Genomic DNA, 230,686 nt, shown 5'->3' with positions numbered 1-230,686 from the left:
TCCCCGTGCAGTCGGCCGGGGCTCGCGCCGATCGGTGCGGGTTCGCGCATCCGGCGCGGTCGCGGGTCGCAGGGGAAGACCGAGCGGAGTCCGACGACGACCTGTTCGGCGGCGGCGAGGACATCGCGCTGGCCCGGGGTCCGCCCGGCGACGCGGAGCGGGAGGAGGGCGGTGGCGAGGAGGTCGTCGGGGAGCGGGGCGCGGGTGACCTTCGTGCTGCCGGCGGTGTGCCATTCGGCGTGCACGGTGCCGCGTCCGGGGTCGCGGAGCGCGGTGGCGAGGAGGGTGCGGCCCCGGCTGGTGAGGCGTTCGCCGGCGATGCGCAGGGCGGGTTCGACCTGGACGGCGAGGTCGAGGGCGACGGGTCCGGCCGGGCCGTCGACCGTGCATCCGATGCGGAAGCCGCGCCGCCCCTGCCGGTCGGGCCGGGAGCGTTCGGGGACGTGGTCCGCGGCGTCCGAGAAGGCCTCGGCGAGACCCGCGCCGGAGGCGAGCCGCGCCAGTGCCTCGTAGGCGGCCAGGGCGGTGGTCTTGCCGCTGCCGCTCGGCCCGCGCAGCAGGGTGGCGGGGCCGAGCGGCAGCAGGGTGCCGCGGTGCGGTCCGAAGGCGGAGAGCCGCAGTTCGGTGACGAAGGGCCGGGCGGGGGTGAGGGCAGGGGCCGGGACGGCGGCCCTCACGATCCGGTCGGGGCCGCGGGTGCGGCCCTGCGCGGGGACGAACCCGGACGGCCGGGCCTGCGGGCGGTACGTGCGGTCGGGGGCGGTGCCGCCGGTGGTGGTCATGCCCGGACCGTACGCAGCCGCCCGTACGCCGAACCGTTACGGCTGAACGACCTTCCTACGAACGGGGGACCGCCCCCGCCTCCAGGTCCTCGGCGTTCTCGTCCGCGGCGCCCTCGACCTCGGTGCCGGCCGGGGCGAGCAGGAAGACGTTGCGGTCGACGCGGTGCATGCCGCTGCCGAGTCCGAAGACGACACCGCTGCTGAAGTCGAGGATGCGCTTGGCGACCTCGGTGTCCGCGCTGGTGAGATCGAGCAGCACGGGGATCTGGGCGATGAGGTACTCGGCGACCTCGCGGGCATCGGCGAACACCTGCACCCGCAGCACGACCATGCGGCGGTTCTCGGCGGCTCCGTACTGGTCGGGGATCGTGCGGTGGTCCACCCTGGACGGCCATTCGTCCCGACCGCGCAGGGGCACCACCTGCGCCAGGCCCTCCCACTGCTCGTCGGTGACGTCGTACCTCTCGTACCTACTCATGCGCCCATCCTCCCGTTACTCACCCGTTCGGCCCAACACCGACACGAACCGTCTCACTCGTTCTCACTCGTTTCGGCTCCGGCCGCCTTATGATCTCCCGCTGCGGACCGCGACCCCGGGGGGATCTGATGAACCGACCGTACGAGAGATCTGACGGGAGACCGGACGACCGGCGGGCCTCCGTCTTCCGGTTCGCGACCGAGCTCGTCGCCTGGGTGGCGACGCCGTGGGCGCTGGCCGGGACGTCGTGGCTGTTGGCCGTGGTCTCGATCGTCGTGCTGATCGGCCTGCCCACGGTCTTCGCCACGCCGGGCGACAAGGCGCAGGTGATGGTGCCGGTGCCGGGCGCGGTGACGATTCTGCTCGTGCTGCTCCAGCTGGTGGCCGCCGTGGTGTCGGCGTGGCTGGTGTGGCCGGTCTGGGCGGCGGTCGTGGTGTCGGTGCTGGCCGCGACGACGCTGGTGACGGAACTGCCGCGCTGGCGGTGGCTGCTGACGTCGGCCGGGCGGGGCTGAAGCCCAGGAACCGCGTACGTGCCGCGGCCCCCGGTCCGCGGAGCGAGGACCGGGGGCCGCGGTGTCGAGAGGGGTTACGGGCAGCTGATGCGGATGTCGCCGGGGTCGGTGGTGCAGGAGTCGATGCCATAGCCGCCGTTGGCGGTGTCGTTGGCGGAGACGCCGTCGGTGGTGGTGAGGCGGTCGTTGCCGTAGTAGCCGGTCAGGGTGTCGTTGCCCTGGTCGCCGTTCAGGGTGTCGTCGCCGAAGCCGCCGTCGATGTTGTCGTTGCCGTAGCCGCCGTGGACGGTGTCGGCGCCGTAGCCGGCGCGGACGGTGTCGTTGCCGCCGAGCGCGCAGATCACGTCGTTGCCGAAGGTGCCGGTGAGGGTGTCCGTGCCGCTGGTGCCGACGATGGTGCAGCCGCGGGCGTTGTTGACCGACGTGGTCCCGGTGGCGGTGTTGTTGCCGGTGGCCGGGTCCTGCTGGGTGGCGCTCGCGGTCGCCGTCCGGGTGAGGGTGCCGGTGGTGCGGGGCTCGGCCGTGACGGTGACGGTGGCGCTCGCGCCGGCGGCGAGCGAGCCGAGGGCGCAGGTGGCGGCGGTCGCGGTGGTGGTGCAGCTGCCCTGGGAGGCGCTGGCGGAGGTCAGGGTCACGCCGGCGCCGGAGAGGGTGTCGGTGAGGGTGACGCCGGTGGCCGTGGCGGTGGAGCTCGCGGCGTTGGTGACGGTCACGGTGTACGTGGCGCGGTCGCCGATGCTGACGGTGGCGGGGCCGGTCTCGGTGACCGCCAGGTCGGCCTGCGGGGTCGGCGGCGGGGGCGGCGGGGTGTCGTCGCCGCCCTGGTACCGGGCGAGGGCCAGGGCGTAGCCGGCGCCGTAACCGGCCGCGACGGTCTTGCCGTCGGGCTGGACGAGGACGGCGCGGGCCTCGTCGAAGTCGCCGAAGCCGGTGACCGCGAAGCCGTCGCCCGCGAAGCCGGTGTCGAGGGTGCCGTCGGGGTAGAAGCGGGCGACGCCGAAGTCGTTGGCCTCGGCGCTGTTCGGGTCGTCGGCGCGGCCCGCGACGACGATCTTGCCGTTGGTCTGGAGGGCGAGGGCGTTGGCGAAGCCGCCGTCGCCGGGGAAGGCGACCGAGGTGCGGCCGGCGGTGCCGAAGCCCGTGTCCGGGGTGCCGTCGGCGTTGTAGCGGACGAGGGCGACTCCGGCGCCGCCGGACCCGGCGGCGACGATCCTGCCGTCGGACTGGACGGCGACGTCGTTGCCGAACTCGGTGCCGCCGAAGTCGGCGGTCACCATGCCGTCGCCGCTGAAGGCGGTGTCGAGGCTGCCGTCGGTGTTGTAGCGGACGAGGCCGATGTCGAAGGCGGTGCTGCCGACGTAGCCGACGGACACGATCTTGCCGTCGGGCTGTACGGCCATGCGGCGGGCGATGCCGCCGGCGTCCTGCGGCGAGGCCGGGGTGAAGCCGGCGACGACGGCGCCGTCGCCGCCGAGGCTCGGGTCGAGGCTGCCGTCCTCCGTGAGGCGGACGAGCGCGAAGCCGCCGCCACCGCCCTTGCCGGCGGCGACGATCCGGCCGTCGGGCAGCAGGGCGACGTCGGCGCCGTCGGCGGAGCCGCCGAACTCCTGGACCCGGACGAGCCCGGCTTCGCCGAATCCGGCGTCGAGCGAGCCGTCGGCGTTGTAGCGGGCCACCGAGAAGAAGCAGCAGCCGCCACCTTCCTCGCCGATGACCTCGGTGGTGCCGGCGACGACGATCTTGCCGTCCGGCTGGAGCGCGACGCCGTTGGCGGAGTGGGCGCCGCCGCCGAAGTCGCTGGTGGCGATGCCGTCACCGGCGAAGGTGGGGTCGAGGGCGCCGCCGTCGTCGTAGCGGGCGAGGACGAAGCCGGCCTCGCTCGCGCCGGCGACGACCAGTTTGCCGTCGGGCTGCCGGGCGATGTCGTGGCCTTCCGCGTAGCCGGTCACGGGCGTCGTGACCCGTCCGTCGGTGCCGAAGTCGGGGTCCAGGTCGCCGGGTGCCGCGAGCGCGGCGCCGGGCAGCAGGAGGGCGGCCGCCAGACCGAACGCGACCAGGGCCGCGGCCCGGGCGGCGCCCGGTCGGCGGCGCCGGTGCGCGGGCCTCGGGCGGGGGTGGGGGGTCATACGGGTACGAACCTCCGTCTCGCGGGGAACGGGGAAGCACCCACACCTTCCTGACTCGCCCTCCCCCGCACCCGCGGCCGTGCCGTGCTGCGTCCCACTGGCCCCGCCGTTCCACTCCCGAGAGGGAGCGCGCGAAACCCCCGCCCGCGCCAGCCAGGCAGGCGACGCAGCGGGGGCGAAGGCGCCCCGAAGGCGGAGGTGCTCAGACGCCGAGGCGGCGGGTGAGCGGGCGGCGCAGGAGCAGCAGGATCGTGCCCGTGACGAGGGCCGCGGCGGCGAGGCCGAGGAAGAAGCCGGGGCCGGGGACCTGATCCCCGGACGCCTTCAGGGCGTTGGCGCCGATGCCGCCGCCGAGCGCGCCGGAGAGCCAGAACAGGCCCACCATCTGGCTGACGAAGGTCGCCGGGGCGATGGCCGTGGAGGCGCTCATGCCGACCGGGCCGAAGGAGACCTCGCCGGCGGCGAGCAGCAGGAAGGCGACGAGGAGCCACAGCGGCGAGACCTGGGCGCCGCCCGCGGCGAGGCCGGCGGCGGAGGCCATCACCAGGTAGGCGGCGGCCACGGCGCCCATGCCTACGGCGTACTTGGTGGCCGTCGAGAGCCGGTCGCCCGCGCGGGTCCACAGCCAGGCGAAGACCGGGGCGAGGACCAGGACGAAGAACGGGATCGCCGACTGGAACCAGCTGGCGGGCAGGGTGCGGCCGAACACCTCGCGGTCGGTGGCGTGCTTGGCGAACAGCGAGAAGGCGGACCCGGCCTGCAGGAACAGCGCCCAGAAGACCGACGAGACCAGGAACAGCCAGATGTACGTACGGACCCGGACGCGCTCCACGGCCGTCAGGACCGGGTTGCGCAGCAGCCGCCAGAAGCAGATCGCCGGGGACGCCACGGCCAACAGACCGACCAGGATCATGACATGGGGCAGCCGGAAGGCGCCGAGGGCGATGTCGGTGCCGTACGCGAGGACGACCACGGCGACGGCGGCGAGCGCGACCCGCAGCACCCGGGTGCGTTCGGCGGGCGTCGCGGCGCGCTCCGGCTTACGGCCGACCTCGCCGAAGTGCCGCAGGCCGCGGGCGTACTGAAGCAGTCCGGCGCCCATGCCGAGGGCGGCGACACCGAAGCCGAGGTGCCAGTTGACGCCCTCGCCGAGCAGGCCCACGACGATCGGCGAGATCAGGGCGCTGACCTGGACGCTCATGTAGAAGAGAGCGAAGCCGGCGTCGCGCCCGGCGCGGTCCTCGCGGTCGTAGAACGCGCTGAGCAGCCCGGCCATGTTGGGCTTGAGCAGTCCGGTGCCGCAGGCGACGAACAGCAGTCCGGGGTAGACGGAGCCGGTGACGGGCACGGCCATCGTCAGATGGCCGAGGGCGATGAGGACCCCGCCGTACAGGACGGCGCGCTGGGCGCCGAGGACGCGGTCGCCGATCCAGCCACCCGGCAGGGAGGACAGGAAGACGGCCGCCATGTACGCGCCGAAGAGGATGCCGGCGTCGCCCGCGGCGAGGCCGAGGCCGCCGCGCGCGGTGTCCTCCGTCGCGTATAGGACGAGGATCGCGGTCATCCCGTAGAAGCTGAACCGCTCCCAGACGTCGGTGAGGAAGAGGGTGGTGAACCAGCGCGGCCGGCCGGGCAGGACGGAGCGGCGGGCGGGGCGGGTCGGCGCCGGGCCGGGCTCGGGGGCGGGGGCGGTGCTGCTCTCCTGGACCCGCTCGCCGGTGGCGGGCGGTCTGATCGGGGCGGCCATGGGTTCCTCCCTGCGGACGCGGATGTCTCGGACGGTCGCCCGCCGAATCTGGCCGCGCCGGTTCGGGGACGGCTCGAGGATCGCTCGCGTGCCAAAGCAAAGGAGGAGCAGGAGGAGGAAAGGGCGCGGCGCCCGGCCGGGGGAGGTACCGGGCGCCGCGGTTCGAGGGGGCGGGCCGACGGGCAGGGGTCGCAGGTTCCCGCGGCGCCGGGGGCCGGGCCGCACCCCGGCCCCCGGGGAGCCGGTCCTGCCCCGGGCGGATTCCCGAGGGCGCCCGGAGGAGCGCGTCCTGTCGAACCCGGCCCGAGGGCGCCCCGGCACAGGGCCGGAAGCCGTCTCCCTCTCAAGGGGAAGGAAACCGGGCCGCCCTCGGAGCTCGCTCGGGTCCGGCTCGCTCGGGTCCGGCTAGCCCGCGGAGGGGCCGGCACCGGGGTGCCGGCCCGCCGACGTACTAGTCGGGGCGGTTGCCGCTCTTGCCGCCGACCGTGTACGGGGTGGTGACGTTCTCGTACGCGAGGTGCATGACCATGCCGAGCTGGGCGTGGGTGAAGTTGTGGCAGTGGTCCATCCAGATGCCCGGGTTGTCGGCCTTGAAGGCGATCTCCCAGGCCTCGCCCGGGCGGACCAGGACGGTGTCCTGCCAGATCGGGCTGCCGGTCACCGGCTTGCCGTCCTTGCTGAGGACGAGGACGTGGTGCCCGTGCAGATGCATCGGGTGGTCCTCCTGGCCGCGGTTGAGGAAGCGGACGCGGATCGTCTCGCCCTCCTTGACCATGAGCATCGGGGCGTCGGGGAAGACCTTGCCGTTGATGGTCATGCGGAGCGCGAAGCCGCCGTCGTAGAAGCCCAGCCACTCGTCGAGAGTCAGGTCGAAGGTGCGGTCGAAGCGGCTGTTCGCGTCGAACGGCTGGGCCGTCGGCTTGCCGTACGAGGTCTTGTCGAACTCCGGGCCGTCGAAGCGCGGTTCGACACTGCCCCGGCCGTCGGCGGAGAAGGCGATACCGGCGTTCGGGGCGTCCTCGGCGGCCAGCCGGACCGGGGTGTTCGGCATGGTGAACTCGACGTCGAGGCGTCCGGCGCCGGCGACCACGAGGCGGCGGCCGGTCAGCTCACCGGGTTCGTTGATGTCCATGCCGTCGATCGCGGTGACCTTGTACGGGACGCCGGTCAGGGTGAACGTCCTGGTCAGGACGTCGCTGTTGACGAGCCGCAGGCGCATCTTCTGCCCGGGGCGGGCGGTGCGGCGGTCCAGGGTGTCGGAGGTGCCGAGGGCGAGCGTGGGGCCCTGGTCGGTGTCCCAGGAGTGGGCCTGGACGGTGACGTCCTGGTCGACCGGGCGGGTCGGCTCGGCCGGGTCGATGATCATCGGGCCGAAGAGGCCGCGTTGCACCTGCTCGGAGGAGGACTGGTGCGAGTGGTACCAGAAGGAGCCGCGTTCCTTGACGCGGAACCGGTAGGTGTACGTGCCGCCCGGGGCCACGGCGTCCTGGGTGACGCCGGCGACGCCGTCCTCGCCGTTGGGGACGTCGAGGCCGTGCCAGTGGGTGCTGACCGGGGTGTCCTTGAGCTTGTTGACCAGGGTGATCTCGACGAGCTCGCCCTGCTTCATGCGCAGTTCGGGGCCGGGGATCTGGCCGTTGAACGTCCAGGCGTCGACCGTGCGGCCCGAGGCCAGCTTGAGCTTGGCCTCCTGCGCGGTGAGGGTGAACCGGCGGTCCGGGGTGCCGGTCTTCGGGCCCTTCAGCGAGTCCACGGTGACGGCCTTGGCGGCGGCGCTGCCGGCCGCGTGGCCGGTGCCGTGCGTGCCCGTGGTGCCCGTGGCGCCGAGTGCGTTGGTGGCGGTGGAACCGTGGCCTGCGTGGGCCGCGTGTCCGCCGTGGCCCTCGTGGTCGGCGGCGAACGTCGTCCCGCCGCCGTAGTCCATCGTGCCCTTCATCATGGAGAAGGTCTCGGGGAAGCGGCTGCGCTGCGATTCGAGGGTGACCAGGGCGCCGAGCACGCCGATGATCACGACGGTGGTGCCGAGGCGGACCGCGACGCGCCGGCCGCGGGTGCGCTGCGGGGCGGTGGTCCGGCCGGTCAGCCGGTCGGCCCGGCGGCGGTTGCGGAACACCAGCCAGCCGGCGAAGGCCACCAGGATCAGGCCGTAGACCAGGTAGTTGAGCGCGGCGGAACGGTCCGGCGGCAGGAACTTCTCGAAGAAGCCGCCGGCCGCGCCGAAGGCCGCCAGTTGCGGCGGGACGGTGATCCGCGGCGCGGCCAGGGCCGTGGGCTCCTCGGGGCCGCTGCGGCGGGCCGCCGACCACACCTTCGGCAGGCTGAGCACCAGGGTGACGAGGACGCCGGGCAGGAGCAGCAGCAGGGTGGTGATGACGCGCCGGTCACCGACCAGGGCCCAGTTGAGGCCGGCCATCTGGGAGAAGAGCAGCAGCCGCCCGGCGGCGAGCAGTAAACCGAGCAGGAGGAACGGGACGGCGATCCGGGCCCCGCGGCGCAGCCGCCGCGTGTCCGGGCGGGTGGCGAGCCGCCGGACGGTGAGCGCGGCCAACAGCCAGACCGGGAAGAGGATCAGCGAGACGAGAAAATCGAAGATGGCGAGATTGGAATACATTCCTTGCTCCGATCAGCGGGACGAGCCCGGGGCGCTCACGGCCCTCGGGCAGGTCCCTCGACGGGTGGGGTGGTGACGGGACGTCAGGCCGTCCGGTCGACGGCTGTCAGGCCCGGTCGACGGTGAGGGCGCTGGCGCCGCCGAGGACCTCGATGTCGTAGCGGTCCTCGGAGGTCTCGTAGGTCGGTCCGGCGAAGGTGGCCCCGCCGCCGGCGGCGCCGAGGTGCTGGGCGTCGAAGGTGAGCTGGGAGACCCCGCCGTGGACGGCGATCCGGGCGGCCACGTCCTGGGGGCGGCGCAGGCTGACGTTGCTGACGCCGCCGGCGACCCGGATACGCACGGTGCCGCGCGGCCGGGGCAGCGAGACGGAGACATGGCTGGCGCCGCTGCCGAGGTCGAGCCGGGTGAGGACCAGGCCGGACAGGTCGGCGGTGAGCCGTCCGGTGCCGCCGTCGACCTCGATCGCCCAGGCAACGGTGGGGTGGAGGGTGAGGCTGCCGCTGTGCCGGCGGACGGAGAAGGGGTGCAGCCGGCGCGGGTAGCGGACGGTGACGACGCCGCCGGTGGTGTCGATCTCCGGTACGAGACCGGAGAAGCTGCCCTGGTAGAGGTGGTCGCTGTCCTTGGGCTCGGCGGCGAGGGTGAGTTCGGACGCGCCGCCGACGAACTTGAGCAGTCCGGTGGTGGTCGCGCCGAGCGCGTCGCTGAAGGTCTTCTCCTGAGTGGTCATCGGTCATTCCTTCCGTTCGTGCGGTTCACGCATCTGTTGCTGGTGGTGCCGGTGGTACGCGTGGTACGGGTGTGTCGGTTACGGCTCAGGCGCCCGGGGCGCGGTCGAGGACCTGGGCCAGGACCTCTTCGAGCCGGGCCTGGGGCTCGGCGGCGGCGCCGGGCGAGCGCCAGGCCACGAAGCCGTCGGGGCGCACGAGCACCGCGCCGTCGGCGTCCACCCCGTAACGGGAGGCCCAGTCCCCCGCCGGGTCGGCGACGAACTCACCGCCGATCCGGTATACGTCGAGATCGATGCCGAGCCGCTGCGCGGCCGGTCCCGCGGCGTGCTCCCAGCCGCTGCCCTCGGGGCCGGTGAGGAGCACCGGCGCCTCGCCGAACAGGTCGAGGGTCGACAGTTCCTTGCCGCGGCAGCGCACGGTGGTGTGCGGGGCGCGGGTGCCGGGCCGGCCGAGCACGCGCGGGTCGAGCGCGGGCGGCAGCGCCGCCTCGGCGTCCGAGGCGTCCGAGGCGTCCCCGGTGTCGGTGCCCTCCGGGAGCAGGGCGCCGGCCGGGTAGAGCTGGCCGAGGATGGCCGCCGCGTAGCTGGGCCGGCCGTCGTCGTCCTGGTCGTGCGAGCGCTCCTGGAGCTCGGCGAGCGCGTAGTCGATGGTGAAGCGGGCGACGGGGCGGCGCTCGGCCTCGTACGAGTCGAGCAGCGCGGGTCCGGCCGTGCGCTGCAGGACCGCGGCGAGCTTCCAGGCGAGGTTGTCGGCGTCCTGGATGCCGGTCGCCGCGCCGAAGGCGCCGGTGGGCGGCATGGTGTGGGCGGCGTCGCCGACCAGGAGGACCCGGCCCGCGCGGTAGCGCTCGGCGAGCCCGGCGGAGATCTCGAAGCCGAGGATCTTCTGCCCGGTCTTCTCGACCTGGACCTCCAGGCCCTCGACGGCGAGGTCGGGCACGCCGATGGCGGCGCGGATGGCCTCGACGCAGCGGGCCTCGTCGAAGTCCTCGATGCGCTCGCCGCGCTCGGGGTGGTAGGGGGTGTAGAAGACCCAGCGGGAGTCGTCGAGCGGCATGAGCAGGGTGCCGGTGTCGGGCTGGTCGAAGTAGCCGAGGCCGAGGTCGCGGCCGCGCAGCGGCTCGGTGAGGTCGGCCTTGAAGACCACGCTGACGGTGTGGATCAGGGTGCCGGGGCCCTCGACGGCGATGCCGGCGGCCTCGCGCACGGCGCTGCGGACGCCGTCGGCGCCGACCAGGTACTGGGTACGGACGGTCGACTCGGCGCCGGTGGCGGTGTCACGGAGGGTCGCGGTGACACCGTCCGCGTCCTGCTCGAAGCCGACCAGCTCGGTGGACCAGCGCAGCTCCGCGCCGAGCTCGGCGGCGCGGCGGGCGACGACCCGCTCCAGCTTGTCCTGGTCGATGGAGCACCAGGTGCAGGGGGTGACCTCGGAGGTGAGCTCGGGGGCCTCGTCCTGCATCGGTGCGGAGAACATCTCCGGGCCGGCCAGGGTCTCGGCGCGGACCATCAGCTTCTCGCTGAGCTCGGAGGTGAGGGAGCGGTCCGCGAAGATCTCCTCCTCCAGGCCGGTGGCCCGGAAGACCTCGACGGTGCGCGGGTTGAGGATCCGGGCGCGCGGGTGGCCGAGTGCGTCGGGGTGGCGCTCGACGAGCAGCGGCCGGATGCCCCGGCGGGCCAGGAACAGCGCGGTCGAAAGGCCGACCACGGCGCCGCCGACGATGAGAACGGGCGTCTGCTCGGTGGGAGCGGGTGTCATGGGTACCTCTCCGTTCGGGACGTTCGGTCAGGTGCGGGGCGGGGGGTGCGGGCCGGTGGCCCGGTCCGCCCGGACGGCCGCCGCATGCTCGCGGCCGTCCGGGTCGTACGGGGTCGGGCTCGGGTCGTACGGGCTGTGCTCAGGCGGTACGGGTCGAGCCCAGGTCGTACGGCTCGGGCTCGGGTCGTACGGGGGTCGAGCTCGGGTCGTACGGGCGGTGCTCAGGCGGTACGGGTCGGGCTCGGGTCGTACGGGCTGTGCTTAAGCCGTACGGGTCGAGCCCGGGTCGTACGGGTCGGGCTCAGGCGGTGCGGGGCTCCGCCACGCCGGGGCCGGTGGGCTCGGTGCCGGGCTCCGGGGTCTCCTCCCAGGCCTCGTCGTGGTGCCTGGCCTGCTTGGGCAGGAGCAGCACCAGGAGCAGGACCAGGGCGGTCAGGCCGATCTGGGCGAGGATCGTGCGCTGCAGGGCGGCGGAGAAGACCTCGCGGCGGGCGTCCTGGGCGGCCGCGCCGATGGCGGCGCCGGCCTGCGGGTCGGTGACCTGGGTCAGCGGCGCGCAGCTGGCGGGCTCGACGGTCGGGTCCTTGGACTTGGTGCGCTCGGTGAAGCAGGTCTGGAAGGTCTCCGTCAGCCTGGCCTGGTCGGCCGGGGAGACGTGGGTCTGGACGAGTGCGGTGCGCAGCTGGCCGCCGGCGTCCTTGGCGGCGGTGTCGGCGCCGGTGCCGAGGAAGCCGATGAAGAGGGCGCCGATGACCGCGATGCCGAGGGCGCCGCCGACCTGCTGGAAGGCGTTGACCACGCCGGATCCGGCGCCGGCGTGCTCCGGCGGGACGTCGGTCAGGATGAAGTCCAGGATCGGCGCGATGATCATGCCCATGCCGAGGCCGCCGACGAGGAGCGTCGGGAGCAGCGACCAGGAGCCGATCTCGGCGCCGCGCAGCTGGATGGTGAGGGCGATGCCGGCGAGGCCGGTGGCGAGCAGGACCGCGCCGATGACCATGACCTTGCGGCCCAGCTTGGCGGTGAGGACGGTGGCGGAGAAGGCCGCGCCGAAGCTGACGCCGAAGGACCAGGGCACTCCGGTGAGGCCGGCCCGCAGGGCGGAGAAGCCGAGGCCGTTCTGCAGGAAGAGGATGAAGATCAGGAAGTGGCCGATGGTGACCGCGAAGAACACCGTGTTGGCGACGATGCCGGCGGTGAAGGAGCGGCTGCGGAACATCGAGGGCACGATCAGGCCGGGGCGGCCCGCGTCGCCGAGGCGGCGCTGGTGGGCCCAGAAGATCGCGAGCACCGGTACCGAGGCGATCATCGAGACGAAGGTCCACAGCGGCCAGTCGAGCTCGCGGCCCTGGACGAGCGGGACGAGCAGCAGCAGGAGCCCGACGGTGAGCAGCAGGGTGCCCGTGACGTCCAGCTTGATCGACTCGGTGGAGCGCGACTCGCGGATGACGGCGGAGGCCGCGAGGAACAGCAGGATGCCGACCGGCAGGTTGATCAGGAAGACCATGCGCCAGCCCTGGCCGAACAGGTCGGCGTCGATGAGCAGGGCGCCGATGATCGGTCCGCCGACGGTGGCGAGACCGGCCACGCCGCCGAAGGCGCCGAGGGCCGCGCCGCGCTCCTTGGGCGGGAAGGCGGCGGTGATGATGGAGAGCACCTGCGGCACCATGAGCGCGGCCATGGCGCCCTGCAGCACCCGGGCGGCGACCAGCATCTCCGGGCTGCCGGCGAAGCCGCACAGCACGGAGGCGACGGTGAAGCCGGCGACGCCGGTCAGGAAGAGCTTCTTGCGTCCGTACATGTCTCCGAGCCGGCCGCCGAGGATCAGCAGGACGGCGAAGGAGAGCAGGTAGCCGGCGACCACCCACTGCACGGTGGCGTATCCGGTGGTGAGGTCGGCCTGGATCGACGGGATGGCGACGTTGACGATCGTGGAGTCGAGCAGGTCCATGAACGCGGCGAAGAGCACCACGATCAGTGCGACCTTGCGCTTCGGGTCCCCCTCGACGGGCGGGGCAGCCGCGGACGGGTTCGACATGGTGCACCTCTCTTTGATCTAGACTGACCAAGACAATCAGCAACTCGGATGCTTACTAGGCAGGAGTCTCTTCGACTCGTTATCTTAGTTGCTGAGATAACGATGAGGCAAGGTAACTGGAAGGACGGGACGTATGTCAAGCGCGGAACGTGCGGAACGCGCACAACTGACCGCGGCCGTGGATCAGGAGCTGCGTGGTCTGGTGAGCCAGTCGGTGCTCTTCCACCAGGCGGTCGCCGACCGCCTCGGGCTGAGCGTCCTCGACCTGAACTGTCTCGGGGCGCTGGTGGCCCGCGGCCCGATGGCGGCCGGGCAGCTGGCCGAGGAGAACGGGGTGACCACCGGAGCCATCACCGGGGTCATCGACCGCCTGGAGGCGGCCGGCCACGTGCGTCGCGATCGGGATCCGAAGGACCGTCGGCGTGTCCTCGTCACGCCGATGCCCAACCTGGAGGCGAAGGTCTTCCCACTGTTCGAATCGCTCGGCAGCTCCCTTGCCGAGCTGTGCGAGCGGTTCACCGAGAGCGAGCTGGAAACGGTCCTCGACTTCGTCCGGTCGGCCGCGCCGATCACCCACGAAGAGGCGGTGAAGCTCCGGGCCGGCAAGAGCGCCGCCAAGGGCTCCAAGCGGGCGGCCGCCGCCAAGTGAGCCTGGGGCGGGGGCGGTTGCGGGCTGGTGCGTAACGAGCGTACGCACCAGCCGCCGCCCCGTCACCCGGGTATTCGGCCGACCACCAGGCGCAGCGGAGTGCCGCTCGGCACGACCCCGGCGTACTCGAGTCCGGCGCGCTCGAACATCGCTCCGTACTCCTCGGCCGTACGCTCCCAGCCGCCCATGACGAGCAGCATGTGCAGGTCCATCAGGGCGTCCCAGGGCGTCTCCGGCGGATCGGCCACCAGCTGCTCCAGGAGCACCACCCGGCCGCCCGGGCGGCCCGCCTTGAGGCAGTTGGCGAGCACCGTGTGGCAGGCGTCGTCGTCCCACATGTGCAGCACCTGGCGGATGACGTACACGTCCGCCTCCGGCACCCCCTCGAAGCAGTCGCCGGTCACCAGTTCGGTCCGGTCGCCCAGCGCGCCCCCCGCGCGCAGCTCGGGCAGCGCCGCCGAGATGGCGTGCGGACGGTCGAAAAGCACGCCCTTGACGCCCGGATTGCCTTCGAGCAGCGACTTCAGCAGGCTGCCGTGGCCGCCGCCGACATCGCACAGGGTGTCCACGCCCGCCAGGTCGAGCGCCGCGACCACGCCCGGGTTCATGGCCCGGGACTGCGCCGCGTACCCCTTCAGGCAGGTCTCGCCGGCCGCGTTGTCGTCCTCGTGGAAGTACGTGAACAGGTCCTTGCCGTACGTCTCCTGGAAGGCGCAGCCGCCCGTACGCACGCTCTCGGCGAGCTTGCCCCACATCTCCCAGCCCCAGTGCGAGCCGGTCAGCATGATGTCCGTGACCGAGCCCGGCGCGTCCGAGCGCATCGCCCGCGACATCGGGGTGTGCGCGTAACTCCCGGGCGCCGCCTGCCGGAAGATGCGGAAGCCCACCAGGGCCCGCATCAGGCGCTTCAGCGCGGGGACGTCCGCGCCGACGGCGGCGGCGATCTCCTCGACCGTGGCCGGCTCGTCGCCGACCGCGTCCGCGAGCTTCAGCTGGGCCGCGGCCTGCACCACGGCGCTCGCCCACATGCCCCAGCCGAGCTCCGCCACCGCCTGCGCGGGCGGCGGGCCGATCACGGGCGCGCCCTCGCAGGCCTCCACCCGGTCGTCCGCCCGGTCGTCGGACCGGTCGCCGGTCCTGTCCTGTGTCAGTTCAGCCGACATCCTCAACCACCTTGACTCACCGGGGCCTTGTCAGGCCCGGACGGATTCGATCAGTGCGATGGGGGCCCGCTCGTGGCCGGCCAGCGGCAGCCGGCGGCAGTCCTCGAAGCCCGCGGCGGCGAGCAGCCGCCGGTACTCGTCCTCGGTGCGCGCCCGGCCGCCGGTGAGCACCATGAACTCCACGTCGTTGGCGTGCACGTGGGAGGAGTGCTCGGTGTACTCCCAGTCGAGCAGCACGAGCCGGCTGCCCGGCTCCGCCGCCTTGGCGCAGTGCGCGAGCAGCTGGGCGGCGGCCTCGTCGTCGAGGTCGCACAGCACGTTCTTGAGCAGATAGAGGCTGCCTCCGGCCGGGACCTCGGCCCGGAAGTCGCCGGGCACCAGCTCCACCCGGCCGGTCAGACCGGCCTGCTCGAAGGTCTCGCGGGCGTAGCCGATCGCCCACGGCAGGTCGAGCAGCACGCCGTGCGCCTCGGGGACCTCCCGGAGCACCCGGGCGAGCACGGTGCCGGGGCTGCCGCCGACATCCACGATCTCCCGCTCCCCCGCGAGCGAGACGCTGGCGACCAGCGCCTCGGCGGCCTCGACGGAGAGCGAGGCGCAGGTCTCGGCGTAGCTGCGGGCCTCGTCGGGGTGCGCGGCGTAGTACTCCCAGTGGTCCATGCCCCACACGGTCCGGGTGGCCGGGCAGCCGGTGCGGACCACGTCGGCGACCAGCTCCCAGGGGCGGGTCATGCCGGGCGCGTTGACGGCGATGCTGAAGCCGCGCAGGGACGGCACGTCGGAGCGGAGCAGGTGACCCGCCGGGGTGAGCTCCCAGAGCCGTACGGCCGCGGAGTCCTCGGCTCCGGCGGCCGGTGCGACCAGGCGGTGCAGCTCGCACACCCGCAGGAAGCGCTCCAGGCTGGGCCCGTGGGCGCGGATGGCCTCCGCGATCTGCTCCGTGGTGCGCCGGCCGTCGCCGAGCGCGTCGGCGATCCGCAGTTCGGCCATGCCGCGGGCGACCAGGCCGGCCGACCACTGGAAGGGCTGCAGGGTCTGCAGTTCGCGCAGCGGACTGAACGCCGCTGCCCGGCTCCCCGGCGTCATCAGTGCCCGCCGTCGACGTAGACGACGTTGCCGGTGATGTTGCCGTTGGCCGGAGAGGCCAGGAACAGCGTGGTGTTCACGACGTCCGCGACCGTGGAGAAGTGCAGGAAGGGCATCGCCTTGTTGAGCGCGGCGCGGGCCCCCTCGGCGTCGAGGCCGGCGACCCGGTCGCGTACCTCCTCGGGCAGCTTCTCCAGGAGCCCCTCCGTGACCACCGGGCCCGGCGCCACACAGTTGGAGAGGATGCCGTGCTCGAACAGCTCGGTGCCCAGGGTGCGGCTCAGGCCGTGCAGGGCCGACTTGCTCGCCGCGTACCCCTCCGCGCCCTTCAGTCCGCGCTGCACGATGGCCGCCGACATGAACACGATCCGGCCGCCGCCGCGCGGCTTCATCGCCGGCAGGGTCGCCTGCACGGTGTGGAAGGCGCCCTCGACCTCGGCGCGCAGCGGCGGCAGCCACCGCTCGGCCGGGATCTCGTCGAAGGCGGGCGCGTGCGGGCTGGGGCCGCCGGACGCCGAGGCGTTGACCACCAGGGCGTCGATGCCGCCCCACGCGTCCCGTACCTCCGCGACCGCGGCGCGCACGGAGTCCGCGTCGGTCAGGTCGAGGCGGACCGGCAGCGCCTCGCCGCCGGCCTCCGCTATCTCGGCGGCCACGGCCTTGGCGTTCTCCACCCGGCTGAGATAGGTGAGCGCGACCCTGGCGCCCTCGTCGGCGAAGGCGCGGGCGAGCGGGCGGCCCAGGCCGCCGCTGCCGCCGGTGATCAGTACGACCTTGTCCTTCAGGCCGAGTTCCATGGCAACTCCCGTCCTTTCCGGCGGTGCGCCGGTGTCGACACGTCAGGCCCGCTCGCGCACACGCGGGCACCGCACCCCAGCTTGGAGATCGCGGCTGGAGTGTCACTTGAGCGGCCGCGACGCTCCCTCGAACACCGCTCGCGAGACGCGGACCACGGCGCCGCGAGCGCCGGTCCATCGGGAATCCAGTTCGGATTGAGGTCCGGTCCGGATAGTTCACCGGGCGTGCTCACCAGACCGGGCGCGGCCTCGACTCCACCGGAACCACCTGAAAGGAACCGGCGCATGACCAAGACCCGTGAAGAGCAGGGATCACTGGACCTGAACGGCATCATCCAGCTCGGCATGGCGTTCGGCAGCGCGAAGATCCTGCTCACCGCGAACGAGCTCGGCCTGTTCACCGTGCTGAGCGACAGCGGGCCGGCCACTGAGGAGGAGATCCGCGGCAAGCTGGGTCTCCACGAGCGCGGTGCCCGCGAGTTCCTCAACGCCCTGGTCAAGCTGGGCCTGCTGGCGCGGGAGGACGGGCGTTACGGCAACACCAAGGCGGCCGACACCCACCTGGTCAAGGGCCGGCGGACGTACGTGGGACGCTTCCTCAGCCGCTCGAACAGCGTGCTGTACGGCGCCTGGGGCGGCTTCACCGAGTCGCTGAAGAGCGGTGAGTCCCAGATCGAGGGCCACGGCGACGACAACATGTTCAAGCACCTGTACCGCTCCGAGGAGCAGATGCGGGACTTCGTCGCCATGATGGACGCGCTCAACTGGGCGGTCGGCCCGGAGCTCGCCAAGGCGTACGACTGGAGCAAGGTCAAGACCGTCACGGACGTCGGCGGTGCCCGGGGCAACCTGGCCGCGACGCTGATCGACGCCCACCCGCACCTGAAGGCCACCGTGTTCGACCTGCCGGCCGTCGAGCCGGCGTACGAGGACCACATCGGCGGCCTCGGCCTCAAGGACAAGATCGCCTTCCACGGCGGCGACTTCTTCGCCGACCCGGTCCCGGAGGCGGACGTCGTCATCATCGGGCACGTCCTGGAGGACTGGTCGCCGGAGCGCCGCAAGCAGCTCATCAAGTCGGCGTTCGACGCCCTGAAGCCGGGCGGCACCCTGCTGGTCTACGACCCCATGCTGGACGACGAGCTCAGCCCGCTGAACAACCTGCTGACCAGCCTCACCATGCTGGTGGTCACCCACGGCGGCTCCGAGTACCGGGTCGACGACTGCCGGGCCTGGATGACGGAGGCCGGCTTCGCGGAGACCTCCGCCGAGCTGCTCGACACCAACGACATCCTCGTGATCGGCCGCAAGAAGTAAGGCCGCTTCTCACGGCCCACGCGTCACGGGCGGCGCCTCCGCGATCCCGCGGCGGAGGGGCTGCCCGCGCGTGCATCTCCGCGCACCACACCCCGTTCCGTGCATGCACCACTCGATCCGTGCACCACCCCGAAGGGATACCGATGTCGATCGACGAGGCACCGCCGGCCTTCCCCTTCCCGGCGCCGGACACGTTCGAGCCGCCGGAGGAGTTCCGCCGGCTGCGCGAGCAGGCTCCGGTGGCCCGGGTGACCCTTCCCACCGGCGACCGGGCCTGGCTCATGACGCGTTACGCGGACGTGCGCGCCGCCCTGGTCGACCCGCGGCTCAGCCGGGCCGCCGCCGAGGCGCCGGACGCGCCCCGGATGGGCAACACCACCCCCGGCCCGAAGACCATCCTCGGCATGGACGCCCCGGACCACTCGCGGCTGCGCCGCCTGGTCATGCAGGCGTTCACCGCCCGCCGGGTCGAGGCACTGCGCCCCCGGGTCGAGCAGCTGGCCGAGGAGCAGATCCGGCTCGTCCTGGTCGCGCCGCGGCCGGTCGACCTGATGTCCTGCTACGCGCTCAGCCTGCCCATCAAGGTGATCTTCGAGCTGCTCGGCGTGCCGTACGAGCACGTGGACCGGCTGCACGCCTGGAGCGAGGTCATCTTCAGCCTCGGCGGGCACAGCGTCGAGGAGGTCAAGGAGGCCCGCGGCGAGATCATCGGCTACCTCCGGGGCCTGATCGAGCAGCGCCGCGAGGAGCCCGCCGACGACCTGCTGAGCGTGCTCGTGCACGCCCGGGACGAGGGGCAGCAGCTGTCCGAGGACGAGCTGCTCGACTTCGCGATGATCATCATGACGGTCGGGCACCAGTCCACCGCCAACTCGCTGAGCACCGCGCTCTTCACCCTCCTCCACCACCCCGACCAGCTGGCGCTGCTGCGCAAGAAGCCGGAGCTGATCCCGGGCGCGGTCGAGGAGCTGCTGCGGTTCAACCCGTTCGTCTTCACCGGCACCCAGCTGCGGGTCGCCACCGAGGACCTGACGATCGGCGAGACCGGGATCAGGAAGGGCGAGGCCGTGATCGCCTCGCTGGGCTCCGCCAACCACGACGGCGAGGTCTTCGCCGACCCGGACCGCTTCGACGTCGAGCGCACCCCGAACGTGCACCTCTCCTTCGGCTACGGCATCCACCACTGCCTGGGCGCCCAGCTCGCCCGCCTGGAGATGCAGATCGCGCTGCGCACGCTGATCGAGCGGCTGCCGGACACCTTGAAGCTGGCGGTGCCGGCCGACTGGCTGACCTGGAAGACCGGGCTCACCGCCCGCGCGCTCGTCAATCTGCCGGTGACCTGGTGACCCGGGGGCGGCGATGAGCGAGCAGTGGCGGATCACGGTGCAGAAGACCTGCCGCCGCAGCGGGATCTGCGCCGCGGCGGCGCCCCGGTACTTCTCCGTGGGCGAGGACCACCGCACCCGGCCGGCGGCCGGCCCGGTGGACCCCGACCCGGAGCTGATCGACGTCGTGGAGGCCTGCCCGGCCGAGGCGATCACCCTGACCGACGTGTCGACCGGCCGGCCGGTCGACCTCGCCGCCCCGGAGGCGGCCGTACGACCACCGGAACCAAGAGAGGTACGCCCATGAATCCCCAGCGCAGCACCCGCCGTTCCCTGCTCAGAAGGGCCGGCTTCCTCGGTTCGGCGCTCGCCGTCGGCGCCGCCGCCCCGGCCGCCGCCGCGGCGCCCGACCAGGGGCCCGGACACCGCCACGGGAACCGGCGGCCCTCGCCGGTCGGCAGCTGGTCGGTGGTCGTCACCATCGAGGGCGTACCGGACGTCGAGCACGCGCACTACTCGTTCGGCGCCGACGGACAGCTGATCCTGCAGACCCACCGGCACACCCACACCGGCATCGGCACCTGGGAGTGGGCCGACGACGGCGCCTTCGTGTACGTGACGCGGGGCCTGCGCTCCGACGCCGACGGGGGCCTGCTGAGCGAGCTGCGGATCCGGCACACGGGCCGGTTCGGCGCGGACGGCACGTTCACCTCGACCGGCACGGGGCAGGCCCTCGACGCCGGCGGCAAGGTCCTGATGGAAGTCCAGTCCACGGCGGTCGGCACCCGGTTCGGTGTCGACGGCTGACCGGCCCCGGCCGGGACGAAGCGAAGGAGAGTGCTGGCATGTGTGGCATCGCCGGCTGGGTGGACTTCACAGCCGATCTGCGTCAGGAGGGCGCCGTCGTCCGGGAGATGACGACGACCATGACCCTGCGCGGCCCCGACGCCGGCGACGTGTGGATCGCTCCGCACGCCGCACTGGGCCACCGCAGGCTCGCCATCATCGACCTGGAGGGCGGGGCGCAGCCCATGGTCGCCGAGGAGGGCGGCCGGGTGCAGGCCGCCCTCACGTACGCGGGCGAGGTGTACAACTTCCGTGAGCTGCGGGAGGAACTCGTCCTCAAGGGGCACCGCTTCCGGACCCGCAGCGACACCGAGGTGGTGCTGCGCTCCTATCTGGAGTGGGGCGAGTCCTTCGTCGACCGGCTGAACGGCATGTTCGCCTTCGCGATCTGGGACGCGCGCAGCGAGGAGCTGCTCCTGGTGCGCGACCGGGTCGGCATCAAGCCGCTGTACTACCAGCTGCTTCCGGGCGGCGGGGTGCTCTTCGGCTCGGAGCCGAAGGCGATCCTGGCGCATCCGCGGGCGAGCCGCACCATCGACGCCGAAGGGCTTCGCGAGCTGTTCGGCGGGGTGAAGGCGCCGGGCGCCGGGGTGATCTCCGGGATGCCGGAGCTGGCCCCGGGGCATGTGCTGCGGGTGTCCCGCGACGGGCACCGGCTGCGCCGCTACTGGCAGTTGGAGGCGCACGAGCACCCGGACGACCTGCCCACCACCATCCGTACGGTGCGCGAGCTGCTCGAGGACATCGTCACCCGCCAGATCGTCTCCGACGTGCCGCTGTGCACGATGCTGTCGGGCGGGCTCGACTCGTCCACGCTGACCGCGCTCGCCGCGCACGCCAAGGAGAAGGACGGCAGCGGCAAGGTGCGTTCGTTCGACGTGGACTTCGTCGGCTACCTCGACAACTTCGAGCCGGACCTGACCCATCCGACGGCGGACTCCCCGTACGTCCGGCAGGTCGTCGACCACGTCGGCGCCGACCACCGGCACATCCTGCTCGGCAACACGGAGATGATCGACGCCGCAACCCGTCGGGCGGTGGTCCACGCGCTCGACTGGCCGGTGCTCATCGCGGGCCCCGGTTCCATGGACATCTCGCTGTATCTCCTCTTCCGGGCGATCCGCGGGCAGTCGACGGTGGCGCTGACCGGCGAGTCGGCGGACGAGCTGTTCGGCGGCTATCCGTGGTTCCACCACCCCGAGTACGGGCAGCCGGGCACCCTGCCGTGGAGCCTGGCGCACAACCTCGGCATGCCGGCCCTGTTCGGCCCGGTCACCACCCGGGTCGACGTCCGCGGCCACCAGGCGGACCAGTACCGGCAGGCCGCGGCCGCGGTGCCGCGGATGCCCGGGGAGAGCGGCCGGGCCCGGCAGTTCCGGGAGTCGACGTACTTCTTCCTGACCCGCTTCATGCGCACCCTGCTCGACCGCAAGGACCGGCTCAGCATGGCCGTCGGTCTGGAGGTGCGGGTGCCGTTCTGCGATCACCGGCTGCAGGACTACGTGTTCAACGCGCCGTTCGAGTTCAAGACCTTCGACGGGCAGTGGAAGAGCCTGCTGCGGGCGGCGGCGAAGGACCTGCTGCCGGAGGCGGTGCTGAACCGGCCGAAGACGGGCTATCCGATCTCCAACGACGCCGCCTACGACCGCTACGTCCAGGAGCGGTTCGCCAAGCTGGTGGCCGGCGGGGACTCGGCGGTGCTTCCGCTGCTCAACCCGACGATCGTCGAGGACGTGCGCCGGGACGCGACGGCCGCGGCCGGGCTGACCCGGATCGAGATCGACATGGCGCTGCACCTCGACGAGTGGATCGCGGCGTACGGACTCGGCCTGGCGGTCTGAGGGTCAGCCGTACGACACGAGGAAGCTCCCCCGTCCGGGCCGGGACGGGGGAGCTTCTTCGTGTCGTACGAGTCGGGTCGTACGGGTTCATGTCGTACGGGCGCTGTCGGCCGGTGTCACCAGGCGACCGGGAGGTCCGCAGGCCGGCGGAAGGCCATCCCGGACACCCAGCGCAGCTCGTCGGTCGGCACCGCGAGGCGCAGCCCGGGGAAGCGGTCGAGCAGGCCCTCCAGGGCCAACTGGAGCTCCATCCGGCCGAGTTGGGCGCCCAGGCAGTGGTGCAGACCGTGCCCGAAGGTGAGGTGCGGGTTGTTCTGCCGGGTCAGGTCGACCCGCTCGGGGCGCTCGAAGACCTCCTCGTCGCGGTTGGCCGAGGTGATCGCCGGAAGGACCGCGTCGCCCTTGCGGATGACCGCCCCGCCGAGCTCGACGTCCTCCTTCGCGATCCGCATGGCGCCGGCGCCGCCGCCCGCCACCGAGAAGCGGAGCAGCTCCTCCACGGCGCCCGGCACCAGCGAGCGGTCGGCGACCAGGCGCGCCCACAGCTCCGGGTCGCGCAGCAGGGTGATCAGCGCGCCGACCAGCTCGCCGGTGGTGGCGTGGTAGCCGGCCACGAGCAGGGTGTGGCCGAAGGCCAGCAGCTCCTCCTCGGAGAGCCGGTCGCCGTCCTCCTCCCGGGCCTCGATGAGATGGGTGAGCAGATCGTCGGCGGGCTCCTTCGCCTTGGCCGCGATCAGCTCGCCGAGATAGCCGTTGAGTCCGCGCCGGGCCTCCATCACCGCGTCCGGCGAGTGCGCGGAGATCGACAGCATCACGTCCGACCAGACCCGGAACCGGTCCTGGTCGACGAGCGGCACCCCGAGGAGTTCGCAGATGACGGTGATCGGCAGCGGCTGGGCGAGGTGGGCGATCAGGTCGGCGGGGGCGCCGCCGGCGGCCATGGTGTCGAGCAGCCGGCCGGTGATCTCCTGGACGTGCGGCCGCATCCGCTCGATGTGCCGGGCGGTGAAGGCCCGGGCGACCAGCTTGCGAAGGCGCGTGTGCTCGGGCGGGTCCATGGTGAACAGCGACTTGGAGCCCTTGGCGACCGGCAGCAGTCGGGGCGCGTCGGGCTCGGTCAGCGCCGCCTTGCTGAACCGCGGGTCGGCGAGCACCTGCCGTACGTGCTCGTAACGGGTCACCAGCCAGGCCCGGTGCCCGGTCGGCAGCGTCACGGGAGCGACGGGCTCGGTGCCGCGCAGCTCGGCGTAGGCGGGGGCGGGCTCCAGCGGGTCGGGCACGGGCAGCGGGAAGGTCAGCTGGGGGCACGTGGCCGAGCTGCTTTCGGCGGGGCACCGGGCAGGGCGCTCAGTGGCGCTGGGGCTCGCGGCGGTGCTCTCGGCGGTCATGGGTCCTCCTTGGGAGCGTGGTCAGCACGACGGACGCCGCTCCGCGAGCGGAACGGCGTCCGGTGGGGCGGGTGGTCGCCCGGCGGCACCTGGGACGAGGCCTACAGCACGGCGTCGGCGAGGCGGTCGAGCTGGTCGGGTCCTGAGTCGCAGGGCATGAAGACGATCTCGGCGCAGCCCGCGTCCTGATAGGCCGTCACCGCGGCCCGCAGGCGGGACGGTTCGGTGAGCGCCATGGTGACGATCGACTCGGCGCGGCCCGAGAAGGCGTAGTAGTCGGTGAGATAGCGCTGGGCCAGGGTCTCGGCGCGCGGGCCGAGCGAGAAGTAGAGCAGGGTCATCAGATGTGGGCGGCCGGTGCGTCCGTGCCGCTGCCAGGCGGCCTCGACCCGGTCGGCGTTGGCCCGGTAGCCGCTGGGCGAGCTGCCGCCGGCGATCCAGCCCCGCCCGTACTGCGCGGTCCTGCGGAAGGCGGCCGGGGAGGTGCCGCCGAGGATCAGCGGCAGCTCGCCCTGCGGGGCGGGGCCGAGGCCGCTCGGTCCCGCGCCGCCCCAGATGTCGCGCAGTTCGGCGAGCATCGTGTCGAGGAGTTTGCCGCGCGCCGCCGGGTCGACGCCGGAGACGGTGAAGTCGTCGTCGCGGTTGCCCGCGGCGAGCCCCAGGGTGAGGCGCCCGCCGGCGATCCGGTCGAGGGAGGCGAGCTGCTTGGCGAGCAGCGGGGTGTTGTTGCGGTACGGGGCGGTGAGCACCGTGGTGGCGAGGCCGATCCGGTGGGTGACGGCGGCGGCCGCGGTGAGGGCGATCAGCGGGTCGTAGTTGTCGTAGACGAGGCGGTCGAGCACACCGAGGGTGGCGAAGCCGTGCTGCTCGGCCCGCCGGGCCCAGTCGGTGATCCGATCCCCCGCGGCGCCGGGGACGGTGGCGGGCAGTCCGACGCCGATCAGCACGGCCGGCCCCCTTCGGTCGACTCCACGAACTCCGCAAGTTGTTCGGCGACCCGCGCCGGGGTCGGCCGGCGGGCGTTGTCGTCGCGGATCCCCTCGGCGGCCTTGCGGTACGCGGGCTCGTCGAGGAGGGCGCGGACGGCGGCTCGCAGGCCCTCCGGGTGGGCCTCGTCGCGGGTGAGCGAGAGTCCGGCGCCGGTGGCGGTGAACCGCTGGGCGTTGAAGCCGTGGTCGATCAGCTGCGGCACGACGAGCTGCGGAAGCCCGGCGGCGAGGCCGGTCAGGATGGTGCCGGCGCCGCCGTGGGCGACGACCAGGTCGCAGTGCGGCAGCACGCAGTGCAGCGGCACCGACTCCAGGACCTTGGCCCGGGCGGGCAGTGCGCCGAGCAGCGGGCGCTGCTCGGCCGCGACGGCCACCACGATCCCGACGTCGAGCGCGTCGAGCGCGGCGACGACCTCGCCTGCGAGCATCATCGAGGGGTCGAGGCGGCCGACCGTGGTGCCCCAGGTGACGCAGACCCGGGGCCGCTGGCGCTCCGCGGGCGGCAGCGGCACGGGGATCCGGCCGGCGCCGTTGTACGGCACGTAGCGCATCGGCAGCCGGTCGAGCGGGCCCGGCCGGGACTCCTCGGGCACCTGCATCGCGGGCGGGCAGAGGTCCACGGTGAGCGCCCCGAGGACGTCCGCGGACTCCGGGCCGCACAGGCCGAAGCGCGCGAACAGCGGGGCGAGCGCGTGCTCCTCGGCCTCCTGGGTGGCCTGCCGGTGCATCAGGTCGGCGCCCCAGGGCAGCCGTACGGCCCGGGCGCCCGAGGCGGCGGCCGCGAGCGGTCCTGCGTACGCGGTGGGCTCGTGCACCACCAGATCGGGGCGCCAGGCCCGGGCGAACGCCACCAGGTCGTCCGCCATCGCCTCGGCGAGCTCGGCGAAGAGGGTCACCGCGCGCGGCCCGCGGCCCGCCGGGCCGGGCGTCCGGCCCGGGATGTAGTCGCGGATCCGGGCCACCGCGTCGAGGTCGTGCCCGCCCGGCGCGTACGGCAGTCCGGCGGCGGTGACGTGGGCGGCGAGGCCGGGCGGGGCGGCCACCCGTACCTCGTGGCCGGCCGCGCGGAGCGCCCAGGCCAGCGGCACCATCGGGTAGAAGTGGGTCGGCCAGGCCCAGCTGACGAACAGGACGCGCATCGGACGCCTCACCCCTCCCCTACCGCAGAACTGACCGAGAGACCGGCCTCGCGGTGGGCCCGGGCCACCGTCTCCATGACGGCGATCCGCGCCTCCGTGGTGTCCGCGTACGGCGAGATGCCGAGGGTGGTGACCCCGGCGGCCGCGTACTCGGTGAGCTTGCGGGCGATCCGGGCGGGCGTGCCGAGGAGCGAGGTGGAGTCGATGAACTCCAGCGGCACAGCCGCCGCCGCTCCGGCCGCGTCGCCGGACACGAACCGGTCCTGCACCTCCTCGGCGGCCTTCCCGTAGCCGAGCTGGGTGGCGAGCCGGAAGTAGAAGTTGCTCTCCCGGTCGCCGAGGCTCATGAACCGGGCGACATACGGCCGGATCGGCGCGGCGGCGGCCTCGACGTCGTCGCCGACCGCCGCCGGGGCGGACAGGAAGGCGTCGAAGCCGGCCACGTCCCGGCCCGCCCGGCGGCGGCCGGTGCCGATCGCGTCGAGGGCGCGCTTGGCGTGGTCGGGCGTGCAGAACACGCCCACCCAGCCGTCGGCGATCTCGCCGGTCAGCTCCAGGCTGCGGGTTCCGACCGCGGCCAGGTAGACCGGCAGGTCGGCGCGGACCGGGCCGGGGTGCCGGAACGGGCCGGCGTCGCTGCCCGGCAGCGGCAGGGCGAAGTGCCGGCCCTCGTACGTCACCGGTTCCTGCGCCAGGGTGCGGCGCACGACCTCCACGTACTCCCGGGTCCTGGCGAGCGGCCGGGCGAACGGGGTGCCGTGCCAGCCCTCGGTGACATGGCTGTTGGAGATGCCGAGGCCGAGCCGGAACCGGCCGCCGGACAGGCCGTCGAGGGTCGCCGCCGCGAGCGCCATGGCGACCGGGGTCCGCGCCGGGATCTGGATGACCGTGGACAGCAGACCGATCCGGCTGGTCCGCGCGGCCACCCAGCCGAGCACCGAGATCGCGTCGGAGCGGAAGCCTTCGGGGGCCGCGGCGACGTCGAAGCCGAGCCGCTCGGCCTCCTGCGCGGTGCGGGCGCAGTCCTCGGGAACGAGGTTGATCCCCAGTCGCATGGCGGGCTCACCCTTCCTTGTGGCCGATGACCAGCGAGTCGGTGTTGCTGAGCACCTTCGCCTCGGTGCGGGCGAAGCCGGCCTCGGTCATCCAGTCCCGGCACTCCTCGACGGAGTACTCGGAGCCGCCGTGGGTGACCAGCAGCATGTCGAGACTGATGAGGAGGTTGACCAGGTCGGCGGGGCGCTCGTCGACCATCCGGTCGTAGACCAGCAGCGCGCCGCCCGGCTCGACCGCCTCGTACGCCTTGCGGATCAGCCCGAGGCGCTGCTCGGCGGACCAGTTGTGCAGGACGTGGCCCATGACGAGGACCTGGCCGGAGGGCATCGGGTCGGCGAAGAAGTCGCCGCCGGTGAAGGAGATCCGGTCCTGGGTGCCGAGCCGCTTCATGTGGTCGTCGAAGGCGGGCGCGACGTGCGGCAGGTCGAAGACCTGGGCGGTCAGGTGCGGGTGCCGGTCGATGAGCAGCGCGGAGAGGTTGCCGCGGGCGCCGCCGACGTCCACGAAGTCGGTGCGGGACGCCCAGTCGAAGGCGGCGGCCAGCTTGGGCGCGACCTGGCTGTTGAGGGAGTCCATCATGGTGAGGAACTGGTCCAGGTGCTCACGGCTGTCGGCCATCTGCGCCACGATGTCGCCGTCCTTGCCCTTCACCTGGGGCTCGCCGGTGCGCAGGGCGTCGGTGAGGTGGGTCCAGGCCGGGTAGAGCATGGAGTTGGCGCGCTCCAGGAAGCCGCCGGCGTACGACTTCTTGCCGCGGTCCAGGAAACGGTCGGCGGCCGGGCTGTTGCGGAAGAGCTCACCGTCCGCCTCCAGGACGCCGAGCGTGACGAGCGCCGTGACGAAGTCGCGGGCGCCGCGCGGGTGCAGACCGAGGGCGTCGGACAGCTCCGGGAGCGTGCGGGGCTTCGCGGCGAGCGTCGAGAAGAGGTCCAGCTCAAGCGCGCTGAGCAGGATCTTGGCGTCGCAGAAGGCGGTACCGAGCCGGATGAGACCCTCGGGGCTGGACGCATCCGAAAGGGAAGTGTGAGTCGTCACCGACGAAGTCCTTTCTTCTGATGACGGGACGCGTGGATGGTTCATGACCCGGCTCGAAGCCCGCTGGAGCCCGGAACCCGAGGGCGCTCCACGGGCCAACTCCCTTGACACCAGTGGCAGTCGAGCCTCGGGCGGCAGTCTTCGGGGAGATTTCACGACCTGAGGGGAGAGACGTGATGACGGATCGGCGCGTGGCACTCGTCACCGGGGCCAACCGCGGGCTCGGCCGGGCGGTGGCCGCCGAACTGCTCGGCCGGGGGCTGCGGGTGGTGGTGACCGCCCGCGACGCCCGCGCCGCGGCCGACACCGCCCGGGAGCTCGGCCGGGGCGCGCGGGGCTGCGCGCTCGATGTGACGGACCCGGAGAGCATCGCGCGGGCCAGGGACGCCGTCGGCCCGGTGGACGTCCTGGTCGGCAACGCCGGGGTGCTCCTGGAGGACGGCGCCGGCGATCCGCTGTCCGTACCCGTGGAGGTGGTGGAGCGGACGCTGGAGGTGAATCTGCTCGGCTCGTGGCGGGTAGCGCAGGCCTTCGTGCCCGCGATGGTCGAACGGGGATGGGGCCGGGTGGTGTTCGTGTCCAGCGGCACCGGCTCGTTCAGCAACGGCCTGTTCACCGGCAGCCCCGGTTACGCGGTGTCCAAGGCGGGCCTCAACGGGCTCACGCAGTTGCTCGCGAGCGCCACGCAGGACACCGGCGTCCTGGTCAACGCCGTCAACCCGGGCCCGACCCGGACCCGGATGATGCCGGGCGGGCGGCGCAGCGCCGAGGAGGCCGCGGTGGACGTCGCGGACGCCGCGCTGCTGCCGGACGGCGGCCCGAGCGGCACGTTCCGGCGGGGGGATCAGGTGCTCGGTTGGTGAGGCTCGTGAGGCTGGTAAGGCTGGTGAGGGACACGGGCTGGCTCCGGTCTTGAGCCTTCCTCGATGCGCTGTTGGAACGGTGCCCGGACACCGAGTGCCCCGCCTGGGCGCACCTCAACCGTACCGAGCGAGGAGTTCGCCATGGACGACCACGGCGCCGGCCCGCGCCCGCCCTTCCGGGTGCTGCTCAGGATGGAGATCCGCCCCGGCACGGAGCGGGAGTTCGAGAGCACCTGGCTCGACATCGGCCGACGGATCGCAGCCGAGCCCGCCAACCTCGGCCAGACCCTGATCCGGGACGTCGAGGAGACCGGCGTCTACTGGGTCATCACCGACTGGACCGACGAGCCCGCCTTCCGCGCGTTCGAGACGAGCGCCGCGCACGTAGACAACCGGCGGCGCCTCCAGCCGTACCGCACCGGCGGCGAGATGCGGCTCACGCAGGTCGTGCACCGGCTCCGGCCCGCCGCCGACGTCCCCGCCCGCTGATCCCGAGCTTCCCGAGATTCCCGACACCCAAGGAGCTTCTGCCGTGACACGTCGTCTGTTCACCTCGGAGTCGGTCACCGAGGGCCACCCCGACAAGATCGCCGACCGGATCAGCGACACGATCCTCGACGCCCTGCTCGCCCAGGACCCCGCCTCGCGGGTCGCCGTGGAGACCCTGATCACCACCGGTCAGGTGCACGTGGCCGGCGAGGTCACCACCGCCGCGTACGCCGACATCGCGAGCCTGGTCCGCGAGACCGTCCTCGACATCGGTTACGACTCCTCCGCGAAGGGCTTCGACGGCGCGTCGTGCGGCGTGTCCGTGTCCATCGGCGCGCAGTCGCCGGACATCGCACAGGGCGTCGACACGGCGTACGAGTCCCGGGTCGAGGGCGAGGGCGACGAGCTCGCCGCCCAGGGCGCCGGCGACCAGGGCCTGATGTTCGGTTACGCCTGCGACGACACGCCCGAGCTGATGCCGCTGCCGATCTCACTCGCGCACCGGCTCTCCCGGCGCCTCGCCGAGGTGCGGCACGAGGGCACGCTGCCGTATCTGCGCCCGGACGGGAAGACGCAGGTGACAATCGAGTACGACGGCGACCGCGCCGTCCGCCTCGACACGGTCGTGGTGTCCTCGCAGCACGCCCCCGGCATCGGCCTGGACTCGCTGCTCGCCCCCGACGTGCGCGAGCTGGTGGTGGAGCCGGTGCTGCGGGACCTGTCGATCGAGACGGAGGGCTACCGCCTCCTTGTGAACCCGACTGGGCGGTTCGAGATCGGCGGGCCGATGGGCGACGCGGGGCTCACCGGCCGGAAGATCATCGTCGACACATACGGCGGCATGGCCCGGCACGGCGGCGGTGCCTTCTCGGGCAAGGACCCGTCGAAGGTGGACCGTTCGGCTGCCTACGCCATGCGCTGGGTGGCCAAGAACGTGGTGGCGGCCGGCCTTGCGAAGCGGTGCGAGGTGCAGGTCGCGTACGCCATCGGCAAGGCCGAGCCGGTGGGCCTCTTCGTCGAGACCTTCGGCACCGAGAGCGTGCCGCTCGACCGGATCCAGCGGGCCGTCCTTGAGGTCTTCGACCTCCGCCCGGCCGCGATCATCCGCGACCTGGACCTGAAGCGGCCGATCTACGCGAAGACCGCCGCGTACGGGCACTTCGGCCGCGAACTGCCGGAGTTCACCTGGGAGCGCACCGACCGCGCCCAGAAGCTGGCCGCCGCGGCCCGCGCCGCCGTCTGACCGTACCTCCCTACCTGTTTCCGCCCGACCTTCCCCGACTGGAGGTAGCCCGGTGCGTATCGCTGTCACCGGCTCGATCGCCACCGACCATCTGCTCACCTTCCCCGGCCGGTTCGCCGACCAGTTGCTCGCCGACCGCCTGGAGACCGTCTCGCTGTCCTTCCTCGCCGACACCATGGAGGTACGGCGGGGCGGGGTCGCGGCCAACATCGCCTTCGGCCTGGCCCGGCTCGGACTCGCGCCCGTCCTGGTCGGCGCGGCCGGCCTCGACTTCGCCGACTATCAGGTGTGGCTGAAGCAGCACGGCGTGGTCGTCGACCACGTCCGCATCAGCGACACCCTGCACACCGCCCGTTTCGTCTGCACCACGGACCTGGACCAGAACCAGATCGCCACCTTCTACGCCGGGGCGATGGCCGAGGCCCGCGAGATCGACCTGCGCGACGTCCTCGCCCGCACCGGGCGCCTCGACCTGGTGCTCGTCTCCCCGGACGACCCCGAGGCGATGCTGCGGCACGCCCGCGCGTGCCGTGAGCTCGGCGTGCCCTTCGCCGCCGACCCGTCGCAGCAGCTGGCCCGGCTCGACGGCGAGCAGGTGCGGGAACTGGTGGACGGGGCCCGGTTCCTGTTCACCAACGAGTACGAGACCGCCCTGCTGCTTGAGAAGACCGGCTGGAGCGAGGCGGAGGTCCTGGCCCGGGTCGGGACGTGGGTCACCACGCTCGCCGACGACGGCGTCGCGATCGGGCGCGCCGGACAGCCCGTGCTGACCGTGCCCGCCGTCCCCGCGGCCTCGGTCGCCGACCCGACGGGCGTCGGCGACGCCTTCCGGGCCGGGTTCCTCGCCGGGATCGCCCGCGACTGGCCGCTCGAACGCGCGGCCCGCCTCGGCTGTGCCCTGGCGACCACCGTCCTGGAGTCGGTCGGCACCCAGGAGTACCCGCTGTCGGCGCAGGCGCTGCGCGATCGGCTGGCCGCCGCGTACGGCCCCGAGGCGGCCGAGGAGATCGCCCCGGGCCTCACTGGGATCACTGGCCTCACGGAGGTGGGCGGCTGATGGGACGCGCACCGGAGGCCCTGCGCGAGGCCCTGGCCACCCGGGTCGTGGTGGCCGACGGAGCGATGGGCACCATGCTCCAGGCCCAGGACCCGAGCCCGGCGGACTTCCAGCATTTGGAGGGCTGCAACGAGATCCTGAACGTGACCAGGCCGGACATCGTACGGTCGGTCCACGACGCCTACTTCTCGGTCGGCGTCGACTGCGTCGAGACCAACACCTTCGGCGCCAACCACGCGGCGCTCGGCGAGTACGGGATCACGGAACGGATCGCCGAACTGTCCGAGGCCGGCGCCCGCATCGCCCGCGAGGCCGCCGACGCGTACACGGCGCGGGACGGGCGGACGCGCTGGGTGCTCGGCTCGATCGGCCCCGGCACCAAGCTGCCCACCCTCGGCCACACCACCTTCGACGTGCTCCGCGAGGGCTACCGGCAGAACGCGGCCGGCCTCATCGCGGGCGGCGCGGACGCCCTGCTCGTCGAGACCTCACAGGATCTTCTCCAGACCAAGGCCGCGGTCCTCGGCTGCAAGCAGGCCCTGGCCGAGGCGGGAGGGCTCGACCTGCCGGTCTTCGCCCAGGTGACGGTGGAGACGACGGGCACGATGCTGCTCGGCTCCGAGATCGGGGCGGCGCTCACCGCCCTGGAGCCGCTGGGCGTGGACTTCATCGGCCTCAACTGCGCCACCGGGCCGGCCGAGATGAGCGAACACCTGCGCCATCTCGCCCGGCACGCCGGGGTGGGCCTGTCGTGCATGCCGAACGCCGGACTCCCGGTGCTCGGCAAGGACGGCGCCCACTATCCGCTGTCGCCGGAGGAGCTCGCCGACGCCCACGACACCTTCACCCGCGAGTACGGCATCGCGCTCGTGGGCGGCTGCTGCGGCACGACCCCGGAGCACCTCCGCGCGGTCGTCGAGCGGGTACGGGGCCGGGCCCTGGCGCCGCGCACACCGCGGCCGGAGGCGGCGGCCGGGTCGCTGTACCAGGCGGTGCCGTTCCGGCAGGACACCTCGTATCTCGCCATCGGCGAGCGGACGAACGCCAACGGCTCGAAGAAGTTCCGCGAGGCCATGCTCGCCGGCGACTGGCAGGCGTGCGTCGAGATCGCCCGGGACCAGATCCGCGACGGCTCCCACCTGCTCGACCTGTGCGTCGACTACGTGGGCCGTGACGGTGTCGCCGACATGCGGGAGCTCGCGGGCCGCCTCGCCACCGCCTCCACGCTGCCGATCGTCCTCGACTCGACGGAACCGGAGGTGCTGCGGGCGGGCCTGGAGATGCTGGGCGGCCGGGCGGTGCTCAACTCGGTCAATTACGAGGACGGCGACGGGCCCGACACCCGCTTCGGGCGGATCGCGTCCCTGGCCCGCGAGCACGGCGCCGCGCTGATCGCGCTGACCATCGACGAGGAGGGCCAGGCCCGGACGGCGGAGAAGAAGGTCGCGATCGCGGAGCGGCTCATCGCCGATCTGACGGGCGCGTACGGGATCGAGGAGTCCTCGATCCTGGTGGACTGCCTGACGTTCACCCTGGGGACGGGGCAGGAGGAGTCGCGGGGCGACGGCATCGCCACGATCGAGGCGATCCGTGAGCTGAAGCGCCGGCATCCGGATGTGCAGACGACGTTGGGGCTCTCCAATATCTCCTTCGGTCTGAACCCGGCCGCGCGCGCCGTCCTGAACTCGGTGTTCCTGGACGAGTGCGTGAAGGCGGGGCTCGACTCGGCCATCGTGCACGCGTCGAAGATCCTGCCGGTGGCCCGGATCCCGGAGGAGCAGCGCGAGGTCGCACTCGACCTCGTCTACGACCGGCGGCGGGACGGCTACGACCCCCTGGAACGGCTGCTCGCCCTCTTCGACGGCGTCAGCTCCGCCTCGGCGAAGGCGTCGAGGACGGAGGAGCTACTCGCGCTTCCGCTGGAGGAGCGGTTGAAGCGGCGGATCGTGGACGGGGAGCGGAACGGTCTGGAGGCGGATCTGGACGCGGCGCTGGTCGGACGGCCGGCGTTGGAGATCGTCAATGAGGTGCTGCTCGACGGCATGAAGGTCGTCGGGGAGCTGTTCGGCTCGGGTCAGATGCAGTTGCCGTTCGTGCTGCAGTCGGCCGAGGTGATGAAGACGGCGGTGGCCTATCTGGAGCCGCACATGGAGAAGTCCACTGATTCATTGTCGGGTGGGTCGGGCAAGGGCACGATCGTGCTCGCCACCGTCCGCGGCGACGTGCACGACATCGGAAAGAATCTCGTCGACATCATCCTGTCGAACAACGGCTACAACGTGGTCAACATCGGGATCAAGCAGCCGGTGTCGGCGATCCTGGAGGCGGCCGAGGAGCACCGGGCCGATGTCATCGGGATGTCGGGGCTGTTGGTGAAGTCGACCGTGATCATGAAGGAGAACCTGGAGGAGCTCAACGGCCTCGGCCTGGCCGAGCGCTTCCCGGTGATTCTGGGTGGCGCGGCGCTGACCAGGGCGTATGTCGAGCAGGACCTGCACGAGCTGTATGACGGCGAGGTCCGTTACGCCCGTGACGCCTTCGAGGGCCTGCGCCTGATGGACGCGCTGATGGGCGTGAAGCGGGGCGTCCCCGGAGCCGTATTGCCGCCGCTCAAGCAGCGGCGCGTGGCCAAGGTGACGGCAACTCCGCGGGCCGGGGCTCCGCTGCCCGGGGGCCGTTCCGATGTGGCCGTCGACAACCCCGTACCCGAGCCGCCGTTCCTCGGGACGAAGGTGGCCACCGGCATCCAGCTGGCCGAGTACGCCTCCTGGTTGGACGAGGGCGCGCTGTTCAAGGGCCAATGGGGCTTGAAGGACAAGGAGTTGATCGAGTCGGAGGGCCGGGCGCGGCTGCGCGGCTGGCTGGACCGGCTGCAGACCGACCGGCTCCTCGAAGCCGCCGTGGTCTACGGCTACTTCCCGTGCGTGTCCAAGGGCGACGACCTGATCATCCTCGACGAGGACGGCAGCGAGCGCACCCGCTTCACCTTCCCCCGCCAGGAGCGCGGCCGGCGCCTCTGCCTCGCCGACTACTTCCGCCCGGAGGACTCCGGGGAGACGGACATCATCGCCCTCCAGGTCGTCACCGTCGGATCGAGGATCGGCGAGGAGACGGCGAAGCTGTTCGCCGCCGACGCCTACCGCGACTACCTCGAACTGCACGGCCTCAGCGTCCAGTTGGCGGAGGCGCTGGCCGAGTACTGGCACGCACGCGTCCGCGCCGAATGGGGCATCGGCCATGCCGACCCCGCCGGCCTGGAGGGCATCCTGCGGACCGAGTACCAGGGCTGCCGCTACTCCCTCGGCTATCCCGCCTGCCCCGACCTGGAGGACCGGGCGAAGATCGCCGAACTGCTCCGGCCGGAGCGGATCGGTGTCGCGCTTTCGGAGGAGTTCCAGCTGCACCCCGAGCAGTCCACCGACGCCTTCGTCGTCCACCACCCCGAGGCGAGCTACTTCAACGCGGGAGGCCGCAGGTGACCCCCACGTACTCCTTCGAGTTCTTCCCGCCGAAGACCGACAAGGGCGAGCGGACCCTCTGGAACGCCATCCGGCGGGTGGAGGCGCTCGCCCCCGACTTCGTCTCCGTGACGTACGGAGCCGGCGGCTCCTCCCGCGACCGCACCGTGTCCATCACCGAGCGGATCCTGACCGAGACCACTCTTCGGCCGGTCGCGCACCTCACCGCCGTCGGGCACTCGGTCACCGAGCTGCGCAGGATCATCGGCCGTTACGCCGACGCCGGGATCCATGACGTCCTGGCTCTGCGCGGCGACCCTCCGGGCGACCCGCAGGGCGCCTGGACTCCGCACCCCGAGGGGCTCTCCTACGCGGCCGAGCTGGTTCAACTGCTCAAGAATTCGGGCTCGTTCACCGTCGGTGTCGCGGCCTTCCCCGAGCGGCATCCGCGCTCGACCGACTGGGAGAGCGACATCCGGCACTTCGTCGCCAAGTGCAAGGCGGGCGCCGACTACGCGATCACCCAGATGTTCTTCGACCCGGAGGACTACCTCCGGCTCCGGGACCGGGTCGTGGCGGCCGGCTGCGAGACCCCGATCATCCCGGAGATCATGCCGGCGACCCGCTTCGACCAGATCCGCCGCTTCGCCGAGCTGAGCAGCGCCGCTTTCCCGCCCGCTCTGGCCCGGCGCCTCGAAGCGGCCCAGGGCCGCCCCGAGGAGGGGCACCGGATCGGGGTGGAGCACGCGACCGCGATGGGCGAGCGGCTGCTCGCCGAGGGCGCGCCCGGACTGCACTACATCACGCTCAACACCTCGTCCGCCGCGGTGGAGATCCACCGCAATCTCGTTCCCGGACGGACCTCTGCCACCACTCCTTCTTCCCTGCTCACCGCAGCCGCCTGACGATCGGAGTCGACATGCCCACTTCCGAACTCACCCACGATTTCAAGGTCGCCGACCTGTCCCTGGCCGCCTTCGGCCGCAAGGAGATCACCCTCGCCGAGCACGAGATGCCCGGCCTGATGGCGATCCGCCGCGAGTACGCCACCGCCCAGCCGCTGGCCGGCGCCCGCATCACCGGCTCCCTCCACATGACGGTCCAGACCGCCGTCCTCATCGAGACCCTGGTCGCGCTCGGCGCCGAGGTCCGCTGGGTCTCCTGCAACATCTTCTCCACCCAGGACCACGCCGCCGCTGCCATCGCCGCCGCCGGCATTCCGGTCTTCGCCTGGAAGGGCGAGACCCTGGAGGAGTACTGGTGGTGCACCGAGCAGGCGCTGACCTGGCCGGGCGGCGAGGGCCCGAACATGATCCTGGACGACGGTGGTGACGCCACCCTCCTCGTCCACAAGGGCGTCGAGTACCAGAAGGCCGGCGCCGTCCCGGACCCCTCGACCGCCGACAACGACGAGTTCCGCATCATCCTGGAACTCCTCCAGAACTCCACCCTCGACTGGGCATCCCTCGCCGCCGGCATCAAGGGCGTCACCGAGGAGACCACCACCGGTGTCCACCGCCTGTACGAGATGCACCGCGACGGCGCCCTGCTCTTCCCCGCCATCAACGTGAACGACGCCGTCACCAAGTCCAAGTTCGACAACAAGTACGGCTGCCGCCACTCCCTGATCGACGGCATCAACCGCGCCACCGACGTCCTCATCGGCGGCAAGACCGCCGTCGTCTGCGGCTACGGCGACGTCGGCAAGGGCTGCGCCGAATCCCTCCGCGGCCAGGGCGCCCGCGTCATCGTCACCGAGATCGACCCCATCTGCGCGCTCCAGGCCGCCATGGACGGCTACCAGGTCGCCACCCTCGACGACGTCGTCGAATCGGCCGACATCTTCATCACCACCACGGGCAACAAGGACATCATCATGGCGTCCGACATCGCCCGCATGAAGCACCAGGCCATCGTCGGCAACATCGGCCACTTCGACAACGAGATCGACATGGCCGGCCTCGCCCGCACCCCCGGAATCGTCAAGGACGAGGTCAAGCCCCAGGTCCACACCTGGACCTACCCCGACGGCAAGACCGTCATCGTCCTCTCCGAGGGTCGCCTCCTGAACCTCGGCAACGCCACCGGCCACCCGTCCTTCGTGATGTCCAACTCCTTCGCCGACCAGACCCTGGCCCAGATCGAGCTCTTCACCAAGCCGCAGGACTACCCCATCGGCGTCTACACCCTCCCCAAGCACCTCGACGAGAAGGTCGCCCGCCTCCACCTCGACGCCCTCGGCGTCCGCCTCACCACCCTCCGCCCCGAACAGGCCGCCTACATCGGCGTCCCGGTCGAGGGCCCGTACAAGCCGGACCACTACCGCTACTGATCCGGACGGCACACCAGCACCACAGAGGCGCCGGCCGCCAGGGAGTCTCCCTGGCGGCCGGCGCCTTTCGCCCTCCCCGCCGCGCCCTACCGGGCGAGCAGCCGCACCAGCACCGCCCGCAGGGTGTCGCGGGCGAAGATGGGGGCGTCCGCGCAGCGCCAGGCGACGACCCCGTCCGGCCGCACCAGGACCGCGCCCTGCGCCGTCACGCCGTACAACTCGGGCCAGCGGTCGTCGACGTCGATGAGCTCGGCGCCGATGCCGTGCACCGTGAGCGGCAGGTCCAGCTCGTGCGCGACGGCCCGGGCGGCCTCCTGCCAGGCGCGGTTGTCGGGCCCGGTGAGCAGGACGGGCCGGTCGCCGAACAGGTCGAGCACGGAGAGTTCGGCGCCGCCCCGGCGCAGCCGCAGGTGCGGGGCCCGGCCGCCCGGCCGGCCGTCGTTCTCGGCCGACCACACGCCGTACCCGGGCAGCACGCCCTCGTCCCAGGCGGTGACGGCAGAGGAGCGGTAGCGCCAGGAGAGCCACACCTGGGCGTCCTCGACGATGCCCGGGTGCACGGGCGGCCGTTCGCCCGTCCCGCCGCTCCCGCCGATCCCGCCGGTTCCGCCGGTGAGCCGCGGCCGGTCCTTGGAGCGCAGCGCGGCCTGTTCGACGGTGGCCCGGCAGATCGGCCGGCGCTCCTCGTCGTAGCTGTCGAGCAGCGCCTCCCCCGCCCAGCCGGCCACGACGGCCGCGAGCTTCCAGGCCAGGTTGTGGGCGTCCTGGATGCCGGTGCTGGAGCCGAAGCCGCCGCTGGGCGGCATCACATGGGCGGCGTCGCCGACCAGGAAGACCCGGCCGTCGCGGAACCGGCCCGCCGTGCGGGCCGCGCCGTCCCACGGTGAGACGGAGCGGATCCGCGGCCGCAGCTCGGGCACTCCGGCGGCGGCCCGTACGAGCTCGGCGCAGCGCTCCTCCGTGAACGACCCCAGCTCCGTCGTCTCCGGGTCGTACGCGACGTGCAGCAGCCACTCGGTGGCGTTGTCCAGCGGCACCAGCGCGCCGCGCACCCCCTCACCCGCCGTGTAGCACATCAGGAAGCGGCGGCCGGCGAGCGGCTCGGTGAGGTCGGCGTCGAAGTGGATGTTGAGGTAGTGGCCGAGGGTCTCGCCGTCGAAGGCGATGCCCAGGGTGTCGCGGATGCCGCTGTGGGCGCCGTCGGCCGCGACGAGGTAGCGGGCCTCGATCGTCCGGTCGGCGCCGGTGGCGCGGTCCCGGAGCAGGGCGGTGACTCCGGCGCCGTGCTGGTCGAAGGAGACCAGCTCGGTGCCGAACCGCAGGGCGACGCCGAGGCGTTCGGCCCGGCCCCGCAGCACGTCCTCCAACTCGCCCTGGTGGCACAGGCACCAGCCGGTCGGGGACAGCAGGCCGATGTCGGCGCCGACGTCCATGACGTACTTCTCGTCCAGGACGCCCAGTTCGGGTCCGGCGAGCGAAGTGGCCGCGATGACACCGGAGTTGTCGGCGAGCAGCCGGGCCGAGGGCGTGCCGCGCAGCTCGGCCTCGACGCCGGCGGCGCGCATCAGCTCCATGGCCCGCGGATGCACTCCGCGGGCCCTGGGGTGTCCCGACAGTTCGGCCCGCCGCTCGACCAGCAGACAGTCCACGCCCTGCTGGGCGAGGAAGACGGCGACGGAGAGACCCGCGATCCCTCCGCCGACCACCAGGACGTCGGTGTTCCGGAGCGTGCTCCGGGTGGTGCTCAGCACCATCTCACCCTCCTTCTCCTTGCCTCGTCGGTGCGCCGGGCCGGTGCTCGACGAGCACGGACGCGTCCTTGTCGCCGTCGCCGGCCGCGAGCACCTCGTTGAACCGTTCGTGGACCACGTCGAGGACGGGCATCGCGGCGCCGTGTTCGGCGGCTGCCGCCAGGGCGATCCGGATGTCCTTGGCCATGAGCGCGGAGCGGAAGAAGGCCGGCTCGTAGCTCCGCCTGAGCATCAGGTCGGCGCGGAAACGCATCACGAGCGAGCTGAAGCCGCTGTTCGCGACGACGCCGATGAGCTGGTCGCGGTCCAGGCCGGCCGCTGTGCCGTAGGCGACGGCCTCGGCGAGGGCGGCGACCTGGGCGCCGAGCAGCAGGTTCAGGATGAGCTTGAGGCTGGTCGCGGTGCCGGGCGCGCCGACGTGCACGATCTCGCTGCCGAAGGCCTCCAGGACCGGGCGGACCTCCGCCAGGTCGGCCGGGTCGCCGGAGACGAAGACCCGCAGCTCGCCCTTGCGGGCCTGCAGCGGGTTGCCGACGACGCAGGCCTCGACCCGGCGCAGGCCCTTGTCGGCGAGCCGGGCGGCGGCGTCGCGGGCGTAGCCCGGGGACACGGTGGAGGTGTCGACGACGACGGAGCCGGGGGCGAGGACCGGGACGACCCGGTCGAACAGGACCTCCTCGACGGCCTTCTCGTCGCTGAGGCTGAGCAGGACGAGCCGGTGGCCGGCCGCCGCGTCCTCGGGGGTGGCGGCGAGCCGGGCGCCCGCCTCGGCGAGCGGGGCGGCCTTCTGCGCGGTGCGGTTGTGGACGGTCAGCGTGTGCCCGGTCTCGAGCAGCCGCCGGGCCATGCCGCCGCCCATGCTGCCGAGCCCGATGAACGCCAACTGACGCTCTGCCATGGTGGGTTCTCTCTCTTCGGAGTACGTGTACGAGTCCGGGTGCAGGTACGGATTCGGGTACGGGTACGGGCGGCGCCGCCGTCAGTACGCGGCGTCCACCTCGTACACCGCGAACGGGACGGGCGTCCGCGTGTCGCGGAAGGGGCGCAGCGGGGCGGTGTCCTGGCGGTGCTCGGCGCCTGCCTCCCAGGCCAGGAAGGCCTCCATGGACTCCCAGCGGCTCATCACGGCGAGCGCGGTGGGGTCGGCGGGGCTGCGCAGGAGCTCGTTGCCGAGCATGCCGGGCACCTTGGCGAGCCGTTCGCTGACCTGGTGGTAGGCCGCGCGGACGGCGGCGAGCTGCTCGTCGTCGTACGCGGCCTGGTACACCACGACCCGCACCTGGCCCTTACCGGGCATCGGCGGCCGCCCGGCCCTCGATGCCGTGGAGCACGGTCATGACGTGGAAGGTGCCGCCCTTGCGGTACGGGTGGAGGGTGGCCCGGTGCTCCAGGTGGGCGGGGCTGTTCTCGAACGCGCGGAACCGCGGCTCGTCCAGCCAGTCGCTGACGATCACATAGGTGCTGTGGCCGTCCGGTCCGCCCTCCTCACGGGCGAGGGACTGGCCGAGGTTGGCGGGGTGGCCGGTGACCGCCTCGGTCCCGGCCAGCCAGGCCTTCTCGAAGTCGGCCTCCTTGCCCGGCTCGATCTCCATGCGCAGCATCACCCGGAAGGTCATCAGGAGATCCCCCCGTCGACGCCGATGGTGTTGCCGGTGACGTAGCGGGACAGGTCGCTGGCGAGCCACAGCACGGCGCCGGCCACCTCGTCGGGGGTGCCGAGCCGGCCGAGGGCGGTCTTGGCGCCGTACCGCTCCTTCATGACCTTCTGCTGCTCCGCGGGCATGGCGTGGAAGTTCTCGGTCTCGATCACGCCGAGCGCGAGCAGGTTGAAACGGATGCCCTGCGCGCCGAACTCCTTGGCCAGGGAGCGGTTCAGGCCGGCGAGCGCGGCCTTGGTGGCGGTGTAGTGGGCGCGCAGCGGGATGCCGGCCTCGACGGCGCGGGAGCCGACGGTGACCACGGAGGAGCCGGCGCCGAGCAGCGGCAGGGCGTGCTGGATGACGAGGTGGGCGCCGGTGACGTTGGTGGCGAAGATGCGCTGCCACTCGTCCAGCGGGAGGTCCGCGTACGGGATGTGGCTGATGGTGCCGGCGTTGTTGACGAGCAGGTCGAGGCGGTCGCCGTGCAGTTCGCGCACCCGGCCGAGCAGGGCGGCGATCTCCTCGGGCTTGGACAGGTCGGCGCGCAGCACATGGTGGTCGCCGCCGGTCTCCTTGAGCTCGCGCTCCAGGGAGGCGACGTGGTCGCTGTCGTTCTGGTAGCAGGTGATCACGTCGACGCCGGCGTGGGCGAGCGCCAGGACGACGCCCCGGCCGACCCCGCGGGTGCCGCCGGTGACCAGGGCCTTCTTGCCCCGCAGTTCGAGGTCCATGGATCTTCCTTTCGGAAAAGGAGCATGAGATCGGAAGGGTCAGAGCAGGAAGCCGAGCGCCGTGCAGTTGACGGCGAGGGCGAGGAGCGTGATCCAGCTGCGCCGGCTGTTCCAGGCGCCCCATTCCGGGCGCGGGTCCTTGAAGTCGGCGGGCAGGTCGTCCGGGTCGAGGGTGCGCATCCAGCGGTTGACCGGCGCGTTCTTGACGACGGCGATGACCGGGGTGGTCGCGGCGAGGAACCCCGCGACGGCGAAGAGGATCTGCGCCGTCGGGTCGGGCGCCGTGATCGCCAGGACGGCGTCCAGGACGACGGTGCCGATCAGGCAGATCGGCATGGTCGGGTCGTAGCGCTGTCCGAGGAACGCGTGGGCGTAGACATAGCGGTTCACCGGCAGGGAGGCCATGTAGGGGAAGCCGCCGAGCTGGGTGCCGAGCATCACGCCGGCCGCGAGGCCGTTGGCGAGCAGGAGCAGCGGGGCGAGGACGTTCAGCACGGCCGCCTCCTCAGCGGGTCAGGGCGCGTGCCGCGGCCTCGACCCGCTCCTTGATGAGCTCCATCTGCACCTTGGTGTTGCGGTTGAGGTGCTCGGTCATGGCCTCGTCGGTGGCCGGGGCCTGGGGCTTCATGTGGAAGTCCTGCACCCAGCGCATCCGGACGCCGCCGCCGGGCTCCTCGGTGTACTCCCAGAAGATGCGCATGTACTCGAAGGGACCGGTCTCGACGCGCTCGGCGCGCACGGTGCGGGTGACCGGGTCGCCGGTGCGCCGGGAGACCCAGCTCCAGACGTTGCCGTCCTCGTCGGGGTGCATGGTGAGGCGGAAGACGACGGTGTCGCCGTCGCGCTCGGTGATCTCGGCGGAGGCGTACTCGCTGAACAGGTTCGGCCAGCCGGGGACGTCGTTGGTGATGTCCCACACGACGTCCATCGGGGCGTCGATGACGATGTGGTTGTCGGTGTGTCCTGCCATGGGAACTCCCTCGGTGGTCGGTGGGGTCGGCGGCCTGCGAAGACCTTCGGCGGCCTTCAGCGGCCGAGCACCAGGGCGGAGGCGAAGCCGCCGTGGCCGCGCGCCAGGACGAGCGCGTGGCGCAGCGGCCGCTCCCGCGGGGCGCCGGTGACCAGGTCGATGTCCAGGCCCGGGGCGGGCTCGTGGACGTGCGCGGTGTGCGGGATGACGCCTTCGCGCAGCGCGAGCAGCGCGGTGGCCACGTCGAGCGGCGCGCCGCCGCCGTAGAGCCGGCCGGTGAGCGTCTTGGGTGCGGTGACGGGCACGCCGCGCGGGCCGAAGATCGCGGTGATGGTCTCCGCCTCGGCGCGGTCGTCGGCCGGGTTGCCGGCGGCGTCGGCGAAGACGACGTCGATGTCGGCGGGGGTGAGGCCGGCGTCGGCGAGGGCCTGTTCGGCGGTACGGCGCAGGGCGCGCGGCCGGTCGGAGCCGGGGGCCGGGTCGAAGCCGGCGGCGTGGCCGAGGATCCGTCCGTAGCCGGTGCCCAGGCCGCGCTCGGCGGCGGCCTCGGCGGTCTCCAGGACGAGGATCGCGCCGCCCTCGCCGGGCAGATGGCCGGAGGCCTCGGCGGCGAAGGGCAGATAGGCGCGTTCCGGGTCCGGGACGGTGGAGAGCCGGCCGGTGGTGAGCTGGGCCGTCAGGCCGTACGGGCAGAGCGAGGCGTCGGTGCCGCCGGTGACGACCAGGCGCGAGCCGCCGCGCAGCAGCCGCCGGGCCTGGGCGATGCCGTCGAGGCCGCCGGCCTGTTCGCAGGCGAGGACGCCGCACGGGCCGCGCATCTTGTGCCGGATGGAGAGCTGTCCGGTGGTGGCGGCGTAGAACCAGGCGATGGACTGGTAGGCGCCGACCCAGCCGGGGTCGTGCTGGTAGAGGGCGGTCATCTCCTTCTGGCCGAACTCGGTGCCGCCGGAGGACGAGGAGGTCACCACGGCCATCTCGTACTCGCCGATGGCGCCGAGGTCGGCGCCGCTGTCGGCGAGGGCGGCCTCGCCGGCCGCGAGGGCGAGGTGCGTCCAGTGGTCGGTCTGCACGATCAGCCGGCTGGGCACCTGTTCGGCGGTGTCGAAGCCGGGGACCTGGCCGGCGTACCGCACCGGGTAGGGGCTGGGGTCGAAGCGGCCGATCCGGCCGATGCCGGACTTGCCGGCCAGGACCGCGGCCCAGTGCGCGGCGACGCCGATGCCGGTGGGCGCGACGATGCCGAGCCCCGTGACGACGGGGGCGGCGTTCGCGACGGACGTCATGGCTCCTCCTCTCACGCGGCCCGGGCGGTGCCGGGGCGGGACAGGACCATGGCGCTCTGGAATCCGCCGAAGCCGCTGCCGACGGTGAGCACGGTGTCCATGGCGTGCTCCCGGGCGGTGACGGGCACGTAGTCCAGGTCGCAGAGCGGGTCCTTGGTCTTCAGGTTGGCCGTGGGCGGCACCACCTGCCGGTCCAGGGCCAGAGCGCAGGCGGCCACCTCGATGGAGCCGATGGCGCCGAGCGAGTGCCCGATCATCGACTTGATGGAGCTGACCGGGATCTCGTAGGCGTGCTGTCCCAGGCTGCGCTTGAACGCGGCGGTCTCGTGGCGGTCGTTCTGCTTGGTGCCGGAGCCGTGCGCGTTGATGTAGTCGACGGCCGTGGGGTCGAGCCGGGCCCGGTCGAGGGCGACGGTGACGGCCTCGGCGAGCTCGCGGCCGTCGGGCTTGAGGCCGGTCATGTGGTGGGCGTTGCTGCGGCTGGCGAAGCCGGCGACCTCGGCGTAGATCCGGGCGCCGCGGGCGAGCGCCGCCTCGCGTTCCTCGACGACCAGGACGGCGGCGCCCTCGCCGAGCACGAAGCCGTCGCGCTCGCCGTCGAAGGGGCGGGAGGCGTGCTCCGGGTCGGCGTTGTTCGGGGTGGTCGCCTTGATCGCGTCGAAACAGGCCGAGGTGATGGGCGAGATGGGGGCGTCGGTGGCGCCGGTGACGACGACGTCGGCGGTGCCCTCCTCGATGAGCTGCACGCCGTGCCCGATGGAGTCGAGCCCGGAGGTGCAGCCGGTGGAGATCAGCGCGACCGGGCCCTCGGCGCCGGTCTCCCAGGCGACCTCGACGGCGAGGGTCGACGGCACCATGTAGCCGTAGAGGTGCGGCACGCCGTACTCGTGGTCGACGAGCCACCGCCGGCCGCCGTCGGAGAGGGTGACGTACTCCTCCTCCAGGCCCATCGTGCAGCCGACGGCGCTGCCGATCGAGACCGCGATCCGGGTGGGGTCGAGGGCGGCCAGCTCGATGCCGCTGTCGGCGACGGCCTCGCGGGCGGAGACCACGGCGAACTGGGCGGCCCGGTCCATGCGGCGGATCTGCCGGGCGGTGAGGCCGGCCGCCGCCGGGTCGAAGTCGACCTCGGCGGCGACCTGCGAGCGGAACGGGGCCGGGTCGAACAGGCTGATCCGCCGGGTGGCCGTGCGGCCCTCGGACAGCGTCCGCCAGAACGCCTCCCGGCCCACCCCGCCCGGCACGACCACGCCGATGCCGGTGATGACGGCCCGTCGGGTCACCGGGCACCGCCGACGTCCGGGTTGGCCTGCTCGGGGCGCTGCGCCTGCTCGGTGTCGACGTGGCCGAGCTCGGGGCGGGGCGCGAGCGGCGACAGGTGGAAGGCGCAGCGGGCGGTGGTGTCACCGGTGTTGAGGAGCCGGTGGCGGACGCCGATCGGCACGCACAGCGAGTCGCCGGGGCCGAGCGCGACGACGTCCTTGCCGTCCAGGGTCATCTCCAGGGTGCCCTCGACGACGTGCAGGAACTCCTCGGAGTACGGGTGGTAGTGCTCGGTGATCCAGTCGCCGGGCGCCAGGTCGAGGACGCCGCCGAAGCCGGAGGTGCAGCCGACCGTCTTGGGGCTGAGGGTGACGCGGATGTCTCCGCCGCGCTTGGTGTTGGCCGCGACCTCGGCGGCGGCCACCTTCACGGTGCGGGTGATGGCGGTGGTCACTGGATCCGCCCTCCGTCCTTGGTCCAGATGTAGAAGGGCGTGGCCATCGCGTCCTTGGGTTCCTTCCAGTCCGGGTCGTACGGCTCCACGCACGCGGCGAGCTTGGTGTTGATGTCGTCGTAGAGCGGGTGGCTGCGGGCGCGGTAGAGGTTGGCGCCGATGTCGCCGTCGGCCTCCACCAGGTGGAAGTACAGGCCGTGGAACCGGAACAGGGTGCGGCGGCTCACGCCGATCATGTGCGGCAGGTCGGTGGCGTCGGACTCCTCGAAGATCCTCGCGATGTCGTCCGTCCTGTCCGGCCGCAGCTTGGCGACGATCAGAGTGCGGTGCACGGGTCCTCCCGGTGGTCGGTGGTCACGGGAGAACGTCGCACCGGGGTCTGGAGGGCCGCTCGAAATCCTCTCCAGACACCCGGGGTCCGCCGCCGTTACGGGGGATTTCGAGCGGGGCCCGAGCCGGTCGGGCTTGCCTGGCGGCCGGACAGGACCTAGACGTCCACGACAGCGGTTGAGGGAGAGGGCACGGGCATGCCGTTCGCAGCGATCACGTACGACATCAAGCCGGGGTACGAGAAGGAACTCGCCGAGATCTTCGGCGACTTCAAGCGGGTGCGCAGCAGCCGGGTCGAGGACGCCGCGGGCGAGCAGGCCGGCACGATCCTGGCCACCGCGGTGTTCCTGCGCGACGACACCCTGGTGCGGGTCATCGAGTACACGGGCGACCTGGAGGCCGTGGCCCGGCACATGGCCGCGCAGCCGGGGGTGCGCGAGGTGGAGCGGAAGCTGAAGCCGTATCTGAGCCGGCCGCGGGACACGGACACGGTCGAGGGCTTCGTGGCCACCTTCCAGCGCAGCCTGCTGAACACGGTGGCGCAGATCTCCGTACGGGACCTGCCCGCCGCGCAGGGCTGACGCAACATCCGTCGGGCCGCACTCCGGGAGTGCGGCCCGACGGATGTGATGTGACGAGAACTCAGATTGCCGTCAGCGCGGCCCCGTTGAGGATCAGGGCCACGAGGGCCAGGGCGGTGCGCAGATAGTGGAAGCGGCGCCAGAGCGGGCGCGGGTCCTCCCAGTCCGGCGGGATGACCGCCGGGTCGGTGATCGCCTTGACCCGGCGGTTGATCGGGACGTTGCACAGATGGGACACGCCGGACACGCCGAGCAGCAGCACCGCGCCGGCCGCGAACAGCGGGCGCGCGGCGCCGTCGGCCGCCACGGCGAGCACCCCGTCGGCCAGGGTGCTGCTCAGCACGATGACGGGCATCGTGGGGTCCCAGTTGCGGCCGAGCAGCTGGTGCGCGTGCACATAGGTGCCGGTCTCCATCGCGAACAGCGCGGGCAGCACGCTCAGCGCGACGGCGAACAGCACTCCGGCGGTGACCCCGCTGCCGAGCACGGCCACGACGGCCAGCACCTCGGTCATGACGCCCGGGCCCCCGTGGGGTGGGTGTCCACCGTCAACTGGACGAGGGTGTGCATGGTGGCCTCCCGGAAGTACTCCGCGAACGCCTGCGGCGAGCGGGTGTCACGGGGCTCGGCGAGGTACGGCAGGAGCGCGGCCTCCGCGCTGTGCACGCCCTGCTGGGCGGCCATGTGTTTGCCCACGGCCGCGAAGTCGCCCTCGTAGTGGATGACCCGGACGACCACGTCGTCCTTCAGGAACACCGCCGTGCCGAGCAGCCGGCCGGCCTGCTCGCCGTCGGCGCCGGTGAAGTCGGGCGTGTCCACTCTCCGGAAGTCGGTGAAGATCTTGGTGATCTCTTCCTCGAATCCCGGCTTGACCCGGTACGTGATGGCTGCGTAGGGCATGGGTCTCCTCCGTCTGCTCGGTCGGTGGGGTCGCTCGGGCGGGGTCAGCGGATCGCGCCGGCGCGCGGCGCCGCGCCGATCAGCGCGAGGAGCATCCGCGGGGTCTCGGCCTCCATGACGGCGTCGTCGTCGAGGACGATGCCGTACGTGCGGTTGATGACGCTGGTGGCCTGGAGGAGGGCGAGCGAGTCGTAGCCGAACTCCAGGAACGGGGTGTCGAGGGCGGCCTCGCCCTCCAGCGCCATGCCCTCCTCCGGGGCACCGACGCATTCGAGCAGGAGCGCCCCCAGCTCGGACAGGTTCATGTCGGTCACGATGCTTCCTCTCGATCGGTCGATACGGGTCGGTCGATACGGTCGGTCGATACGGGTCAGTTGGCGCTCGCCAGCTGCGCGCCCGCGGTGTCCAGGTCGAGCCGCGGCGAGGAGTCGAGCACCGCCTGGTGGAGGTGCTCAACGCTGGGCGAGGGGTCGAGGCCGAGGCTCTGGTTGAGGCAGCGGCGCAGCTGCCGGTAGACGGAGAGGGCGTCGCTGCGGCGCCCGACCCGGTACAGCGCGAGCATCAGCTGCTCGTGCACCGCCTCGTGCAGGGGATGACGTGCGGCGAGCCCGGAGAGCTCGCCGACCAGCTCATGATGGCGCCCGAGCCTCAGGTCTGCCTCGATCCGCCGCTGAAGGACGCTCATCCGCGACTCGTCGAGCCGGGTGGCCTCCACTTCGAGCAGCGACCCGCACTGGACGTCGGCGAGCGCGCGCCCGTGCCACAGGGCGAGCGCCCGGCCGAAGTACGAGGAGGCGCCGGGCCAGTCGCCCTGGTGCAGGGCCCGGTGGCCGGCCGAGGACAGCGCGTCGAACTCGTGGGCGTCGAGCAGACCGCCGTGGCTGTCGAGGCGGTAGCCGCCGGGCTCGGTGACGAGCACGCTCTTGACGCCGTTGGGCAGGGCGGCGCGCTCGGTGCCGTCGCCGAGCGCGGCGCCGATGGCGTTGCGGATCTGCAGGATGTACGTCTGCAGGGTGGTCTGGACGCTGCGGGGCGGATGCTCGCCCCACACCTCCTCCACCAGCGAGGCCACCGAGACGAGCTCGCCCGCCTGGAGGGCGAGCAGGGCGAAGACCTTGCGCGGTTTGACCGCCGTGAGGTGCACCGGCACCCCGGACAGGGTGGCCCGGAACGGGCCGAGCACGCTGATGTCCATGCGCGGATCTCCTTCGGGTTACGTGGATCAGCCGGCCTGGCGCGGCGCCGTGCCGGGACGCGCCGCACCGGGTCCTGTCGCAGGGGCCCGCAGGGCCTCCCCCATCGCCCGGGGCACGTCCCGGCCCCGTACGAAGAAGTGCGTGCCGCGGACGGTCCGCAGCCGGAAACGGGTGGTGGTGCACTCCTGCCAGGCCTGCACCTCGGGCGCGGAGACCAGCGGGTCGACCTCGCCCGCGTAGGCGTCGAGGGGGCAGGGCAGCGCGGTCACGGGCGTGGACCGCAGGTCCTGGGCGAGGAGCAGATCGGTGCGCAGGGTGGCGAGGGTGCCGGCCAGCCAGCCGATCCTGCCCCGCAGCAGCGCGGGGATGGACTCGTTGTCGCCGAGCGCCCGGATGAGTTCCTCGTCGGGGAGTTCCGGGCTGAGCAGGGTCTCCAGGACCGGGGCGGGCAGCTGGGGCGCCGAGCAGGCGCCGACCGAGAGCAGCTCGGGCGGGCGCAGCCCGGCGCGCATCCGGTGCTCGGCGAACCGGTAGGCGACCAGCGCGCCCAGGCTGTGCCCGTAGAGGGCGTACGGCTCGTCGAGCAGCGGGCCGAGGTCGGCCTGGAGCTCGTCGAGGAGCCGGGCGCCGTCGGTGATCCGTTCCTCGCGCCGCCGGGTCTCCCGGCCGGGCAGCCGCACCGGCAGGACGGACACGTCCGGGCCGATGCGCCGCTGCCAGCCGGCGAACGTCATGGCGCCGCCGCCGGCGTGGTGGAAGCAGAACAGCCGGATCCCGTCCGTGGCGGGCCCCGGCCGGACCGCGAGATAGCGCTGCACCCGATCCCCCTTCGTACGCCGCGCTGCATGTGGCCGTGGTTCGTGTGGCCGTGTGTGGCCGTGCTTTCTTGCCGCACCTTTTCGGTCAGATGCGCGAGGAGAGGGTCACCGCAGTGCCTCGTTCATCGCTCAACTGGCACTGGAGCCCGGTCGTCGAAGCCGGGGTCGTGGACGGCGGCGCTGACGGTGTAGGCGGTGCGGGCGTCCTCGACCCGCCAGCTGTGGAAGGTCCACTCGCGCCCCGCGCCGGGGGTGCCGTCGGGCCGCAGCATGCGGGTGGGGCCGCCGGGCGACCCGACGGGCGGGCCGAAGCCGAACTCGGTGAAGCGGAACCGGAGTCCCTGCCCGATCGCCTTGCTGTAGGCCTCCTTGAGCGTCCACAGCCGCACCAGCTCGCGGTTGCGCCGCTCCGGGGGAACCCGCTCCAGGGCCGCCAGTTCGTGCGGTGTGCAGGCCTGGTGCTCGGTGCCGAGCTCCAGCATCCGCCGGTCGGCCGGCTCGGTGTCCACGCCGATCCGGCCGACCCGGGTGAGGCCGACGACGAGCAGGCCCTCGGTGTGGCTGAGGCCGACGTCCAGATGGCCGATGCCGCGCAGATACGGGCGGCCGCCCGGTTTGTACGCCAGTTCCAGCTCGTGCGGCAGGGCGTCGAGCACCGCGCCCGCCGCCGACTTGAGCAGCAGCCGGGCGGCGACGAACCGGTCCCGGTTGCGCGAGGCGGGCATCCGGACCAGCCGCGCGTGGTCGTCCGGCCCCAGATCGGCGGCGAGCCCCGGCGCGCCGGGGTCCGCCGGCACCCAGTCGTCGACGGCCGCGTACACGACACAGCTGCCGTCCCCGGCGACCGCGTCCCGCACCTCCCGCCACGAGCCCCCGCCCCCGCGATGCCGCACCGGGTGTTCCATGTCGTACCTCCTGGTCACGCCTCGTACGGTCACGAGCGCCCGGTCACGAGCGGCCGAGCGCGGTCGCGTACAGGTCGTAGCTGCGGGCGTCGTCGAAGCGGTGAAGGAGCTCGCCGAGCAGCTGGTCGGCGGCGGCCTCCGGCATCCGGACCGCCGTGCGGTCGAGCCGGCCGGCGACGCGGGTGAGCGCGGTGGCCGCCCAGTCCGGGCCGGCCAGGAAGCCGCCGGGCGGGCGGTGGCGCCACACGCCCAGGCAGGCGGCGCCCGCGACGAGCAGCGCGTAGCGGTCGGCCAGGGCGAGGGCGCGGGGGCCGGGGGGCTCGGCGGCGGGCCGGGCGGCGAGTTCGGCGCAGCCCTCGCGCAGCACGGCCAGTTGCGCCACGAGCACCCCGGCGGCCTCGGCGAGCGGTCCGTCGGCGTGCCGGGCCGACTCCTCCAGGGAGCCGAGCAGCGAGTCCCGGTCGGCGGGCCGGCCGTTCTCCCAGACCTCGCACGGCGGCAGGGCCGCGTCGAACGGCCGGAAGAGGGCGCCGAGTTCGGCGTCGCCCTGCGCCTGTGGCGTACCGAACGCGGGCAGTCGGCGCAGCTGGGCGACGAGCACGGCCCGGCTGGCCGAGGCGCCCGCGCTGCCCAGGCCGAGGATCGGCAGGTCGCGGGCGGTCTTCTGGAAGATCGCGTAGCCGCCGCTGGTGGCGTACGCCTCGGAGCCGAGCACGATCGACAGGTCGTCCATCGTCTCGGTGAGGACCATCGGCAGCAGGTACTTGGCGACGGCGCCGAGGGTCCGGCTCTCGCGCGGCAGCACATGCGTGGCCCGGGTGGCGACGAGGGACAGACAGTCGCACACCAGCAGGTCGGCGAAGGCGTTCACGAGCGCGGTGCGGGTCCGCGAGGAGTGCAGCGAGGCGGGGCTGCGGCGGCGCCGGGAGCGGGCGAAGGCGGTGGTGGTGCGCAGGGCGGTGTCGGCGCAGCCGAGGGTCATCGACAGACCGGCGCTGCGGGTGAGCGGGAAGACGTGCTCGGCGAGACGGGTGCCGCCGCCCGCCGGTCCGAGGAGCCGTCCGGTGGGCGGCCGGGGCCCGTCGAAGGCGAGGCCCTGGACGGCGCAGCCGCGTACGCCGGTGGTCGGGCGGCGCGGCAGCAGCCGGATGCCGGCGCCGTCGGGGTGGGCGGGTCCGGGGGTCAGGAGGGCGCTCAGCCCGTCGGGCGTGTCGGCGAAGAGCACGAGGGCGCCGGCCCGGGCCCCGTTGTTGAGGGCCTCCTTGCGGCCGCCGACGCGGTAGCCGGCGCCGTCCGGCACGGCGGTGAGCCGGTTGCGCAGGAAGTCGTTGCCCTGCGGCGGCTCGGGGTAGGCGCAGGCCATCCTGCCGTGGGCGAGCAGCAGGGCGGCGGTCTCCTGCCGCTGGCCGGGCGTGCCGGCCGTCCACACGCCGACCGCCGCGAGGTACGAGGTGAGGCCGTAGCCCAGGCCCAGGGCGGCGTCGCGGCGGAACACCACGCGCAGCACCCGGGCCAGCACGTCGAGCCGGTCGAGCCGGCCGCCGAGGGCGACGGGCACGAACTCGGCGTTCAGGCCGAAGGCGTCGAGCAGCCGCTCGGCGGCCGGCAGCAGCCGCCGCTCCTCGTCGGCGGCCAGGAACTGCTGGGCGCCCAGCGGGTTTCCGGGGTCGTCGAGGTCGCCGAATTCGTGTTCGAGCCGGGCGATGCGTTCCTGGACGGCGACCTCCGAGGAGTCGACCGGGTCCACCACCGTCGTCATGCCATCCCTCCGTTCCTCCGCCCCGTCCGCCGGGTGTCGGCGGGCACCGCTCAATTCGCGCTCGAGGTCTTCCGGTCAGAATCGGTTCCGCCGTCGGGCCGCGGGGCTCCGGCCTGCGGACCTCCGGTCCGCGGGTCGTCCGCCATGGCCTGCTGGTAGCGCTGCCAGAGCGGGTTCTCGTCCACGGGCACCCACATGGAGCCGTAGGCGACGAGCGAGGTCCACACCGACCGCGCGAGCCGCCCGAGGAGCACACGGGTGGCGACGCCGTCGCTGTTTCCGGTTGCGGGCACGTCGGGCCCTCCCTTCCGAGACTTCGGGAAGGCCACGGTCCCCGCGGCGGCTCGGTGGATCCTCGAGGAACTCTCGGGCGCGCGGGCCCTGCCCGGGAACGCGGGCCTCCTCAAGCGGTTCTCAAGCAGCCTGTGGTCGGATGTCCGGGACTGCACGCGCACCACCGGGACGAGAAGGGGGGCCGGGCGGTGTATCCACGCGAGCGTGAGCCGGAACTGACCGTGATCGGACGTTTCACCACCACCGCGCCGCCCGGGGAGTTCGAGCCCGGCCTGCTCGCCCACGCCCGGCGCCGGGAGTCCCGCCGGGGCTTCGTCTCCCAGGTGACCGCCGCCCTGACCGGGCGCCCCGGCGCCTATGTGCACGTCGAGCAGTGGACCGGCCTCGACCGGCTGCTGCGGGCCGGACGCGAGGAGCCGGCGGCGCCGCCCGCGCCCGCGGAGACCGAACTCCTCGTCACCGTGGGCCGGATGGCCCCGAACGGCACGCCCGCCGACGCCGCCCGCCTGGTCCTGCTGCGGGCCGCGGTCGCGCCCACCGCCGACCCGGACCGCTTCGAGCTGGACTTCGGCTCGCTGGTCGGCACCTGCGTGGCCGAGGAGGCCTTCGGCGGCAGCCTGCTGCTGCGCTCGGTGGCCGACCCGTACGCGTACACCGGTCTGCTGTGGTGGCACGACCCCGCGGCCGACGAGCGGGTCCGGGCGGGCGCGCCCTGGCGCACCCGGCTCGACGGCCTGGCCGGCACCGCCCGCGTCGCCGTGGACCCGGCCCGCCCGCTGACCGCCGGCTGAGCGCCGCCGGGCGGCGCCGGGCGGCACGTCCGCCGAGTGGCCTTCCGCCCTGCCGGGCCCGGCAGGCGACCGGGCGCTCTCGCCGCCGGGAGCACCCGACGGGGGCCTCCCCGAGCCTCCCCCGGGCCTCGGCCGGCCCGCTCCGGGCCATCCCGTGCCCCCCTCGACCGCCTCTCCCCCACCCCCGCCCCCACTCCTTCCCGAGGACTTCTCGAGGCGCCGGACCCAGCATCGGGCCCATGGACGAGACCACCGAGACGCAGCCCGCCTTCGTCGTCGTACGGGGGCGGCCGGACCCCGTGGAACTCGCCGCGCTGACGGCCGTCCTGCTGGCCAGGGTGCGTGCGGCGGCCGCGGCGGAGGACGCCGAGGACCCGGCGGCCCGGGCGCCGCGCGCGCCCTGGGGCGCGCCTCGGCGGGTGCGCCCGAGGGTCGGCTGGACGGCGCCCCGCTGAGGACGCAAGCCCCCGCACGTCCCCGATCCGCTCCGGCCCGGCCCAGCGCCGGTCGAGTGCCCGTCCAGCCGCCGTGCCTACGGTCGGGTGGCGGGTGAGAGACGGGCGCCGACCGCCGGGGGCGTCAGCGCCCGTACGACACGCAGGGGGCCGAGTTGAGCGCACATCGCACCTTCACCGAACTGATGACCGACAGAGTCGGGCGGGCGCCGGAGCGCACCGCGCTGCTCCTGCTGCCGGACAGCGACGAACGCGGTCGCCCCGCCTCGCTCACGTACCGCGCGCTCGACGCCCGGGCCCGCCGGCTCGCCGGCCGGCTGCTCGCCGACGGGGCCACCGGCGAGCCGGTGCTGCTGCTCCACGAGTCCCGGGCCCAGTTCGCGGTGTCGTTCCTGGCGTGCCTGTACGCCGGGGCGGTCGCCGTGCCGGTGCCGCCCTACGACGGGCGCAGCCACCACGAGGAGCGGGTGGCCGGGATCGTCCGGCAGACCCATCCGCGGGCCGCGCTCACCTGCGCCTCGCTCGCGCCGGACGTGTCCCGGCTGCTCGCCCGGCACGGGCACGGCTCGGTGCCCTGTCTCGCGGCCGACGCGGTCGGCGGGACGGGCACCGAGCGGCTGCCCGAGGCGGATCCGGACACCGTGGCGTATCTGCAGTTCTCGTCCGGGTCCACCGGCAGTCCGAACGGCGTGGTGGTCACCCACCGCAATCTGCTCGCCAACCAGGAGGCCCTCGCCCGGCTGCTCGGCGCGGGCCCGGACGCCCGGATCGGCGGCTGGCTGCCGTTCCATCACGACATGGGCCTGGTCGGGCAGTTGCTCCATCCGCTCTGGCTCGGCGGCACCTCCGTCACGCTCTCCCCCGAGGCGTTCGTCAAACGGCCGGCCCGCTGGCTGGAGGCGATCGGACGGTACGGGATCGAGGTGAGCGGCGCCCCCGACTTCGCGTACGACCTGTGCGTCCGGCGGGTCTCGGACGAGGAGCTCGCCGGGCTCGACCTGTCGGGCTGGCGGATCGCGGTCTCCGGCGGCGAGCCGGTGCGCGCCGAGACCCGGCGGGCGTTCACCGAGCGGTTCGCCGCCGCCGGTCTGCGCCCGGACACCCTGCACGCGGCGTACGGCCTCGCCGAGGCCACCCTGCTGGTCTCCGGCGGCCCGGCCGCGGACGGCGAGCGCACGGTCGACACGGAGGCCCTGGAGCAGGGCGAGGTGCGCGAGGCCCAGCCCGGGCGGCGCGCCCGGACCTCCCTGGTGTCCGTCGGCCGGGTGGCGGAGGCGGCCGGGCAGGTCCTGATCGTGGACCCGGAGAGCCGCCGGGTGCTGCCCGACGGGCGGATCGGCGAGATATGGGTGAGCGGTCCGGGCGTCTCCGGGGCGTACTGGCGCGACCGCAAGGCGAGCGCCGAGCGCTTCGGGGCGGTGACGGCCGACGGCACGGGCGGGCTGCTGCGCACCGGTGACCTCGGCACGGTGGACGACGGGCGGCTCTATGTCACCGGCCGGCTGAAGGACGTGATCATGGTCGCGGGCCGCAATCTCTATCCGCAGGACGTGGAGCGCACGGTCCAGCGGGTGAGCTCGCTGTTCGGCACGGGATCGGCCTTCTCCGTCCCGGGCGAGCGTGAACGGGTGGTCGTGGTCCAGGAGTTGCGCACCCACCAGCGGTACGCGCTCGACCTGGAGGAGCTGGTGACGGACGTACGGCGCTGTCTCAGCGAGGAGTTCCAGGTGGCGGTGGCGGGCGTGCTCCTGGTGCGCCCCGGCACCGTCCGCCGCACCAGCAGCGGAAAGGTCGAACGGGTGGCGATGCGCCGGCTGTTCCTGAGCGGCGGTCTGCGGCCGCTGCACCAGTACCTGGCCGACGACCTGGTCGGAGCGGCGGGCCCGCGCCGCTAGCGGCGGGCGACCCGGTCGGTACTTCCGCCGGCGGGGAGGGACGACAGAGGGGGAAGGCATGAGCGGCAAGGCACCGGGCGGGCCCGACGAGCGGGAGTTCGCGAGCTGGCTCGCCGGGCGGGTGGCGCGGTACGCGGGGCGGGAGGTCGGCGACGACGAGGACCTGTCCGCCTGGGGGATCGACTCGGTGTCCGTGCTCAGCCTGTGCGGGGACATCGAGGAGCAGTTCGGCCCGCTGTTCGACTTCGCGGACCTGTGGGCCCATCCGACCGTGCGCGATCTCGCCCGCCATCTGGCGATGCGGTACGGGATGCGGCGGAACTCGGGTCTGGTGCGGGCGGCGTTCGTGTTCACCGGGCAGGGCGCCCAGCATCCCGGGATGACCTCCGGGATGCACCGCGAACTCACCGCGTACCGGCGCCATCTCGGCGCGGCGGACGAGGCCATCGCCCCGTATCTGGGCCGCTCGGTCGCCGAGCTGGTCCTCGGCGGGGACGACCGGGTGCACCAGACGGCGCTGACCCAGCCGGCGCTCTTCGCGGTCGGCTATGCGCTGGCGATGACGCTGATGGAGGAGGGCGTGCGTCCGGTGGCCGTGCTCGGCCACGGCACCGGTGAGCTCGTGGCGGCGGTGGTGGCCGGGGCGCTGTCGCTCGACGACGCCACGCGCCTGGTGTGCGCCCGCGGCGCCTTCATGCAGTATCTGCCGTCCGGCGGCGGGATGATGGCGACCTGCGCCAGCCCCTTCGAGGCGGCCGACGCGGCGGCGGGCGAACCGCAGGTGACGATCGGTGCGGTCAACGCGGCGCGCGCCACGGTGCTCTCGGGTCCGGTGGAGGGCCTGGAGCGGGTCCGCGAGCGGCTGGCGGAGATCGGCATCGCCAGCACCTTCCTGCAGGTGCGGCACGCCTTCCAGTCGCCGCTGATGGAGCCGATGGCGCCGCGCTTCGAGGCCGCGGCCCGGCATGTGCCGGGCGGGCGGCCGGAACTGCCGTACTACTCCACGGTGTACGGCCGCGAGTACGACGAGCCGCTGACGACGGCGTACTGGACGGCACAGCTCACCACGCCGGTGCGGTTCGCCGACGCGGCCCGCCGGATGCTCGCCCGGGAGGCCCCCAGCCATGTGGTGGAGATCGGGCCCCGGGCGGTGCTCACTCCGTTCCTGCGCCGGATGGCGGGGGCGCGGGGGCCGGTCTGTCTGACGGCGTGTCGCGGCCCGGAGAGCGACGCGGTGCATCTGGCGGGCGTGCTGTCGAAGCTGGACGCGGGGCCGCTGGCGGAGCGCTGAACTCCGCCGCGCGGTCCGGCGGGCCGGTCGGTCCGGAAGGGGCGGTTACGGGATCCAGCCCGCCTCCTCCGCGATGCGGATGGCGTCGATGCGGTTACGCGCGTTGAGCTTGTCGACGATGGCGGTGAGGTAGTTGCGTACGGTGCCCTGGGTGAGGAAGAGGTGGTCGGCGATCTCCGCGGCGTCGGCGCCGCGCGCCGCGAGCCGCAGCACCTGGGTCTCGCGCGGGGAGAGCGGGTTGTCGGGCGCCTCCCAGGCGCTGAGGGCGAGTTCGGGGTCGATCACCCGCTGCCCGGCGGCGACCGAGCGCACCGCCTGGGCGAGCCGGTTGGGCGGGGAGTCCTTCAGGAGGAAGCCGGAGACCCGCGCCGCCATCGCCCGCCGCAGGGTCCCGGGTCTGCCGAGGCTCGTGAGGATGAGGGTGCGGCAGTCCGGCAGCCGGTCGTGCAGCTCCGCCGCCGCGGTGAGCCCGTCGACCCCCGGCAGGTCGATGTCGATGACGGCGACGTCCGGGCGGGCCTCCAGGGCGGACGTCACGATGAGGTCCCCCCGGGGGACCGACGCGACGACCTGGAGGTCCGGCTCGAGTTCCAGCAGCGCCACCAGCGCGCCCCGGACCATGTGCACGTCCTCGGCGAGCAGGATCTTGATCGTCAGCATGTGCTCCCCCGATGTGTCCTGTGTGCGCTCAGACTGCTCGTCTGCCCGCGTCTCCGCGTCTGCCCGCTGTTCCGGGTGCGCTCACCTCTCCAGCACCATCCGCACCTCCAGCACCATCCGTTCCTCCACCACCCTCCGCACCTCCACCACCATCCGTGTCTCCGCTGCCGCCCGCATCACCCGGTACCGGCGCGTCCGCGCTCTCCGCGGCGGCCAGGCACGCCTCCAGACGGCCGCGCGGGAGCCTCGGTTCCGCGTCCTCGCCCTTGGGCGGGCGCAGCGGGGCGACGGCCGTCAGGCGGAAGCGGTTCCCGGCCTCGGTCCCGGCCCGCATCTCGCCGCCGATCGCGGCGAGCCGGGTGCGCAGGTTGCCCAGACCGCTGCCGCGGTCCGGGGCGTCGGGGCGGTCCTGCGCGACGACGCCGTCGTTGACCAGGTCCAGTCGCACCGACTCTCCTTCGACCCGCACCGTGACGGTGCACGACTGCACCTTGCTGTGCCTGAGCATATTGGTGACGCCCTCGCGCAGGGCCGTCGCGAGCACGGTGTCCACCAACGGGTGGAGCCGGCCGCAGTCGATGTCGAGTTCGGTCTCGACGTCGGCCGCCGCCATCACCTCGGCCACCGACTCGGCCTCCGCCGAGAGCGACATGTCGCGGTAGCCGCTGGCCACGAGCCGCACGTCGGCGAGCGCCTGCCGGGCGACGCCGAGCACCGAGGCGACCTCCTCGCGGGCCCGCTCGGGGTTGACCGGGGTGAGCCGGTGGATCAGCTCGCACTTGAGGGTGATGGCGGAGAGGCTGTAGCCGAGCAGGTCGTGCAGGTCCCGGGCGAACCGCAGCCGTTCCTGGGTGACCGCCATCCGGGCCATCTCGGCGCGGGCGTCGTGGACTTCGCGCACGAGGTCGGTGAGCCGGGTGAACCCGTAGATGACGAGCCCGGTCAGCGCGGTGGAGACGGCGTAGTAGCCCGTCTCCAGGGTCGAGATCCCCTCGCTGCCCACCGACCAGCCGAGGATGGCGAGGGTGACCACGCCGTAGCAGGTCCAGGCCCAGCGGCCGGGAAGCATCAGGAGAATCGATCCGGCCAGCGGTCCCGCCATGCTTCCCCAGGCGATGCCCAGCCACACCATGGGCCCGAAGGTGAGGCCCGCCTGGGTGACGAGGATGGCCGCCCGGCGCCGGCCGGACCACCGGCGGGCGGCCGGCGACGCCTGCGCGATCTGCAGGGTGTACAGCGCGCCCACGACGAGGGTGCACAGCACCTGCCCGAGCCGGCTCGACACCGCGTTCTGCACGTTGAGCAGGGTGACGGCGCCGTACCCCGCGAAGACCACGGTGCTGATGCCCCGGGCGAACCGCGGCGCCAGGATGCCCCGGCCGCCCCGCCCGCCCCGGCCGTCGTCCGGTGCGGCGGACGCGGCGGCGGACCTGGCGGCCATGGCGGGCGGGGTCCGTGACCCCGTGCCCGGTAACGCCCCCTCCCTGTGCTCCTCGATGTGGATGAGGTCGCGTTCCGAGGCCCGGAAACGGCCCGCCATGTGTCGACTCCTCGCAATGGATGTCGGGAGTGTGCGCGGACCGAACTATAATCCGACACCCGGCGGATCCGGGACCAGTCCACCATCACCCGTGAACTACAAGGCCAGCGGTTCGGAGTTGAGCTCCTCGTAGGGCGTGGGACGGACCCGTTCGCCGAGCCGAACCGGCACGTCGTAGAGCCGGCCCGGCGCGAACCGCGCGTAGAAGTGACGGAGTCCCGGTACCAGTGTCTTCACCACCGGAATGCCGACGTCCGGCCGGGTCTGGTCGAGGACGAGCCACTCCAGGCCGTGCGCGGCGACGAGGGCGCGGACCGTCTCGACGTCGTCGAGCAGATCGGGCGTACGGGCATGGGCCGGCCAGGCGGCCGGGGTACGGGCCGACTGGCCCGGATCGGGCAGCAGATACGGCCGTTCCGGGGACGGTGGCGCGGCGGCCGCGGCGGCGGCGGGCGGCAGCGTCTGGACCATCTCGGTGAGCGCCCGGCGCAGGGCGAGCCGGGGATCGAAGTGGGCCCCGAACCCGTAGACCAGGCCGGGGAGTCCGGCACCCGCGCGCCGGGAGACCGCCACCATGACCGGGATCCCGAGGTCGGAGGTGAGGTCGAGGGCCCAGACCTGCCGGCCCGCCCGGCCGAGCGCCGCGCGCATTCGGGCCAGCCACGGTTCGTCGAAGGCGTCGAGGTCGATGCCCGGCCGGCGCAGCCGGTTGTACCACCACAGCGACACCGCGTCCCGCTCGGCGAGTTCGAGGAAGCCCTGCACCAGGGCGTCCTCGGTGCTGCTGCCCGCCGCGTTGCCGTTGGAGTCGGCCCACTGCCCGTCCGGCGCGCCGCCGGGGGTGCAGTCGAAGTACAACGTGGAGGTGGGGAGGAAGCGCTGGACGCCGGCGGTGAGCGACCAGACCGGGGTCCACTGGGTGGGCCGGTGCGGGTCGAAGGGCGCGCAGACCTGGTGGAAGGGGGTGTGCGCGGCGTTCCAGCGGTCCCGGTCGGCGTACTGCCGTTCGTGGAAGAGCTGGTACGTGTGGGGGTGGACGGCGCTCGCGCCGAGCCCGGCCAGCGTGTCGGTGATCGTGGCCTCGTCGCCCTGCCGGGTGCCGCAGTAACGTTCCACCGCCTCGCCGAGCGCGCTGGCCCGGGCCTCGGCCGCCGTCGTGCCCTTGCCCGAGCTGCGCGCCCGCAGCACCTTCCGCAGGCTCGCCGGGGAGTGGCCGCGCAGGGCCAGGTTGTGCCCGGAGTCGTAGGCGTGCAGGCCCTCGGGCAGCCCGGCCATGGGCCGGATCTCCGGGACGATGCCGGTGACGGGGCCGATGAGATGCCCGTACCGGTCGAGGAGCTGCTCGGCGGAGAGCGCCCGGTCGTTGCTGCCGGAGCCCTCGGCCTTGGGCCGCGACACCGGGGCCACCGGCCGCCGGGCCCGGTCGGCGACCAGTGAGGGGTCCCCGCAGGACGGACACTGCGGGCGGCGCCGTACCGGGTGGTGGGTGGTGCGCAGGGTGAGGCCGTCCAGGACGCACACCGCGCGCTGCTCGGCGGTGCGCAGCCCTGCCAGCCACTTGGCCGCCTCCAGGACGGCGCTGTGCAGCCCCACGGTCCGTACGGCGGGCAGCGAGGAGGCCGGCCGCATGCCCGGCCGGTCGAGGCCGAGGGCCTGGCGTACGGAGAGCTCGCCGCGGTGGTGCTCGCGCAGCCGGTGCGCGAGACAGCTCCAGCAGGCGCCGTCGGAGGCGCCGCTCGCGCCGCCGTCGGAGCCTCTGCCGTCGGAGCCGCCGCCGGAACCGTCGCCGGAACCGCCGTCCGGTTCGAAGACCGGGCCGGTCCAGGGCTCGGCGGCGAAGGGGCTGGCGAGCAGCCACGGGCGCCGGGCGGCCCGCAAGCGCTCGGCCGTCTCCCGCAGTCCGGGCATCAGATAGTCCTCGCACAGCACGAGGGCGAAGTCGGCGTCGGCGTCCGCGCCGACCGGGGTGAGGCCGGAGGCCCGGCAGGCCGCCCGGGCGGCCGCCTCGTCCACCGCGCCGACGCCGATCACCGACACCAGCCGGCCGCGCACCGCACGGTCGGCGGCCGCGCCGTCGAGACCGGCCCGGTCCCAGTACGCCTCCGCCGCCGAGCGCTCGGCCGAGACGGACGGGCCCGGGCCGCCGTGGCGGTAGCCCACCAGATTGGCCTCGGCCAGCTGCCGCATCACCCCGCCCGCCACGTCGGCCGGCATCGTCGTCGCGGCCTCCGCGAGCACCTCGGACAGCGTGTGCCGGCCGTCGAGCAGACCGAGGAGAGTCTCCGCACCGGCCCCGCGCACGGCCGTCATGTCCTGGTCGGACCACACGAACACCGCCTCCCCCGGGACCGACACGGCCCGCACATGGCGCTTGAACGCCACGAACGGGCCGCGGGCCGGGCTCTGCGCCTCGGTCACGCACCCACCCGGGCGTCGAACGTGGCGGCGATGCAGAAGCACCAGGCCGCGCCCGCGGTGTCGGGACGGGTGAGGCTCTCGACCGAAATGCCGGCCGCCGAACCGCCGGCCGGCCCGGCCTCGGCGGTGAGCGCGTCCGACGGAAGAAGACGAAGGATGTCCTCGGTGATGTTCATGACGTGTGCCCCCAGGAATGACCGAAGTGGGCGGGCGGACCTGCCAGTTGCGAAGACGCAGCACGTCACCCGCTCGGAACCGTCCGCGCCGAGGAACCGGATCCGGACTCGGCGTCTGGCCAGAAGTCTGCTTCCGGAACAGGAACCTCCGGCAGTGCAGCGCTCATCGGCGCGACATGACATTTTCATGCCGGGGGTCGTGCTCCGCTCACTGGGCCGCGAGCGGGGCAGGTGCGAGTCTCAAGTGCCGGACTCCGAACGGGCCGTCACGGGGACGCCGACGGCCGTGGCCCAAAGGGGAGAAAGCATGGACATCCAGATCCTGGGGGCGCTCGCCGCGCAGGAACGCGGTGTGTCGGTCGTACCCAGCGCCGCCAAGCCCCGCCAGCTCCTCGCGCTGCTCGCCCTGCACGCCGACCGGGTGGTGTCGGTGCCGACGCTGATGGAGGAGATCTGGGGCGAGTGCATCCCGCGCAGCGCCTCCACCACGCTCCAGACGTACATCCTCCAGTTGCGCCGCCGGCTCACCGCCGCGCTCGACGGCGACCCGCGGCGCGACGCGAAGGACATCCTGGTCACCCGGTTCGGCGGCTATCTGCTCCAGGTGGAACCCGGCCGGGTGGACGCCCACGAGTTCGACCGGCTCGCCGCGGCCGGCGCCACCGCCTTCGAGGTCGGCGACCACCGTGCCGCCTCCGACCTGCTGCGCCGGGCCCTCGGCCTGTGGCAGGGCCCGGCCCTGGTCGACGTACCGGCCGGATCGGTGCTCGAACTGGAGGTGCTGCGGCTCAACGAGCAGCGCACCACCACGCTGGAACGCCGCATCGAGTCGGACCTGCGGCTCGGCCGGCACGCCGAGGTGGTCCCCGAACTGCGCGTCCTCGCCGCCCGGCACCCGCTCCACGAGGGCTTCTGCGCCCAGCTGATGCGCGCCCTGCACCGCACCGGCGGCAGCTGGCGGGCCCTGGAGGCCTACCAGCGGCTGCGCGGCTCGCTCGTCCGCGAGCTGGGGCTCGAACCGTCGGCGGCGCTGCAGGACCTGCACCGGGCGGTGCTCTCCGGGGACCCGGACCACGCGCTGCGGGCGGCGGCGACGGCGGAGCGGGCGCGGTAGTTTCCCTCCGGCCTGCTTGTCGAGCTGTCGAGCGGTCCTCCAGAGGACGTACCGGAGGCTTCGAGTACGGCGCTCTACGGTGCCGCAATGACGACCTTCGACGAACTGCTCGCCGACAGTCCGACCCCCCTCGCCTCCCCCGCCCCGGCCCCCGCCCCCGAGCCGGATCTGCGGCGCTCCACCGACGAGTTGCAACGCCTCAAGGAGGAGCTGAGCCGCGGCCCCGACCCCGAGGCCACCCGGCGCCAGCACGCCAAGGGCAAGCTCACCGCACCCGAACGCATGGAACTCCTCTTCGACGAGGGCACGTTCACCGAGATCGAGCCGCTGCGCCGGCACCGCGCCTCGGGCTTCGGCCTGGAGGCGCGCAAGCCGCACGGCGACGGCGTGGTGACCGGCTGGGGCCTGGTGCACGGGCGCACGGTCTTCGCGTACGCCCATGACTTCCGGGTCTTCGGCGGCGCCCTGGGCGAGGCCCACGCGGAGAAGATCCACAAGGTGATGGACCTGGCGGAGGCGGCGGGCGCGCCGGTCGTGGGCCTGAGCGACGGCGCGGGCGCGCGGATCCAGGAGGGCGTGACGGCGCTCGCCGGGTACGGCGGCATCTTCCGCCGCAACACCCGGGCCTCCGGGGTGATCCCGCAGATCAGCGTGATCCTGGGCCCGTGCGCGGGCGGCGCGGCCTACTCCCCCGCGCTGACCGACTTCGTGTTCATGGTGCGGGGCACCTCGCAGATGTTCATCACGGGTCCGGACGTGGTGCAGGCGGTGACGGGCGAGCAGATCAGCCATGACGGGCTCGGCGGCGCCGACGTGCACGCCGGGGTGTCGGGGGTGTCGGGCTTCGTCTACGACGACGAGGCGGAGTGCCTGGCGGACGTCCGCCATCTGCTGTCCCTGCTCCCGCAGAACAACCGCGAACTCCCCCCGGTGGTCCGCACCGACGACCCGCCGGACCGGCCCACGGACGCGCTGACCTCACTGGTGCCGGCCGGCCCCCAGCAGGCGTACGACATGCGCGCGGTGATCGAGGAGATCGTCGACGACGGGGACTACTTCGAGGTCCACGAGGGCTGGGCGCAGAACGTGGTGTGCGCGCTCGCCCGCCTGGACGGGCACGTGGTGGGCATCGTGGCGAACCAGCCCACCGCCCTCGCCGGCGTCCTCGACATCCACGGCTCGGAGAAGGCCGCCCGCTTCGTGCAGTTCTGCGACGCCTTCAACATCCCGCTGGTCACCCTGGTCGACGTGCCGGGCTTCCTGCCGGGCGTCGACCAGGAGCACAACGGCATCATCCGGCACGGCGCCAAACTCCTCTACGCCTACTGCAACGCGACGGTCCCGCGCATCTCCCTGGTCCTCCGCAAGGCCTACGGCGGCGCCTACATCGTCATGGACTCCCGCTCCATCGGCGCCGACCTCTCCTTCGCCTGGCCGACCAACGAGATCGCGGTGATGGGCGCGGAGGGCGCGGCGAACGTCGTCTTCCGCCGCGAGATCGCCGCCTCCCCGGACCCGGACGCGACCCGCGCCCGCCTCATCAAGGAGTACAAGTCCGAGCTGATGCACCCCTACTACGCCGCCGAGCGCGGCCTGGTCGACGACGTCATCGCCCCGGCCGACACCCGGCGCACCCTGACCCGCGCCCTGGCGATGCTCCGCCAGAAGCACGCAGCGCTCCCGGAACGCAAGCACGGCAATCCGCCGATGTGAGGGGGTGGCCGGCGGCCCCAGGGCTGCCGGCCCCATCAGGCCGGCCCTCAGGACAGCGTGCCGGTTCCACTCCGGTTGCCCCCCTCCGATCGCGCGATCCACCGAGCCACTTCTTCAAAGGCATTGAGTGCCTGCGTGTCGTACGGCCCGAAGAAGTCCTGACAGTCACGGCCGAGGCGGTTGAACAGGGCTGCAGCCCCTCGTGCATCGCCCGACCGACCAGTGAGATCGGCGTGCTCCATGCGCGCCTCGATCACTTTTTGGTCATAAGGCCCGAACCGGAGCTGCAGTTCAAAGATACGGCGATCAAGGACCTCGATGCGCTCCGAATGTCGAGTACTGCCGTTCAGAGCCTCAGGCAAGTGTCCCCGCCCGCTCTCGACGACCTTGTCCTCGGCCCCCAGAACATGCTGGATGTCGCTCATCACCAACGCGACCGCTTCTGCGCTTCGCGGGCGATCTCCCGGATCTTTCTCCAGGAGGATCCGAACGATCACGTCGAGTTGGTCGGGCACGCCAGGACGGTGGGCGCTTGGGGGTGCCGGCGTGTCGTCCTGGTGCATTCTGCCCACGGTCATGGGGTCGTCCTGCGGGCCGCCGAAGGGCGGGCGCCCCGTCAGCATCTCGTACAGGACACATCCCACGGAGTACAGGTCACTGCGCACGCTGCCCAGGCTGCCGCTCCACCTCTCCGGCGCCTTGTACAACGCGGTGCCCACGCCCGTGTGGGACTGGGTCACATCGGCGAGGGACGCCAGCCCGAAGTCCACGATCTTCACGTCACCCTCATTCGTGATCATGATGTTGTCGGGCTTGATGTCGTGGTGGAGCACGTCTCGTTGGTGCGCGGCGTCAAGGCCCTCGCAGATCTCCCGTGTCCATCGCACGGTTCGCTCGAGCGTGAGGGTGGGTCCCTCCTTCAGATGCCCGGCGAGCGATCTGCCCTGGATGTACTCCATGACGATGTAGAGCTCGCCCTCGTGTTCGCCCGTGTCGTAGATCTGCGCAACATGAGCATGACTGACCCTCGCCATGGCCACGCCCTCCCGCCCGAACCTCTTCACTGTCCAATCCGTGAACTCCGTGGGGGCTCCCTGCTGGCGGAGGCGTCGTCGCGCGAGGAACTTCAGAGCCACGGTGCGGCCGAGCTTCGTGTCCTCGGCCGGCCACACGTCGCCCATGGCACCGCTGACCGGGCGGTCCTTCACCCTGAAGCGGCCGCCGATCAGTCTGGTGGTGTCCATCTGGTTCCCTATTTCGTTCGCGGGCCGGATCCCTTCGTCCGGAGATCAGTCCCGTTCAGGGGCTCCTCCCCAGCGAGTGAGGAGAGCGAGCTGCTCTTCCGCATCGTGACAGTCCGCGAAAAGCCTCTCGTACTGACGGAGCGCCTTGTCCAGCGTCGCTACGGACTCGTGCCGCAATCGGTCTCCCTGGTCGCGCACGCGCCTCTTGCGCAGCGGAACGCTCCAGAACTCCCACCCCGCCCAAGTGAACAGGCTGATCGTGAGCAGGGCGAAGATCGACCGCGCCGCGCCGTCGGCGAACGGCACCACCAATGCCAGGGTGACGAAACCGATGACGAGGGCGGCGATCACCCGGGGCCATCGGCGCACCACGGCGTCCGACCTGGCCTGGGTCTGTCGCTCGATGTGCGTGGCAAGTTCATCGACGAACCGGCCTGGCGCCACCATCAGCCGCAGGTCCGTCGGGACGGAGCAGTCCCATCCCGCGACGCTCAACGTGATCTGCTCCGGAAGGCGATCGCGGGAAGCCGTGACGAGGCGCTGCGCAGTCTTCTCCAACCCCGGCCAGATGGCCCGCAGAGCCATCTGGCGAGCCGGCGAGCCGAGCCGCACTTCGTTCGGCTCGAAGACGGCCTGATCGAGGAGCGTCATGAAGTCCACCCGGGCGGCATCGAGGGCGAGGGACGACTCGTGCGCTTTGTCGGCCACCTCAAGGTCTCCCCCGTGCTCAATGACACGTTCGGCTCTCCGCATCCTCTCACGCATGTCCGCTTCGTCCGGCTCAAGTTGGTCGATGAGGCGCTCGAGGGCACTCTCCACATGGCCGCCGGCGGCGGCCGGCGCGTCGACCCTGTCGCCTCCGCCGAATCCGTCCGGGAACGTGCGCTCGAGATGAGTCAAGGTCCTGCCCGGCACGGTCGAGATTTCCCAACCGCCCCGGAGCAGTTCCCACTGCTCCCCGCATGTCTGACGGAGGGCCGCGTACCGCTTCTCGTCCATACGCCTGCGCAGGTCCATCAGCCGGGACTCCAGATGGGTGCCACCCTGTGGGTCGGGCGATGCGTACATGCCCGCCGAGAGAGTCGAACCACCACGGTGCCAGCGCGCCATGGCCTGCTGGGTGTACCCGAGCGCGCGCTCGCCCAGTTCCTTGCCGGCGATCGCGTCCAGGACGACCAGGAAGTCCTGTCCCAGTTCATCCGGGTCGAGCGACTGAAGGTAGAGGTCCATCCATGCGGCGGCCTCGGTCTCGTCTCCGAGGCGAGAACATGTCAACGAGAAGAAGAGGTTGGCCTTGGCGGCGTCCAGGGCACAGGCGTGCGCCCGGGCGCGGTCGCCCTGCTCCTTCTGGTTCCGGAACTTGGCAGCGACCGCCATGGTCGCGGGTGCGAGCCAGTACGTGGGTTCGAGGAGCAGCCGCTCCTCGGAGCAGGCCCGCACGGTGGCCGTGTTCACCACCCTTCTGTGCACGGCCTGCGCGGTGAGGGTATGCACCAGGCCTCGGGCCAGAGCACGGGTCTGCTTGCGCTGTGCGAAGTTCGCGTGCCAATCGGTCCTCAAGAGGGCCAGTTCGGCCCGGGCCTTGGACACCTCCCGATCGCGTCCGTACTGCTCGATGAACCTGTCGAGCGACTCGCGTATGCCGGTGACCGCGCCCCCCAACTCCGCGAGCTCCCGGCGCGCATGGACGAGTTCGCCGCTCAGCCTCTCGACGTCCGCTCGGAGGTCCCGCAGCCCCTCGCCGAAGCCATCCAGTTTTCCCTCGTGCCGCTGCTGCCCCTTCTCTACGCCCTCGATCCGTTCGCCAAGTCTGTGAAGTGCCGCGTCCTGTTCAAGCCCGTCTTCCATGACATCCCCCGAGGTCATCACCCGTCTGTGGTGCGTGCCCGCTCATTGTCGCGGCCCTCGGGTTGGCTGCTCCGCAACTGGCTTGATCTGATGCGAAATCGGACCGTTCCAGCCACTGTCAGTGCGAGATGACACCATGGCATGTGACGTGACCGGCCGGCCGAACGGGGAACGCACCATGCGCGAGATCGTCTATTTGTCGGAGAGCAAGCTGCGGCAGTTCGTACCGGAGCCGCGACGTGTCCCGCGTACAGGTGCTCTCCGCGTGACCACGCCGCTGGGCGGCTTCGACATGGACGCGCCAGCGACGGACCTGGAGCAAGGGCAGTTGCGGCACCTCCGTGACGTGTCCAGGCACGTGGAACTCCACGCGGGCTGGTACGCGGAGCCCGGCGTGCGTCCTGGGCAATGGGTGCAGTTCGAAGCGCCGCTTCGCTGCGTGACACTCGGCGCCGCTCACAAGGATCTCGTCCTGTTCGTGGACGCTGCGGGCCAAGGAGAAACGGACCGTGAGGCGGGAGAGGACTGCCGTCTGCTGATGCATGGGTCGGTCCGTCATCTCAGAGGCTGGACCCCGATGTCGGTGAACGGTCCGGCACTGGAGGTGGAGGACTCGGCCTCCAGTCTCGGAACGGCGTTCGTCACCAGGGCCGGGCACGTCGTGGAGGCCCTCACACGGCACCGCGACCCGCTGTCGGTGGAGCAGGACCCGTCACCGGCAGGGGTACGCCTGCACGGGCGAGGCGTGCAGGAGCTCCTGGACGCGCTGGACGACGATGGCGACGGCATCGACATGTCCGCGATGATGACCGGGTATGCGCGTGTCACCGGACTGCTTCCGGGTACCCGTGCCGGCTCTCGCTGCGTGGTAGCGAGCCCTCTCCTCGTGGAGTACGCGAAGATCGACTCTCCGTGAATCTCCCCATGACGTCTGCTGCTCCGCTTCATCGGCAGCGCCCGCAGCGGGTCAGCCGCGCAGCAGCTCCCTCGCCGCCACTTGTGCCAGTAGCGGTGGTTCGGCTACCCCTTCATAGGCGAAGTGCACCTCGCGCCTGGCCCGCGTGGCCATCACGTAGTACTCCATACGCAGCGCGGCCGAGGTGGGATCGGTGGCGGCGTCTGTGTGCGCGTCAGGGACGACGACGGTGTCGAAGCCGAGACCCTTGGCGCTCCTGCGGTGGACGAGCACAATTCCCGGTCGGTCCAGGTCCAGTCTGCGGTAGCGGCCTCCATGGCGCCAGGGCCGCCGCCACGGCGCCGGCAAGGTCCCCGGCATCCTGCGGGCCCTCCGGCGCGGCTGCTCCGTATACCTCCCGCACTCCCTGGCCCTCCCGCACTCCCTGGCCCTCCGGCGCGGCCGTTTCGGGCTCCTCCGTCCCGGCCCCCGCATCGGCCGCACCCCACACCCGGGCCACCGCCCTCAGCTCGCCCGCCTCGCGAGTGGTCAGCCCGGCCAGCCGGATCACTCCGTCCAGGGCGCGGGAGTCCACAAACCCGTCGGCGTCCTCGTAGCGCGCCAGGAGCACCCGCGCCCGCCCGGCCCGAGGTGACACATTTTCTTCACGGAATGGCGCAACCTTTTCCACATCTGGAGAGTCCGCGTCTACATGTACGCGTACGTCCTGGACGGGCAGGCCGAGTCGGGCCAGCTCACTCCGCAGCCGGTTCTGCTCGGCCTGCCCGAGCCCCAGACCGCGCACGTCCGCCACGAAGGCCTGCTCGGGCACGACACCGTTCACCGAGGCACGCCGGAGTCGAGTCAACAGCTCCGCCACCGCAGCCTTCATGCCACCCACCCCATTCGCTCCACGGGGAGACTAGAAGCGATGAGTTGACGATGTCAACAGACAGAACACTCGTCATCTCCTCCTTGCTTCGTGTACAGTGACGGCCGCCTCACCGCCCGCTCTGGCACGATGGGCGGGCGGCAGGCAGATCAGCAGGTGAACGCGGGCAGAGGGCAGAGGAGCGGCAGTGAGCCACGAGCTCGTCGACGGCAGATTCCGCATCGTGCGTGTCATCGGCAGGGGCAACATGGGGGAGGTCCATCAGGCCGAGGACCTGCGTGCCCCCGAGGGCTCACCCGAGCGCAAGGTCGCCGTGAAGACGATCCTCCGCCGCCGCACCGGAGGCCGGATCGACACCAGCGGTGGCACCAAGGCCGTGGAGCGCTTCGCCCGCGAAGTGGGCATCATGCGGCACCTTGATCACCACCCCAACCTCACCCGGATCATCGAGGGCGGCATCGCCGCGGACCGTGACGGTCTGCCCTACCTGGCGATGGAGTTCCTGGACGGCGCCTCGCTGCGCGACCTCATCGAGGAGGAGCCGCAGCTCCCCGTCTCCTGGGTCGCCGCCATCGGTGCCCAGGTCGCCGCCGGCCTCGCCGCCGCGCACGCGCGGGGCGTGGTCCACCGGGACCTGAAGCCCGCCAATGTCATGCTCACCCGGGGCGGCACGGTCAAGGTGCTCGACTTCGGCATGGGCAGCATCGTCGACGACCCGGACCAGACCCGTCTGACCAGCACGGGCGTCAGTGTGGGCACCGCCCGGTACATGGCTCCGGAGCAGTGCCAGGCCAAGCAGGTGACGCAGGCCGCCGACCTGTACGCGCTCGGCTGCGTGCTGTACGAGATGCTGGTCGGCGTCCCTCCGTTCACCAGCGAGTCCGCGTACGAACTCGCCGAACGGCACGTCCACCAGGAGCCGAGCCCCGTCCGCGCGATCCGCACGGAGATTCCCGCCGAGCTGGCCCGTCTCGTGGACCGGCTCCTCGCCAAGCAGCCGGCCGACCGCCCGGCCGACGCCGTGGCCGTACGGGACGCCCTGCTCCCGCTCGCCGTGCCGTCGGACGGCGATTCCCTGATCCCCTCCTGGCGTGACCTCGATCCCACGCTCCCCCTGCGTGGGTCCGCCCCTGCCCCGGCCACCGCCCCGGAGCAGGCCCCCGCCCCGGTGACCGCCTCCGGCACCGCCATGGACGTCTTCGGCGTCCATCAGGCGCTGATCCGCGACTACCGCTCCTTCACGGAGGGCGGCACCGTCATCCGCGACGAGCGCGTCAAGGCGTACGTCGAGAAGGACCTCGACGACAAGTCCCAGTGGCCGAACCCCTGGGTGTCGCTCAACCCGTTCTTCCAGGGCGGCGGCACGGTGGTGGAACTCGCCCAGCAGAAGGTGCTGCACCCCGAGTGCGCCCGCATCTTCCAGGCGAGGAAGACGGAGGGTGGCACCGTCTGCGACGGCCGGCCGCTCCTCCTGCACCAGCACCAGCGCGACGCCATCGACGCCGCCGCGTCGGGAGCTTCGTACGTCCTGACGACGGGCACCGGCTCCGGCAAGTCGCTCTCCTACATCGTCCCGATCGTCGACAAGGTGCTCCACGAGCGCGACGCGGAGGGTCCGAACGCCCCGAAGCGAGTACGGGCGATCATCGTGTATCCGATGAACGCGCTCGCCAACAGCCAGCTGCGCGAGCTGGAGAAGTACCTGCGCGACGGCTATGGCGCGGGCCGTGAGCCCGTCACCTTCGCCCGCTACACGGGCCAGGAGGACGACGCGAGGCGCAAGGAGATCCGCGACAACCCGCCGGACATCCTGCTCACCAACTACGTGATGCTGGAGCTGATGCTGACCCGCCCGGCCGACCGGGCGAGCCTGATCAGGATGGCGCGGGGCCTGGAGTTCCTCGTCTTCGACGAACTGCACACCTATCGCGGCCGCCAGGGCGCCGACGTGGCCCTGCTGATCCGCCGCGTCCGGGAGGCCTGCCAGGCGGAGGACCTCCAGTGCATCGGCACGTCGGCCACCATGTCGACCGAGGGCACCCTGGCGGACCAGCGGCGGGTGGTCGCCGGTGTGGCGAGCACGCTGTTCGGCACGCAGGTCCGGCCCGAGCACGTCATCGGCGAGACCCTGGTCCGCGCGACCGGCGAGGCCCCCGCCACCGTGCCGGCCGAGCGCCTCACCGCCCCCGCCCCGCGCGCCTACGACGACCTGGTGCGCGACCCGCTGGCCCGCTGGATCGAGGACCGCTTCGGCCTGGTCGAGGACGCCGCCACGGGCGGTCTCGTACGGCGGCCGCCGGCGCAGATCGAGGCCGCGGCGCGCGCGTTGCACGAGGCCTCCGGCGTCGACGAGGAGCTGTGCGCGAAGGCGATCCGCGCCACCCTGGAGGCCGGCTCCCAGGCGCTCAACCCGCGCAACGAGCGGCCGCTGTTTGCCTTCCGCCTGCACCAGTTCCTCTCCAAGGGCGACACGGTCTACGTCACCCTGGAGAACAAGTCCTCCCGCCACCTCACCCGCTCCTACCAGCTCGAACAGCCGGGCAGCGGCGGCAAGCTGCTGATGCCGCTCGCCTTCTGCCGGGAGTGCGGGCAGGAGTACCTGACCGTGTGGCGCACGGAGAAGGACGGCGAGGTGCGCTACGAGGCGCGCCGCGACACCTCGGCGACCGGTGGCCGGCAGGGCGACGGCTATCTGTACGTGGACCACGAGCGCGAGTGGCCGTCCAACACGCAGTACGCGGTCGACGACCGGCGCCTGCCGGAGTCCTGGCTGGAGCTGGACGACAAGGGCCAGGAGGTGCTCAAGCGCACGTACCGCGACCGCGTCCCGAAGGCCGTCACCGTCGACCCGTTCGGCCACGAGGGCGAGGGAGAGCTGAAGGCCGCGTTCATCCCGTCGCCGTTCCTCTTCTGCCTGCACTGCGGGGTCGCCTACGAGCAGACGCGCGGCCGGGACTTCGCCAAGCTGGCCACGCTGGACCAGGAGGGCCGTTCGTCGGCGACCTCCCTCGTCTCCGCGTCGATCGTGCGCTCGCTGAAGTCGGTGCCGGAGGAGGCCCTGGACAAGGAGGCGCGCAAGCTCCTCACCTTCGTCGACAACCGCCAGGACGCCTCCCTCCAGGCCGGCCACTTCAACGACTTCGTGCAGATCACCCAGCTGCGCGGCGCGCTGTACCGGGCGGCTCTGGACGCGGGCGAGGACGGTCTGCACCACGAGGAGCTGGCCTCCGCCGTGACCAACGCGCTCGCCATCTCACCGGCGGACTACACCGGTGAGGCCGATCTTCCTCCATCGCTGGCCCGCAACGCCGCCCGCACCCTGCGGGACGCGGTCGCCTTCCGGCTCTACCTCGACCTGGAGCGTGGCTGGCGCATCACCATGCCCAACCTGGAGCAGACCGGCCTACTGGAGATCGACTACGAGGACCTGGACTGGGTCGCCGCCAAGCAGGACCGCTGGGAGGGCACGCACGAGAGGCTGCGGGACGCCGACCCTGCGCTGCGGGCCGAGATCATGCGGACGCTGCTGAACGAGATGCGGCGCTCGCTGGCCATCGACGTGTCGTACTTCCGTGACGACGCGTTCGAATCCCTCCAGCGGGCGACCGAGGAACGGCTCGTGGACCCGTGGATCCTGTCCACCGCCGACAAGCCCAGCGTGGGCACCGCCTACCCGCACCCCTCCCGGCCGGGCATGGACCGCTCCAGCCTGTTCCTGTCCGCACGCGGCAAGTACGGCAAGTACCTGCGGCGCGCCGACCGCACGTTCCGGGACCTCGACCAGGACGACCTCCAGCTGATCATCACGGAGCTGCTGAAGGTGCTGACCAAGGCGGGTCTGGTGAAGGAGGTGGAGGCCACGCCGCAGCGGGCCGGCCGATACCGACGGGCCTCGTCCGCCGTCGCGACCGGCTACCGGGTGGCCGCCCAGTCCCTGGTGTGGCGCGCCGGCAAGGGCGAGTCGGGCGCGCACGACCCGCTGACCCGCACGTACCAGAGCGGCGACGGCCCGCGCATCAACACGTTCTTCCTCAAGCTGTATCGCGAGACGGCCGACGCCCTCTCCGGCCTGTACGCCCGTGAGCACACCGCGCAGGTGTCCCCGGAGGACCGGGAGGCGCGCGAAGAGGCCTTCCGCAAGGCGGAGCTGAAGCTGCTGTACTGCTCCCCCACCATGGAGCTGGGCGTCGACATCTCCTCGCTCAACGCGGTGATGATGCGCAACGTACCGCCCACGCCCGCCAATTACGCCCAGCGTTCGGGCCGCGCGGGCCGCAGCGGCCAGCCGGCCCTGGTGACGACGTACTGCGCGACCGGCAACAGCCACGACCAGTACTACTTCCGCCGCTCCGAGCGCATGGTGGCGGGCGCGGTCGCCCCGCCCCGCCTGGACCTCGCCAACGAGGACCTGGTCCTCTCCCACCTCCAGGGCATCTGGATCGCCGAGGCGGGCCTGCGCCTGGGCCGCTCCCTCCCCGAGGTCCTCGACGTCTCGTACCCGGACACGGGTGAGCGTCCGGCACCCGCCCTGCATCTGCTGCCCGACATCGAGGCCGCGGCGCACGACGACGGCGCCCAGCGGCGCACGGTGGACGCTGCGCTGCGCGTCCTCGGCCCGCTGATCGAGCGGGACTTCACCGAAACGACCTGGTGGCACGACGACTGGATCGGCGACAAGGTCAGGACCGTCGCCCAGCGCTTCGACCGCGCCTTCGACCGCTGGCGCAGCCTGTTCCGTGCCGCACTCGACGACCAGTACGTCCAGAACAAGCGCCGCCTGGACTACAGCCTCACCGAGGGCGACCGGATCCGGGCCAACGCCCGCCGCCGCGAGGCGGAGACCCAGCTGAACCTGCTGATGAACGAGAGCGTCGACAGCAAGTCGGTCCTCTCCGACTTCAACCCGTACCGCTATCTGGCCTCCGAGGGCTTCCTGCCCGGCTACAGCTTCCCCCGTCTGCCGCTCGCCGCGTACATCCCGACGATCGGCCGGCGTCGCGGCGACGGCGACTACCTCCAGCGTCCCCGCTTCCTCGCCATCCGCGAGTTCGGCCCCGGCGCGCTGATCTACCACGAGGGTGCCCGCTACCAGGTGACCCGTATCCAGCTCCCGCCGGACTCCTCTGGTGAACTGACCACCGGCGAGGCCCGCCGCTGCGCGAACTGCGGCTACCACCACGAGCCCAAGGAGCGCGAGGACCGCTGCGGCTTCTGCAAGGAGACGCTGGGGTCCGCGACGTACGGCCTGCTGCACCTGCACACCGTCTACACCTCCCGCCGTGAGCGGATCTCCTCGGACGAGGAGGAGCGGCGCCGGGCCGGCTACCGACTGGAGACCTCGTACCGCTTCCATGACCACGGCGTCCGCAAGGGCCGGCTCAGCGCGAAGATCGCCGAGGCCGCGGGCGGGCAGCTCGCGGAGATCACGTACGGCGACTCCGCGACCGTCCGTATCACCAACACCGGCCGGGTCCGCGCCCGGACGGACGAGCCCCCGGGCTACTGGCTCGACCTGGCCGACGGCCGCTGGATGAACGACAAGGACGCGGCCGAGGCGTCCGGCGACTCCAGCGAGCTGCCGCTGGTCGACGCGGACGGCAACGAGCGGCGCCGCACGAAGCGGGTCATCCCGTTCGTGGAGGACCGCCGCAACATCCTGGTCGTCACCCTCGACGAAGCACTTCCCGAGCCGATCGCGCTCACCCTGATGTACGCGCTGGAGCGGGGCATCGAGGCCGAGTTCGAGCTGGAGGACGCCGAGCTGTCCAGCGAGCTGCTGCCGCCGGACGACGGGCCGCGGCGCCGTCTGCTGCTCATGGAGGCCGCGGAGGGCGGCGCGGGCGTGCTCCGCCGCCTCCAGGCGGAGGACGACGCCCTCGCGAAGGCGGCTCGTCGCGCCCTGGAGATCTGCCACTTCTCGCCGGACGGCAAGGACGAGGGCGGCGAGGAGCACCGCCCGGGACGCGCCTGCGCGCTCGGCTGCTACGACTGCCTGCTCACGTACGGCAACCAGCTCGACCACTCCCGGATCAACCGGCACACGGTGGCGGACCTGTTGGTGCGTCTGGCGTCCGCGACGGCGCGCCGCGAGGCGCGCGGCGAATCCCGCTCGGAGCAGTACCGGCGGCTGCTCGCCGACTCCCCCGCCGATCCCACACCTGTCGAGGTGTCGGCTGCCGAACTCGCCGCGCAGGGCGACTTCCTGGGCTGGGCCAAGGCGCGTGCGCTGCGCCTCCCGGACGAGAAGGACGTCTTCCTGACGGAGGCGAACGCGGCACCGGACTTCGTGTACCGGCTGCCCGGCGTCAACGTCGCCGTGTTCGTCGACGGCCCCGGCACCGAGCCGAGCGCGCTGCGTGACGCCGACGCAGAGGAGCGGCTCTTCGACGCCACGTGGGATGTCGTCCGCTTCCAGCACGGCGACGACTGGGACGCCATCGCCGCCGCCCACCCCCGCTGGTTCGGCTCCCCTGCCGCCACCGACTGACCGAACGCCCCACTGACTGACCGCTCACCCATCACCCAGAGGATTTGACGATCACTATGGCATTCACGTTCTCCGCCGGATCCCTGGTGAAGGCCCGCGGCCGTGAGTGGGTGGTGCTCCCCGAGAGCGAGCCCGACCTGCTCGTCCTGCGCCCGCTGGGCGGCTCGGACGACGACATCGCCGCGGTGTTCCCGTTCGAGGAGGTCGAGGAGGCCCGCTTCGCGCCGCCCGAGCCGTCCGACCTCGGCGACCAGCGGGCGGCGGGCCTGCTGCGCACCGCGCTGCGTGTGGGCTTCCGCTCGGGCGCCGGCCCGTTCCGCTCGCTGGCCGGCATCGCGGTGGAACCGCGCGCCTACCAGCTCGTACCGCTGCTCATGGCGCTGCGCCAGAAGACCGTACGGATGCTGGTCTCGGACGACGTCGGCATCGGCAAGACGGTCGAGGCCGGCCTGATCGCGAGCGAGCTGCTCGCGCAGGGCGAGGCGACGGGCCTCGCGGTGCTGTGCTCGCCCGCGCTGGCCGAGCAGTGGCAGCAGGAGCTGCGCAGCAAGTTCGGCATCGACGCGGAGCTGGTGCTGTCCTCGACGGTGTCCCGCCTGGAGCGAGGACTTGACCTCGGCCAGTCCCTGTTCGACCGGTACCCGAACGTGATCGTGTCGACGGACTTCATCAAGTCCCCGCGCCACCGCGACGACTTCGTGCGCCACTGCCCCGACCTGGTGATCGTCGACGAGGCGCACACGTGCGTGGCCGCCGACGACACCTCGACGAGCGCGCAGAACCAGCTGCGGTACGAGCTGCTGCGACGCGTCGCGGAGGACGCGGAGCGGCACCTGATCCTTGTGACGGCGACCCCGCACAGCGGCAAGGAGTCCGCGTTCCGCAACCTGCTCGGCCTGGTGAAGCCGGAACTGGCGGAGGTGAACCTGGAGTCGGAGGCGGGCCGGAAGCTGCTCGCCCAGCACTTCGTGGCGCGCAAGCGCGCGGACGTCCGGCAGTACCTCACGAAGGAGGACGGCCTGGCCGACGACTCCCTCGCCGAGCGTACGGCGTTCCCGTCGGACCGCTACTTCAAGGACGAGACCTACAAGCTCTCCCCCGACTACCGGGCCCTGCTCGACGACGCCATCGCGTACGCCGGCGAGCGCGTCGAGGAGGCGGGCAGCAAGGGCAACCGCGAGGCGCGGATCGCCTGGTGGTCGGCGATCGCGCTGCTGCGCTCGCTGGTGTCCTCGCCGCGGGCGGCGGCGCAGACCCTGACGACCCGGTCGGCGACGGCGATCGCCGCGTCGGCGGAGGAGGCCGACAAGCTGGGTGCCCCGCTGAACAGCGACGCGGCCGACAGCGACGCCATGGAAGGCATGGACGTGGCGCCGGGCGCGGAGACGGACGAGGCGCCCACGCGGTCGCGGCTCGCGGAACTCGCCGAGCGGGCCGAGCAGCTGGAAGGCCCGGAGAAGGATCTCAAGCTGAAGGCGCTGATCAAGCACCTCAAGGCGCTGCTGGCCGACGGTTACAACCCGATCGTCTTCTGCCGTTACATCCCGACGGCCAAGTACCTGGCCGACCAGCTGGAGAACGACCCGGAGAAGAAGAAGCGCGGCCCGCTGGGCGCGAAGACGGTCGTCAAGGCGGTCACAGGAGAGCTCTCCCCGCAGCAGCGCATCGAGCGCATCGAGGCGCTGGCGGCCGAGGCCGGCCAGGACGCCGCGGCCCGCCGGGTCCTGATCGCCACCGACTGCCTCTCCGAGGGCGTCAACCTCCAGCACCACTTCGACGCGGTCCTCCACTACGACCTCGCCTGGAACCCCACCCGCCACGACCAGCGCGAGGGCCGCGTCGACCGTTACGGCCAGCGCCGCGACGAGGTCCGCGTCATCACCCTGTACGGCGACGACAACGGCATCGACGGCAAGGTCCTGGAGGTGCTGATCAAGAAGCACCGCCAGATCAAGAAGGACCTGGGCATCTCCGTATCCGTCCCGGACGAGCTGTCGACGGGCGTGACGGACGCGATCGTGGAGTGGCTGCTGATGCGCGGCCGCGAGGACCAGGACGCCCTGTTCAGCGCGGACGCGTTCAGGGTGAACAAGGAGAAGCTGGAGAGCGACTGGAACTCGGCCGCGGAGCGCGAGCGCGCGTCCCGGTCCCGCTTCGCGCAGCGCTCGGTGCACCCGGAGGAGGTGGCCCGGGAGGTCGCCTCGGTCCGCCAGGCGCTGGGTGGCGCGGGTGAGATCCGGACGTTCGTACGGGAGTCCCTGGGCGCTCTCAACGCCGTGCTGCGCGGCAGCGGCGAGGACTTCACCGCCCAGGTCGGCGGCACCCCGGCCGGACTGCGCGACGCCCTCGCGTCGACCGTGGGCGCGGAGGTGATCGAGAAGGACCGCGAGATCCCGTTCCGGACCGATCCCGCCGTGGCGCGCGGCGAGGCGGCCCTGGTCCGCACGGACCCGGTCGTGGGCGCGCTCGCGTCCCATGTCCTGAACGCCGCCCTGGACACCCTGGCCGAGGGCGCCCGCCCGGCCCGCCGCTGCGGCGTGATCACCACGGACGCGGTGAGTACGAGGACCACCCTGCTGCTCGTCCGCTACCGCTTCCACCTCACGTTGCCATCGAGGAACGGCGAACGCCAGCTGGTGGCGGAGGACGCACGGCTGCTCGCCTTCGAGGGCGCGCCACGGAACGCGGTGTGGCTGCCGCACGAGCGGGCGGCCGAACTGCTCGACGCGGTGGCGTCGGACAACACCGACCCGCACTTCGGCCAGCGGACGATGACCCGCATTCTCGACCAACTGCCGGAAGTGAACGGCTACCTGGAGACGTACGGCGACGAACTGGCCGCCGAGCTCGACGCCGCCCACCGCCGGGTGCGCACCGCCTCCGGCGAGATCGTCCGCGGTCTGTCGGTCACGGCCCAGAAGCCGGCCGACATCCTCGGCGCCTACGTCTACCTGCCCGCCGCTGCTTCCGTTCCCGCTGGAGTGACCGCCTGATGTCCGCCACCACCCGCAACCAGGTGTTCACCGCCGTCCACACGGTCGGCGGACTGCTGCCGGCCGACATGCTGATCCGGATCTCGGAGGGCAAGGACGTCCCGGGCTCCAAGTCCGCCGACTACGGCCTGCCGTCCTCGCGTTCGGTACGGGACGAGGCGGAGCGCGGCTGGGAGTACCTCAAGCCGCTCTGGCGTGAGCTGCGCACACGCCTGCCCGAGAACCGGGAGACCGGCGTCCCCGCGGCCGACCCGACGGGGATCGCCGACAGCGACTGGCTCACCCCCCTGTGGCGCGAACTGGGCTTCGGCCGGCTCACGGCCGTCGGCCCGGCGGGCATCGCATCCGACTCCGACACGGAGAAGAAGTTCCCGGTCTCCCACCGCTGGCAGCACGCGCTGATCCACCAGACCCCCTGGAACGCCGACCTCGACAAGCGGGCGGGCGGCGCGGGCACGGTACCGCCGCAGTCCATGCTCCAGGAGTGCCTGAACCGCACGGAGGCCCACCTCTGGGGCGTCCTCACGAACGGGCGCCAGGTGCGTCTGCTGCGCGACTCCAGCGCGCTGGCCACGGCCTCGTACGTCGAGTTCGACCTCGAAGCCATCTTCGACGGCGAGCTGTTCAGCGAGTTTGTGCTCCTGTACCGGCTGCTGCACGTCTCGCGATTCGAGGTGGCGGAGGACGCGCCGCCGTCCACGTGCTGGCTGGAAGCCTGGCGTACGGCGGCCATCGAGTCGGGCACGCGCGCCCTGGAGCACTACCGCGACGGAGTCCAGCAGGCCCTGGCCGCGCTCGGCACGGGCTTCCTGCGGCACCCCGACAACACGGCCCTGCGCCAGGACCTCGACCCGTCCGCCCTCCAGTCCGCGCTGCTGCGCCTGGTCTACCGGCTGATCTTTCTCTTCGTCGCCGAGGACCGCGAGGCCCTCCTCACCCCCGACGCCGACGAGCAGGCCCGCGACCGCTACCGCAGGTACTTCTCCACTGCCCGCCTGCGCGAGCGCTCGCAGCGCCGGCAGGGCACCGCGCACAGCGACCAGTACGCCGCCGTCCAGCTGGTCCTCGCCGCACTCGGCGACGAGCAGGGCCGACCGGAACTGGGCCTGCCGGGCCTCGGCGGCCTGTTCAACACGACGGACGCGGATACGCCGCTGAAGGGGGCCAAGCTCTCCAACCGGTACTTCCTGGAGGCGGTACGCCACCTCGCCCGCGTCCGGGACACCGACTCCGCGCGCTGGCGCCCGGCCGACTACCGGCACATGGGCGCCGAGGAACTGGGCTCGGTGTACGAGGCGCTCCTTGAGCTGGTGCCGAAGCACAGCGCGACGAACCGCACGTTCGAGCTGGTCGACCGGGCGGGCAACGACCGTAAGAAGACGGGCAGTTACTACACCCCGTCGGCGCTGACTGAGACCCTGCTCGACTCGACGCTGAACCCGGTGATAGACGCGGCCGTGGCGCGGGGCCAGGAGCGGGCCCTTTCTGAGGGCCACGGCGAGCCTGCCGACACGATCGTCGAGGAGCTGCTGAGCCTCACGGTCTGCGACCCCGCCTGCGGCTCCGGCCACTTCCTCGTCGGCGCCGCCCGCCGCATCGCCAAGCGGGTCGCGTCGGTACGGGAGCGCAACCCCGAGCCGACCGTCGAGGCGGTGCGGCACGCCCTGCACGAGGTCGTGGCGCGGTGCGTCTACGGCGTCGACCTCAACCCCATGGCCGTGGAGCTGGCCAAGGTGTCCCTGTGGCTGGAGGCCATGGAACCGGGCCGCCCGCTGGGCTTCCTGGACGCCCACATCAAGCACGGCAACGGCCTCATCGGCGCCACGCCCGCGCTGATGAAGGACGGCATCCCCGACCGGGCCTTCAAGAAGACGGAAGGTGACGACGAGGGCTGGGCGAAGCAGCTCCTCTCCCGCAACCACCACGAGCGGGCCGACCAGGTCACCCTGTTCGACCTCCCGTCGGAGGCCCCGGTCGCCAACACGTCGTTCGGGACAGGCCTTCGTCGGATTACGTTCGCCCCGGCGCGGACGCTGGCGGACGTGCGCCGGAAGGAAGAGGCGTACGCGGCGTGGGCGACGTCCTCGGAGTACCTGCAGGCGCTGCACCTCGCCGACGCCTGGTGCGCCGCGTTCGTGTGGGTCAAGCGGGAGGACGCGCCGCCGGCCATTACCCATGGGGTGTTCCGGGCCCTTGAGGACCCGGAGGGCGACGCGGCCCCACAGTCCACGCACGACGAGATCGTGCGGCTGCGGGAGCAGTACGCGTTCTTCCACTGGCACCTGGAGTTCCCGGAGGTGTTCCGGGTACCGGAGGAGGGCGCGGGCGGGGATCGGGTCGACCCGGGTACGGGTTGGGAGGGTGGCTTCTCGTGCGTGGTGGGGAACCCGCCGTGGGACAAGGTCGACTTCGAGGACAAGAAGTACTTCAGCGTCGTCGACCCCGAGATCGCGGCGATCTCGGGGGTGGCTCGTCGGACGCGAATCGCGGAGTGGGAGCGGGAGCACCCGACGGAGGGGAAGCGGTACCAGGAGGCGCGCCGGACGGTTAAGGGGACGTTCCATTTCGCGGGGGACTCCGGGGTATTTCCCTTGTGCGCCGAGGGGTTGACGGTCAAGGGAGTCAACTCGCTTCAGACAGACCCTCTGTTCGCCGAGCGCATGTCGAAGGTGGTGGCACCAGAAGGGCGGTTCGGCGTGGTCCTGCCCACGGCCATCGCGACGGGGGCAGGATCACAGCACCTATTCTCGGACTTCACGCGGAAGGGGGCGCTGGTCTCTCTGTACGACTTCGAGAACAAGCGGCCCAAGAGCCCGGCCCTACCCAAGGGCGGCAAGTGGTTCGAGAGCGTGCACTCCAGCTACAAGTTCTGCCTGATCTCACTCACTGGTCGAGCCGTGCGGGAGCCCGCCGCGCGCTTTGGGTTCTTCCTCTCCGAGATCACCGACCTCGACAATCCCGAGCGCGTGTTTGCGCTGAGCCCTGAGGACCTCGCCCTGATCAACCCCAACACGGGCACGCTTCCTGTTTTCCGGACCCGACGGGATGCCGAGTTGACGGCGGGGATCTATCGCCGAATGCCTGTGATGTGGGACGAGGGGCGGCGCGGCGGAAATCCGTGGGGGTTCACTTTCAAGAACCTCTTCAATAGCACCGACGACTCCGACATCTTCCGCACACGCGATCAGCTGGAAGCGGACGGTTGGCACGCAGAGGACAACAACTTCGTGCTGGGCGACGAGCGCATGCTTCCGCTGTACGAGGGCAAGATGGCCCACCTCTTCGACCATCGTTGGAATCGCTACTTCGACATCGGCGACAACGACTACGAAGCCGTATCAAGCAGCATGAAGACGGACCCTGCGGCCGCTACTCAGCCACGCCGCTGGATTCGGGAAGCCGGGGCTATCGAAGCCATCCGCAAGGGGAGAACAGTCAAGGTGCCTGGCGTAGCCGCGCGCCTTGAAATGGAATCCTGGCCTTACAAGTGGCTCTGCGGTTGGAGGGACATCGCTCGAACCACAGACGAGCGTACCGCCATCCCTGCGTTCATCCCGTACTCGGCGGCCGTCGAGACCTTTCCGGTCATGTTGGCCCGCGTGACACCGCAGATGCTAGCTCTGCTGGTCGCTGGCCAATCTTCACTTGTGTTCGACTATGTGGCGCGCCAAAAGATCAGCGGCGCACACATGGGTAGGCGATTCTGGAAGCAACTCCCCGTCCCCACCCCCACCACCCTCGAACCTCACCTCCCCTTCCTCCTCCCCCGCGTCCTCGAACTCGTCTACACCGCCTACGACATGACCCCCCTCGCCCGCGATCTGGGCGACGAGGGCGAGCCGTTCCGCTGGGACGAGGTCCGACGCGCGCAACTCCGCGCTGAGTTGGACGCGTACTTCTTCCACCTCTACGGCATCTCGGCCGAGGACACCGACTACATCCTGGAGACCTTCCAGTCGGAGTCAGGCGGCCTCAAGAACAACGAGATCGGCAAGTTCGGCGAATACCGCACCAAGCGGCTCGTGCTCGCCGAGTACGACCGCATGGCGACGGCCGGCCTGAGCCTGGAGAAGCCCCTCGCGGACGGCGAGACCTACACCTCGTCCCTCACGCCGCCCCCCGGCCACGGCTCCCGTCACGAAGGAGCCGGACGGTGACGAACCCGCCGCCGGTCGGCGGGGCGCGGGCCGAGGCGGTCGCGCGGGAGCGGGAGCGGCTGAGGGCGCTCAGGGAGCGCCGGGACGCCCAGAGCGCGGGCGCGGGGGTCGACGGGTTCACCGTACGTAGGTGGCGGAAGGTGGGGGTGTTCGGAGCGCAGGCGGTACTGCAGGCGCACGCTCTGCTCGGGCAGCTCCTTCCCCTCGCCCAGGACGCGACGCACGACAACCTGGTCGACGCCCTGGCCGCCGCCCTGCGCGACGAACCCGACGACCGACTGCTGCCCGCTGTGCGGTCCGTCCTCGAACGGGCCGCCCCGGCCACGGTCGCCGCGGCGCTCACCGCTGTCCACGCGGGCGGCTTCCTGTGGCTGTCCGAGGTCGGGGAGCAGCGGCTCGCCGACCTGGCAGCGGGCGGCGACGCCCTCGCCGCCGCCGGGGGCGAGGACCCCTACGGGGCCGTCGCCCTCCTCGGGGCGTTCGCGACGGAGGGGACACCCACCTTCCCGCCTCGGATGCTGCCGCGCGTGCTTCCGTGGATACCGCTGAGCGTTCTCGACGACCTCATAGACGCCGGGGCGGTCGGCCCCGAACACCAGCCGTGGCAGTACCGGGCCGAGGAGGCGGAGCACACGTACCTCAAGGCCCGGCTGGTTCCCGACCAGGTGCCCGCCGAGCAGGCGACCGCACTGGAGTGGACGGCCTGGCAGCGACGGAACGCGTTCCTCGCCGGGGGTGAACCGCTGCCCCCGGCCGGCGACGTGTACGACCTCCTGGAGCGCGTCGCCGACGGCGACGCCTCGGTGGTGAAGGAGCTGGAGAGGGAGCTGCCCCGCGATCTGGTGCTCCGGCTGCGCCGGCTCCTGGACGGGGTGGATGTCGGCAACTGGGACCGGGACATATGGGAAGACAGGGGGTTGTGGCGGCTCATCTTCTCTCTGTGGGAGCCCAAGGCGGCCGTCAACCCCTCTCGGTCGCCGCTGCACGCGCTCATGGCCCTGCGCCAGGCCTACGACCTGCTGTGTATGAATGAACTCAGCCGTGCGACGTCCCAGATCGACAAGCTGGTGTCGTTCGAGACGGCTGCCCCGGCCTACCGGGACGAGGTCCTCAACTTCCACGCGTACACACTGCTGCTCCGGGAGGAACTGGACGCGGCGGCCGTCATCCTGGAGGAGATCAGCGGATCGCACGAGCCGGCCAGGTCCAACCTCCGCATGATCCAGCAGCGTCGGGCGGTTGCCCGTAACGACAGAGCGACAGCGTCCAACCCTTATCTCGACCTCGGGCTGCCGCACGGCGCTCCGAGCTGGGAGACCCGCTACCGCGACCTCCGCCGGGAGCATGTGCAGGACGTGGACATGAGCGCGCGGCTCAACAGCGCGATGAAACGCATCAGAGACGCCGAGCGCGACGAGGACTGGTCCGGCTTCTTCGTCCTGCCGCTCGACCCGGACGTGTTCGAGCTTCCGGACGCGGTGCCGGTCACCCTGGTCCCGCCCCTGGCCCCGCTGACCAGGCGAACGGCTCCCCACTCCCCAGAAAGCCTCGGGCTCGTGCGGCAGCGGGCGGTGGCGGATCTGCTGCCCCACCTGCTCAACGCGCCCCGGCGCCCCGACCGCAACTCAAGGATGCACACACAGTGAAAAAGGTGCCCCGCAGCCGACGGAACACGACAGCGGCCCCCAAGCGGGTTACCCCCAAGGGGAACAACGGCCTCAAGCATCGTCGGGAGAAGCGGCGGGCTGCGGCCGATGCCCCGAAGGACTCCCCGCGCACCTACCGTCCCGAGGAGCTGCTCAGCCCTCCCCTGCTGCTCTCCCGTTTCGCCGAGCGGGCGACGGACCTCCTGGCCGCCCTCCCGGAGGAGGAGCGCCCCACGCAGGCCGCTGTGACGGCGGCCCTGCGCCAGGCCGTTCTGGAGGCGTTCCGCTCGCGGGAGGAGTACGTGGCCCGGATGGTCGAGGTCGATCTACTCGCCGGCGCGCCCCACCAGAGCGCCGGTTCGCTCCGCAAGGGCATCCGTGCCGCTCTGCTCGACCAGGGAGTGCGGTGCGTGGACGCGCCCGACGGCGAGCACGAGCTCTTCGTGGTGGTGGAAGGAGACGGCGAGGCGTTCGAGGTGCTGCGTCCGGCCTACGTGGACCAGGCGACCGGCAAGCTGGTGCTCTCCGGGCAACTGCGCCGTCTGCCCGGGGCAGACGGAGGGGACCACGCTGCCGGGGACGACGAGGCGACGGACGGGGAGGGCATGTGACCGCGACCGGGATCGATTTCGGCACCACGAACTCCGTGGTGGCCCAGTGGCTGGGCGACGACGCCGACGTGCTGTTGCTCGACGCCCAGCACATCGACGCCGACTGGCGTCATCCCGGCTTCGAGTACCTCTTCCCGTCGGTGGTGGGCATGAGTTCGCTGCGCCGGGGAGCGTTGTTCGGCTGGGAGGCCAAGCTGCGCTCCGAGGAGGCGGCCGAGGCCTGCAAGCGACTTCTGAAGAACGACGAGTACGTCACGATCCAAGGCCGCAGGTACGCGGCCACGACGGTGGCCGCCGGCGTCTTCCGGGCCATGCGCAAGGGCGCGGAGGACAACCTCACCGCCATCGACCAGGCCGTGATCACCGTGCCGGCGAACGCCACGGGTGCCGCGCGCTATCGCACGCGCGCCGCCGCGCAGTTCGCGGGCATCGAGGTCCTGGCGCTGCTCAACGAGCCGACGGCGGCGGCGATCTCGTACGTGCACGAGCTGCAGGAGGCCCGCACGATCCTGGTCTTCGACTGGGGCGGCGGCACCATCGACGTCACCGTGCTCGACTACCAGGACGGGTTCTTCGAGGAGCTCGCGTCACGGGGTGTGACGGAACTGGGTGGTCTGGAGATCGACCGCCGTCTGCGTGACCTGGTCCTCGAACGGGCTCCGGCGCGATCGGCGTGGACGCCCGCGCAGGAGCGGCAGTTCGGGCTGGACGTGGAACGCAGCAAGATCCGTCTGTCCTCCGAGGACTTCGTCAGGGTCACGACTCCGGACGGTGACGAGGTCAAGGTGTGGCAGGAGGAGCTGGAGGACGCCATCACCGACCTCGTGGACCGCGCTCTCGCACCGGTCCAGCAGTGTCTCATCGACCTGCACATGGCGCCGCTGGATGTTGACGCGGTGCTGATGATCGGCGGCACCAGCCAGATCCCGAGCGTCCGGGCGGCGGTCGCCGAGGTCATGCAGCAGCAGCCCGTCGAGGTCGACGTCTGCAATCCCATGACGGCGGTCGCCCGCGGCGCCTCCATCGCGGCGGCTGTGCTGTCGGGGGAGGTGGACGGCGTGGTCCAGGTGGCGACGAGCCATGCCCTGGGTACGGTCGTCACGGACGACACCGGACAGCGGAAGTTCAGTCAGATCATTCCGCGCAACTCCCCGCTGCCGTGGAAGGAACGCAAGAACTACACGCCGCGCCGGGACAACGCCCGCAGCCTCGCCGTGGAGATCTGGGAGGGCGACCCGGAACGGCCTCTGGATCACCCCGACAACGTGCAGCTGACGGACCTCCGGCTCACATATCGGGAACCCCGGGCCCGTGAGGACTCCCGGTTCCTGCTGGAGTACACGTACGACACGAACGGGCTTCTCCACGTCAAGGCGACACTTGAACGCACCGGCGAGGAGGTGTTGAACGAGGAGATCAAGAGTTTCAGCTCCGGTGGTCCCACGCCGGCGGTGAGCAGGGAACTCGAGGACCTGCTCACGGGCAACACCACCACCAGGCCGCTGCCGCCGCAGCCCCGGAAGCGGAACACGGGCTCAGCGCCTGCGGTGCTCGTGCTGGACGGCTCCAACCTGGCGTGGATCGGCAGGTCGCCGCGGCAGCCCGGGGTGTACGGCAGCGACGACCGGCCGTCCTTCGCGCAACTCCTTTCCGCCCGCGACGCCCTGGCCTCGCGGTATCCCGACGCCGTGGTTCACGTGGTCGTCGACGCCACCTTCAGGCACAAGGTCGCGGAGGAGGAACGCGCGGCCGTGGACTCTGCGCTCGCCAAGGGTGAACTCAGCCAGCCCCCGGCCGGAACCGAGGGCAAGGGTGACGCGCTGGTCACGGCGATCGCGGATGACACGCACGGAACTGTCGTCACCAATGACAACTACGTCGAGTTGCAGAGCAGATATCCCTGGTTGCGGGACAAGGAGCGGGTACTCGGGGCGACCTTGTCACAAGGCATGTGGGTCTTCACGCCGCGCACCTGCGTTCCGCCTCGCCACCGGATCGCACAGGCGACGGTGCCTCGGCAGCCTCAGGCCCTGATTCCCCCGAGCCCCGGCCCGCTCCCCACGTTCCGATACCACCGCCCTCATGAGGAGTAGCGGTGAGTGACACGGCAGTGAACGACAGAACGACGAGCCTCAGAACCGAGATGCTGGCCCTCCTGCTCGAACCCTTGGGTGTCGACGCCATGGCCGGGCAGGCCGCACTCCGGCGGCTCGCCGAGAATGTGGACACGGTGGCCGAGGCGTGCGGGTGTGCCGGTCTGCCTCCGTCCGGGAGCACTCTTCCGTGGGTCTCCGAGGCCGTGGCGGCGTGCGTCGAGGAACACGAACTGGTCCGTGTGGCCATGGCCCGGGGCGGGACTCTGACGCTGGGAGAGGCCAGAGTCCTGCGGGAGTTGACGCGGCTTGAAGGAGTACGGCCTCGCCTTCAGACGCTTGAAGGAGTGCCGGTGGACGCGCTTCGGGCAGACCTCGCGGCAGTGGCGGTCGCGGAACGGCTGCTGCCCGGTGCCCTTGAACCATGCCGTCGCGCGGACCAGGCCTGGCCCGAGGAGATCTGGCAGTCAATCCGCGAGATCGACGTGGACAGCACGCTGGCCGACCTGAGCCGTCCCCGCATCACCCGGCGTGCGGCAGCCGCGCGGGAGCTCGTCCTCCAGCACAGCATCTCGGCAGCGCAGGATCTGCGGAACCGGGACCTGGTGACGCGACTTGAGAGGGTGCGGGACGTCATCGCGGCGGAGAAGGCGTACGAGGCGTTCCTCTCCGTACGACCGGGGTGGTGGCGCTGGCTCGGGCCGGACGCGCGGTCCGGGTTCAGGTCCGACCGGCGTGACGCCCTGATGTGGGCGATCGAGGCCCGCGACACCGGCGCCGTGTCGGGAAGCACTCTGGAGCTGCTCGCGGCGGACGACACGCGGGCCCTGATCGAACACGCGCCGGCGACGGCCTCCGTGACCACGACCGGTTCCCTGTCCGCGCCACCTGCCACGAGTTCGGCCGCACGGCTCGTGACAGGGCTCCTGGCGGTCGCCCCCCGGCACGGCGTCGACCAGCTGCGCGCTCTGGAGTCCTGGTACACGAAGTACGCCGCGTTGTTCGACCGCGTGGCAGCGGCCATGGACGTACGGGGTATCGAACCCGAACTCCGTGAGGCCCTCGATCCTCTGGTCGGCGAACTCGCGCTGCCGTCCGGGGCGGTGGACGCGAGCCGCTCGGACTACCGCGATATCCAGTCCGCGCTTCGGGCCGAAGTCGAGGCCGGCCTGAAGCGAAAGCCGTACTCCGAGCACGCGATGGAGAGCGAGGACCTCGTCGGGGTCATCGGCCGCGTCGGAACGCTCGAACGCGAACTGCGCGCTGCCTTGCGGCCCCTGCCCGCCGTCAGAGGCAGGCTGCTCGTGGCCATCGCCGGAAGGACCAAGTCCGGGAAGACCACGCTCCGCAAAGCCCTGACGCGTGACGCGGACCGATCCGGGATCGGACGAGGGGCGCACCGCACCACGCGGAAGACCTCCGCGTTCGATGTCGGCTCCGTGACCTACCTGGACACGCCCGGCTTCGCCGCGAAGGACGACGACTTCGACGCGCAGCGCGCGCGGGCGGCATGCGACAGCGCCGACGCGGTCATCTGGAACTACGCCGACACGCTTCGCGACGAGGAGTCCGCGGAACTCCGGCGGCTTCTCCTCTCGGGGAAACCCCTGCTGGCTGTCGTCAATGTGAAGGGGCTGGTCAACACACCGGTCCGCCTTCGGCTGTTCGCCGATCATCCGGACAGAGAGTTCAAGTCGGCGCCGGGGCACGCCGTTCGGATCGAACAGGTCGCCACAGCGCTCGGAGTCGCCCCGCCCGTCATCCTCGCGGTCCACTCCGGTGCCGCGCACGAGGGGTTGTCCACGGAGGACCGGGAGCTGGGAGACAGGGCCCTGCGGGCGAGCAGGCTGCCCGAGCTGGAGCAGTCCCTCGCCCGGCTCCTCGCCGAGCGCGCGATACCGCTTCGTGCCGTTCGGCTGGCCGAGGGCGTACGGGCGCCGCTCGCCGCGATCCATGACCGGCTGGGCGAAGAACTCCCGGAGATCGACCGCGCGCTGGGCGACCTCGAACGCTCGGCACCGAGTGAACAGGCCGCGCTGCTCGACGCTTTCCGGATCGCGGGCCACAGCACCCGCGACCGACTCGAAGCCGGACGTCAGCGCGCCAAGGAGCAACTGCCGGATGTTGTCCGGACGTTGGGCGGAACGGATCACGCACAGCGGTGGAGCGACTTCGTCACCGGTCTGGAGTTGGAGGAGCTGGTCTCGACTCTCGAGAGCGAGCTCGAACAGGAGACACGGAACCGGGAGAGGGTGCTGCGCGCGCAGGCGAGCACCCCGGAACGGCAGGACGACGAGCATCCACGGGTACGGCCGCGTCCTGCCGTGAAGGCAGTCAGCATGGGCGCGGCGGCAGCCAAGGGGGCAGCCACGACCCTCCTGGGCTCCCTCACCGCCAAGGGGGTCCCCAAGAAGCTCGCGGTGCCGCCTCCCGCGGTGACGGCGGTCTACGTGGCGGAGACTCTGGCCGGAGCGGCGAAAGCGGTGAGCGGTGAGGTCGACCGCGTACGGCAGGAGAAGGACAGGTGGACCAGCGCCACAAGAGCCGTGGCCGAGGCCGGCCTCGATGAGCTGTACGACTTCGTCGGAGCACGGTTGGCGCGGATCGTCGATGACGCTTCGGCTCAGGTCGACGCCCAGTCCGCAGCGCAGGCCTCGGACATCAGCAGCACCCGGGAGCGGTTCGAGCAGCTCGGTCGGATGCGGTCGGCCGTGCGGTCCGCCCTCGACGCGATCGACCTCGTGCTGATGCGTCGGCTCCTGGCTCTTGCGGGCGGTGACCCGGCGGCCATCCGTCTGGCACGCCGGACGCCGGGGGTCGAGCTCCGCGTCTGGACCGACGCGTCCCATGTCGCGGAAGTGCGGGCGTGCCTGCAGGAACACCTCGTGGATGTCCTCACCGAGCGGATCGAGATCTGCTCGGATTCCATCAGCGGAGAAGGAGATGGGACCGCACATGACTGACGGAGGACCGGACGCTCGCGTACTCGCGCTGAGTGCACGGGCCGAGGAGGTCCTGAACGCTCACCCTCGCACGCGGGGCCTGACAGCGAGCCTGCCCCGTGCGGACACGAGCCCGCTGCGGATCGCACTTCTGGGTCCGTACAGCGCCGGGAAGTCGATGCTCATCGCGGCACTGCGTCGGCTCCCGGCGGCCGAGGTCGAAAGGCTCGTTGACGCGGCACCCAAGACGCAGGAGGCGACGCCGTATCCGTGGAACGGCGTGACGCTGGTCGACCTGCCCGGAACGCTGTCCGGCAACGACGAGCACTCCGCCGCGGCCCGGCATGGCGTGCGCGGCGCGGACGCGCTGATGATCGTGACAACGAGCGAGCTGCCGGGCGAGGCGGAGACCGAGGCGATTCTGCGGGCGCTCGATGCCGACGGGTTCGCTGACCGCAGCGTCGTCGTCGTCAACAAGATGAGCGCCGAGAACAGTGACCGCGAGGTCATCCTCGACGAGATCCGCAAACGGCTCGGCCCCTTCGCCGACCGTGTCCCGGTCATCCCGACCGACGCGCGCGACTACGTCGACGCGGCCAACGACCCCGAACTCACGGATGAGCACCGCGAGTTGCTCGTCGCGGAGAGCGGCATCGACGCCCTCACCGCCGAATTGCGGAGAATCACGGCACCTGGTGTGGAGGGTGTCCGGCCCAAGGCGCAGGTATGCGAACTCATCCGGGTTCTGGAGGACGCCGAACAGAGGTGGGAACTGGACGGCGAGGAACTCGACGCCGCGCAGACCGCGAAGAACGCCGAGGGGTCGATCTCCCGGGCGAAGGAGGGGGTGCTGGACGCCCTGGAGCGGGAGAGCGAGATCGCCGCCTCCAGGATCAGAACGGCGGGAGGCAGAGCCGCCGACGGCGTCTCCGAGAAGAACGGCGTCGTCCCCGTCGACATCGCCACTGCCGTCGCCGGGGAACTGATCGATGCCCGCACCGACTTCGACGTCAAGTTCTCCTCATCGGTGAGGGCGGCGTTCGATGCGCTGGTCGCCGAGCACGGGGATGGCGTGCCCGAGCCCGAGGCCTGGGTGAATGACGTCGACGCCCCCGAGGCGATACTCGCCGCGCCAACGGAGTCACCGTACGAACGGGCCATCAGGGAAGCCGCGGAGAAGGCCGCGAAGGTGGGCGCCAAGAGGCTGCACGAGTGGATCAAGAAGGTCGCCGGCGAGCCGGGCGAAGCGGCAGCCAACGTCGCGAACTGGCTCAACAAGACCCGAGCGGGCCAGAAAGTGCTCGACGCCGGCGGGAAGATCACCAACGGCGTCGGCAAGTTCAAGCCCTGGGGCAAGATCAAGGCGGGGGAGAAGGTCGCCGGCGCGGCCGGAAAGGTGCAGTGGGCGATGGCGGTCATGGGCCCGCTGATGGACGTGAAGAGCATCGCGCAGGACCAGAGCAAGTGGATGGCGATCAACAAGCGTCGCCAGGCGCTCCGGCATCATTTCACCGAGGTGGCGCTCAGCCAGCGGAACGATCTCACCGACGCCGGTGAGCAGCACCTCAGCGAGTGGATCGCGGACGTGGAACAGTCGCTCAGCGGTCTCACGCACCCGGGTGCGGAAATCAGCGCCGCGCGTGAGACAGCGTTGGAGGGAATCAAGAGCCTCCGCGACGAGGCCGAGAAGCTTGTCGGGCCGACCACGGGCTGAGGCGGCGGGCCGGCGTCCCGGCGGTGAGCGCCCACGCGACCGCCGCCGGGACCACTGCTCAGGCCTCCGCCGCGAACCCCACGAACCGCGCCCAGCCCTCGCGTCCGACCGCGAAGTCGGGGCGGGTGACGTCCTTGGAGTCGCGTACGTGGACGGTCTGCTCGGTGACAGCGACCTCGACGCAGCTGTCACCCTGGCTGCCGCTGTAGCTGGACTTGAACCAGGCCAGTTCCGTCGTGCTCATAGTTCTCCTCGGAGTCGCTCCAGCAGACCCCGCGAGTCCTTGGCGTTCAGGGCCTGCGAGCGCAGTGTGTCATAGCGCTGGTGGAGCAGACTCACCTCTTTCGGATCGGAGATCAGACGCCCGTTCTGCTGACCTTCGGAGTAAGCGAGTCGCTGTCCCTTCGGGGTCTCCAGGAGCTGAAGAGGCCCGTCCAGACAGGCATGCAACCCCGCCTCGAACGGCACGATCTGCAGCGTCACGTTCCGAGGCGCACTGAGCGCCAACACATGGTCGTACAGCTCCCGCATCTGCTGCTCGTCCCCGAACCGCCGCCGGAAGACGTGCTCCTCGACGATGAAGCTGAACGGCGTGGTCGGGCGCTCGAACAGCATCCTCTGTCGCTCCATGCGCTTGGCCATGTAGTCCGCCAGCTGGTCGTCCGGCGCCACGGGCACGGTGCCCTCGAACACCGCCCTCGCATACGCCTCCGACTGCAGAAGGCCCGGCACCAGCCGGCACTCGTACGTACACAGGCTCACCGCCACCTTCTCCAGCCGCGCCCACTGCCGGAACCAGGCCGCAAGCCCCGCCTCCCCGCGGCTCAGATGCGGCGCCGCCTTCTTCAACGCCCCTGTGTTCCCCGTCGCCTCCTCCGCCCGGTCCACGAACGACTCGTCCGGCATCCGCCGCCCCAACTCCACCGACTCCACGGTGTGCTTGGAGAACCGGACCAGTTCTCCGAACTGGACCCTGCTGAGCCCCGCGTGCTCGCGCAGGGCCTGGACGACGGCACCGAAGGTCCGCAGACTGTCCGAGGGGTCGGGTTCCCGTTCCGCCTCGCAGACCGCAAGGTCGTCGTTCTCGCTCGCGTCGCCGTGCGCCGTCATCCGCGGCCACCTCCAGGTGCGTACGTGCTTGTGCGTCGTGCAGTCCACGCGATCGACAGCACCCAGAGTGACGGCAAAGCCCCGTACCGTCCACCCAATGTGCCCGTACGCTGACTCACCGTACGGGCCTCTGCCCTGGATCGCGGCCCGCACCACCCGCCACCGTGATCCCATGACGCCGACCTCGCCCCAACCTGCGTAAACAGTACGTACGTTCGCCCAGCTCCTGTCCTCCACCCGCCGTGGCGCACGCCTTGCCCGGCTGCTCGCCACCGGGCAGCTCCGCGCGTGGGAGGTGTCACCCATCGTCACGGAGCGCGCCGAACAGATCGTCGCCGAACTCGCCGCCAACGCGACCCGGCACGGCTGGGTGCCGGGCCGTGACTTCCGTGTCACCCTCGCCCTCGACACCGCGTCCGGTGTCCTCCGTATCGCGGTCATCGACGCCCGGGGCGACCGCGCCCCCGTACCCGTGCCCGTACCCACGCCGGAGGCCCTGCCGGAGGAGGCCGAGTCAGGCCGCGGCCTCCTCCTTGTCGCCGCGCTCGCCGACCGCTGGGGCACCGAGCCCTACCCACCCGGCGGCAAGACCGTCTGGGCGGAACTCGACGACCGTCCCACCACCTCACCGTGATCGGTCGCCCCTGGCGCGATCAGCCGACGAGCTGCTCGGTACGCGTGTCGGGAACGATGGTCTGCCCGCTGATGTCGGCTCGCCGGCCGTCGACGCGCCCCTGCCGGTAGCCGGTCCCCTTGAACTTCGTGGGCCGAGTCTTGCCCAGCTTGGGGTAGCGGTCGTTCAGGCGTGCGTCCACCACGGTCGACCGGTCCGCGAGGACCAGGGCCACACTGCGCGCCGCGCGTCCCGCGCCCTCGGCCGTCTCCTGCTCCTGCTCCGCGGCCGCCCGTGCCGCCTCCTGCGCGGCCTTGACCCGGTCGGTCACCTCACGGATGAACCCGAGCATCCACGAACGCTTGTAGGCCCGCGCGTCCTCCCCCGCCGGCCGGTACAGGCGGTCGGCGCGGTCCGCTCCGTCCAGCATCTGAAGCCGCAGGCTGGCGAACAGAACCTCGCTGGCCTGAATGTCGGACTCGAAGCCGAAGAGGTGGACCCGCAGGCGGTTCGCCTTGCCTCCGGGGTACACCGAGCGGCAGCGCATGACCTCGGCGATCCAGCTGAGCAGCCGCCGCATCTCCTTGGCATAGGGCGGGTGGACCTCGACCACCTTGTCCAATGGACCGGCGGGTGCGTCCAGGTCGTCGAGCATGGCCTGCTCGATGCCGTACTTCGCCATGAGCTCCGTGGCCTTGGCGAGGAAGGCGCGCGCCTCCTCCTCCGTGGCCGCCTGGTCCTCCGCCTTGCGGAGCAGGGCCTTCACCTTGCCGAGCAGTTCAGGCGGAAGGCTGCCACCCGCGGTGCGGCGAACGGAGGAAGGGGCTTCCTGCTCGGGAGAGGGAGCACCGTCGGGACCGGCTCCAGGGTCAGCGCCACCCAGCCCGTCGGTCTCGCCCCATTCGTCCTCGCTCCATTCGTCTTCGCTCACCCGCTCGTCCCGCGCGATGAGGTCGACGAGGTCCTCCGGGTCGGGAGCCAGGTCCGTCAACGCGGCCAGGGCCCAGCGCCGGTAGGCCTTGACATCGTCCTCGCGTATGAGCGCGCGGACCGATCGCAGGGTGCGCACCGCTCCGTCCGAGTGGACCGTCAGGAACTCCAGCCTCGCATGGCCGAGGTGCGCAAGGGCGAGCAGCGCGCACAGGTCGAAGGCGCTGTCCGGGTCGTACGGAACGTCGATACCGGGATCGGGATACCAGTCCGCCGACTCGTCGGCCTCGTCGAACAATCCCTCGAACAGAGAGAGTCCTTGGACCGTCACATCATCGTCGCCGGTCCGGACGCGGACGACGGAGGCCGACGGCCGGCCCGAGTAGGCGAGGGCGGCCGCCTTCTCCTGCGGGGAGGTGACGATGTGGTACCAGACGGGTACGGAGCCCCGTATGCCCTGCCAGGTCGTCTCTCCCCGCTCGCGATGGTCCCGGGCCTGCCACGCCACGTCCGCACTCGGTACGTCGTCCCTCCACGCGTCCTCGTCAGACTGCACCTGCCAGTCGAGGAACACGTCCAGGTAGTCGGCGGCATTGCGGTGCGCGCCCGGCCGACTGCCGTCCAGGAGGGCGCGCTCGCCGGCGAAAAGGGCCTCGACGACGGGTTGAAGGACCAGCGTGGCGTAGCGCTTGGCGGCTTCGGACAGTTCCGCCAGGAAGCCCCGTGTGGCCTCGGTCCCGGTTTCCTGCTGAGCTCTGCGCCACGCTTCGAGCTGGTCGACGCAGGCCTGCTGTTCGGCCAGCCACCTCAGGTGCCCCGCGCTCTGGAGATGTTCCTCGCGCAGCAGGACGGCATCCTCGACGGCGGCGACCGTTCGGGGTGACCTGAGCACCGCGTGGGCCAGGAGTCGCAGCGGTTCGGGTTCTGCTGCGAAGAATTCGGTGGGCGTGAGGAGGGCACGGCCATGCCGTCGCGGTGCCTGCTCGGGCTCGTCGATGTCCCCGTTCCAGGGAATCTCCGCCGACCAGCGCGAGCGCCACTCGGCGAAGTCCCGTGCGGGATCACCGGTGCGCGGCTGATGCCGTCGCCACCACCACAGGGCCATCTCCTCCCATGCCGTGGCGCTCCACGACCAGACGGCCGGCTCACCCCAGGTCGCCAGCCGCGAACGGAGTGCCCGGGCCGCTCCCGCCAGGTCGTGGCGGTGCCCGCCGGGAATCAGGCGCTCGAGCCAACGGGCGGTCTCCGCCACGGGCTGGGTACGCGCCTCGTCCGCGGCCACCCTGGCCACGGTGACCGCCGCGGCCAGGCGAGGTTCTCCCAGATCCGCCGGCAGCAGCTCGTACAGGTCCGGACCGGCGGCCTCCAGCAGGTCGGCAAGGTCCTGGATCCTGCCTTCGATCCACTCCTCACGCGCCTGCCGGAACTCGACCGCCGAGGGTCCGTCCTCGCGGTTGTACGTCATGTGTCCCCCTCCTCACATCCCCACCCGTACAAGAGAGATCATCCTAGCGCCACGTGTACACAGTTTCGAATTGATGAAAACGTGAACTCCGTTGACAACGCTAACAAGATTTCGTCATGCTCAAGATGCCAACAAGGTGCATCATCAGCCCGCGCGGCCCCCTCCGTCACGCCCAGCCAAAGGGAACCGACCATGACCGATCAGCCCTCCGCCTCTCTGCGCGCCCTTCTCCTCACCCGCCTGGACGAATCCGGCCTTGCGCCGAAGGTGCGGGAGCTGCTGCGCGAGCTGCTCCCCGACGAGCGGGCCGGTGGCGGCAGTGGACGCGCCGATCCCGTACAGCTGCGGTCCATCACCGCGGGCGGCTGGCGCGGCATCGGGCCGCGGACCACGCTCGAACTGCCGCCGGGGCCCGGCCTGGTCGTCGTCGCGGGGCCCAACGGCTCGGGCAAGTCGAGCTTCGCCGAGGCCGCCGAGACCGCGATCACGGGACTCAACTCCCGGTGGGACGGGCGGCGGGCCGGCGACTGGCAGAAGGGCTGGCGCAACCTGCACAGCCCCGACGTCACGCCCGAGGTCGCCGTCGAGCTCACCGTCGGCGAGCACGGTGAGGCCGTCACCGTGCGGCGGACCTGGTTCGGGACCAAGGTCACCGAAGCCCGGACCAGGGTCGAGGGGGCCGACGGCTCCGAGCGGAAGCCGGCCGAGGTCATCGACCCGGAGGCGCTCGACCTGGCCCGGCCCTTCCTGCCGTACAGCGAACTCGGCTCGATGATCAACGGCACCCTCGGTGGGCTGCACGACGCCTTCTTCAAGCTCCTCGGGCTCGAACTGCTCGCGGAGTTCGACGGCCGGGTCAAGGACGCGGCGAGCGAGTGCGACCAGGTGATCAAGCGGGCCGACGCACTCACCGCAGAGCTCCTCACCGAGCTGGCCGCGCTCGACGACCCCCGGGCCCGCGAGGCCGTGCAGGCCCTGTCGGGAAGCACGCGCGCCCCCGACCGGGTGCGGGCCCTCCTTGAGGGCCGCGACCCGGCGACCGACTCCGGGCTGGCCCGGCTGCGGCAGTACGCCGGTCTCGACGAACTGGACCTGCGGGAGGTCGGCGCGGTCGTCGAGCGGCTGCGGGACGCCGCCGCGCACGCCGAGGACGCCCGGTACGGCCGGGCCGAGGAGGCCCGTCGCCTGGCCGGCCTCCTTGAGGCGGCGCTGGAGCAGCAGCGGCGCTCGCGGACCACGGACTGCCCGGTCTGCGGCGCGGAGCAGCGGCTCGACCGGGCGTGGGCCGAACGGACCCGCGCCGAGGTGGAGCGGCTCCGGGCGGAGGCCGAGGACGCCGCGGCGGCCCGGCAGAAGGTGGCGGACGCGGTGCGGGCCGCCCATGGCCTCGTCCAGCCGGTTCCGGTGTGGCTGAGAGGAGAGTCGTCCCCGTTCGCGTCGGTGTGGCAGGAGTGGGCGCAGTGCAGGGACGTGGCCCATCCCCGGGAGCTGGCGGACCGCATCGAGCGCGCCGCGACCGCCCTCGACGAGGCCTGCCGGCAGATGCGGGAGGATGCCGCCCGCCGGCTCGCCGAGCACGACGGTGTCTGGCAGCCGACGGCCGTGCGGCTCGCGGAGTGGCTGGGCGCGGAGGAGGCTGCCGAGAGCGCCCGCGAGCGGCGCAAGCACGCGCGCACGGCCCGCACCTGGCTGCGGCCGATCATCGACGAGCTGCGCGACGAGCGGCTGGGGCCCTTCGCCCAGCGCTCCCAGGAGGTGTGGCGGCAGCTGTGCGAGCACAGCAGTGTCACGCTCGGCTCCGTCACGCTCGCCGGTACCCCCGGGCGTGGCAGGGTCGAACTGGACGTCTCCGTGGACGAGATGTCGGCCCCCGCCTACAGCGTGATGAGCCAGGGCGAGCTGCACTCCCTCGCGCTCTCCCTGTTCCTGCCCCGCGCCACCCACGCGGCCAGCCCCTTCGGCTTCCTCGTGATCGACGACCCGGTGCAGTCCATGGACCCCGAGAAGGTGGAAGGCCTGGCCCGGGTCCTGGACGCCTGCGCCCGCGACCGGCAAGTGATCGTGTTCACCCACGACACCCGGCTCCAGCAGGCCATCGCCCACCTCGGCATCGAGGCGACCGTCCTGCGCGTCACCCGTCAGACCAATTCGGTGGTGGGCGTGGAGACCCTCACCGACCCGGTGGACCAGGCCCTCGCGGAAGCGCGGGCCGTCTCCCTCGACCCGGGTCTGCCGCAGGAAGTGGCCGACCATGTCCTCCCCGCGATGTGCCGGGTGGCGGTCGAGGCCGCCTGTCTGGAGACCGCGCGCCGCAGGCTGCGCGACGAGCAGGGGTTGAGCCTGCGGGCCGTGGAGGAGCGGGTCGGCTCCCTGGAGCGCACCAAGACGTACGTGTCCCTTGCCCTGGTGGGTGACGCGCGGCAGCCCGCCCGCGAGGCCCTTGAGCGGATCCACCCCGGCGGCTGGGCGCTGATCGAGGCCTTCAACTCCGGCTCGCACGCGCCCCTTCCGACGGTCGACGACCGCAAGAGTCTGGTGCGTCGCACCACGGCGCTCGCCAAGGCCATCCGGAGCGCCGCGGGAACGCAGGGTTCCGGAGGTGTCCGATGAGCGCGTCCCCCGAGACCCTGGTGACCGCCGCCGGCCACCTCCTGCTCCCCGGGCCCGGGCGCGCGCTCGCCCTGGCCCCGGGCGTGCGCGCCCGCGCCGCGGCCGTACTGCTCCGGATGGCACTCGACCAGGCAATGGACGCCTACTGGACCCGGGTCACCCCCTCCATGACCCGGGTCGGCAAGCACCGGATGCTGTGCCTGGAGTGGTACGCGGGCCAGGACACCGCCCGCCGCTGCCGCACCACCTGGTCGGCGCTCAGCGCGGCGTGCCACTACCGGACCTGCGAACTGCCCCCGGCCCCGACGGAGATCCGCGTCCGCCTGCGGGAGGTGTCCGGGCTTCTGGCGGCGCTGGGCACCGACGGCCCGGCGGTCACAGGGCCCACTCCTTGACCAGGAGGTCGACCAGCGTCTTCTGCTGGGCCTCCAGCACGTCCGGCGTCCAGTCCTCGTACTGGAGCACCTGGCTGGTCAGGGCGAAGGGAACCGCACCGCTGCGGCCGGTGAAGTACTTGGCCTTCTTCGCGGTGAAGTCGTAGTTCTGCGCGGCGGAGTTCTTCGCCCGGTTCAGCAGGACCAGGTTGCCGAGCCGATGGGTCCAGTGCGCGCGCTGGTCCTCGTCGAACAGCTCCGTCCACCGCGAACCGGCCGGCGGGTGCTGCGGCAGCACATGCTCGACGGTGATGAGCGGCAGGTCGTACTTCACACCGTGGGCCTCGGAGAGCACCTCGTCGACACGGAGCAGCACGTACTTGCGGATCTTGCCCACGAGGTACAGCTCGCCTTCGAGCCGGGCGCGGGTCTCGGCCTTCTCGGCCTCCGTGAGTTCGAACGCGGGCGAGTCCAGGCCCTGGCCCTGGTCGAGCTGGCGGAGCAGTTCCGCGTAGCGCATCACGCGCGGGGTGGTGTACACGCGGCGGATGAACATGCTGGCGGACAGGCGTTCCAGCGCGCGCAGGAAGCGGTCGAGCCACGCCGGGTCGTGCTCGTAGTTGCGCAGCGCCCACAGCGCGGCCGGCCGCCAGTCGTTGTTGTCGGTCTGTTGGAGCCGCTTGAACCAGGCGTTGACCTGTTCCGCGCCGGACGAAGCCTCGTAGCGCACGTCGCGAATCTGGGCGTACGCCTCGGCATACGGGACGACGACGTCGTTGACGAAGACATCCGCCCTGTCTGGGAGGTAGCGGCCGAGCACCTGCTCGGGGAACTCCTTGAGCAGTTTCCCCTCGGCCCGCTTCTTCTCGTAGATCATCCGCAGGTGGAGGAAGAGGTCGGCGAAGTCGTCCCTGCCCAGAGTCTCTTCGGCGTCCTCCCACTTGCGAGCGCAGCTCGCCGACTCCCCCGCGTCCTCCAGAGCTCCGATGATCTGCGATTTGAAGATGTCGGTGGGGGAAAGATCCAGACCGCGGGAGTTCATCACGCTGAAGATCCGGTGAGCGCTCTCCAGGTCGGGGGTGGCGACCACAACGAGGAAGGTCCGCTCGCCGAGCATCCTGACCAGGCCGAGGCGGCGCTCCTCGGACCAGCCCTCCAGCTCACTGTGGAGGGCCGCCGTGTTGTCTTTGACGGCCTTCTGCGCGTCCGTCGCCAGCGTGGTCCTGTCCAGGGCGAGCAGCGTGTCGATGGCGCCGCCGGTCTGGACGTACTTGTGGAAGAAGTCCGCGTCGCGCTGACGGTGCTTCAGCCGCGGCTGAGGTTTCCTGCCGAGAATCGGGTCACCGGGCTGGTTGATCAGCTTGTGCAGGGCGTCACGGAGCTCAGCCTGGGCCGTCAGGTCACGCAGGACCGACAGCAGGATGGTGAGGGTGGTCAGACGCTGCTGGCCGTCGATGACGTCTGATCTCGGCTGCCCGCTCTCCTTGACGAGGACCAGCGAGCCGAGGAAGTACGGCTCCTCGGTGCCCCGGTCCAGCGCCTCCGCGAGGTCGGTGAGCAGCTGGACGGCCTGCTCCTCCTCCCAGGCGTACGGGCGCTGATAGTCCGGAATCCGGAAGTCGTAGTCACTGCTGAAGACCTTGTGAAGAGGCATCTCATGTGCTTCGAGCTTCTGCATGCGGCCATCATGGCGGCCTCCACTGACACGCGTGGGCTCCTCGTCTCACTCCGGGCCGGCCGAACGACGGCGTCGCCCCCGGCCACCCGGTCGCTGTCGGTGCCCCGCAGTACGCTGCGGGGCGAGGTCGGTCCATTGAGAGAGGTGATCCGTGGCCCACGAGTACCCGGAGTTCCGGCTGCGCCTGCCCAACAGTGACGGCGTCGAGCGAGCGCGCGGAGTGCTGCTGGACGAGACGGGGACGAACGGGAGCCGGAAGTTCCTCGTGCGGGCGGGGTCGCCGGCCCGTGACCATGTCATGCCGTCGCTCGGCAGGCACTTCAAGGCGCCGAGCAAGCGGCGGGAGGAGCTGAAGGCGCAGGGTGTGCTGGTGGCGTCGACGCGCTGGCCGGGTTGGCTGGAGCTGACCGAGGACGTCGAGTTCGGCTCGCCTTCCTTCGCCGCCGTGGTGCTGGTCGGGGCTCCGCGCAACGGGTGGGAGGAGTGGCGGACGGAGGACGACCGACCCCTGTCGGACTACATGTCCGGGGTGTGGGCCGGGCCTAACCGACCTTGGCTCGTGCGTGGTTCCAATGTCACGGGGCTCGACCTGGTCCAGCGCCTGTGGCTGTCCGAAGGACGCGTCAGCCTGCCCGCCTCCAGGCTGAGGCAGGGCGTCAAGCAGGGTGTCAGCAAGGACGAGCTGCGCACCCTGGTCCAGGAGGGCTACGAGTCGACCGCGACCTACAGCCAGAAGCAGCAGCTCGTCGAGGACCTGCACGCCTTCCTGTCCCGTATGAAGCCGGGCGACAGCGTGTGCACGATCTCCGGCGGTCGGCTGTACGTCGGTGAGGTCACGGGCGAGGCCGAGCAGTCGGAGTCCGAGGACCGGCGGTCCAACCTGCGGCGGCCGGTCGAGTGGCAGCCCGCAGGATTCCCGTACGACGATCTTCCGGAGGAACTGCAGCAGAAGCTGTCCATCCAGCACGACGTCGTCGACCTCACCTCCGTCCAGGCCCACATCGAGGGACTCGGCCTCACCGACCAGGAGCTGGCGGAGGAGGCGGAGGCGATAGAGCGTGACCCGAGCACGGAAGTGCCCGCGCTGGCCGCCCGACGGGAGCTGGAACTGCCCGACCCGACGGACGACCTGGCCGCCGAGCTCCTGGTGCATGACACCGCGTGGCTGCGTGAGGTGCGCGATCTGCTCTGGGACGAACGGCAGTTGGTGCTGTACGGCCCGCCGGGAACAGGCAAGACCTATCTGGCGCTGAAGCTGGCCGAGTTCCTCGGCGGCGGCCCGGAGCGGGTCAAGCTCGTCCAGTTCCACCCCTCCTACGCGTACGAGGACTTCTTCGAGGGCTTCCGGCCCCAGGAGGATCCCCAGACCCGCGAGGTCGCCTTCCGGCTCACCGCCGGCCCGCTGCGCGAGCTCGCCGATCTGGCCTCCCGCGAGGGCAACCGTCACGTCCCGCACTTTCTGATCATCGACGAGATCAACCGCGCCAACCTGGCGAAGGTCTTCGGCGAGCTGTACTTCCTCCTGGAGTACCGGAACAAGTCCGTCCGACTCACCTACTCCGGTGACGACTTCGCCCTGCCGCCCAATTTGTTCGTGATCGGCACCATGAACACCGCCGACCGCTCGATCGCCCTCGTCGACGCCGCCATGCGGCGGCGCTTCGCGTTCGTCGAGCTCTCCCCCGGCACCGAGCCGACGAGCGGACTGCTGCGCCGCTGGCTGGCGCAGGCGGGCCGCGACAGCGAGCCGGCCGAACTGCTCGATGCGCTCAACTCCCGTATCGATGACGCCGACTTCCGCATCGGGCCCTCGTATCTGATGAAGAAGGGCGTCTACCGCGAGGGCGGTCTTGAGCGGACCTGGCGGACCAAGATCCTCCCGCTCCTTGAGGAACACCACTACGGCGAGGGCGTGGACGTCGAGAAGCGGTACGGCCTTGCGGCGCTACGGGAGTCGCTCGGGTGACCCGGGTCATCGAACTCGTCGAACACGCCCCCGCGGTCTCCGTCCCCCTGCCGGACGTCATCGGGCGCACCCTGGCAGCAGGGGGCATGGTGGAAGCGACCCCGGATCCGTACGTCTCCGGGCGCTGGTCGCTGCGAGCCGGCAGCAAGGTCGGCGCGATGACCTTCACGGCACCGGACACCGGCACCCCGGTCACCGTGCGCGTCACGTCCAAGGTTCCCGTCGCCCGGCTGTTCTTCCTCCTCGGATATGCCCAGAACCCGGAGGGCATCTGGCGGGACGGGGACGTGGGTCTCGCCGAACAGAGCGATCTGTTGCCCGCCCTCGCTCATGCTGTGGAACGGCAGATCGAGCGTGCTCTGCGGCAGGGGCTGCTTCAGGGATACCGAGCGGCGGAGGAATCCGCCCTCGTCGTGCGCGGGCGCATCCGGGAGTCCGAACAGATACGCAGGAGGTTCGGCGCCACACTGCCCATCGAGGTCGCCTTCGACGATTTCACCACCGACATCGCGGAGAACCGCATCCTGCGCGCGGCCGTGGAACGCCTGCTCCGGCTGCCCGGTGTGCCGGGCGGCGTCCGGCGCAGGCTCCTCCACCAGCGTGCCCGACTTGCCGACGCGGACGCACTGGTGCGGGGGCAGCCGCTGCCGGCGTGGCGGCCCACCCGCCTCAACGCCCGGTACCACCAAGCCCTTCATCTTGCCAGGGCCGTCCTGGACGGCACCTCGGTCGAACATGCCGTGGGCGGACTGCGCGTGGACGGGTTCCTGTTCGACATGAACAAGCTCTTCGAAGACTTCGTGACCGTCGCACTGCGGGAGGCCTGCCGCGCCCGCGGTCATGTGGCCCGGCTCCAGGATCCGCATCACCTCGACGAGGCCGCCGCGATCCGGATGAAGCCCGACCTCGTGCTGTACGAGCCGGGTGGAGCGGTCCGTGCCGTGGTGGACGCCAAGTACAAGGCCGAGAAGCGGGACGGGTTTCCCGACGCCGACCTGTATCAGATGCTCGCGTACTGCACCGCTCTGGGCCTGCCGGAAGGGCATCTCGTGTACGCCAAGGGCAACGCGGCGCACGCGGCCCACACCGTGCGGCACGCCGGCATCGTCATCCACCAGCACGCCCTCGACCTCGACCAGGATCCCCCGGGGCTGCTCGCGGATCTCCAGGAGGTGGCCGACCTGCTGGTCGGCACGCCGCGCGTATGATCGACTGCGGAGTGTCCGTCCAGGGTGGGGAGTTCACCTCGTGCCGCAGCTCGCGTTCGCCAACAGCTTCTGGGAGAGCTACGACGTCCTGGAGAAGCCCGTGCGGGCCGGCGTACGCAAGGCCATGCAGAAGTTCCAGCAGCTCACCGTCCCCGAGCTGCACGCGGACAAGGGACTGCACTTGGAGTCCGTGGAGAACGCGCGCGACCCGCGTATGCGGACCATCCGTATCAACGACTTCTGGCGCGGTGTGGTCCTCGCTCCGGACGACGGCAGCGACGTCTTCCTGCTCGTCAACGTCGTCCCGCACGACGATGCCTACTCCTGGGCCGCGAAGCGCCTGTACACGACGAACTCCGCCACACGGGCGCTGGAAGTCCGCAACGTGGTCGCGCTGGAAGAACTGACCCCCGCCCTGGAGAAGGCCGCGGCGGCAGCGGACTCCCTGCTCTTCGCCAGGTACTCCGACACCGTGCTGCGCGAGCTCGGCATCGACGAGCAAGTGCTCAGGGCCGTACGGACCATCGTGGACAAAGCGCAGCTGCGGGCCTTCGAGACCTTGCTGCCGGAGGACCAGTGCGAGGTGCTCCAGTATCTGGCCGAGGGATTCAGCCCGGAGGAGGTGTACCGGGACGTCGTCACGGTGCGTCAGCCCGTCGACGCCGGTCCGGACCCCGACGCGAGCCTCGCCATCGCCATCGCCAACACGGCGAGCCGCATCACGCTGGTCACCGGCCCGGAGGAACTCGCCGACATCCTGGAGAAGCCCTTCGCGGCGTGGCGGGTGTTCCTGCACCCCTCGCAGCGCCGTGTGGCCTACCGAGTGTCGTACAGCGGTCCGGTCCAGGTCACCGGCGGTCCGGGGACCGGCAAGACGGTGGCGGCACTGCACCGGGTGAAGCACCTGCTCACCCGCTCGCCCGATTCCCGCGTGCTGCTCACCACCTTCACGGGTGCCCTGGCGGCGTCCCTGCGGGAGAACCTGTCCGTCCTCCTGGACGGCGACGCCTCTCTGCTCGCCCGCGTCGATGTGACCACGGTCAACGCCTATGCGCACGGCATCGTGAGCCGCCTCGACGGCAGGGTGCCCTCCCTGCTCGGGGACCGGGAGGAGCGACAGGTGTGGCAGCGCGTGGTCAAGAGGCTCGGCCTGCCGTGGACCGAGCAGTTCCTGGCGCAGGAATACCGGCACGTGATCCTCGCCCAGAACCTGCGCGGTTGGGACGCCTACCGGGTGGCCTCACGCCGTGGGCGCGGCACCGCGCTGTCGTCCGCACGGAGGGAACAACTGTGGCCCGCCGTCGAGTTGTTCGAGTCGATGCTGCGTGACCAGAAGGCCACCACGCACCTCGGAATCTGCGCGCGTGCCGCCGAACTGCTCGCCGCCTCCTCCCCCACGCACGATCACGTGGTCGTGGACGAGGCTCAGGACCTGCACCCGGCGCAGTGGCGGGTACTGCGCGGCGCCGTGGCACCGGGCAGCGACGACCTGTTCCTCACCGGCGACCCTCACCAGCGGATCTACGACTCGAAGGTGTCGCTCGGCTCCCTGGGGATCTCGGTGACCGGCCGCGCGCACCGTCTGCGTGTCAACTACCGCAGCACCGAGGAGATCCTGTCCTGGTCGACAGGGGTCATGAGCGAGGTCGCCGTCGAGGACCTGGCAGGCGAGGGCAGCGACTCCCTGGCGGGCTATCGCTCGCTCCTGCACGGACGCAGACCGCACGTCGAGGGGCACGGGTCGGAACATGCCGAGGTCGCCGCGCTGGTCGAACGTGTGAGGGGCTGGATCGCCCAGGGCATCCGTCCCTCGGAGATCGGTGTATGCGCCCGTTTCAACGTGCTGCTGGACAAGGCGTACGACAAGCTGTCCGCGGCCGGCATCCCGGTCGCCCGGGTCAAGGACAACCCCGGGCCACAGGTGGAGGGCGTCCGCCTGGCCACCATGCACAGCATGAAGGGACTGGAGTTCCGGTGTGTCGCCGTCCTGGGTGTGACGGCGGGCGCGCTGCCCTTCGCTCGTGAGGTCACGCCGGCCGCGGTGGATGTCCTGCAGCACGAGTCGGATCTGCTGCGGGAGCGCTGCCTGCTGTTCGTCGCGTGCACCCGGGCGCGAGAGGCGCTGGCAGTGTCATGGGCTGGGGAGCCCACCCCCTTCGTCCCGCGGTGAGGTGTGGACCGACCGAATCAGTCGTGCGGGTGCGCGTCCTCGGGCCGGGGGGTGAGGGCGCCGCTGCCCAGTCCGTCACGCGCCAGCGCGGCAGCTTCCCTGCTCAGTTCGGACACCCTCCGCGCCCGCTCCTCGAACTCCTGCAACGCCCGGAACGCGGCGCCGTAGCGGCGCTGCTCGGCGATGTCCATCTGAGGGATGCGGGCGCCTTTCGTGTCGAACCGGAAGGTGCCGCTGGAGCTGGTGGAGCGGCGCGTGTTCGCGGTGCCGCGCAGGAAGCCCCGGAGGAAGTCCGTGTCGAGTTGATCGCTGGCGGAGACCGGCTCGGCATCGCCGAATTCCACGAGTCCGGCGCGCGCGAGGTCGGCGACACTGACGGACGGGCCGTCCAGGGCGCCGACACCCTCTCCCCCGGTCAAGAGGGGCAGCAGCTCAGCCAGTCGGCTGACCTGTTGCGTCAGCTCCCGCCGCAGGTCGTCGTATGCGGCGGCGTAGTCCTGATGGGACTCTCTGACATGGCGGCCCGGGGTGAGGTCCACGGCATCGTCGAGCAGTTCGATCAGAGGTACGTCCACCGCCTGCTCGGGCCTCGGATCCAGTGAGCCGTCCGGCTCGTTCTGGGTCAGGTCCACCATGCGGACGCCGGGCGCTTCGTCACCGGGCGACTGCGGCCGGCGCAGTTCCCACAGATGCACGGGTAGCGCGTGCGACGCCGCACTGCCCGGCGGCAGGGCGACGACCTGAGTGAGCACGCCGCGCCTTACGAGCTCGGCCCGGATACGGCGGCCCGCCTTGCGATAGGCGACCGACGCCGAGATGACCATGAGAACGCGGCCGCCCGGTGCGGTGTGCGCGTAAGCGTGCTGCAACCACGCGAGTTCACCTTCCGCGCGGGACGGCGTGCCAAATTCCCAGCGGGAGTCGAGAAGCAGTTCTTCGCGTCCCCAGTCGCTGTCTGCGACCGGCGGATCGCAGACCACCAGGTCCGCCTTGAGATCCGGCCACTGATCGTCACGGAGGGAGTCTCCCTCGGCGATGTCGACTCGGGTGAGTCCGGCGAGGGCGGCCCGCGACTGAGCGAAGCGAGCGCTACGCGCGTCGGACTCCTGTCCGCAGCGGCGTGGTCCCTGTGCGGGCCCGACGGCCATCAGCAAGGTACCGATGCCGCACGCCGGATCGAAGACGGTCGCATCGGCCGTGACATCCGCAGCGAAGTGCCGCACGGCACGGACAACGCGCGGCGGGGTCACCAGATCCGATCCCGCGCGACGGACGGAATCGGTGAAGCGATCGGCAAGAGCCGTGACCGTCTCGCCTTCTCCCCCTCCTTCCGCCGCAGCGCGGAGCAGCCTGACGGCCTCTGGCGGCAAGGCGCCTCCCGCGTCCGACGTGGGAGCCGCCAGCAGTCGAGCCGCGTCGGCGAGCGCGGCAAGCATGTCGTCGCCATAGGCTCCACGCAGTGCCTGCCACAGCTGGACCTCCTCTGAGAGGTCCTGCCCTTTACGCTGTTTGCCCAGCCATGCCTGTACATCAGCCAGGGAGAAGAGCGGGCTGCCTGCTCCGCCTCCGACGGGCGCCGGGAAGTCGTCGTACCGCCGTCTCCAGTTGGAGACCGCGGCACGAGTGACGCCCGCGAGTCGGGCGATCTCTGAGCCGGTGACCAGCGATCCGACCTGGGGTGCGGGCGTGTCTGACATACCCCCACCGTACACAGATGCCCCCACCCTCTCCAAGGGGCATATCGTTGACGCCGTCAACAAACCCTAGCTTTCGGTGGACACCCCCGTCCTCAGCGCCTGCGGACGCGGGCGCGGCGGATCAGCATGCCGGCCGCGGCGCCGGCGAGCACGATCGCGGCCAGGCCGGCCAGGGTCCAGCCGACCGCGTGGGCGGCTCCGTGGCCCGCCGGGCTCGGGGAGGGCGAGGCGGAGGACGGAGCCGGGGCGGGCGGCGCCGGGGCGGACGGGGTCGTGGAGGGCGGCGCGGGCGTGGTGGGGGTCGGGGTCGGACGGGGGGCGGGGGGCGAGGGGTCGATCACCGGGACCGAGATCTGCGCCTCCGCGTGGCCGAGGGACGGGAAGCCCACGTCGACGGTGACCTTCCAGGTGCCGGGGGCGAGGACTTCGGCGGTGCTCCAGCCGGTGCGCGTGCCGGGGTCGCGGACCAGCGGCCACGGGCCCAGGGAGCGGGATCCGTCGGGGCTGGTGGCGTTCACCGTGGCGGCGACGGTCTCGTCGACGGCGTCGCCGTCGTTCTCCCAGGTGATCTCGGTCGTGACATGACCGTCTCGCTGGCCGGTCACCACCACCTTGACGGTGTCGCCGTGGGCCCGGGCGGTGGTCGGTACGGCGAGGGCCAGGACCAGGGCGAGGATTCCGGTCAGGAGGCCGAGGCCCGGGCCGGGCCGGAAGGCGTGGGGTGTACGCATCGTTGCGGTGCTCCTGGTGCGTGGGTACATCGTGAGATGCGGGGCGAGGGCGCCGGTGGACGGCCATGGGGGGCCCGTCCACCGGCGCCGCGGGTGGAACGGCCTGGGTCAGGAGACCTTCTGGGCCGTCCACGCCTGGGTCGCACCGCCGTTGGTGCGCTGCAGGTCGAGCAGCCAGCTGCCGTAGTACGGGCGGTTGCTCACCGTCAGGGCGTAGCCGCCGCTGGGGTCGGTCACGGTGAGCGCGCCGTCGCGGCCGGCGGACAGCTTCCACTTCTGCGTGACGCCGCTGCCGCACGCCTGCTGGGCGATCCACATGCCCGCGGCCGGGGCTCCGCCCGACTGCAGGCACTTGCCGGAGACGGCGGAGCGGATCCGGACGAGTCCGCCGCCGGCGTCGTCGAACAGCCACTGCTGCTGGGCGTAGCCGTTGGCCCGCGCTCCGACGAGCACCGTGCCGTCGGCGGAGCGTCCGCCCCAGACCTCGGCGGCCATGCCGGTGCCCTCGTTGCCGAGGGTGTAGCGGGTGCCGGGGGTGGTCGTGCCGCCGCCCGCGCCGGCCGTACGGAAGGAGGTGGTCCGTCCGGCCCCGCTGTCCCGGTCGTTGCGGTCGCGGACCGAGACGGCGACCTGGTACTCGGTGCCGGGCCTGAGGTTGTAGATGCGCAGCGACTGCGCCTGCGACTGGACCCAGGTCAGGTGCCTGCCGTTGAGCAGGACCTGGTACCAGGCGGCGCCGTCGACCCGGGGCCAGCTCACGACGGCGGCCGTGGACTGGATCTGACTGACCGTCGCCGTCGGCCCGCCGGTGGGCGGCCTGGTCGGGGTGGGGGTCGGGGTGGGCGTCGGGGTGCGGGTGGGCGTCGGGGTGGGGTTCGGGTCGGGGGTGGTGCCGCCGCCGTCGGAGCGCATCAGGAACTGGTTGTCGGCGATGTTCCAGTGCGTGGCCAGATAGCTGCCGGCCTTGGGGTTGGTGTGGAAGTAGTCGTCGTGGTTGCAGTCCAGGATGTTCTCGGCGGCCTGGTTGGTGCACACGTACCGCATCTGCGGGTAGTACGGGGTGTCCGAGTAGCACATGACGTCGTACTCGTCCGTGCAGTGGGCGCCGCGGCTGGTGTTGGGCGCGCTGTTGTTGACGGCCCCGAGGTTGTGCCCGAGTTCGTGCGCCGCGGTGTGACCGCCCCAGCAGCCGGAGTCGGTGCGCCCGTAGGAGGGGCCGAAGTTGCTCTGGTTGTTCTGGCTCGGGCGTTCGTCACCGGCGAAGGTGCCGATGCCGCAGTAGACGTTGGTGTCCGCGAAGATCATGTACTTGCGGTCGCGCCGGTTCAGGCCCTTGGCGGCGAGCGCGTTGTTCGTCGCGCTGAACTCCGAGAGCGCGGACGCCGGAAGCTCGACGTCGAGCACGGTCGGCGTGCAGTCGGCCGCGGTCACATAGCGGATGTGCCGTACGCCGCCGGTCTCCCGGGCGCTCGTGGAGTAGATGAGGTCGGCGTCGGCCGCCCACTTGCGGAACGAGGCGAGGTACTCGCCGTACCGGTCCCGGCCGGAGCCGTGCACGTACACGACCTGCACGCGGTTGCCGGTGCTGCCGTCGCCGTCGCACTGGACGGTCTGGCCGGCGGGCCCGGCGGCGACGGTCTGGCCGCCGGAGGGGGCGGCGGCCGGCTTCGTGGCCGCGGCGGCACCGGACGTGGCCCGGTCGGCGTCGGCGGCGGGCGCGTCCTGCGGGCGCGCGGCGGCCGCGGGCGTCTTGGTGGTGACGGCGGGCGGCACGTTCGCCTTGATGTCCACGCCCTTGGGCGGGGCGTCGGGCCCGTGGGTGCACAGTCCGGCGTCGGTGCGGTAGACGCCGGTGCAACGGTCGCCCTTGGCGGCCGCCTTGAGCCCGTCGTAGATCATGCCGCGCCGGGTGTCGTTGGCGGGCTTGCCGACGATGGGCTCCGGCTCCTCGTCCCTGGCCGGCACGGCGGCGGGCGCGAGGGGGGCCGCCGCGGGTATCCGCGCCTGTGCGGGCACCCCGGCGCCGGTGTCGCCCCCGATACCGGCGTAGGCGACCCCGCCCGCGATCACCGCCGCCGACGCCACGGCGACGGTGGCGAGCATCAGCCCCCTGCTCTTGCGTCTGTGTTCACGCTTCCTGCGATGTCTAGTCATGCGCACCTCAAATCCTTGGTCGGAGGAGTGGGTGCGCGGAAGCCTGCCAGACGGGTGCGGTGGAGAATTCGGGCAAAGGGGAATGGGCGCCAAGATATCTGACCGTTACCTCGGCGCTCGATCTGATGAACAATCAACTTACTTGAAAACAAGGCGAGTTGAGGACTCGCAGGCGAAAGGTCCAGGCCTTTTCGGGAATCTCGTTACCGAATCGAGATAGACCGGTCACGCTTATTGACGGTAATTCAGTCTGGGATTCACCTAATTACTACCTCGCGAATTCCCCTCGTCACCCAACGCGTACGCCCGACCGGCCACCGGACGCGGCCGCGCTGCCGTAAGGTGGCGCGTGCAGCTGGTTCGCCCCGTCCGCCAGGCGGGAGGCGTCGTAAGAGGGAACCCGGTGGGAATCCGGGACTGCCCCGCAGCGGTGAGCGGGAACGACCGCCGTCACACAGCACTGGGCCCGACGCAAGGGCCTGGGAAGCGACGGCCAGTAGGAGTCTCGTACGACGAGACGTGCCCGCGAGTCCGAAGACCTGCCCGTTGCCCGCACGCGGACGATTCCGCGCGCGGACATCCCGGTGACCTCGAGGGCGGGTCGGCGATACAGATCAGGCGAACGACCGTGCCGTTGCGGCGCGTTCCCGTCCCGCCCGGTCCGTCACCCCTTCGCGCTCTCGTCCCGTCCCCGGGATCTCAGGGATTCATCTCGCGAAGGAGATCTCCGTGACCACCACGTCCGCAGCCGCGGCAGCACGGGCCACCGTGTACGGCTACCCCCGCCAGGGACAGGGCCGGGAACTCAAGAAGGCGATCGAGGGGTACTGGAAGGGCCGCGTCACCGCCGGCGCCCTCCACGCCACCGCCGCCGAACTGCGCCGCACCGTGTGGCAGCAGCTCGCCCAAGCCGGTCTCCACGAGGTCCCGACCGGCGACTTCTCGCTCTACGACCATGTCCTCGACACCACCGTCATGGTCGGCGCCGTTCCCGAGCGGCACCGTGCCGCCGTCGAAGCCGACGCCCTCGACGGGTACTTCGCGATGGCACGCGGCACCCAGGACGTCGCGCCGCTGGAGATGACCAAGTGGTTCGACACCAACTACCACTATCTGGTGCCGGAACTCGGCCCGGACACCGTCTTCACGGCCGACGCGCGCAAGCAGCTCGCGGAGTTCAAGGAAGCCCTCGCGCTCGGCCTCACCGCACGGCCGGTCCTCGTCGGGCCCGTCACCTATCTGCTGCTCGCCAAGCCCGCACCGGGCGCCCCGGCCGGCTTCGACCCGCTGACGCTCCTCGACCGGCTGCTTCCCGTGTACGCCGAAGTGCTCGCCGATCTCCGGGCGGCGGGCGCCCCGTGGGTCCAGCTCGACGAACCGGCGCTCGTCCAGGACCGCACCCCCGCCGAACTCGACGCGGCCCGGCGCGCCTACCGGGAGCTCGGCGGCCTCGCCGACCGGCCCAAGCTGCTCGTCGCCTCCTACTTCGACCGCCTCGGCGAGGCGCTGCCCGTCCTCGCCAAGGCCCCGGTCGACGGCCTCGCGCTCGACTTCACCGGACCCGCCGCCGCCAACCTGGACGCGCTCGCCCGTGTCGGCGGCCTGCCGGGCAAGCGCCTGGTCGCCGGCGTGGTCGACGGGCGCAACATCTGGGTCAACGACCTGGAGAAGTCCCTCGCCACCCTCGGCACCCTGCTCGGCCTCGCCGACCGGGTGGACGTCTCCGCCTCCTGCTCGCTGCTCCATGTGCCGCTCGACGCGTCCGCCGAGCAGGACGTCGACCCGCAGATCGCGCGCTGGCTGTCCTTCGCCCGGCAGAAGACGGCCGAACTCGCCACCCTCGCCCGGGGATTGTCGAAGGGTACCGGCGCCATCGCGGGCGAACTCGCCGCCAACCGCGCCGTCCTCGCCTCCCGGGCCGGCTCCCCCCTCACCCGTGACCCGGCGGTCCGGACCCGTACCGCCGCCGTGACCGACGCCGACGCCCGCCGGGCCCTGCCCTACCCGGAGCGGGCCGCCGCCCAGCGGGCCCGTCTCGGCCTGCCGCCGCTGCCGACCACGACCATCGGCTCCTTCCCGCAGACCGCCGAACTGCGTGCCGCCCGCGCAGATCTGCGCGCCGGACGGATCGGCGCCGACGGCTACGAGGACCGCATCAGGGCGGAGATCCAGGAGGTGATCGCCCTCCAGGAGAAGACCGGCCTCGACGTCCTCGTGCACGGAGAGCCCGAACGCAACGACATGGTCCAGTACTTCGCCGAGCAGCTGAACGGCTACCTGGCCACCCGGCACGGCTGGGTCCAGTCGTACGGCACCCGTTACGTCCGCCCGCCGATCCTCGCCGGCGACATCGCGCGGCCCGCGCCGATGAGCGTGCGCTGGACGACGTACGCCCAGTCCCTCACCGCCAAGCCGGTCAAGGGCATGCTGACCGGCCCCGTCACCATGCTCGCCTGGTCGTTCGTCCGCGACGACCAGCCGCTCGCCGACACCGCCCGGCAGCTCGCCCTCGCCCTGCGCGACGAGGTGACCGACCTGGAGGCCGCCGGGACGGCCGTGATCCAGGTCGACGAGCCCGCGCTGCGCGAGACGCTGCCGCTGCGCGCCGCCGACCAGGGCGCCTATCTGGCCTGGGCGACCGAGGCGTTCCGGCTGACCACGAGCGGGGTGCGGCCGGATACCCAGATCCACACCCATATGTGCTACGCCGAGTTCGGCGACATCGTGCAGGCCATCGACGACCTCGACGCCGATGTCATCAGCCTGGAGGCGGCCCGCTCCCACATGCAGGTCGCCCGGGAGCTCGCCGCCCACGGCTACCCGCGCGAGGCAGGACCCGGCGTCTGGGACATCCACTCACCGCGCGTGCCCTCCGTCGCGGAGGCGACGGACCTGCTGCGCACAGGACTTGAGGCCCTTCCCGCCGACCGCCTCTGGGTCAACCCCGACTGCGGCCTGAAGACCCGCGGCCGGCCGGAGACCCGCGCCTCCCTGGAGCACCTGGTCGCGGCCGCCCGTGCCGTACGGGAGGAGCTCGACGGCTCCTGACGCCGACGCGAAACGCCGCCGCCGTGGGGACCGGGTGCGGTCCCACGGCGGCGGCGCCGGGCCGGGTCGTCAGAGAGCGGGCCAGGCGACGTCCGTCTCGACCGGGGCGGCGTAGTCGACGCCGGGCACGCTGAAGCCGTACAGCCGGCGGACGCTGTCACGGAACCAGTCCAGGTCGGCGAGGTCCGCGATGGTCTCGTTGCCGGCGGACCGCCAGCGGTCGCCGACGGCGTCCTGCACGTCGCCCGTGAGCTCCCAGGTGTCCAGCCGCACCCGCCCCTCGTCGTCCGTCACGAGCGGGCTCCGGCCGGTGAGCTGGTCCCACAGCTCCGCCAGCTGGTCGACCGGGGACACCATGCCGTCCGCGAGGACGCCCCGCAGCAGGCCCGTGTACAGGGCGATGCCCGGAATGGCGGTCGACGACTGCGTGACGGCGGCGCCGTTGACCGAGGTCACCGCGCGCCCCCCGCAGAGCTCGCGCAGCCGCGCGTCGAGCGTCCGGGCGGTCTGCTCCAGATGGGCCTTGGCGGCGCCGATCGTGCCCTGCCGGTAGATGTCGGCCGTCAGCGGAGAGCCGATGTACGACAGGGCCGCCGTGCTGAAACCGTCGGCGAGCAGCCGCCGGCCGGCCAGGTGGGACACCCACCGCTCCCAGTCGGTGCCGCCCATCACGGCGACCGTCTGCGCGATCTCGTCCTCGTCGGCGGGCTCGGTCGCCACCTCCCGCACGTCCGGCTGCCCGTCCTCGTCGAAGACGAGGGTCTTGGTACGGGCCGTGCCGCCGATCGGCTTGAGGGCCGAGGCGTAGGTGACGCCCGTCTCGGGGTCGGTGCGGCGCGGGGCCGCCACCGAGTAGATCAGGTGGTCGAGCCGGCCGAAACGCTTCTCGATCAGGTCGGCGACCTGGTCCTTCATGTCGTCGGAGAACGCGTCGCCGTTGAGGAAGTACATCTCGCGCCCGGCCTCCCGGGCCAGTTCGGCGGTGGCCGCGGTGCGGTACCAGCCCGCGGTTCCGGTCCGGCGCGCGGTCGGCGCCTTCTCGAAGGAGACGCCGATGCCGCGGATGCCCGCGCGGGCGAGCCCGGCGACCGCGGCGGCCAGGCCGTAGCCGGAGGAGGAGCCGATGACCAGGGCCACGGGCGCGTCCTCGCCGAGGTCCTCGGCGGGCCGGGCGGCGGCCGAGCGCCACATGTCGTTCACCAGGCGGGTGCAACCGGCGGGGTGCGCGTCCAGAAAGAGGAAGCCGCGGTTGCGCGGGGTGATGACGCGTTCGCTCATGAAATAGTCCTTGACGTGACAGCGGGCATGATCTTGGAGCCGGGTCCGAGCGTACCGAAGGCACGATCGACGTAGATCAGAGGCGCTTCCCGGAAGCTCCGCCGGGCGCCCGTCACCGCACCGAGCAGCAGGACGTGGTCGCCGCCCCGGACCGTCCCCGCGATGTCGCAGGTGACCCAGCCGAGGCAGCCGGCGAGCCGCGGCAGCCCGTTGTCGGCGTGCCAGTCCGCGCCGGCGAAGCGGTCCACGTCACGCCGGGCGAAGCGGCCGGCCAGCTCCTCCTGGGAGGCGGCGAGCACGTTCACCCCGAACCGTCCGGACCGGATGATCCTGGGCAGCAGGGTGGAGGTCTCGCTCAGCGCGACGGTGACCATCGGGGGGTCGAGGGAGAGGGAGGCGAACGCGGTGACCGTGGTGCCGTGCGGCACGCCCTGGTCGAAGGCGGTCACGACGGTCACCGGGCCGCTCACGCCGGCCATGACGTCCTTGAACCGGGTCTCCGCCACGGTGGCGGTCATGCGGTGCTCCCCTGCTCACCGGTGTGCCCGGCCGCCGCGTGCCCGGTGCGGAAGCGCGACGCACAGCCCAGGAACGCGTCGTTGGCGGCGGCCTCCCCGATGGTGACCCGTACGCCCTCGCCCGGGAACGCCATGACGGACACGCCCGCCGCGGCGCAGGCGTCGGCGAACTCCTCGGTACGGGCGCCGAGCCGGAGCCACACGAAGTTCGCCCGCGTCTCGGCGACGGTCAAGCCCCGGGCCGTCAGCTCCGCGACGACCCGGGTGCGCTCGGCCGTCAGCGCGGCGACGCGTTCGCGCATCGCGGACTCGGCGCGCAGTGAGGCGACCGCCGCGTCCTGGGCGAACTGGCTCACGCCGAAGGGGACCGCGGCCTTGCGCAGGGCCGCGGCCACCGGCTCGTGCGCGACCGCGTACCCGACCCGTACCCCCGCGAGGCCGTGCGCCTTCGAGAAGGTGCGCAGGACGCAGACGTTGGGGCGGTCCCGGTAGAGCTCCACGCCGTCCGGGTGGTCCGGGTCGTCGGCGAACTCGATGTACGCCTCGTCCAGGACCACCAGGACGTCCGCCGGCACCCGGTCCAGGAAGGTCTCCAGGGCGGCGCGGCCGACGACGGTGCCGGTCGGGTTGTTGGGGTTGCAGACGATGACCAGCCGGGTCCGCCCGGTCACGGCCCGGGCCATGGCCTCGAGGTCGTGCCGTTCGTCGCCGGTCAGCGGCACCTGGACCGGTACGGCGCCGGCCAGCCGGGTCATCACCGGGTACGCCTCGAAGGAGCGCCAGGCGAAGAGGACCTCGTCGCCCGGTCCTGTGGTGATCTGCAGCAGCTGCTGGGTGAGGCCGACCGAGCCGTTGCCCACCGCGAGGTGCGCGGCGGGGACGTCGAGCCGTGCGGCGAGTTCGGCGGTCAGCTCGCGGCAGCCCCAGTCGGGGTAGCGGTGGGCGTCGGCCGCGGTGGCCGCGAGCCGCTCCAGGACGCCGGGCAGCGGCGGGTAGGGGCTCTCGTTGGCGGCCAGCCGGTGGACCGGTGCCTCGCCGGCGGGGACGCGGGCCGGCGTGTAGCCGGGAACGGCGTCGAGGGCCGGACGCAGTCGGGGCCTGGTGGTGCTCGGCATCATGCCTTTTCCTTGGTCGGGGACGTCAGCGGGTGCTCGGGGTGAAGGCGACGGGGAGCCTGCTGACGCCGGTGAGGAAGTTGGACCGCGAGTAGGCGACGTCACCGGCCAGGCGGACGGTGCCCACCTGGTCGCGGATCTCCTCGAAGAGGATCCGCATCTCGATCCGGGCGAGCGCGCCGCCCAGGCAGAAGTGGGGTCCGAAGCCGTACGCCATGTGTTTGTTGGGCGTGCGCGCCAGGTCGAAGGCGTACGGGTCCTCGAACACCTCCTCGTCCCGGTTGGCCGCGCCGATCCACAGCGTGACGATGTCGCCCGCGGCGATCCGGGCGCCCCGGACGGTGGTGTCGGCGGTCGCGACGCGCGCGATGTGCAGCGCGGGCGAGGTCCAGCGGACGATCTCCTCCACGGCGCTGTCGATGACGTCGGGCCGCTCCTTGAGCAGCCGCCACTGGTCCGGGTGCTCGATCAGCGCGAGCAGGCCGCCGGCGCCGGAGAAGCGGGTGGTCTCGTCGCCGCCGATGATGAGGTTGTAGCAGTTGAGGAAGACCTCGACCTCGCTCAGCGGCCGTCCGTCGATCGCCCCGGTCGCCAGCATGCTGACGGCGTCGTCCCCCGGGTCCGCCCGGCGTTCGGGCACCAGCTTCGCGTAGTAGTTCATGATGTCGCTCTGCGCCCTGGCGGCCTCCATCGGCGTGCTCTCCGCGTCGAGCGCCGTCGAGGTGAGCTCCAGCATGCGCGCGCGGTCCTCGACGGGGACGGCGAGCAGTTCGCAGATCGCCTCCAGCGGGATGCGCGCCGCAATGTCCGCCACGAAGTCGCAGCCGCCGCGGGCCACGGCCTCGGCGACCAGCCGTCGCGCGACCACGCGGACGCTGTCGGCGATGCGCCGCATCGAGCGTGCCGAGAAGCCGCCCTGGAGGATGCGGCGCAGGTCGCGGTGGTGCGGCGGGTCGGTGACGGCCAGCATCTGCCCGCCGGCGGGGTCGCCGCCGGCGAGCAGGGTGCCCAGGATGTTGCCGCGGGCCGAGCTGAAGGTGGTGGTGTCCTTGAACACCTCCATGATGTCCGCGTACCGGGACAGCACCCAGAACCCGGGGACGCCGGGCGTGGGTTCGTGCCAGCCGACCGGGCAGTCGTTCTGCAGCCGCCGCCACAGCCGGGGCTGGTTGTCGACCGCGTAGACGTCGGGATTCAGCAGGTCGACGCCGACGGGCGTCCTCGCGTCGCTCACCGGGCGCCGCCCGTCGCGTCCGCCGCGTCCGCCGCGTGCAGCAGGCCGGCCGGGCGCAGGTCCGTCCAGTGCTCGGTGACGAAGTCGAGGCATTCCTGCCGGGTGCCCGCGTCCCGCCGGGTGTGCCAGCCCCGGGGGACGTCCAGCGCCGCCGGCCAGAGGCAGTGCTGCCCCTCGTCGTTGGCGAGCACGCGGTAGGTACCGTCCGGGTCGTCGAAGGGATTGGTCATGGTCTTCTCCTGTGGTGCTGCCGGGCGGGTCATCCGTTCGCCATCCGCTCTCCGACCGCCGCGCCGATCTCGGCCAGCGGCTTGGGGTGGATGATGCTGTTGTGGCCGTAGGGCATCGGGCGGTTGTCGATCCGGCCGGTGCTGAACCGCTGCCAGCTGCGCGTCACGGCGTCCGCGTCGCGGTCGTCCCCGTCCGCGTGGAAGAGGAGCAGATCGCCGTCGTACGGCCGGAGCTCGCCGGCGCGCAGCGTGACGTTGTTCGCCGCGATGGCGACGAGCGAGCTGATGCTCTCCTCCGTGAGGTTGCCGAGCGGGCTGCCCTCGCTGCGCAGGATCTCCAGTGCCCGGGTGCGGGTGAGCTCCTCGTCGACGGGGCCCTCGTACCCGGCGTCGGCGAGCAGCGCGCCGAGCATCTCCTTCTCGACGTTCAGGTCGTCGCCGAACTCCGGGTCGAGCTCCGGGTCGGCCGGCCAGGCGTCGATCATGGCGAGGACGCCGACCCGCTCGCCCTCGGCGGTCAGCCGGGTCGCCATGGCGTGGGCGATGACACCGCCGAAGGACCAGCCGAGGAAGTGGTACGGGCCGGTCGGCCGGATCTCGCGCACCTGCGCCAGATAGTCGTCGACCATCTCGTCAAGGGTGGTGGGCAGGGGCTCCGTGCCGTTCAGGCCGCGGGCCTGGATGCCGTAGACCGGGTGCCGGTCCGGCAGGCCGCCGAGCAGGCCGGAGTAGCACCAGCTGATGCCGCCGCCGGGGTGCAGGCAGAACAGCGGGGCGGCGTCGCCCTCGCGGCGCAGCGGCAGCACCACGGCCAGCGGGTCCTGGGCCGTCATCGGGTCGAGCTGCCGGGCCAGTCCGGCGATGGTGGGGTTCTCGAAGAGCGAGGCGATGGTCAGGTCCACGCCCAGCTCGGCGCGGAGCCGGCTGAGCAGCATGGCCGCGCGCAGCGAGTGCCCGCCGATGTCGAAGAAGTTGTCGTGGACGCCGACCTCCGCCAGGCCGAGCAGATCGCACCAGATGGCGGCGATGAGCTGCTCTGCCTCGGTGTGCGGGCGGTCGTCCGCCGCGGCGGTCGCGGCACCGGCGCCGCCCGCCTCGGCGAGCCGCCGGCGGTCGACCTCTCCGCTCTCGGTGACGGGCAGCTCGGCCACCGTGGCGAACTCGCAGTCCGTACGGGTCCCGTAGCGGTCCGGCAGGCCGAGGGCACCACGGGCGTCGTCGGCGGACCCGGCGGACCCGGCGGTGCGGTAGCCGACCAGCCGGTGCAGGGGCGCGGTCGCGGTCAGCAGCCGGCCGGCCACCCAGGGCGCTGTGTGGTCAAGGCCGATCAGCAGCTGCGGGGTGCCGTGCCGCAGGGCGACGTCGAGGGAGGCGACGCCCTGTCCGGGGGCGAGGACGCGGTATCCGCGGGCCTCGGTCAGGGCCTTCAGCGCATATCCGCGGCTGAGGCCCAGCTCGTCCCACATGGTCCAGCCCAGGCTCTGGGCGCGCATGCCGTGCGCGGTGGACTGGTGGACGGCCAGCGCGTCCAGGAAGGCGTTGGCGGCGGCGTATCCGGAGACGTTGGCGCCGCCGAAGAAGCCGTTGACCGAGGAGTACGACAGGAAGCGCGCCCCCGGCCGGTCCTTCATCAGCCGGTGCAGGACGGCGGCGCCGAGCACCTTGGCCCGGGTGACCTCCGCCCAGTCTGCCTCCGAGGCCTCGGTCACCGGGGCCTCGTGGAAGTGGCCGGCGAGGTGCAGGACCGTGGCCGCCCGCGCCGAGAAGCGCTGCTCGGCGTCGTGGAGGGCCGCGCGCACGGCGGCCTCGTCGGTGACGTCGGCGGCCGCGTAGTGCACCTCGCCCAGGGCGCGCAGCCGGCGCAGGGCGGCGATCCGCTCGGCGGTCCGCCCGCCGGCGGCGAGCGCCTCGTCCCAGCCGTCCTCGGAGGGCAGGGCGGTACGGCCGAGCAGCAGCAGCCGTACGCCATATGCGGAGAGCAGGTGGGCGGCGGTCTCGACGGCGAGGCCGCCCAGGCCTCCGCTGACGACGACGAGTTCGCCCCGGGTGAGTCCGACGGCCGCGGACGGGGCGGCGGGCAGCCGCTCGATACGGCGCACCCAGCGCTCGCCGCCGCGCAGCGCCTGCTCGGGCTCGTTGCCGGCGGCGTCAAGGAGCTCCAGGATCCGGTGCGCCAGGTCGGCGGGCTGCTGCGGCTCCACGTCGAGGTGGGTGGCGCGCAGCCAGTCGTACTCCTGGCCGGCGGACTTCACCACGCCGGCCGCGGCGCCCCGCTCGGGCATCACGCGGTCGCCCTCGCGCACCCACTGGCTGTGGGTGGCGACCACGGCCAGGGTCACCGGGCGGCCTTCGGGGTTGGCCCGGGCCACGGCGCCGGCCAGTTCGGCGACGGCCAGCGGCCCCTGCCGGTAGGCCGTGGCGAACTCCTCCGTACCGGCGGGCAGCTCCTGGTACGGGGCGCAGCCGGCGAGGTGGACGACGCGGTCCACGGCGCCGTACGCCTCCCGGGCGTGTGCGGTGTCGGTGGTGCGGGCGGTGTCGGCGGGGAGGACGGTGCAGCGCTCGCCCCGGGCACGGAGCAGGCCGGCCAGGGCGTCCGCGAGGCCGTGCCCGTCGGCGACGAGCAGGGTGTGGCCGGTGGCCGGCGCGAGGGGCCGGGGGCCGGCCGCGGCACGCCGCCACACGGGGCGGTGGAACCAGTTGGGCAGGGCGGTTCCGTCGTCCGTCACGGCTCCGGTGCGCCGCAGTGCGGCCGCGAACGCGCCGGCCTCGAACTCCTTGCGCAGCAGGCTGCGCTGGATCTTGCCGATCTCGGTCTTGGGGATGCGGTCCCGGGTGACGGGCACCAGGTAGGAGGCGTTGACCCCGGCCTCGCGCAGCAGCTTGGCGCGGATGCGGGCGATGGCCTCGGCGTCGGCCGCCCCGTCCTTGAGGCAGAAGAACAGGGCCAGTTCGTCGGTGGAGCTGTCGGCGGTGCGCACCGCGCAGGCCGCGGTGAAGGACCGTTCGACCTCGTCGAGCTCCTCGACGCACTCCTCCAGCTCGTGGCAGTGGAAGTTGTGGCCGTTGATGATGATGGCGTCCTTGGCCCGGCCGGTGATCGTCAGCCTGCCGTCCCACAGCACGGCGAGGTCGCCGGTCTCGAACCAGCCGTCCTCGGTGAACGACTCCGCGTTCTGCTCCGGGTTCAGGTGGTAGCCGGAGGTGACCGCCGGTCCCCTGACCTGGAGCCGGCCGGGCATCCCTTCGTGGACGACGGTGCCGTCAGCGTCGACGATCCGCATGGTGAACCCCGGGAAGGGGGCGCCGACTTGGACGAACTGGGCGTCGTCGGACGAGGCCGCCGGGTCGAAGCGGTCGTCGACCTCGCCCGAGGACGTCTCCGACATGCCCCAGGCGGGACGCATGGCGGTGGCGGGCAGCCCGAGCGGGGCCAGCGCCTCCATGAAGCGCCGGGTGACCCGGGGGACGATGGCCTCGCCGCCGTTGATGACCACGCGCAGGGCGCTGAGGTCCCAGTCCTGCCCGGCGAGCAGTTCGGCACGCTCGGCGATCAGACCGAAGGCGAAGTTCGGGGCCCAGGTGGTCGTCACCCGGTGCTCGGCCATCTTGGCCGTCCAGCGCAGCGGATCGGCGAGCACCCACTGGGTGGGGGCCTGGATCTGCCGGCAGCCGACGAAGACGTCGCGGATGTGGGACATCACGATGCCGCCGACGTGGTCCAGCGGCATCCAGTTGAACGAGACGTCCTGGCAGGTCAGTTCGTAGACGTGCTGCGCGGCCGCCGTGCGGGTCAGCACGTTGCGGTGACGCAGCTCGACCGCCTTGGGGCGACCCGTGCTGCCGGAGGTCAGCAGCAGGAGGACCAGGTCGTCCCCCTGGGCGTCGTGCCAGTCGTCGGCCCGCGGGCCGTCCCGCAGTTCGTCGAGCACGGCGAGCCGGAGCTCCGCCCAGCCGAGCCGGTCGGCAAGACCGCGCAGCGGGCCCGCGAGCGTGCGGTCCGTGAGCAGCAGCGGACCCGAGAGCAGCGTCCAGGCGCCGGCGAGCTTGTTGGTGGCGGCCGTGTCCTCCGCGTACGTGGGGGACACGGCGAGCGGCACGGCGACGAACCCGCCGAGGACGCAGGCCCACAGGCCGGTCACGAAGTCGCGGTTGTCCGCGAGCTGGAGGATCACCTTGTCGCCGGGGCGCGCGCCGCGCGCGCGGAGTCCGCCCAGGACCCGGGACGCCTCGTCGCGCAGCTCGCCGTACGACTGGTGGTCCTCCGCCCCGTCGGGCGAGACGTACACGATGTCGCCGGAGGCGGGGTCGGCGGCCACCCGGCGCAGCACCTCGGCCAGGTTCACCGCGCCGGGGTCGAGCGCGGGCCCGCCGCTGCTGATCGCCGGCACGTCCGAGTGCCTGGCCTGGGACGGCTCGGCGGCCGTGTCGCGGGCGAGGGCCCGCGGATCGACGAAGTCGTCGTCGGCCGGCGCCGGCTCGCGCTCCGCGACCACCACGACGGCGGGGGCACCCCGCTCGGCCAGCGCCTGCTCCCACGCGCCCGCCAGCTCCTCGTCGAGGACGGGGAGTTCCGTCAGTGCGGTGGTGTCCACACCGCCGCCGGGGGTACGCGGCAGGGCCGTCACGAACACGATCGCGGCCAGAGCGGCGCCGCCGGGCAGCGCGGCACGCGCGGCCTGCGCGATGCGCTGCGCGGTCACCTGGCCACGGCGGACGGCGTAGCCGACCAGCTCGGTGTGCCCGGCGGCGGCGGGGCGCTCGACGACCGCGGCCTCGGCGACCTCCGGCTCGGCCAGGATCGCCGCGGTCACCTCGGCGAGGTCGACGGACACGCCGGACACGACGGCGGTGCCGGGGCGGCGGCCGAGTATCTCCAGCTTGCCGTCGGCGTCGATCCGTCCGCAGTCGCCGGCGGCGGGGCGGGCCACCGGGCTGTTCCCGGCGACGGGGCGGGCCAGGCCGGGGCCGGCGCCGTGTACCTGCGCGGGGACGCCGACCGGGACGGGGGCTCCGTGCGCGTCGAGGACCTGGAGCGGCCGGAGGGGTGTGAAGAGCAGGGCCGTGGCCGCCGGGGCCGCATCGGCGACGCCGGCCGGGCCGGCCTGTGGGGTGGCGTACACCCAGCGCGCCGAGGAGCCGAAGCGGTCGTGGCAGCGGCGGAGGAGCGCGGGCGACGGGACGGAGGCCAGGCACAGCAGGGTCCGGGGGGAGCCGGCCGGCGTCTGTACGGCGGCCAGGCCGGCCAGGTCGGAGTCCGCGGCGATCGCCACGGTGGCCCCGTCGCCGGCCAGCAGGCTCGCCCCGTGGCAGACCGGGAGCAGCGCTTCCCACACGGCGCGCTCCTGGCCCCAGGCGGCGTGCCGCGCGACGGTGTCCGCGGTGGTCAGTTCGGCCAGTCCGGCCAGCCGGGCCAGCCGGTCGGCGAGCCCCGCGTGGTCGAGGACGTACGGGCCGCCCGGCACGTCGAGCAGGAGCGCGGGGGCGGAACCCGCGGGCGGTACGGGTGCCCGCGCCGCGTCCGGACCCGCGTCAAGGTCCATGCCGTCCAGGTCCACGGCGGCGAGGCCGTCCGCCCAGTCGATGGCCGCGCCTCGGGTGAGCAACAGGGTGAGCCCCGTGCGGCGGGCCGAGCGGCCCAGCAGCGCGGGGTCGTCGGACGGGCTCAGGGGCAGGCACACGCCGCCCGCCGCCAGGACCGCGAGGGTGCCGACCAGCTCGTCGACCGGGCCGTCGAGGTGCAGGCCGGTCCGGGTGCCCGGGGTGAGCCCGGTGTCGCGCAGCCGGGCCGCGAGGGCGCTGACGCGCGCGGCGAGTTCCGCGTAGGACAGGGCGGCGCCGGGGGCCCGTACCGCAATGGCCTCGGGGCGGGCCGCCGCCTGGGCGGCGAAGAGCCCCGGCACGGTGGCGTCGGCGTCGAACCCGGCACCGGGACCGGCATCGGCACCGGCGACCGCGTCCAGGACCCGGCGGTCGTCCTCCGTGAGGAGGGACAGCTCGCCGACGGTCCGGGACGGGTCCGCCAGCGCGCCCTCGAACACCTTGGTGAGGTGCGCCGCCATGCGCTCCATGGTGACGCGGTCGAACAGGTCGGTGCTGTAGACGAAGGAGCCGCGCAGCCGGTGCGGGTCGTCCCAGCAGTGCACCTCCAGGTCGAAGCGGGCGGTGCCCTCCTCGACGGCGATGCGCTCCGCGCGTACGCCGTCGAGCTCGAATCCGCCGAGCTCGTAGTTCTGGAGCGCGAAGGTGACCTGGAACAGCGGGTTGGCGCCGATGCCGCGCTGCGGAGCGACGTCCTCCACGATCTTCTCGAAGGGGATGTCGTCGTGCGCGTACGCGCCCTGGCTCATCTCCCGCACGCGGCCCAGGAGTCGGGTGAAGGACGGATCGCCCGAGAGGTCCGCGCGCATCGGCAGGGTGTTGACGAAGGAGCCGATGAGCGGCTGGGTCTGGGCGTCGTCGCGCCCGGCCATCGGGGTGCCGAGGACGAAGTCGTCCTGCCCGGTGTAGCGGTGCAGCAGGGTGGAGACGCCGGCGAACAGCGCCATGTACAGGGTGACGCCCTGGGCCCGGCACATCTCCTTGAGCCGCGCGGTGAGCTCCTCGTCGAAGGCGAAGTCGAAGCGGGCGCCGGCGAACGAACGGGTCTCGGGGCGCGGCCGGTCGGTGGCGAGCCGCAGCTCGGGCAGATCGCCGCTCAGTCGCGTACGCCAGTAGGCGAGGCCGTCCTCGAGAGCCGGGCCGCGCAGCTGCTCGGCCTGCCATTCCGCGTAGTCGCCGTACTGGATGTCCAGTTCCGGCAGTTGCGGGGCCCCGCCCGCGCGTCGGGCCCGGTAGGCCTCGGCGAGCTCCCGCAGGAAGATGCCCAGGGACCAGCCGTCGACGACGATGTGGTGCATCGACAGGACGAGCAGGTGATCGGCGGGCGCGGTGCGCACCAGGGCGGCGCGCAGCAGCGGGCCGTTCTCCAGGTCGAAGGGGGCCTGGATGAGCCCGGTCAGCTGCTCGCGCACCGCGGGGTCCTCGTGCGGGGCCGTGCGGTCGGCCGGGGAGCCGGCGGCCTCGTGCACGGGCAGCGCGATGTCCACCGCTTCGGCGACGACCTGGCGCAGCTCGCCCTCGTGCTCGCGGAAGGTCGTGCGGAGCGCCTCGTGACGCCGTACGACGTCGTTCAGGGCCTGCCGGAGGACGGCGGTGTCCAGTTCACCGGTGAGCCGGTGCACCATCGACACGTTGTAGAAGGCGCTGTGCGGGTTGAGGCGGTAGAAGAACCACAGTCCCTGCTGGGCGTAGGTGGCCGGGAACTCCAGGGCGTCGGCCGGCTCCGGCGTCTCGCTCGTCGTAGCTGACGGCATCGGTGTACTCCTTGGCGGCTAGCACCCGGCTCTGCGCCGGTGGATCAGGACGAGGTGGGGATGTGAGGGGTGGGGGTGGTGGGCGGTCAGCCGGTGCGCCGGCCTCGGCGCGCGCTGGGGGCGATCCGGGGGGCGGGGGCGGCGTCCGCGCCGCCGCGCAGCGCGTCGGCCTCGGCGGCCATCGTCGCGACGGTGAGCCGCTCCATGAGCTTCTTCACCCGCAGTTCGACGCCCAGTTCGTCGCTCAGCCGCTTGACGAGGCGCAGCGCGAGCAGGGACTCGCCGCCGAGGTCGAAGAAGTTGTCGTCGGCCCCGATGCCGTCGACGCGCAGGAGTTCCTCCCAGTGGCGGGCGACGACGCGTTCGGTGTCGGTCGACGGGGCACGGTGGGCGACGCCGAGGGCGGGCCGCGGCTGCCGTGCCGGGCCGGTCTCCTCCGGCGTCGGCGCGGCCCCGGCCCCGGCGCCACCACCGTCGTCGTCGGCGGCGGCGGGGCGGCGGCCGACGACGAGGGCGTGCGGGATCAGCGACCGGGCGTCCCGCTCGTCGCTGAGGACCCGTACCTCGTCGAAGTCCTCCGAGACCAGCAGCTCGCGCCACCGGCCGGCCGGCAGGATCGGCGTGTGCCGGCGCAGGTCGTCCTCGAACGCCCACCACTGCGGGAGCAGCCCCACGGCCAACTGGGACGCCCAGGGCATCCGTACGGTCTCCAGGGCGCACAGCCGGCCGCCGGGGGCCAGCAGCCGCCGGACGTGCCGGGTGGTCTCCCGCAGATCGGCGGGGATGTGCAGCACGTTGAAGGCGAGCACCACGTCGAAGGCGCCGCCGAGCTCCTCGGGTTCCACGGCCTGTCCGATGTCCAGGACGCCGAAGGACATGAAGTCGATGCCCCGCCGCGCGGCCTCGCGCTCGGCCTCCAGGACGAAGGACCGGCCCAGGTCGGTGACGTGGTAGCGCACTCCGGGGATGCCCCGCAGGGCCTCGGCCACGGTCCAGGTCAGCCGGCCCCGCCCGGCGCCCGTCTCCAGGATCCGGAACGGGCGGCCGCCTGCCGCGCGCGCCAGCTCGACGACGTGCTCGGTCAGCAGCGTGCGGTACAGGGCGAAGTCGCCCTGGTCCATGTGCGGTTCGAGCACGGCGGCGGTGAGGTCCGTACGGCCGTCGGGGATCAGCACCGCGGTGCCGTCCGTGTCGCCGCGCACCACGTCCGCGCAGCCGGCCAGACAGGTGTCGAGCAGCTCCAGGTCCTTCGCGAGCGACGGGTGCGCCGCGGTGACGGACCTCGTGAGCCGCTCCTCCTCCGCGGCGCCGGCGTCGGCGCCGCCGGTGAACCGCAGCAGGTCGCCCTCGCGGGCCAGCACCCCCGACTCCTGGAGCAGGTGCAGCAGGGCGTCCGCGAGCTTGCGGTACGGGCCGGCCGGCCGGAGCCGGCGGACCAGGTCCTCGGGGGCGTACGTACGGCCGGCCGTGGTGTCCACGCCCGCCGAGCGCAGGAACGCGGCGGCCCGCAGACCGGCGAGCCGGTCGAAGTCCTCGCGCAGCCGCGCCGGCACCGTGGTCACCCCGGTGCTCCGCCACAGTTCGCGTTCGGCCTCCGCGAGGTCGCGTACGGAAGCGGCGGAAACGGCGGCAGCGGCGGCGGGGCGGACCTCGTCCAGCCAGTACCGCTTGCGCTCGAAGGGGTAGCCGGGCAGCGGGACCCGGCGGCCGCCGCCCCGCTCGTCCTCCCCCGTCGCCGGGTTCTCCGCGTCCCGCGTCAGCCGGGCGCCGAGCTGCCAGATCCGGCCGAGCGCGGTGAGCAGCATCTGCTGGTCGTGCTGGTCGGCGCGCGGGTGGCGCATGGTCTCCACGGTGGGCACGGCGTCGCCGAACTGCAGCTGGGCGCACCGGGTGAGGATCCGGCCCGGTCCGACCTCCACGAGGACTGGATCCGTGCCCGTGCGGAGTGCCGCGAGGCCGTCGGCGAAGCGCACGGTCCGGCGGGTGTGCCGCAGCCAGTAGTCGGGGCTGGTCGCCTCCGCGTCGGTGATCCAGGTGCCGGTGACGTTGGAGACGAAGGGAATGGCGGGCGGACGCAGGGTGACCTCGGCGAGCTCGGCCGCGAAGTCGTCCAGGACGGAGTCGAGCAGCCAGGAGTGCACGGCGCTGGGGAAGTGGACCCGCTGGTACTCGACGCCGTCGGCGTCCCAGCGGGCTTCGAGCTCCCGGATGTCCTCCTCCGGCCCCGACACGGTGCACAGCGCGGGCGCGTTGACGGTGGCCAGGGAGAGCCGGTCGGTGAGGTACGCGTCCAGCTCGCGCTCGCCCAGCTGGACGCTGACCGCGACCCCGCCGGCCCGCTCCAGGAGCCACTGCCGCTTGGCGACCAGGGGCAGCATGTCCTCCAGGGACATCACCCCGGCCAGGCAGGCGGCGGTGTACTCGCCGGCCGAGTGCCCGATGAGCGACTGCGGCCTGACGCCCCGGGAGATCAGCAGGGTGGCGAGGGCGTACTCGGTCGCGACGAGCCCGGGCAGCAGGCTCGACCGGGCGCCCTCCTCCCCGCGGTGCAGGACGGCTCGTACGTCGAAGCCCAGGACGGGCTCCAGGATGGCGGCGCAGCGGTCGAGCGCCTCGCGGAAGACCGGCTCGGTCTCGTACAGGCCGCGGCCCATGCCCTCGTACTGCGCGCCGCCGCCCGGGAACAGGAAGGCGACGGGCCGCTCGGCCGGGCCGTCGACGGGCGGTACGGCGGGCCCGGGGGTGCCGAGCAGCGCCACCGCCTGGTCCCGGTCGCGGCAGACGGCGAAGCGGCGGTGCGGGAAGGTCCGGCGGCCCTGGGTCAGGGTGTGCGCCATGTCGCCGAGGTCGAGGCCGGGGGTACGGGCGAGGTGGTCGCCCAGCCGGGCGCCGAGGCGGTCGGCGGCCTCGGCGGACCGGGCCGACCAGGGCAGCAGGACCCAGCCCTCGCCGGTCTCGCGCGCCGCCGGGGCGGCGGGGGGCGCGGGCGGCTCTTCGAGGACGGCGTGGACGTTCGTCCCGCCGATGCCGAAGGAGCTCACGCCGGCCCGGCGCGGCGTCGGACCGGCCGGCCACTCGGTGAGCCGGTCGTTGACGTGGAAGGGCGAGGAGCCGAGGTCGATGAGCGGGTTGGGGGCGGTGTAGTGGAGCGTGGGCGGGATCTGGCCGTGCTCCACCACCAGGGCGGCCTTGATCAGGCCGACGACGCCGGCCGCGGCGTCGGTGTGCCCGATGTTGGTCTTGACCGAGCCGAGGGCGCAGAACCCGGTGCGCGTGGTGGTCTCCGCGAACGCCTGGGTGAGCGCGGTGACTTCGATCGGGTCGCCGACCGGGGTGCCCGTGCCGTGGGCCTCCACGTAGCCGATGGTGTCGGCGTCTACCTCGGCGGCCGCGTGGGCTGCGAGGATCACCTCGGCCTGGCCGAGCGGGCTGGGCGCGGTGAAGCCGACCTTGCGGCTGCCGTCGTTGTTGAGCGCGGTGCCCTTGATGACGGCCCGGACGCGGTCGCCGTCGGCCACCGCGTCGGTGAGCCGCTTGAGGACGACCACCGCCGTGGCGTCGCCGGGCACCATGCCCTCGGCCCGTGCGTCGAAGGCCCGGACGTGGCCGTCGGGCGAGAACGGGCCGTCGGGCGTGTAGCGGTAGCCCCGCCGGGCGGCCGGGTTGATGGACGAGCCGCCGGCGAGCGCGACGTCGCAGCGGTAGGACAGCAGGTCCTGGCAGGCGAGGTGGATCGCGGCCATGGAGGTGGAGCAGGCCGTCTGGACGGTCAGCGCGGGCCCGGTCAGGTTGAGCGCGTAGGCGACGCGGGTGGCGAAGACGCCGGGGTCGTTGCCCATCGACGCCGACCAGGCCCGCAGCGGCTCGGCCGACTCGTCCATGCGGGGGCGCACGTGGTTCAGGTAGTACCGGCTCTGGCTGGCCCCGCCGTAGACGCCGATCACCCCGTCGAAGCGCTCGGGGTCGTGGCCCGACTGTTCGAGGGCGTGGTGGCAGACCTCCAGGAAGACCCGCTGCTGCGGGTCCATCAGCTCGGCGTCCTCGGCCCGCAGGCCGAAGAAGTCCGCGTCGAAGAGGTCGGCGTCGTCGATCGCCGCGGCCGCCCTGACGAGGTACGGGTCGCCGAGCGCGGCCGGGTCGCCGCCCGCGGCGAGGAAGTCGGCGTCGCCGACCGGCCGGACGGACTCCGTGCCGGCCACCAGGCCGGCCCAGAACTCCGGCACGTCGCGGGCCCCCGGAAAGCGGCCCTCCATGGCGACGATGGCGATGTCGAGGTCCCGCACCGTCTGCGAGTCGTCAGCCATTGCGCTGCTTTCCCTTCCTGTCGGCGGCCCGGCGGGCCATGGCCTTGTGCTGGAGTCCGGCGCGCTGCCGGGCGCGGTCGGCGCCGCCGCGCCGGACCGCCGGTTCGCCCTGCTCCTCCGCGGCGCCGAGGTGTGCGGCGAGCGCGGCCACGGTGGGGTGGGCGAACAGGTCGACGACCGGGACCGGCCGCCCGAGCTCGTCGGCGAGCCGCTTCTGCAGGGCGATCAGGGTCAGCGAGTGGCCGCCGACGTCGAAGAAGTTGTCCTGGGCGCCGACCTGTTCCAGGCCCAGGACCGCGCACCAGGCCGTGGCGATGCGGCGCTCAAGGCCTTCGCCGGGGGCGACGTACGCGGCCGCGCCCGTCGTCGTCCAGGTCACCGGGCGGGCGGCGAGGGCGATCCGGTCGATCTTCCCGGACTGGGTGAGGGGCAGCGCGTCCAGCGTGACGACGGCGGACGGGACCATGTAGTCGGGCAGCGAGGCGGCCAGCCAGGTGCGCAGGTCGGTCGGTCCGGGGGCGCCGGGCGGCACCGTCACATAGGCCACGAGCCGCTGGTCGCCGGGCCGTTCCGTGCGGACCACGACCGCTGCCTGGGCGATGTCCTCACGGGCGCTCAGCGCCTCCTCGATCTCGCCGAGTTCCACCCGGAAGCCCCGGATCTTGACCTGGTCGTCGGCCCGGCCGAGGAATTCGAGCCGGCCGTCGGGGCGCCATCGGGCGAGGTCCCCGGTGCGGTACATCCGGGTGCCGGGCGGCCCGAACGGGTCGGCCACGAAGCGGGCCGCGGTGAGGTCGGGACGGCCCAGATAGCCGCGGGCGGTGCCGGGGCCCGCCACGTACAGCTCGCCCGGCACGCCCGGCGGGACCAGGCGCAGACCGCGGTCCAGGACGTAGAGGCGGGTGTTCACCGAGGGCGGGCTGATCGGCAGTTCGCCGGTGGCGTCCAGCGGGGGGCTGATCGCGCAGGAGACCGTGATCTCCGTGGGGCCGTAGGAGTTGACCATCCGCCGGCCGCGCGACCACCGGGCGACCAGGTCGGCCGGGGTGGCCTCGCCGGCCACGACGATCGTGGTGGCCGCCGGCAGGCCGCCCTCCACGGGCAGCATCGCGAGCACCGACGGCGGCAGCGTCACATGGGTGATGTCGTGGGCGGCGGCGAGCACGGAGAGCTCGGGGCCGGGCAGCAGGCGCCAGGCGGGGGCGAGGATCAGGGCGCCGCCGGTGAACAGCGCCATGGCGACGTCCCAGAAGGCGGCGTCGAAGCTCGCGGTGGCGAACTGCAGGACCCGGTTGTCCGGTCCGACGGCGCACCGCTCGATCTGGTTCGCGAGCAGGGCGGGGATGCCGGTGTGGCAGACCACCACGCCCTTGGGCCGCCCGGTGGAGCCCGAGGTGTAGATGACGTACGCGGGGTGCGCGGGCAGCAGCGGGGCGCGGCGCTCGCCGTCCGTCAGATCGGTGGCGGGCAGCTCCGCGACGCGGGCCGCGGTTCCCGGGTCGTCCAGGAGGACGGGGGTGACCGAGCCGGGGAGGGTGTGGGCGGCCTCGGCGGTGGTCAGCACCTGGGCCGGCCGGGCGTCCTCCAGCATGTAGCGGATGCGGTCGGCGGGGTAGTCGGGGTCCACCGGGAGGTAGGCCGCGCCCGCCTTGAAGACGGCGAGCATGGCGACCACCATCTCCAGGGAGCGCGGCACCGCGAGGGCGACCACCTGCTCCGGGCCCACGCCCTGGGCGACGAGGTGGCGGGCCAGCCGGTTGGCCCGGGCGTTGAGCTCGGCGTAGGTCAGCCGGGCGCCCTCGAAGACGGCGGCGGTCTTGTCCGGGACCAGCGCCACCTGTGCCTCGAAGAGCTGGGAGGCGGTGGCGTCCGCGAGCTCGTGGCGCGGTCCCTGCCAGCCCTGGAGGAGGCCCTCGTGCTCCTGGGCGGTGAGGATCTCCAGGAGGCCGATGGGGAGGTCCGGGGCGTCGGCCGCGGCTTCGAGGAGGAGGACGAGGCGGGCGAGGAGCCGCTCCGCCGTCTCCCGTTCGAAGAGGTCGCTGCTGTACGTGAGCGAGCAGTCGACGCCGCCGGGCGCCCGGTCCTGCCCGGTCGACTCGCCGAACACGAAGGACAGGTCGAACCGCGAGCTGTCGGTGTCGCAGGGCTCCACGCGGGCGGTGAGGCCGGGCAGGCCGGGGACGTCCCGGGCCGATTCGCGCAGCGCCAGCATCACCTGGAAGAGCGGGTGCCGGGCCAGCGACCGGGGCGGGTTGAGGACCTCCACCAGCCGGTCGAACGGCAGGTCCTGGTGCTCGTAGGCGGCCAGGTCGGTGGTGCGGACCCGGTCGAGCAGCTCGTGGAAGGTCGGGGAGCCCGAGGTGTCGGTGCGCAGCACGAGGGTGTTGACGAAGCAGCCGACGAGGTCGTCGAGCGCCACGTCGCCGCGGCCCGCGACGGGGGTGCCGAGGGGGATGTCCTCCCCCGCGCCCAGGCGGGTGAGGAGGGCGGCGAGGCCGGCCTGGAGCACCATGAAGAGGGTGCAGCCGCGGTCCCGGCCCAGGCGGAGCAGCCGGGTGTGGAGGGCGGCGTCCACCTGGCCGTGCACGGTGCCGCCGCCATAGCCGGCCGTGAGCGGGCGGGGCCGGTCGGCGGGCAGCGCGAGCTCCTCGGGCAGGCCGGCCAGCCGCTCGGTCCAGTGGGCGAGCTGCCGGGCCATCCGGCTGCCGGGGGACCGCTCGTCGCCGAGGACCCGGCGCTGCCAGAGGCTGTAGTCGGCGTACTGCACGGGCAGCGCGGCCCGCCAGGCGGGTTCGCGGCCCTGGCAGCGGGCCGCGTAGGCGGTGGCCAGGTCCTCGGTGAGCGGGGTGACGGACCAGCCGTCCGCGACAATGTGGTGCAGCACCACCAGGAGGGTGTGCTCGGTGGGCGCGGTGCGGAACAGGACGGCACGCAGCGGGAGTTCGGTCTCCAGCGCGAAGCCCCGGGCCAGGGCGGCACGGATCCGTTCCGGCTGCTCCTCGGGCCGGCAGACGACGAGGGTCGTCTCGACGCGGCACTCCCCGGCGGGCCTGACGAGCTGGTGCGGGACGCCCGCGGTCTGCGGGAAGAGCGTGCGCAGGCTCTCGTGCCGGGCGAGCAGGTCGCCGAGCGCGCTGTCGAGCGCGTCCCGGTCGAGGGTGCCGGACAGCCGGATCGCGACGGGGACGTTGTACGTGGCGGAGAGGCCCTCGACCTGGTTGAGGAACCACAGTCTGCTCTGGGCGAAGGACAGCGGCACCGTCTCCGGGCGGGGCTCCCGGCGCAGGGCGGGCACGGCCGATTCCGCGTCGCCGAGGAGGGCGGCGATGCCCGTGACGGTCGGGTTCTCGAACAGCGCGCCGATGGCGAGTTCGACGCCGAGCTCGGTCCGGATGCGGCTGATCAGTTTGGCGGCGAGCAGCGAATGCCCGCCCAGGTCGAAGAAGTTGCCGTCGGCTCCGACCGCGGGCAGGCCGAGGATCTCGGCGAACAGCGCGCCGACGGCCGCCTCCCGCGAGGTGTCCCCGGCCGCCGGGGTGGCGGCGGGTGCGGGGGCCGCGGGCTCGGGCAGGGCCCGCTGGTCGAGCTTGCCGTTCGCGGTCAGCGGCAGCGCGTCGAGCAGTTCGACGGCGGACGGGACCATGTGGGCGGGCAGGATCCCCGCGGCGTGCCGGCGCAGCCCGGCGGGGTCCGGTCGCGGGCCGGCGGCCGGCACGGCGTACGCGACCAGGCGCTTGTCGCCGGGCCGGTCCTCGCGGACGACCACGGCGCACCGGTCGATGCCGGGGTGGCGTTCGAACGCGGCCTCGATCTCGCCGAGTTCGATGCGGAAGCCGCGGATCTTCACCTGGCTGTCGGCGCGTCCGAGGTAGCACAGGCTCCCGTCGTCGAGCACGCACGCCAGGTCGCCGGTGCGGTACATGCGGCTGCCCGGGGCGCCGAAGGGGTCGGCCACGAAGCGTTCGGCGGTCAGGCCGGGCCGCCCCAGGTATCCCAGGGCCAGGCCCGGGCCCGCCACGTACATCTCGCCGGTGGCGCCTTCCGGCACCGGCCGCAGCTCGCTGTCGAGCACGTACACGTCGAGGTCGGGGATCGGCTCGCCGATCACGCTGCCCCGGGCGGCGCGCACCGTCTCGCGGTCGAGTGCGGCGTAGGTGACGTGCACGGTCGTCTCGGTGATGCCGTACATGTTGACCAGGCGCGGCGCGTCGTCGCCGTGGCGCGTGTACCAGTCCGCCAGGCGGTGGGTCTCCAGGGCCTCGCCGCCGAAGACGACGTAGCGCAGCGCCAGCCGCTCGGACAGGTCGGGGCGTTCCCGCTCGGCCGCGACGAGCTGGTAGAAGGCCGACGGGGTCTGGTTGAGGACGGTCACCCGTTCCCGGACGAGCAGCCGCAGGAAGTCGGCCGGGGAGCGGCTGGTGTCGAAGGGCACCACGACGAGCCGGCCGCCGTGCAGCAGCGGTCCCCAGATCTCCCACACGGAGAAGTCGAAGGCGTACGAGTGGAAGAGCGTCCACACGTCGTCGGCGCCGAAGCCGAACCAGTGGTCGGTCTGCTGGAAGAGGCGCAGGACGTTGTGGTGGGTGACGGCCACGCCCTTGGGCCGGCCGGTCGAGCCGGAGGTGTAGATGACGTAGGCCGGGCTCGCCGGGCCGGCAGCGGATCCGCGCTCGGCGTCGGTCAGGTCGGTCTCGGGGAGTCCGTCCAGCTCGGCGGCGACCGCGGGGTCGTCCAGGAGCAGCGGGTCCACCACGCCCCGTACCCGGTCGGCGGCGCCGGTGTCGGTGAGCACCAGGGCCGGGGCGGCGTCCTCCAGCGTGAACCGCAGACGGTCCGCGGGGTACTGCGGGTCGAGCGGCAGATAGCCGGCGCCCGTCTTGAGGACGGCGAGCAGCGCGGTCACCAGGTCCGCGCCGCGCGGCAGGGCCAGGGCGGCCAGCCGGCCGGGGCCCAGGCCCCGGCGCAGCAGCAGGCGCGCGAGGCGGTTGGCGCGGGCGTCGAGCTCCCGGTAGGTGAGCCGCGTCCCGTCGCTGGTCACCGCGGTGCGGTCGGGCGTGCGGGCCGCCTGGGCCTCGAACGCCTCGTGCAGGGTGGCGCCGCGCGGGGCGGCGGAGCGGGCCGGGCGGGCGGACCGGCGCACGGCCGTGGCGGGCACCGGGATCCGGGCGAGCGGGGTGTCGGGGTCCGCCTCGGCCAGGGCGGCGAGGAATCCGGTGAACCGCCGGTGGTGGGCGGCCAGTTCGGGCTCGCCGTAGCGGCCGGGGTTGGCCTCGAACGCGACGGTGAGACCGCCGGTCGCCGGGTCGTCGCCGACGACGACGGACAGGTCGTCGATGGGCCCGGGCGCGACGGTGGCGACGGTCGCCCGGCCGCCGGCGAAGTCCAGCTCCCGGTCGTAGTACTTGATGTTGACCAGCGGGCCGGTGAGCTGCCGTCCGACCATGCTGAGGTCGCGCAGGACGTCCTCGCTGCGGTAGCGCTGGTGGCTCCGGAGCTCGCGCAGCCGCTCGGCGGCCTGGTCGAGCAGGGCGGCGACGGTGGTGCCGCGCGGCACCGAGAGGCGCAGCGGCAGCACGTTGACGACGACGCCGGGGGTGGTGGCGGCGGCGCCCCAGCGGCCGGCCACCGGGACGCCGAGCGTGATGTCCTCGGCCTGCGTCATGCGGTGCAGATAGCCGGCGAGCGCGGCGACCACGAGCTCGGCCCGGTCGGCCCGGGGCGCTTCGAGGACCCGGGCCGGGCCGGCCGTGAGGGGGTCGACGGCGGGGCCGTCGAAGGGCCGGCGGGCCAGGGTGACGGCGTCCGAGGCGCCGGCCATCCGCTCGGCCCAGTAGGCGCGGTCGGCGCCGAAGCGCTCGGAGGACCGGTAGGCGGCCTCGGCGCCGGCCAGGTCGTCGAGGGTGCCGAACCAGCGCGGGCGGGGCTCCGCGCCTGCCGCCTCGGCGGTGTAGATCTCGGCGGTGCGCGCGGCGAGCAGCTGGAAGCCGTACCCGTCCAGGAGCGTGTGGTGGCAGCGCAGGTACCAGCGGAACCGGTCCGGTCCGAGCACGAGCAGGGCGTTGCGGAAGAGCGGCCCGCGCAGCAGGTCGACGGCGGTGGCGGCGTCCTCGCGCATCCACCGGCCGGCCGCGGCCGCCGGGTCCGGCTCGGCGCTCAGGTCCACGACGTCGAGCAGCGGCCCGGCGAGCGGCGCCGGAGTCTGCCGGGGCTGCCCGTCGTGCACGGTGAACCGCACGGTGAGGGCGTCGGTCTCGGCCACCGCGCGCCGCAGCGCCCGCTCCAGGCGGGACGCGTCGGCGGGTGCGGCGACCTCGACGTACTGGGCGGTGTTGTAGGCCGCGTTGGCAGGGTCGACCTGCTGGGCGAACCACACACCGAGCTGGGCTCCGGTGAGCGGCCGGCGTGTCTCTTCCCGATCGCGCATGCTTGAGACTTTCTCCCGGCGAGGACTTACAGGAATCGGTTGGGATCGGCGAAGTCCAGCGGACAGCCGGTCGGCCGGCCGAGGACGATGTCGGCCAGCGCCTCCCCGATGCCGGTGGAGTGCTTGAAGCCGTGGAAGTTGCAGCCGCCGGCGACGACCAGTCGCGGGTCGCCGTGCGGGCGGCCGATGAGGAACTGCTTGTCGGGAGTGCGGCTGAACATGCCGACCTCGGTCCGCGACGGCACGGCGCCCATGCCGGGCACCGCCTCGGCAAGCAGGCCGGAGACGGCGGTCCAGTCCTCCGGGGTGACGCCGCGGTCGCAGTCGTCAGCGGGGGTGACCCGGAAGGCGCTTCCGCCGTCCTCCAGGCCGAGTTTGACGTCCGGGCCGTCGTGGGAACCGTGGCCCCAGATGGCGCCGCGGCCGCCGAGCTCCCGCATGAAGGGCGGCAGCCGGTCGAGGGTGAACGGTGCGGGGTCGCCGGCCGGCCGGAACCAGGTCTGGGGGACCCGTACGGTCTCCAGGGGCAGTCCGGGCACCAGCGTGTCGAGCCACGGGCCCGCCGTCACCACGACCTGCCCGACCCGGAAGTCACGGGCGGGGGTGCGGACGACCACGCCGTCGCCGGCCGGTTCGATCGCGGTGACCCGGGTGTCGGTGAGGACCCGGGCGGCGGCCGCGGCCGCCGCGCCGACGGCGGCGCGGACCGCCGCCTCCGGCCGGATCAATCCGGCCTCCGGCTCGCGGACGCCGATGTCGCCGTCCTGGAACGCCGCGTGCTGCGGCAGCCACCGGCTCAGCTCACCGGCGGTCAGGGTCTCCACGGGCAGGTCGTGCTCCCGGGCGGCCCGCAGCGAACCGCCGGCGATGTGTCCGTCCGCGGGGCCCATCAGGACCGCGCCCACCTGGTCGAAGAGGGCGCGGCCGGTGAGGGTCTCCAGCTGCTGCCACAGCTGCCGGGACCGCTGGGCCAGCGGTACGAGTCCGGGGTGTTCGAGGCAGGTGACGCGGAACATCCGGGTGCCGCCGTGCGACGCGCCGAAGGGGTGGCCGAGCCCGTACCGCTCGAAGCCGAGCACGCGCACGCCGCGCGAGGCCAGCTGCCACAGGGCCGAGGCCCCCCAGGCGCCGAGCCCCACCACCGCGACGTCCGCGTCGGGCGTCCGGGTCATGCCGGCTGCTCCGGGCCGGTGAAGGCGGGCATCACGTGCTCGGCGAAGAGCGTCATGGCGCGCTCGGCGTCCTCGTAGGGCATGTGGCCGGGGTTGAACTGGAGGCTGAGCGTGGGGTCCGCGCCGAACCAGTCGACGAGCACGGCGATCTGCTCGCGCACCTCGTCCGGGGTGCCGGCGAGCACCTTGTTGTCGGCGTGCGACTGCCGGAAGTCGTACTTCTTGACCTTCTCGACGAACTGCTCGTAGCCGCGGTACGCGTCGCTGCGCGTCCGGCCCCAGCTCGCCACCGCCTCGGCCATGTGCTCGACGTAGTTGACCTCGAAGGTCTCGGCGAGGTCGAGCGCCTTGGCGCGGTCCTCGGCCACGTAGCAGGTGTACTTGATCTGGATGCGCGGGCTGCCCGGGTGGCCGGCCTCCCGCCAGGCCTCGCGGTAGCCCGCCAGCATCGACTGGAGCTGCTCGCGGGAGGTCACCGACGGCACCACCTGGAGGTGGTGTCCGGCGCGTCCGGCGGCGGCGCACGAGTCCGGGCTCATCGCGGAGGCGATGAAGATGGGCGGGTGCGGCTTCTGGACGGGCTCCGGGAGCATCGTGACGGGGCCGAACCGGTGGAAGGAGCCCTCCCAGACCACGTCCTGCTCGGACCACAGGCGACGGCAGACCTCGACGCCCTCGGCGAAGCGGGCCCGGCTCTCGTCGATGTCGATGCCGAAGGCCTCGAACTCCTGCGGCAGGAAGGCGCGGCCGAAGCCGACGTCGAGCCGCCCGTGGGAGAGGTTGTCCAGCATCGCGAGCTTGCCGGCCAGCTTCAGCGGGTGGGTGAAGGCGGGGATGACCGCTCCGGTGCCGATGCGGATCCGGCTGGTGCGCGCGGCGGCCGCGGTGAGGAAGGTGACCGGGTCGGGCATGTAGCCGCCGTACGGGGAGAAGTAGTGCTCCACGCACTGGGCGTGCTCGAAGCCGAGCTCCTCGGCCAGGCACACCAGGCGGAGCGCCTCGTCGAAGTAGTCGCTCGCGCTCTTCTTCGCCGGGTCGACAACGGGAAAGAAATTCACGCCGAATTGCATCGTGACTCCAATGGCTTGCTGAGGGAATGACAGGCGCCGCCGGGCGGGCCGCCCCGTGACTTACCGGGAGATGAGTTCCCACCAGGCCTTGAGGGTGGGCATCGCGGCGAATTCGGCGATCTCGCCCTGGAGGCCGCCTCGCTGCCAGCCCGACACGATGCCCATGACACCGATCGAGTCGAGTCCGAGGTCCTGGAGATTCACGTCGTCCGTCACCTCGGAGACGCTGACACCGAGCCGGTCGGCGAGCACCCGCCGCAGCTCCGCCTTGTCCTCCGGAATGACACCTTGGTTACTCAATTTCCACACCGCACCATTCGGATCCGTCTGACGGCTCAACCGGGAATCAACCCTAGCCGCCGCCCCTAAAAGGCCCCTTAAAAGGGGCTATTGACGCGTTGTGCCGCATCCTAAAGCGTCGGATATTGGCGGTGCCGAAACTCTGACGGCTCGGTTAGCATCACCAAAATATCAGCCCCGGAAACCATCGATTGTGTTGACAGGAGAAAGGACTGAAAATGCAGGACGGATGCGTTCCCTGGCCGGAGGCCACCGCAGCGGCATACCGGGAGGCCGGATACTGGCGGGGGGAGACGCTGGGGCGGCTGCTGCGCGGCTGGGCGGCCGCGTACGGCGACCGGACCGCCCTCGTCGGCGGTGACCGGCGCGTGACGTACGCCGGACTCGACACCTGGGCGGACCGGCTGGCTGCGGGCTTCGCCGCGCGCGGCGTCGGGCCGGGCGACCGGGTCGTGGTCCAGCTCCCCAACACCCCGGAGTTCGTGGCCGTCTGCTTCGGTCTCTTCCGGCTCGGCGCGCTGCCCGTCTTCGCGCTGCCGGCGCACCGGCGCCACGAGATCAGCCATCTGTGCGCGCACTCCGGTGCCGTCGCCTATGTGGTGCCGGACGTCCATCAGGGCTTCGACCACCGCGAACTGGCCTCGGAGGTGCTCGCCTCGGTCCCGTCCCTGCGCGAGGTGTTCGTCCTCGGCGACCCCGGCCCGCACAGCTCCCTGGAGGAGCTGTCGGCGACTCCGGCCGCGGTCCCGGCCCAGGACGAGCCGGCCGGCGCGGACCCGACGGACGCCGCCTTCTTCCTGCTGTCCGGCGGCACGACCGCGCTGCCCAAGCTCATCCCGCGGACCCACGAGGACTACGCGTACCAGATCCGCGCCGCCTCGGAGATCTGCGAACTCGACGGCGACACCATCTACTTGGCCGTCCTTCCGATCGAGTTCAACTTCACCTGGGGCTGCCCGGGCGTGCTCGGCACCCTGAGCAAGGGCGGCACGGTCGTGCTCGCCAGGACGCCGAACCCCGACGAGTGCTTCGCGCTCATCGAGCGGGAGCGGGTCACCATGACCTCCTGCGTGCCGACCATCGCCCACATGTGGCTGGACGCGGCCGAGTGGACCGAGCGGGATCTGAGCAGCCTCTCGGTGCTGCAGATCGGCAGCGCCAAGCTCCACCCCGAGGTGGCCGCCCGGGTCACCCCGGCCCTGGGCTGCCGGCTCCAGCAGGTGTTCGGCATGGCCGAGGGCCTCCTCACCTTCACCCGCTACGACGACCCGCTCGACCGGGTGCTCACCACCCAGGGCCGGCCCATCTCCCCCGCCGACGAGATCCGGGTGGTGGACTTCGAGGACCGGCCGGTGGCCCCGGGCGAGACCGGTGAACTGCTGACCCGCGGCCCGTACACCCTGCGCGGCTACTACCGCGCCGAGGAGCACAACGCCGGGGCGTTCACCGAGGACGGCTTCTACCGCAGCGGCGACCTCGTGCGCTTCACCGAGGACGGGGACATGGTCGTCCAGGGCCGGGTCAAGGACGTCGTCATCCGCGGCGGCGACAAGGTCTCGGCCACCGAGGTGGAGCGGCACGTCACCGCCGTGCACGACGGGATCCAGCAGGCCGCCGTGGTCGCCATGCCCGACGAGGTCATGGGCGAACGGGTCTGCGCCTTCGTCGTACCGGCCGGCGAGCCGCCCCGGCTCCCCGAGCTCAAGCGTCTGCTGCGCGCCCGCGGCCTTGCCGAGTACAAGCTGCCGGACCGCCTCGAAGTCATCGACGCCTTCCCGCTGACCGGGCTCGGCAAGGTCGACAAGAAGGCCCTCTCCGCGGAACTCGCGCAGCGCATGGCCGCCGCCGACTGACCGCGTCCGCCCCGGCCGGCGGGACCGCCGCCCCGGCGATCCACGCCGCCGGGGCGCGCCCGCGTGCCCCGGCTCCGCCGGGCCCGGCACGCGGGCACCCATCAGCCCACGTCCCGCACGGCGCGGGACGCCTTTCCGTCATGGGGGTACCTCCGTATGCAGCAACGCTACGTCGTGCCGGGCGGCCGCCGAGGCAGCGTCATCGGCGATCGCGAACTGGACGTCCTGGGGCGGCTCGTCTCCTCCGACGCCCCGCTCTCCGCCGGGGGGTGGCGGGAGGCGTTCGAACAGGCCTTCGCCCGCCACGTCGGCGCCCGGCACGCCCTGTCGGTGACCAGCGGGACGGTGGCCCTGGAGATCGCCATCCGGCTGCTCGACCTGGCCCCGGGCGACGAGGTCGTGGTGACGCCGCAGACCTTCCAGGCCAGCATCCAGCCGCTGCTCGACCTGGACGTCACGGTCAGGTTCTGCGACATCGACCCGCTCACCCTGAACATGGACCCGGCCGCCCTCGAACCGCTGATCACCGACCGGACCCGGGCCGTGATCCTGGTCCACTACGGCGGCTGCCCGGCGGACATGGACGCCATCATGGCGCTCACCCGGCCCCGCGGCATCACGGTGATCGAGGACAGCGCCCACGCGCTCGGCGCCACCTACCACGGCCGCCGGCCCGGTGCGCTGGCCGACATCGCGACCTTCAGCTTCCACTCCACCAAGAACATCACCAGCCTCGGTGAGGGCGGCATGATCACCCTGGACCGCGACGACTGGGCGGAGCGGGTGCGCCGCCACCGGGACAACTCGGTCGACGGCGTCTACGTCGAGCACGGTACGGCCGCGGCGGAGGCGCCCGCCGCACTGCCCTGGATGATGTTCGCCGACGAGATCTACGACCGCGCCTGCACCGGCATCCGCAACTCCGGCACGAACGCCACGATGTCCGAGGCGGCGGCCGCGGTGGGCCTGGCCCAACTGGACCGGCTCGACGAGCTGGTGGCCCGCCGCCGGCTGATCGCCCGCAGGCTCGACGAGGTCCTCGCGGCCTTCCCCGGCACCCGGCCGGTCGCCGCGCCGGAGGGCGTCGGCCACGCCTACCACCTCTACACCTTCCTCGTAAGCGACCGGGACACGCGCGACGCCCTGCTGCGCGAGCTCGACGCGCGGGGTGTGGAGGCCCAGCTGCGCTACTTCCCGCTGCATCTGACGCCGGAGTGGCGGTTCCGCGGGCACGGCCCCGGCGAGTGCCCCGTCGCCGAACGGCTCTGGTTCGAGCAGCACATGAACCTGCCCTGCCACCCGGGGCTGACCGACTCCCAGGTCGACCATCTCGTCGACGCCCTGACCGCCGCCCTCACCGCCGTCACCGGCGCGGCCGCGAACCTCCGCGGCGGCACGGCCGCCGCCGTCTGACAGACAGGAACCACCATGCCCTTCATCGAGGTCAAGATCTTCGAACAGCGTCTGACCGAGCAGACCGAGCGGGAGCTGGTCGAACAGCTCACCCAGGCGACGGTGAACGTGTTCGGCGAGGAGATCCGGGACCAGACCTGGATCGTCCTCACACCCGTCCCGGCCCACCGCTGGGGCATCGCCGGCAGCACCGGCCCGCGCCCCGCCACCCAGGAGCAGGCCCAGGAGCAGGAGCCCCGGTCATGACGGAACCACGCACCGGCACCGGCCGGTGGAGACTGCTCGGCATGGGGCTGCCGCCGCTGCTCGGCCTGGCCTTCGTCGCCATGACGCTCATCGTCAACGCGCCCGTCTCGCCCGCGCGGACCCAGGCGTACCAGGCGGTCGCGCCGGTCGCCGACACCTACTTCCGGCAGAGCTGGATGCTCCTCGCCCCGTACTCGGTGGACTACAACGGCGAGGTCTTCTACCAGGTCGAGTACGAGAACGCGAGCGGCCGGCACACCACCGAGCCGGTGTCGCTGTCCCGCGAGATGGCCGGCACCGCCCGGGAGATCCGCATCGCCCCGAACCGCATGGGCGCGGTCGGCCTCTACCTCGGCGTCGAACTCGGCAGCCTGCACGACAAGGAGGCGGCCGTCGACGAGGCCCGGAAGAAGGCGCTCTCCGACTTCTCCGGGCAGCAGAACGAGCTGACGGCCCTGCGGGAGGCGGCCAAGACGGACACCGCCACCGTCCTTTCGCCGCTGGTGGACGAGCTCCACCTGGACGGCCGGGTCACCCGGCTGCGCGCCTACTACACGTACACGCCCGTCAAGCGCTTCGACGTGCGCCACTCGCCCGAGGACCCCCGCTCCGAGGTGTTCACCGACCTCGGCTGGTTCGACTACCGGCCTGGAGCCCAGCCATGGACCGACTGAAGACCTCCGCCGCGCGTGCGCTGCGCGGTGTGTCCAGCCACCCGAAGTACCTCGTCGGACTCTCGCTCTGCCGCGTCCTGCTGGGCGTGAGCACCACGCTGTACTACGTCTCCAACATCCCCTACCGCGCGTTCCTGTGGGGGCCGGACAGCTATTCCGGCTTCGCCGCCTTCAAGGCGCTGACCGGGGACCAGCACATCTTCTCGCTGTACGCGCTCAGCGACGGCCGCACCTGGTTCGACCTCGTGTACTTCGCCGGGCTGCTGGTCTCGCTCGCCTGGACGGTGCTCGGCTCGCGCAGCCTGACGGTGGTCCACGCGGTGTTCATGACCTCCATCTACCACCGCAACTACACGATGTGGGAGGGCGGCGACGCGCTCACCGGCATCGTGCTGATCCTGCTGATGGGCGCCACCGTCAACGCCCACTTCAGCCCGTTGGCCAAGGGCGTCCGCGCACGCCTTGAGCGGCGCGCCGGCGAGCCGCATCTGCGGACCTCGCTGCACAACACGGCGGCCGTGCTGATCGTCTTCCAGGCGTGCGTGGTCTATGTCGTCTCCGCCCTGTGGAAGGTGGCCGCGCCGCAGTGGCAGGAGGGTACGGCGCTCTACTACATCAGCCATGTCTGGCAGTACACCTACAGCTCCGCCTTCCCCCAGCTGATGGACAGTCTGGTCCTGACGACCCTCGTCACCTACTTCGCGATCGTGGTGCAGCTGCTCGTCCTCCCGGCGGCGCTCACCTCGCGCCGGTGGTTCCGCGAGGCGGTCGTCCTGGGCATCGCCGGGATGCACATCGGCATCATGGCCGGCATGGGCCTGATGACGTTCGGCTTCGCCATGATGGCCATCGACGCCGTGCTCGTCCGTGACGCGGACTACCAGGCGCTCTTCCGCCGGGCGCGGCTGCTGCGGGAGCGGGTGGCGGCCCGGCGCGAGGAACGCAGGACGGCCTCCGGGGAACCGGACTCCGGCGAACCGGCCTCCGGGGACCCCGCTGCCGAGGAGCTGAGCACGGCCTGAGGCCGCGCCCCCGGGGCAGCGAAGAGCCCGACCGGTCCGCGGACCGGTCGGGCTCTTGTCGTACGGGGCGGCGGTCAGACCATGCCGCCGGTCACGCGCAGATTCTGGCCGCTGACGAAGCCGCCGTCCGGGCCGCAGAGGAAGGCCACCACACCGGCGATGTCGGCGGGCTCGCCGATCCGGCCCAGCGGGGTCATCCGGACGGCCAGCTCCATGCCTTCCTGGGTGATGTTGGCCCGCAGCAGCTCGGTGTCGGTGGCGCCCGGCGAGATCGCGTTGACGGTGATGCCCCGCGGGCCGAACTCCTGCGCCGCCACGCGGGTGTACTGCTCGACGGCGGCCTTGCTGCCGGCGTGCAGCGACACACCGGGCACCGGCAGCGCGGTGTTGGCGGTCGAGAGGTTGATGATGCGGCCGCCGTCGTTCATCAGCCGCGAGGCCTCCTGGAGGGCGAAGAACACGGCCCGGGCGTTGACCGCCATCGCCCCGTCGAACTCCTCCTCCGTCACGGCGTCGATGCGCGTCGCGGTGGCCGCCGCGGCGGCGTTGTTCACCAGGATGTCGAGGCCGCCGAGCAGGCGGTGCGCCTCCGCCATGGTGCGGCGCACCTCGGCGACCTCGGTGAGGTCCACGCGGAGGGCGTACGCGGTGCGCCCGGCGGCCTCGACCGCCGCCACGACCTCCTTGGCCTCGGCCTCGCGCTCGCGGTAGGTGAAGGCCACGTCGGCGCCCTCGGCGGCGAGCCGCTCGACGACCCCGCGGCCGATGCCGCGCGAGCCTCCGGTGACCAGGGCCTTCTTCTGGGAAAGAGTCATCATGTGTCCTCGGTGTGCGGAAAACGGATATACGGAAGCGGGCATGCGGAAACGGATACGACGGAGCTGATACGACGAAGCGGGGGCCGGCCCGGCGGCCGGCCCCCGCAAGCGGTCGGGCGGTCGGGCGGTCAGCCGGCTGCCCGGACGTCGAGGTAGGCCGGGTCCGGCGGGATGGACGACAGGTCGGCGGCGAACCGCACCCGCCCGTCCTCGCGGGAGATCTCCTCGAAGCCGTTGAACTTGAAGGAGACGTACATCATCCGGTTGCGGTCGGTCGGCACGAAGTCCGCGATCAGCCGGGCCCCGGCGTCCCGGGCCAGCCGCTTGACGTGGTTGATCAGCACGGTTCCCACGCCCCGCGACATCACCCGGCAGGACATCAGCAGCAGCCGGAGGTGCCAGTCCTCCTCCCCCTTCTCCACCAGGGCGAGCCCGATGGTGCCGTACGGCCCGTACCGGTCGGTGAGCGAGGCGGTGAGCAGCAGGTGCCGGTCCGAGGTGCGGAAGGCGTCGAGCTCCTCGTACGAGTAGGTGACGCCGGTCGTGTTCAACTGATTGGTGCGGACGGTCAGTTCCTCGGCGCGCTGCAGGTCCGGCTCGCCCGCGGGGGCGATCTCGAACCGCATGCCGAGGCGGGCCAGGAACTCGTCCTGGGCTCCGTCGAACCGCTCCTCGGCGTCCTTCCGTACCTGGTCCGCCCGGTACATCTCGCGGCGGCGCCGGGAGTCGTCCGTCGCGAAGCGCGGCATCAGCTCCGGCAGCCGGGTCAGTCCGGGCAGCTCGGCCGCGTCCAGGCAGCGCACCTGCGGAAGCGCGAAGGAGACCTCGTCCCGCTCGAAGGGCTGGTCGTCGATGAACGCGATCGTGTCCAGGCCGATGTTCAGCGCCTCGGCCACGGACCGCACGGACGCCGACTTGGCACCCCAGTTGATCTGCGGGTGCAGGAAGTACTCAGCCAGGCCGAGCTCTTCGAGCCGGGCCATGGCGGCGGCGTGGTCGTTGCGGCTGGCGATCGAGTGGAGGATGCCGCGCTCGTCCAGGGTCCGGATGGCGTCGGCGACGCCGGGCCGCACGGTGACCCGCCCGTCCTCCAGGAGGACTCCGTCCCAGACGGTGTGGTCCAGGTCCCACACCACGCACTTCACGGTCTTGCCGGTGTCGGCGGTCTCGGCGGTCTCGGCGGTCTCGGCGGTCTTCGCGGTCGTGCCGGTCTCGCTCATGCGGCACGCTCCCGCAGGGCGGCCTGCGCCAGGTAGTCCTGCTGCACTTGGGTGCTTCCCTCGATGATTTCCATGATCTTGGCGTCCCGGAGCATGCGCTGGGCCGGGTGGCCCTCGGCGCAGCCCGCGGCCCCGAAGATCTGTACGGTGTCGGCCGCCGCACGGAACGCCTTGACGGAGGCGAAGTACTTGGCCATCCAGGTCGCGTCCACGGTCGCCGGGTCGCCCGCGTCCTTCAGCCGCCCCGCCCGCAGGCACAGCAGCCGGGCCGCGGTCGCGTCGGTGACCATGTCGGCGATCATGCGGCGTACCAGCTGGTGCTCGCCCAGCGGCCGGCCGAACTGGACGCGCCGGTCCGCGTGCGCCGTGGCGGCGTCGGCGCACGCGGCGAGCAGGCCGACGCACCCCCACGCCACGCTGTAGCGGCCGATGTCCAGCGCGCTGGTGGCCACCGCCGACAGGCCGAAGCCCGGCCGCCCCACGAGGGCGTCGGCCGGCACCCGGCAGTCGTCCATCCGCAGTTCGGCCAGGAGCGAGGCCCGGGTGCCGAGCATGCCGGTGACGGGTACGACCTCCAGGCCGGGTGCGTCGCGTCCGACGAGGAACGCGGTGATCTGCCCGTCGAGCCGGGCGAACACCAGGAAGACGTCGGCCCGTTGTCCGAAGGTGGTCCACTTCTTGGCGCCGGTGAGGGTGTAGCCGCCGTCCGGCAGGCGTTCCGCGGTGGTGCTCAGCCGCCCGGCGTCGCTGCCGGCCTCGGCCTCGGAGAGCCCGAAGGCGCCGACGCTCTCGCCGGCGGCGAGGCGGGGCAGCCAGTGGGCGCGCTGCTCCTCGCTCCCCCAGCGGGTCACCGCGTGCACCACCATGCTGTGCACGGTCAGCAGACTGCGCATCGACGAACAGGCGTGCCCGACCGCCTCGTTCAGCAGTCCGAAGGAGACCGCGTCGAGCCCGGCGCCTCCGTACTCGCGAGGCACCAGGGCACCGAGGTGGCCGCGCGCGGCGAAGCCGGCGACGGCCGATTCGGGCACGGCCTCGTTCTCGTCCCACGCACCGGCGTACGGGGCGATCTCCGCCGCCGCGTAGGACCGGGCTTCCGCGAACAGGCTCTCCTGCCGCGCCGTCAACTGCATCGTGCTACCCCGTGGTCGTCAGGCGGTCGGCGTGGCGGCCGCGGCCTTGCGCGCCACGAAGGCGGCCACGGCGTCCACGCTGCGGAAGTTGTCCATCCGGAGGTCCTCGTCGGCGACCGGGGTCGCCAGCTCGCTCTCCACGAACATCACCAGCTGCATGATGAAGAGCGAGTTCACGAAGCCGGAGGCGAACAGGTCGTCGCTGTCGCCGAGTTCCCGGTTGCGTACGTACTTGCCGATGAATTCCCTGGTGGCGGACTTGATGGCGTCCATCGGGGACCTCTCTGTGCGGGTGTGCGGGTGAGGGTGTTCGGGTGAGGGGGAGGGTGGAGGGCGGGGCCGCGTCAGGCGGCGGGCCGCCCGCCGTAGTCGTAGAAGCCGTGGCCGCTCTTGCGGCCGTGCAGTCCGGCGTGGACCATGCGCTGCAGCAGCGGGCAGGGCCGGTACTTGCTGTCGGCGAAGCTCTCGTACAGGCCCTCGATCGAGAGCAGGATGGTGTCGAGGCCGATGAGGTCGGCCGTCTCCAGCGGCCCCATCGTGTGGCCGAAGCAGGTCTTGAAGATCCGGTCGACGTCCTCGACGGTGCTGACGCCGTCCTGGAGGAGGAAGGCCGCCTCGTTGATGGTCAGCATGAGCACGCGGTTGGACACGAAGCCGGGGGCGTCGTTGACGACGATGCCCTCCTTGCCCATGGCCGCGAGCAGCCGCTGTGTGGTGGCGATGGTCGCCTCGGAGGTGTGGTGCCCCCGGATGACCTCGACGACCGGCTTCTGCGTGACCGGGTTCATGAAGTGGGTGCCGATGACCCGGTCCGGGCGCGACACCGCGCCGCCCACCTTGGTGATCGGGATGCAGGAGGTGTTCACCGCGAAGACGGCGTGCTCCGGGCAGAGCCGGTCGATCTCCTCGTACACCCGGCGCTTGGTCTCCCAGTCCTCGGTGACGTTCTCGATGACGAAGTCGACCTCGGTGAACCCGCTGTAGTCGGTGGCGAAGGTGATCCGCTCCAGCACCTCGGCGACGGGGACCTCCGGTCCGCCGGCGCCCAGCAGCCGCTGGAAGCGGACCTTCTGCTCGATGGCCCTGCGGGCCCCGTCCAGCGCCTCCTCGGAGACGTCGACGAGGACGACCCGCAGTCCGTGCTGGGACAGCACCTGGGCCACCTCGCGGCCCATCACTCCGGCGCCGGCCACACCCACCGCGCGCAGCGCTTCCATGTTCTCCTCCATGCCGTTGTCGTTCCGTTCGTCCTCCGGGCGGGCTTTCGCCGGGGCGGCCGTCACCGCGCCTCCTCCTTCAGCCGGTCCACGACGGCGGCGAGACCGGCCACCGTGAGCGCGTTGAAGACGGTGCCGACGGCCACGTCGACGCCCAGCTCCGCGCGCAGCCGCGCCGCGAGCTGGATGCCGAGCAGGGAGTGCCCGCCGAGCTCGAAGAAGTCGTCGTGCGCGCCGACCCGGTCCAGGCCGAGCAGGTCCTGCCAGAGCGCGGCCAGCGCGCTCTCGGTGTCCCCGCGCGGGGCGGTGTACGGGGTCATCAGATGCGGCCGGGGGTGGGCGGGGCCGGCCGGAGCGGCGCCGGCGGCGTCCTCCCGCGGGCCCGCGCCCGCGCCCTCGGCGATCACCTGGGCCATGACCGCGTCCAGGTCCTGGGTGCACACGGCGACCTGGGGGCCCGGGGCCGCCGCCAGGATCCGGTCGAAGGCGGCCACGCCCTCGTCCGGCCGGATGCCCTGCGCCAGCTGCTGCCGCAGGAAGGCGACGCCCGGGGCCTCGCGCCCCGGCCCGTCCTCGTCCTCGGCCTCGGCCTCGGCCTCGGCGAAGCGGTAGCCGACGATCTCCTCGGACGTACCGCTGCGCAGGCCCGCGAGGCGTTCGGTGAGGTCACCGGTCCGCTTCAGGACGAATCCCTCGACGACGACCAGCACACGCCCGTCCTCGTCGGTGATCGTCACGTCGGCGGAGAGGGTCTCGAGCGCCGGGTCGTCGGCCACGGCATAGCGGTGGTGGCTGTAGACGCGGGCGGTGAGCGGGGCGTACTGGGTGACCCGGCCGTACGAGATGGGAATGCGGAACTCCTTCGCCGCGTGCACCCCGACGAAGGCGGTCGCGAGGTCCATCAGCGACGGGTGGAGGGCCAGCTCCGGGACCTCGTGGGCGTACCGCTCCGGGAGCGCGAGCAGGGCCAGGTACTCCCGGTCGCCGGCGTACATCCGCTCCAGGCACAGCGAGCGGCCCGCGAAGCCCATCGGGCCCTCGTGCACGGGACGTTCCACCGGGCGCAGGCCGTCCGGCCCGGTCAGGGCCGCGATGTCCAGGCGCTCGGCGTGGCGGCGCTCGGTGTCCGGCCGGTCCCCCCGGTCGCCGACGGTCGCCCGGCCGGTCGAGTTGAGCTGCCAGGCGGCCTTGCCGTCGTACCGGCTGACCACGGAGAACGTAGAGGCGTCTCCGCTGCGGTCGAGCACCACCCGGACCTCGCGGGGCCGGTTCTCGTCCACCACGATCGGGGAGAGGAAGGTGATGTCCGACAGCTCCCGCGGCTCCCGGCCGGAGTGCTCGGCCACCGCAGCCCGGACCAGCTCCAGGTGACCGGTGCCGGGGACGACCGGGTGGCCCAGCATGCGGTGCTCGTCGACGAGCCAGCTGCGGTCCGCGCTGAAGTCGGCCGCGTAGACCGCGTGCCGCTCGGTGGCGGTGAGCCGGCGCGTGAGCAGCGGATGGCCGGTCTCCGCGGCGGCGCCGGCGCCGGGGTTCGCCCCGGCGGACCCGCCGACCGTGCGCTCGGCCATGCCGACCTCGCGCCAGGCGTCCCAGTCGATCGCCGTGACCGGCAGGTCGCCGAGGGCGTCGTGGTGGTGGGCGACGGCGTCCAGGAAGGCGTTGGCCGCGCAGTAGTCCACCTGCCCGAGCCCGCCGGTGACGGAGAGCAGGGAGGAGCACAGGACGACGAAGTCCAGGTCCGCCGCGACCTGGCGGCAGGCGTCGAGGAGCGCGAGCGTGCCCTCCACCTTCGGGGCGAGCACCTCGGCGGCCGCCGCCGGGTCCTTGAGCTGCATCAGGCCGCCGCCGGGCACTCCCGCGGCGTGCACGACGCCATGCACGGCCCCGAAGCGCTCCACGGCGTGCCGCATCGCCGCGGCCACGGCCGGGCCGTCGGTGATGTCGGCGCGGACGACCTCGACGCGGGCGCCGGACTCCTCGAGGCTCCGTACCCGCTCGATCCGCCGGACGAGCGTGGCGTCCGTGCCCGTCCCGGCGGTCAGGGCGTCCCACTCCTCGCGGGGCGGCAGCCCGTGCCGGCCGACCAGCACCAGGTTGGCACCGGCCGTCCGGGCCAGGTGCCCGGCCAGCTCCAGGGCCATGCCGCCCAGACCGCCGGTGATCAGGTAGGTGCCGCCCGGGCGCAGCCGGGGATGGGGCTGCTCGGTGCGGTCGACCGGGGCGGGCAGGAACACCCGCCGCCAGCGGCCGGTGCCGCGCAGCGCGATCTGGTGGTCGGTGACGGGCTGGTGCAGCTGCGCCACGAGGGCGTCCAGGGCCCGGGGCACGTCACGGCGGCTCGCGGGGGCGGTGAGGCTGATGTCCACGCTGCGGCAGGCGACGCCGGCCGACTCGCGCGGCCAGACCTGGGTGGGGCCGAGCAGCAGGGCCTTGCCCGGCTGCGAGCCGCTGCCGTGCAGCGGGTGCAGGTCGCTGGAGACGACCGTGACGTCGACCTCGCCGGCGGCGCCGGTCGCGCCGAGCGCCTGGGCCAGGAACAGCAGGCTGTCGAAGGCCCGCCGGCGGAGCTCGCCGGGGTCCGGGACGTCGTCGGGGCCGGTCACGGTCCAGCAGTGCACGATGTGCCGCGGCAGTGCGCCGGCCCGGTCGAGCTCGCGCAGCAGGGCGGCGTAGTCCTCGGCGCGGTCGGGCCGTACGGTGTAGCGCCCGTCGCCAAGCTCGTGCCAGGCGTCGCCGGCCCGGACCGTCACCACCCGGTGTCCGCGCCCGGTCAGCCGGGCGACGACGTGGTCGCCGACCGCGTGGTCGTCGAGGAACACCAGCCAGTCGGCGGGTTCGTCGGTGGGCTCTCCGGCGGCGCCGGCCCCGGCGAGCAGCGGCGGCAGCGGTTCCCAGGCCGGTACGGAGAACCACTCGGCGAGGTTCTCCTTGCGGACCAGCGCGGGGGCCGCCGGCGGCGCCTGCTCGGTCTCCCAGCGGGGCGTGACGCGGTGCTCGCGCAGGTCGAACGGAGTGGTCGGGAGGGCGACCCGGACCGGGCCGCCGTCGAGGGCGGGCCACCGCACCGGGACCCCGGCGAGCCAGAGCTTGCCGAGCGTGCCGCGCAGGAAGGCGGCCGCCGGGCGCCGGTCGAAGGACGGGGGCAGCGTGGCGAGCACCAGCTGGGCCGCGGCGTCCTCGGCGGGGCGGTTGCGCAGGGCGATGCCGCCGAGCGTGGAGCCAGGGCCGACTTCGAGGAGGACCCGGTCCGGCTCGTCCCACAGCTTGCGGACGCCGTCGGCGAACCGGACCGGCTCGCGCAGGTGCCGGGCCCAGTAGCCGGGGTCGGTGGCCTGCTCGTCCGTGATCCAGTCACCCGTCACGTTGGAGAGGTACGGGACGGACGGCGGCTTGAGCGCGAAGCCGGCGACCAGCCGGGTGAACTCCTCGACGAGCGGTTCCATCATGACGGAGTGGAAGGCGTGCGTGGCGTTGAGCCGGCGGGCGGCGACGCCCTCGGCGGCCAGGTCGGCCTCGACGGCGGCGATCGCGTCCGGCTCTCCGGACAGGACGCACAGCTCAGGCCCGTTGACCGCGGCCAGGGAGAGCCGTTCGCCGAGCAGCGGGCGGACCCGCGACTCGGGCAGCGGCACCGCGAGCATCCGGCCGGGGGCGAGCCGGCCGATCAGTTCGGCCCGCGCGGCCACCAGGGTCAGCGCGTCCTCCAGGGTGAGCACGCCCGACAGGCAGGCCGCGACGTACTCGCCGAGGCTGTAGCCGATGAGGGCGTCCGGCCGGACCCCCCAGTGTTCGAGCAGCCTGGCCAGCGCGTACTCCACGACGAACAGGGCCGGCTGGGCCTGTTCGGTCTCGCTCAGACCGTCGACCGGGTCCGTCCCGCGGCCGAGCAGCCTGCGCAGGTCGGGTCCCTGGTCCGGCTCGGCGGCGGGGGCGGGGGCCGGCCCGGGGTAGAGCGCGGCGGGCAGATCGATGCCGGACCGCTCCTTCAGCAGGGCCGCGCAGCGGTCCACCTCGGCGCGGAAGACCGGTTCGGTCTCGTAGAGCTGACGCCCCATCTGGGGGTACTGGTCGCCGAGACCGGTCAGCAGGAAGGCGACCGGCGGAGCGTCGTCCGCCGCCCGGCCGGCGAAGAGGGCGTCGGCCGACCCGCCGCGCAGTGCGGCGACGGCCCCGTCCAGGTCGCGGGCGAGGGCGATCCGCCGGTGCGGGAAGTGGCTCCGGCCGTCCTGGAGGGTCCGGGCCACGTCGGCGAGCCGCAGGCCGGGCCGGTCCGCGAGGTGTGCGGCCAGCCGCTCGGCAGCCTGCTCGGCGCCCTCCGGGGTGCGGGCGGAGACCGGAAGCAGCTGCCAGTCGGCACGGGGCTCGGCCCGGTCCGGCCCGTCCTCCTGGGCACGGACCGGCTCCGGTGCCTGCTCCAGGACGACGTGCGCGCCCGTACCGCCCAGCCCGAACGAGCTGACCCCGGCCCGCAGCGGGCCGGAGTCGGCCGTCCAGGCGGTGAGTTCGGCGTTGACCCGGAAGGGGGTGCGGGCGAAGCGGATGCGCGGGTTGGGCCGCTCGAAGTGCAGGGTCGGCGGCAGCATCCGGTGCTGGAGCGAGAGGACCGTCTTGATCAGACCGGCGATGCCGGCGGCGGCGTGCGTGTGCCCGATGTTCGTCTTGACCGAGCCGAGGGCGCAGTCGCCCTCGCGCCAGCCGGCGGCCCGGAAGGCGCGGTCGAGCGCGTCGACCTCGATGCGGTCGCCGAGCGGCGTGCCGCTGCCGTGCGTCTCGACGTAGCCGATGGTGTGGGGATGTGCTCCGGCGCGTTCCAGGGCGGTGCGGATCACCTCGGACTGGCCCTGTACGCCCGGGGCGGTGAAGCCGACCCGGTCGGCGCCGTCGTTGCCGACGGCGGAGCCGAGGATCACGGCCCGGATCGGGTCGCCGTCGGCGAGGGCGTCGGCCAGCCGGCGCAGCACGACGACGCCCACGCCGTCGCCGATGACGGTGCCCTCGGCGGCGGCGTCGAAGGCGCGGCAGTGCCCGTCGGAGGAGAGGATGCCGCCGCGCTGGAAGACGTATCCGCGCTGGTGGCCCGAGCGGACCGTGGCACCGCCGGCGAGCGCCGTGTCGGACTCGCCGAGGAGCAGGCTCTGGCAGGCGAGGTGCACGGCGACCAGGGAGGTGGAGCAGGCGGTCTGCACGGTCACCGACGGGCCGGTCAGATTGAGTTTGTACGAGACGCGGGTCGCCAGGTAGTCGCTGTCGTTGGCGACGTCGCGGGCGAACTCCGCGGCCGCGTCGCCGTCGGTGCGCACATGCCGGAGGTAGTCGCTGCGGTAGCCGCCGGCGAAGACGCCGACCTTGCCGCCGAGCCGGTCGGGACGGCGTCCGCTGTCCTCGAGCGCCTCCCACGCGCACATCAGCATCAGCCGGTGCTGCGGATCCATGATGTCCGCCTCCCGGGGGTTGATGCCGAAGAGGCCCGCGTCGAAGCCGAACTCGTCCTCGAGCACGGCCTGGGCGCCGACGAAGGCGGGGTCGGCGCGCAGCGCCTCCGGCACGCCCGCGGCCGCCAGTTGCCGGTCGTCGAAGAAGGTGACGCTCTCGGTGCCGTCCCGCAGATTGCGCCAGAACGCCCCGGGTCCGTCGGCGCCGGGGAACCGGCAGCCGATGCCGACCACCGCGATGCGGTCGTCGGGGACGTCGGCGGTGGCGGTGTCGGCGGTGGCCGTCTCTCGTCGGCTCATCGCTGCCCCTCTCCTCCTTCGGTGTGGGGGGCGAAGTCCAGCCCCAGGTCCAGGGCGGGCGCCGAGTGGGTCAGCGCGCCGACGGCGAGCAGGTCGACGCCGGTGCGGGCGTACCCGGCGGCCACGTCGAGGGTGAGGCCGCCGGAGGCCTCCAGGCGGGTGCGGGTGCCCGCGGCGTCGCGGCGGCGGACCGCCTCGGCGCACTGCTCGACGGTGAAGTTGTCCAGCATCACCTCGTCGGCGCCGAGGGCCAGCACCTCGTCGAGCTCGTCGAGGGTGGTCACCTCGATCTCGCAGGGCAGCTGCCCGGCGTGGGCGCGGGCGGCGCGCAGCGCGGCGCCCGCCGAGCCGGCGGCGACGATGTGGTTGTCCTTGATCAGGATCGAGTCGCCGAGGCCGAGACGGTGGTTCTCGCCGCCGCCGCGGCGCACCGCGTACTTCTCGAGCAGGCGCAGGCCCGGCAGGGTCTTGCGGCTGTCCCGGACCGTGCAGCCCGTGCCCGCCAGCTCGTCGGTCCACCGGGCCGTGAGGGTGGCGATGCCGGAGAGATGGCACAGCAGGTTGAGCATGGTGCGCTCGGCGAGCAGCAGTTCGCGGGTGGGTGCGGTCACCCGGAGCGCCACGTCACCGGGGCCGAGCCGGTCCCCGTCCGCCCGGCACTCGGCGACCTCGTACCGGCCGCCGGTGACGAGGTCGAGCACGGCAAGGGCCACCGGCAGCCCGGCAAGCACTCCGGACTGCCGCGAGCCGACGACCGCCTCGGTGACGGCCTCGGCGGGCACGGTGGCGTCGGTGGTGGCGTCGGCGCCGTAACGGAGGTCCTCCTCCAGCGCGGTGACGACGACGCGGCGCGCGTCCTCGACGTCGACGCCGGCGGCGCACAGCCGCTCGTCGGTCGCGGGCGACCACACCTCGGCGATCATGCTGCTCCTCCCACGGGAACGGGACGGTTGACGACCGGCCGACCGGTGGACCCGTCCAGCAGCGCGGTGACGACCACGCACCAGGCGCTCTCGACGTCGACGCCGGCGGCGCGCAGCCGCTCGTCGGTCGCGGGCGACCAGACCTCGGCGATCATGCTGCTCCTCCCACGGGAACGGGACGGTTGACGACCGGCCGACCGGTGGACTCGGCCAGGCGCACGGTCGTCGAGCGGCCCCAGGCGGTGTCGTCGGTGTCGGGGAAGTCGGTGCGGACATGGCAGCCGCGGGTCTCGCGGCGCTCGGCCGCGGCGGCGAGAAGGGCGTCGGCCACCAGGGTGAGGGCCGCGTCCTCGACCGCGCGGGCCGAGTCGAGCGGGTGGCGGTGGGAGACGGCGGCGACGGTGCCGGCGGCCTCCGCCAGGCCGGCCGCGGTGCGGCCGATGCCCGCGTGGCGGGTCATCGTCCGCTGCAGGACGGCGCGGTCCGCCACCGCCGCGGGCGCGGTGCGGTCCGGCCATCCGGCGGCGTCCGGATCCGCCGGGGCGCGGTCGCGCAGATCGGCCGCGGCGGCCCGCGCCGCCCGCTCCCCCACCACGAGCCCTTCGAGCAGGCTGTTGGAGGCGAGCCGGTTGGCTCCGTGGAGTCCGGTACGGGCGACCTCGCCGGCCGCGTACAGGCCGGGCACCTCGGTGCGGCCGTCGACGGTCGCGACGACTCCGCCGCAGGCGAAGTGGGCCGCGGGCGCGACCGGGATGGGCTCACGCGACGGGTCGACGCCGGCGGCGGCGCACATGGCGTGGACGGTCGGGAACCGGCGCCGGAAGGCCTCCGGCCCGAGGTGGGTGGCGTCAAGGAGGACGTGGTCGCTGCCCGTCTCCGCCATGCGGCGGGTGATCGCGGCGGCCACGACGTCGCGCGGGGCGAGGTCGGCGAGCGGGTGCACGCCGGCCATCACCCGCTCTCCGCGGGTGTCCACCAGGACGCCGCCCTCGCCCCGTACGGCTTCGGTGACGAGCGGCCGGCGGCCGTGCGCGCCGGGGCCGGTGAACAGCACGGTCGGGTGGAACTGGACGAATTCAAGGTCCGCCAGGCTCGCTCCGGCGCGCAGCGCGAGGGCGAGCCCGTCGCCGGTGGCGCCCTCCGCGTTGGACGTCGCCCGGTAGAGCTGGCCGAGGCCGCCGGTGGCGAGGAGCACGGCCGGGGCGCTGATCAGGCCCGGCACGGCGGCCGAGTCGAGCACCGCGAGGCCCGCCACCGCGCCGCCGGGCGTGCGCAGCACGTCCAGGGCGGTGTGTCCGGTCAGCACGGCGACGCGCCGGTCACGGGCGGCCGCGAGGAGGGCCCGCTCCACCTCCGCGCCGGTGGCGTCGCCGCCGGCGCGGAGGATGCGGAAGGCGCTGTGACCGCCCTCGCGGGTACGGGCGAGCGCGCCGTCGTCGCCGGTGTCGAACCGGGCGCCGGTCCGGCGCAGCCGCTCGACCGCGTCAGGACCGTAGGTGACGATCCGTTCGACGGCGTCCTGCTCGCAGAGTCCGGCTCCGGCCACGTGGGTGTCCCGGGCGTGCCGCCCGACCGTGTCCCCGGGCTCGTGCGCGGCCGGCAGCACGACGGCCACGCCGCCCTGGGCGTGCCGGGTGTTGCCGTCGCCGGGACCGCCCTTGGTCACCACCAGGACCCGCAGCCCGAGTTCGGCGGCGGTGAGCGCGGCGGTGAGGCCGGCGACGCCGGTCCCCACCACCACGAGGTCCGCGCGGGCCGCCCAGCGCGGATCGGTCATTCGCCACCGCCCGGCCGGCCGATGGCGATCATCCGCCGCACGGACTCCCGGCCGCGCGCGGCGACCTCCGGGTCCACGTGCACCTCGTCGGCGCCCTCGCGCAGCGCGCGCAGCAGCGCGGCCGGCGTGATCATCTTCATGTAGCGGCAGGAGGCGCGCTCGTTGACGGCCCGGAAGTCGATCTCCGGCGCGGCCTTGCGCAGTTGGTGCAGCATCCCGATCTCGGTCGCGACGAGCACGGAGCGGGCCCCGGTCTCGCGGGCCGCGTCGAGCATCCCGCCGGTGGAGAGGATCCGCACCCGCTCCTCGGGCACGATGCCCTCGCCCGCGAGGTAGAGCGCGGAGGTGGCGCAGCCGCACTCCGGGTGGACGAAGAGGTCGGCGTCGGGGTTGGCGGCCGCCTGGTCGGCCAGCTCGGGCCCATTGATACCGGCGTGCACATGGCATTCGCCGGCCCAGATGTGCATGTTCTGCCGGCCGGTCTCGCGCTTGACGTGGGCGCCGAGGAACTGGTCCGGGCAGAAGAGGACCTCGCGGTCGGCCGGGATCGACTCGACCACCTCGACCGCGTTGGAGGAGGTGCAGCAGATATCGGTCTCCGCTTTCACCTCGGCGGTGGTGTTCACGTACGAGACCACCACGGCGCCCGGGTGCTCGGCTTTCCACTCCCGCAGCTCCGCGGCGGTGATGGAGTCGGCCAGCGAGCAGCCGGCCCGGGCGTCCGGAATGATGACCCGCTTCTCGGGGGCCAGCATCTTCGCCGTCTCCGCCATGAAGTGGACGCCGCAGAACACGATCGTGTCGGCGTCGCACTCGGCGGCGATCCGGCTCAGTCCGAGGGAGTCGCCCACGTGGTGGGCGATCTCCTGGATCTCCGGGAGTTGGTAATTGTGCGCGAGGATCACCGCGTTGTGCTGTTCGGCGAGCCGCAGCACCTCATCGCGCCAGGCCGCATCGGCCACCACCCCGCCGTACGGGGTCAGGTCATCCTCCGCGCGCTCCGTTCCGGACGTGGCCGGCACGGGATTCGCTTCCGCCGTCATCTGTTCAAGCCCTTCCAACCGAAAGCCTGGCGATCCAATTTGTCCGAGAGAAACAACGTAATCGAGCCGCCTAAAACCGAACTTAAAGTTCGCCAGTCGGCCGGATATCGGACGCTAAAGAAGTGCGGAACTCCCGCGCAGCGGAGAAATATCGCAACAGGCGGGGCGCTAGCATGACGGCACATCACGTGAATTAAGGCCGCCCGGCATCCGGTTTACCGTCAAAAGCCCGCGCGGAGAAAGCCCTTCTCCAGGAGGTTCTGTGAACGCGACTCTCGATGAACTGCGCAGCATTCTCATGGAGCTGGGCGTGGCGGAGGACGAGCTGACGCCCGGCTGCCGGCTGCGGTCCGGTCTCGCCCTGGACTCCACCGAGACCGCGCAGCTGGAGCTGGAGATCGAGGAGCGGCTGCGGGCGCGGGTCGACCTCTGGGACCGGCACGACTACTCCCTGGCCGAACTGGCCGGGGCGATCGACCGGGAGGCGGGGAACGCGGCCGGAGCCGGGGCCGAGGCCGCCGGAGAGGGCGCCCGATGACCGACGGCACCGTGCGCGTCCCCGCGGAGCGCGCCGAGGAGTACCGCCGGCGCGGCTGGTGGCGACCCGAGCTCGTCACCGACGTGGCACTCGCCGCGTCGGCGGCCCACCCGGACCGCTGTGCCGTCGTCGACGGCGGCGACCGCCTCACGTACGGCGAACTCGCCACGGCCGTCGACACGGCGGCGGCCCGGCTGCGCGGCCTCGGCATCGGCCGCGGCGACCATGTGCTCGTCCAGCTGCCCAACGGCCTGGAGTACGTGGTCACCACGCTCGCCCTGATCCGGCTGGGCGCGCCTCCGGTGGTGGCCCTGCCGGCGCTGCGCGAGCACGAACTCGAGCACGTCCTGAGCGTCACCAAGCCGGTCGCGCTGGCCGTGCCGCGCCGCTCGCGCCGCTTCGACCATCTGGCCATGGCCGAGCGCCTGCGGGAGCGCCACCCGGGCATCCGCACCCTGCTCGTGACCCGCGAGGACCGGAGCACGGCGGACCCGGACGTGCCGGTCCGTACGGACACGCCGGCCCGGACGGACGCACCGGCCCGGACGGACGCACCGGCCCCGGCGGGCCTGGCCGACCTCACGGCGCTGGCCCTGGGCGGCGTACTGCCCGGCGTCGAGGCCCCGAACCACGGGCCGCGCAACGCCGCGGACGAAGCCGCGGGCGACGCCCCGGAGCCGCCCTCTCCGCGGGACAACGCACTGTTCCTGCTCTCCAGCGGGACCACCGGCCCGCCGAAGGCGATACCCCGCCCCCACGAGGCGTTCGGGCATGTGATCGACTCCGCGGCCGAGGTGTCCGGGCTCACCGAGTCGTCCGTCTACCTGGCGGTGATGCCGGCCTCGCACAGCTTCGTCCTGGGCCACCCCGGGATCCTCGGCACACTCTCGCGCGGCGGCCGGATCGTCCTCGACTCCCCCGACGACCCCCGACGGACCCTCGCGCTCGTCGAGCGCGAAGGGGTGACGCACTGCGCGCTCGCCCCCGCGGTCCTGCTCCAGTGGCTCGCCGCCGCCGAGGAGGGCACCGAGGAGGGCACCTACGATCTGACGAGCCTTCAGGTGCTGCAGATCGGTGGCGCGCGCCTCGACGCCACCACCGCCCGCCGGGTCCGCGAGCGGCTGGGCTGTCAGGTCCAGCAGGTCTACGGCATGAGCGAGGGCCTGCTGAACTTCACCCGGCTCGACGACCCGGACGCGGTGGTCGACGAGACCCAGGGCCGCCCCTCCGCCCCCGGCGACGACCTCCTCGTCGTCGACGAGTCCGGCCGCGAGGTCGGCCCCGGGGAGACCGGCGAACTCCTCACCCGGGGCCCGAGCGTGCTGGCCGGCTACTACGGCGAGGACGAGGGCAACGCCCGCGCGTTCACCGCGGACGGCTACTACCGCACCGGCGACCTGGTGCGGCTGCACCCCAGCGGCAATCTGGTGGTCGCGGGGCGGGTGAAGGACGTCATCAACCGGGGCGGCGAGAAGATCCCCGCGGACGAGCTGGAGGCCGTCGTCCTGACCCATCCGGGCGTCCGCGCCGTCGCGGCGGTCGCGATGCCGCATCCGCTGTACGGGGAAGCCGTGTGCCTGTTCGCCGTGGGCACCGAGGACGGCCTGCCGGCCCTGCGCGTGCTGCGGCGCCACCTGGAGGACAAGGGGCTTGCCCGCTACAAGCTGCCGGAGCGGCTCGTACCGGTGGAGGCGCTGCCGCTGGCCGGCGTCGGCAAGGTGAACAAGGTGGCGCTGCGGGCCGAGGCCGCGCGGCTGGTGGCGGCCGACCGGGCCGCCCGCTCATGAGGCGCGTCGGCCCCGGTCAGGTCCGCGAACTCCCCGTGCCGTACGGCGAATCCGGGCGGTCCGAGCACGGCGAGCACCGCGGCGTAGCCGGGCGGCGCGTCGAGCCGGGCCAGCCGCATCTCCTCGGCGAGCCCGGGCCGGCCCTCCCAGTGCGTGAGCCGCGGCGCGCCCTCCGGATCGTCGACGCCCAGCCGGTTCATGGGGAACCGCAGTCCGTCACCGGTCGCCTTCAGTGCCGCCTCCTTGCACGTCCACACCGAGAGCAGCCGGCGCCGGCGCGCGGTTTCCGGGAGCTCCCGGTAGGCGGCCGTCTCCGCGGGCGCCAGCATGCGGGGCGCGAGTCCCGGCAGGTCGATGGTTCCGTCGTCGCACTCGACGTCGATGCCCACGGGTGTCTCCCGGGCCACGGCGAGGGCGATGTGGTCGCCCGAGTGGGACAGGGACAGTTCGAAGGACTCGTCCAGGGCCACCCGGGGCTTGCCGTGCGGTCCGCCGCATCCGTCGCAGGCCCGGACGACCGGTACGTCACGGGGCGCGAGGCCCGTGTAGCCGCCCACGGCCCGTCTGATCAGGGCGCAGCCCATCACGAACCGGGCCACCGCATCGGGCCTGACCAGCTGCGCGAGGCGCTCCCGCTCCTCCGCGCCGAGCAGGTCGCGGTGGTGCGGGCGCAGCTCGCCCACCGTCCCCCACCACACGTGGACGGTCCCGTGCGGCAGTTCCGCACTCTTCTCGACGACGGCCCTCACGCGAGCACCACTCCTTTGACTCCTGTGCACAACGGATCGGACGGGACGGTTTCCATGGCTCTTTCGGTGTGTGTCTTCTGCAGCTCCTCGGACGCGGTCGACGCCCGGTACGTCCGGCTGGCCGAAGAGGTGGGCACGGCGGTCGCCGCCCGCGGCTGGACGCTGGTCTCCGGCGGCGAGCACGTCTCGATGATGGGCGCGGTGGCCGCCGCCGCGCGGGCGGCCGGCGGGCAGACGGTCGGGATCGTCTCGGACTCGCTGCTGCACCGCGCCGACCGGGACAGCGACCGGCTGGTGGTCGCCCGGGGCATGAGCGCCCGCAAGCAGCGGATGTGCGACGAGGCCGACGCGCTGCTCGCGCTGCCGGGCGGCCTCGGCACCTGCGACGAGATCTTCACGGCCTGGACGGAACGCATGGTCGGGGCGCACGCCAAACCCCTCGTCCTGCTCGACCCCGACGACCACTTCGGCGGCCTGCTCGGCTGGGTCGCCGACGCCCGGGCGCGCGGGTTCGTGACGGAGCGCTCGCTGGCGGCGGTACGGCAGGTGCGCACCGTCGCGGACGCCCTGGACACCTGCGCCGGCCGGCTGCCCGCCGCCACGACGCGCTGAGCTCGCCCACCCACGGAAAGGTCCCGGAGAACACCATGGAAACCACGAACCGCACGAGCCCGTGGCTGATCACCCCCCGGCCCGACACCGATGCCCGGCTGCGGCTCTTCTGCGTGCCGTACGCGGGCGGCGGCGCGTCCATGTACCGCGGCTGGGCGCACCGGCTGCCGGCCGGGGTGGAGGTCAACGCCGTACAACTGCCCGGCCGCGAGGAGCGGTTCCGCGAGGAGCCGGCGCGGCGGCTCGACGACGTGGTCGCCCGGCTCGGCACCGTACTGGCCGGGCGCACCGACCGGCCCTACGCCCTCTTCGGGCACAGCATGGGCAGCCTGCTGGCCTTCGAGACCGCGCGGTGGCTGCGCGCCGAGGGCTGCCCGGCGCCCGAGTTCGTCATCGTGTCGGGCCGCGGAGCGGCGCAGATCACGCCGCCGTGGCCCGCCATCCACCACCTCCCGGAGGAGGAGTTCGTCCAGCGGGTGATGGAGATGCACGGCACGCCGGCTTGGGTCTTCGAGGACGAGCAGCTGCGCGCGATGGTGGTACGGACGCTGCGGGCCGACCTGGCGGTGGTGGACACCTACCGGTACCGCGACGAGGCTCCGCTGCCGTACCCGATCACGGCCTTCACCAGCCCCGGCGACCGGCTCGCGCCGATCGAGCACGTGCGCGCCTGGGCCGAGCAGACCACGGCGGGCTTCCGCTGTCATGAGATCGAGGGCGGACATTTCTTCCTCCGGGACAATGCGGAGACGTTCCTCTCCGTGCTGAATTCCGAGCTCGAGGCGAGGCTCTCGTCGTGACGGCGGTCCGCCGCGCCCTCCTGGTCGACCAGGTGATCGAGCACATGCGGCAGCGGATCACCGCCGGCGCCTGGCCGGTGGGCCACCGCATCCCCACCGAACCGGTGCTCGCCGACGAACTCCAGGTGGCCCGCAACACCGTCCGCGAGGCGGTCCGGGCGCTCTCGCATTCCGGTCTCCTCCAGGTGCGGCAGGGCAGCGGCACGTATGTACGGGCCACCAGCGAGCTGTCCGGCGCCCTGCGCCGCCTGCGCACGGCCGAGCTGCGCGACGTGCTCCAGGTGCGGCGCGGCCTGGAGGTCGAGGCGGCGCGGCTCGCGGCCGACGTGCGGAACGAGGACGGTCTGCGGGCCCTTGAGGCCCGGCTCGCGGAGTGCGAGGCGGTGGCGCGGGCGGGCCGGTGGGAGACCCTGGCGCAGCTGGACACCGCGTTCCACATGGCGCTCGTGGAGTTCACGGGGAACAGCGTCCTGGCCGGCCTGTACCGCGGTTTCTACGAGGCGGTGCTGGCCAGCGTGCTGACCTGCGTGGATCCGTGCGGCGCCGAGCCCGGACTCGCCTTCCACCGCAGGCTTCTGGAAGCGGTGCGGGCCGGCGACGCCGAGCGGGCGGCGGCCGAGGCGGGCGCCCATCTGTCCGCGCTGCTGCGACAGCGGAACACGGTCCCCGCGGCGGCGGGTTGACGGGCCGTCACGATGCCCGCGCGCCCACGGCCGCCAGCGGCGCGGCGGACGGCTCCAGCCACGGCTCCCTGGACAGCACGGCGTGATGCAGGTTCTGCAGCCGCGGGCCGGGCTCCATGCCCAGTTCCTCGATGAGAATGCGCCGGATGCGGTTGTAGACGTCCAGACATTCGGAGATGCGGCCGCTGCGGTAGAGGGCGATCATCAGGAAGAAGTAGAGGTTCTCCCAGATCGGCTTCTCGGCGATGAGCCCGTACAGCTCGCTGGTCAGCATCGAGTGGCGCCCAAGGCCGATCTCGAGCTCGAGCCACTGCTCGTACACCGCGTTGCGCCGCTCGTCCATCTGCTGGGCGTAGTCCCGCAGGGCCGGCACGTCCCGGAGGTCGGCGAGCGCCGGTCCGTTCCAGAGGGCCAAGGCCTCCGAGAACACGCTCGCCGCTTCCTCCGCGCGGCCGGCCGCGGCCGCGGAACGGGCCTTCGCCACCAGTGAGTCGAAGCCGTCGCAGTCCATCACCTGGGCGCCCGGGCGGAACACATAGCCGGACGGCGTGGTCGCGAGCACGCCCGGGTCGATTCCGACGCCCTGGAAATGCTTGCGCAATTTCGAGACATAGACCTGCAGGGCGGTGGACGCCGTGCGCGGCGGCTCGTCCGACCACAGCACATCGATCAGGTGCGGTGCGGTGACCGGACGGTCGGAACTGACGCACAGCGCCGCGAGAAGGGAACGGAGCTTCAGGGGGCTAGGAGTTACCCCCTCTCCGTCGTCGTTCTTCACTTCGAGTGGTCCAAGAATTTGTATCTTCACGAACATTCCCCCTACTTGCCATGTGTGCACAGTTGCGCAACTGAACGGTGCACACACGTGACGCCGACCGCACGAACCGCGCGGCCGGTTTGATCTTCAGCAGAAGGAACCGGGGCCGTCAAGTTTCGGCCGCGAACGCAAATTGCCCTTACGCGGCACCATTCTCGTACAATGACCGCGCCACAAGGCACCAATCAGGACATTTACTACCGATCCCAGCTCTCCGCGCCTCGCAGGGACCGCTTCTCCACCCGCATGCGACACCGATCGGGAGCGGCGGAAAGTGACACACTGATCCAGCCGGGTAAACTCTTCGCCAAGTTCAACCGTACCGCGCGGTCTGGTTTTTCTGCCGCTTTAGCGGAGCACAACCGGAGCCGGGCCACATCCCCCGGGCATGGCCTGGACCTGCGCGGTGTCTGCCGGAGCAAAGGCGAAGCGGAGCGGAAGCCGAGGTGATCTTGCACACACCGCCGGGCGAGTTCGCATCGCGCCGGTCGTGTCTCAGCCGAGGGTCACCGGCAGGGACGCATATCCCCGCAGAGCCAGCCGGTCGGTGCGCGAGGGCGTCCCGGCGAGCGCCATCGCGGGAAATCGCGCGAACAGCTCGTGGAAAGCGACTTCCGCCTCCATACGGGCGAGCGCGGAGCCCAGGCAGAAATGCGGTCCGGCGCCGAAGGAGAGCGACGGACCTGCGGGGCGGCCGGGGTCGAAGACGTCGGGGTCGGAGAAGCGGCGGGGATCCCGGTTCGCCGCGCCGAGGAGGACAAGCACCTGGGTGCCCTCGGCGATCCGCATGCCGCCGAGCGCCGTGTCCTCGGTCGCCCACCGGTCGGTGACCTGCGCGGGCGGGTCGTGGCGCAGCACCTCCTGCACACAGGCCGCCGCGGCCGCGGGGTCCCGGGCGATCCGGTCCCGGTCGGCCGGCCGGTCGAGGAGCACGCCGAGCCCGTTGGCCAGCAGGCTCGCGGTGGTCTCGAAGCCCGCGGCGAGCATCAGCACCAGGTTCACCACCAGTTCGCGCTCGCCGAGCCGTGCGCCGTCGGCGTCGGCGTTGGCGTCGGCGCCGGCGCCGGCGTCGGCGTCGCTCACCTGGACCAGGGAACTGATCAGGTCCTGTTCCGGCCGCGCGCGCCGCTCGCCGACAAGACCCGCGAAGTACTCCATCAGTCCGCTCGCCGCGGCGTCGGCCCTGCTCAGGTCGCGTTCCCGGCCCGCGGGTTCGAGCACGTACGAGAGGTCCGTGGCCCGGTCGCGGAACCAGCCGCGGTCCCCGGCGGGCACGCCCAGCAGCTCGCAGATCAGCGCGATGGGCAGCGGATAGGCGAAGCCGTCCACGAAGTCCACCGGCCCACCGCCGGCCGCCCGTTCGGCCAGGCCGTCCAGGAGGCGGCGGGTGTGACCGAGCGCGGCCTCCCGCAGTCCGGCCACCCGGCGGGAGGTCAGCGGCCGGCTCAGCAGCCGCCGGACGCGTTCGTGGTGCGGTGCCCGGGCCCGTATGACCGAGTCGCCGATCATGGCCGCCGAGGGGTGTGCGGCGATCCACCCCGGCCGGGTCCGCTCGCGGAACGCGCTGTCCTTGACCTGGAAGACGGGACTGCGCAGCACCTCGTCCGCCTCCGCGTACCCGCAGACGACCACCCACTCGTCGTTCAGCCGGTGCACCGGCCCGCCCGCGTGCAAGGCACGGTAGACCGGGACGGGGTTCTCCCGGACCCCGGACGTGAACAATGCGTCGACCGGGCGTAAGGCGTGGTTCGTCATGCGGTCCACCATGCCGGTAATCCCCTGGCCGGCAAACGGCACCGCGGCCGAATTATTCACCTCAGCGGGCACCGTGCCCGGCCCCGCTTACCCCACCGGTTAGCCGTCCTTTAGCGGAATTCCCGCCCCCCGTTGCTACAGTCGCCGCATTCCCACGTACCTGCCAACACACCTAGGCGGACCATGCTCCGGTCATCACTCAGGGCAATTCTGGCCGTTATGATGCGCATATTCTTCCGGCCCCGCATCACCGGAATCGAGAACATTCCGGAATCCGGGCCGTGCATCATCGCGGCGAATCATCTGTCGTTCTCGGACCACGTCTTCATCTCGCTGGCCACCAAGCGGCCGGTCTGCTTCATCGGAAAGGCCGAGCGGCTCACCGGCACCGGTCCGAAGGGGCTCGTCAGCAAGGTCTTCTTCAGCGCCGTGGGCATCGTCCCGGTGGACCGGGACGGCGGCCCGGGCGGCGTCGCCGCGCTGGAGCAGGCGCGCGAAGTCATCGAGGAGGGACGCGTCTTCGGCATTCACCCCGAAGGCACCCGCTCCCCGGACGGGCGCGTCTACCGGGGCAAGACGGGGGTGGGCTGGCTGGCCATGGCGACCGGCGCGCCGGTGGTGCCGTGCGGTCTGGCCGGCACCGCGGACGTACAGCCGCTCGGCAGCCTCGTACCCCGGCCGGTCCGGTTCGACATGCACTTCGGGAAGCCCATGCTCTTCCCCGAGCACGTCGGATCCGAGCGCGACCCGAAGCTGCGCCGCTCTGTCACCGACGAGATCATGCGGCAGATCCAGGAACTGTCGGGACTCGAATACGTCGGCCGGTTCGCCTCGAAGGACAAGGCGCCGGCCGGGAACACCAGCCGCTGAGCGGCCCGACGCTCCACGGGGAATCCCTTGTTCTCTCAGCTCTCGGAACGACTGCACGACCCGGTGGTCTACGCGCTGCCCGTGGTCGCCCTGATCATCCTCGTCGAGTTCGTGGCCATCCGCCTCGACCGCGACGAGACGAAACGCTTCGACCATCGGGACACCCGGGCGAACATCGTCACCGGACTCGGCGCCCTGGTCGTCTCCAGCGTGCTGCGCACCGCGGCCCTGGTGTTCTACGCCTGGCTCTACACCTCCGTGGCCCCGTTCCAACTGCCCGCGGACGCCTGGTACACGTGGGTCGTCCTGTTCTTCGCGGTCGACCTCACGATCTACGTCTACCACCGGATGACGCACCGGATCCGGCTCCTCTGGGCCGGCCACCAGGTCCATCACTCCAGCCAGTACCTCAATGTGTCGGTCGCCCTGCGCCGCAAATGGGCCCAGTGGTTCGAGAAGCTGATGTGGCTGCCCCTCCCCCTGATGGGCGTGCCGCCCGTGCTCGTCTTCACGATGCACTCGGTCCACCTCATCTACGGGCTCTTCGCCCACACCGAGAAGATCGGCAAGCTGCCCCGGGTCGTCGAGGCCGTCTTCGTCACGCCCTCCCACCACCGGGTGCACCACGGCAGCGACCCGGAGTACCTCGACAAGAACTACGGCAGCATCCTCATCATCTGGGACCGCATGTTCGGCACCTTCCAGCCCGAACTCCACCGTCCCACCTACGGCCTGACGAAGCAGCTGGAGACCCACAGCGTCTGGCGCATCCAGTGGCACGAGTTCGCCCGGATGATCCAGGACATCCGCCGGGCACGCAGCTGGCGCGACCGGGCCGGCTACGTCTTCGGTCCGCCCGGCTGGCGGCCCGCCCGGGACCTCGGGAACGCCGGTCCGGCACCGGCGACGGACCACATCCCGGCGTGACAGACCCGGGGCTCCGGCGTAGGACACCCGGGGCTCCGGCCGTGACCGGATCCGGCACTTCGAGAATTCCGACGACAGGGGGAACTTCATGACGCCCGACACCACCACCAGCCGCACGCACACCGGGGCCGCCCGGCTGCGGGAGCTCTTCGCACGCCCCGGGGTCGTCCGCCTGGCCGGCGCCCACAATCCGCTCGGAGCGCGCCTGGCGGAGCGGGCGGGGTTCGACGGCGTGTGGTCGAGCGGACTGGAGATCTCGGCCTCGCAGGGGCTTCCCGACTGCGATCTGCTCACCATGTCGGAACTGCTCGCGGTGGCCGGCGCGATGGCCGCCGCCGTGGACGTCCCCCTGGTCGCGGACTGCGACACGGGATACGGCAACGCACTCAACGTCATGCACATGGTCCGGCGGTACGAGCGGGCGGGCATCGCCGCCGTCAGCATCGAGGACAAGGTGTTCCCCAAGGTGAACAGCTTCGTCCCGGGACGCCAGGACCTCACCCCGGTGGACGAGTTCTGCGGGAAGATCGAAGCGGCGCGGAGCGCCCGGCACAGCGGCGACCTCATGGTCATCGCCCGCATCGAGGCCCTCATCGCCGGCCGCGGCATGGACGAGGCACTGGCGCGGGGCGAGGCGTACGCGGAGGCCGGGGCGGACGCCGTCCTCATCCACGCCAAGGGCGACGCCCCCAGGCCCGTCCTCGAATTCCTGCGCCACTGGCGCCCGGACGTCCCGGTGGTCGTGGTGCCCACCACGTACCACACGATCACCGCCGCCGAACTGGGCGCGGCCGGCGCGAAGATGGTCATCTACGCCAACCACGGCCTGCGGGCGGCGATCAGCGCGGTCACCCAGGCCTTCGACGCGATCCTCCGCGACGGCCGCAGCACGGCGATCGAGGAGCGGATCGCCCCGCTCTCCACGGTCTTCTCCCTGCAGGGTCTCGCCGAACTGAAGCAGGACGAGGAGCGCTTCGTCCGCGGCGGTGTGCCCGTCGCGGGGCAGGTGGCGTCATGACGAGCGCCGCCCCTACGATCGCCTCCACGACGGCGCTCGACGCCGAGGAGGTCGTCGCGGCCTTCCGTACGGCGGGGTTCGGGCCGTTCACCGGCGTCCCCTGCTCCTTCCTCGGCCCGGTGATCAGCTGCCTGGAGCGCCGGCACCCGGACGACTACGTCATCGCGGCCAACGAGGGCGAGGCCGTGGCCATCTCCGCCGGCGCCCGGCTGGCCGGACGGCGCCCCGTCGTCATCCTGCAGAACTCGGGCCTCGGCAACGCCGTCAACCCGCTGACCTCGCTCTGTCACACGCTGCGGCTGCCCGTCCTGCTCCTCGTCACCTGGCGGGGCGAACCCGGCAGTCCGGACGAGCCCCAGCACGAGCTCATGGGGCAGATCACCCCCGGCATCCTCACCGCCATGGGCATCCGGCACGAACTCCTTCCGAATACCAGTGAGTTGCTGACGGAGCGGCTGCGCGCCGCCGCCGCCCACATGGACGCCACCGGTCTGCCCTTCGCCTTCGTCGTCCCCAAGGGCGCCGTCGCCCCCGTCCCGCGTACGCCCCGGCAGCCGTCCGGCGCCGGCGGTCCGCTGCTGCGCAGCGAGGCGATCGGCCACGTCATGCGGCTCGTCGGCGACCGGGCGCTGGTCGTCGCCACGACCGGCAAGACCGCCCGCGAGCTGGAGCGGGACCGGGACCGGGCCGGGAATCTGTACGTCGTCGGCTCGATGGGCTGCGCGTCGAGCGTGGCCCTCGGCGTCGCGCTGCACGCGCCGTCGAAGCGCGTCGTGGTCCTGGACGGCGACGGCGCGGCGCTGATGCGCCTGGAGGCGATGGCGACGATCGGCCGGACGGCCCCGCCGAACCTGCTGCACATCGTCTTCGACAACGGCGCCTACGAGTCGACGGGCGGCCAGCCGACGGGTTCGGCCCATGTGGACTTCGCCGGCGTTGCCACGGCCTGCGGCTACCGCCACACCGCCGACGTGACGACCGCCGAGGGCCTTGGCGAGGCCCTGTCGCGGCTGCCCGCCGGCGGCGGACCGTCGCTGCTGCGGGTGCGCGTCGCGGCCTACTCCGACCCGGGCCTCGGCCGGCCCGCCCTGCCCCCGCCGGCCTCGGCCGCGCGCTTCTCCGCGGAGGTCACCGCATGACGGCCCGCAGCACCACCCGCCCGGGCGGCTCCGCCGCCGCCCGGACCGTCCTGATGAACCCGGGACCGGTGAACACCGACGAGACCGTCCGGTCCGCGCTCGGCGGGCCCGACCTGTGCCATCGCGAGCCGGAGTTCGGCGCGCTGATGACCCGGGTGCGCCGGAAGATCACCGCCGTGTGCGGGGGCGGCGACGACCACACCTCGGTCGTCCTGACCGGCTCGGGCACCTCGGCGCTCGAAGCCGCCGTCGTCTCCGCCGTGCCCGCCGGCGGCGCGCTGCTCGTCGTGGACAACGGCCACTACGGGCAGCGGCTCCACGACATCGCCCGGGCCCACGGCATCCGCTGCGTACGCCTCGAACTCGGCTGGGGCACCCCGGTCGACGCGGTCCGCGTCGGCCGGGAGCTCGCCGCTGATCCGGGCCTCACCCACCTCGCGGTGGTGCACCACGAGACGAGCACCGGCATGCTCAACGACGTGGCGGCCCTCGCCTCGGTGGCCCGCGCCCACGGGCGCCGGATCATCGTCGACGCCGTCAGCAGCGTGGGCGCGGAGTCCCTCGACCTCGCGCGCGACGGCATCGACTGGCTCGTCGGCACCGCCAACAAGTGTCTGGAGGGCATGCCGGGCCTGGCGTTCGTCTGCGCCTCCCGGCAGGCCTTCGAGGACCTGGCGGCTCACCCCCGGCGGAGCTACTACCTCGATCTGCACCGGCACTACGCCGCGCAGGAGAAGGCCCAGGCGCCCGCCTTCACCCCGGCGGTCCCCCTCTTCTACGCCTTCGAGACGGCGCTTGACCTGGCCCTCGCCGAGGGCGTGGCGGCGCGCGGCCGCCGCTACGGCGCACTCGCCGGCCGACTGCGGGCCGGTCTCGCCGAGCTCGGGCTGGACATCCCGCTCGACCCGCGGCACCGGGCCGTGAGCCTCACGGTGGTCCGCCTCCCGGAGGGCGTCCGTTACGCGGAGCTGCACCGGGCCCTGAAGGACGAGGGGTTCGTGGTCTACGCGGCCCAGGAGGAGCTGTCGGCCAGCTTCTTCCGGCTCTCCACCATGGGCACCATGGACGAGCGGGACATCGACCGGTTCCTCTCCGTCCTCGGCCGGATCCTGCCCGGGCTCCGGGAACGCACGGCCGGCGGGGAGGCCGCGTGAATCCGGCAAACGGCATGGCGCCGGCCGTCCACCGGCTCGCGATCGTGGGCGGCGGCCCCCGGGCCACGTACGCGGTGGAACGCCTGTCGGCGGAGATCGCCCGGCTGGGCCGCGACCGGCGTCTGGAGGTACGGATCTACGAACGCTCCGGGGAGTTCGGCTCCGGCGAGGCCCACAGCCCGACGCAGCCCAGGACCAGTTATCTGAACCGCATCAGCAGCCAGGTCTCCTTCGCCGCGGACGAGTCCGTGCGGGACGCCGGGCCGCTGCGGCCCGCCCCGCAACGGCCCACCCTCCACGCGTGGTGCCGGCGGCGCTTCGCCGAGACCGGCGACGCCGACCTCGACCTCGCCCCCGGGGACTGGCCGAAGCGTTACGTCCACGGGCTGGCGTTGCAGGACATGTTCGGCACCTTCGTGCGCGAGCTGCGCGCCCACCCCGGCGTCTCCGTACACCTGCACCACACCGAGGTCGTCGACATCGCGCCGCACGCCGACGGGCTCACGGTGCGCACCGCCGACGGCGGCGCCTTCCCCGCCGACCAGGTCCTTCTGGTGACGGGGCACACCCACCACGACCCGTGGCGCGCGGCGGGCACGCGGGGCCTGGCGGACTTCGCCGACCGCGCCGGGTGCGCCTACGTCCCGTACGCCTACCCGCTGGACCGGGCGCTGCCGCCGCGGATCACCGGGCCCGGCCGGGTCGTCGGCATCGCCGGCATGGGGCTGACGGCGATCGACGAGATCCTCCACCTGACCGAGGGACGGGGCGGGACCTTCGTACCCGGACCGGACGGCGGGCTGCGCTACGAGCCCAGCGGCGCCGAACCGGCGAAGCTCCTGGCCTTCAGCGAGACGGGCGTGTTCACCTTCGCCCGCCCCGACAACCACAAGGACGCCGATCCCGAACGCCTGGAGCACCGCGGGGTGTTCCTCACCGGCGAGGCGGTCGACCGGCTGCGGGCGAGCGTCGGCACCCCGCGCGGCGACGGCGGGCCCGGTCAGCTCGACTTCGAACGGGACGTACTGCCCCTCGTCGTCCTGGAGATGGCCTGGCTCCATTACGCCACGCTGTTCGGCCCGCAGGCCGCCGCCTTCCTGCGCGACCGGGCGGGCGCGACGTACCAGGCCTTCCTCGTCGGCGGAGCGCCGTACGGCGACCGGCCCGGCGATCCCACTCGGCTCCTCGGCCCGCTCGAAGCGGCGGTGGACGAGATCACCGACGCGCTCGAAGCGCTCCTGGACGGCCATGACCGGCCGCCGACGGGGACGGGGACGGGGACGGAGGCGCGCACATCCGGCTGGTCGGCCGAGGAGGCGATGCTCCGCTGGATCGAGGTCGTCTTCGGCACCGAACCGTGCGCCCTGGCACGCAAGGCGTGGCGGCAGGGCCCGGACGCCCTGCGCCGTGCCGTGTCCTCGTGGACCTCGCCGTGGTGTCTCGACGAACGGCCGGCCGGAAACCGCTTCGACTGGCAGCGCACCACCAGGCCCCTGGACGCCACCGGCCTCGACACTCCCGAGCGCTACCGGGAGGCGGTGCTCGCCTTCATGGACCGCGACCTGCGGTGGGCCGAGCAGGGAAACCTGGACAACCCCCACAAGGCCGCGGCCGACGGCGTATGGCGCGACCTGCGCTCGGTGATCTCCCGTGCGGTGGACGACGGCGGCCTGACCCCGGCCTCCCACCGCGTCTTCCTCGCCCGCTACGTCCGGCTGCACAACCGCCTCGCCAACGGGGCCGCCCCCGAGGTGATGGAGCGGATCCGCGCCCTCGTCCGGCACGGCCTGCTCGACATCGGCACCGGCCCCGGCGCCCAACTGCACCCCGACGAGGCGACGTCACGGTTCCGCGTGGACGGCCCGGCCACGGCCGCGTCCTGCCAGGTGGACACCCTGGCCGACGCCCGGGTCCACCCCTTCGCCCCGCACCGGGACGCCTCGCCCCTCTTCCGCAACCTGCTCGACCACGGCCTGGCCCGCCTCTGGCGCAACGTCTCCGCGACCGGCGACGTCTTCGAACCGGGCGGCCTCGACCTCACCCCCCGCTTCCACCCCCTCCGCCCCGACGGCACCCCCGACCCCCGCCTCACCATCCTGGGCCCCCCGGCCGAGGGCCAGAAGTCCTTCCTCCTCTCCGCCCTCCGCCCCACCGCCGACCACTACGTGATGCGCGACACCGTCACCTGGCTGACCGACTTCTGGCACCTCCTGGAAACCCCCCGCCCTGAAGCCACTCGTACGCATTGCCTTCAGTCGGACCGGGCGGGGGCTCGTAGTTCGATCTTGTAGCCGCCTTCTGGGGTGGGTTCGGCGGTGAGGGTGCCGTCGAGGAGTTCGGCGCGTTCCTTCAGGCCGATGAGGCCGTGGCGGGCGCTGGGGAGGGCGACGGTCGGGCGGGTGGGGGCGGTGTTGGTGACGGTGACGACGAAGTGGTGCGGGTTGTGCCACAGGCGCACCTCGGCACGGGCCCCGGGGGCGTGTTTGCGCACGTTGGTGAGGGCTTCCTGGACCGTGCGGTAGACGGTGCGCTGGGCGGTGGTGCTGATGTCGGCCGGAAGCTGTCCGGTCAGGGTGGTCTCGATGCCGCTGTTGGCGATGAGCTGCCGGAGGTCGGCGAGGGTGGGCTGGGGGGTGAGTTCGGTTGCCCTGCCGCCGGAGGCGCGGAGCAGCGTGACCATGTGGCGGAGTTCGTCGAGGGTGCCGGCGCTCAGGGTGCGGATGGTGCGGGCGGCCTCGCGGGCGTCGGGGTCCTTCGCGGCGACCTGCAGGGCTCCGGCCTGGACGGCGATGAGGCTGACCTGGTGGGAGACGACGTCGTGCATCTCGCGGGCGAGCTGGGCGCGTTCGCGGGCGAGGACGGTCTGGGCGTAGAGGGCACGTTCGTGTTCCCGTGCCTCCTTGACCTCGACGAGCCGGCGGGCCACGTCGTGCCTGGCCTGCACGAGTTGGCCGAACAGGACGGGGGCGAAGGCCGTGGCGAGCGTGTAGACGAACTGGACGAGCGTCCAGGTCCGGTCGTCGCCGGTGAACCCGTCGGACAGCGGCCAGGCGAGCGTGCCCGCCGCCGCGTTCAGCAGGGCGCAGCCGGCCAGCAGCGGGCGGTTGCGGGTGGACGCGGCGAGTGTGTACAGGGCGGCGATCGGCGCGACCGCGACGTCCATGAACAGGGTCATGGGCAGCGTCAGCAGGAAGACGGCCAGCGGGAAACGCCTGCGCAGGAACAGGCCGGCGGAGCCCGCGGCGGCGCAGGCCCACATCACGGGGGTGCCCTCGCCCAGGAGGTTGATCCATGCGTCGAGCAGGGCGAGCGCGACGAGGCCCGTGTCGACCGCCCAGGGCGGAAGGCGCCGCCACAGTGCCCGGCCCGTGCTCATCGTCCGTTGTCCCGTGCCGTGTTGCCGTCGTCGTGAGCGAGCAGTCCGGCCCGCTCGGCGAGCAGTGCCGCCTGGACGCGGCTGGTGACGCGCAGTTTGGTCAGGATCGAGCTGACGTGGTCCTTGACGGTGCCCGCGCTCAGATGGATGCGGGTGCCGATGTCGGCGTTGGAGAGTCCTTCGGCGACCAGGACGAGGACATCGCGTTCCCGGTCGCTGAGCAGGCCGACGCGTGCCACGTCCGCGTCCTGGGGTGCGCCGGCCCCCGGGTGGCCGCGAAGCAGCGCGCGTGATGCCTTCGGGGACATCACGACGCCGCCCGCGGCCAGGGTGCGGACCAGCTGGGCGAGCTGTTCGGGCTCGGTGTCCTTGAGGAGGAAGCCGGAGGCTCCCGAGCGCAGCGCGGTCAGGATGTACTCGTCGGTGTCGAAGGTGGTCAGCATGGCCACGTGCGGTGGTGCCGGCAGTTCCTGGATCTGCCGCAGCACGGTCAGGCCGTCCACGTCCGGCATGCGGATGTCGAGGAGCACGACGTCCGGCGACTCGCGCCGGACCACGTCGGCGGCCTGCGCCCCTTCCGCGGTCGCCACGACCTCGATGCCGTCGGAGGCGTTCAGGATCATCCGGAAACCGGACCGCACCAGGGCCTCGTCGTCCACCACCACTACCCGGATCACCGGCGTCCCGCCTCACACTCTCGTCCGCGCTGTCCCGCTGCTCGGCGCCCGACCCGTGCATTCGGGGGTCCCGCGCACTCGTACGGGTTCGCCTGGCGTCGACCGTACGCCGGGCAGGGTACGTGGTGACGTGACCACCCACGGACTGTGGACACCCGGCGGGTCGGCTCCAGCCGTTCGGGGGGTGCGCTCCGGCCGGTCGGCAGCCCGGCGGGCGAGACCCGGCGGATGGCGCCCGCCGCGTTCGGTCCCCCGCGGTCTCACCTTGCGTCGACCCGGCCGCTGATCCACTCCAGTGCGGGTGCGACCTCTCGTTGCCAGGTACGCGTACTGCCGCCTGGTGGACCTCTCCTGTCCGCCGGTCGGCGGGGTGGTCCCGGCCGGTCGGCGGGGGTGCCACCGAAGCCTGCCGGATGGTCCGCGTCCGTACCGCCCCGGGAGATTCCTCGTATGACACAGATACAGCCGCCGCAGGCGACGTCGTCTCCGCAGGAGAACTCGCCTCCACGACTCCGTACCTCGTCCGAGGCCGCAGGGAGGCCCTCGGGCGGCCCTTCGATGGGACGCCTGGTCGGGGTGGACCTGGCCCGCGCGCTGGCGGTGTTCGGCATGTACATCGTCCACATCGGCCCGGTGCTCTCGTCCACGCACGGCGTCGGCACCTGGGTCCGGTATCTGGCCGACGGGCATTCGTCGGTCCTGTTCGCCACCCTCGCCGGGTTCTCACTGATGCTGATCGCCGGCCGCCGTGAGCCCAAGACCGGCCTGGCCGGCCGCCAGGCGAAGGCCCGGATCGCGATCCGCGCCGTGGTCCTGCTGGCCCTGGGCACGGTGCTGGCGATGGAGTACGGGGGCGTGATCATCCTCGGCTTCTACGGTGTCTACTTCCTCCTCGCGCTGCCCCTGCTGCGGCTGTCGGCCAAAGCCCTGGCGATCACCGCGGCCGGCCTCGCGCTCGTCACACCGCAGCTGGCGTTCGTCCTGAGCTCGCAGCTCGGCGAGTCCGTCCAGCAGACCATCAACGCCTACGACCCGCTCAAGAAGCTCAGCGAGGTCGGCGTCCTCGACCTGCTGCTCACCGGCTTCTACCCGACGATCACCTGGATGTCGTTCGTCGTCGCCGGCATGGCGCTGGCCCGCCTCGACCTGTCGGCCGCCTCCGTCCAGCGTCGCCTGGCCGCGCTCGGCGCCGCCCTGACCGCCGGCGCGTACGGCCTGTCCCTGCTGCTGGCGGGCCCGAACGCGCTGCGCAGCATGGCGGAGGACGGGAAGTCGTCGTCCGCAGGCTTCGAGAAGGCGTCGTCGTTCGGCAGCGGATCCTTCGAGGCCCCCCAGCGGGCGGCCTCGGAACTGCTGTCCGCCGGGCCGCACAGCGGCACCACCTTCGACATCATCGCCAGCGTCGGCGTCGCCATCCTCGTGATCGTCGGTGCGACGGTGCTCATGGACCGCCTGCCTCGCCTGCGCAGCCTGGCGAAACCCGTCATCGCCGTGGGCACCATGTCCCTGACGGCGTACGTGGGCCACTTCCTCGCCCAGTCCATGCTCGGCGTATCGGCCGGCGAGAGCACCCAGACGTCCTGGCTCCCCGTGCTCACGTTCATCTTCGGGGCGATCGTGTTCGCCGCGGTCTGGTCCCGCTTCTTCCGCCGCGGACCACTGGAGGCGTTGCTCAACGCCGCCACCAAGCCGGCGAAGTACGTCCGTTGACGCCGGACCGGGGCGGGCGGTCCTTCACGGCCCGCCCCGGCGCCGACGGCCCTCGCGGCCTGCTCGCATCGACACCCCGACGGCTGTCCGGCGCCACTCCGCCACCCGGCAGGGCTGCCCCCGCCATGCGGCGGGGGCAGCCCTGGGGGACTCACCTGCCGGAAGGCCCGGCCGGGAGCAGAAGCTGGGTTGCGGCGAGCTGTGCGTACAGCTCGTCCCGGTCCACCAGTTCCTCGTGGGTACCGATCGCGCGGACCCGGCCGGCGTCCATGACGACGATGCGGTCGGCGTCCGTCACCGTGGACAGGCGGTGTGCCACCACCAGGACGGTGGTCTCGCGTGCCGTCTCGGCGATGACGTCCCGTAGTGCCAGCTCGTTGACGGCGTCGAGTTGCGAGGTCGCCTCGTCCAGGAGCAGCAGCCGAGGTCTGCGCAGCACTGCGCGGGCAATCGCGACGCGCTGGCGTTCGCCGCCGGACAGCGTCGAGCCGCGGTGCCCGACCAGGGTGTCCAGGCCGTGCGGGAGACGGTCGACGAGGGTGTCGAGGCGGGTCCGCGCGAGGACGTCGCGGACCTCTTCGTCCGTCGCGCCGGGGGCGCTGTGGACCAGGTTCTCCCGCAGCGTGCCGGCCAGGACCGGAGCATCCTGCTCCACGTACCCGATGACGGACCGCAGTTCGGACAGCGGCCACTGCCGTATGTCCGTGCCGTCGACCAGGATGCGCCCGCCGGTCGTCTCGTAGAACCGTTCGATGAGCGAGAAGACCGTCGACTTGCCCGCACCCGAGGGGCCGACGAAGGCGGTCATCCCGGCGCCCGGCACCTCGAAGTCCACCCGCTGGTGGATGTACGGCAGCCCGGGCCCGTAGCGGAAGGACACGTCCTCGAAGCGGACCGACGCCGGACGCACCTCGGTCCGCACCGGCTTGTGCGTGGCCGGCGGCTCCGCCGCCAGGCGGTCCACCTCCTTGATCCGGGAGATCGCGGCCGCGCCCTCCTGGTACGCGGAGGCGGCCTCGACCAGCTTGTACACCGGCTCCATCAGGTAGAACAGGTACAGCAGGAAGGCGATGAGCGTGGAGACGGGGATGTCCCCGGCGGCCACCCGCGCCCCGCCGACGGCGAGCACCGCGAGGAACGCCGACTCGACAGCGAGGTTGTCCGCCGTTCCCAGCAGGGCCTCCCATTTCGCGCCGCGCACGCCGTGGCGCCACGCCCGTCGGGCCGACGCCTCGACGCGGGCGGTCTCCCGCTCCTCGGCACCGGACGCCTTCACCGTGCGGAACGCGCCGAAGACCCGCTCCAGGCCGGTGGACATCTCCCCGACCGCGGCCTGGGAGCGCTCGGCGGCCTGCCCGATCTTCGGCATCACCAGGGCGGCGCCCGCGCCGACGACCAGGACCACGACGAGGGTGACGCCGAGCAGTACGGCGTCCAGGAAGGCCATCACCACGACTGCCGCGATCAGCGTGAGCGCCCCGGTCGCGGCGTTGACCACCGCCTGGGTGCTGACGGCGCGCAGGAGCGTGGTGTCGGAGGTGACCCGTGACATCAGATCGCCCGGCTGCGTCCGGTCCACCGCCGAGAGCCGCAGTCGCAGCAGCCGGCCGATGAGGCTGCGGCGGGCGGCCAGGACCACCGACTCGGCCGTCCGCTCCAGGACGTAGGCGCCGAACGCCTCGGCCACCGTGCTCAGCAGCACCAGTACGGTCAGGGCCAGCAGAACGGCGGCGATCGTGCCACCGGACGAGAGCCGGTCGACCAGCGCCTTCGTCGCCAGCGGCTGCAGCAGCCCGCCGGCGGCCCCCGCCAGCGCCAGCAGCAGACCGAGTACGACGGTCCAGCGGTGCGGGCGGACATATCCGTACAGCGCCTGGAGCGTCTCGCGGACGCGCAGGGACTCGGCACCCGTCGCCTCCGAGGCGGATGCGGTGTTCACAAGATTCCTTTCCCGTGTGGTCTGCCCCGCACATGGTCAGCGGTGGGGCGGCGTCGGCCCGCTCGTGTACGGCGGGTCATGCCGCCAGCCTGGAACCTCGGACGCTCCGTCGGCCATCCGGCGATCGACGGGTGGACCCCCGCCAAGTGGCTGAAGAAGCCGGCCCGGTGGCGCCGACGCCCCTATGCAGCCAGGAAACGTGCTCGACGAGCGCGTACGGAGAGCGCGAGATTCGCTTTGAAGTTAGACCCGGTCAGCCGGTCTCTGATGAGTTGAGGGGTGGCGTGGTCGAAGGTGATGGAGAAGATCGAGTGTGCGGCTGTGACCTTGCAGGGGATTCCGATGTCGGCTGCATGTGCGGTCAGGTTCTGTGCCGGCCACTCCGTCTTGTGCTGGAGATCGCCGTAGATACCGGGGTGTGTGCTCAGGTGAGCGAGTACGGCGGCACCCGCTGCGGCGGTGATGGAGTTTCCGCTCATCGTTCCGCCGACGAAGGCCCGGGGCTCGATGTCGACGTAAGGGTCGCCAGTGGTGCGCGCGATGTCGATGACGTCGGGTCGTCCGGCGACGGCTCCGCACGGCAGGCCACCGCCGATGATCTTGCCGAGAACAGGTCAGGTCCGGACTGACGCCGGCGAGGTGCTGGGCGCCTCCGTAGTGCACGCGGAAGCCGGTGATCACCTCGTCGTAGATCACCAGGACGTTTTCGCGCGCGCAGACATCTTGGAGTTGCCGCAGGAAGGAGCGGTCGAACGCTGCCGTCGTCACGGGCATGGGTTCGAGGATGACGCAGGCCGGCGTCTTCGCGTGGGCGGCGATTCGGTCGAGCGAGGCCGGGTCGCCGTATTGCAGGACGAGCGTGTCCTCCACCAGCGTGCGTTGCATGCCGGCCGAGTTCGCGACCGGGTTCGGGCACCGGGCGTCGCCGCTGTAGCGGAACAGGGAACTCACCAGGCTCTGGTCGGAGAATCCGTGGTAGTGACCTTCGAAACTTGGCCACGCGTTGCCGGCCCGTGTACGCGCGGGCCATGCGCAGAGCCATCTGGACGGCCTCTGTTCCCGAATGACCCAGGATGACTTTCGTGCCTGTGCCGAACGCCTGGGCGATGAGCTCCGCCAGCCGCAACTCCGCCGGGTTCCCCAGAGCATTGACTGCGCCCCGGGCGACGGCTTCCTGGATGGCCTGGACCGTGCCGTGATGGCCGTAACCGAGGATGTGCGGCCCGTACCCGCACGAGAGGTCGATGTGCTCGTTTCCGTCGAGGTCGTGAATGCGGGCGCCTGACGCCTTCGCGACGACGAGAGGGAAGGCGCTGGGCAGGCCGTAGCGATCCAGGTGAGTGGGGGCGACCAGGTGGCCGGCCGCGTCGTGCCGGGCCGCCAGGGAACGGGGGCTCAGGCCGCCGATCTCGCGCTCGAACCTTTCGCGCACGTCATCGCTCACGTCGGGGTTGGCCACTAAGGTGCGGACGAAGCGCTCCGTGGCCGCCTCCCACTGCCCGCGGATGCACGCGTAGTAGAAGGCGGACAGGCTCCACTTGTCGTCTGCGGACAGGGTTCCCACCAGACCGAAGTCGAGCGGGACGATCCGGCCGTCGGGGCGGAACAGAATGTTTCCGGGATGCGGGTCGACGTGAAACCGTCCGTGGAAGAACACCATGCTGTAGAAGACGTCCTGGAGACGGCGTGCCAGGGACGACCGGGAGTGGCCGGCCTGGGACGGGTTCATCCCGGGGACGCCGTCGACGTATTCCATGACCAGGACGTCGCCCGTGCACAACTCGTCGAAAATGCCGGGAATATGCAGGAACGGATGGTCACGGAAGTTCCATGCCACCTCCTTCTGCCGGGCGGCTTCCTGACGCATGTCGCACTGGCCCGCCAGGAGGGGCCGCAACTCGGCAAAGTGACCGGGTAGGTCGTATCGACGCACCGGGGGGGGCACAGTGCGTGCGCGACGACGAGAAGCACTTTCAGGGCTCGTGTGCCGGCCTCCAGCTGTTGCCTGACGCCGCTCTTGACGACCTTCACGGCGACGTCGGTATCGCAGTCGAGTACGGCGCGGTGCACCTGGGCGACACATCCGACGGCGACCGGTTGCCAGTCGAAGGACCTGAAAGCCGCTGCGACGGGAACAGGAAGCCCGCGGTCCATCGCCTTGCGCAGAGCCGCATCCGGCAGGTGTGTCGGCCGTGCCGCTGGGCGTCTCTACGGCGGGCGACAGTGCGGGGGAAGTCCGGTAGGCCACGGCGGTTCCTATTCCGGTACGGGCTCCGCGGTCGGCGCACTGCCGTGTGGGAGCAGGTGGTCTCGGGACGGCCTACGCCTGGCGAAGGACGAGTACGGCGTTGTGCCCGCCGAAGCCGAACGAGTTGCTGATCACTGCCTGCATACGGTGCGGACGAGGTTCCTTGGCCACGACGTCGAGGTCGATCGCCGGGTCGAGTACGTCGAGGTTGGCCGTGGGCGGAATCGTCTGGTGCCGCAGTGTCAGGGGGGCGAGTACCGCTTCGATGGCCCCTGCCGCGCCGAGGGTGTGGCCCGTGACGCCCTTGGTGGAAGTGACAGGAGGCGGATGGCCGTTGAAGAGGCGGTGCAACGTGGCGGCTTCGATCTGGTCGTTCATGGGAGTGGCCGTGCCATGCGCGTTGACATGGCCGATGTCGGTCTCGTGCAGACCGGCGTCGGCCAGCGCTGCGGCGAAGGCCCGCTCGAAGCCGGCGCCCGCGGGATGGGCGGCGGCGTAGTGATAGGCGTCGGTGGAGGAGCCGTATCCGCAGAAGTAGGCGTGCGGCCGGGCGCGGCGGGCCCGCGCGTCGCTCGCCCGCTCGAGTACGAGTACGCCCGCGCCCTCTGCGAGGACGAATCCGTCACGGTCGCGTTCGAAGGGGCGGCTGGCACCTTTCGGGTCGTGCACACGCGTCGACAACGCGCCCATCTGGGAGAAGGACAGCGAGGTGAGCGGGTGGCAGGGCGCCTCCGCGCCACCTGCAAGGACGATGTCGCACCGGTCGGCCAGCAGCAGGTCGCGGGCCGTGCCCAGAGCTGTGGCCCCGGAGGCACAAGCCGTGGTGACAGCCATGCTCGGTCCCCGCGCCCCCAGCGCGATGCAGATCTCGGCATCACGCCATGACGAGTCCTGCTGCCTTCCGGGACCGGAGCAACTGGTCCGACGGCTACTAAGAGCTGGCCATAGAGGTTGGGTCGAGTGATGTTTTCCAGGTTCAAGCCGTCCTGAGTGCTCTGTGGTCTGCCGCAGACGTTCACGGGTTGCATGGTCAGGTCCGCCTGCCGACGGGCCAACTGGTCGTCTGCGGCTGTGTGGCGATCCGGGGCGGCGATGGGAGCAGCGACGCTGGCGGGGAAGCTGCCACAGACGCGTGACATCGGATACCTGCTTCCACAAGGTGACGTCCTGCGCTATGGCGCCGCGAACACCTGAGCCTTGTCGCCCCGGGTGGGCGTGAGCCTGCGGTAGCAGATAAGGGTGCAGGCGATGCTGGTGAAGGCGAGAAAGTGGTCGGCTTTGCGTTCGTAGCGTCGGTGGAGTCGTCGGCAGCCGGCGAGCCCGTTGCCGCAGGTGGGAGTAGTCGTAGCCGTTGTCGCCGTGGAGCTTGCCCGGCTTGCGCCGCCGGGGCCCGCGGCGGGAGCGGATTGGCGGTATGCCCTTCACCAGCGGGATCAGGGCCTGGCTGTCGCGCAGGTTCGCGCCCGAGATCCCGACAGAGACGGGCAGACCGGTCCACTCGGTGATCAAGTGAATCTTCGAGCCGTACTTGCCCCGGTCCACAGGATTCGGCAGACGGTCGTTTGCCGACACTCACGAGCCAGTCGGCCTGCTCGGGCTGATTGCGGCCTCGATGTGGACGAGCTGGGCGGCGAGGATCTCTTCGAACGCGGCGCGGCGGTCCGCACCGAGGGGGCGGACGTCGCGGGCGAAGTGAGCCAGGGCCGGGAAGCGTTCGGGGTCGGCGCCGAGCACCGCGACGCGGAACAGCTCCATGCCCTGCTCGTACTCCTCCAGGGTGATGGTGCTGACCCCGGCCTCGGAGGCGATCAGCGCGGCGATGAGGACCGCGAGCCGGTGGTAGCGCGCCGGGATCTCCTCGTCGGGCAGGCCCGATGCACGCAGGGCCTGCAGCGCCTCCTCCATGACCAGCCGGGAACCGGCGCCGCCTGACGCGTACCGTCCCCAGACCGCCGCCAGTTCGGGCTGCTCGCCGAAGGCTTCTCGCACGCGCAGGGCCAGGGCGGTGATGCGCTGCTTCCAGTCGCCCTCGGCGCGGTAGCCGTCCATGGAGGCCAGGAGGATCCGGTCGGCGACCGCGCGCAGCAGTTCCGTCTTGTTGCGGAAGTGCCGGTAGAGGCTGGAGGAATCAGTCCCGAGGGTCGCGGCGAGCTTGCGCACGCTGAACGACTCTGTGTCGCTCGTGCGCAGCAACTCCGCTGCCGCATCCAGGATTTCCTCGGTCGTCCAACGCCTTCGACCTGCCATTTAGCCCCTCTCGTCAGACTCAGTCTAACCTATGCACTCGGCGATGCACGCACCGCGTGCATAATGGGGACATGAGTGTGTCGAGCGGCCCGGCAGCAGGCGGGCCGACGTGCCACGCATGCCCTGTCAGCCGGGTCGGGCGACCGATGTGGAGCTCACCCCGAGGAATACGAAAGGACGCATGTCGTGAGGAACTCACTGGATTTAGCGGCGCTGGACGCCGCCATCAAGAACGTCCACCGCGCCGGGATGCCGGGTCTGTTCGCCGAGGTACGGCACGGCGACCGGGTCTGGCGGAGCGCCGCCGGGGTCGCCGATGTCGCCACCGGCCGCCCCGTCACCGCCGGCATGCGGCACCGCGTCGGCAGCATCAACAAGACCTTCACCGCCGCCGCGGTGCTGCAGCTGGCCGAGGCCGGCCGGATCGGGCTCGACACACCGATCGGCCGGTACCTTCCGAAGCTGGTCCCCGGGGAACGCGGTGACGCGATCACGGTCCGGATGCTGATCGACCACACCAGCGGCCTCGCCGAGTACCTCCCGTACGCCTACCCCTCCCTCAAGGCGCTCCCCGTCGTCGCCGACACCAGCCCCGAGAGCCTGGACGACCACCGCTTCACGCAGTTCGACCCCGTCGAACTGATCGAGATGGGGGTCACCGCACCCGCCGTCGGCGTCCCGGGCGGCACTCCGGGTGTGTACTCCAACACCAACTACCTGCTCCTCGGCCGGCTTCTGGAACAGGTGACCGGCACCACGGCCGAGCAGTACATCACCCGGAACATCATCGAGCCCGCCGGGCTCCGGGACACCGAACTCCCCACCGGACCGTACGTCGACGGGCCGCACTCGCAGCTCTACGAGGCGTGGTTCGGCATGATCGACCCGCCGCGCGACTACAGCGTCTACAACATGTCATGGACGGGGCTGGCGGGCTCGCTGATATCGACCGTCGCGGACCTCAACCGCTTCTACCGCCTGCTGCTGGCCGGGGAGATCGTCAGCCCGTCGTCGCTGGCGCAGATGCAGCGCACCGGCCCGGTCGTCTCCCACGCGGGAACGACGATCGACTACGGCCTCGGCCTGTACCCGATGAAGGATCCCGGTCAGGGCACCTTCTGGGGCAACGGCGGCACGGTCTGGGGTGGTGGGGCGCTGGCCATGATCCGTGCCGACGGCGAGCGGCAGATGGCGGTCGCGGTGAACATGCAGCGGTGGAACAGGCTCGACTCCTCCGGCACGCCGCAGCCCCACCCCATCGACGACGCTCTCGCAGCTCTGTACCGCGTGGCGATGTACGGCTGACCGGCCTGCCACCGGCCTTTCGCCACCGCGGAATGCGACCCGCACCGCAACGAGGGCATCACCTACGCGCCCCGCCTGCTGCAGGCAGGCGTCTCGGTCGAGCTGCACCAGTGGCCGGGCCTTCCACGACGCGCCGGCGGTCATGTCCGCCGACGTGTCACAGCGGCAGCTCGCCGAAATCGGCGCAGTTCCGCGCCACGCCCTGACCGAGCGAGGCGGCCACGGCCGACCAGACCGCTTTCCACGCCCACCGCCCACCGCCCACCAGACGAACCTCGCAGAATGGAAGTCTCGGCATGACCGCTGCACCGATCGATCTCTTCTCCTCCTTCATTCACCTGGACCACAGCGGTCAGGTGCGCGCCGCGCAACCCGTGTTCGACTCCGAGCGGGACGGCTGGCAGTTGATGACCTTCCATGTGGAGACCGACGCCGACGTCCACGGCGACCACTGGGAAATCCACACCGAGGCGGACGAACTCGTGTCCTGCCTCACCGGCGGGATACGTCTCTACTTCCGTCCGGAGCAGCCCGAAGGGAAGGAGGAGGAGATCAGGCTGGCGGCCGGAACAGCGGCCATCGTCCCGCGCGGGCGATGGCACCGCATCGCACTGGACGGCCCCAGCGACATCATGTCCGTCACCCTGCCGCGTGGCAGCCGCCTACAGAGGCGGGCCGAAGCCTAGTACTCCAGTCGTAGATCACGACCTGACATAGCGTCATCTATGCTGAATCGGCTGCCGAGGATGATGGCTGGGCGTGTTGCTCGGCAGCGTCGAACGCGGGCGCGAGCGGGGCCAGCGCCGAGCGGAGCTGGTCGGGCAGTGAGCCGGAGGGCACGACCAGTCCTCCGGCGGCGCGACTCTCGGCGGCCTCTGCGTTCTGGGCCGGCCGGAGCCAGCCCTCCAGCGCGATGCGAACTGCCGCGGCCACGCTTGCCGCGAGGACGCGGGCTGTGTGCGCTTCGGCGTCGTCCAGGCGTTCGGCGATCACCGCCGTGAGAGGGGGCTCGATACCGGCGGTGGTATCGAGGAACGCGTCGCGCAGCGCGGTCTGGGTGGTGATCAGCAGCAGCGCCTTGTGTTCGTGCTCGCCGGTGTTCGTGTACTGCTCGACCACTGCTTCGGTGACGGCGTCAGCCAGGCGCACTCCTGTGGGCCGGGCCGCGACCGCCGCCGCGATGCGCGCCTCCCGGTCCGCGGTGACAGCAGAGACGATCGCCTGCTCGCGGCTGGCGAAGTAGTTGTTGTAGGTACGAGGCGAGACCCCAGCCGCTTCGGCGATGTCCTCGACCCGCACCTGGTCCGGTCCGTGCTCCACAGCCAGGCGCAGGGCCGCCTCGCGAAGCGCCTCGCGTGTGGCCTGCTTCTTCCGCTCCCGGAGCCCTGGTCGTGGTGTCGTCACGACGCCAGCGTTCCACACGGGGCTGCGTAGGCGCAAACTTTCGTACACGCAAACTTGCGTGCACGCATTTTCCCTGTCAGTCTCGACCCGACCGAGACCGGCAGAGAGGACGTCACCATGCGAGCAAGAGGAATGACCTACGACACCGGATTCGTCGTGCACGGCCAGATGTCCCGCGAGCACTTCGACCCCGGGGTGGTCCGGCGCGAGCTCGCCATCATCCGCGACGACCTTCACTGCAACGCGGTCCAGATCATCGGCGGCGACCCGGACCGACTGGAGCTTGCCGCCGGTGCCGCCGCCGAGCTCGGCCTGGAGGTCTGGTTCTCGCCCTATCCGCTGGAGCTGGATCCGGAGCAGATCCTCATGCTCTTCCGCGACTGCGCCGAGCGAGCGGAACGGCTCCGGCGGCAGGGGGTCGCAGTCGTGTTCGTCGCAGGGGTCGAGCTGAGCGTGATGAACCGCGGGTTCCTGTCCGGAGAGAGCCCCGAGGAGCGGGTCGAGCATCTGATGAGCCAACCCGAGCGGCGGGCCGAAGCGATGCGCGAGCTCGGCGTGCGCATGAACGCATTCCTCCGTGATGCCGCGGCCACGGTCCGCGAGAGCTTCCAGGGCAAGCTCACCTACGCATCCATCCAGTTCGAGCAGGTCGACTGGACTCCCTTCGACATGGTGACGTTCGAGCTGATCCGCTCCGCCGAGGTCGCCGACCGGTTCCGGGACGCGGTGCGCACCCTGGCCCAAGGCCCGAAGCCGCTCGCCATCACCGGGTTCGGCACCGCGGCCTACCGCGGCGCTGGAGACCGCGGTGGGCGGGTGCTGGAGGTGGTCGAGCACGACCCGACGACCAAGGCCCCGATACGGCTGAACGGCGTATACGAGCGTGACGAGGCCGGCCAGGCCGCGTATCTGAGTGAACTGCTGGAGATCTTCGAGACTGAGGGCGTGGACAGCGCGTTCGTGTTCTTGTTCGCCTTGCCCGGCTACCCGCACCGCCCGGACGGCGACCCCAGGGACGACTTGGACCGGGCCGGCCTGGGCATCGTCAAACTCCTCGAAGGGCGCCGGGGGCAGACCTACCCCGATATGGAATGGGAACCCAAGGCCGCCTTCACGGCAGTGGCGCAGCGGTATCGGAGGTGACAGGCCCACGCGCGGTGACCACGGCTGATGCCGGCCGCTGCGGGCAACTGCTGGTCGATCGCTGAGACAGTCGGCCCGGACCGGCCGTATCGCCTGCACCACCTGCTCGAACGCGCCCGCCGGGAGGAGGACACCGCGAGAGACATGGTGCGCGCGTTCCTGACCCGGCACCTCGGCGCCGACGGCGGGGTCCTGATCTTCGACGAGACGGGGCAGGCGAAGAAGGGGACGAAGACCGCGGCCTTGGGGCGGCGGTATTCCGGCACGATGGGCCGGGTCGAGAACGTGATCGTCGCGGTGTACACGACGTACGCGACCAAGCAGGGCCACGCCCTCATCGACCAGGACCTGTACGTGCAGGCCGACTGGTTCGACGATCCGGCGCGGATGGCGACGGCGGGTCCTGACCTGCCCAGCAGGTCGCCTGACACCCCATCAGAACGAGCGTCAGATGAGCGTCCCGAGCGTCGTCTCAGCGTCAAGACATCGCCCGTAACGCCCACACCGCATATAAAGCGCACCCACAAAACCGCAGGTCAGGCGTCCTTCTTCGCCGGCTCCAGGATCGCCACGCACTCCACGTGGTGCGTCATCGGGAACAGGTCGAACACTCGCAGCGTCCGCACCCGGTAGCCGCCCTCGCGGAAGTAGGCGAGGTCGCGGGCGAGGGCGGCCGGGTCGCAGGCGACGTAGGCGATGCGGCGGGCGCCGAGGGCGGCGAGGTGGTGGACGGTCTGCTTGCCGGCGCCGGCGCGCGGGGGGTCGAGGACGATGAGGTCGACGTCGGTGATGCCGGTGCGCGGGAGGACGGACTCGACCTTGCCCTGTTCGATGCGGACGCGGGGGAAGTCGGCGAGGTTGTGGCGGGCGTCCTCGACCGCGCGCTTGCCGGACTCGATGCCGAGGACCGCGCCCTGGTCGCCGACGCGGTCGGCGAGGGCGCCCGCGAAGAGGCCGACGCCGCAGTAGAGGTCGAGGGCGGTCTCGCCCTTGCGGGGGGTCAGGCCCTGCATGACGGCGAGCATCAGGGTCTGCGCGGCCTTGGGGTGGACCTGCCAGAAGCCGCCGCTGCCCACGCGGTAGGTGCGGTCGTCGGCGCGTTCGCGGACGAAGGGGCGGCCGTGGACGCGGTGGACGCCGCCGTCCTTCTCGCCGACGCGCATCACGGAGACGGGCTTGTCGAGCTCGACGATGGGGAGCCGGGCGCCCGGGCGCGGGGTCAGGATGACCTGGCGGTCCTGGGAGCCGGTCGCCGCGATGGCCTCGATCGAGGCCATGCCCTCCCAGGTGCGGCTCTCGATGCCGAGCTCGGAGACGCCCTCGGCGGCGATCATGCAGTGGTCGATCACCTCGACCTCGTGCGAGCGGTGCTTGCGCAGGCCCACCCGGCCGTCGGCGTCGATCGCGTACTGCACGCGGGTGCGCCACTGCGGGACCTGGCCGGCGGGGAGCTTGTCGCCCTCGGCGGGGACGACCGTGCCGTCCCAGCCGGCCTCCTCCGGGGTGAGGCCGGCGAGCCGCTTCAGCTGCTCGGCGACCACCTCGCCCTTGAGCCGGCGCTGCGCGCCCGGCTTGGCGTGCTGCCAGTCGCAGCCGCCGCACTTGCCCGGGCCCGCGAAGGGGCACGGCGCCTCGATGCGGTCCTTGGAGGCGTCCAGGATCTCGACCGCGTCGGCGCGCAGGAAGCGGGAGGTCTCCTCGCCCTCGGTGACCCGGGCGACGACCCGCTCGCCCGGCAGCGCGTGGCGCACGAACAGGACGCGGCCGCCCTCGGTGCGGGCGATGCAGTGGCCGCCGTGGGCGACCGGGCCGACCTCGACCTCGTACTCCTCCCCGATCAGGGACTTCACAGGGGCGTTCTGCATGATCGGGGGCTCCCAGGGCGCAAAAGATGAAGAGTGGGCTGCTGTTCTCGACAGCAGCCCACCAGTCTAGTTCTTCTTTTCTAGTTGTTCTTTCCCGCCGGTTCCTTGCGGACCTTCTCCACCGGGCCGCGGCGCACCGAACCCGGAGCGTTCCACTCCGAGCGCTTGCGGGCCCGCTTCTTCGCGGCCTCGGAGGACTGGAGCTGGTACGGCACCGAGGTCACCATCACGCCCGGCGTGAACAGCAGCCGGCCCTTGAGGCGCAGCGCGCTCTGGTTGTGCAGCAGGTGCTCGTACCAGTGGCCGACGACGTACTCCGGGATGTAGACGGAGACGGCGTCGCGCGGGCTCTCCTGGCGCAGGGTCTTCACGTACTCGATGACCGGCCGGGTGATCTCGCGGTACGGCGAGTCGAGGATCTTCAGCGGCACGTTGATGCCGCGCCGCTCCCACTCCTCCTTCAGCGCCTTGGTCTCCACCGGGTCGACGTTGACGCTCAGCGCCTCCAGCTCGCCGGCGTGCATGAGCTTGGCGTAGGCGAGGGCGCGCAGGGTGGGCTTGTGGAGCTTGGAGACGAGGACGACGGAGCGGACCCGGGAGGGCCGCACGTACTCGTCGGGGCGCTCCTCGGCGGCGGCGATCTCGGCGGCCACGGAGTCGTAGTGGCGGCGGATCGCGGTCATCGTCACGTAGAAGATCACCATGCCGAGCAGGGCGACCCAGGCGCCGTGGGTGAACTTGGTGGCGAGGACGACGACCAGGACGAGGCCGGTGAAGAAGGCTCCGAAGGCGTTGATCGCGCGGGAGCGGATCATGTGGCGGCGCTTGGCCGTGTCGCGCTCGGTCTTCAGGTGCCGGTTCCAGTGCCGGACCATGCCGATCTGGCTGAGCGTGAAGGAGACGAAGACGCCGACGATGTACAGCTGGATGAGGCGCGTGGAGTCGGCGCCGTAGATCCAGACGAGGAGGGCGGCGGCGCCGGCGAGCAGCACGATGCCGTTGGAGAAGGCGAGGCGGTCGCCGCGGGTGTGCAGCTGGCGCGGCAGGTAGCGGTCCTGGGCGAGGATCGAGCCGAGGAGCGGGAAGCCGTTGTACGCGGTGTTGGCGGCCAGGAAGAGGACGAGCGCGGTGGCGGCGGCGAGCAGGACGAAGAAGAACGTTCCGTCGCCGAAGACGGCGGCGGCGACCTGCGAGATGACCGGGTCCTGGACGTAGCCCGCCCCGAGCGGGACGCCATTGTTCAGCAGGTCCTCGCCCGGGTTCTCGGCCATCCGGACGTCGGTGGCCATGGCCAGGAAGATGATGCCGCAGAACATGGTGACGGCGAGGCCGCCCATGAGGGCCAGGGTGGTGGCGGCGTTCTTCGACTTGGGCTTGCGGAAGGCGGGCACGCCGTTGGAGATGGCCTCGACGCCGGTGAGGGCGGCACAGCCGGAGGAGAAGGCGCGCAGCAGCAGGAAGACCAGCGCGAAGCCGGCGAGTCCGCCGTGCTCGGCCTTGATCTCGAAGCCGGCGGTGGGGGCCTGCATGTCGTCGCCGAGGACCAGGCCGCGCCAGGCGCCCCAGATGATCATGACGAAGACGCCGAAGACGAAGATGTACGTGGGGATTGCGAAGAGGCCGCCGGACTCCTTCACGCCGCGCAGGTTCATCAGGGTGAGCAGGATGATCACCGCGACGGCCGAGGCCACCTTGTGCTCGACGACGAAGGGGACGGCGGAGCCGAGGTTCTCGATGCCGGAGGCGATCGAGACCGCGACGGTGAGGACGTAGTCGACGAGCAGGGCGCTCGCGACGGTCAGTCCGGCCTTCGGTCCGAGGTTGGTGGTGGCGACCTCGTAGTCGCCGCCGCCGCTGGGGTACGCGTGCACGTTCTGCCGGTACGAGGCGACGACCGTGAACATCAGCACCACGACCGCGAGCGCGATCCACGGGCTGAAGTGGTAGGCCGACAGGCCCGCGACGGAGAGGACGAGCAGCACCTCACCCGGTGCGTACGCCACCGAGGACAGCGGGTCGGAGGCGAACACGGGTAGGGCGATCCGCTTGGGGAGAAGGGTCTCGCCGAGCTTGTCGCTGCGCAGGGCCCGTCCGATGAGGATCCGTTTGGGCACGTCGGTCAGTTTGGACACAACAGAGGATCGTAAGCGTTCGAAACCGGCCACGCCGACCATCACCCCCATCCGCACGGAATCTCCTGGGTCACCACCTCGGATGGCCGCATGGTGATCCCGGACGGCCGCGTGGTGACCTCGAACGGCCGCAGCACGACCTCGGATGGGTCGCCGTGGATGGTGCCGCATAAGCTCGGACGGACAGCATGGACCGGAGTGAAGCCGGGTAGATGGCCGCAGGCGCGGCCGGGAAAGTTGTGAGCAGGGTGTTTTCGCAGGTCAGCAAGACGATCAGGAGTGCGGGGTAAGGGGACGTGCACATCGTCATCATGGGCTGCGGGCGAGTGGGAGCCGCTCTCGCGCAGACCCTCGAGCAGCAGGGGCACACCGTCGCGGTCGTGGACCAGGACCCGACGGCGTTCCGCCGCCTGGGCTCGGGGTTCGGCGGCCGCCGGGTGACCGGCGTGGGCTTCGACCAGGACACGCTGCGCGAGGCGGGCATCGAGGAGGCCGGGGCCTTCGCCGCCGTCAGCAGCGGCGACAACTCGAACATCATCGCCGCGCGGGTCGCCCGCGAGATGTTCGGCATCGAGAACGTGGCCGCGCGGATCTACGACCCGCGGCGCGCCGAGGTCTACCAGCGCCTCGGCATCCCGACGGTCGCCACGGTCCGCTGGACCGCCGACCAGATGCTGCGCCGGCTGCTGCCCTCGGGCGCGGAGCCGCTGTGGCGTGACCCGAGCGGCGGCGTGCAGCTCGCCGAGGTGCACACCTCGCCTTCGTGGATCGGGCACAAGATCAGCCGGCTGCAGGACGAGACCGGCGTGCGCGTGGCCTTCCTCACCCGGCTGGGCGAAGCGATCATCCCGTCCTCACAGACGGTGCTGCAGGAGGGCGACCTCGTGCACGTGATGATGCGGACGGACGAGATCGCCAAGGTCGAGGCGGCCTTCGCCGAGGGTCCCGAGGAGGGCGGTCACTGATGCGTGTCGCTATTGCCGGCGCCGGCGCGGTGGGCCGTTCCATCGCGGGCGAGCTCCTGGAGAACGGCCACGAGGTCCTCCTCATCGACAAGGCCCCGACCGCCATCTCGGTGGAGCGGGTGCCGCAGGCGGAGTGGCTGCTCGCCGACGCCTGCGAGATCACCTCGCTGGACGAGGCGGCGCTGCAGCGCTGCAACGTCGTGATCGCGGCGACCGGCGACGACAAGGTGAACCTGGTCGTCTCGCTGCTCGCCAAGACCGAGTACGGCGTGCCGCGGGTGGTCGCCCGGGTCAACAACCCGAAGAACGAGTGGCTGTTCAACGAGGCGTGGGGCGTGGACGTCGCCGTCTCGACGCCGCGTCTGATGTCGGCCCTGGTCGAGGAGGCGGTGAGCGTCGGCGACCTGGTCCGGCTGCTGCGCTTCAGCCACGGCGACGCCAACCTGGTCGAGCTGACCCTGCCGCCGGAGTCGGCGATCGCGGGGACCCAGGTCGGCGAGGTGGCCTGGCCGCAGGACACCTCCCTGGTCACCATCATCCGCGGCTCCCGGGTGCTCACCCCGAGCCCGGAGGAGACCCTGGAGGCGGGCGACGAGCTGCTGTTCGTGGCCACCCAGGCCCGCGAGGAGCAGCTGGAGGAGCTGCTCTCGGTCCGCCGCGAGGGCGGCGCGTAACCGCTGACCTTACGGCGAGGGGCCCGGGACCTGTGACAGGTCCCGGGCCCCTTCCCGTACGTCTGTAGGTCTGTACGTCTGCGGGCTAGCCGTCCGTACGGCCCGGAGCCGTGGCCTTGCGGGCCTGCTCGGCTTCCTTCTCGGCCTGCTCCTCGGCCTCCATCTCCGCGAACACGTCGATCGGCGGCGGCGCCTTCGCGAGGAAGACCCAGGTCAGATAGACCGCGAGCAGGAACGGCGGGATCTTCAGGGCGACCAGGACCCAGCCGAGCTGGGTGGTGTCGGCCCACCAGTAGAGCGGGAAGAGGATCGCGCACTTGGCGAGCAGGATCAGGCCCCAGGCCCAGCTGGCCTTCGCGTACGCCTTCTTGCGGCCCGGGTTGCGGGTGCGCCAGGAGAGGTTCTCCTTGAAGACCGGGCCGAGGATCAGACCGATCAGCGGCACGCCGGCCAGCGTCGTGATGATGTACGCCAGGGCCAGGCCGAGGGTGTAGATCATGCCCGGCAGATAGAAGTCCTTGGCGTTGCCGGTCATCATCGCGAAGACGACACCGAAGGCGACGCCGAAGACGCCGCTGAAGGCGTGCTTGACGGTGTCGCGGCGGATCAGGCGCACGGCCACGAGGACCAGCGAGACGCCGAGCGCGGCGATCGCCGAGAAGTGCAGGTTCTTGTTGATCGTGTAGATCGTGACGAAGAGCAGCCCGGGCAGGACCGTCTCCACCATGCCGCGCACGCCGCCGAAGGCCTCGAAGAGGGCGGCCTCGGTCACCGCCTTGTCGGCCTGGCCGGCCGGGGCGTCCCTGTCGGTGGTCGGCTTGTCGACTGACGTCACCGGCTACTCCTGTCCGAGCGGTCGGAGCTCGTATTTGGGGTTGAAGAGGACCCGCCGGCCGTGGCTCATGGAGATGCGACCGGAGGCGATCAGCTTGCGGCCCGGCTCGATGCCCACGATGGAGCGGCGGCCCAGCCAGACCACGTCCAGCGGGGCGGTGCCGTCGAAGAGCTCGGCCTCCAGCGCGGGCACACCCGCACGGGGGCGCAGGGTGACCGTCCGCAACGTACCAGTCACCTTGACTATCTCGCGGTCGTGGCAGTCGGAGATCCGGGTGCACCCCGAGGCCGCGGAGTCCTCCTGGAGCTCGACCGACTCCAGCTCCTCCTGGGAGGTGGACAGCCTGTCGAGCATGCGGCGGAAGCGCCCGGCGGGCTTCTCTGTACGCGGTGCGGCACTCATACGTAAAAGCGTACCGGCCGCCGCCGACGGCCCGTCGGGCACCGAACCCCGAGCGCACCCGGACCGGACCCGGACCCGGCCCCGGAGACCGAACTCAGTGTTCGAAGCGGTAGCCCATGCCCGGCTCGGTGACGAAGTGGCGCGGGTGCGAGGGGTCCGGCTCCAGCTTGCGGCGCAGCTGGGCCATGTAGACCCGCAGATAGTTGGTCTCGGTGCCGTACGAGGGGCCCCAGACCTCCTGGAGCAACTGCTTCTGGCTCACCAGGCGGCCGCTGTTGCGGACCAGGACCTCCAGGAGGTGCCACTCGGTCGGGGTGAGCCGGACGTCCTTGCCGGCCCGGTGCACCTTCTTGGCGGCCAGGTCGACGGTGAAGCCGTCGGTCTCGACGACCACGTCGCCCTCCTCGCGGCCGACCGGCTCGGCGCGGCGGACGGCGGCGCGCAGCCGGGCGAGCAGCTCGTCCATGCCGAAGGGCTTGGTCACGTAGTCGTCGGCGCCGGCGTCGAGCGCCTCGACCTTCTCGTCGGAGGTCTGCCGGGCGGACAACACCAGGATCGGCACCCGGGTCCAGCCGCGCAGGCCCCTGATCACCTCGACGCCGTCCATGTCGGGCAGGCCGAGGTCGAGGACGACGACGTCGGGGTGGCGCTCGGCGGCGAGCTTGAGGGCGGTGGCGCCGTCGGGCGCCGCGTCGACCTCGTACTTCCGCGCCTTGAGGTTGATCACCAGGGCGCGGACGATCTGTGGCTCGTCGTCGACCACGAGGACCCGGGTCATGGAGGGTGGCCTTCCTGTCGGTTGTCGTGAGGGGGTGTTACGGGCCGGGGGCCGTGGCCCGGGTCGTCTACGTGAAGCTGTGGACGGACTCCGGGGCGGCGCCCGGGTCCGGGGGCGGCGCGGCGCCGCCGGCGGTGCGCAGGGTGAGCACCATGGTGAGACCGCCGCCGGGGGTGTCCTCGGCGGCGAGGGTGCCGCCCATGGCCTCGACGAAGCCGCGGGCGACGGCGAGGCCGAGGCCGACGCCGGAGCCGCGCGGGGCGTCGCCGAAGCGCTGGAACGGTTCGAAGATGCCGTCCTTGCCCTCGTCCGGGACACCGGGCCCGCGGTCGGTGACGCGCAGTTCGAGGCGTTCGCCGAGGACGCTGGCGGAGACGGCGACGGGGACGCCGTCGGGGCTGTACTTCACGGCGTTCTCGACGATGTTGGCGACCGCCCGCTCAAGCAGGCCGCGGTCGACGTCGACCATGGGGAGGGTCTCGGGGATGTCGAGTCCGACGCTGCCGTCGGGGACGCCGCCGAGGGCCATGGGGACGACCTCGTCGAGGTCGGTGGGGCGGATCAGCGGGGTGACGGTGCCGGTCTGCAGCCGGGACATGTCGAGGAGGTTCCCGACGAGGTGGTCGAGCCGGTCGGCGCCCTCCTCGATGCCTTCGAGGAGGAGCGCCTGGTCCTCCTCCGACCATTCGACGTCGGCGGAGCGGAGCGAGCTGACGGAGGCCTTGATGCCGGCGAGCGGGGTGCGCAGGTCGTGGCTGACGGCGGCGAGCAGCGAGGTGCGGATCTTGTTGCCCTCGGCGAGCTTGCGGGCTCCCTCGGCCTCGTCGACGAGCCGCTGGCGGTCGAGGACGACGGCGGCCTGGGCGGCGAAGGCGCCGAGCACCCGGCGGTCCTCGGCGGGCAGCACCCGCCCGTTGAGCGCGAGCGCCAGGTGGTCGCCGACGGGCATGTCGACGTCCGCGTCGTCGGGCCGGGCCACCGGGTGGGCGCCGACGCTCGCGGCGCAGGTCCAGGGCGCGAGGTCGTCGGTGCGCTCCAGGAGGGCGACGGACTCCATGGAGAAGGTCTCCCGGACCCGTTCGAGCAGGGCCTCCAGGCTGCTCTCGCCGCGCAGCACGCTGCCGGCCAGGTAGGACAGCACCTCCGACTCGGCGCGCAGCCGGGCGGCCTGCTGGGTGCGCCGGGCGGCCAGGTCGACGACGGAGGCCACGGACATGCCGACGCCGAAGAAGACGGCGATGGCCACGATGTTCAGCGGGTCGGCGATGGTCAGCCGGTGCAGCGGCGGGGTGAAGAACCAGTTGAGCAGCAGGGAGCCGAAGGCCGCCGAGGCCAGGGCCGGCAGGAAGCCGCCGAGGAGGGCGGAGGCGACGGTCAGGGTGAGGAAGAGCAGCATGTCGTTGGCGAGGCCGAGGTCCGCGTCGACATGGGTGAGCAGCAGGGTGAGCAGGGCGGGTCCGGCGACGCCGACCAGCCAGGCGCAGACGATCCGGCCCCGGCCGAGGCGCGCGCCGCGGGCGACGGGCAGGCCGCGGCCCTTGGCGGCCTCCTCGTGGGTGACGATGTGCACGTCCAGGTCGGGACCCGACTCGCGGGCCACGGTCTGGCCGACGCCCGGCCCGAACATGTACTGCCAGGTGCGGCGGCGGCTGGAGCCGAGCACGATCTGGGTGGCGTTGACGCCCCGGGCGAACTCCAGGAGGGCGTGCGGCACGTCGTCGCCGATCACATGGTGGAACGTTCCGCCGAGGTCCTCGACGAGCGTCCGCTGCACCGCGAGCTCCTTCGGCGAGGCGGCGGTGAGGCCGTCGCTGCGGGAGATGTAGACGGCGAGCACCTCGCCGCCGGCGCCCTTCTCGGCGAGCCGGGCGGCCCGCCGGATCAGGGTCCGGCCCTCGGGGCCGCCGGTGAGGCCGACGACGATCCGCTCCCGGGCCTGCCAGGTGGAGCGGATGTTGTGCTCGCCCCGGTACTGCCGCAGATACTCGTCGACCCGGTCGGCCGTCCACAGCAGCGCCAGCTCGCGCAGCGCCGTCAGGTTGCCCGGCCGGAAGTAGTTCGACAGGGCCGCGTCGACCTTGTCCGGCTGGTAGACGTTGCCGTGCGCCATCCGGCGCCGCAGGGCCTGCGGCGACATGTCGACCAGCTCGATCTGGTCGGCCCGGCGCACCACCTCGTCCGGCACGGTCTCCCGCTGCCGCACCCCCGTGATCGACTCGACCACGTCGCCCAGCGACTCCAGGTGCTGGATGTTCACCGTCGAGACCACGTCGATGCCGGCCGCGAGCAGCTCCTCGACGTCCTGCCAGCGCTTGGCGTTGCGCGAGCCCGGCACATTGGTGTGGGCGAGCTCGTCGACGAGGGCGACGGCCGGCCGCCGGGCGAGGACCGCGTCCACGTCCATCTCGGAGAACTCCCCGCCCCGGTACTCCAGGCGGCGCCGGGGTATCCCCTCCAGGCCGTGCAGCATCACCTCGGTGCGCGGCCGGTCGTGGTGCTCGACGAACGCGACGACCACGTCGGTGCCGCGCTCCCTGCGCCGGTGCGCCTCGGAGAGCATCGCGTACGTCTTCCCGACGCCCGGTGCCGCTCCCAGGTAGATCCGGAGTTTGCCGCGTCCCATGCCATGACCTTACGTCCAGCTAATCGGACATTCCGCACAGGTAGCGGCGCTCCGGGCCGTCTTGACGTGATTCTGATGCAGCCGGCCGGAGGCGGGAGCAGCGCACTCGTCAGTGCTCGATGATCTCGCCGTCGCGCAGCTCGAGCACCCGGTCCGCGAGGCCCAGGAGCTGGGTGTCATGGGTGGCGACCAGGGCGGTGCAGCCCTCGCTGCGCACCACGGCCCGCAGCAGCTCCATCACGGCCAGGCCGGTCTCGGCGTCCAGCTGTCCGGTGGGCTCGTCGGCGATCAGCAGCGCGGGCCGGTTGGCGAGGGCGCGGGCGATGGCGACCCGCTGCTGCTGGCCGCCGGAGAGCTCTCCGGGGCGCTGGGCGGTGTGATCGGCGAGTCCGACGAGCGAGAGCAGCAGGGCGACGCGCTCCTCGCGCTCCTTCGGGTCGGCCTTCCGCAGCCGCATCGGCACGCCGACGTTCTCCGCGGCGGTCAGGATCGGTATGAGGCCGAAGGACTGGAAGATGAATCCGATCCGGTCCCGGCGCAGTTCCAGCAGGCCCTCCTCGCCGAGATCGGCGAGGTCGGTGCCGTCGATGACGATGCGCCCCCGGTCGGCGGTGTCGAGGCCGCCCACCAGGTTGAGCAGGGTGGTCTTGCCGGAGCCGGAACGGCCCTTGAGGGCGACCAGCTCGCCGCGCGGGATGTCGAAGGAGACGCCGCGCAGGGCGTGGACGGCGGCGGCCCCCGTCCCGTACGACCGGTGCAGGTTCTCCACCCGGACCATCGGCGCCGCCGCCGGGTCGTCGAGGACGGCCGTGCCGGTCCGCGCGTTGCTCTCACTCACCGTGGTACCCCCCTGGTTCGAACGTGTGCTCCGCCAGTATGTGCCGCGGGTGGGGGCGGGACCAGGCCTGTGGAAAACCGGCTGTGGAAAACCCGGTGGGCCGCTCCCGCCCCACCCGTACCCGAGGTACGAGCGAGCGGGAGCGGCCCACCGGGCCTGCTCGACTCACCGGGCTCAGCGGATCTCGGAGATCTCCGGGCCGCGCTGCAGCTGTCCCATGCCGCCGGAGAAGCGGGAGCCGGACTGATCGTCCTGCTGCACGCCGTCCGGGACCATCTGGGCGTCGTTGGGCAGCTTGAGGACGATCGGGTCGCGCGGGGCCATCGGCCCTTCGCCGCGGACGACCACGGTGTCCCGGACGATCTGCTCCAGGAGGCCGGCCGCCTCCGGCTGCACGGCGCCCTGGCCGGAGATCACGCCGCGCAGGAACCAGCGCGGGCCGTCGACGCCGACGAAGCGCACCAGCTGGACGCCCCGGTTGCCGTCGGGCAGCTGCACCGGGACCTGGGCGCGCAGCTCCCAGCCCAGCGGGCCCTCGATCTCGTCGATGACACCGCCCTGCTGGGTGATGCCGTTGGCGATCTCCTCACGGACCTCGCCCCAGATGCCCTCCTTCTTGGGGGCGGCGAAGGCCTGGAGCTGCACCGCGCTGTCGCGCAGCACGACGGTGGCCGCGACGATCGCGTCGCCCGCCACCTCGACCCGGAGCTCCATGCCCTCGACACCGGGCACGAAGATGCCGCCGAGATCAACCCGGCCGTCCTCCGGCCGGCTGACCTCGGAGATGTCCCAGGGACCGTCGGGCCGGGGTGCCGGCGGAAGGTTCACCCGGCGCTGCCCTCCGGCGGCGTCGGTCGCGTCTTCGGTGTCCACCGCGTCGACGACCTGCTCGGCGGCGTCCTCGGCGGCACCGCTCTTCTTGCGACGTCCGAACACGTCACTGTCCTTCCCGGTCGGATACGACCGAAGCGTATCGATTCCCACCCGTAGTGCCGTCCACGGCGGCATGACCGCCGGTGGACCCGAAGCCCCCCTCGGCCCGCGCAGAGCCGGGAAGCTCCGCCACCTCGTGGAAGCGCACCTTCTCGACCTGCTGGACGACCAGCTGGGCGATCCGGTCGAAGCGCTCGAACCGCACGCTCTCGCGCGGGTCGAGATTGACCACGATCACCTTGATCTCTCCACGGTACCCGGCATCGACCGTCCCCGGGGCATTCACCAGGGCGACTCCGCAGCGGGCCGCGAGCCCGGAGCGCGGATGCACGAAGGCGGCGTAGCCGTCGGGCAGCGCGATGGACACCCCGGTGGGCAGCACGGCCCGCTCCCCCGGGGCGAGCACGGCGGCCTCGGTGGTCACCAGATCGGCGCCGGCGTCGCCGGGGTGGCCGTACGCGGGGATCGGCACCTCCGGGTCCACCCGGCGGATGAGTACGTCGACGGGATTGCGCATCAGGGGTTCACCTCGAAGGCGCGGGCGCGCCTGACCTGGTCGGGGTCGGACATGGCCGCCCGGATCTCCTCCGGGCGCCCGTTGTCGATGAAGTGGTCGACCTTGACCTCGATGAAGAGGGCGTCGGCGCGGACGGCGACGGGGCCCTCGGGCCCGCCGATCCGGCCGACGGCGGTCGAGTAGATCTTGCGGCCGTGCACGGCGGTGACCTCGGCCTGGAGGTGGAGCACGGTGCCGACCGGGACGGGCCGGGCGAAGTCGGTCTCCAGGCGCCCGGTCACGGCGATGACCCGCAGCAGCCAGTTCAGGGAGCCGAGGGTCTCGTCGAGCGCGGTGGCGAGCACGCCGCCGTGCGCGAGGCCGGGGGCGCCCTGGTGGTCGGGGGTCACGGTGAACTCCGCGGTGACCGTCACGCCCTCGCCCGCGCGTGCCTCCAGGTGGAGACCATGGGGCTGCCCGCCGCCGCACCCGAAGCAGTACTCGTAGTGCGCCCCGAGCGGCTCGCCGGGGGCGGGCGCGTCGGGGTGGCGTACCGGCGCTATGGCGTCGGCCGGCGGGGTGAGAGCGGCAGATGTTCCAGTCACAGGCGCAGACCTTACCCGCGCGGCCGGGCGCGGGTCGCGCCGTGCCAAGCTTGGGAACATGCAGCAGCCTTCCGCGCCCGCGACCGCCCCGAGCTTCGACGAACGTCTGACCGCACCCCGCTCCTGGTGGCTGATCGCGGCCCTGATCGGTCTGTCGGGCGCCCTGATCATGTTCCCGCTGGGGACGGTGCCGGCGCTCGGCGGTCTGCTCGCCGCGGGGGCGCTCGCCGCGGTGGGCGTCTCCTCCTACGGCTCGGCCCGGATCCGGGTGGTGGCCGGCTCGCTGGTCGCGGGGGACGCGCGGATTCCGGCGTCGGCGCTCGGGGCGCCCGAGGTGCTCGATGCCGAGGAGGCGCGCGCCTGGCGCACGCACAAGGCCGACCCGCGCGCGTTCATGGTGATGCGCAGCTATGTGGCGACGGCGGTACGGGTCGAGGTCACGGACCCGGAGGACCCGACGCCGTACGTCTATCTGTCCAGCCGTGAGCCGGAGGCGCTGGCGGCGGCCATCGAGGCGGCCCGCACCGAGGTCCGCTAGCCGGCGAAAGACCCGGGAGGGCCTCCAGGGGCCCTCAGGGCCCTCCAGAGGCTAGAAGTCGATCTCCTTGGGGTTCTCCGGCTGCTCCAGGGGCGGCAGGGCCGGGAGGGCGTCCCAGGGGATCTGGCGGGCGCGCAGGTCCTTGCGGACGTGCTCGGCGAGTTTCCTGGTGTCGCGCCGGTTCATCACGGCGCCGACGGCCGCGCCCACCATGAACGGGGTGAGGTTCGGCAGGTTGCGCATCATGCGCTTCATGATCTGCTGGCGCAGTTCGCGCTTCATCTGTCCGCCGAGCGCCGCGTTGACCGTGGTCGGCTTGGTGGGGTCGATGCCGCGCTCCTCGGTCCAGGCGGTGAGGTACGCGGTGGAGCGCTGGGGGAGCGTGCCCGGGGGCCGCAGGCCGTAGACCTCGTGCAGCTCGGCGACGAGCTTGAGCTCGATGGCGGCGACGCCGGTGATCTCCGCGGCCAGTTCGGCGGCCATCGCGGGCGGTACGGGCAGCATGGCGGCGGCGCCGATGCCGGCGCCGACGGTGGCGCTGGCCCTGGACGCGCCGGAGATGAGCTTGTCGGCGATCTGCTCGGGGCCGAGGCCGGGGAACTGCCGCCGGAGGGTCGCGAGGTCCCGTACGGGGACGCGCGGAGCGATCTCGATGACGCGGTCCGCGAGATAGCCGATGCCGGCCCTGGCGCCCTGACCGCCGCGCTTGACTCCGCGTCGTACGGCTTCGATGCGGGCGCTGTCGAGCCTGATGCGCTCGAGCTGGACGCGCGCGGGGTTGGCCACACGCCGCAGGACGCCGCGCTTCGCGGTGCCGTCGCGGGTGTCCGGGCTGGTGCCGGCGAGGCCGGTGAGGTCCGGGTGGGTGTCCGGGCCGAGGGTGGTGTCCGGGTCGAGCCGGTGACCGGCCCGGTGCGGCGCGTCGGATGCTTCGAGCGAGGCCGTGCGGCCTCGCCCGTCGTCACGTGCGCCAGGTGCGGGCAGGGGGGCGGAGTGCTCGGCGGAGGGAGCGTCCTTGACGCCCTCTGCCGGGCCCGAGCCGCCCTGGTACGCCTCCGGCCTCCCGGGGAGCCGGAGCCGTCGCTTCCGAGACGGTGTGTCGCCTGCCACGGTCACTCGATCTCAGTCGCAGTCGCGGCAGATCGGCTGACCGTTCTTCTCCCGGGCCAGCTGGCTCCGGTGGTGCACGAGGAAGCAGCTCATGCAGGTGAACTCGTCCGCCTGCTTGGGCAGGACCCGGACGGCCAGCTCCTCGTTCGAGAGGTCGGCGCCCGGGAGCTCCAGGCCCTCGGCGGCCTCGAACTCGTCGACGTCGACGGTCGAGGTCGACTTGTCGTTCCGGCGGGCCTTCAGTTCCTCAAGGCTGTCCGAGTCGACGTCGTCGTCGGTCTTGCGTGGGGTGTCGTAATCCGTTGCCATGTCAGCTCTCCCCCTCTGGGTGGTTTGCGGTGTCTCCAGCGCACGTAACGCGTGAGAGGCCGGACTTGTGCCCGACCTGAGGCGGAGATTTTGCCTCACATCAAGGTCTGTTACTCAATCGACACCCAATCCGCCCTCTCACGAGTGACCGGCTTTGGGTGGCGAAGCGGACCGTACACGGTCCTGCGGCCCTCCCTCACAGGTGCCACCCCGTGTACTTCCCGTCATTCGGACCCCCGGAAACCCGGACTTTTCCGGGTTTTCCGCGGGAATTCGCGATCACGGAGAGTGGAGGACCGGACACTCACCCCTGTGATCGATCACACAGAACGACCCGAGGAAAGAGAACCGGAAATTCAGCGCAAAGCGAACAAAACCGGTCGGCTTCGTGCAGTGTGTCAGATCGGCAGAGTGACACGCATCACGAGTCCGCCGCCCTCGCGCGGCTCGGCGATGATACGGCCGCCGTGCGCCCGCGCGACGGAGCGCGCGATCGACAGGCCGAGGCCGACTCCCTTGTCACTGCCCGTGCGCTCCTGCCGGAGGCGCCGGAATGGCTCGAAAAGATTGTCGATCTCGTATGCCGGGACGACCGGGCCCGTGTTCGACACCTCCAGGACCGCCTGACCGCCCTGCACGGAGGTGACGACCTCCACCCAGCCGTCCGCCGGCACGTTGTACCGCACGGCGTTCTGCACCAGGTTCAGGGCGATCCGCTCCAGGAGCACACCGTTGCCCTGGACCACGGCGGGGGCCCGCTCGCCGCGGAACTCCACTCCCTTGGCTTCGGCCTCCGAGCGCGCCTGGTCCATGGCCCGGGAGGCCACCTCGGCCAGGTCGACCGGTTTGCGCTCGACGATCGCGTTGTCGCTGCGGGCGAGCAGCAGCAGGCCCTCGACCAGCTGCTCGCTGCGCTCGTTGGTCGCGAGCAGGGTCTTGCCGAGCTGCTGGAGCTCCACCGGCGCCGCCGGGTCGGAGAGCGTGACCTCGAGGAGCGTGCGGTTGATCGCCAGCGGGGTGCGCAATTCGTGCGAGGCGTTGCCGACGAAGCGCTGCTGGGCGCTGAAGGCCCGCTCCAGGCGCTCCAGCATCTCGTCGAAGGTGTCGGCGAGCTCCTTCAGCTCGTCGTCCGGCCCGTCCAGCTCGATCCGGCGGGACAGGTCCGTGCCGGCCACCTGGCGGGCGGTCCTGGTGATCCGGCCCAGCGGGGAGAGCACCCGGCCCGCCATGGCGTAGCCGAAGGCGAAGGCGATGATGCTCAGGCCGAGCAGGGCGAACAGGGAGCGCCGCAGCAGGTCGTCCAGGGCGAGGTCGCTCTGGTGCCGCAGACACATCGAGACGGCGTTGTTGAGCTGCTCGCCGGTGAAGGGCTCGCCGGTGGACTTCTGGGGCAGCTCGCACCAGTCGGTGGTCGGCGTGACCGTGCCGCTGACCACCTTGAAGGGCAGGGTGGCGGTGGTGTCCCGGACCGCCTGCGCGGTGAAGAGGTAGATGATCGCCAGCAGGATGATGCCGGCGATCAGGAACATCCCGCCGTAGAGCAGCGTGAGCCTTATCCGGATGGTGGGGCGCAGCAGCGGGCGGACCGGGTCCCGGGGGTCCCAGTGCGGTTTCGGTGGCGCGTGGAGGATCGTGTTGTTCGGGGCCATCGGCTCAGATCCGGTATCCCGAGCCGGGGACGGTGACGATCACCGGGGGCTCGCCGAGCTTGCGGCGCAGGGTCATCACCGTGACGCGGACCACGTTGGTGAACGGGTCGGTGTTCTCGTCCCAGGCCTTCTCCAGGAGCTGCTCGGCCGAGACGACCGCGCCCTCGCTGCGCATCAGGACCTCCAGGACCGCGAACTCCTTCGGCGCGAGCTGGACCTCCTTGCCGTCGCGGAAGACCTCGCGGCGGTTCGGGTCGAGCTTGATGCCGGCCCGCTCCAGGACGGGCGGCAGCGGCACGCTCGTACGGCGCCCCAGGGCGCGCACACGGGCGGTGAGCTCGCTGAACGCGAAGGGCTTGGGGAGATAGTCGTCCGCGCCGAGCTCCAGGCCCTCGACGCGGTCGCTGACGTCGCCGGAGGCGGTCAGCATCAGCACCCGGGTGGGCATGCCCAGCTCGACGATCTTGCGGCAGACGTCGTCGCCGTGGACCAGGGGGAGGTCGCGGTCGAGCACCACGACGTCGTAGTCGTTGACACCGACGCGCTCCAGGGCGGCGGCCCCGTCGTACACGACGTCGACCGCCATGGCCTCCCGGCGCAGGCCGGTGGCCACCGCATCCGCGAGGAGCTGCTCGTCCTCGACGACGAGTACGCGCACGTCCGTAAGTCCTTTCCTGGGCGCCCTGGTCCCGCACGCGGACAAGGCGGTTCTGCGCACTGACTGTGCGTATCCATCCTGCCCCGAACGCCCGTAAACCGGCTGTAAGGCGCCCTGCGGGGCTCCGGCCCGACCGGTCGGCCGCCGGGGCGCACGAAGAATTCACCTGATTCGGCGGGCCAGTTGAGGTTTCCGTCCGCGAAGGGCTGGGGAGGACAGCTGCACACCCCGCGATCACGCCCTGTAGGTGGCCTGCCACCTACCGCTCTCTGTCCCCCAGAGGTGGCTGTGCGTGGTCCACCCACCCCCGGCACTCCCCGTGCCACCGACCCACGACGAGGGGGCGCACGATGGACGCTTTCACCGCAGGACTGCTGCACCGGATCAAGGCCACGCAGTCCGACCTCACGCGCGCTCGCGAGGCGGGCGACGACTTCCTCGCGGACGTCGAGCAGGCCGAGCTCGACGACCTGCACCGCTTGGCCGCCGAACACGGCGTGGAGATCGGCGCGGCCTGCGCCTGATCCCCGCGGATACGTCGGAGGGCCCCCGGAGCCATCGGTTCCGGGGGCCCTCCGACGTGTGTACGGCCGTCACTCAGTCGTGCCAGGCGCCTGCCCGCTCCAGGAACTCCTGCAGCGTGCCGAACAGCCCCTGCGGGGCCGCGAGGAGCAGCTCGCCCGACGGGCGCTCCCCGGCCCGGCCGCCGGTCAGGGCGCCCGCCTCGCGGGCGACGAGATCGCCGGCGGCCAGGTCCCAGGGGTTGAGGCCGCGCTCGTAGTACGCGTCGAGGCGGCCGGCCGCGAGGTCGCAGAGGTCGATGGCGGCGGAGCCGCCGCGGCGGATGTCGCGGACCTGCGGGAGGAGCTCGCGGGCCACGGCGGCCTGGTGGTCGCGGCGGGCCTGGACATAGCCGAAGCCGGTCGCGACCAGGGCCTGGCCGAGTTCGGGCGCGGGCCGGACGGCGAGACGCCGGTCGCCGAGCCAGGCGCCGCCGCCGAGGGTCGCGTGGAAGGTCTCGCCGCGCATCGGGACCTCGACGACGCCGACGACGGTCTCGCCGTCCCGCTCGGCGGCGATGGAGACACCCCAGGTCGGCAGGCCGTAGAGATAGTTCACGGTGCCGTCGAGCGGGTCGATGACCCAGCGCACCCCGCTGGTGCCGGGGGTGGCGGCGCCCTCCTCGCCGAGGAGGCCGTCGTGCGGGCGGTGCTCGGTGAGGAAGCCGGTGATGAGCTTCTCGGCGGCGATGTCCATCTCGGTGACCACGTCGACGGCGCTGGTCTTGGTCTGGGCGACCGCCAGGTCGTCGGGCCGCCCGTCGCGCAGCAGGGCGCCGGCCCGCCGGCCGGCCTCCAGGGCCAGCTCGTGCAGTTCGGTGAGCAGGGGGTCGGTCATGCCTCGGTCTCCTTCGGCGTCGGGGTCACGCGTACGGGCTGTCGGCGCCGGCGGCGGCCGGGCGCTCGGCCCGGCCGGGGCAGCAGCCGATCGGGCACAGGTCGTGGGAGGCGCCGAGCGCGCCCAGGGCGCAGCGCTCGACGCGCTGCCCGCGCTCGCCCGCGGCCCGCTCCAGGACCAGCTCGCGCACGGCCGCGGCGAACCGGGGGTCGGCGCCGACGGTGGCCGCGCGCCGGACCGGCAGCCCGAGCTCGGCGGCCTTGGCGGTGGCCTCGGTGTCGAGGTCGTACAGGACCTCCATGTGGTCCGAGACGAAGCCGATCGGCACCATCACGACGGCGGGGGCGCCGGCGCCGTGCAGCTCCTCCAGGTGGTCGCAGATGTCGGGTTCCAGCCACGGGATGTGCGGGGCGCCGCTGCGCGACTGGTAGACGAGCCGCCAGGGGTGCTCGACGCCGGTCTCCTCGCGGACCGCGTCGGCGATCAGCCGGGCCACGTCGAGGTGCTGCCGGACATAGGCGCCGCCCTCGCCGTGGCCGCCGACGGGGCCGGAGGTGTCGGCGGCGGAGTCGGGGATGGAGTGGGTGGTGAAGGCGAGGTGGGCGCCGGCCCGCACGGACTCGTCGAGCTCGGCGAGGGAGGCGAGCACGCCCTCGATCATGGGGCGGACGAAACCGGGGTGGTTGAAGTAGTGCCGGAGCTTGTCGACGCGGGGCAGCGGCAGGCCCTCCGCCTCCAGCTCGGCGAGCGAGTCCGCCAGGTTCTCCCGGTACTGCCGGCAGCCGGAGTAGGAGGCGTACGCGCTGGTGGCGAGGACGGCGATGTGGCGCCGTCCGTCGGTGATCATCTCGCGCAGGGTGTCGGTGAGGTACGGCGCCCAGTTCCGGTTGCCCCAGTAGACCGGCAGGTCGAGGCCGGACGCGGCGAAGTCCGCGCGCAGGGCGTCGAGCAGGGTGCGGTTCTGGCCGTTGATGGGGCTGACGCCGCCGAAGAGGAAGTAGTGCTGCCCCACTTCCTTGAGGCGTTCCTTGGGGATGCCGCGGCCGCGGGTCACGTTCTCCAGGAACGGGACCACGTCGTCGGGGCCTTCCGGACCACCGAAGGAGAGCAGCAGCAGGGCGTCGTACGGGGCGGGATCGAGCGCGTCGGACATGGCACCGATCCTGCCACCCGCCACTGACGGTCCGTGGTGCGGCCCGACGGGAAGACCGACCGGAAGCCCGACCGGAAAAGCGAGTGACCGGGCGACTTCAAAGCCGTAGGCTTTAGCTATTAATTGACACGTGTGCGCCCCGCCGTGCGGTCCCGCATGCCTGCCCGAGCCCGGAGATCCCCTTGCCCAGTCCCTATCGCGCGATCTTCGCGGCCCCCGGCAGTACGGCCTTCTCCGTCGCGGGCTTCATCGGCCGGATGCCGCTGTCCATGATGGGCATCGGCATCGTGACCATGATCTCGCAGGTCACCGGGCGGTACGGGCTCGCGGGCGCGCTGTCCGCGACGCTCGCGCTCTCGGCCGCCGCGCTCGGCCCGCGGATCTCCCGCCTGGTCGACCGGCACGGGCAGCGCGCGGTGCTGCGCCCGGCCACCCTGATCTCGCTGACCGCCGCCGCCGGGCTGCTGCTGTGCGTGAAGTTCGGCGCTCCGGACTGGACCCTGTTCGTCTTCACGGCCTTCGTCGGCACCGTGCCCAGCCTCGGCGCGATGACCCGCGCGCGGTGGGCGGCGCTCTACCACGGCGACGCCCAGCGGCTGCACACCGCGTACTCGTGGGAGTCGATCGTCGACGAGATCTGCTTCATCTTCGGACCGATCATCTCGATCGGCCTGTCGACCACCTGGTTCCCCGAGGCGGGTCCGCTGCTCGCCGGCGCCTTCCTCGCCGCCGGCGTCTTCTGGCTGACCTCGCAGCGCGCCACCGAGCCGGTCCCGCACCCGCGCGAGACCCACTCCGGCGGCTCGGCGCTGCGCTCCCCCGGCCTCCAGGTGCTCGCCCTGGCCTTCGTGGCCACCGGCGCCGTCTTCGGCTCGGTGGACGTGGTGACCGTCGCCTTCGCCGAGGAGCAGGGCCACAAGTCGGCCGCCAGCCTGGTGCTCGCGGTGTACGCGCTGGGCTCCTGTCTGGCCGGCCTGGTCTTCGGACTGCTCCGGGTCAAGGGCGACCCGGCGGTGCGCTGGCTCGTGGGCGTGGGCGCGATGGCCGTGAGTATGATCCCCCTCCTACTGGCCGGGAACCTGCCGTTGCTGGCCGTGGCGCTCTTTGTCGCGGGCCTCTCCATCGCACCGACGATGGTGACCACGATGGCCCTCGTCGAAGCGCACGTACCGCGCACCAAGCTGACCGAGGGCATGACCTGGACGGGAACCGGGCTCGCGATCGGTGTGGCGCTGGGCTCCTCGGCCGCCGGCTGGGTGGTCGACGCGTCGGGGGCGGAGTCGGGGTACGTGGTGCCCGTCCTGTCGGGTGCGCTCGCGGTCGCCGTGGCGCTCCTGGGCCACCGCCGGCTGCGCAGGCCGGCGCCGACGCGGGAGGGGCAGCTTGACCAGGTCGACGACGCAGCCGGGGCGGAGCACCAGGGCGGCGGGCAGCACGTGGCGTAACTGGGCGGGAAACGTCACCTCCCGCCCCGTGCGGGAGGTGAGCCCGGCCTCGGCCGAGGAGCTCGCCGACGCCGTGCGCAGGGCGGCCGAGGACGGCCTGCGGGTGAAGACGGTCGGCACCGGCCACTCCTTCACCTCCATCGCCGCCACCGACGGGGTGCTGGTGCGCCCGCACCTGCTCAGCGGCATCCGCCGGATCGACCGCGAGGCGATGACCGTGACCGTGGAGTCCGGCACCCCGCTGAAGCGGCTCAACACGGCGCTCGCGCGCGAGGGCCTGTCGCTCACGAACATGGGCGACATCATGGAGCAGACGGTGGCCGGCGCCACCTCGACCGGCACCCACGGCACCGGGCGGGACTCCGCCTCGATCGCCGCGCAGATCCGCGCGATGGAACTGGTCACCGCCGACGGCACCCTGATGACCTGCTCGGCCACCGAGAACCCCGAGGTCTTCGCCGCCGCCCGGATCGGTCTCGGCGCGCTCGGCGTGGTCACCGCCCTCACCTTCGCCGTGGAGCCGGTCTTCCTGCTGACCGCGCGCGAGGAGCCGATGTCCTTCGACCGGGTCACCTCGGAGTTCCACCAGCTGCACGCGGAGAACGAGCACTTCGAGTTCTACTGGTTCCCGCACACCGACAACTGCAACACCAAGCGCAACAACCGCAGCGCGGGCCCCGCCGCTCCGGTGGGCCGGGTGAGCGGCTGGGTCGAGGACGAGCTGCTCTCCAACGGGGTCTTCCAGCTGGCCTGTTCGCTGGGCCGGGCCGTGCCGCCGGTCATCCCGGCGCTCGCCAAGGTCTCCAGCCGGGCGCTGTCCGCCCGTACGTACACGGACATCCCGTACAAGGTCTACACCTCGCCGCGCCGGGTGCGCTTCCTGGAGATGGAGTACGCGCTGCCGCGTGAGGCGGCCGTGTCGGCGCTGCGCGAGCTGAAGGCGATGATCGAGCGCTCGCCGCTGAAGGTGAGCTTCCCGGTCGAGGTGCGGACGGCGCCCGCCGACGACATCGCGCTGTCCACGGCCTCGGACCGGGAGTCCGCGTACATCGCCGTGCACCTCTACAAGGGCACGCCCCACCGCGCCTACTTCACCGCGGTGGAGCGGATCATGACCGGGCACGGCGGGCGCCCGCACTGGGGCAAGGTGCACACCCGGGACGCCGCCTACTTCGAGAAGGCCTATCCGCGCTTCGGCGAGTTCACGGCGCTGCGCGACCGGCTCGACCCGGACCGGCGCTTCGGCAACGACTATCTGCGCCGGGTGCTCGGCGACTGACGGTCACTCGGCGGCCGTCGCCGGCGGGCTCGCGGGCGCGGTGCTCGGCGGCGGGGTGGTCGGCGGCGGAGTGGTCGTGGGCCCGTCGGTGGGTTCCACGGAGCCGGACGGCGTCGGAGTCGGGCCGGCGGTCGGCGTGCCGGTCGGATCGGGCGTCGCCGTACCGGTCCCGCCACCGCCTGACGCACCGTCCGGGGTCGGCGTCCCGGCACCACCGCCCTCCCGCCGGGGCGTCGGGGACGGCGAGTCCTCCCCCTTGCCGCCGTCGTCGGCCCGGTCGCCGCCCCGCACCGCCGAGCCGAAGGTCGTGGTGCCCTTGGTGCCGCCGAGGTCCTGACCGGAGGTCAGCTCGTACGCGGTGATGCCGCCCATCGCGAGCAGGAAGACCGCGGCGGCGGCGAGCGCGGGGCGGCGCCGGCCGCGCATCCGGGTGCCGTGGACGGTGGGCTCGCCGAACTCCCCCGGTCCCTGGGGCCGCTGGGGCTGCGGGGACCGCTGGGGCTCCTTGGGCTGCTTCGCCGGGGCGGCGGCCTCGCGCACCTGCTCGCCGGTGCGCTTGAAGAGGTGCTGGAGGAGCGGGCCGCCGCAGGTGGCGATGACACTGATCACACCCGCGCCGAGGATGGTGCCGTAGACACCGAGCGTGGAGGCGAGTTTGGCGGCGAGCACGGCCGCGAGCGCGCTGCCCGCGACCTGAGGAAGGCTCAGGTCGAACCGTTTCTTCTTCTCTTCGGGCATGTCCGTCCCAGCTCGTTCATTCGTTCCCGCGTGCACCCAGAAGGGACAAATGGGCGAAGGGATTAGTTCCGTTTCCGACACTTCTGTGAAGAGGGACACGCGGGGGCCGGGATCACGAAGACTCAACTCCGAAGCCGCCCGAGAAGTTGGGCGGCGCGCCGCTCCACCCGGATGGCCCGAATGGAGTACTGTGGCGAGCCCTGGGTCCGGATTCCCTCACGGGTGTCCGGAATCGACGGAAGGGGGCCGAAGGTGGCACTCGAACCGGCGGCGCCACGGCAGCACCGCACGGGCACCGCGACACAGCGTGACCGCCAGTCACTCTGCGTCGCATTCAGGTAACCGTGCCATAACGGCGTTCCAGGGTCCATGCCCGACACGCCGGGCAACTCGGCAGGGTTGTGGCAGGCTGCACCCGGGCAGGCCACACTCGACTAGCGGAAGCAGCGACGCACGTGACGTCGGCAGGCACCACCCGGGAGGTTCCCATGCCCGAACTGCGTGTCGTGGCCGTCTCGAACGACGGCACACGACTGGTGCTGAAGGCTGCTGACAACACGGAGTACACACTTCCGATCGACGAGCGGCTGCGTGCCGCGGTCCGCAACGACCGCGCCCGGCTCGGACAGATCGAGATCGAGGTCGAGAGCCACCTCCGCCCCCGCGACATCCAGGCCCGGATACGGGCCGGTGCCTCCGCCGAGGAGGTCGCGCAGCTCGCCGGCATCCCCGTCGACCGGGTGCGCCGCTTCGAGGGCCCCGTGCTGGCCGAGCGCGCCTTCATGGCGGAGCGGGCCCGCAAGACCCCCGTGCGCCGGCCCGGCGAGAACACCGGACCCCAGCTCGGCGAGGCGGTGCAGGAGCGGCTGCTGCTGCGCGGCGCCGAGAAGGACACCGTGCAGTGGGACTCGTGGCGCCGCGACGACGGCACCTGGGAGGTGCTGCTCGTCTACCGGGTCGCGGGCGAGGTGCACACGGCGAGCTGGACGTACGACCCGCCGCGGCGGCTCGTCCAGGCCGTGGACGACGAGGCGCGGGCGCTGATCGGCGAGACCGACGACACCCTCGCGGCCGTTCCGGAGCCGAGCTTCCCGTTCGTGCCGCGGATCGCCCGGCTGCCCCGGGACCGGCCGCTCGACCGTGCCCTCGACCGGCAGATCGACCGCGCGCCCGCCCCGGCTCCCGAGCCGGAGGAGGAGCGCGACTCGCTCACCAGCCTCCTGGAGGCGGTGCCGAGCTTCCGCGGCGACCTGGTGGTGCCCGAGCAGCCGGTCAGTGAGCCCTCCGACGAGGTCGAGGCCGAGGAGCCGCCCGCCCCGGCGGCCTCCGCGGGCGCCGGCTCCGCCTATGCGGACGTCCTGATGCCGCGGGCCGTCTCGGGCCACCGCGACCGGCTCATCGGCACCACCGACCGGCAGGCCGAGGCGGACGGCGTCCGCCCCGGCCGGCGTGCGGCGGTGCCCAGCTGGGACGAGATCGTCTTCGGCACCCGCCGCAAGAAGCAGTCGTCGGACTGACCCTGTTGTCGTACGGGGAAGGACCCGCGCCACGGTGATGGCGCGGGCCCTTCGTCGTACCGCCGCGGCTACTGCGGGTCCGGGCCCGTCGCCACCGGGCGGGCCGGGTCGCCGGACCACTCGGACCAGGAGCCCGCGTAGAGCGCGGCCTCGAAGCCCGCGAGCTCCAGGGCCAGCACTTCCTGGGCGGCGGAGACGCCGGAGCCGCAGTAGACGCCGATCTCACCCGCGGAGTCGGCGCCGAGCCCGGCGAACCGTGCCCTCAGGGCCTCGGCGGAGCGGAAGCGCCCGGTTCCGTCCACGTTCTCCATCGTGGGGGCCGAGACGGCACCCGGGATGTGGCCGCCGATCCGGTCGATCGGCTCCACGTCGCCCCGGTAGCGCTCGGCGGCGCGCGCGTCGAGCAGCAGACCCGAGCGGGCGAGCGAGGCGGCGCCGTCCGCGTCGAGCAGCCGGAGGCCGCCCGGGCGCGGCTCGAAGTCGCCCGGCGCGGGCGCGGGCACGTCCTTGGACAGCTCCCCCGTCCACGCGGCGATGCCGCCGTCGAGCACCCGGACGTTCGGGTGCCCGGCCCAGCGCAGCAGCCACCAGGCGCGGGCCGCGCCCCAGCCGAGCCCGCCGTCGTAGACCACGACCGGGGTGCCGGCCGACACTCCGGCCCGGCGCATCGTGGCGCCGAAGGCGGCCAGGTCCGGCAGCGGGTGCCGCCCGCCGGCCCCGGGCGGCCCCGCGAGTTCGGCGTCCAGGTCCACGTACACGGCACCGGGGATGTGCCCGGCCTCGTACTCCGGCCTTCCGGGCGGACCGCCGACGGCCAGATAACGGACGTCCAGGAGGACCGGCGGCGTCGCCCCGGCCGATTCGCTGACGAGTTCGCTTGCGGAGATGATGGGCTTCATGGGAGCCATCCTCGCGCAGCCCGCCCCCTGACGGACGGCACCCGCCCGATTCGTCCGGGGCGCGCGGGCCGTCCCGCGGTGTCACCATCGGGTCGGGACGGCCGTCCGGTCCAGGTGTACGGCGGGCGGCGCGCGGGCAGGGACCCGCCAGGAGGCCCCCGCACGGCCCGCACGGCCCACCGCGCACGGCCACTGGCGAGAAGAGAGTGACGATGACCGAGGCGACTCGGCGCACACCCGGTACGCCCTGTTGGGTGAGCCTGATGGTGCACGGACTTGACGCGACGCAGGAGTTCTACGCCGCGCTGTTCGACTGGGACTTCGTGCCGGGTCCGCAGCAGCTCGGCCCGTATGTGCGTGCGCTCCTGGACGGGCGGGAGGTGGCCGGGATCGGTCAGCTGCCCCCGGACCGGCATCTGCCGATCGCCTGGACTCCCTATCTGGCCACCGACGACGCCGACGAGACGGCGGAGACGATCCGCTGCTGCGGCGGCACGGTCGCGGTCGGCCCGCTGGACGCGGGCGAGGCCGGCCGGCTGGTGATCTGCGCGGACCCGGCGGGTGCCGTCTTCGGGGTCTGGCAGGCCGACGCCCACCACGGCACGGCGACGGCCGGACCGCCCGGGACGCCGGTGTGGAACGAGCTGCTGACCTACGAGACGGCCTCGGTCGGCAAGTTCTACGGCACGGTCTTCGACTACGACGTCGAGCCGGTGGTGTCCGCCGACTTCGACTATCTGACCCTCCACCTCGACGGACGCCCGGTCGCCTCGCTGCACGGGGTGGGCACGGCCCTGCCCCGCGACCGGGGCGCGCACTGGATGACGTACTTCGAGGTGGCCGACGTCGACGCGTCCGCCCGGCTGGTCGTGGACCTGGGCGGCCAGGTGGTCCGCCCGCCGCGCGAGGGCACGGCGGGGCGGCTGGTCCAGGTGACCGACCCGGAGGGCGCGGTGTTCACCCTCGTCCGCTCGGCCGACCGTAACGACCGCTAGGCCCGGACCTTCAGCTCCAGCTCCGCAAGGCGCTCGGCCGGGAAGTGGTGGGCCAGGGCCGGGTCCGTGCCGTGCGCGGCGAGATAGGCGGCCGTCTCCTCGCGCAGGCCGGGGTGCGCGGACGGGCGCATGCAGTAGCCGACGGCGCGGATGAGCGGGGCGAGGCTGTCGGGGGCGGCGCCCGGCACGGCGGGCGCGGCGCCGGCCGCCAGGTCGGGCACCAGGTGGTCGACGACCGTGAGCGGGACCCGGTTGCTGTTCTCGTACGGGGTGAGGCGGTCCAGGACCGTTCCGGTGCCGACCCGGGCGATCGGCACGCCGAAGTAGACGGCGGCCGTCAGCATCGCGGTCGAGAAACACCCGACGACGAGGTTTGGGCGGCATCGTTCGTAGAAGGTCTCGGCGAGCAGCGGGCCGTCCAGGACGGTGAGGTCGACGCCGGTGCGGGCGGCCTCCTCGCGCAGGGCGGTGGAGTAGCCGGCGGGGGCCGTCGGGTGCGGCTTGAAGACCACGGAGCGGTGGCCGGCCGCGGCGGCGCCGCGCAGCATCCGCACGTGCAGCTCCTCCTCTTCCTCGACGGTGAGGATGCCGAGGACGGCGAGGTACTGGCCGAGGAGCAGGGCGGTGGGGGCGGCGGCGGTCGCGGCGGCGAGGGCCGCGTTCTCCGCCGGGCTCTCCGAGGCCGTGGCGATCTCGCGCAGCACCGCGCGGAAGGCGTCGTCGGGGACGAGCTCGGCGCCGACGCCGTACTCCGTGAGGAGCAGCGGCCGCAGTCCGGGCACCAGGTCGAGGTGGAGCACCCGGCGGATCCGGCAGGCGATGGACTGGGGCAGTTCGTCGCGGGTGGGGCCGTAGCTCATCAGGCCGTCGGCGTAGACGTGCACGGAGCTCTCGGCGAACACCGCGGCGAGCGCCTTGGCCGGGTTGACCTGGATGGACTCGACGACCAGCTCGACGGGGGCGGTGCCGAGCTCCCAGGCGGTGCGAAGCACCCGCTGCCAGAGCGGGGCCTCCTCGGGGCGGGGCGCCCAGGAGCTGGGGTGGTGCGGGTGGACGGCCTCGTTCCAGTCGAGGACGCCGTCGAAGCGGGAGGCGACCTGCGCGTAGCCGGTCATCGTCTCCAGGCGGACGGCGGTCTCGGGGATCTCGGCGTTGTTCGAGACGAGCAGCAGGCGCCGGGCCGCGCCGGGTGCGCCGAAGCGGCCGGCGTCGATGGCGGCGGCGACGGTGGCGGCGCCGTAGAGGGTGGACACCTGGAAGATCTGGACGGGGTCGCGTTCCGTGGTCGGCATGCTCAGGCGGCCTTTCCGGTGTCGCGCAGGCTCTTCAGGAGATTGCTGCGGGGGGTGTCCATGGTCGCGAGGGTCTCGTCGAGGACCCGCTGCGGCATCCGGCGCAGGGCGTCGGTGACGTCGCGGCGCAGCCGCTTGCCGACGGCCGCCTCGTACCGGTCGGACTTCGCCATGTGGAAGGCGATCATCGCGCAGTAGGTGCGGACGGCCTTGGGCAGGAAGTGGTCGGCCTCGCGGTCCCGGCCGACCTCGTCGAGCAGCAGGTCGTAGGACGGGATGAAGTCCAGCTGCCGGTTGTCGGTGATCTGGGTGAGCGAGGTGGTGACGCCGCGGCGGTAGAAGCAGCCGTGCAGCGAGAGCGCGGCGTAGCTGGTGGCGGTGAGGTGGAGGCGCCAGATCCAGAGGCGGTCCTCGGCGGTGCGCAGCTTGGTCTCGAAGCGGCCGGTGCCGTTCTCGAAGAGGCGGGCGCTGTAGACGCCGAAGGGGACGAAGGGGTAGTCGACCATGGTGATCATGCTGGACGGGGCGATGCCGTCGCGCGGGTCCATGGCGGTGTCGCGGAGCTTCGCCGGGGCGTAGCGGATCTGCCGGTTCCGGCCGGTGGACAGGACGTGGTCGGTGCGCGCGAAGTCGACGCCGAGGCGGTGGATCCCGTCGACCATGGCGCGCAGGTGCCCGGGGGCGTACCAGTCGTCGCCGTCGAGGAAGGTGATGTAGTCGCCGGTGGCGGCGTCGATGCCGGTGTTGCGGGCCTGGGCGACGCCGAGGTTGGTCGCGTGGCGGATGACGGTGGCCTGCGGGATGCGGCTCTTCCAGCGGTCGAGGAGGTCCGGCGTCTCGTCGGTGGAGTGGTCGTCGATCAGCAGGAACTCGGTGTCGTCGTCCGCGTTGTCGGCGAGACTGCGCAGGGTGTCGGGGGCGTAGGGCCCCACATTGTGGAAGGGCACGACGACGGACAGTTTCGGCACTCGGACTCACCAACTCGCTGATCGGTACTGGTCGGGCAGGCTAGACAGGGGTCTTCTCCGTTGAACGAGCCGGATGTGCACGGGCGGTGAACTCTCGCCGTCGGGCGGGTTCACGGGTCCGGCGGCTGCGGTGGAGCCACGCGGTGAGGAGCAGCGCGAGGAGGGCCGCCGCGCCGGCCGCGCCGCCGGGCTTCACGCCGGGCGGGCGGAAGGAGCAGGTCACGGTGGTGGCCTTGCCGTCGAGGGGGACGGCGAGCAGGCCGAGGCGGCGGTGCGCGGGTTCCAGGGGCGCGTCGCCGGCGGCGCAGCGCCAGCCGGAGATCCGGGGGACGGCGAGCACGGCGGTGCCGGTGCTGCCGGCGGGCAGCTCGGCGGTGAGGGTGTGGCCGGTCGCGCGGACGGCGGTGGCGCCGGTGGCGGTGAGCTCGCGTACGGCGCTGTCGAGCCGGTGCCGTTCCAGGCAGCCGACCGGCCGGGCGGGCAGTTTGAGCCGGGGCTCGGCCTTCGGCTCGGGCGTCAGCTCGATCCGTACGGCGCCGGATGCGGGGACGGTGCCGAGCCGCTGCATGGGCGCGAGCACGGAGGGCAGCTTGCCGGCGAACTCCGCGGGCGGGGTCGTGGCCGGGCTGCCGGAGAGGGCTGCGGTGCCCTGGTACTCGGGGGCCCAGAGCCACACCTCGGAGCCGGCCGGGCAGTTCGCCGTGAGGGTGGCGCCGGTTCCGTCGGGGGTGCCGGTACGGCGCGGGTCGGCCGGGACCTCGTACACCGTGCTCCCGAGCATGCGCTCCTGGCGGGCGAAGGCGGTGTCGGCGGCCGAGCCGGGCGCGGGGGCCGGCGCGGGCGGGCCCGGGCGGACGGTGACGAGCGGCGGCACGGGACTTTCGGCGACCTCGATCCGGGCCTCCGGGAGCCGGTCGAGCTCCAGCGGGCCCTCGGGGGTGGAGCGCATCCGGGTGCCGATGGAGAAGATCGCGTCGGTGACCGGGTTGTCGAGGCTGACCGGGTGGCGGCCCTTGGCGTAGAAGCCGAAGCCGAGGGCGGCGAGCGTGCGGGAGTACGTGTCGGAGGTGAGGCTGCTGTAGTAGTCGGCGCCCTCGCCGCCGACCAGGAGGACGTCGTTGCCGCCCGGGACCTCGCCGGGGTCGGTGCGGTGCCGCGGCCAGGCGTCCTTCGCGGCGACGGCGGCGGCCATGCCGGTGTGCCAGGGGCCGATCCGGGGTGCCCAGGAGACCTTGCTCAGCTGCTGTTCCTCGATGCGCTTGCCGGTGACCAGGGTCTCCCCCGCCTGCGCGGCGAGCAGCAGGCCGACGGCGAGCACGGGCAGCAGCCGGCCGGCCGGGCGGGAGCGGGCGAGCAGCGCGGCGACGGCGGCGAGCGCGGCCAGGGCGAGGGCTCCGGCGGCGGCCGGATAGGTCCAGCGGTCGATGTCGACGCTGACCGCCGCGGCCCGGGCGAGGAAGGCGAGCGTGCCGGCGCCGCCGAGCAGGGCGAGCGGCCGGGGCAGGCCGCCGGCCACGGACAGCCAGGCCGCCATCAGCAACAGGCCGCACAGGACGAAGGTCTGACGGTACGGAATGCCGTTGGGCGAGGCGCCGGCGTGCCAGAGCAGATGGGTCGGCTCCCACTGCAGGGAGAGCGTGACCAGGACGATCGCGGTGACCCAGCCGGCCCGGACGCGGCCGGCGACGACACTGTTGAAGGGCAGGGTGAGGGCGAGCGCCAGGGCCGGGGTGCCGATGAAGAGCGCGGGCGAGGCGACGCTCGCCGTGGCCGGCAGGAAGCGGGCGAGGACGTCGGTCCAGGCGGCCGGGGCGAAGGGGGTCGGCGGGGTCGGGTCGGCGACCTTGGTGCCGAGGAAGACGACGAGGACGAGCGGGGCGGCGAGCCCGACGCCGATGGCGACGGTACGGGCGGCGCGCAGCAGCGCGGCGAGGCGGGGCCGGCGGACGGCCCCTTCGGAGCCGGTGTCGTCGGTGGTGAGCAGCCGGACCAGGAGGAAGACCGCGGCGCCGATGGTGGCCATGTACGCGGTGTAGAAGTTGGCGATCCAGGCGATGGCGACGACCAGCGGCCCGAGCACCGGCCGGCGGCGCTTCCGGGCCCACTCCCCCACCAGGCAGAGCAGCGGGAAGGCGACCAGGCCGTCGAGCCACATGGGCACGGTGGCGCCGTAGTTGAAGGTCCAGCCGGAGAGCGCGTACGCGGTGCCGAGGAGCGCGGCGACCGGCCACGGGCCGCGCCGCAGGGTGAGCAGCAGGGCCGCCATGGCCGCGCCCGCGGTGGCGATCTTGAGCGCGGTGATGACGTACAGGGCCAGTTCGGGGCGGTCGGCCGGGAAGACCACCACGAGCAGGTCGAAGGGGCTGCTGAGGTAGGTGCCGAGGTCGCCCAGGAAGTTGCTGCCGAAGCCCGAGGACCAGTTGAGGAACAGGTCGCCGTCGGCCTCGCCGAGGAGCAGTCGGCGCCAGTAGGAGTGGTACGGGAGGTACTGCTGGCCCAGGTCGACGATGTTGCGGGTCCGGGAGCCGAACGGGTGGCTCCCGGCGAGCCGCGAGGCCAGGCAGAACAGCACTCCGGTGAGGAGCGCCGCACCGGCCGCCGCCCGCAGCCGGGGCCGGGACGGACGGGTCGCGGTCTCGGCTGCGGCTGGCACACGTCCTCCTGGGCGGTCGGCGGCGCGGTGCGGCGCGACTCGGCTCGGCACGGCGGGCCGCTCGGCGCTGCCCGGCGCGTGGTCTGATCGTCGTAGAGACGCATTACCTCCGAGCCGTGCGACCGCCGCCCGATCGGGAGGAGGTCTGCGGGCGCACCGCAGGTGAACAGCCGGTGCCCCGGCCGCGCGCCGGTCACGGCGTCTACGATGCGGAACCGGACAGCGTGCCGGCCGGGCGGCCGGGGAGGAGGGGGGGGGACATCGTGAGCGACGCCGGACGGCTCGTCGTCATCGTCCTCTTCGAGGGCGTCGACCTGCTCGACGTCACCGGCCCGCCCGAGGTCTTCGCGCTGCTGCGGCGCGAGACGGACGACGCGACGGGGTACGAGGTGGTCCTCGCCGCCGAGTCGACGGCGCCCGTCACCACCTCGGCCGGGGTGCGCGTGCTGCCCGACCTGACCTTCGCGGAGGCGGCGGCCCGGAGCATCGACACCCTCCTGGTGCCCGGCTCGGTGGAGACGGACGGCGAGCGGCGGGTGCGGGCCCTGGTCAACCCCGTGGTGGTGTCCTGGGTGAAGACCCTGGCCGCGCGGACCCGCCGGGTCACCTCGGTCTGCGTCGGCGCGCACATCCTGGCCGCCGCCGGGCTCCTCGACGGCAAGCGGGCCACCACCCACTGGTCGACGGCGGGGCAGCTGGCCGCCGAGCACCCGGCGGTCGAGGTGGACGCCGACCCGATCTTCGTCCGGGACGGCGACGTGTGGACCGGCGCCGGCATCAGCTCGTGCCTGGACCTGTCGCTCGCGCTGGTCGCCGAGGACTTCGGCGAGCCGACGGCGCTGCGGGTGGCCCGGCAGCTGGTGATGTATCTGAAGCGGCCCAGCGGGCAGAGCCAGTTCAGCGTGCCGCTCGAACCGGTCTCCACCACCCGGCGGGTGGAGGACCTGCGGCACTACGTCACCCGCAACCTCGGCGGCCGGCTCACCCTCGCCGACCTGGCCGCGAGCGCGCACATCAGCGAGCGGCAGCTGACCCGGATCTTCAAGTCCGAGCTGGGCACCACCCCGAGCGCCTACATCGAGTCGGCGCGGGTCGAACGGGCCCGGCACCTGCTGGAGTCGACCGACGCGACCCTCGAACGGATCACCACGAGCTGCGGGTTCGGCACCACGGACACCCTGATCCGGGCCTTCCGCCGCCGGCTCGACACCACGCCGATGGAGTACCGGCGCCGCTTCCGGGCGGTGCCGGACCAGTGAACCCCCCGATGGTCAGAACACCTCCACCAGCCGCTTGACCAGGTCCGGCACCCGGCCCCCGCGGTCCTCCCGGGCCTCCATCGCCCGCAGCGCCGGAAGCACCAGGCGGGCGCCCGGCGTGCGCACCGGCTCCGGCGGGAACCAGCCGCCGGGGACCCGGGTGAAGGCGGAGCGCGACCACTCGTCGTCCGTGCCGAGGACGAGGGAGGCGAGCACCCTGGCCATCAGCCGCGAGGGGCCGACCCCGTCGCCGGAGTAGCCGGTGGCGTAGCAGACGCCGGGCACCGAGCTCAGCCACCCGGCGAAGGGCAGATGGGTCACCGAGTACTCGACGGGCGCGGTCCAGCGCATGTCGACGGGCGCGTCGGCGAGTTCGGGGAAGAGGCGGGCGAGGTGGGCCCGCAGTTCGGCGGGGCGCAGGGCGTCGCCCCACAGGGTGCTGGGGCCGAGGTCGCCGTACGCGACGCCGGAGCCGCCCTTGCCGAAGAGCAGCCGCCCGTCGGGGGTGGTGCGGTAGTAGTTCAGGCGCCGCCGGGAGTCGCAGACGGAGACCTCGCCGTCCCAGCCGAGGGCCTTGAGCCGGTCCGGTATCGGCCGGGTGAGGACGGTGTCGCTGGCGACGGTGACCATGCGGCGGCCGAGGTCTTCGAGCTGCCCGGCCCAGGCGTTGACGGCGAGCACCACCTTGTCGGCGTCCACGGCGCCGTACGGGGTGCGGGCGCGGACGGTGCCGCGCGGGGCGGGCCGCAGCGCGGTGAGCGGGGTGCGTTCGTGGATCCGTACGCCCGCGTCCAGGGCGACCCGGCGCAGCCCGCGGGTCAGCCGGGCGGGCTGGAGGGTGACGCAGCCGGGGTCGAGCACCGCTCCGTAGTGGTGGCGGGTGCCGACGGTCTCGCGGGCCTCGGCGGCGGTGATCCGGTGCAGCGGTTCGATCCCGGCCCGGTGCAGGTCGTCCAGGGTGTGCTGCCAGGCGCCGCGCTGGGCGGGCGAGGAGGCGGCCCACATCCAGGGGCCGCGGCGGTGCTCGATGTCGATGCCGTGGGTGTCGGCGAAGTCGAGGATCTCGTCGACGGCGGCGGCGGAGGCCTCGCCGATCCTGCGCGCCTCCTCGTGGCCCCCGATCGCGACCAGGCTGCTGAAGCGGGCCCACATGGGCATCAGGAAGCCGGCGTTGGCACCGGAGGCGCCGCCGCCGCACACGTCGGCCTCGATGAGCACGATGTCGGTGCCGGGAGCGCGGCGCAGGATCTCCAGGGCCGTCCAGAGTCCGGTGAAGCCGCCGCCGACCACGCACACGTCGCAGCGGATCTCGTCCGTGAGCGGTGGTGTGCGATCCACACCTGTGGTCGCCTCGGTCTCGGCGGCGAGGGCGTCGCGGAGCCAGGGGGTGCGGCGGGCGGGGGACGGGGTGTCGGGGTGGGGCCAGGTCGGGGACAGGCGCAGTTCGGCCACGGGGTGGGGACCTCCGGTCGGGGCAGGTGGGCGGTGTGCAGGCGGGCGAGGGACGGCGGCCCTAGTGGGCGCGGGCGGCGGCCCGCAGCAGGTCGATGCGCGAGCTCACTCCGTAGTGCTTGAACAGCTTGCGGAGGTGGTAGTTGACGGTGTGCGGCGACAGGGCGAGCCGGCTGGCGATCTGCTGGTTGGTCAGGCCCTCGGCGACCAGGGCCACCAGGGCGCGCTGCTGTCCGCTGGGTTCGCCGTGCCGGGCCGCCGGTGCCTGCGGGCTCTGGCGCTGGCCCCGGCGGGCGGGGCGGAGCGTCGCGGCCTCCTGCTCCAGGGCGAGCCGTACGGGGGCCGGTACGGACTCCGCGACGAGCCGGCGCAGCAGGGCGCTGTGGAAGGCGGCGCGGGTGCCGGTGTCGCGGACCACTCCGGTGGCGCGGACCTCCTCCAGGGTGGGCAGCAGGGCGGAGACGGAGGTGCGCAGCATCAGGGCCAGTTCGGCGTACACGACCTCGTCGCCCAGGACCGCGGCCACGCGGAGCAGTTGGCGGCAGGACGGCGAGTAGCGCTCCAGGGTGGCCCGTACGCGGGCGGAGAGGCGGGCCGGCAGGCGCTCGGTGAGGAGTTCGGCCTCGCCGCCGGTCAGCTCGACGCCGTCCTCCTCGCGGAGGCCGGTGAGCAGCTCGATGAGCAGCCGGGGGTGGCCTCCGGTGTCGTCGACGAGCGGCGTGAGGGAGCGGGCGGGCGGCGCGCCGAGCAGGTCGTGGGCGAGCCGGTGGGTGTCGGCGGGGGCCAGCGGTCCGAGGACGAGGCGTTCGGTGCGGACGGCCGGGTCGGCGAGCAGGGATCCGGGCAGCGCGGCGGTCTCGCCGGGCCGGTGGGCGATGAGCAGCACGCCGCGGCCCGGGCCGGGGCGGCCGCGGGGTGCGGGGACGCGGGCCCGGTGTGCGGGGCGGTCGGGGGTCCCGCAGGGGTCGTCGAGGATCACCAGATGGGGTCCGGCGGGCCGGGCGGCGGTGCGGGCGGCGGACAGGCGGTGGTGGCGCGCCTCCCGGCCGTGCGGGCGGCGCGGGGGCTGGTAGCCGAGCTGCCGGGCGAGGGCGGCCGCCTCGCTGAGCAGCCGGGTCTTGCCGATGCCCGGCATTCCCTCGAGGGTGAGTACGGCGGTGCCGCCGCGGCTGCCGTGCTCAAGCACCTCGCGGATGAGCGCCAGTTCGCGTTCCCGGCCGCGCAGCGGCGCCTCCGGGGCCAGGACGGTGTTCATGTGGCACCGCCGTAGCGGCGTACGACCACCGTCCGGAAACGTTCCGCCACGAAGGCGCCGTCGCTGTACACGGCGTTGCCCGCGGGGTTCATGCCGGTGCCGTGCAGATCGGAGTAGACGGCGGACTGCGAGATGTACCAGTCCCCCATCAGATTGGTGGAGAGCATCACGCCGGCCTCGGCGCAGGCGGCCGTCATCGCCTCCGTCACCTCCTCGGAGACGGAGTACAGGCCGACGGAGAGCGCGCCGCAGGTCTTCGTGGTCTCCGCGACGAGTTCGACGCCCGCCGCCGCGGAGTCCACGGCCACCGCGAGACAGACCGGTCCGAGCCGTTCGGCGAGCAGGGTCGCGCGGTCCGCGTCCCGGGCGGCGTCGAGCGTGACGACGACGGGGGTACGCACGACGGCGTCCGGGTACGCGGGATGCCGGACCGCCCGCGACGGCACGCCGACCGGGCCCAGGGCACCGGACATCGCCAGGTCCACCCGGGCCAGGACCTCGGGGCCGAGCAGCGCGCCCAGGACCTCGCAGGCCGCGCCGTCGTCGCCGAGCAGGGCGTCCAGGGCGGTGCCGAGGTCGGCGACCACCTCCTCGTACGCCTTGTGCCCCTCGTCGGTGGCGATGCCGCCGCGCGGGATCAGCAGGTTCTGCGGGCTGGTGCAGAGCTGGCCGCTGTAGAGGGAGACGGAGAAGGCGAGGTTGGCGAGCATGTCTCGGTAGTCGCCGGTGGACTCGACGAGCAGCGAGTTCACGGCCGAGAGGGCGGTGAAGACCCGGGCCTGGCGGGCGTGTTCGTGGAGCCAGTCGGCGAAGGCGGTCCGGCCCGAGTAGTCCACCAGGCGCACCTCGGGGGCGGTCGCGAGGCGCCGGGCGAGCCCTTCGCCGGGGTGCTCGGGGGCCAGACACACCAGGTTCGGGTCGAAGCCGGCCTCGGCGAGCACCTCCCGGGCGAGGCGGACGGTGAGCGCGAGCGGGAGGACGGCGGCGGGGTGCGGTTTGACCAGGACGGGGTTGCCGGTGGCGAGCGAGGCGAAGAGGCCGGGGTAGCCGTTCCAGGCGGGGAAGACGCTGTTGCCGACGACCAGGGAGATCCCGCGGGGCACGGCCGTGAACCGCTTGTGGATGTCGACGGTGCGGCCCGGGCCCTGCGGCTTGCGCCAGTGCGCGCTCGCGGGCAGCCGGGTCTGCTCGGCGTAGGCGTAGGCGACGGCCTCCAGGCCGCGGTCCTGGGCGTGGACGGCGCCGGCGTGTAAGGCCATGACGGGGTTGTGGCCGCTGGTGTGCTCGGCGGCGGCCGCGAATTCGGGGCTGCGGGCGTTGATCCGGTCCAGGATCTCCAGGCAGACGGCGGCCCGGACCTCGGGCCCGGCGTCCCGCCAGGCCGGAAGGGCGGCCGCCAGGGCGGGCAGCAGGACGGCGGGGTCGTGGTGGGCGTAGGAGATGCCGAGGTCGAAACCGTACGGGGAGCGCTCGCCGCCCCGCTCGGGCGCCGGGCCGACCGTGCCGTCGCGGCCGGGCTGGCCGAGCTCGAACGGCCGCCCCAGCAGGGCGCGTAAGGAGGCCTCGCCGTCGGCGGCGCCGCCGGGTCCGTAGACCCGGGTGTCCTCGGGGTAGGGCGACCAGTGCTCACGGGTGCGGACGGCGGTCAGGGCCCGGTCCAGGGTGGTCCGGTGCCGGGCGATCAGGCGCGCCGGGGCGGCGGCCGCGGTGGGGGAAGGGTGCGGAAGGGTGCGGGCCATGATCTTCATCCTTGTCGTACGGGGATCACCGGTTCCACAGCAAACTCGGTCAGTGCGCCGACTTGACGTATCGTTCACGCCCGCCGCGCCGGGCACCGCGGGCCGGCCGCGCGCCGGGGGGCGGGGCGAGGGTGCCGGAGCCCGTGAACGCGCGTGGTCGTGCGGGCCCTTGGCGGCCCGCCCGGCCTTCCCGGGGGACGAAAGCGGAACTGCCGTGACATGTCCGGGACATGGGGTTCCGGTCACGATCATGGCGTGATCCCTCTGGGAGGGCGGTCGGGCGGGCCCGTCGGCTGGCCGGTTTCCTACGGGCCTTTCGGCCCGGGCTGCGGGCCCGGGCCGAACCGAATTCCGCGGCCCTACTGCGTGATCGGGCGCAGATAGCGGTCGAGGGCCGCGTCGGGCAGGGCCCGGGCGAGCACGCTCACCGTGCGGGCGTCCGCGCCGACCCGGTAGCGGGACCGGGGCCGCCGGGCGGTGAGCGCCTGTCCGACGGTGCGCGCGAAGTCCTCGGGGCGGGTCCTGCTGTCCCTGGCCTGGCGCTCGTTGGCGTGCAGGAAGCGGTGGAACGGGATGCGGTAGAGCTCGGCGACCGGCTCGGGGACGCCGTCCATGGCGGCCCGGGCGGTCTCGGTGACCTTCCCCCAGATCGGGGTCATGATCGCCCCGGGCTGGACCACGCTCACGTCCACGCCGTGCGGCCGCAGTTCGCGCCGCAGCACATCGGTGAGGGCCTCCTTGGCGAACTGGGCCGAGGCATAGGCCCCCAGATACGGGATGGCCACGCTGCCGAGCCCCGAGGTCACGTTGACCACCCGGCCCCGGGCGCGTCGCAGCTGGGGCAGGAACGCCTGGGTGACGGCGAGCTGGCCGACCACGTTGATGTCCAGCTGGCGGCGGAGCTGTTCGGGCGCGACGCATTCGAGCGGCGCCGAGACGCAGATGCCCGCGTTGTTGACCAGTCCCCACAGACCGCCGTCGCCGACGGCCCCGGCGACCCGCTCGGCCGCCGCGGCGATGCTCTTCTCCTCGGTCACGTCGATACGGACCGGGGTGATCCTGCCGTACGCGGCGTCCTGGGCGAGCGCCTCGCCGTCGGCCTCCTGGCGCACGCCCGCGAACACCCGGAAGCCGGCGCGCTCCAGGACGAGCGCGCAGACCCGGCCCAGGCCGGAGGAGGCCCCGGTGACGAGCACGGACCTGCCGTGCGGGGTGAGGGCGCCGAATGTGCCTGACATGATCTTTCCTTTCCTACGGTCGTCCGGCGGCGGTCACACCGCTGCGGGGTGCAGGGGGAAGGTGAGGGACTCCTCCAGGGTGCGGACCAGCCTGCGGGCCGGCATGAACCGGAAGTAGGCGTCCCGGACGGGCCGGCGCACCGGGTCCTCCGACTGCTCGAAGGTGCTGATGCCGCGGGAGGCGGCCACCATGCCGCGGGTGCGCTCCCGGCGCTCGTCCTCGTAGCGGCGCAGGGCGCGCGGGAGGTCGGTGGCGCCCTTGAGGGCCCGGCCGAGCACGACGGCGTCCTCGATGGCCATGCCGGAGCCCTGGCCCAGGCTGGTGAGCATCGGGTGGGCGGCGTCGCCGAGCAGCGTGACCGGACCCCGGCCCCAGCGCTCCAGGAAGGCCCGGTCCCGGGAGGGCACCGCGATGATGTCCGCCTCGGGGGTGACCCGGACGGCCTCCTGGACCTCGTCCGCCCAGCCGGCGTAGGTGGCGAGGATCTCGTCCTTGCCGCCCCGCCAGTGCGCGGAGCGCTCGGCGGGCATGTTCTTCGTGCCCCACCAGTAGAGCCGGCCGCCACCCATGTCGACCATGCCGAAGCGCCGGCCGCTGCCCCAGTAGTGGGTGACCGAGCCCGGGGCGAACCTCGGGTGCGCGAACGGCACCACGGCCAGCCAGCAGAGGTACCCGCTGTCCTGGGAGTCCTCCGGGCCGACCAGCTGCCTGCGGACCACGGAGTGGAAGCCGTCGGCGCCGATCAGCACGTCGGCGTGGGCCTCGCGCCCGTCCTCGAAGCGCACCCGCACCCCGTCGGCGGGGTCCTCCCCGGTCTCGTAGCCGGTGGCGGTGGCACCGAGGGTGAGCGGAATGCCGTCGGCCGCTTCGAGCAGGGCGGCCTGGAGGTCGGGGCGGGTGATCAGCACGCTGGGCACGCCGAGCCGCCCGATGATCTCCGGGAAGGGGAACTCCCGGATCAGCCGGCCCCGCGCGGTCCTGACGTGGTACGACTCCAGGGCCGTGCCCCGCTTCTCCAGGTCGATGCCCACGCCGAGGGAGTCCAGGGCGCCGACGGCGTTGCTCATCACCGAGAGACCGGAACCGGCGGCGCGCAGCTCGCCGGCCCGCTCGTACACCTCGACGTCCAGGCCCGCCTCGCGCAGGGCGACGGCGGCGGTGAGACCGCCGATGCCCGCGCCGAGGACGATCGCCTTCCGTGGCGTGCCGCTGCCGCTTCGCCCCATGGTGCCGTCCGTCTCTTTCTCTGTACTCATTCGATGGGTGGTGTGAGGGGTGGTCATGTCACTCGCCGATCAGCTCGACGACGGTCCTGACCATGTGGCCGACGTGCGGTTCCTCCATGATCGTGAGGTGGTCGCCGGGGACGTCGACCACGTCGAGGACGCCGCTGGTGCGCTCGCGCCAGCCGTTCGTGGGGTCCTTGTGCATGCTCTCGATGGCGGTGTGCATCGAGTTGAGGACCTCCGGCAGCGGCTCCGAGGCGTGGATGAGGACCATGTCCTGGTCCACCACCTCGGGGCGGTAGGCGAAGGCCGCCTTCCAGTTCGCCTCGTACACCTGGAACAGGCGCCGGACGACCGCCCCGGTGCTGCCGGCCGGCAGCACGCCCTCGTCGATGGCCAGCTGGGCGATGAAGTCGAACTTCTCCTCCAGCGTGCCCAGTTCGGCCGGGATCAGCTCCAGCGGGGAGTCCCCGCCGCGGCGCAGCCAGAGCAGCTCCCAGAAGAACCAGCCGAGCAGCGCCTCGTCGCCGGTGTTCAGCCGCCGCCCGGGGTTGAGCGCGGTGGTGTCGAGCAGCACCAGACGGGCGATCTTCTCCCCCGCCGCGCGCAGTTGGCGGGCCATCTCGAAGGCGACGAAGCCGCCGAAGGACCAGCCGCCGATCACGTACGGGCCGCTGGGCTGCACCCGGCGGATCGCCTCGACATAGCCGGCGGCGATCTCCTCCACGCTGCGCAGCGCCTCGGTGCCCGGGTCGGCGCCGGCCGCCTGGAGCGCGTAGAAGGGCTGGTCGTCCGGGAGGTGCTTGGCGAAGCGCACGTAGCAGAGCACGTTGCCGCCCATGGGGTGCACGAAGAACATCGGGCGCCGGTCGCCGTCGGTGCGGATGGGCACCAGCGGGTCGAAGGCGGTCCTGGCCTCGCCGGAGCGCAGCCGGGCCGCGAGGGCCGCCGCCGTGGGCGCCGCGACGAAGTCCGAGAGCGGGATGCTGGTGCCGTACCGCTGCTCGATCTGCACGACCAGGCGCATCGCGGTGAGCGAGGTGCCGCCGAGGTCGAAGATGTTCTGGTGCGGGCCCACCGCCGGCAGCTGGAGGAGGTCGGCGAGCATCGCGGTCAGCGTCCGCTCGTACGCGTCGAGCGGCTCGGCCTCGTCGGCCGCCGTGTCGGCGGTCAGCGGCGTCCGGCGCAGCGCGGCGTCGTCCCGTTTGCCGCTCGGGGTGAGCGGGAGGGCGGGCAGCCACTCGAAGTGCGAGGGCGTCATGTAGTCGGGCAGTACGGTACGCAGCTGCTTGCGCAGCAGGACCAGGTCGGCGCCGTCGCGGTCGCCGGTCAGGAAGGCGGCCAGGAAGGAGTCGTTGCCCTCGCGCCGGCGGGCGACGACGGCGACCTCCTGGATGCCGGGGTGTCCGGCGGCGAAGCGGCCGACGGCCAGCTCGACCTCGGCCGGCTCCACCCGGTAGCCGCGCACCTTGACCTGGGAGTCGGCCCGGCCCAGGCACACGATGTCGCCGCCGGGCAGCCGCATGCCCAGGTCGCCGCTGCGGTAGAGGCGTTCGCCGGTGACGGGGTGGACGGTGAACCGCTCGGCGGTCAGGTCGGCCCGGCCCACGTACCCCTCGGCGAGGCAGTCGCCGGCCAGATACAGCTCGCCCTTGACGCCGGCCGGCACCGGACGCCCCCGCCCGTCCAGGACGTGCACCCGGGACCGGTCGACGGGGCGGCCGATGGGCGGAAGGGCCGGGAAGCGGGCCGGGTCGCCCTGCATGGTGTACGCGGTGATCACATGGGACTCGGTGGGCCCGTACTGGTTCTCCAGGATCACCCCGGGCAGTGCCGCGCACAGGCGCCGGATCTCGTCGGTGACGCGCAGCTGTTCGCCGGAGGAGAGCAGGGCCTTCAGACCGCGCGGCGCCAGGTCGAGCGCGGCGGCGGCCTCGGCGAGCTGCTGGAGCGCGACGTACGGGAGGTACAGGCGCTCGACGCCCTCGCGGTCGAGGAGGCGGAGCAGCGCGGGCATGTCCCGGCGCTCGTCCTCGGAGAGGAGGTGGAGGGTTCCGCCGCCGCAGAGCGTCGAGAAGATCTCCTGGAAGGAGACGTCGAAGCTGAGGGGCGCGTACTGGGCGGTGGTGCCGCCGACGACACCGCTCGGCACGGAGTTCTGCCAGGCCACGAGGTTCGCGAGCGAGCGGTGCGGCATGGCGACGCCCTTGGGGGCGCCGGTGGAGCCGGAGGTGAAGAGGATGTACGCGATGTCGGCGGGCGCGATGGCGGGGTCGGCCGTGGCCGTGGCCGTGGCCTCGACCTCGGCGTCGGTCTCGGTGAACAGCTCCTCGGCGGAGAGCACCGGGGCCAGTTCGCCGAGCGCGCCGACGTGTTCGGCTCCGGCGACGATCCGGAAGGGCCGGGCCTGGCTCACCATCGAGGTCAGGCGTTCGACCGGGTAGCTGACGTCGAGGGGCACGGTCGTGGCCCCGGCGCGCATGACGCCCAGGATGACGGCGACGGTCTCCGGCGAGCGGGGCAGGGCGATGCCCACCCGGTCGCCGGGCCGGGCGCCGAGGGCGAGCAGCCGGGCAGCCACCCGGTCGGCGGCGGCGCCGAGTTCGGCGTACGTCCAGCGGCGCGGCCCCTGGACGAGCGCGACCGCGTCCGGGGTCAGCCGGGTCCGCTCGGCGACGGTGCGGGCCACGTCCTGGAAGGGGGCGCCGGCTTCGGGGGCGTCGGCTGCCTGGGCGGCGCCCTCGGTCTCGTACGGCTCCGGGCTCAGGAAGCCCAGGTCCGCGGGCTCGTCGGGGTGCCGCACGACGCGGTCGAGCACGGCCGTGAACGTGTCGGCGTACAGCTCCGCCTGGGCCGGGGTGAAGGTCTGGCCGTGGAAGTCCATGCGCAGCCGCACGGTCCCCTCGACCGGGTCGGTCATGGCGTTGACGAGCAGCTGGAAGTTGGTCTCCTCCCAGGTCCGGAAGTCGAGCATGCGCACGCCGGGCAGTTCGAGGACGGCGGCGAGCTGCCGGAAGTGGATGTAGTTGAAGGCGGTCTCCAGGACGGTCGCGCCGCGGTCCTCCTGGATGGCGCTGAGCGGGTAGCGGCGGTGCTCGTGGCTGAGCCGCTCCTGCTCGAAGGCCGCGCGGACCACGCCCGCCCAGTCGGCGGCGGCCCCGGTGTCGAGGCGTACGGGCATGGTGTTGAGGAAGAGGCCGGCGGTGCGGTCGGCGTCCTCGATCTCGGGGCGGCCGTGGGTGACCAGACCGGTGGTGACATCGGGCTGGCCGGAGTAGAGGCGCAGGGTGAGGCAGTGCGCCGCGAACAGCACCGACTTCAGCGGCAGACCCCGCTCGGCACCGAAGTCCCGTGCCTGGTCGGTGAGTTCCCTGGGCAGGTCGACGAGCCGGGTGAGCTGCTCGGCGTCGCGCGGGGTCTCGTGCGGGCGGAAGGCCTCCAGCTGCGGCAGCGGGGCGTCGGCAAGGCGCTCCTGCCAGAAGCGCCGGGTGTCCGCCGACTCCAGGGCCCGGCGCTCGGCGAGCACATGGTGGGCGCCGGAGGGCAGGGCGGTATCGGGGACGGCCGCGATGGGGTGGCCGAGGCGGTGCAGATAGTCCTGGAGGAGTTCGCGCAGGAGGGTGGCGACGCTGCCGCCGTCGAGGATCGCGTGGTGGAAGCTGAGCACCAGCTCGACCGTGTCGTCCAGGACGTGCGCCCGGAAGAGGTAGAGCGGGGCGCGCTCGAACACGTAACGGTGGAAGCGGCGTTCCTCGACATGGGCGGCGATCTCCGCCCGGGCCTCGGACTCGGGGCGGCCGCGCAGGTCCGAGACCTCCAGGCCGCCGTCGACTTCATGGTCCACGATCTGCAGCGGCTCGGAGAAGGCGCCGAGGTCGAAGGAGGAGCGCAGCACCGGGTGGCGGGCGACGAGTCGGTCGAAGGCCTCCCGGAAGCGGTCCTCGTCCCAGTCGAGGACCAGGCTGTACTGGAAGACGTCGTGGTAGACGGCCGAACGCTCCTCGGCCCGGCTGTGGTAGAGCAGCCCGAGCTGGAGGCGGGTGAGCGGATGGGCGTCGGCGCGGCCTTCGAGGCGGGCCCGGTCCACCTGGGAGACGAGCGCGAAGGGCGCGAGTTCGGCGCGGGGCGCGGCGGGGGCGCCGGTGGTCGCGCGGGCGGCCAGCTGGGCCACGGTGGGGTGGTTCATGAGGTCGGTCGGCGAGAAGCGGATGCCGGCCTTCTCGGCCTGCGCCTGGATGCGGAGCAGGGTGATGGAGTCGCCGCCGAGGGCGTAGTAGTCGTCGTGGACGCCGATCCGGCCGGGCGGGGTCTCCAGGACCTCGGACCAGATGCGGAGCAGCGTCTCCTCGGTGGCGTTCCGGGGCGGCTCGGCGGCACCACCTGCGTTCCCGTGGCCTTCGGAAGCGGAGCCGGTGACCGGGGCGGGCAGGGCGCGGCGGTCGGCCTTGCCGTTGGGCGTGAGGGGTATTCGGTCGATCGGCACGAAGTACGACGGGATCATGAACTCGGGTAACTGGGCGGCGAGTTCGGCGCGCAGCCAGGACGGGTCGAGGGCCTCGTCGGCGACGTGGTAGGCGACGAGCACGGTGCCGCGGGCCGCCGTGTCGCGGTCGACGACGAGGGCGTCGCGGATCCCGGGGAGGGAGGCGAGACGGTTCTGCACCTCGCCCAGTTCGACGCGGTTGCCGCGGATCTTGACCTGGCCGTCGATCCGGCCCAGGTACTCGATGCCGC

174 protein-coding genes, 5 pseudogenes and 1 riboswitch (2 of these 180 cut by a window edge) are annotated in these 230,686 nt (G+C 72.5%); of the genes and pseudogenes, 67 read left to right on the top strand and 112 right to left on the bottom strand.

The features are described 5' to 3' along the window. Positions 1-782, bottom strand: the 5' portion of a protein-coding gene (locus tag JAO84_RS28670; protein WP_370415412.1) for an ATP-binding protein. It extends 520 nt beyond the left edge of the window; 782 of the gene's 1,302 nt are visible here — the first part of the coding sequence; the start codon lies at positions 780-782; its stop codon lies off the left edge, out of view. Positions 783-837: 55 nt separating this feature from the next. After that, positions 838-1,260 (bottom strand): cell division protein SepF, encoded by a 423-nt coding sequence (locus JAO84_RS28665; RefSeq protein ID WP_370415411.1) that lies wholly within the window; start codon positions 1,258-1,260, stop codon positions 838-840. 128 nt (positions 1,261-1,388) lie between these two features. On the opposite strand from JAO84_RS28665, the gene JAO84_RS28660 reads away from it, so the two are divergent. Next, positions 1,389-1,775, top strand: a complete 387-nt coding sequence (locus JAO84_RS28660) for a hypothetical protein (RefSeq protein ID WP_370415410.1) — start codon at positions 1,389-1,391, stop codon at positions 1,773-1,775. A 74-nt stretch (positions 1,776-1,849) separates the two neighbouring features. Here JAO84_RS28660 and JAO84_RS28655 read toward each other — a convergent pair whose 3' ends face one another. From JAO84_RS28655 to JAO84_RS28630, 6 genes are all read right to left on the bottom strand, one after another. Beyond that, complete coding sequence (locus tag JAO84_RS28655; protein ID WP_370415409.1) at positions 1,850-3,901, bottom strand: calcium-binding protein; 2,052 nt, start codon at positions 3,899-3,901, stop codon at positions 1,850-1,852. A 202-nt stretch (positions 3,902-4,103) separates the two neighbouring features. Next, positions 4,104-5,648 carry a peptide MFS transporter gene (locus tag JAO84_RS28650; protein ID WP_370415408.1) on the bottom strand — a complete coding sequence of 515 codons (1,545 nt, stop codon included), beginning with the start codon at positions 5,646-5,648 and terminating at the stop codon, positions 4,104-4,106. A 451-nt stretch (positions 5,649-6,099) separates the two neighbouring features. Then, the gene (locus JAO84_RS28645; protein WP_370415407.1) at positions 6,100-8,259 is read right to left on the bottom strand and encodes a multicopper oxidase family protein; all 2,160 of its coding nucleotides are present in this window, start codon (positions 8,257-8,259) and stop codon (positions 6,100-6,102) included. A gap of 106 nt (positions 8,260-8,365) precedes the next feature. After that, positions 8,366-8,989, bottom strand: a complete 624-nt coding sequence (locus JAO84_RS28640; protein ID WP_265868718.1) for a hypothetical protein — start codon at positions 8,987-8,989, stop codon at positions 8,366-8,368. An 85-nt stretch (positions 8,990-9,074) separates the two neighbouring features. Continuing rightward, positions 9,075-10,748, bottom strand: a complete 1,674-nt coding sequence (locus JAO84_RS28635; protein ID WP_370415406.1) for an FAD-dependent monooxygenase — start codon at positions 10,746-10,748, stop codon at positions 9,075-9,077. Between the two features lie 301 nt (positions 10,749-11,049). Next, on the bottom strand, positions 11,050-12,786 hold the full coding sequence (locus tag JAO84_RS28630) for an MFS transporter (protein WP_370415405.1): 1,737 nt from the start codon (positions 12,784-12,786) through the stop codon (positions 11,050-11,052). A 133-nt stretch (positions 12,787-12,919) separates the two neighbouring features. Here JAO84_RS28630 and JAO84_RS28625 point away from each other — a divergent pair, with 133 nt between their 5' ends. Continuing rightward, entirely contained in the window at positions 12,920-13,435 is a 516-nt protein-coding gene (locus JAO84_RS28625) for a MarR family winged helix-turn-helix transcriptional regulator (RefSeq protein WP_370415404.1), read from the top strand. Positions 13,436-13,497: 62 nt separating this feature from the next. On the opposite strand, the gene JAO84_RS28620 is transcribed toward JAO84_RS28625, so the two are convergent. Genes JAO84_RS28620 through JAO84_RS28610 form a run of 3 tightly spaced genes read right to left on the bottom strand, consistent with a single transcriptional unit; the run spans position 13,498 to position 16,481 of the window. Beyond that, positions 13,498-14,598: a methyltransferase gene (locus JAO84_RS28620; protein WP_370415403.1), complete on the bottom strand. Its 1,101-nt coding sequence runs from the start codon at positions 14,596-14,598 to the stop codon at positions 13,498-13,500. A gap of 30 nt (positions 14,599-14,628) precedes the next feature. After that, entirely contained in the window at positions 14,629-15,684 is a 1,056-nt protein-coding gene (locus JAO84_RS28615) for a methyltransferase (protein WP_370415402.1), read from the bottom strand. After that, positions 15,684-16,481, bottom strand: coding sequence for an SDR family NAD(P)-dependent oxidoreductase (locus tag JAO84_RS28610; protein WP_370415401.1), 798 nt, complete (start codon positions 16,479-16,481; stop codon positions 15,684-15,686). Before JAO84_RS28610 ends, JAO84_RS28615 begins: the two co-directional genes overlap by 1 nt. 285 nt (positions 16,482-16,766) lie before the next feature. On the opposite strand from JAO84_RS28610, the gene JAO84_RS28605 reads away from it, so the two are divergent. From JAO84_RS28605 to asnB, 5 genes are all read left to right on the top strand, one after another. Continuing rightward, positions 16,767-17,798 carry a methyltransferase gene (locus JAO84_RS28605; protein WP_370415400.1) on the top strand — a complete coding sequence of 344 codons (1,032 nt, stop codon included), beginning with the start codon at positions 16,767-16,769 and terminating at the stop codon, positions 17,796-17,798. A gap of 143 nt (positions 17,799-17,941) precedes the next feature. Then, positions 17,942-19,144, top strand: coding sequence for a cytochrome P450 (locus JAO84_RS28600; protein ID WP_370415399.1), 1,203 nt, complete (start codon positions 17,942-17,944; stop codon positions 19,142-19,144). 13 nt (positions 19,145-19,157) lie between these two features. Further along, positions 19,158-19,430 (top strand): ferredoxin, encoded by a 273-nt coding sequence (locus JAO84_RS28595; RefSeq protein ID WP_370415398.1) that lies wholly within the window; start codon positions 19,158-19,160, stop codon positions 19,428-19,430. Further along, complete coding sequence (locus JAO84_RS28590) at positions 19,427-19,930, top strand: hypothetical protein (RefSeq protein WP_370415397.1); 504 nt, start codon at positions 19,427-19,429, stop codon at positions 19,928-19,930. The genes JAO84_RS28595 and JAO84_RS28590 overlap by 4 nt, the downstream gene beginning before the upstream one ends. A gap of 38 nt (positions 19,931-19,968) precedes the next feature. Beyond that, a complete protein-coding gene (gene asnB / locus JAO84_RS28585) occupies positions 19,969-21,810 on the top strand; it encodes an asparagine synthase (glutamine-hydrolyzing) (RefSeq protein WP_370415396.1) in 1,842 nt (613 codons plus the stop codon). A gap of 116 nt (positions 21,811-21,926) precedes the next feature. Here the strand turns inward: asnB and JAO84_RS28580 are convergent, their stop codons facing one another. The 5 genes from JAO84_RS28580 to JAO84_RS28560 form a co-directional block, all read right to left on the bottom strand. After that, positions 21,927-23,198, bottom strand: a complete 1,272-nt coding sequence (locus JAO84_RS28580; RefSeq protein WP_370415395.1) for a cytochrome P450 — start codon at positions 23,196-23,198, stop codon at positions 21,927-21,929. Positions 23,199-23,299: 101 nt separating this feature from the next. Next, entirely contained in the window at positions 23,300-24,145 is an 846-nt protein-coding gene (locus JAO84_RS28575; RefSeq protein WP_370415394.1) for an LLM class flavin-dependent oxidoreductase, read from the bottom strand. After that, the gene (locus JAO84_RS28570) at positions 24,139-25,326 is read right to left on the bottom strand and encodes a nucleotide disphospho-sugar-binding domain-containing protein (protein ID WP_370415393.1); all 1,188 of its coding nucleotides are present in this window, start codon (positions 25,324-25,326) and stop codon (positions 24,139-24,141) included. The genes JAO84_RS28575 and JAO84_RS28570 overlap by 7 nt, the downstream gene beginning before the upstream one ends. A gap of 8 nt (positions 25,327-25,334) precedes the next feature. Further along, entirely contained in the window at positions 25,335-26,381 is a 1,047-nt protein-coding gene (locus tag JAO84_RS28565; RefSeq protein ID WP_370415392.1) for an LLM class flavin-dependent oxidoreductase, read from the bottom strand. Between the two features lie 7 nt (positions 26,382-26,388). Further along, positions 26,389-27,417, bottom strand: a complete 1,029-nt coding sequence (locus JAO84_RS28560; protein WP_370415391.1) for a methyltransferase — start codon at positions 27,415-27,417, stop codon at positions 26,389-26,391. Between the two features lie 191 nt (positions 27,418-27,608). On the opposite strand from JAO84_RS28560, the gene JAO84_RS28555 reads away from it, so the two are divergent. The 7 genes from JAO84_RS28555 to ahcY all read left to right on the top strand — a co-directional run bounded on the left by JAO84_RS28555 (position 27,609) and on the right by ahcY (position 36,859). Then, the gene (locus JAO84_RS28555) at positions 27,609-28,280 is read left to right on the top strand and encodes an SDR family NAD(P)-dependent oxidoreductase (protein ID WP_370415390.1); all 672 of its coding nucleotides are present in this window, start codon (positions 27,609-27,611) and stop codon (positions 28,278-28,280) included. A 141-nt stretch (positions 28,281-28,421) separates the two neighbouring features. Next, the gene (locus tag JAO84_RS28550) at positions 28,422-28,769 is read left to right on the top strand and encodes an antibiotic biosynthesis monooxygenase (RefSeq protein WP_370415389.1); all 348 of its coding nucleotides are present in this window, start codon (positions 28,422-28,424) and stop codon (positions 28,767-28,769) included. A gap of 43 nt (positions 28,770-28,812) precedes the next feature. Further along, positions 28,813-30,012 (top strand): methionine adenosyltransferase, encoded by a 1,200-nt coding sequence (metK, locus tag JAO84_RS28545; protein WP_370415388.1) that lies wholly within the window; start codon positions 28,813-28,815, stop codon positions 30,010-30,012. Positions 30,013-30,064: 52 nt separating this feature from the next. Continuing rightward, positions 30,065-31,069: a carbohydrate kinase family protein gene (locus JAO84_RS28540; RefSeq protein ID WP_370415387.1), complete on the top strand. Its 1,005-nt coding sequence runs from the start codon at positions 30,065-30,067 to the stop codon at positions 31,067-31,069. After that, positions 31,069-34,548 (top strand): methionine synthase, encoded by a 3,480-nt coding sequence (gene metH / locus JAO84_RS28535; RefSeq protein WP_370415386.1) that lies wholly within the window; start codon positions 31,069-31,071, stop codon positions 34,546-34,548. The genes JAO84_RS28540 and metH overlap by 1 nt, the downstream gene beginning before the upstream one ends. Further along, positions 34,545-35,432 carry a methylenetetrahydrofolate reductase [NAD(P)H] gene (gene metF, locus JAO84_RS28530; protein ID WP_370415385.1) on the top strand — a complete coding sequence of 296 codons (888 nt, stop codon included), beginning with the start codon at positions 34,545-34,547 and terminating at the stop codon, positions 35,430-35,432. Before metH ends, metF begins: the two co-directional genes overlap by 4 nt. A 14-nt stretch (positions 35,433-35,446) precedes the next feature. Next, positions 35,447-36,859: an adenosylhomocysteinase gene (gene ahcY, locus JAO84_RS28525; protein ID WP_370415384.1), complete on the top strand. Its 1,413-nt coding sequence runs from the start codon at positions 35,447-35,449 to the stop codon at positions 36,857-36,859. A gap of 86 nt (positions 36,860-36,945) precedes the next feature. On the opposite strand, the gene JAO84_RS28520 is transcribed toward ahcY, so the two are convergent. The 11 genes from JAO84_RS28520 to JAO84_RS28470 form a co-directional block, all read right to left on the bottom strand. Next, positions 36,946-38,613 (bottom strand): FAD-dependent oxidoreductase, encoded by a 1,668-nt coding sequence (locus tag JAO84_RS28520; RefSeq protein WP_370415383.1) that lies wholly within the window; start codon positions 38,611-38,613, stop codon positions 36,946-36,948. A gap of 1 nt (position 38,614) precedes the next feature. Beyond that, positions 38,615-39,508, bottom strand: coding sequence for an NAD(P)-dependent oxidoreductase (locus JAO84_RS28515; RefSeq protein ID WP_370415382.1), 894 nt, complete (start codon positions 39,506-39,508; stop codon positions 38,615-38,617). A gap of 81 nt (positions 39,509-39,589) precedes the next feature. Next, positions 39,590-39,907, bottom strand: a complete 318-nt coding sequence (locus JAO84_RS28510; RefSeq protein WP_370415381.1) for an antibiotic biosynthesis monooxygenase — start codon at positions 39,905-39,907, stop codon at positions 39,590-39,592. After that, positions 39,897-40,226 (bottom strand): antibiotic biosynthesis monooxygenase family protein, encoded by a 330-nt coding sequence (locus JAO84_RS28505; RefSeq protein ID WP_265865084.1) that lies wholly within the window; start codon positions 40,224-40,226, stop codon positions 39,897-39,899. Before JAO84_RS28505 ends, JAO84_RS28510 begins: the two co-directional genes overlap by 11 nt. Next, positions 40,226-40,981, bottom strand: a complete 756-nt coding sequence (locus JAO84_RS28500; RefSeq protein ID WP_370415380.1) for an SDR family NAD(P)-dependent oxidoreductase — start codon at positions 40,979-40,981, stop codon at positions 40,226-40,228. The genes JAO84_RS28505 and JAO84_RS28500 overlap by 1 nt, the downstream gene beginning before the upstream one ends. A 39-nt stretch (positions 40,982-41,020) precedes the next feature. Continuing rightward, on the bottom strand, positions 41,021-41,476 hold the full coding sequence (locus tag JAO84_RS28495) for an anthrone oxygenase family protein (RefSeq protein ID WP_370415379.1): 456 nt from the start codon (positions 41,474-41,476) through the stop codon (positions 41,021-41,023). A gap of 10 nt (positions 41,477-41,486) precedes the next feature. Next, a complete protein-coding gene (locus JAO84_RS28490; RefSeq protein WP_370415378.1) occupies positions 41,487-41,951 on the bottom strand; it encodes an SRPBCC family protein in 465 nt (154 codons plus the stop codon). 56 nt (positions 41,952-42,007) lie between these two features. Beyond that, on the bottom strand, positions 42,008-43,234 hold the full coding sequence (locus tag JAO84_RS28485) for a ketosynthase chain-length factor (protein WP_370415377.1): 1,227 nt from the start codon (positions 43,232-43,234) through the stop codon (positions 42,008-42,010). A gap of 11 nt (positions 43,235-43,245) precedes the next feature. Beyond that, the gene (locus tag JAO84_RS28480; RefSeq protein ID WP_370415376.1) at positions 43,246-44,517 is read right to left on the bottom strand and encodes a beta-ketoacyl synthase; all 1,272 of its coding nucleotides are present in this window, start codon (positions 44,515-44,517) and stop codon (positions 43,246-43,248) included. After that, the gene (locus tag JAO84_RS28475) at positions 44,514-44,951 is read right to left on the bottom strand and encodes a cupin domain-containing protein (RefSeq protein ID WP_265865078.1); all 438 of its coding nucleotides are present in this window, start codon (positions 44,949-44,951) and stop codon (positions 44,514-44,516) included. Before JAO84_RS28475 ends, JAO84_RS28480 begins: the two co-directional genes overlap by 4 nt. Then, positions 44,948-45,283 carry a TcmI family type II polyketide cyclase gene (locus JAO84_RS28470; RefSeq protein ID WP_265865077.1) on the bottom strand — a complete coding sequence of 112 codons (336 nt, stop codon included), beginning with the start codon at positions 45,281-45,283 and terminating at the stop codon, positions 44,948-44,950. Before JAO84_RS28470 ends, JAO84_RS28475 begins: the two co-directional genes overlap by 4 nt. A 195-nt stretch (positions 45,284-45,478) precedes the next feature. Between JAO84_RS28470 and JAO84_RS28465 the strand changes: the two genes are divergently transcribed. After that, on the top strand, positions 45,479-45,862 hold the full coding sequence (locus JAO84_RS28465; RefSeq protein WP_265865076.1) for a SchA/CurD-like domain-containing protein: 384 nt from the start codon (positions 45,479-45,481) through the stop codon (positions 45,860-45,862). Positions 45,863-45,923: 61 nt separating this feature from the next. Here the strand turns inward: JAO84_RS28465 and JAO84_RS28460 are convergent, their stop codons facing one another. The 8 genes from JAO84_RS28460 to JAO84_RS28425 form a co-directional block, all read right to left on the bottom strand. Then, entirely contained in the window at positions 45,924-46,376 is a 453-nt protein-coding gene (locus tag JAO84_RS28460; protein ID WP_370415375.1) for a DUF1772 domain-containing protein, read from the bottom strand. Then, on the bottom strand, positions 46,373-46,762 hold the full coding sequence (locus JAO84_RS28455) for a SchA/CurD-like domain-containing protein (protein WP_370415374.1): 390 nt from the start codon (positions 46,760-46,762) through the stop codon (positions 46,373-46,375). Before JAO84_RS28455 ends, JAO84_RS28460 begins: the two co-directional genes overlap by 4 nt. A 44-nt stretch (positions 46,763-46,806) precedes the next feature. Next, on the bottom strand, positions 46,807-47,067 hold the full coding sequence (locus JAO84_RS28450) for an acyl carrier protein (RefSeq protein WP_265865101.1): 261 nt from the start codon (positions 47,065-47,067) through the stop codon (positions 46,807-46,809). 65 nt (positions 47,068-47,132) lie between these two features. Next, positions 47,133-47,957: a BTAD domain-containing putative transcriptional regulator gene (locus tag JAO84_RS28445; RefSeq protein ID WP_370415373.1), complete on the bottom strand. Its 825-nt coding sequence runs from the start codon at positions 47,955-47,957 to the stop codon at positions 47,133-47,135. Positions 47,958-47,984: 27 nt separating this feature from the next. After that, positions 47,985-48,776: a thioesterase II family protein gene (locus tag JAO84_RS28440; protein ID WP_370415372.1), complete on the bottom strand. Its 792-nt coding sequence runs from the start codon at positions 48,774-48,776 to the stop codon at positions 47,985-47,987. Positions 48,777-48,898: 122 nt separating this feature from the next. After that, positions 48,899-49,699, bottom strand: a complete 801-nt coding sequence (locus tag JAO84_RS28435; protein WP_370415371.1) for a 4'-phosphopantetheinyl transferase superfamily protein — start codon at positions 49,697-49,699, stop codon at positions 48,899-48,901. 25 nt (positions 49,700-49,724) lie between these two features. After that, a complete protein-coding gene (locus tag JAO84_RS28430; protein ID WP_265865070.1) occupies positions 49,725-51,440 on the bottom strand; it encodes an acyl-CoA dehydrogenase family protein in 1,716 nt (571 codons plus the stop codon). Between the two features lie 50 nt (positions 51,441-51,490). Further along, positions 51,491-51,733, bottom strand: coding sequence for a hypothetical protein (locus JAO84_RS28425; protein WP_370415370.1), 243 nt, complete (start codon positions 51,731-51,733; stop codon positions 51,491-51,493). 222 nt (positions 51,734-51,955) lie between these two features. Here JAO84_RS28425 and JAO84_RS28420 point away from each other — a divergent pair, with 222 nt between their 5' ends. The 4 genes from JAO84_RS28420 (at position 51,956) to JAO84_RS28405 (ending at position 56,166) form a co-directional block, all read left to right on the top strand. Next, the gene (locus JAO84_RS28420; protein ID WP_370415369.1) at positions 51,956-52,525 is read left to right on the top strand and encodes a hypothetical protein; all 570 of its coding nucleotides are present in this window, start codon (positions 51,956-51,958) and stop codon (positions 52,523-52,525) included. A gap of 239 nt (positions 52,526-52,764) precedes the next feature. Further along, entirely contained in the window at positions 52,765-52,980 is a 216-nt protein-coding gene (locus JAO84_RS28415) for an acyl-CoA carboxylase epsilon subunit (RefSeq protein WP_370415368.1), read from the top strand. Between the two features lie 155 nt (positions 52,981-53,135). Next, on the top strand, positions 53,136-54,875 hold the full coding sequence (locus JAO84_RS28410) for a fatty acyl-AMP ligase (RefSeq protein WP_370415367.1): 1,740 nt from the start codon (positions 53,136-53,138) through the stop codon (positions 54,873-54,875). 58 nt (positions 54,876-54,933) lie between these two features. Next, positions 54,934-56,166, top strand: a complete 1,233-nt coding sequence (locus tag JAO84_RS28405; RefSeq protein ID WP_370415366.1) for an acyltransferase domain-containing protein — start codon at positions 54,934-54,936, stop codon at positions 56,164-56,166. Between the two features lie 45 nt (positions 56,167-56,211). Here JAO84_RS28405 and JAO84_RS28400 read toward each other — a convergent pair whose 3' ends face one another. The 4 genes from JAO84_RS28400 to JAO84_RS28385 all read right to left on the bottom strand — a co-directional run bounded on the left by JAO84_RS28400 (position 56,212) and on the right by JAO84_RS28385 (position 60,960). Beyond that, positions 56,212-56,826 (bottom strand): DNA-binding response regulator, encoded by a 615-nt coding sequence (locus tag JAO84_RS28400; protein ID WP_265865064.1) that lies wholly within the window; start codon positions 56,824-56,826, stop codon positions 56,212-56,214. Between the two features lie 28 nt (positions 56,827-56,854). Continuing rightward, complete coding sequence (locus JAO84_RS28395; protein ID WP_370415365.1) at positions 56,855-58,267, bottom strand: sensor histidine kinase; 1,413 nt, start codon at positions 58,265-58,267, stop codon at positions 56,855-56,857. A 195-nt stretch (positions 58,268-58,462) separates the two neighbouring features. Next, positions 58,463-60,784: a TOMM precursor leader peptide-binding protein gene (locus JAO84_RS28390; RefSeq protein ID WP_370415364.1), complete on the bottom strand. Its 2,322-nt coding sequence runs from the start codon at positions 60,782-60,784 to the stop codon at positions 58,463-58,465. Continuing rightward, positions 60,781-60,960 (bottom strand): hypothetical protein, encoded by a 180-nt coding sequence (locus JAO84_RS28385; protein WP_370415363.1) that lies wholly within the window; start codon positions 60,958-60,960, stop codon positions 60,781-60,783. Before JAO84_RS28385 ends, JAO84_RS28390 begins: the two co-directional genes overlap by 4 nt. 307 nt (positions 60,961-61,267) lie before the next feature. Here JAO84_RS28385 and JAO84_RS28380 point away from each other — a divergent pair, with 307 nt between their 5' ends. Both JAO84_RS28380 and JAO84_RS28375 read left to right on the top strand, forming a co-directional pair. After that, positions 61,268-62,074, top strand: coding sequence for a BTAD domain-containing putative transcriptional regulator (locus JAO84_RS28380; protein ID WP_370415362.1), 807 nt, complete (start codon positions 61,268-61,270; stop codon positions 62,072-62,074). A gap of 87 nt (positions 62,075-62,161) precedes the next feature. After that, on the top strand, positions 62,162-63,787 hold the full coding sequence (locus JAO84_RS28375) for an acyl-CoA carboxylase subunit beta (protein ID WP_370415361.1): 1,626 nt from the start codon (positions 62,162-62,164) through the stop codon (positions 63,785-63,787). A gap of 47 nt (positions 63,788-63,834) precedes the next feature. On the opposite strand, the gene JAO84_RS28370 is transcribed toward JAO84_RS28375, so the two are convergent. Together JAO84_RS28370 and JAO84_RS28365 are read right to left on the bottom strand one after the other, a co-directional pair. Beyond that, positions 63,835-65,031 (bottom strand): serine/threonine-protein kinase, encoded by a 1,197-nt coding sequence (locus tag JAO84_RS28370; protein WP_370415360.1) that lies wholly within the window; start codon positions 65,029-65,031, stop codon positions 63,835-63,837. A 45-nt stretch (positions 65,032-65,076) separates the two neighbouring features. After that, positions 65,077-66,879 (bottom strand): hypothetical protein, encoded by a 1,803-nt coding sequence (locus JAO84_RS28365; RefSeq protein ID WP_370415359.1) that lies wholly within the window; start codon positions 66,877-66,879, stop codon positions 65,077-65,079. Positions 66,880-67,057: 178 nt separating this feature from the next. On the opposite strand from JAO84_RS28365, the gene JAO84_RS28360 reads away from it, so the two are divergent. Beyond that, the gene (locus tag JAO84_RS28360) at positions 67,058-67,795 is read left to right on the top strand and encodes an SAVMC3_10250 family protein (protein ID WP_370415358.1); all 738 of its coding nucleotides are present in this window, start codon (positions 67,058-67,060) and stop codon (positions 67,793-67,795) included. Between the two features lie 51 nt (positions 67,796-67,846). Here JAO84_RS28360 and JAO84_RS28355 read toward each other — a convergent pair whose 3' ends face one another. Then, positions 67,847-68,068 carry a hypothetical protein gene (locus JAO84_RS28355; RefSeq protein WP_370415357.1) on the bottom strand — a complete coding sequence of 74 codons (222 nt, stop codon included), beginning with the start codon at positions 68,066-68,068 and terminating at the stop codon, positions 67,847-67,849. Between the two features lie 785 nt (positions 68,069-68,853). On the opposite strand from JAO84_RS28355, the gene JAO84_RS28350 reads away from it, so the two are divergent. From JAO84_RS28350 to JAO84_RS28315, 8 genes are read left to right on the top strand one after another with little or no spacing between them, the layout of a single operon-like run. Next, the gene (locus JAO84_RS28350) at positions 68,854-75,153 is read left to right on the top strand and encodes a protein kinase (protein WP_370415356.1); all 6,300 of its coding nucleotides are present in this window, start codon (positions 68,854-68,856) and stop codon (positions 75,151-75,153) included. 56 nt (positions 75,154-75,209) lie between these two features. Next, positions 75,210-78,146 carry a helicase-related protein gene (locus JAO84_RS28345; RefSeq protein WP_370415355.1) on the top strand — a complete coding sequence of 979 codons (2,937 nt, stop codon included), beginning with the start codon at positions 75,210-75,212 and terminating at the stop codon, positions 78,144-78,146. After that, positions 78,146-82,303 carry a DNA methyltransferase gene (locus JAO84_RS28340; protein WP_370415354.1) on the top strand — a complete coding sequence of 1,386 codons (4,158 nt, stop codon included), beginning with the start codon at positions 78,146-78,148 and terminating at the stop codon, positions 82,301-82,303. Before JAO84_RS28345 ends, JAO84_RS28340 begins: the two co-directional genes overlap by 1 nt. Beyond that, entirely contained in the window at positions 82,300-83,949 is a 1,650-nt protein-coding gene (locus JAO84_RS28335) for a hypothetical protein (protein ID WP_370415353.1), read from the top strand. The genes JAO84_RS28340 and JAO84_RS28335 overlap by 4 nt, the downstream gene beginning before the upstream one ends. Positions 83,950-83,954: 5 nt before the next feature. Then, positions 83,955-84,560: a hypothetical protein gene (locus JAO84_RS28330; RefSeq protein ID WP_370415352.1), complete on the top strand. Its 606-nt coding sequence runs from the start codon at positions 83,955-83,957 to the stop codon at positions 84,558-84,560. Continuing rightward, complete coding sequence (locus JAO84_RS28325) at positions 84,557-86,653, top strand: Hsp70 family protein (protein WP_370415351.1); 2,097 nt, start codon at positions 84,557-84,559, stop codon at positions 86,651-86,653. Before JAO84_RS28330 ends, JAO84_RS28325 begins: the two co-directional genes overlap by 4 nt. Before the next feature lie 2 nt (positions 86,654-86,655). Next, on the top strand, positions 86,656-89,616 hold the full coding sequence (locus tag JAO84_RS28320) for a GTPase (protein WP_370415350.1): 2,961 nt from the start codon (positions 86,656-86,658) through the stop codon (positions 89,614-89,616). Beyond that, entirely contained in the window at positions 89,501-91,309 is a 1,809-nt protein-coding gene (locus JAO84_RS28315; RefSeq protein ID WP_370415349.1) for a GTPase domain-containing protein, read from the top strand. Before JAO84_RS28320 ends, JAO84_RS28315 begins: the two co-directional genes overlap by 116 nt. 58 nt (positions 91,310-91,367) lie before the next feature. Here the strand turns inward: JAO84_RS28315 and JAO84_RS28310 are convergent, their stop codons facing one another. Together JAO84_RS28310 and JAO84_RS28305 are read right to left on the bottom strand one after the other, a co-directional pair. Then, a complete protein-coding gene (locus tag JAO84_RS28310) occupies positions 91,368-91,553 on the bottom strand; it encodes a DUF397 domain-containing protein (RefSeq protein ID WP_370415348.1) in 186 nt (61 codons plus the stop codon). Continuing rightward, positions 91,550-92,419 carry a helix-turn-helix domain-containing protein gene (locus JAO84_RS28305; RefSeq protein WP_370415347.1) on the bottom strand — a complete coding sequence of 290 codons (870 nt, stop codon included), beginning with the start codon at positions 92,417-92,419 and terminating at the stop codon, positions 91,550-91,552. Before JAO84_RS28305 ends, JAO84_RS28310 begins: the two co-directional genes overlap by 4 nt. A gap of 226 nt (positions 92,420-92,645) precedes the next feature. Here JAO84_RS28305 and JAO84_RS28300 point away from each other — a divergent pair, with 226 nt between their 5' ends. After that, complete coding sequence (locus JAO84_RS28300) at positions 92,646-93,053, top strand: ATP-binding protein (RefSeq protein ID WP_370416886.1); 408 nt, start codon at positions 92,646-92,648, stop codon at positions 93,051-93,053. Between the two features lie 19 nt (positions 93,054-93,072). On the opposite strand, the gene JAO84_RS28295 is transcribed toward JAO84_RS28300, so the two are convergent. Continuing rightward, complete coding sequence (locus JAO84_RS28295) at positions 93,073-95,427, bottom strand: DUF2786 domain-containing protein (protein ID WP_370415346.1); 2,355 nt, start codon at positions 95,425-95,427, stop codon at positions 93,073-93,075. A gap of 192 nt (positions 95,428-95,619) precedes the next feature. Between JAO84_RS28295 and JAO84_RS28290 the strand changes: the two genes are divergently transcribed. Both JAO84_RS28290 and JAO84_RS28285 read left to right on the top strand, forming a co-directional pair. Continuing rightward, the gene (locus tag JAO84_RS28290) at positions 95,620-98,037 is read left to right on the top strand and encodes an AAA family ATPase (RefSeq protein ID WP_370415345.1); all 2,418 of its coding nucleotides are present in this window, start codon (positions 95,620-95,622) and stop codon (positions 98,035-98,037) included. Further along, positions 98,034-98,432 carry a hypothetical protein gene (locus tag JAO84_RS28285; protein ID WP_370415344.1) on the top strand — a complete coding sequence of 133 codons (399 nt, stop codon included), beginning with the start codon at positions 98,034-98,036 and terminating at the stop codon, positions 98,430-98,432. Before JAO84_RS28290 ends, JAO84_RS28285 begins: the two co-directional genes overlap by 4 nt. Here the strand turns inward: JAO84_RS28285 and JAO84_RS28280 are convergent. Beyond that, positions 98,413-100,089, bottom strand: coding sequence for a DUF262 domain-containing protein (locus tag JAO84_RS28280; RefSeq protein WP_370415343.1), 1,677 nt, complete (start codon positions 100,087-100,089; stop codon positions 98,413-98,415). The genes JAO84_RS28285 and JAO84_RS28280 overlap by 20 nt on opposite strands. A 151-nt stretch (positions 100,090-100,240) precedes the next feature. Here JAO84_RS28280 and JAO84_RS28275 point away from each other — a divergent pair, with 151 nt between their 5' ends. The 3 genes from JAO84_RS28275 to JAO84_RS28265 are packed head-to-tail and all read left to right on the top strand — an operon-like array spanning position 100,241 to position 105,433. Continuing rightward, positions 100,241-102,055 carry a DUF4357 domain-containing protein gene (locus JAO84_RS28275; protein ID WP_370415342.1) on the top strand — a complete coding sequence of 605 codons (1,815 nt, stop codon included), beginning with the start codon at positions 100,241-100,243 and terminating at the stop codon, positions 102,053-102,055. Continuing rightward, positions 102,052-103,263, top strand: a complete 1,212-nt coding sequence (locus tag JAO84_RS28270) for an McrC family protein (protein WP_370415341.1) — start codon at positions 102,052-102,054, stop codon at positions 103,261-103,263. The genes JAO84_RS28275 and JAO84_RS28270 overlap by 4 nt, the downstream gene beginning before the upstream one ends. A gap of 40 nt (positions 103,264-103,303) precedes the next feature. After that, positions 103,304-105,433, top strand: coding sequence for a UvrD-helicase domain-containing protein (locus JAO84_RS28265; RefSeq protein ID WP_370415340.1), 2,130 nt, complete (start codon positions 103,304-103,306; stop codon positions 105,431-105,433). 17 nt (positions 105,434-105,450) lie between these two features. Here the strand turns inward: JAO84_RS28265 and JAO84_RS28260 are convergent, their stop codons facing one another. The 3 genes from JAO84_RS28260 to JAO84_RS28250 form a co-directional block, all read right to left on the bottom strand. Next, a complete protein-coding gene (locus JAO84_RS28260) occupies positions 105,451-107,130 on the bottom strand; it encodes an N-6 DNA methylase (RefSeq protein WP_370415339.1) in 1,680 nt (559 codons plus the stop codon). A 92-nt stretch (positions 107,131-107,222) separates the two neighbouring features. Continuing rightward, complete coding sequence (locus JAO84_RS28255; protein WP_370415338.1) at positions 107,223-107,861, bottom strand: hypothetical protein; 639 nt, start codon at positions 107,859-107,861, stop codon at positions 107,223-107,225. A 108-nt stretch (positions 107,862-107,969) separates the two neighbouring features. Then, positions 107,970-109,964, bottom strand: coding sequence for an RICIN domain-containing protein (locus JAO84_RS28250; protein WP_370415337.1), 1,995 nt, complete (start codon positions 109,962-109,964; stop codon positions 107,970-107,972). Positions 109,965-110,404: 440 nt separating this feature from the next. Next, positions 110,405-110,556, top strand: a riboswitch (cobalamin riboswitch). A 188-nt stretch (positions 110,557-110,744) separates the two neighbouring features. On the opposite strand from JAO84_RS28250, the gene metE reads away from it, so the two are divergent. Further along, positions 110,745-113,063: a 5-methyltetrahydropteroyltriglutamate--homocysteine S-methyltransferase gene (gene metE / locus JAO84_RS28245; RefSeq protein WP_370415336.1), complete on the top strand. Its 2,319-nt coding sequence runs from the start codon at positions 110,745-110,747 to the stop codon at positions 113,061-113,063. Between the two features lie 69 nt (positions 113,064-113,132). On the opposite strand, the gene fabV is transcribed toward metE, so the two are convergent. From fabV to JAO84_RS28190, 11 genes are all read right to left on the bottom strand, one after another. After that, complete coding sequence (gene fabV, locus JAO84_RS28240) at positions 113,133-114,341, bottom strand: enoyl-[acyl-carrier-protein] reductase FabV (RefSeq protein WP_370415335.1); 1,209 nt, start codon at positions 114,339-114,341, stop codon at positions 113,133-113,135. After that, positions 114,338-114,859: a flavin reductase family protein gene (locus tag JAO84_RS28235; protein ID WP_265865054.1), complete on the bottom strand. Its 522-nt coding sequence runs from the start codon at positions 114,857-114,859 to the stop codon at positions 114,338-114,340. Before JAO84_RS28235 ends, fabV begins: the two co-directional genes overlap by 4 nt. Continuing rightward, complete coding sequence (hisC, locus tag JAO84_RS28230) at positions 114,856-115,977, bottom strand: histidinol-phosphate transaminase (protein WP_370415334.1); 1,122 nt, start codon at positions 115,975-115,977, stop codon at positions 114,856-114,858. Before hisC ends, JAO84_RS28235 begins: the two co-directional genes overlap by 4 nt. Before the next feature lie 22 nt (positions 115,978-115,999). Next, a complete protein-coding gene (locus JAO84_RS28225; protein WP_370415333.1) occupies positions 116,000-117,208 on the bottom strand; it encodes a cytochrome P450 in 1,209 nt (402 codons plus the stop codon). After that, on the bottom strand, positions 117,205-117,438 hold the full coding sequence (locus JAO84_RS28220) for an MbtH family protein (protein WP_370415332.1): 234 nt from the start codon (positions 117,436-117,438) through the stop codon (positions 117,205-117,207). The genes JAO84_RS28225 and JAO84_RS28220 overlap by 4 nt, the downstream gene beginning before the upstream one ends. Before the next feature lie 29 nt (positions 117,439-117,467). Then, positions 117,468-124,793 (bottom strand): SDR family NAD(P)-dependent oxidoreductase, encoded by a 7,326-nt coding sequence (locus JAO84_RS28215; RefSeq protein ID WP_370415331.1) that lies wholly within the window; start codon positions 124,791-124,793, stop codon positions 117,468-117,470. A gap of 86 nt (positions 124,794-124,879) precedes the next feature. Next, positions 124,880-129,097 (bottom strand): type I polyketide synthase, encoded by a 4,218-nt coding sequence (locus tag JAO84_RS28210; RefSeq protein WP_370415330.1) that lies wholly within the window; start codon positions 129,095-129,097, stop codon positions 124,880-124,882. Then, positions 129,090-135,521, bottom strand: coding sequence for an amino acid adenylation domain-containing protein (locus JAO84_RS28205; RefSeq protein WP_370415329.1), 6,432 nt, complete (start codon positions 135,519-135,521; stop codon positions 129,090-129,092). The genes JAO84_RS28210 and JAO84_RS28205 overlap by 8 nt, the downstream gene beginning before the upstream one ends. A gap of 26 nt (positions 135,522-135,547) precedes the next feature. Next, complete coding sequence (gene solA / locus JAO84_RS28200) at positions 135,548-136,693, bottom strand: N-methyl-L-tryptophan oxidase (RefSeq protein WP_370415328.1); 1,146 nt, start codon at positions 136,691-136,693, stop codon at positions 135,548-135,550. Next, positions 136,690-137,751 carry an LLM class flavin-dependent oxidoreductase gene (locus JAO84_RS28195; protein ID WP_370415327.1) on the bottom strand — a complete coding sequence of 354 codons (1,062 nt, stop codon included), beginning with the start codon at positions 137,749-137,751 and terminating at the stop codon, positions 136,690-136,692. The genes solA and JAO84_RS28195 overlap by 4 nt, the downstream gene beginning before the upstream one ends. A 72-nt stretch (positions 137,752-137,823) precedes the next feature. Continuing rightward, positions 137,824-138,063 carry a phosphopantetheine-binding protein gene (locus JAO84_RS28190; protein WP_370415326.1) on the bottom strand — a complete coding sequence of 80 codons (240 nt, stop codon included), beginning with the start codon at positions 138,061-138,063 and terminating at the stop codon, positions 137,824-137,826. Between the two features lie 218 nt (positions 138,064-138,281). Here JAO84_RS28190 and JAO84_RS28185 point away from each other — a divergent pair, with 218 nt between their 5' ends. The 5 genes from JAO84_RS28185 (at position 138,282) to JAO84_RS28165 (ending at position 143,271) form a co-directional block, all read left to right on the top strand. Further along, positions 138,282-139,916: a (2,3-dihydroxybenzoyl)adenylate synthase gene (locus JAO84_RS28185; protein WP_370415325.1), complete on the top strand. Its 1,635-nt coding sequence runs from the start codon at positions 138,282-138,284 to the stop codon at positions 139,914-139,916. A gap of 156 nt (positions 139,917-140,072) precedes the next feature. Continuing rightward, a complete protein-coding gene (locus JAO84_RS28180) occupies positions 140,073-141,329 on the top strand; it encodes a DegT/DnrJ/EryC1/StrS family aminotransferase (protein WP_370415324.1) in 1,257 nt (418 codons plus the stop codon). A 15-nt stretch (positions 141,330-141,344) separates the two neighbouring features. Next, on the top strand, positions 141,345-141,575 hold the full coding sequence (locus JAO84_RS28175) for a 4-oxalocrotonate tautomerase family protein (RefSeq protein WP_370415323.1): 231 nt from the start codon (positions 141,345-141,347) through the stop codon (positions 141,573-141,575). After that, positions 141,572-142,249 carry a DUF5819 family protein gene (locus JAO84_RS28170; RefSeq protein WP_370415322.1) on the top strand — a complete coding sequence of 226 codons (678 nt, stop codon included), beginning with the start codon at positions 141,572-141,574 and terminating at the stop codon, positions 142,247-142,249. The genes JAO84_RS28175 and JAO84_RS28170 overlap by 4 nt, the downstream gene beginning before the upstream one ends. After that, positions 142,237-143,271, top strand: a complete 1,035-nt coding sequence (locus tag JAO84_RS28165) for a hypothetical protein (RefSeq protein WP_370415321.1) — start codon at positions 142,237-142,239, stop codon at positions 143,269-143,271. The genes JAO84_RS28170 and JAO84_RS28165 overlap by 13 nt, the downstream gene beginning before the upstream one ends. A gap of 74 nt (positions 143,272-143,345) precedes the next feature. On the opposite strand, the gene JAO84_RS28160 is transcribed toward JAO84_RS28165, so the two are convergent. The 10 genes from JAO84_RS28160 to nadA form a co-directional block, all read right to left on the bottom strand. Next, complete coding sequence (locus JAO84_RS28160; protein ID WP_265865040.1) at positions 143,346-144,086, bottom strand: SDR family oxidoreductase; 741 nt, start codon at positions 144,084-144,086, stop codon at positions 143,346-143,348. A 131-nt stretch (positions 144,087-144,217) separates the two neighbouring features. After that, complete coding sequence (locus JAO84_RS28155; RefSeq protein WP_370415320.1) at positions 144,218-145,309, bottom strand: HAD-IIIC family phosphatase; 1,092 nt, start codon at positions 145,307-145,309, stop codon at positions 144,218-144,220. Continuing rightward, positions 145,306-146,442 carry an acyl-CoA dehydrogenase family protein gene (locus JAO84_RS28150; RefSeq protein ID WP_370415319.1) on the bottom strand — a complete coding sequence of 379 codons (1,137 nt, stop codon included), beginning with the start codon at positions 146,440-146,442 and terminating at the stop codon, positions 145,306-145,308. The genes JAO84_RS28155 and JAO84_RS28150 overlap by 4 nt, the downstream gene beginning before the upstream one ends. An 18-nt stretch (positions 146,443-146,460) precedes the next feature. Then, the gene (locus JAO84_RS28145; protein ID WP_265865037.1) at positions 146,461-146,715 is read right to left on the bottom strand and encodes a phosphopantetheine-binding protein; all 255 of its coding nucleotides are present in this window, start codon (positions 146,713-146,715) and stop codon (positions 146,461-146,463) included. A gap of 71 nt (positions 146,716-146,786) precedes the next feature. Then, positions 146,787-147,725, bottom strand: a complete 939-nt coding sequence (locus JAO84_RS28140; protein WP_265865036.1) for a 3-hydroxyacyl-CoA dehydrogenase family protein — start codon at positions 147,723-147,725, stop codon at positions 146,787-146,789. Then, complete coding sequence (locus tag JAO84_RS28135; RefSeq protein ID WP_370415318.1) at positions 147,722-153,394, bottom strand: SDR family NAD(P)-dependent oxidoreductase; 5,673 nt, start codon at positions 153,392-153,394, stop codon at positions 147,722-147,724. Before JAO84_RS28135 ends, JAO84_RS28140 begins: the two co-directional genes overlap by 4 nt. After that, positions 153,391-154,317, bottom strand: a complete 927-nt coding sequence (gene nadC / locus JAO84_RS28130) for a carboxylating nicotinate-nucleotide diphosphorylase (RefSeq protein WP_370415317.1) — start codon at positions 154,315-154,317, stop codon at positions 153,391-153,393. Before nadC ends, JAO84_RS28135 begins: the two co-directional genes overlap by 4 nt. Next, entirely contained in the window at positions 154,314-154,472 is a 159-nt protein-coding gene (locus JAO84_RS28125; protein ID WP_370415316.1) for a hypothetical protein, read from the bottom strand. Before JAO84_RS28125 ends, nadC begins: the two co-directional genes overlap by 4 nt. Further along, positions 154,469-156,094: an L-aspartate oxidase gene (locus tag JAO84_RS28120; protein ID WP_370415315.1), complete on the bottom strand. Its 1,626-nt coding sequence runs from the start codon at positions 156,092-156,094 to the stop codon at positions 154,469-154,471. The genes JAO84_RS28125 and JAO84_RS28120 overlap by 4 nt, the downstream gene beginning before the upstream one ends. Further along, positions 156,091-157,116 (bottom strand): quinolinate synthase NadA, encoded by a 1,026-nt coding sequence (gene nadA / locus JAO84_RS28115; RefSeq protein WP_265865033.1) that lies wholly within the window; start codon positions 157,114-157,116, stop codon positions 156,091-156,093. The genes JAO84_RS28120 and nadA overlap by 4 nt, the downstream gene beginning before the upstream one ends. 283 nt (positions 157,117-157,399) lie before the next feature. Between nadA and JAO84_RS28110 the strand changes: the two genes are divergently transcribed. Further along, positions 157,400-157,675 (top strand): acyl carrier protein, encoded by a 276-nt coding sequence (locus JAO84_RS28110; RefSeq protein WP_370415314.1) that lies wholly within the window; start codon positions 157,400-157,402, stop codon positions 157,673-157,675. Continuing rightward, positions 157,672-159,462: a (2,3-dihydroxybenzoyl)adenylate synthase gene (locus JAO84_RS28105; protein WP_370415313.1), complete on the top strand. Its 1,791-nt coding sequence runs from the start codon at positions 157,672-157,674 to the stop codon at positions 159,460-159,462. The genes JAO84_RS28110 and JAO84_RS28105 overlap by 4 nt, the downstream gene beginning before the upstream one ends. 161 nt (positions 159,463-159,623) lie before the next feature. Here JAO84_RS28105 and JAO84_RS28100 read toward each other — a convergent pair. Next, positions 159,624-160,046: pseudogene (locus tag JAO84_RS28100) on the bottom strand (4'-phosphopantetheinyl transferase superfamily protein); the annotation flags it as partial. 219 nt (positions 160,047-160,265) lie between these two features. Between JAO84_RS28100 and JAO84_RS28095 the strand changes: the two are divergent. The 3 genes from JAO84_RS28095 to JAO84_RS28085 are packed head-to-tail and all read left to right on the top strand — an operon-like array spanning position 160,266 to position 162,306. Next, positions 160,266-160,823, top strand: coding sequence for a TIGR00730 family Rossman fold protein (locus tag JAO84_RS28095; RefSeq protein WP_370415312.1), 558 nt, complete (start codon positions 160,266-160,268; stop codon positions 160,821-160,823). A 35-nt stretch (positions 160,824-160,858) separates the two neighbouring features. Continuing rightward, positions 160,859-161,623 (top strand): thioesterase II family protein, encoded by a 765-nt coding sequence (locus tag JAO84_RS28090; RefSeq protein ID WP_370415311.1) that lies wholly within the window; start codon positions 160,859-160,861, stop codon positions 161,621-161,623. Continuing rightward, positions 161,620-162,306: a FadR/GntR family transcriptional regulator gene (locus JAO84_RS28085; protein WP_370415310.1), complete on the top strand. Its 687-nt coding sequence runs from the start codon at positions 161,620-161,622 to the stop codon at positions 162,304-162,306. Before JAO84_RS28090 ends, JAO84_RS28085 begins: the two co-directional genes overlap by 4 nt. A 7-nt stretch (positions 162,307-162,313) precedes the next feature. On the opposite strand, the gene JAO84_RS28080 is transcribed toward JAO84_RS28085, so the two are convergent. After that, on the bottom strand, positions 162,314-163,120 hold the full coding sequence (locus JAO84_RS28080; protein WP_370415309.1) for a BTAD domain-containing putative transcriptional regulator: 807 nt from the start codon (positions 163,118-163,120) through the stop codon (positions 162,314-162,316). Between the two features lie 498 nt (positions 163,121-163,618). After that, positions 163,619-164,878, bottom strand: coding sequence for a cytochrome P450 (locus JAO84_RS28075; protein ID WP_370415308.1), 1,260 nt, complete (start codon positions 164,876-164,878; stop codon positions 163,619-163,621). 219 nt (positions 164,879-165,097) lie between these two features. Here JAO84_RS28075 and JAO84_RS28070 point away from each other — a divergent pair, with 219 nt between their 5' ends. From JAO84_RS28070 to JAO84_RS28045, 6 genes are all read left to right on the top strand, one after another. Then, entirely contained in the window at positions 165,098-165,748 is a 651-nt protein-coding gene (locus tag JAO84_RS28070) for a lysophospholipid acyltransferase family protein (RefSeq protein WP_370415307.1), read from the top strand. A gap of 27 nt (positions 165,749-165,775) precedes the next feature. After that, positions 165,776-166,675: a sterol desaturase family protein gene (locus JAO84_RS28065; protein WP_370415306.1), complete on the top strand. Its 900-nt coding sequence runs from the start codon at positions 165,776-165,778 to the stop codon at positions 166,673-166,675. An 88-nt stretch (positions 166,676-166,763) separates the two neighbouring features. Further along, complete coding sequence (locus tag JAO84_RS28060; RefSeq protein WP_370415305.1) at positions 166,764-167,693, top strand: isocitrate lyase/phosphoenolpyruvate mutase family protein; 930 nt, start codon at positions 166,764-166,766, stop codon at positions 167,691-167,693. Next, on the top strand, positions 167,690-168,832 hold the full coding sequence (gene aepY, locus JAO84_RS28055; protein ID WP_370415304.1) for a phosphonopyruvate decarboxylase: 1,143 nt from the start codon (positions 167,690-167,692) through the stop codon (positions 168,830-168,832). The genes JAO84_RS28060 and aepY overlap by 4 nt, the downstream gene beginning before the upstream one ends. Next, positions 168,829-169,986 (top strand): 2-aminoethylphosphonate aminotransferase, encoded by a 1,158-nt coding sequence (locus tag JAO84_RS28050; protein WP_370415303.1) that lies wholly within the window; start codon positions 168,829-168,831, stop codon positions 169,984-169,986. Before aepY ends, JAO84_RS28050 begins: the two co-directional genes overlap by 4 nt. Further along, positions 169,983-172,277: an FAD/NAD(P)-binding protein gene (locus JAO84_RS28045; protein ID WP_370415302.1), complete on the top strand. Its 2,295-nt coding sequence runs from the start codon at positions 169,983-169,985 to the stop codon at positions 172,275-172,277. The genes JAO84_RS28050 and JAO84_RS28045 overlap by 4 nt, the downstream gene beginning before the upstream one ends. Here the strand turns inward: JAO84_RS28045 and JAO84_RS28040 are convergent. Next, the gene (locus tag JAO84_RS28040; RefSeq protein WP_370415301.1) at positions 172,238-173,362 is read right to left on the bottom strand and encodes a sensor histidine kinase; all 1,125 of its coding nucleotides are present in this window, start codon (positions 173,360-173,362) and stop codon (positions 172,238-172,240) included. The genes JAO84_RS28045 and JAO84_RS28040 overlap by 40 nt on opposite strands. Next, the gene (locus tag JAO84_RS28035) at positions 173,359-174,039 is read right to left on the bottom strand and encodes a response regulator transcription factor (protein WP_265865018.1); all 681 of its coding nucleotides are present in this window, start codon (positions 174,037-174,039) and stop codon (positions 173,359-173,361) included. Before JAO84_RS28035 ends, JAO84_RS28040 begins: the two co-directional genes overlap by 4 nt. Positions 174,040-174,597: 558 nt before the next feature. Here JAO84_RS28035 and JAO84_RS28030 point away from each other — a divergent pair. Continuing rightward, on the top strand, positions 174,598-175,749 hold the full coding sequence (locus tag JAO84_RS28030; protein ID WP_370415300.1) for a DUF418 domain-containing protein: 1,152 nt from the start codon (positions 174,598-174,600) through the stop codon (positions 175,747-175,749). Between the two features lie 151 nt (positions 175,750-175,900). On the opposite strand, the gene JAO84_RS28025 is transcribed toward JAO84_RS28030, so the two are convergent. The 8 genes and pseudogenes from JAO84_RS28025 to JAO84_RS27990 all read right to left on the bottom strand — a co-directional run bounded on the left by JAO84_RS28025 (position 175,901) and on the right by JAO84_RS27990 (position 182,183). Further along, positions 175,901-177,688 carry an ABC transporter ATP-binding protein gene (locus JAO84_RS28025; RefSeq protein ID WP_370415299.1) on the bottom strand — a complete coding sequence of 596 codons (1,788 nt, stop codon included), beginning with the start codon at positions 177,686-177,688 and terminating at the stop codon, positions 175,901-175,903. Between the two features lie 182 nt (positions 177,689-177,870). Then, positions 177,871-178,167 carry a hypothetical protein gene (locus tag JAO84_RS28020; RefSeq protein ID WP_370415298.1) on the bottom strand — a complete coding sequence of 99 codons (297 nt, stop codon included), beginning with the start codon at positions 178,165-178,167 and terminating at the stop codon, positions 177,871-177,873. 187 nt (positions 178,168-178,354) lie between these two features. Then, positions 178,355-178,462 (bottom strand): annotated as a pseudogene (locus JAO84_RS28015) (hypothetical protein); the annotation flags it as partial. A 223-nt stretch (positions 178,463-178,685) separates the two neighbouring features. Continuing rightward, positions 178,686-179,621, bottom strand: a pseudogene (locus tag JAO84_RS28010) (aminotransferase class III-fold pyridoxal phosphate-dependent enzyme); the annotation flags it as partial. A gap of 17 nt (positions 179,622-179,638) precedes the next feature. Then, positions 179,639-179,869: pseudogene (locus tag JAO84_RS28005) on the bottom strand (AarF/UbiB family protein); the annotation flags it as partial. A 139-nt stretch (positions 179,870-180,008) separates the two neighbouring features. Beyond that, the gene (locus JAO84_RS28000; protein WP_370415297.1) at positions 180,009-180,770 is read right to left on the bottom strand and encodes a beta-ketoacyl-[acyl-carrier-protein] synthase family protein; all 762 of its coding nucleotides are present in this window, start codon (positions 180,768-180,770) and stop codon (positions 180,009-180,011) included. Between the two features lie 338 nt (positions 180,771-181,108). Beyond that, positions 181,109-181,487, bottom strand: a pseudogene (locus JAO84_RS27995) (transposase); the annotation flags it as partial. Positions 181,488-181,508: 21 nt separating this feature from the next. Continuing rightward, on the bottom strand, positions 181,509-182,183 hold the full coding sequence (locus JAO84_RS27990; protein ID WP_370415296.1) for a TetR/AcrR family transcriptional regulator: 675 nt from the start codon (positions 182,181-182,183) through the stop codon (positions 181,509-181,511). A gap of 186 nt (positions 182,184-182,369) precedes the next feature. On the opposite strand from JAO84_RS27990, the gene JAO84_RS27985 reads away from it, so the two are divergent. Continuing rightward, a complete protein-coding gene (locus tag JAO84_RS27985) occupies positions 182,370-183,488 on the top strand; it encodes a serine hydrolase domain-containing protein (RefSeq protein WP_370415295.1) in 1,119 nt (372 codons plus the stop codon). 157 nt (positions 183,489-183,645) lie between these two features. Here JAO84_RS27985 and JAO84_RS27980 read toward each other — a convergent pair whose 3' ends face one another. Next, positions 183,646-183,786, bottom strand: coding sequence for a hypothetical protein (locus JAO84_RS27980; protein ID WP_370415294.1), 141 nt, complete (start codon positions 183,784-183,786; stop codon positions 183,646-183,648). Between JAO84_RS27980 and JAO84_RS27975 the strand changes: the two genes are divergently transcribed. Next, on the top strand, positions 183,785-184,174 hold the full coding sequence (locus tag JAO84_RS27975; protein ID WP_370415293.1) for a cupin: 390 nt from the start codon (positions 183,785-183,787) through the stop codon (positions 184,172-184,174). The genes JAO84_RS27980 and JAO84_RS27975 overlap by 2 nt on opposite strands. Positions 184,175-184,211: 37 nt before the next feature. On the opposite strand, the gene JAO84_RS27970 is transcribed toward JAO84_RS27975, so the two are convergent. Then, positions 184,212-184,892: a TetR/AcrR family transcriptional regulator gene (locus JAO84_RS27970; protein WP_370415292.1), complete on the bottom strand. Its 681-nt coding sequence runs from the start codon at positions 184,890-184,892 to the stop codon at positions 184,212-184,214. 132 nt (positions 184,893-185,024) lie between these two features. Between JAO84_RS27970 and JAO84_RS27965 the strand changes: the two genes are divergently transcribed. Further along, on the top strand, positions 185,025-186,035 hold the full coding sequence (locus JAO84_RS27965; protein WP_370415291.1) for a hypothetical protein: 1,011 nt from the start codon (positions 185,025-185,027) through the stop codon (positions 186,033-186,035). Positions 186,036-186,062: 27 nt separating this feature from the next. Continuing rightward, positions 186,063-186,668, top strand: a complete 606-nt coding sequence (locus JAO84_RS27960) for a transposase (protein ID WP_370415290.1) — start codon at positions 186,063-186,065, stop codon at positions 186,666-186,668. Here the strand turns inward: JAO84_RS27960 and JAO84_RS27955 are convergent. Both JAO84_RS27955 and JAO84_RS27950 read right to left on the bottom strand, forming a co-directional pair. Continuing rightward, positions 186,572-187,900, bottom strand: coding sequence for a class I SAM-dependent RNA methyltransferase (locus JAO84_RS27955; protein ID WP_370415289.1), 1,329 nt, complete (start codon positions 187,898-187,900; stop codon positions 186,572-186,574). The two genes, JAO84_RS27960 and JAO84_RS27955, sit on opposite strands and share 97 nt — an antisense overlap. Positions 187,901-187,980: 80 nt before the next feature. After that, positions 187,981-190,032 (bottom strand): APC family permease, encoded by a 2,052-nt coding sequence (locus JAO84_RS27950; protein WP_370415288.1) that lies wholly within the window; start codon positions 190,030-190,032, stop codon positions 187,981-187,983. Between the two features lie 296 nt (positions 190,033-190,328). Between JAO84_RS27950 and JAO84_RS27945 the strand changes: the two genes are divergently transcribed. Both JAO84_RS27945 and JAO84_RS27940 read left to right on the top strand, forming a co-directional pair. Then, the gene (locus JAO84_RS27945; RefSeq protein ID WP_265864955.1) at positions 190,329-190,997 is read left to right on the top strand and encodes a TrkA family potassium uptake protein; all 669 of its coding nucleotides are present in this window, start codon (positions 190,329-190,331) and stop codon (positions 190,995-190,997) included. Next, on the top strand, positions 190,997-191,671 hold the full coding sequence (locus tag JAO84_RS27940) for a TrkA family potassium uptake protein (protein WP_361580605.1): 675 nt from the start codon (positions 190,997-190,999) through the stop codon (positions 191,669-191,671). Before JAO84_RS27945 ends, JAO84_RS27940 begins: the two co-directional genes overlap by 1 nt. 85 nt (positions 191,672-191,756) lie before the next feature. On the opposite strand, the gene JAO84_RS27935 is transcribed toward JAO84_RS27940, so the two are convergent. The 8 genes from JAO84_RS27935 to JAO84_RS27900 all read right to left on the bottom strand — a co-directional run bounded on the left by JAO84_RS27935 (position 191,757) and on the right by JAO84_RS27900 (position 199,181). Further along, the gene (locus JAO84_RS27935; RefSeq protein WP_370415287.1) at positions 191,757-192,506 is read right to left on the bottom strand and encodes a DUF3159 domain-containing protein; all 750 of its coding nucleotides are present in this window, start codon (positions 192,504-192,506) and stop codon (positions 191,757-191,759) included. Positions 192,507-192,509: 3 nt separating this feature from the next. Beyond that, positions 192,510-192,908 carry an OB-fold nucleic acid binding domain-containing protein gene (locus tag JAO84_RS27930; protein ID WP_265864952.1) on the bottom strand — a complete coding sequence of 133 codons (399 nt, stop codon included), beginning with the start codon at positions 192,906-192,908 and terminating at the stop codon, positions 192,510-192,512. 94 nt (positions 192,909-193,002) lie between these two features. Continuing rightward, on the bottom strand, positions 193,003-193,686 hold the full coding sequence (locus tag JAO84_RS27925) for a response regulator (RefSeq protein ID WP_370415286.1): 684 nt from the start codon (positions 193,684-193,686) through the stop codon (positions 193,003-193,005). A 67-nt stretch (positions 193,687-193,753) separates the two neighbouring features. Then, a complete protein-coding gene (locus tag JAO84_RS27920) occupies positions 193,754-196,309 on the bottom strand; it encodes a DUF4118 domain-containing protein (protein ID WP_370415285.1) in 2,556 nt (851 codons plus the stop codon). A 109-nt stretch (positions 196,310-196,418) separates the two neighbouring features. After that, entirely contained in the window at positions 196,419-197,087 is a 669-nt protein-coding gene (locus tag JAO84_RS27915; RefSeq protein ID WP_370416885.1) for an ABC transporter ATP-binding protein, read from the bottom strand. Positions 197,088-197,321: 234 nt separating this feature from the next. Further along, the gene (locus JAO84_RS27910) at positions 197,322-198,083 is read right to left on the bottom strand and encodes a DUF3710 domain-containing protein (RefSeq protein ID WP_265864949.1); all 762 of its coding nucleotides are present in this window, start codon (positions 198,081-198,083) and stop codon (positions 197,322-197,324) included. 1 nt (position 198,084) lies between these two features. After that, the gene (dut, locus tag JAO84_RS27905; protein ID WP_017237679.1) at positions 198,085-198,597 is read right to left on the bottom strand and encodes a dUTP diphosphatase; all 513 of its coding nucleotides are present in this window, start codon (positions 198,595-198,597) and stop codon (positions 198,085-198,087) included. Next, positions 198,597-199,181, bottom strand: a complete 585-nt coding sequence (locus JAO84_RS27900; RefSeq protein WP_265864948.1) for a PaaI family thioesterase — start codon at positions 199,179-199,181, stop codon at positions 198,597-198,599. Before JAO84_RS27900 ends, dut begins: the two co-directional genes overlap by 1 nt. A gap of 58 nt (positions 199,182-199,239) precedes the next feature. On the opposite strand from JAO84_RS27900, the gene JAO84_RS27895 reads away from it, so the two are divergent. After that, entirely contained in the window at positions 199,240-199,719 is a 480-nt protein-coding gene (locus tag JAO84_RS27895) for a DUF3093 domain-containing protein (protein ID WP_370415284.1), read from the top strand. A gap of 51 nt (positions 199,720-199,770) precedes the next feature. Here the strand turns inward: JAO84_RS27895 and JAO84_RS27890 are convergent, their stop codons facing one another. The 4 genes from JAO84_RS27890 to JAO84_RS27875 all read right to left on the bottom strand — a co-directional run bounded on the left by JAO84_RS27890 (position 199,771) and on the right by JAO84_RS27875 (position 203,445). Beyond that, positions 199,771-200,829 carry a hypothetical protein gene (locus JAO84_RS27890; protein ID WP_370415283.1) on the bottom strand — a complete coding sequence of 353 codons (1,059 nt, stop codon included), beginning with the start codon at positions 200,827-200,829 and terminating at the stop codon, positions 199,771-199,773. Between the two features lie 12 nt (positions 200,830-200,841). Continuing rightward, entirely contained in the window at positions 200,842-201,138 is a 297-nt protein-coding gene (locus JAO84_RS27885; RefSeq protein ID WP_003955561.1) for a DUF4193 domain-containing protein, read from the bottom strand. A gap of 398 nt (positions 201,139-201,536) precedes the next feature. Continuing rightward, positions 201,537-202,787: a sensor histidine kinase gene (locus tag JAO84_RS27880; protein ID WP_370415282.1), complete on the bottom strand. Its 1,251-nt coding sequence runs from the start codon at positions 202,785-202,787 to the stop codon at positions 201,537-201,539. A gap of 4 nt (positions 202,788-202,791) precedes the next feature. After that, positions 202,792-203,445: a response regulator transcription factor gene (locus tag JAO84_RS27875; protein WP_265864944.1), complete on the bottom strand. Its 654-nt coding sequence runs from the start codon at positions 203,443-203,445 to the stop codon at positions 202,792-202,794. A 350-nt stretch (positions 203,446-203,795) separates the two neighbouring features. Here JAO84_RS27875 and JAO84_RS27870 point away from each other — a divergent pair, with 350 nt between their 5' ends. Further along, positions 203,796-203,969 (top strand): hypothetical protein, encoded by a 174-nt coding sequence (locus JAO84_RS27870; RefSeq protein ID WP_265864943.1) that lies wholly within the window; start codon positions 203,796-203,798, stop codon positions 203,967-203,969. A gap of 73 nt (positions 203,970-204,042) precedes the next feature. Here the strand turns inward: JAO84_RS27870 and JAO84_RS27865 are convergent, their stop codons facing one another. Then, positions 204,043-204,843, bottom strand: coding sequence for an inositol monophosphatase family protein (locus tag JAO84_RS27865; RefSeq protein WP_370415281.1), 801 nt, complete (start codon positions 204,841-204,843; stop codon positions 204,043-204,045). A gap of 25 nt (positions 204,844-204,868) precedes the next feature. Beyond that, entirely contained in the window at positions 204,869-205,996 is a 1,128-nt protein-coding gene (locus tag JAO84_RS27860; RefSeq protein ID WP_370415280.1) for a ferrochelatase, read from the bottom strand. A gap of 182 nt (positions 205,997-206,178) precedes the next feature. On the opposite strand from JAO84_RS27860, the gene JAO84_RS27855 reads away from it, so the two are divergent. Together JAO84_RS27855 and JAO84_RS27850 are read left to right on the top strand one after the other, a co-directional pair. Next, positions 206,179-207,441, top strand: coding sequence for an MFS transporter (locus JAO84_RS27855; RefSeq protein WP_370415279.1), 1,263 nt, complete (start codon positions 206,179-206,181; stop codon positions 207,439-207,441). Continuing rightward, entirely contained in the window at positions 207,380-208,720 is a 1,341-nt protein-coding gene (locus tag JAO84_RS27850) for a D-arabinono-1,4-lactone oxidase (RefSeq protein WP_370415278.1), read from the top strand. The genes JAO84_RS27855 and JAO84_RS27850 overlap by 62 nt, the downstream gene beginning before the upstream one ends. Positions 208,721-208,723: 3 nt before the next feature. Here the strand turns inward: JAO84_RS27850 and JAO84_RS27845 are convergent, their stop codons facing one another. Beyond that, the gene (locus JAO84_RS27845; RefSeq protein ID WP_370415277.1) at positions 208,724-209,458 is read right to left on the bottom strand and encodes a hypothetical protein; all 735 of its coding nucleotides are present in this window, start codon (positions 209,456-209,458) and stop codon (positions 208,724-208,726) included. A gap of 455 nt (positions 209,459-209,913) precedes the next feature. Here JAO84_RS27845 and sepH point away from each other — a divergent pair, with 455 nt between their 5' ends. After that, positions 209,914-210,975, top strand: coding sequence for a septation protein SepH (gene sepH / locus JAO84_RS27840; RefSeq protein WP_265864937.1), 1,062 nt, complete (start codon positions 209,914-209,916; stop codon positions 210,973-210,975). Positions 210,976-211,043: 68 nt separating this feature from the next. Here sepH and JAO84_RS27835 read toward each other — a convergent pair whose 3' ends face one another. Continuing rightward, positions 211,044-211,874: a sulfurtransferase gene (locus JAO84_RS27835; RefSeq protein ID WP_370415276.1), complete on the bottom strand. Its 831-nt coding sequence runs from the start codon at positions 211,872-211,874 to the stop codon at positions 211,044-211,046. A 212-nt stretch (positions 211,875-212,086) separates the two neighbouring features. Between JAO84_RS27835 and JAO84_RS27830 the strand changes: the two genes are divergently transcribed. After that, positions 212,087-212,869, top strand: a complete 783-nt coding sequence (locus JAO84_RS27830; RefSeq protein ID WP_370415275.1) for a VOC family protein — start codon at positions 212,087-212,089, stop codon at positions 212,867-212,869. Here the strand turns inward: JAO84_RS27830 and JAO84_RS27825 are convergent. Genes JAO84_RS27825 through JAO84_RS27815 form a run of 3 tightly spaced genes read right to left on the bottom strand, consistent with a single transcriptional unit; the run spans position 212,866 to position 217,782 of the window. Further along, positions 212,866-214,161 (bottom strand): polysialyltransferase family glycosyltransferase, encoded by a 1,296-nt coding sequence (locus JAO84_RS27825; RefSeq protein ID WP_370415274.1) that lies wholly within the window; start codon positions 214,159-214,161, stop codon positions 212,866-212,868. The genes JAO84_RS27830 and JAO84_RS27825 overlap by 4 nt on opposite strands. Before the next feature lie 2 nt (positions 214,162-214,163). After that, a complete protein-coding gene (locus tag JAO84_RS27820) occupies positions 214,164-215,129 on the bottom strand; it encodes a glycosyltransferase family 2 protein (protein ID WP_370415273.1) in 966 nt (321 codons plus the stop codon). 40 nt (positions 215,130-215,169) lie between these two features. Beyond that, the gene (locus tag JAO84_RS27815; protein WP_370415272.1) at positions 215,170-217,782 is read right to left on the bottom strand and encodes a YfhO family protein; all 2,613 of its coding nucleotides are present in this window, start codon (positions 217,780-217,782) and stop codon (positions 215,170-215,172) included. A gap of 263 nt (positions 217,783-218,045) precedes the next feature. Between JAO84_RS27815 and JAO84_RS27810 the strand changes: the two genes are divergently transcribed. Further along, positions 218,046-219,041: a GlxA family transcriptional regulator gene (locus JAO84_RS27810; protein ID WP_370415271.1), complete on the top strand. Its 996-nt coding sequence runs from the start codon at positions 218,046-218,048 to the stop codon at positions 219,039-219,041. Positions 219,042-219,053: 12 nt separating this feature from the next. Here the strand turns inward: JAO84_RS27810 and JAO84_RS27805 are convergent, their stop codons facing one another. The 6 genes from JAO84_RS27805 to JAO84_RS27780 all read right to left on the bottom strand — a co-directional run. After that, positions 219,054-220,493, bottom strand: coding sequence for an NAD(P)/FAD-dependent oxidoreductase (locus JAO84_RS27805; protein WP_370415270.1), 1,440 nt, complete (start codon positions 220,491-220,493; stop codon positions 219,054-219,056). Positions 220,494-220,554: 61 nt separating this feature from the next. Continuing rightward, on the bottom strand, positions 220,555-221,748 hold the full coding sequence (locus JAO84_RS27800; protein ID WP_370415269.1) for a LuxR C-terminal-related transcriptional regulator: 1,194 nt from the start codon (positions 221,746-221,748) through the stop codon (positions 220,555-220,557). Then, complete coding sequence (gene paaN / locus JAO84_RS27795; RefSeq protein WP_370415268.1) at positions 221,745-223,487, bottom strand: phenylacetic acid degradation protein PaaN; 1,743 nt, start codon at positions 223,485-223,487, stop codon at positions 221,745-221,747. The genes JAO84_RS27800 and paaN overlap by 4 nt, the downstream gene beginning before the upstream one ends. 359 nt (positions 223,488-223,846) lie before the next feature. Beyond that, positions 223,847-224,725, bottom strand: a complete 879-nt coding sequence (locus JAO84_RS27790; protein ID WP_370415267.1) for an SDR family oxidoreductase — start codon at positions 224,723-224,725, stop codon at positions 223,847-223,849. Between the two features lie 33 nt (positions 224,726-224,758). Beyond that, the gene (locus tag JAO84_RS27785) at positions 224,759-225,982 is read right to left on the bottom strand and encodes an FAD-dependent monooxygenase (RefSeq protein WP_370415266.1); all 1,224 of its coding nucleotides are present in this window, start codon (positions 225,980-225,982) and stop codon (positions 224,759-224,761) included. 28 nt (positions 225,983-226,010) lie between these two features. Beyond that, positions 226,011-230,686 carry the 3' portion of an amino acid adenylation domain-containing protein gene (locus JAO84_RS27780; protein ID WP_370415265.1) on the bottom strand. 2,647 nt of this gene lie beyond the right edge of the window, so only the last 4,676 of its 7,323 coding nucleotides appear in the window; the start codon falls outside the window, past its right edge — the gene reads right to left on this strand; it ends in the stop codon at positions 226,011-226,013.

The sequence above is a fragment of the Streptomyces fradiae genome, assembly GCF_041270065.1.
In the GTDB taxonomy this organism is placed as follows: domain Bacteria; phylum Actinomycetota; class Actinomycetes; order Streptomycetales; family Streptomycetaceae; genus Streptomyces.
Note: the sequence above shows the minus strand (reverse complement) of the source record. Positions and strands in the feature narration are given on the sequence as shown.

Excerpts from the sequence above, each read along its gene's own strand:
- JAO84_RS28665 (WP_370415411.1), bottom strand. The coding sequence starts at position 1,260 with ATGAGTAGGTACGAGAGGTACGACGTCACCGACGAGCAGTGGGAGGGC.
- JAO84_RS28660 (WP_370415410.1), top strand. The coding sequence starts at position 1,389 with ATGAACCGACCGTACGAGAGATCTGACGGGAGACCGGACGACCGGCGG.
- JAO84_RS28655 (WP_370415409.1), bottom strand. The coding sequence starts at position 3,901 with ATGACCCCCCACCCCCGCCCGAGGCCCGCGCACCGGCGCCGCCGACCG.
- JAO84_RS28650 (WP_370415408.1), bottom strand. The coding sequence starts at position 5,648 with ATGGCCGCCCCGATCAGACCGCCCGCCACCGGCGAGCGGGTCCAGGAG.
- JAO84_RS28645 (WP_370415407.1), bottom strand. The coding sequence starts at position 8,259 with ATGTATTCCAATCTCGCCATCTTCGATTTTCTCGTCTCGCTGATCCTC.
- JAO84_RS28640 (WP_265868718.1), bottom strand. The coding sequence starts at position 8,989 with ATGACCACTCAGGAGAAGACCTTCAGCGACGCGCTCGGCGCGACCACC.
- JAO84_RS28635 (WP_370415406.1), bottom strand. The coding sequence starts at position 10,748 with ATGACACCCGCTCCCACCGAGCAGACGCCCGTTCTCATCGTCGGCGGC.
- JAO84_RS28630 (WP_370415405.1), bottom strand. The coding sequence starts at position 12,786 with ATGTCGAACCCGTCCGCGGCTGCCCCGCCCGTCGAGGGGGACCCGAAG.
- JAO84_RS28625 (WP_370415404.1), top strand. The coding sequence starts at position 12,920 with ATGTCAAGCGCGGAACGTGCGGAACGCGCACAACTGACCGCGGCCGTG.
- JAO84_RS28620 (WP_370415403.1), bottom strand. The coding sequence starts at position 14,598 with ATGTCGGCTGAACTGACACAGGACAGGACCGGCGACCGGTCCGACGAC.
- JAO84_RS28615 (WP_370415402.1), bottom strand. The coding sequence starts at position 15,684 with ATGACGCCGGGGAGCCGGGCAGCGGCGTTCAGTCCGCTGCGCGAACTG.
- JAO84_RS28610 (WP_370415401.1), bottom strand. The coding sequence starts at position 16,481 with ATGGAACTCGGCCTGAAGGACAAGGTCGTACTGATCACCGGCGGCAGC.
- JAO84_RS28605 (WP_370415400.1), top strand. The coding sequence starts at position 16,767 with ATGACCAAGACCCGTGAAGAGCAGGGATCACTGGACCTGAACGGCATC.
- JAO84_RS28600 (WP_370415399.1), top strand. The coding sequence starts at position 17,942 with ATGTCGATCGACGAGGCACCGCCGGCCTTCCCCTTCCCGGCGCCGGAC.
- JAO84_RS28595 (WP_370415398.1), top strand. The coding sequence starts at position 19,158 with ATGAGCGAGCAGTGGCGGATCACGGTGCAGAAGACCTGCCGCCGCAGC.
- JAO84_RS28590 (WP_370415397.1), top strand. The coding sequence starts at position 19,427 with ATGAATCCCCAGCGCAGCACCCGCCGTTCCCTGCTCAGAAGGGCCGGC.
- asnB (WP_370415396.1), top strand. The coding sequence starts at position 19,969 with ATGTGTGGCATCGCCGGCTGGGTGGACTTCACAGCCGATCTGCGTCAG.
- JAO84_RS28580 (WP_370415395.1), bottom strand. The coding sequence starts at position 23,198 with ATGACCGCCGAGAGCACCGCCGCGAGCCCCAGCGCCACTGAGCGCCCT.
- JAO84_RS28570 (WP_370415393.1), bottom strand. The coding sequence starts at position 25,326 with ATGCGCGTCCTGTTCGTCAGCTGGGCCTGGCCGACCCACTTCTACCCG.
- JAO84_RS28565 (WP_370415392.1), bottom strand. The coding sequence starts at position 26,381 with ATGCGACTGGGGATCAACCTCGTTCCCGAGGACTGCGCCCGCACCGCG.
- JAO84_RS28550 (WP_370415389.1), top strand. The coding sequence starts at position 28,422 with ATGGACGACCACGGCGCCGGCCCGCGCCCGCCCTTCCGGGTGCTGCTC.
- metH (WP_370415386.1), top strand. The coding sequence starts at position 31,069 with ATGGGACGCGCACCGGAGGCCCTGCGCGAGGCCCTGGCCACCCGGGTC.
- ahcY (WP_370415384.1), top strand. The coding sequence starts at position 35,447 with ATGCCCACTTCCGAACTCACCCACGATTTCAAGGTCGCCGACCTGTCC.
- JAO84_RS28520 (WP_370415383.1), bottom strand. The coding sequence starts at position 38,613 with ATGGTGCTGAGCACCACCCGGAGCACGCTCCGGAACACCGACGTCCTG.
- JAO84_RS28515 (WP_370415382.1), bottom strand. The coding sequence starts at position 39,508 with ATGGCAGAGCGTCAGTTGGCGTTCATCGGGCTCGGCAGCATGGGCGGC.
- JAO84_RS28510 (WP_370415381.1), bottom strand. The coding sequence starts at position 39,907 with ATGCCCGGTAAGGGCCAGGTGCGGGTCGTGGTGTACCAGGCCGCGTAC.
- JAO84_RS28505 (WP_265865084.1), bottom strand. The coding sequence starts at position 40,226 with ATGACCTTCCGGGTGATGCTGCGCATGGAGATCGAGCCGGGCAAGGAG.
- JAO84_RS28500 (WP_370415380.1), bottom strand. The coding sequence starts at position 40,981 with ATGGACCTCGAACTGCGGGGCAAGAAGGCCCTGGTCACCGGCGGCACC.
- JAO84_RS28490 (WP_370415378.1), bottom strand. The coding sequence starts at position 41,951 with ATGGCAGGACACACCGACAACCACATCGTCATCGACGCCCCGATGGAC.
- JAO84_RS28485 (WP_370415377.1), bottom strand. The coding sequence starts at position 43,234 with ATGACGTCCGTCGCGAACGCCGCCCCCGTCGTCACGGGGCTCGGCATC.
- JAO84_RS28465 (WP_265865076.1), top strand. The coding sequence starts at position 45,479 with ATGCCGTTCGCAGCGATCACGTACGACATCAAGCCGGGGTACGAGAAG.
- JAO84_RS28460 (WP_370415375.1), bottom strand. The coding sequence starts at position 46,376 with ATGACCGAGGTGCTGGCCGTCGTGGCCGTGCTCGGCAGCGGGGTCACC.
- JAO84_RS28455 (WP_370415374.1), bottom strand. The coding sequence starts at position 46,762 with ATGCCCTACGCAGCCATCACGTACCGGGTCAAGCCGGGATTCGAGGAA.
- JAO84_RS28450 (WP_265865101.1), bottom strand. The coding sequence starts at position 47,067 with ATGAACCTGTCCGAGCTGGGGGCGCTCCTGCTCGAATGCGTCGGTGCC.
- JAO84_RS28445 (WP_370415373.1), bottom strand. The coding sequence starts at position 47,957 with ATGGACATCAGCGTGCTCGGCCCGTTCCGGGCCACCCTGTCCGGGGTG.
- JAO84_RS28430 (WP_265865070.1), bottom strand. The coding sequence starts at position 51,440 with ATGACGACGGTGGTGGACCCGGTCGACTCCTCGGAGGTCGCCGTCCAG.
- JAO84_RS28415 (WP_370415368.1), top strand. The coding sequence starts at position 52,765 with ATGGACGAGACCACCGAGACGCAGCCCGCCTTCGTCGTCGTACGGGGG.
- JAO84_RS28405 (WP_370415366.1), top strand. The coding sequence starts at position 54,934 with ATGAGCGGCAAGGCACCGGGCGGGCCCGACGAGCGGGAGTTCGCGAGC.
- JAO84_RS28400 (WP_265865064.1), bottom strand. The coding sequence starts at position 56,826 with ATGCTGACGATCAAGATCCTGCTCGCCGAGGACGTGCACATGGTCCGG.
- JAO84_RS28395 (WP_370415365.1), bottom strand. The coding sequence starts at position 58,267 with ATGGCCGCCAGGTCCGCCGCCGCGTCCGCCGCACCGGACGACGGCCGG.
- JAO84_RS28385 (WP_370415363.1), bottom strand. The coding sequence starts at position 60,960 with ATGAACATCACCGAGGACATCCTTCGTCTTCTTCCGTCGGACGCGCTC.
- JAO84_RS28380 (WP_370415362.1), top strand. The coding sequence starts at position 61,268 with ATGGACATCCAGATCCTGGGGGCGCTCGCCGCGCAGGAACGCGGTGTG.
- JAO84_RS28375 (WP_370415361.1), top strand. The coding sequence starts at position 62,162 with ATGACGACCTTCGACGAACTGCTCGCCGACAGTCCGACCCCCCTCGCC.
- JAO84_RS28370 (WP_370415360.1), bottom strand. The coding sequence starts at position 65,031 with ATGGACACCACCAGACTGATCGGCGGCCGCTTCAGGGTGAAGGACCGC.
- JAO84_RS28365 (WP_370415359.1), bottom strand. The coding sequence starts at position 66,879 with ATGGAAGACGGGCTTGAACAGGACGCGGCACTTCACAGACTTGGCGAA.
- JAO84_RS28360 (WP_370415358.1), top strand. The coding sequence starts at position 67,058 with ATGCGCGAGATCGTCTATTTGTCGGAGAGCAAGCTGCGGCAGTTCGTA.
- JAO84_RS28345 (WP_370415355.1), top strand. The coding sequence starts at position 75,210 with ATGGCATTCACGTTCTCCGCCGGATCCCTGGTGAAGGCCCGCGGCCGT.
- JAO84_RS28340 (WP_370415354.1), top strand. The coding sequence starts at position 78,146 with ATGTCCGCCACCACCCGCAACCAGGTGTTCACCGCCGTCCACACGGTC.
- JAO84_RS28315 (WP_370415349.1), top strand. The coding sequence starts at position 89,501 with ATGTCGCGGAAGTGCGGGCGTGCCTGCAGGAACACCTCGTGGATGTCC.
- JAO84_RS28310 (WP_370415348.1), bottom strand. The coding sequence starts at position 91,553 with ATGAGCACGACGGAACTGGCCTGGTTCAAGTCCAGCTACAGCGGCAGC.
- JAO84_RS28305 (WP_370415347.1), bottom strand. The coding sequence starts at position 92,419 with ATGACGGCGCACGGCGACGCGAGCGAGAACGACGACCTTGCGGTCTGC.
- JAO84_RS28295 (WP_370415346.1), bottom strand. The coding sequence starts at position 95,427 with ATGACGTACAACCGCGAGGACGGACCCTCGGCGGTCGAGTTCCGGCAG.
- JAO84_RS28290 (WP_370415345.1), top strand. The coding sequence starts at position 95,620 with ATGACCGATCAGCCCTCCGCCTCTCTGCGCGCCCTTCTCCTCACCCGC.
- JAO84_RS28285 (WP_370415344.1), top strand. The coding sequence starts at position 98,034 with ATGAGCGCGTCCCCCGAGACCCTGGTGACCGCCGCCGGCCACCTCCTG.
- JAO84_RS28280 (WP_370415343.1), bottom strand. The coding sequence starts at position 100,089 with ATGCAGAAGCTCGAAGCACATGAGATGCCTCTTCACAAGGTCTTCAGC.
- JAO84_RS28260 (WP_370415339.1), bottom strand. The coding sequence starts at position 107,130 with ATGTCAGACACGCCCGCACCCCAGGTCGGATCGCTGGTCACCGGCTCA.
- JAO84_RS28255 (WP_370415338.1), bottom strand. The coding sequence starts at position 107,861 with ATGCGTACACCCCACGCCTTCCGGCCCGGCCCGGGCCTCGGCCTCCTG.
- JAO84_RS28250 (WP_370415337.1), bottom strand. The coding sequence starts at position 109,964 with ATGCTCGCCACCGTCGCCGTGGCGTCGGCGGCGGTGATCGCGGGCGGG.
- fabV (WP_370415335.1), bottom strand. The coding sequence starts at position 114,341 with ATGAGCGAACGCGTCATCACCCCGCGCAACCGCGGCTTCCTCTTTCTG.
- JAO84_RS28235 (WP_265865054.1), bottom strand. The coding sequence starts at position 114,859 with ATGACCGCCACCGTGGCGGAGACCCGGTTCAAGGACGTCATGGCCGGC.
- hisC (WP_370415334.1), bottom strand. The coding sequence starts at position 115,977 with ATGATGCCGAGCACCACCAGGCCCCGACTGCGTCCGGCCCTCGACGCC.
- JAO84_RS28220 (WP_370415332.1), bottom strand. The coding sequence starts at position 117,438 with ATGACCAATCCCTTCGACGACCCGGACGGTACCTACCGCGTGCTCGCC.
- JAO84_RS28215 (WP_370415331.1), bottom strand. The coding sequence starts at position 124,793 with ATGCCGTCAGCTACGACGAGCGAGACGCCGGAGCCGGCCGACGCCCTG.
- JAO84_RS28210 (WP_370415330.1), bottom strand. The coding sequence starts at position 129,097 with ATGGCTGACGACTCGCAGACGGTGCGGGACCTCGACATCGCCATCGTC.
- JAO84_RS28205 (WP_370415329.1), bottom strand. The coding sequence starts at position 135,521 with ATGCGCGATCGGGAAGAGACACGCCGGCCGCTCACCGGAGCCCAGCTC.
- solA (WP_370415328.1), bottom strand. The coding sequence starts at position 136,693 with ATGACCCGGACGCCCGACGCGGACGTCGCGGTGGTGGGGCTCGGCGCC.
- JAO84_RS28185 (WP_370415325.1), top strand. The coding sequence starts at position 138,282 with ATGCAGGACGGATGCGTTCCCTGGCCGGAGGCCACCGCAGCGGCATAC.
- JAO84_RS28180 (WP_370415324.1), top strand. The coding sequence starts at position 140,073 with ATGCAGCAACGCTACGTCGTGCCGGGCGGCCGCCGAGGCAGCGTCATC.
- JAO84_RS28175 (WP_370415323.1), top strand. The coding sequence starts at position 141,345 with ATGCCCTTCATCGAGGTCAAGATCTTCGAACAGCGTCTGACCGAGCAG.
- JAO84_RS28170 (WP_370415322.1), top strand. The coding sequence starts at position 141,572 with ATGACGGAACCACGCACCGGCACCGGCCGGTGGAGACTGCTCGGCATG.
- JAO84_RS28165 (WP_370415321.1), top strand. The coding sequence starts at position 142,237 with ATGGACCGACTGAAGACCTCCGCCGCGCGTGCGCTGCGCGGTGTGTCC.
- JAO84_RS28160 (WP_265865040.1), bottom strand. The coding sequence starts at position 144,086 with ATGACTCTTTCCCAGAAGAAGGCCCTGGTCACCGGAGGCTCGCGCGGC.
- JAO84_RS28155 (WP_370415320.1), bottom strand. The coding sequence starts at position 145,309 with ATGAGCGAGACCGGCACGACCGCGAAGACCGCCGAGACCGCCGAGACC.
- JAO84_RS28150 (WP_370415319.1), bottom strand. The coding sequence starts at position 146,442 with ATGCAGTTGACGGCGCGGCAGGAGAGCCTGTTCGCGGAAGCCCGGTCC.
- JAO84_RS28145 (WP_265865037.1), bottom strand. The coding sequence starts at position 146,715 with ATGGACGCCATCAAGTCCGCCACCAGGGAATTCATCGGCAAGTACGTA.
- JAO84_RS28135 (WP_370415318.1), bottom strand. The coding sequence starts at position 153,394 with ATGAGCCGACGAGAGACGGCCACCGCCGACACCGCCACCGCCGACGTC.
- nadC (WP_370415317.1), bottom strand. The coding sequence starts at position 154,317 with ATGATCGCCGAGGTGTGGTCGCCCGCGACCGACGAGCGGCTGTGCGCC.
- JAO84_RS28125 (WP_370415316.1), bottom strand. The coding sequence starts at position 154,472 with ATGATCGCCGAGGTCTGGTCGCCCGCGACCGACGAGCGGCTGCGCGCC.
- JAO84_RS28120 (WP_370415315.1), bottom strand. The coding sequence starts at position 156,094 with ATGACCGATCCGCGCTGGGCGGCCCGCGCGGACCTCGTGGTGGTGGGG.
- JAO84_RS28105 (WP_370415313.1), top strand. The coding sequence starts at position 157,672 with ATGACCGACGGCACCGTGCGCGTCCCCGCGGAGCGCGCCGAGGAGTAC.
- JAO84_RS28095 (WP_370415312.1), top strand. The coding sequence starts at position 160,266 with ATGGCTCTTTCGGTGTGTGTCTTCTGCAGCTCCTCGGACGCGGTCGAC.
- JAO84_RS28090 (WP_370415311.1), top strand. The coding sequence starts at position 160,859 with ATGGAAACCACGAACCGCACGAGCCCGTGGCTGATCACCCCCCGGCCC.
- JAO84_RS28080 (WP_370415309.1), bottom strand. The coding sequence starts at position 163,120 with ATGTTCGTGAAGATACAAATTCTTGGACCACTCGAAGTGAAGAACGAC.
- JAO84_RS28075 (WP_370415308.1), bottom strand. The coding sequence starts at position 164,878 with ATGACGAACCACGCCTTACGCCCGGTCGACGCATTGTTCACGTCCGGG.
- JAO84_RS28070 (WP_370415307.1), top strand. The coding sequence starts at position 165,098 with ATGATGCGCATATTCTTCCGGCCCCGCATCACCGGAATCGAGAACATT.
- JAO84_RS28060 (WP_370415305.1), top strand. The coding sequence starts at position 166,764 with ATGACGCCCGACACCACCACCAGCCGCACGCACACCGGGGCCGCCCGG.
- aepY (WP_370415304.1), top strand. The coding sequence starts at position 167,690 with ATGACGAGCGCCGCCCCTACGATCGCCTCCACGACGGCGCTCGACGCC.
- JAO84_RS28050 (WP_370415303.1), top strand. The coding sequence starts at position 168,829 with ATGACGGCCCGCAGCACCACCCGCCCGGGCGGCTCCGCCGCCGCCCGG.
- JAO84_RS28040 (WP_370415301.1), bottom strand. The coding sequence starts at position 173,362 with ATGAGCACGGGCCGGGCACTGTGGCGGCGCCTTCCGCCCTGGGCGGTC.
- JAO84_RS28030 (WP_370415300.1), top strand. The coding sequence starts at position 174,598 with ATGGGACGCCTGGTCGGGGTGGACCTGGCCCGCGCGCTGGCGGTGTTC.
- JAO84_RS28020 (WP_370415298.1), bottom strand. The coding sequence starts at position 178,167 with ATGAGCGGAAACTCCATCACCGCCGCAGCGGGTGCCGCCGTACTCGCT.
- JAO84_RS28000 (WP_370415297.1), bottom strand. The coding sequence starts at position 180,770 with ATGGCTGTCACCACGGCTTGTGCCTCCGGGGCCACAGCTCTGGGCACG.
- JAO84_RS27990 (WP_370415296.1), bottom strand. The coding sequence starts at position 182,183 with ATGGCAGGTCGAAGGCGTTGGACGACCGAGGAAATCCTGGATGCGGCA.
- JAO84_RS27975 (WP_370415293.1), top strand. The coding sequence starts at position 183,785 with ATGACCGCTGCACCGATCGATCTCTTCTCCTCCTTCATTCACCTGGAC.
- JAO84_RS27980 (WP_370415294.1), bottom strand. The coding sequence starts at position 183,786 with ATGCCGAGACTTCCATTCTGCGAGGTTCGTCTGGTGGGCGGTGGGCGG.
- JAO84_RS27965 (WP_370415291.1), top strand. The coding sequence starts at position 185,025 with ATGACCTACGACACCGGATTCGTCGTGCACGGCCAGATGTCCCGCGAG.
- JAO84_RS27960 (WP_370415290.1), top strand. The coding sequence starts at position 186,063 with ATGCCGGCCGCTGCGGGCAACTGCTGGTCGATCGCTGAGACAGTCGGC.
- JAO84_RS27955 (WP_370415289.1), bottom strand. The coding sequence starts at position 187,900 with ATGCAGAACGCCCCTGTGAAGTCCCTGATCGGGGAGGAGTACGAGGTC.
- JAO84_RS27940 (WP_361580605.1), top strand. The coding sequence starts at position 190,997 with ATGCGTGTCGCTATTGCCGGCGCCGGCGCGGTGGGCCGTTCCATCGCG.
- JAO84_RS27930 (WP_265864952.1), bottom strand. The coding sequence starts at position 192,908 with ATGAGTGCCGCACCGCGTACAGAGAAGCCCGCCGGGCGCTTCCGCCGC.
- JAO84_RS27925 (WP_370415286.1), bottom strand. The coding sequence starts at position 193,686 with ATGACCCGGGTCCTCGTGGTCGACGACGAGCCACAGATCGTCCGCGCC.
- JAO84_RS27920 (WP_370415285.1), bottom strand. The coding sequence starts at position 196,309 with ATGGGACGCGGCAAACTCCGGATCTACCTGGGAGCGGCACCGGGCGTC.
- JAO84_RS27915 (WP_370416885.1), bottom strand. The coding sequence starts at position 197,087 with ATGGTCCGGGTGGAGAACCTGCACCGGTCGTACGGGACGGGGGCCGCC.
- dut (WP_017237679.1), bottom strand. The coding sequence starts at position 198,597 with ATGCGCAATCCCGTCGACGTACTCATCCGCCGGGTGGACCCGGAGGTG.
- JAO84_RS27895 (WP_370415284.1), top strand. The coding sequence starts at position 199,240 with ATGCAGCAGCCTTCCGCGCCCGCGACCGCCCCGAGCTTCGACGAACGT.
- JAO84_RS27885 (WP_003955561.1), bottom strand. The coding sequence starts at position 201,138 with ATGGCAACGGATTACGACACCCCACGCAAGACCGACGACGACGTCGAC.
- JAO84_RS27880 (WP_370415282.1), bottom strand. The coding sequence starts at position 202,787 with ATGGCCCCGAACAACACGATCCTCCACGCGCCACCGAAACCGCACTGG.
- JAO84_RS27870 (WP_265864943.1), top strand. The coding sequence starts at position 203,796 with ATGGACGCTTTCACCGCAGGACTGCTGCACCGGATCAAGGCCACGCAG.
- JAO84_RS27865 (WP_370415281.1), bottom strand. The coding sequence starts at position 204,843 with ATGACCGACCCCCTGCTCACCGAACTGCACGAGCTGGCCCTGGAGGCC.
- JAO84_RS27860 (WP_370415280.1), bottom strand. The coding sequence starts at position 205,996 with ATGTCCGACGCGCTCGATCCCGCCCCGTACGACGCCCTGCTGCTGCTC.
- JAO84_RS27845 (WP_370415277.1), bottom strand. The coding sequence starts at position 209,458 with ATGCCCGAAGAGAAGAAGAAACGGTTCGACCTGAGCCTTCCTCAGGTC.
- JAO84_RS27835 (WP_370415276.1), bottom strand. The coding sequence starts at position 211,874 with ATGAAGCCCATCATCTCCGCAAGCGAACTCGTCAGCGAATCGGCCGGG.
- JAO84_RS27830 (WP_370415275.1), top strand. The coding sequence starts at position 212,087 with ATGACCGAGGCGACTCGGCGCACACCCGGTACGCCCTGTTGGGTGAGC.
- JAO84_RS27825 (WP_370415274.1), bottom strand. The coding sequence starts at position 214,161 with ATGCCGACCACGGAACGCGACCCCGTCCAGATCTTCCAGGTGTCCACC.
- JAO84_RS27800 (WP_370415269.1), bottom strand. The coding sequence starts at position 221,748 with ATGAACACCGTCCTGGCCCCGGAGGCGCCGCTGCGCGGCCGGGAACGC.
- paaN (WP_370415268.1), bottom strand. The coding sequence starts at position 223,487 with ATGGCCCGCACCCTTCCGCACCCTTCCCCCACCGCGGCCGCCGCCCCG.
- JAO84_RS27790 (WP_370415267.1), bottom strand. The coding sequence starts at position 224,725 with ATGTCAGGCACATTCGGCGCCCTCACCCCGCACGGCAGGTCCGTGCTC.
- JAO84_RS27785 (WP_370415266.1), bottom strand. The coding sequence starts at position 225,982 with ATGAGTACAGAGAAAGAGACGGACGGCACCATGGGGCGAAGCGGCAGC.